The organism is Mesorhizobium sp. WSM4822 (assembly GCF_055811155.1).
Genome location: NZ_JBVVQM010000004.1, coordinates 176,479 through 404,395 on the forward strand (window position 1 = coordinate 176,479; position 227,917 = coordinate 404,395).

The following is a 227,917-nucleotide window of genomic DNA, read 5'->3' on the forward strand; positions in this document are numbered from 1 at the left end:
GGAAATCCCGGTTGTCATGCTGACCGCCCGCAAGGGCGAAAGGGACATCGTCTCGGCCCTTGAGAAGGGGGCCGACGACTACCTTGTGAAACCCTTCATTCCCGAGGAGCTCCTGGCCCGGCTTGCGCGCCTGCTGGCGCGCAAGAGCGGGAAACGCTGATGTGGCGTGGCCGTCGCGCCGTCCTTGCGGCATGCGTTTTCCTGGCGGTTGAATCGGCGCCTGCCGCCGCGCTGGCCCAGGCGGTCGACGAACTGTACGCTTCCGGCGTCAAGGCCAGGCAAGCTCAGCATTTCGACGAGGCGGCGGAGCTGTTGCGGCGTGCGCTGGCGATCAAGCCCGACAGTGCCGACGCCTTGGTGCAACTTGGCTTCGCCGAGCTTGGCCGCAACAATCTGCCGGCGGCGCGTGAAGCCTTTTCCAGGGCGCTTGCGCTTGCGCCGACCTATCTGGATGCCAGCTTCGGCATCGCTCAGGTCGAGTTCCGCTCCGGCAATCTGGACGCCGCTCTGCAACTGGCAGAAGAGGTGTCGCGTGCCGAGCGGGGCAATGCCGACGCGGCGACGCTTGTCGCCAACATCCGCAAGGCCCAGCAGGCCGACAGCAGCAAGCAGAAGCCTGCGACCGCGAGGAAGAAGCTGCGCCCGCCGCGGCCGGATCCTGTCGCCGGCCTGATGGAGAAGGGCCAGAGATTGCGGGCGGCGGGACAATTGCCCGAGGCGGAGAACGCCTATCGCCGCGCGCTCGGGCTGGCGCCTAAAAACACCGACATCCTGGTCGCCATGGGTCTCGTGGCGGGCTCCCAACAGAAATTCGACGAGGCCGGGCATTTCTTCGACCAGGCGCTGGCCATCAAGCCCGGCCTTCTCGACGCCCGCCTCGGCAAGGTCCGGCTGGCGATCTGGCAGGGCGACGTGCCGCGCGCCCGCGCGATGATCGATGATGTGCTTGGCACCGCGCCAGGCAACGCCGAGGCGATCGCCCTCGACGCACGGATTTCTTTGCTCGAGCGGGATTACACGCGGGCCGAGCAGTCGTTTCAGCGGGTGCTGGCGATTGATCCGCGCAATGCCGAAGCGCTGGTGGGAATCGGCGATGTGCGCCGCGCCCGTGGCGACGACGACGCCGCGCGCGATGCCTACCGGCAGGCGCTTGCCCTCGAACCCGGCTCGCGCGACATCGAGCAGAGACTAGCTGCGTCACCGCCGCGCAAATGGCGGCTCGATATCGGTAGCGAAGTGAGCGACCTCACCGATGGACTTGGTGATTGGACAGACAGTTCGACCGGCCTTGCCTATCGGCCCACCCCGCAAACGACCATTTCGGGCCGCACCCGGATGGCGACTCGCTACGGTCGCACCGATGTTCAGATCGACGGCCGCATCGACCAGGCCTTTTCTCCCACGGTTTCGGCCTATGTGCTGGCAGCGGCGACGCCGGATGCCGACTTCCTGGCACGATATTCGGTCGGGGCCGGCGCTTCGTGGCGGATCATGGCGCCCGCGAAAGCGCTCGGTCCGTTCTCGCTCAACATCGATGCTCGCTATGACAATTTCGCCACCGCCGAGGTCACCACAATCTCGCCTTGGGTGCAGGTCTATGTCCTGGACGGCCGGCTGGGGCTTTCGGCACGTTGGGTCCACGCAGCCGACGACATCGGCACGCGCGCCGATGGTTATGTCCTGCGAGCCGATGTTGCAGTTGTCCCGAGCGTCAATGTGTTTGGTGGTTATGGGGATGCACCCGAGATCTCCGACGGCACGCTGGTGCCGACGCGTACCATCTTTGCCGGCATCTCCTGGGACGTCACCGATCCGCTGACGCTGCGCGGGAGCCTCGCCCATGAGCAGCGCCCGACATTCGACCGAACCACATTCGGGCTCGGCCTAACCGCGCGGTTCTGATCATGTTGTACATCTGGCACCTATCCATCCTGCTCAGTGCCCTTTCCCTGGCGATCATGCTTCTGCTGATCGTGCGTCGGGTATTGCAGGAGCGCCGGGGGACGGCGGGCGCCGATCAGCGGCGCCTTCTTCTGACGGCGCTGATCGCCTTCACCGAAAATCGGGATCGCGAGGCATTGAAGACGGCGCTGCTTGCGGTACCGGCGAGGGTGGCGATCGATGCCGGCTTCGAGTTTATTTCGCTGTTGCGCGGCGAGGAGCACGACGAGCTCCTTTCAGCCTTCAATGAATGTGGCCTGCCGACCCTTGTCGGCACCCAGCTTGAAAAAGGCAACGGCGCCGAACGCATCCACGCGGCCGAGATGCTGGCGGCGCTGCGTTCGGAAAACGCGGTGGCAAACCTGCTTTCGGCGCTCGATCGTGACCGCTCGCGCGAAGTCAGGATCGCCGTCGCCATCGCGCTGTGTGATATTGGCGCCTTGCCGCCGCTGGTCGTAACGCTGCGCAAGATCGGCGTGGCGGGGCAGCGCTCGCGACGCCTGATCGAGCTTTTCAGGCGCTTTCCGCCAAAGCGGTTCGACGAGCTCAGGGATTACGCCGGACGTCAGGACGCGGTGCCTTTCATCAGGGCGGCCGCAATCGATGCGCTTGCCCGCAACGGCGGGTTCCGGTTTGGTGAGTTCTTTGCCCGCGCGGCCGGCGATCCGTCGCCGGAGGTTACCGCAGCCGCATTGCGGGCACTCGGCCTGACCGGACATGCCAATGCGCCGGCCATCCTGATCAAGGCGATGGAAAATGGCGGCTGGGATGTACGCGCCGACGCTGCCGACGCGGCGGGCCGCCTCGGCCTGTCTGAACTCGCCGCGCCCCTCGCGCAGCTTATGGACGACGAGGCATGGACTGTGCGCTACGCCGCTGCCAACGCGCTCCGCTCGTTCGGCCAGAAGGGAGAGCAGGTGCTGCGCGAGATCGCCGCCAGCGACGTCTCGCGCAGGCAGCGCACGGCCTCGCTGATCCTTGCCGAGGGGCCAGCCACCTGATGTTCGACTGGAGCCAAGAGATCGTTCTGGGGGCCTCCATCCTGTCCTGGTTCATCATCGGGGCGGGGCTGGCGCAGACGGCGGTCTACCTGCTGCAGCTCATCATCGCCGCCTACGCCCTGTCCAAGCGCCCGCCGGTCGCGCGTTCGGCTCTGCTGTGGCACCGCTATGGCGACGTAGCGCCGCCGATCGCGCTGCTGGTGCCCGCCTACAATGAGGAAGTGAACGTGGTCGAGAGCGTGCACTCGATGCTGGCGCTCGAATATCCGAATTTCGAAGTCATCGTCATCAACGACGGCTCGAAGGATCAGACTCTGCAGCGCCTTATCGAAGGCTTCAAGCTGGTGAAATTCCACCGGCCTTATGAGGAGGCCCTGACGCACAAGCCGATCCGCGGCCTCTATTCCTCGCCGATGACCGAACGGCTGTTCGTGGTCGACAAGGAAAATGGCGGCAAGGCCGATGCCCAGAATGCCGGCATCAATGTCTGCCGCGCGCCGCTCTTTTGTGTGATCGACGGCGACTCCATCCTCGAGCCCGATGCACTGATGCGCGCGGCCCAGCCCTTCATCGACGATCCCGAGCGCACCATCGCCGTCGGCGGCACGATCCGCATCGCCAACGGATCGAGGATCGAAGCGGGCAGGGTGCGCGAGATCCGCCTACCCAGCCGGTTGCTGGCACTGTTCCAAGTGGTCGAATATCTGCGGGCCTTCCTTATGGCACGGCTGGCCTGGAGCCGCATCAACACGTTGATGCTGGTGTCCGGCGCCTTCGGCGTGTTCCGCCGCGCCGAAGTGGTGGCGGTTGGCGGCTTCACCAAGGGATCGATGGGCGAGGACATGGACCTTGTGATCAAGCTGCATCGCCACATGATGGACACCAAACGCAAATACCGCATCCAGTTCATTCCGGAGCCGGTGTGCTGGACAGAAGCACCCGAGTCACTGCGCGTTCTGGCCAGGCAACGCACGCGCTGGCAGCGCGGTGCGCTCGAGTGCTTCTTCCGCTACCGCTCCATGCTCTTCAACCCCCGCTATGGGCGGGTCGGCTTCCTCGGATTTGGTCACATACTGATTGTCGATGTGCTTGGGCCCATATCGGAGGTGCTGGGCTATGTGCTGATCCCGGCCTTTTGGCTACTCGGCATCCTCTCGACCGAATATCTCTTGGCATTCACGTCGCTGGTTTTCACCTACGGCGTTTGCGTGAGCGTGTGTTCGCTGGTTCTCGAAGAAGCCGAGCTTCAGCGTTTTCCGCGCGCGCGGGACCTTGCCGTACTCACGGCCGTGGCGGTGATCGAGAATTTCGGCTACCGCCAGCTCAACAATTTCTGGCGCGTGAAGGGCTGGTGGCAGTATCTGCGCGCCGACCAGAGCTGGGGCGAGATGACCAGGACCGGCCTGACTGGACCGAAGAAGTGAGCCTCTTCGGCTGACGTCACTTCAGCGTCCGCTCGATCTCCGCAATAAGCGCATCGAGCGCAGTATGTGCGACATCCGACCGCTCGATCAGCAACGTCTCAAGCTCGGACGCTCGCACGCTGATATCCGGAAAGCCGAACGTTCCGGCCCCCCCTGCGAGCGAGTGAGCGATCCCGATCAGCGTATCGCCGGAACTGCTGCCGGGCACAGCCCTCCTCTCACGGGCGGCCTTCAACTCCACGAGCCGATCCGCACACCGGGCAAGGAAACGTTGCTGCAAGGAAGCGAAGGGATCGTTTGAGATAGGCCGATGCTCCGTTGCGGGACGTCGAGGGTCATTCAAGCAGAAAGCGGCGCGGGTTGGAATGGACTGCTTGGTCGAGCACGCCCCCCTGTCGGAGGAGAACGGCACCAGGCTGGTCTGCAACGACACTGGCATGCCTGGGCTGTGGACAAGCGCGCTGCCATCACCAGAAAAAAAGTAATTGGCTGGGGCGCCAGGATTCGAACCTGGGAATGTCGGTACCAAAAACCGATGCCTTACCACTTGGCGACGCCCCAATTGCCGTCAGAGTCGCTTGTGCGGCGCGTTATTAGCAGAGCAGCCAAAAAGCACAATCCTTATGAGTGACGGTTGGAACGCTCGAATTGGGCAGGCAACGCAGCGCTGGCAAATGATATGCAGCGGGCTATTCGGACCACACCGCCATCTCGTTTCCGGCTGGATCGACGAAGTGGAAGCGCCGGCCGCCGGGGAACGGGAAGATCGGTTTGACGATCGTGCCGCCGGCGCTTTCGACAGCGTCGAGGGTTTGCTCCAGATCCCTGCTGTAGAGCACGGGCAGCGGCTTTGATGGCGCTTCCGCGGCATCTGCCTGGAAGCCTCCGTCCAGGCCTTCGGCAAAGGCCGAATAGGTCGGCCCATAATCGGTGAACGACCAGGCAAAGGCGGTACTGTAGAAAGCCTTCAGCCGGTCCAGCGTTCCACCGGTCGCGGGCATTTCCAGATAGTCGAGTTTTCCCGGCAGTTTCATGGCGCACCTGTTTGTTCACTGTATGTTCTACACCAGAATTCCTGACTTGGCAAGTCTTTTTGCCGCATGCTGGAGCACGGCTTTGCTTAATCGATTGTAGTGGCCAGGTGGCTTTGCCGATGTCTTGCCTTTCGCACTGCAGCATCATATCGCTCCAAGGACGGACCGGCGGAACTTTCCGTTTCGCCAATCTTTCCAGTCTCCTGCAACCGGAGAGCGATGCATGAGCAAATGGGTTTTCACCTTTGGCGATGGTGCGGCGGAAGGCCGTGCCAGCGACAGGAATCTCCTGGGTGGCAAGGGCGCCAACCTGGCCGAGATGTGCAGCCTGGGGCTGCCGGTGCCGCCGGGCTTCACCATCACCACGGAGGTCTGCAACGCCTACTACGCCAACGGCCGTATTTATCCGGCCGGGTTGGAAGCCGATGTCGCGGTCGCGCTCGATCACATCGGCCGGCTGACCGGCCGTCGGTTCGGCGACCCGTCGAAACTGCTGCTGGTGTCGGTGCGTTCGGGCGCTCGCGCCTCGATGCCCGGCATGATGGACACCGTGCTCAATCTAGGCCTGAACGACGAGACGGTCGAGGCGCTGGCCGCCGATTCCGGCGACGCGCGCTTTGCCTATGACAGCTACCGCCGCTTCATCCAGATGTATTCCGATGTCGTCATGGGCCTCGACCATGAGGTGTTCGAGGAAATCCTGGAGGATCAGAAAGGCGGGCTCGGGCACGAGCTCGACACCGAACTCACGGCGCTCGAATGGCAAGGCGTCATCGCGCTGTACAAGGCCAAGATCGAGGAAGAGCTCGGCAGGCCTTTTCCGCAGGATCCGCATGAGCAGCTCTGGGGCGCGATATCAGCCGTGTTCTCGAGCTGGATGAACAACCGCGCCATCACCTATCGCCGGCTGCACGACATTCCCGAAAGCTGGGGCACTGCGGTCAACGTCCAGGCCATGGTGTTCGGCAATATGGGCGAAACCTCGGCCACCGGCGTTGCCTTCACGCGCAACCCTTCGACCGGCGAAAAGATGCTCTATGGCGAGTTCCTGGTGAACGCGCAGGGCGAGGACGTCGTCGCCGGCATCCGCACGCCGCAGAACATCACCGAAGCGGCACGTATCGCAGCTGGCTCGGACAGGCCGTCGCTGCAGAAGCTGATGCCTGACGCGTTCCAGTCCTTTGTCACCATCTCCGACAGTCTGGAGAAGCACTACCGCGACATGCAGGATCTCGAATTCACCATCGAGCGCGGCAAATTGTGGATGCTGCAGACCCGCTCCGGCAAGCGCACCGCCAAGGCGGCGCTGAAAATCGCCGTCGAGATGGCGCAGGACAGGCTGATCACGAAAGAGGAAGCCGTCGCCCGTATCGACCCGGCCTCGCTCGACCAGTTGCTGCATCCGACCATCGACCCCAAGGCCGCGCGCGATGTCATCGGCATCGGACTGCCGGCGTCGCCCGGTGCCGCCACCGGCGAGATCGTCTTTTCCTCCGGCGACGCCGAGGAATTGAAGACGCAGGGCCGCAAGGCGATCCTGGTGCGCATCGAAACCAGCCCCGAAGACATCCACGGCATGCATGCGGCGGAAGGCATCCTGACCACGCGCGGCGGCATGACCAGCCACGCCGCGGTGGTGGCACGCGGCATGGGCAAGCCTTGCGTCTCCGGGGCCGGCTCGCTGCGTGTCGACTACAAGGCCGGCACGCTGATGGCGATGGGCTCGACCTTCCGCAAGGGCGACATCGTCACCATTGACGGCGGCAATGGCCAGGTGCTGAAGGGCGCCGTGCCGATGCTGCAGCCCGAACTTTCCGGCGATTTCGCCGCCATCATGGAGTGGGCGGACGCGGTCCGCCGCATGAAAGTGCGCACCAATGCCGAAACGCCGCTCGACGCGCGCATGGCGCGCTCCTTCGGCGCCGAAGGCATCGGCCTCTGCCGCACCGAGCACATGTTCTTCGATGGCGACCGCATCGTCGCCATGCGCGAGATGATCCTGGCAGACACCGAAAAGGACCGGCGCGCCGCACTTGCCAAGCTTCTGCCCATGCAGCGCTCGGACTTCCTGGAACTGTTCGAGATCATGGCCGGCCTGCCGGTGACGATCCGCCTGCTCGATCCGCCGTTGCACGAATTCCTGCCGAAGACCGAGGAGGAGGTGGCCGAGGTCGCCGCCGCCATGAAGGTGTCGCCGGACAAGCTCAGGCAGCGCACCGAGGCACTGCACGAGTTCAACCCGATGCTCGGCCATCGTGGCTGCCGCCTGGCTGTCTCCTATCCCGAGATCGCCGAGATGCAGGCGCGGGCCATTTTCGAGGCGGCCGTGGAGGCCGGCAGGAAGGCCGGCGCGCTGGTGGTCCCCGAGATCATGGTGCCGCTCGTCGGCCTGGTGAAGGAACTCGATTACGTCAAGGCGCGCATCGATGCGGTTGCCAAGAGCGTCATGGACGAAACCGGCGTCAAGATCGATTACCTCACGGGAACCATGATTGAGCTCCCCCGCGCCGCGATCCGTGCCCATGTCATTGCAGAGTCGGCCGAATTCTTCTCCTTCGGCACCAACGACCTGACCCAGACGACCTTCGGCATCTCGCGCGACGATGCGGCCTCGTTCCTGGAAACCTACCGCCAGAAGGGCATTATCGATCAGGACCCGTTCGTCTCGCTCGACATCGACGGCGTCGGCGAACTGGTGCGCATGGCCGCGCAAAAGGGCAGGGCGACGCGGCCAGACATCAAGCTCGGCATCTGCGGCGAACATGGCGGCGATCCGGCCTCGATCCGCTTTTGCGAAGAGGTCGGCCTCGACTACGTGTCCTGTTCGCCCTATCGCGTACCGATCGCCAGGCTGGCGGCCGCGCAGGCTGCGGTGCTGGTTGCGAAGGCAGGCCGCCGATAGGATCCATCCAGCTTACCGTTTTGTAAGGCAATTCACGCGAACGTGCTGGCGGCGTCGCGCAATCTCGACATTGTTCCTGCCCAATTTGCGGCTATCCGCAAATTGCTCCCGGAAACAGATGCTGCAGATTTCTCCCGCGCCGTTCCACTCGATCCTGGTCGTCCAAACCAAGTTCATAGGCGATCTCGTCCTCGCCTCGGCGCTCGCCAAGAACCTGCGGCTCGCATTCCCCGGCGCCAGCATCGTCTTTCTGTGCGAGGCTCGCTTCGAGAGCTTCGTGATCGCCCATGATATAGCTTCCGAGGTGGTCACATTCAGGCGCGACCGCATGCGCGGCACGTCCTTGGAGCGCGGGAAAGAGCTTTACGCCATGGTGCGGGCGTTGCGCCGCTTCCGTTTCGACCTGACCATCGACCTGACCGACTCGAAGACGTCGCGCATCGTCACCGGGCTCGTCAACGCCAAGACCCGTGTCGGTTACAGTCCTTCCGAAAGACCCTTGCGTATGCTGGAGCGGCAACCCGCCAACGTTTTTGCCAAGCCCTACGGCTTTGATGGTCAGCATTTCCTGTACCGCTACCTCTCGCCGCTCGAAGCGCTCGGCATCGAACTTCGCACGGTGATTCCAAACCTTCAGCCGCTGCCAATGGAAACGGCTAAAGCATTGGCGCTGCTGGGTAAGCGCCATCTGCGGCCAAACGCATTCATCGCCGTGCATGCGGGTGCAAGCTTCGAGGGCCGACGTTGGCAGCCGGAGCGGTTTGCAGCGGCGATCGTCGAGATTGCCGGCGAGACCGGCCTGGACGTAGTCCTGGTGGGCGGCCCGGACGAGCGCGAGATCGCCGAACGTATCGTCGCCAGGACCGCGCCGTCGGTCGTCAATCTCGTCGGTGACCTGTCGCTTGAAAGCCTGCTGGCGGTGCTGAAACAGGCCCGGCTGTTTCTCGGCAATGAGAGCGGCCCGATGCACATGGCCGCAGCCACCGGAACCCCGGTTGTCGGATTGTTCGGTCTGACGGAGCCGTCGCGCTGGGGTCCCGTCGGCGTGCCCAGCATCTCGCTCCAGCCGCCGATGCCTTGCGCCTGCATGGCCGAAAACCTCTGCCGCGCGCCGGATCCCAGCAAGGCATGCTGCGTCTGGGGCCTGGAGGTCAAGCCTGTGGTCGATGCCGTGCGCGAGGTTCTTTCGCGCACCGAAATGAAACTGGAACACGCCATCTGAGATCATGCGCCGCATGCACGACCGCTCTCGACGCGGTGGAATGACCTGTCGCCCACAGGAACGGTCACATTGTCGCGGAGCGCTTTTCTGCTATGCGCCATCCCGATTTCCGCCTTCATGCGGGTCGTTGGGATGCCTGCTTGAAATGACGGGTCCGGGAATCGGTTTGATGCGCCTGCTGCAAAAAAATCTCTGCATGATCGCCCTGTCGTGGGCGATGGCATCCGCCAGCCATGCCGCGCCCCTCGTCGAGCCGACGCTGCACATCAAGTCGCAGGCGAGCGGAGCCGGCCGTGTGGCGCTTACGCTCGACGCGTGCGGTGGGCAGACCGACAACCGGATCCTTTCGGCGCTGGTGGACAACAAGATCCCCGCCACCATTTTCGTGACCGGCATCTGGCTGAAGCGAAACGCCGCCGCCGTCGAGATCATGCGGGCGCATCCCGATCTGTTCGAGCTGGAAAACCATGGCGGCCACCACATCCCGGCGGTCGACACGCCGCGGAAAATCTACGGCATCCGCAGCGCCGGCAGCCCGGATGCGGTGCTGGCCGAGGTCGAATCGGGAGCTGCCGCTCTTACCGGGACCGGCGAGCCGGCGCCGAAATGGTTTCGTGGCGCAACCGCGGAATACAGCCCGTCGGCAATCGCCATGATCCGCAAGCTTGGCTTCAAGGTCGCGGGGTTCTCGATAAACGGCGACGGCGGCTCTTTGCTTGGCGCCAAGGAGACCGCCCGGCGCATCGCGGCGGCCAAGGATGGCGACGTCATCATCTCGCACATCAACCAGCCGACCCATGCGGCCGGCGAAGGCGTGGTGCAGGGGCTGCTGGCGCTCAAGGCCAAGGGCTTGACCTTTGTGCGGCTCGACGATGCCGAGGGCATCGGCAATAACGGTACGACGGAGTGAGTGGCCAGCCGAGCATATCTCGATGCCTTCGGCGTTGGCTCAGTCCGGTTTGGCTTCGATCGTGACCTTGCTGGCGTAGAATGCGCCGTGGTTGCGGATTTCAGCCATCTCGTCGAAAGGCCGCTCGTAGGCCCACATGGCGTTCTGGCCGGTCTCGCCGGCAGGCAGCACGCTCCAATAGCTTGCATCGCCCTTGTAGGGGCAATGGGTCGAGTGGTCGTTGCGGCCGAGCTTGCCGAAATCGATGTCGGCGAACGGAATGTAGAAGGCCGCCGGATAGGGGGCCTCGGTCAGCACCTTGGCCTCCGTTGTTGAAGCGATGACCACGTCTCCGACACGCACGGTAACGGTGCCGGCATAGGGCTCGACAGTGATGATTTTGTCCGGGTTGCGTTGGAAACCGGGTGCGGGGTTGGCGGTCTGATCCATGCGGGGGGCTCTCCTTGCGTCGACTTTAAGTGTGTCGCGCAAGCGCATTGCGCAAGCCGCTATCGCCATCCAACACGCAAAACTTGCCTAGCCGACGCCGATGGATCGCCCCTTGGAATCCTCGGGATACTTGTCGTCAGCGGTCAGGCAGCGGCCTTGAACACGTCCATGAGACCGGCATAGGCGGCAGCGATCCCGGCGACCGGGTTGCTGCTTCTCGAGACGGTCTCGACCTTCAGGGAACCGCCGCCGGTAGGCAAGGTGAGCAGCAGGAACTGGCGGTTTCCGCCATCGCCGACTGACGCGGCCGCGACGTGCTGGTCCTCGCCCTGATTCTGGACGCACATCTTGAACAGCAGCGTGCCGCCGACCGCTTCCAGCGCGCCGCCGACAACTTCGACAAATTCATCTTCGGAAACAGTCTTCGTGTCCGGCACCAGATCGGCCAGACTTTCGGCAAGCGTACTCTCGAGAGCCTTGTCGTCGAGCTGCGCGTCCATGCGAACCTCTTTCAGTCGCCAATCGCCCCCTTTGCCCGTTAACGAAACTTAACGCCGACGATGGCCGGATTGTGGCGGTTTTCCACCAATGCGGCGCTCAGGGGTGCTGGCGGCTGGACAATCCGCCGGTTCGCTCCACAATAGCCCGAAAAGCACAACGCAAAAGCGTGAGGGAGGACCGAATGCTGGGACTGATGCAGGAATGGCCGCTGCTTTGCCATAAGCTCATCGACAATGCCGAGCGGCAGCATGGCGTGCGCGAGATCGTGTCGCGCTCGATCGAAGGGCCGATCGTGCGCACCACCTACGCCGACATCCATCGTCGCGCCCTGAAGGTCGCCCAGCGGCTGGAGCGTGACGGTTATGGGATGGGCGACCGTATCGCCACGCTGGCCTGGAACACCGCGCGCCACATCGAGGCCTGGTACGGCATCATGGGCATCGGCGCCATCTACCACACGCTCAATCCGCGGCTGTTTCCCGAGCAGATCGTCTGGATCATGAACCATGCCGAGGACAAGGCAGTCTTCGTCGACCTGACCTTCGTGCCGCTGCTCGAGAAGATCGCCGGCGCCGTCAAGTCGCTGAAACAGGTGATCGTGCTGACCGACAGGGCGCATATGCCGCCGACGACATTGCCCAACGCGGTCGCCTATGAAGATTGGCTTGACGAAGCGGATGGCGACTTCGCCTGGAAGACCTTCGACGAAAGCACCGCCGCCGGCATGTGTTACACGTCCGGGACCACGGGCGATCCCAAGGGCGTCGTCTACAGCCATCGTTCGAACGTGCTGCACGCCATGATCGCTGCCATGCCCGACGCCATGGGGCTGTCGTCGCGCGATACGATCCTGCCTGTCGTGCCGATGTTTCACGCCAATGCCTGGGGCCTTGGCCAGAGCGGGCCGATGATCGGTGCCAAGCTGGTCATGCCCGGCTGCAAGATGGATGGCGCGTCGATCTATGAGCTGCTCGACACCGAGAAGGTGACCTTCAGCGCCGCCGTGCCGACCGTCTGGATGATGCTGCTGCAGCATCTGGAGGAGACCGGCAAGAAGCTTCCCTATCTCAACAAGGTCGTCATCGGCGGCTCGTCGTGCCCGCGCGCGATCATGACCAAGTTTCAGCAGAACTACGATGTCCAGGTTATCCACGCCTGGGGCATGACCGAAATGTCGCCGCTCGGCACGCTGTGTACCCTGAAGCCGGACCATGCCGGTCTTGAGGGCGAAGCCCGGCTCGACGTCCAGCAGAAACAGGGCTACCCGCCCTTCGGCGTCGAAATGAAGGTGACCGACGACGACAACAACGAGCAGCCCTGGGACGGCAAGACTTTTGGCCGCCTGAAAGTGCGTGGGCCGGCCGTTGCCCGTGCCTATTATGGCGACGCCGGCGTGGAGCAGTTCGATGAGGATGGCTGGTTCGACACTGGCGACGTCGCCCACATCGACGCCGGCGGCTACATGCAGATCACCGATCGCGCCAAGGACGTCATCAAATCCGGCGGCGAATGGATTTCGACCATCGACCTCGAGAACCTGGCTGTCGGCCATCCCGATGTCGCCGAGGCGGCAGCCATCGGCGTTCAGCATTCGAAATGGGGCGAACGGCCGCTGCTGGTCGTCGTCCGCAAACCGGGCAAGGAACCGACCAAGGCTGACATTCTCGGGTTCATGGACGGCAAGGTGGCCAAATGGTGGATGCCGGACGATGTCGCTTTCGTCGGCGAAATTCCGCACACCGCAACCGGCAAGATCCAGAAGATCACCTTGCGCCAGCAATTCAAGGACTATCGCTTGCCGACCGATTGACGCGATGGTGCATGTTTCGGCTTCATGCCATCGCAAAAAGGCACTAAGTCTCCGTTCGGGTTGGGGCAGCACGGAAAACGATGGTTAGCATTCCTGAACGGCAAACGTCGAAGGCGGCCGGCTGGTCGCGGCGCACGGCCGCTTTTTCGTTGGTGCTGCTGCTGACGGTCTTTGTGGGCCATCGCTTCGATCTCGTCGAAACTCCTGTCTTTCTGTGGGTGCTCGGCATTGTCGCGCTGCTGGCGGCGATGGCGCTGTTGTTTGCCGGGTTTGCCTTTTCGCGGCTGTGGAATTTCGGTGACCGCGGCGGCCGCGACCTGACGGTCGGCGCGCTGCTGGCACTGCTGGTGCTCGCACCCTACGGCGTCGCCGCCTACTGGGCGACGATCTATCCGCCGCTCAGGGATATCTCGACGGATTTCGACGAACCGCCGGCGCTCGACGTGAGCGACCGGACGAAGGATATGAACGTGCTTGCGCCGTCGACGCCTGGGGAACAGCGGCTGCAGGCCGATAGCTATCCGCTGGTCAGCGCACGCAGCTACGACCTGCCGTTCGAGACTGTCGTCAATGCCGTCGAAACCGTACTCGACCGGCGCGACTGGGAGCTGTCGGAGCCCTATCCCGATCTCGCCGGGCAAAGCGAGGTGACCATCACCGCCGTCGCCAAGGGCTTCGTGATCGGCCTTCCCGCCGATGTGGCGATCCGCGTGACGGACGATGGCGACACGGTCATCGTCGATATGCGGTCGGCATCCCGCTACGGCCGCTACGACCTTGGCGACAATGCCGCGCGCATCACCGAATTCCTGGCGGAGCTCGACCAGGAAGTCGCCGGTCAGGTCGGCGCCGCGCCAGCCGAATAAGGCTTCGGCACTTGGCAGCGGTCCAGGTTGGCCTATCCGGCCGGCGTGAAAATGCCGTCGATGGCCGGTGCGGCGTCGGTCACAACCAGGCCGCGCGCCGTCAGATCCTCGAGATGGGCAAGCACCGACAATCCGGCGGCGCCATGCAGCCGCGGGTCGGTGTCCCTGTAGATCGCCTTGACCATGTCCACGATCGTCCGGTCCCCCTCTTTGACCCGCTCCAGAATGGCGCGCTCGCGCATCTTGCGATGCGTCTTCAACCCGCGCATGAAAGCGCGCGGTGCTGTCACCGGCCCGCCATGTCCTGGCAACAGCAAGCGGTCCCCGCGTTCGATCAAGCGGTCCAGCGAGGCCATGTAGTCGGCCATCGCCCCGTCCGGCGGGGCGACGATGGAGGTTGCCCAGGCCATGACATGATCGGCCGAAAACAGGATGCCGGTTCCCTGCAGCGCGAACGCCGCATGATTGGCGGTGTGGCCCGGGGTCAGAACCGTCCTGATCGACCAGCCGTCGCCGTCGACCACCTCGCCGTCGGGCAGGGCGACATCAGGGATGAAAGCCGTGTCGGCACTGGCATCGAGCGCATTGGTCTCGCCGATATGCAGGGCTCTTGCCGGCCGGTGCGGCCCCTCTGCCAGCACGAGGGCGCCGGTGCGCTCTTTCAGCCGGGCCGCCAGCGGGGAGTGGTCGCGATGCGTGTGGCTGACGAAGATATGGCTGACCGGCCGGCCTGCGATCACCTCGATCAGGGTCCGCAGATGCGCCTCGTCCTCCGGCCCCGGATCGATCACCGCCAGCGTATCGCGGCCAACAACGTAGCTGTTGGTGCCGTGAAAGGTGAAGGGGCTTGGATTGCGGGCCGTGATGCGCTGGACATCGGGCGCGACATTCACCCCCTGGCCATAGAAGGGGTCGAAGCCGGTATCGAATTTCAGTGCCATGCATCGGTGCCTTGTTTCGGGAAACGGCAAAACCGATTGCCGCACAACACGCAAGCCAATATAGGAGGATGTGAGGCCGCGAACATCGGAGTGCGGCAATCGGATTGGGGAAATACCATGGCAATTGCAACTACGATGCGTCCGCTTGTTTCTCTGGCTCTGCCGCAAAACGGCGCGGCGCGGCTGGCAACGCAGCTTTTCCTGGCCATCGCCGGAACGCTTGTGCTGACACTGTCGGCCAAGACCAAGGTAATGCTCGGGCCGGTCGACATTTCGATGCAGACGCTGGCCGTGCTGCTGATCGCCGCCGCCTTCGGCATGCGTCTCGGCGTCGCCACCCTGCTGCTCTACATGGCCGAGGGCGCCATGGGCTTCCCCGTCTTCCAGAGCACGCCTGAAAAGGGTCTCGGCATTGCCTACATGCTCGGCTCGACCGGCGGCTATCTCGCCGGCTTCGTGGTCATGGCGGCAATTGTCGGCTGGGCGGCGGATCGCGGCTGGGACCGCCATCCGATCAAGCTTTTCAACGCCATGCTGGTTGGCGAAGTCGTCATGATGGCAATGGGCTTTGCCTGGCTGGCGCTGCTCATCGGTCCGGAAAAGTCGTGGCAGTTCGGCGTCGTGCCGTTCATCGTCGGCGACCTGATCAAGGTGGCGCTCGCGGCAAGCCTGGTGCCGGCCGTCTGGACGCTGCTGAAGCGCGGCTGAAGCGCGCGATCGAAGAAACGGCCAGGGGCAATCAAGCCACTGGCCGGAGCGGCGTCACTGGCGGATTTCCGGTCTGATGTCCGCCAACCTCGATAGATTGTCGGTTATATCGCCCTAGACGCTGCGACATCTTCAGTAATGATCATTAAGTCGCTTTATTAGCCCAGGCTTTTCAATTTCCCGAACTGTTGATCTGAGAAATAGATGCTTGCTGGCGCGACCGCGCTGTCGTAGCTCTTGGTCTTCGACTGTATCGAATCGCCGGGGGGCGAGACGTCCGATTCGTTGTTGTGAACGATCAGGTCAGATGCACTATCGCGCTGGTCTGTCGCCGATACGGCAGCTTCGGGGAAGGGGGGAAGACGTTGAATGTCGCAGCGTCGACTATTGTCGGAAGCCGGCACTTCCTGTTCAGGATTCGGTTTCAACTGCTTGGCGGACTGACATTCGCGATTTTTGCGCCGGCGATCATCCGGATTGTCTTCAATCCTGAATTTATCTATTCGGCCAATCTTCAGGTAACAGTAGCCGCTGCGGTCATCGCGCACCTTGTGGGCTTCTTGTCTTATCGCCGCATCGGAAATTTCCCGGGCGTGGCCGCGGCAAGTTACATCTTGCCGACATTTGCCCTGTCCTACGGGGCTGTTTTCCTGACCATCTTCTTTTTTCGGTTCGAGTACAGCCGGTTTCAGGCTGCCGCCAGTTTCACGCAGTCCACGTTCTGGTACTTCGGCCTGAGCCTGTTGACCCGGCGTCTCGATCCGTACCGGCTCGTGGTGATTCCCGGCGGAGATGTCGAGCGCCTCAAGACGTTACCGGGTGTGCATTGGTTTTGGATCAAGTCGACCAGTACGATAATCGAAAGAGCCAGCGGCGTGGTCGTTGATCTGCGTGCCGATCTTGGCGCGGAATGGGAACGATACATCGCGGATCGGGCCCTTTCGGGAACGCCCGTATACCACGTCAAGCAGGTCAGAGAGTCGCTGACCGGTCGGGTCGAGATCGAGCACTTGTCGGAAAACACGCTTGGTTCGCTCAATCCAAACCAGGCCTATCTCAAGATCAAGCAGGCGGTCGACTGGGTCTCGGCACTTGTCTTGATCATCGTTCTTTCCCCCGTTCTGGCGTTGATAGCGCTGCTGATCCGGCTGGATTCCGATGGTCCTGCGCTGTTTCGCCAGCAACGCATGGGCTACCGGGGCAAGATCTGCACGGTCTACAAGTTTCGCTCGATGCGCCAGCACTCTGGCGCCGGCAGCGACAAGGAAAGGGCGATCACCAGGCACGACGATGACCGCATCACCAGAGTCGGGCGTTTCCTGCGAAAATCCAGGATCGACGAACTGCCGCAGGTCATCAACATCCTGCGTGGCGAAATGAGTTGGATCGGGCCGCGGCCGGAAGCTGTCGTGCTGTCGCAGTGGTACGAGGCTGAGCTGCCATTCTACCGCTACAGGCATATCGTCAGGCCGGGCATAAGTGGGTGGGCACAAGTAAATCAGGGGCATGTGGCTGCCGTCGATGACGTTATGGAAAAATTGCACTATGATTTCTATTACATAAAGAACTTTTCGCCTTGGCTGGACGTTTTGATAACTCTCAAGACGCTGAAAACGATGCTTACCGGCTTTGGTGCGAGATAACCAATGCGAAGCATGGCTCTGGAATAGCAAGCGCAGGAAGCAGATGGATCTCGCCTCCAGGAAAATAGCGATCATCGGGCTTGGCTATGTCGGCCTGCCGCTGGCGGTCGCCTTCGGCGCCGGCAGGGATGTCGTCGGTTTCGACATCGACCAGTCGAGGGTGGACGCGCTGAGGCGTGGCGACGACCATACGCTGGAAGCCAGCAGCGATGAGATCAGTGCTGCGTCGCGGCTGACATTCACCACCGACAAGGCCGATCTGCGCGATTGCGGGATTTTTATCGTCACTGTTCCGACGCCGATCGACAGGGCCAACCGTCCGGATCTGAAACCGCTGATCATGGCATCGACTTTGGTCGGCGAGGTCATATCGCCAGGCGCGGTGGTGATCTTCGAATCGACGGTCTATCCCGGCTGCACGGAAGAGGTGTGCGCGCCGCTGATCGAGAAACATTCGGGCCTGCGCTACAATGAGGGGTTCTTCCTCGGCTACAGTCCCGAGCGCATCAATCCGGGCGACCGCGAGCATCGGTTGCAAACGATCGTCAAGGTCACCAGCGGCTCGACGCCGGAAGCGGCCGAAGGTATCGATGCGCTCTATGCCTCGATCGTGCCGGCAGGCACACACCGTACCTCGAGCATTGCGGTCGCCGAAGCGGCCAAGGTCATCGAGAACACTCAGCGCGACCTCAACATCGCGCTGATGAACGAGCTGTCGCTTATCTTCGGCAAGCTCGGCATCGATACGTCCGAAGTGCTGGAAGCCGCCGGCACCAAATGGAATTTCCTGCGCTTCACGCCTGGTCTCGTCGGCGGCCACTGCATCGGCGTCGATCCCTACTATCTCACCCACAAGGCCCAGGAACTCGGCTATCATCCGGAGGTGATTCTTGCTGGCCGCCGTATCAATGACGGCATGGGTCGGCACGCGGCGGATCAGACGGCCCGCCTGATGATGCGCAAGGGAATACCTGTCGTTGGCAGCCGGATTCTGGTGATGGGCGCGGCCTTCAAGGAAAATTGTCCGGACCTGAGGAATTCCAAGGTAGCCGATATCGTTGCCCAACTGAAGGAATACAATGCCGGCATCGACATATGGGACCCCTGGGTCGACGCGCAGGAATGCGCGCGTGCCTTCGGCGTAGCCAGCATGAAGGACATTCCCGACATGCGTTATGACGGCGTTATCGTGGCCGTCGGCCACAGGCAGTTCCGCGCGTTAGGCGTCGACGGCCTGATGGCGCTTTGCAAGACCCCGGGCGTCATCTACGACATCAAGGGTCTGTTCCCCAGGCATGTCACGGATGGGCGTTTCTGATGAAGGTTCTGGTCACCGGCGCGGCCGGCTTCATAGGATATCACGTAGCGAAGCGGCTGCTGGAGCGCGGTGACGAGGTCGTCGGCATCGACAACGTCAACGACTATTACGATCCGGAGATCAAGGAGGCGAGGCTGCGGCTTCTGGACGAGGCGAGCCGCAAGACCAATGCCGGCTATCATTTCATCCGCGGCAATCTCGCCGACAAGAGCGTGGTCGACGCCTGCTTTGCCGACCATGCATTCGACCGGGTGATCCATCTCGCCGCCCAGGCCGGGGTTCGCTACAGCCTGGAAAACCCGCATGCCTATGTCGAAAGCAACATCATCGCCTACACCAACATGCTGGAGGCCTGCCGCAACAGCGCCGTCGCGCACCTGACCTATGCCAGTACATCCAGTGTCTACGGTGCCAACACCGACATGCCGTTTTCCGAGCATCGTCCGGCCGACCATCCGCTGCAGTTCTACGCCGCGACCAAGCGCGCCAACGAGCTGATGGCGCACAGCTACAGCCATCTGTTCCGATTGCCGACGACCGGTCTTCGCTTCTTCACGGTGTATGGTCCCTGGGGGCGCCCGGACATGGCGCTGTTCCTGTTCGCCAAAAACATCCTTGCCGGTGAGCCGATCAAGCTGTTCAACAACGGCAAGCACACGCGCGACTTCACCTATGTCGATGACATCGCCGAAGGCGTGATCCGCGCCAGCGACAGCCCGGCCACGGGCAATGCCGCCTGGGACTCCAGCCGTCCCGATCCGGCCACAAGCAGCGCCCCCTGGCGCCTCTTCAACATCGGCAACAACAACCCGGTGAAGCTGACTGCCTATGTCGAGGCGCTGGAAAACGCGCTGGGCCGCAAAGCCATCGTCGAACTCTTGCCGCTGCAGCCCGGCGACGTGCCCGATACCTTCGCCGACACCTCGGCACTGGAGCAGGCGGTCGGCTACCGCCCGACGACGACAGTGACCGAAGGGGTGGGGCGGTTCGTCGAGTGGTACCAGGCGTATTTCGGGCGGGGATAGGGTTCGGCGTTTCCCGGCTGATCCGCGCTGTTCCATGATCACGTAACCAGGAGCAGATGGAATCGATACGGCTCGCAAACAGGCAGTCTGCAATCCATTGCAGTCCCAGGCGCTACTGAGCGTCTGCATCCCCACGTTCAATCGGCGGGATCGCGTTGCGGCGCTGGTTCAGCAACTGTTGCGTACGGACTGTCCGTTGCAGATATGCGTCCATGTCGACGGTTCGACCGACGGAACGAACGAAGCGCTTGCGGAAATCGCGTCTCGCGATGCCAGTTTGGTGGTCACCACCGGCCCGAATGACGGCAGAGGCCGTGCGATGTTTTCGGCGATTGCTTCCGCCACTGGCGACTATTGCATGGTCTTCGATGATGACGACGATCTCTTCACCGATCGCTTGCCGGAGGTCTGTGAGCACCTCTCGCAGAGAGGTGTCGATCAGAAGATTGCGGGTTTTGTGTTCTCGATGGCTCTTGGCCACCCAGAGACCGCAGCAGAGCCGTTTCCGTCGGAACGGACAAACCTGATAAAGATGCGGGCCGACGAACGGGTGGTCGGCGACAAGAAGGAGGTCATCAAAACTCCTTTGCTTAAACGGGTTGCCGTGCCCCCAGCGGGGCGGTTCCGCCGCGTTCCAACATCTCTTCTCTGGTCCAGATTGGCGATCGAATACGACGTTATCTGTGTCAATGTCGAGATTGGACGAAAACGATATTTGCCGGAGGGGATGACGGCAAGGATTCGGCTTCTTCAGCGACAAAATGCATACCCGATGTTGTTGCTGAACTTGAACTACATCAAGGCGTTCTGGCTAGGACGATATCGGTCGGTTCGGTTCCTGGGCAAGGCGGTTCTTGCCTGTTTGAGCTTTGGTGTCTTGAGTTTCCCGTTCTTGCTCAAGAGGTCATTCGTGCGGGTGACTTCATGAAAGAAGCCAGCTTGTGGAAGTTGGTGGAAGCCATCGTAATACGAATTGTTCCTGGTCTTCTGAACATAGCGACGTTGCTGTACATCGGCAGCCATCTGGAGACTGGACAGTACGGTATTTTCAGCACGACGATTGCGACAGTTTCATTTATTTCGACACTTGTTTTTGGAGTCGCGACCTATTCGATAATGCCGATTTCCGCAAAAATGCATGCCGCGGGAATGGGTAGAGAGTACGTATCGTCCATTTTGACCGTGCTGGCAGTTGTGGCGTTGTTTGTCGTCCTGGCTGGACTGGCACTGACGTGGCTGGGATTTGGCAATGCCGTTGCCGCGACCATCATCGTTTCTTTCGGCTTGCACACCGCACTTCAAGAGATTTTGAGGTCACAACTGCGTTTGTGGGCGTACGGTTGGTCGGCGATTGGCCAGGCCGTCGCATACCAGGCAGGAGCCATAATCCTGCTTGTCGGCGATGCGAAAGTAGGCTCGGCTCTTGCAGCCTTTTCGCTCAGCTATTTCGTCGGAGCGCTGATTTCATTTGCCTTCCTGGGACCTATGAATCTGAGACGGCCTGGCTTTTCCTATCTTGCCGGGTCTCTGGTCACAGGCTGGGGATTTGTGTTGAGCAATCTGGCCGAGAGCGGCGTGTTTGTCGGCATTCGATACATTGTTTTGTTGCTTGGCTCCGAGACCCATCTCGGTGTCTTCTCGTTTTGCGTCGATCTTTCACAACGGTCCGTCGGCTTCTTCATGAATGCGGCCAGCTTCGTATTTGTGCCAAGGGCGTTTCTCAGTGCCGCAAATGGAAACGTCAGGGAGTTTCGGCGCGGACTGTTCGAGGGAGCGGCCATCGCACTCATTTTTGCGACCGTGGCCGCGGTCGGAATAGTTGGCCTGTTTTTCTCGGGCCATGCATCCGGATGGCTGGGGAAGTCTTTTGATCCTGTGGTGTTCGGGATCGTTTCTTGTGCTGTTCTGGTCAACAGGACGAAAAAAGTGATCATCGATCCGTTTGCGCTTCGGTCGAGCAAACCGATGACGTTGACCTATTCCTACGCGATAGGGGCGTTGGCTTGCTGTTGTCTGGCGGCATTGGGCCTTTGGTGGCGGGTGCCTCTTGGCAGTGAAATGGCATTTTTGTTCGGATATGTCGTTGCCGCTGGCTGTTCCTTTTTCGCACTGAGGAATGTGATTGCAGATCAAGGGCCTGGTGCGAAACAGCGCACCATTTTGATGGTCGGTCCGGATGCCAGAAATGAATGAGAAGAAAGCATTCTACGACGAGAAAAACAGGCGCATCGTCCATGTCGGCACGGTGGCTGATGACGACTATTGGGATTCTCACTGGGCCGAAGGGATTGTCTTGAGGCCGGATCGCTTTGTCGTTGAAACCACCAAGCGATACCTGACCGGATCGGCCAAGATCCTGGACGCTGGATGTGGCTTGGCCAATACGGTCCATGGCCTCGACCAGGCAGGCTTTTCCGCCTACGGGATCGACTTCGCGCAGAAGACCGTGGGGATGGTGAATCGTGCCGCGCCCCATTTGCAAGTGACCGTGGGGGATGTTCGAGCAACGGGCTTCGCGGACGAATTCTTCGATGGGGTGTGGTCTCTGGGGGTGATCGAGCACTTCTTCGACGGTTACGATGAGATCGCATTGGAGATGAAGCGCATCATCCGGTCAGGAGGAGTTGCCTTCGTGACAGTGCCGAGCATTTCTCCTCTCCGACGGCTGAAGATCAGAATGGGTCTCTATCCCAGGTTTCCAGGTGAACAGGCCGGATTTTACCAGTTCGTTCTTGAGCCGTCTTCGATTGTTTCCAGTTTCGAACAGCACGGCTTCAAGCTTCTGGAATCACAGCCGAGGGGAGGCTTCAAGGGGCTGAAGGACGAGACATTTTTCTCCAAGCCGATGCAGGCCTGGTACGACAGCAAGAATGGAATCCTGAGAGGCTTGCGTGCTGCTGTGGACCGGTTGCTCGGCCCATTTTCGCATCATACGCGGCTCTACGTCTTCCACAGGATATAGCGCGGATGTCAAATCCGAGTGGGCGCAGATCGCCAAACGAAACCGGTGGTGAAGCAGTGTCGATATTGCGAAAGTTTGTTCGCACGAATGTGGCCATCTCCGAGTTCCTGGACAGTGCTCTGCCGCGGCGCCTTCGCATCGACGGCAACCGGACCTTTGCGACGGAGATAGCACCTCCCTTACTTACCTCAAACGCACGGGTTTACGATCTTGGCGGGGGTGCCAGGCCGTTCGTCAGTCTTTCGGAGAAGCGGCGCCTGGGGCTTTTTGTCGTTGGGCTCGACCTCGACGCGGAAGAGTTGTCGAAAGCGCCACGCGGAATATACGACGAGGAGATTGAAGCGGACCTTACCTCGTTTAGGGGGAGGGGCGATGCCGACGTCGTCATTTGCCAGGCAACGCTCGAGCACGTCCGTGATGGCGAGGGCGCCCTGCGCGGCATTGCCAGTTGCGTGAAACCGGGAGGCATGGTTGCCATTTTCTCGCCCTCGCGCAACGCCGTTTTTGCCAGATTGAATCGGGTCCTGCCGGAGGGGATGAAGCGACGGCTGCTTTTTGCGATCTATCCTGAAAAGGGCATGGGTCATGACGGGTTTCCGGCCTTCTACGACAAGTGCTTGCCCAGTGACGTCGAAACAATCGCAAAACGGAACGACCTGGAACTTATCGAGCGCCGTCTGTTCTGGAAAAGCTCCTACTTCTATTTTTTCGTGCCGGCCTTTCTTGCCTGGCGCATCTGGTTAGGCGTTTCCGCCCTGTTCCTCCGCAAGGATGCCGCTGAAACCTACGCCTATGTCTTTCGGCGAAAACAGTGAGTTCCCGCGGCCCATGAAAAGGAAGCTCGCGCTGATCGCCATTCCGCTCGACAGAAGAGGCGGTGCCGAAACCATCCTGAAACTTGTTGCGCGCGCACTCGCGAGGCGACCCGACTGGGACGTCGAAATCGGCTTCTTGGGTAGCCAGGCGGCGGGCGAGGCCGCTGGATCACACCAGGACGGAATTCGGTGCAGCTACGGCTTTGGCGGCGGCAAGGCCATGAGCGAGTTTTTGCTCGCCCCGCGGCTGATCCGGCGTCGGTACGATTTGGTGTTCTCGAGCCACGCACGGGTAAACTCGTTTCTGGCTGCCGCCCGAAGCGTTGGACTTCTCCGCAGCCATAGGCTGGTCGCCCGCGAGTCCACGGTACTTCTGGATCGCTTCAAGGGTCCTCGCGCGCTCGCTTACAAGGCGCTCTATGCTGCCTACGGCAGCCAGGACATGATAGTCGCGCAAACGAGCTATATGAATGAACGCCTGCGTGACGTATTGCCCCGGCGAGCAATCGCCAAGCTGTGTACTTTGCCCAACCCGGTCGACGAAGATCTCATCGTCAAAATGTCCATGGAAGCATTGTCCGGGCACGACGCCGAGATACTTTCCCGCCGTCCGCAGATAGTCTGGTGCGGCCGGCTGATTGATGTGAAGCGTCCGATGATCGCGGTTGATGTGCTGGCCGAAGTCAGACGAAGGACCGGCGAGGATTATGAGCTGACCATGGTTGGCTCTGGCCCCATGGAAGCGGAGTTGAGAGCCCGCGCCGGCAAGCTTGATCTGACCTCGCGAGTAAATCTGCTCGGCCAGAGAGACAACCCGTTTCCGCTGTTTCGCGCAGCGCGTGCCGGCATGCTCACGTCGGCGACGGAGGGATTTCCCAACGTCCTTCTGGAAATGATGGCTTGCCGGATTCCCGGCATCGTCACCACCCCCTGTGCGGGAGATCTGGACATGCTGTCGGGCCTGGAGATTTCAGCCGGCTTTGGCGCGTCGGAAATTGCGGAAGCACTGCTGAAGGTCATTCAAGGCGGTGATCGGTCGGCCTTGTACGGAAAGACCTTGCCGGAAAGATCGCCGGATCGGTTTGCGGATATGCTGTTGAGAGCGCCGTCCTCATATCCGGGTGGGCAGAGATGACGGCCATTGCTCGCAACAAGATAGTCGTCTCGATAAACACATCCTGGAATGTCGTCAATTTCCGCAAGGGACTGATCGAGGCGCTGCGGAGCCGTGGCTATGACGTTGTCGTCGTCGCGCCGAGAGACGAGTATTCTCCGCTGATTGCGGCCATGGGCTGCCGCTATGTCGAACTCGACATGGACAATTCCGGCACGTCACCGTTGCGGGATTTGGTCCTTCTGTGGCGCTACTGGCGTCTCTTGCGGCGCGAGAGACCGCTGGCGTTTGTCGGCTTCACGATCAAGCCCAATGTGTTCGGCTCCATCGCGGCCAATCTGAACGGCATTCCCGTCATCAACAACATTTCGGGATTGGGGACGGCGTTCGTCCGCGGTGGTCTTCTGCTCAGGATTGCCAAGGCCTTGTACCGGGTGGCATTGGCCCGTTCCAAAATGATTTTCTTCCAGAATGACGATGACCGGATGCTGTTCGTCGACGAACGCCTGGTTCGCAAGGATCGAACCGCGCTTTTGCCTGGCTCCGGCATCGACCTCGTGCGTTTTGCCCCTTCGCCCGAAGCGCGCACCGGGTCTGACGCCATCATCTTTCTTCTCGTGGCCCGGCTTCTCTGGGACAAGGGTGTCGGCGAGTTCATCACGGCGGCCCGTCGGGTTTGCCGTGAGGTGCCCGGAGTGCGTTTCCAGCTACTCGGCTTTCTTGATGTCGAAAACCGGACTGCGGTCAGCCGCGAACACGTGGAAAAATGGGTTGGCGAGGGATTGGTCGAATATCTCGGCTCCACTGACGATGTGCGGCCTTTCATGCGTGCCGCCGATTGTATCGTGTTGCCCTCCTACAGGGAGGGAACGCCGCGCTCGCTGCTCGAGGCGGCTGCGATGGGCAAGCCGCTGATCGCAACCGACGTGCCAGGATGCAGGGAAGTGGTGGACCACGCGGTCAATGGCTTCCTATGCAAGGTGAGGGACCCTGATGACCTTGCGAGCAAGATGGTCGAGTTTGCGCGGCTGGACGACTCGTCCAGGGACAGGATGGGGGCCCAGAGCAGAAACAAGGTCGAGCGGCAGTTTTCGGAAACGATCGTCATCGAGAAGTACATGCAGCAGATAGAAAGACTGAGCGCCCTTGCGACGAAATGAGCGGACCGGGCCCACCGGGTCGGATGGAGGATGGTTTTGTCAGTCAGGAGCATAGCGTTGCTTGCCGTCGTGGCTGTTTTGTTTGGTGTTGGCTTTCTGGGCATCATCGTGATGCAGAGGGGCGGCCCGTCCCCCGCGAAGCCGGTAGCCGAGCTCAAGCGGTTTGACGGCAAGCTCGCCATTCCATCGGTCGATGATCTGCGTGTCGGCGGTCGCAGGATCCTGCTGTGCGGGGCGTCGTTTTCCAGGCCTCAGGCCATGCGCCTCCTGGTGACGGAAGCGGCGCGCCGAGACTACCAGGGGCTCGTCCTGGCCTGCAAACCTGTCGGTGGCGGAACACCTTGCGACGGCAAGATCGCTTCCAGGGTTGGCGATACCCTTGTTGTGCAGTGCCTGACGGCTGAGGGGGAAGATTTGGCCACCATACTTACGCAGGGCGGAATTCTCTGCGGCCAGCCGGTTCAGGCCGGCGCAACGTACAAACCTTGCTGAACAGGTCGCCAGTACAGACCGGAGGCTCTTGCGGCGAAGTGAGTGGGTCTTGTTCTCAAGCTAGCCGGCGCCCGCATTTGGGTATTTATGGGCCCTTTATTGGGTATGCCGGTTCTTGATCGAGGTGGGGGCATGGAGCCAGATCTCTATGGCCGAGAGATGAGAAATGGGTAGCCGAGCCGGCCGTCTACCCCGTTGGCCGCGATTGGTATCGAGCCGATCTCGAATTACATGCTGTCAGCACGACCAATGGTCGAAATCGCGCGGCTGCCATCAAGGAATATCTACCGAAAAATGTATCGATAATTCAATATATTAGGTTGGTTGGCGAAAGGTTTGGCGCGCTCAGCTTGGTCAAAGCTTATCGAGCCAGTCACCGCGGAAAGGAGACCTCAAATTTTTTTCCGATAGTAAGAAATCTGTGACAGGTAGTCGAAGACTATTAATGCGATCTGGCTAAAGTACTGTGCTTGGACAGACACGCGTCAGCTTAAATCGCCTCGCGCGCGCGAAACAGGTTGGAATTGTGTCGAAAAACTGGTACGCGCTGATGCAATGCCTTTGACTGGGTGCGTCTGAAGTGGTGCAGCAAGAAGGGATCGAAGACTGATGAGCCTTGTGGTTAAAACTGCGCTTGCCGTATTTGTCGTGTCAATCGGGTTTGGTTCAGCTTCATCGTTTGCCCAGGATGCTTCGTGCAGCTGCGCGACACCCTATCAAGGTTCGGCAAACCCGATCGGATCCATCCGTTCCGCCACCGGTGATGTGATGGTGTCGCAGACGGCGGGCTATGGCGCTGCCAAGGTTGGAAGCGCGCTCGATTTCGGCAGCCGTGTGGTGGTTGGCGCCAACGGCGCGGCCTCCGTTCTGGTCGGCGGCTGCAATCTGGAGGTTTCGGCCAATTCGAGCCTCGACGTTTCCCGCCTTGGCAGCAACATTTGCCTCAAGCTTGTCGGCTCTGAGAAGACGGCTGCTATTCAGCCCTCCGGCGGCGGCGCCGGGTTCGGTCCGCCGGAGGCGATTTTCGCCGGGGCGCTTCTGACGTCTGGCGTGCTCGCGGCGACGCAGGACGACGACAACGGCGTCAGCCGCTGACGAAGATATGGCGGCGTCGGCCGCTGTAGAGAAGGGTCTGGAAAGGTCGGCGGCCCGGCTGGTTTATTGGGTTTGTTAACCATATTGTTCTATTGCTTGGGGCGGGGCGGGCTGTAATTTGTACCAACAGGGCGAGTTACAAGTTTTGGTGGGGTAAAATGATGAGTTGCCATCGGTTCGGGGTTGCTTTTGCTTTTGTTGCATTCGTCGCAGGGGGCGCCCTGTTCGCCGCGCCCGAGGCTGTAGCTCAGCAAACCTGTTCCTGTCTTGCGCCCGTGCCGGCGTCCGCAGACGCGATAGGTCGTCTTACGCAGGTCCGGGGTGATGTCCAGATGTCCCAGGCCGGCGGCTATGCAGGGGTGGATGCCGAGGCGCCGGTGTATGCGGGCGCGCGCATCATGACCGGGGCGCAGGCGTCTGCTTCGCTGGCTATCGGAGCCAATTGCGCGCTCGATATTCCAGCCAATGCCACCGTCAAGGTCGACCCTATCGAAGGCGGCATGTGCGTTTCGCTTGAGACACCGTCTGCGACGATCGTACCCGCCAGCTCAGAACCTGGCATGCTGCCGGTTCTCTTGGGCGGCGCCGCCGTCGGTGGTGCCGCCGCCCTTATTATCGGCCTGCAGGATGACGACGACGCGGTCAGCCGATAGGCGGGATACGACCCCCGCTGTTTTGCGTAAATTTGTCAAATGCGTCATTCGCCTTCATGCGGGTGACGCGTTTCTATTTTGTCCAGGCGAAGCTTTGCCTCCTCTCAACCAGAAACGCCAATGATCGACCTGCATTCACATATCCTGCCCGGTCTCGATGACGGTTCTCCTGACTTGGCCATGTCGCTGGAGATGGCACGGCTGGCAGTGGCCGACGGTACAACGCATATGGCATGTACGCCGCATGTAATGCCTGGGGTTTATGAGAATGCCACGCCAAAGATTGCCGGGGCTGTTCAGGCGTTAGAACTGGAGCTTCATCGCGCTGCCATACCGCTTACCCTATATGTTGGCGCTGATGTTCATCTCGCACCTGATCTCCCCGATCGATTGAGGCTTGGTACGGTGCCGACTCTGAACGGATCCCGCTATTTCCTGTTCGAACCGCCACATCACATTTTGCCTCCGCGGCTCGAAGACTTCGCCGCCCGTCTCATAGGGGCCGGCTTCGTGCCGATCCTCACTCATCCAGAGCGGTTGACCTGGATCAAGGCGAATTACGACGTCATCGAGAGGTTGAATACGCTAGGCTGCCTTATTCAGCTCACGGCTGATTCTGTGACGGGGGCCTTTGGACGTACGGCGCTCTACTACTCGGAGAAGCTGCTGGATGAGGGCAGGGTGGATATTGTCGCCTCCGACACCCACGGCGCCAGCCGGCGGCGGCCAGGGCTTTCGCAGGCGGTTGTCGCCATCGCGAACCGGTGTGGGGAAGATGAGGCTTACAACATGGCAGTGAAACGCCCGGACGCGATATTGCAAAATCGGCCGCTCGTGCCCATCGGAAAGCAAAGCCCGAGAAAATCGGGCGGCAGCAGTGCGGGGCGGTTTGGCGGATTGGGCCGGTTGTTCAAGAGCGGGGCTCTTTGATGGGCATTTTCGATCTTGCAAGAAGTCATGCGGGCACCGTGCCCGCTTTGCTCGCATCGCTAGCAATATCTGCTTGCGCAAGCACTTCGTCGACATCGACGTCCTCCACCAGTTCTGTCGATGCGCTGCAGCCGACGGCGTCTTCATCGGCGCTCTCTGGCGGTGGTACGCTGCAGGTGGTCAAGGATCTCCCGCCGCCGCAGAATACCCAGAACGGCAGCGAGCAGCCTCTGTCTGCCAACGATGTGCTCGAGGTCAGTGTGTTTCAGGTCGATAATTTGAACAGAACGGTTCAGGTCGACGCAGGCGGGCAGATTTCGCTTCCGCTGATTGGAACCATGACTGCAGCCGGTAAGACCGTTCGTCAGCTCGAGAAGGAAATCGAGACTGCCTACGGTGAAAAGTACTTGCAGTCGCCTGACGTGACGATTTTCGTCAAGGAGTCGATTGGCCAGCGCATCACGGTCGATGGTGAAGTCAACAAGGCCGGCATTTATCCGGTGTCCAGCAGCGCTTCCTTGCTCGACGCGATCGCCCTTGCCGGAGGGTTCAATCCGGTCGGTGATGCCGGCAAGGTCTTCGTCTATCGCAATGTCGGCCAAAACAAGCTGGTCGCAAATTACAATGTCGAGGAAATCCGCGCCGGCAAGAACCGCAACCCGCGCATCTATGGCGGCGACGTGGTCGTCGTTTTTGCTTCGAAGTCGAAAATCGCGATGAACAATTTGAAGGATGCGCTGGGCCTCGCCTCCAGCGCTGCCCGCATTGCGGTCATTCCGTAGACACGGACAACCCAGGATCACCTCGCGCATGCTCGATCGCAACAGGCAGCCCCAACTTGCCGGACCCGGACATGGCCAGGCCCTGTCCGCGGACTCCTATTACGACGTGCCGCAAAACTACGGTCCCTATGGTCGCGACTATGCGGGCCAGGATGAGGGGTTCAACCCGCTCAAGCTGCTTTTATACATCGTCCAGTATCGCTGGCTGATCGTCATGATGGCGGCGGCCGGGCTCGTTGCCGGCGTCATCGTGACGATGATGCAGACACCAAAATATCTGGCGACGACGCAGCTCGAAGTTCTGGTGCCTTCGGCGAAAGTGTTTCAGGACATTGAGGTCGTTTCCGAAAACAGCGACGTCCGGGCCTTCCTGACCGCTCGGGAGAAACTGAAGAGCCGGGCATTGGCTCAGCGCGTGGTGTTCCAGCTTGGGCTTAGCGAAAAACCGGATTTTCTGTTTCCGACGCCGAGCTTTTCCCCGAGCAATATTGTCTACCGTGCGTTCGGGATGTCCAAGTCACCCTCCATTGAGGAGAAAACGCCTGAAGAGCGCGAGGCAATTGCGATCAAGCGCATCCAGGAAGATCTGACGGTCAATCTGGTCACCAATACGAGCCTGCTATCGATCACCTTCGTCGATCAAAAGCCGAAATACGCAAGCGACGTCGCCAATCAGGTCGCGCAGAGCTTTATCGATCAACGTCTCGATCAGACCAGCGAGACCTCTGATCTGGCACGGCAGTTCATCCAGGAACAGGTTTTGCAGGTGAAGCAAAAGCTGCAGACCTCCGAAGAGGAACTGGTCACCTATGCAAAAGATGCCGGCATCACGGTTACCGGCGATGACAAATCGCTGATCGGCTCCAACATCGAAGCCCTGAACACCGCCCTGGCCACTGCAATCCAGGAGCGTCTTGATGCGGGGCGGGTGGTCGATCAGATAGAAAAAGGCCGCGGGTCGAGCCTCGGTCCGGTTCTGGAAAGCGAAGGTCTGCAGAAGCTTAGCGAAAAGCTGGCGGATCTGACCAGCCAGTATCAGCAGAAATTGGGCATCCTGAAGCCCGGTTTTCCGGAAATGCAGCAATTGCAGTCGCAGATCAAGGAACTCCAGCGAATCTACAACAACGGCGTGCTGGCGATAACCGATTCGTTGCGGCTGAAATATCAGGAAGCACAGAACAAGGAAGCCGACCTCAAGTCCAAGCTCGCGGAGATGGAGAGGCAGCAGGTCATCTTCAACGACAAGAATATCAAATACACGATTCTGAAGCGCGAGGTCGACTCCAACCGGTCGCAGTATGACAGCCTTATCGCCAAGCTGAATGAAGTCGGCGTCAGCTCGGAGCTCAAGACGCAAAGCGCTGCGATAGTCGATTTCGCTTCGCTGCCCACAGCCCCCTATTCTCCACGTCTGAGCATCAACCTTGCAGTCGCTCTCGCGCTTTTCATGGCCCTGGCTGCATCGATCATCTACATCATCGAGTTGCTGAACAACACTTTCACCAACCCAGAGCAGATCGAGAAAGAGCTGGGGCTGGCGATGCTCGGCATCCTGCCGCTTGTCGGTGACCGCGAACTCATAGCCAGCATCGCCGATCAAAAATCCGGGCTCTCCGAGGCCTATCGTTCGCTGCGAACATCGCTGCAGTTCTCCGGTGCGGAGGGCGCGCCGCGATCGCTGCTGGTGACCAGTTCGGAACCGTCGGAAGGCAAGTCGACCACGTCGTTCAAGCTTGGCCAGGATTTCGCGGCACTCGGCGCAAGGGTTCTGCTTGTCGACGGCGATCTCCGCAAACCCAACCTGCACCGGCTGTTCGGCCTCGACAATGCGATCGGGTTGAGCAACCTGCTGACTAATACCGTTCGCAAGGACGATCTGCCGGGCATTTTCAGACCGACGAAATACCCTAATGTCACCGTGCTGACGTCCGGAACGATTCCGCCGAATCCGGCCGACCTGCTCTCGTCGCCGAAGATGGCGTTGATCTTGACCAATCTCGGCAAACGCTTCGATCTGGTCATCATCGACGCCCCGCCGGTCGTCGGTCTTTCCGATGCACCAATCCTCAGCCGGCTTGCCGAAGGCACATTGATGGTCGTTTCGACCAATCAGGTCACACGCAAGTCAGCCAAAACGGCACTCAAGCGTCTGCGCTCAGCCGGTGCGAACGTGATCGGAGCGGCGATGTCGAAATTCACGGTCAACAAGTTCGATTACAATTACGCCTATAAATACATGAACTATCAGTACTACGACTATGGCGCGAGTACCCCGAAAATTGAGGGCAAAGTCGATGACGGAGCAGGCGAGCCCGCTCACGCGAAATCTCCGGCGTTCAGGCGTTTGGTTCGTCGCCTCCGTTCTGGTGTTGGCGGTTTCGTCGATAGGGCTAAGTCGGCTTCTTGAGTCGGAAACGCCGGCCGTCTCGCTTGCGCTCGATCCGTTGAACATAGATGCCTTGATAGGCGAAATTGCCGGTCGGCTGAGCGGAACAGGCGACGGTGTTGATCTCGACGTCTTGGCAGCAAAGGCGAGGGGCGCGCTTCGTTTCAACGTCGCGGACGCCCGGCTCTACAGCCTGATAGGCGAGATTGAGTATCGACAAGGCGAGAAAGACGAGGCTTTTGAACTCTTCGACCAGGCTCGAAAGCTGTCCAAGACTGAAATCCATTCGCTTCAGAGATCGATCGATCGCTCGATCGAGATGGGCGACCTGTCAAAGGCCGTCGCCGAGATCGACACGTTGCTGCGCCGGTGGCCGGACACATTTCCAGTCATTGCGGCGGGCTTGCCGGCTATTCTTGCAAACCCGGACGGATATCAGGCTGTCCTGGCAGCCTTAAGGATCGAGGCACCGTGGAGGTCCAATCTTTTCTCCGCCCTTGGTAAGGATCCGCGGGGCCTGCGCGTCGCAAATCAACTGTTGCTGGACCTTACCGGATCGAGCTCACAACCGACGTCGAAGGAATTGTCTGCCGTAATCAACGGGTACATCCGGCAGAAGGAATACGAGGCGGCCTATCGGCTGTTCCTGTTCAGTATGACCGATCAGGAGCGGACACTGGCCGGATACATCTTCAACGGCGGCTTTGAACAGATCCTCAGCGACAAGCCATTCGACTGGCAGGTTCGCGACCGCTCCGGTCTGGAAATTACCTTTGCCGGGGCGCGCGACGTCGGCGAAAGCGATAGCGGAGCGACTGTCCGGTTTCTGAATACGCCGGTGAAGAACGCCGCGCTCCAGCAATATGTCGAACTGCCTCCCGGCTCCTACAGGATTTCCCTGATCGCCTCCGCGAGAAACCTGAAGCTGCCCAAGCAGTTGTTCTGGTCCATCAGATGCGCGGATCCGGCGGGAGAAATAGCTCGGTTCAACATTCCGGAGGGCACATTCAATCGGCGGCAGTTGAGTCTGGATTTCGCGATCGGACTAGGCGCGTGTCCCATGCAAGTGTTGCGGCTGGAAACAGCTGCCATCGCTGAGAGCTGGCGATTTCGATACGTTGGCACGTTGGTCATGCACAAATTGAGCATCGAAAGAGTTTCATCTTGAGAGCGCGGTCAGCCCGGTCCACGGAATGGGAAAAATATCTGCTTGGGTCGGTTCTTTTCCTGTCAGTGCTGATTGGCGGCGGCACCGCGAGCGGTCTCTACACCGAAGCGCTGATCGAGGTGGCGGCGATTGTCGCGGCCGCGGCCATCTTTTCAAGGCCGTCTGAGCACGGCATCCCTCGCTCGGCCCTGTGGTTGCTTGCTCTGGGCCTTGCCGTGTTCTGTTTCCAAATCGTGCCGTTGCCCGCCGCCCTGTTGAGCGGATTGCGGCCTGAGGTTTTACTTGCAAATCCATGGCTGAGCGGTGAAACCGGGCTGCGTTTCGTCAGTGTCGGCGTGGGACGCACGATCGAGTGTCTGTTGTACTTCGTGGCGATGGCTGCATTCTTTCTGAGCGTCACCCGCTTGCGCCCAGATCAGGTCTACGGCCTCCTGCCCTTCTTTTTGATGGGTGTCATCTGTAACGGATTGGCTGCGGCGATCCAGTATTCGCTCTCCGATACGGTTGCCATACAGGGTTTGCTGCCGTTCACGATCAATGCGGGACTGTTTGCCAACCAGAACCATTTTTCAGCTTTGCTCTTCGTCTCCATCCCCTTCGTCGTCTACTACGGCCTGTTTCGCGGGCACCTTCTGTCCGGGTCGCTCGGTTTGATAACGCTGCTGCTGCTGCTTCTGGCCGCCGGTTCGCGCGCCGGTATTCTGATAGGGCTGGCGATCACCATAATATCGGTCGTCTTTCTGTCCGCGCGCTCGAGGCTGGGCGGGTATGGAATACCCGCTGTCTTCATCGGACTTTCGCTCTACACGATCGGGGCGTGGACGAAGATCGATGCGGAAGTGGTTGACCCGGCCTTTGGACGGGCCGAATTTGCCCGCACCACGATCGCGGGAATTGAAGAGAACTGGGCGACGGGCGTCGGCTTTGGGAGTTTTCCGAAAGTCTACCAGATTTACGAAAAGGGGGAGATGATCTTCAAGCCCTACGTCAATCACGCCCACAATGATTATCTGGAATTGGCGCTTGAAGGTGGCGCGCCTGTTGTCTTTCTGGTCGCGGCCTACTCGATATTGCTTTTTGCGTTTTCCCTGGCGGCACGGCGAGATCCGCTGCAGAAAATGGCGTTTCTCTCAGTATCGTTTCTGCTCGTTCATTCCCTGGTCGATTATCCCATGCGAACGGCGGCGCTTGCGATGACTTTCGCCTTTATGAATGGCATCATCTTTCACAAGGGATTCGCTGGGCGGTTAAGCCAGAGAGGCGAGTCGACCGAGGCCCATGATGACAATCTGCTTGTTCCCGTCAGGCCGGCTCTGGCAAGACGATAGCAATGCGTCGCCTGGAATTGGCGATGGATTGGCGCTGGATCGTGACCCAGACGTTTGCCGAACGCCGAGATTGACAAGCCATTGCATGGAACCTAAGCACGGTCGGCTGGGGCCGGGGGGTTCAGGCATGTCAAGGAGAGCTTCTTGAAAGGAATTATCCTTGCTGGAGGCAGTGGAACGCGTCTTTATCCGCTAACATTAGCAGTCTCTAAGCAAATTCTGCCGATATACGACAAGCCGATGATCTATTATCCGCTGAGCGTTCTGATGCTCGCGGGTATCCGTGAAATTCTGATCATTTCGACGCCGCGTGACCTGCCGGTTTTTCGCGATCTGCTTGGCGATGGATCGGAGTTCGGCCTCGACCTGTCCTATGCCGAGCAACCGCAGCCCAACGGGCTGGCGGAGGCCTTCATCATCGGCCGCAATTTCATCGGCAAGGACAACGTGTCGATGATCCTCGGCGACAACATCTATTTCGGCGACGGGCTGTCGCAGCTTTGCCGCGACGCTGCCTCGCGCGAAAAGGGCGCTTCGGTGTTCGCCTATCATGTCGAGGATCCCCAGCGTTATGGCGTGGTTTCCTTCGACAAGGCCACGGGAACGGCGCTGACGATCGAGGAAAAGCCGCAGGTGCCGAAATCCAACTGGGCGGTCACCGGTCTTTACTTCTATGACAACGACGTCGTCGACATCGCCCCTGCCATCCGTCCCTCGGCGCGTGGCGAGCTCGAGATCACGGCGGTCAACAACGTCTACCTCGAGCGCGGCCAGTTGCATGTGCATCGGTTGGGGCGCGGCTATGCCTGGCTCGACACCGGCACGCATGACAGCCTGCATGAGGCCTCGTCATTCGTGCGCACCATCGAGCACCGCCAGGGCATCAAGGTCGCTTGTCCCGAAGAGATCGCCTTTGAACAGGGTTGGCTGACAGTGGACCAGGTTCTGCGTCGCGCCGACCGCCTGGGCAAGAATGAATATGCCGCCTATCTGCGCCGGCGTGTCGTCGACCTGTCGGAGGGCTAGGTGTTGGAGGTCAGGCCCCTTGGCATCGATGGCGTGCTGGAAATCGTGCCGAAGCGACATGGCGACGCGCGCGGCTTCTTCGTGGAAACCTACAATGCCGAGCGGTTTTCGCAGGCCGGCATAGACCTGGCTTTCGTGCAGGACAATCATTCCTATTCCGCCGCGGCGGGCGTCTTGCGAGGGCTTCACTATCAGCTTGCGCCGCGCGCCCAGGACAAGCTGCTGCGCGTCATCCGGGGCAGCATTCTCGATGTCGCGGTCGACATTCGCCGCGGTTCGAAAACCTTCGGAAAGTGGGTCGCTCTCGAAGTATCGGCCGAAAAGGGCAACCAGATTCTGGTGCCGAAAGGCTTCGCGCACGGCTTCGTGACGCTCGTGCCCGACACCGAGGTCCTGTACAAGGTGACCGACACCTATTCGCAGGCGCATGATCGGTCGGTCCGTTTCGACGATCCCGCCATCGGCATCGAATGGCCGTCATTGGCCGGCGGGTTCCAGCTCTCGGACAAGGACCTCAAGGCGCCGCTGCTGGCCGCCGCCGAGGTGTTCGCCTGATGGGTTGCGTGAGGACAGCGGCATGAATTTTCTGGTGACGGGCGGTGCGGGGTTTATCGGTTCGGCGGTGTGCCGGCATCTATGCGCCAACCCGGCCTATCGGGTGACCAATCTCGACAAGCTTACCTATGCGGGAAACCTGGCCTCGCTGCGGCCGATCGAGAACGCACACAATTATCGCTTCGCGCAGGCCGACATCTGCGACGAAAAGGCGGTGCTCGACATCCTTCGGCGCGACGATATCGACATCGTCATGAACCTTGCCGCCGAGAGCCATGTCGACCGCTCGATCGATGGGCCGGGCACCTTTATCGAGACCAACATCGTCGGCACCTACAAGATGCTCAATGCCGCGCTGGAGTATTGGCGTGGCCTGCCCGAAGACAGGAAGAGCCATTTCCGCTTCCATCATGTCTCGACCGATGAGGTGTTCGGCGATCTTCCCTTCGACGGCGGCATGTTCGTCGAGGAAACGCCCTACGCGCCGTCCTCGCCCTATTCCGCCTCGAAAGCGGCCTCGGACCATCTGGTGCGGGCCTGGCACGAAACCTATGGCCTGCCGGTCGTGCTTTCCAATTGCTCGAACAATTACGGACCCTATCACTTTCCCGAAAAGCTGATCCCGCTGGTCATCCTCAATGCGCTCGATGAAAAGCCGCTGCCGGTCTATGGCGCCGGCGCCAATGTGCGCGACTGGCTGTTCGTCGAGGATCACGCACGCGCGCTGGAACTTGTCGCGACCAGGGGACTGCCGGGCGAAAGCTACAATGTCGGCGGCAATTCCGAGCGGACGAACCTTGGCGTCGTCGAGACGATCTGCGATCTCCTGGACAGCAGGCGGCCGCGGGCAGGGGGCAAGAGCTATCGCGACCTGATTTCCTTCGTCACCGACCGCCCCGGTCACGATCGCCGCTATGCCATCGACGCCTCGAAGATAGGCCGGGACCTGGGCTGGGCGCCCAATGAGAATTTCGACAGCGGCCTCGCCAAGACCGTCGACTGGTTTCTCGACAACAAATGGTGGTGGGGACCGATCCGCGAGCAGCGCTATGCCGGTGAACGGCTGGGCGAAGCACGCAAGGGGGCGGCGTGAGGCTGGTTGTCACCGGACGCGACGGACAGGTCGCGGCAAGCCTTGCGGAGGCCGGCCAGGCGGCCGACGGCGTTGAGGTCATAGCCATTGGCCGTCCGCAACTCGACCTCGCAAGACCCGACACCGTGATCGAAGCCATCGCGGCTGCGAAGCCGGATATCGTCGTGTCGGCTGCCGCCTACACGGCGGTGGATCAGGCCGAGGACGAGCCCGATCTGGCGTTCGCGGTGAACGCCGTCGGCGCCGGCAAGGTGGCGCAAGCCGCGGCGCTGCTTGGCGTTCCCGTCATCCATCTATCGACCGACTATGTCTTCGACGGCACCAAGGACGCCGCCTATGTCGAGACCGACGCGACCGCACCGCGCAACGCATATGGCGTTTCCAAGCTCGCCGGCGAACAAGCGGTGGCCGCGGCCAACCCGCGCCATCTCATTCTTCGTACTGCATGGGCATACAGCCCGTTCGGCCGGAATTTCGTCAAGACCATGCTGAAGCTTGCCAACGACCGCGACGAGATCGCGGTGGTGGCCGATCAGTGGGGAAATCCCACCTCCGCGCTTGATATCGCCGACGCAATCCTGCATGCGGCGACGATGTTGCACGAAAACAAGGGTTCCGCCGCGTTCGGCATCTATCATCTGGCCGGCACGGGCGAGACCAACTGGAGCGGTTTTGCCCGCCACATCCTGGACACAAGCCGCGTGTTGGGTGGTCCCTGGGCGCGGGTACGGGACATTGCTACGATGGACTACCCAACCAAGGCGCGCCGCCCCGCCAATTCACGGTTGTCTACGGCTAAGTTCACCGCGACCTATGGTTGGACAGCGCCGGAATGGCAGCAATCGGCAAAAGAAATCGTATCTCGTCTCCTGGATGGTCAGACGGGACACGCCAGCAACGTGTGACCGCCACCGCCACGGAGAGTTTTTGATGAGCGTTCAGTTATTCGTACCGAGTTTCCGCATCGAAGAATGTCTTGCGGGAATCCGTGAGTGCCTGGAAAAAGGATGGACCGGGCTAGGCTTTAAAACCGCCGAATTTGAAACAGCGTGGAAGACCTATACGGGTCTTCCGCACGCCCATTTTCTGAACTCAAACACGGTCGGGCTTCACCTGGCGTTTCAGCTGTTCAAGTCCAAATACGGGTGGGACGACGAGAGTGAGGTCATCACAACGCCTTTGACGTTTGTTTCGACAAATCATGCTATTCTGTACGCTGGCCTCAAGCCAGTCTTCGCCGATGTTGACGAGTATCTTTGCCTTGACCCCCAAAGCGTCCTTGAGCGGATCACTGACAAAACGAAGGCGCTGATATTCGTCGGGATGGGGGGCAACGTTGGCCAGTATCAGAAGATACTGGAGATTTGCCGCGCGCGCGACATCAAGCTGGTGCTCGACGCGGCCCACATGTCAGGCACCCGTGTCGACGGTAGGCACATTGGCGGTGATGCTGACGCATCGGTATTCAGTTTTCAGGCGGTGAAAAATCTTCCAACCGCCGATTCTGGAATGATCTGCTTCAAGGAAGCAGAGGATGATGAGCGTGTTCGCAAGCTCACTTGGCTGGGCATCAACAAGGATACCTACGCCCGTACTGCTGCCCAGGGGGCGTATAAATGGATGTATGACGTCGAGGAGATCGGGCATAAATATCACGGCAACTCGATCATGGCCGCGATTGCCATCGTCCAGCTCAAATATCTCGACGTCGACAATTCCTTTCGACGCCAGCTAGCGATGTGGTACCGCCAGCATCTGGATGGCCACAATCACGTCAATGTCGTGCCTACAGCGCCAGGGTGTGAGTCTGCCCAGCATCTTCTCCAGATACGGATTCAGAACCGAGACAATCTGATGCTTGCCCTCAACGAGCACGGCGTCTATCCGGGAGTTCACTATCGCGACAACACGGACTACCGAATGTACGCTTTCGCCGCCGGCACTTGCCCGAATGCTGCATCGGCAAGCAAGGAAATCATCTCGTTGCCACTGCACCTTCGTATGAGCAAGGCAGATGTCGATCTGATTTCTGACTTGGTTCTCAAATACGCTCAATGAAACCGCAAATCGCCCCTTTTGGAGACGGCACGATTGTCTTGAGGCTCGTGGAGGAGCGGGATCTCAAGACAATCCTCGACTGGCGCAACCGCGACGACGCACGTGTCTGGTTCAAGACATCCGACAGGCTCGCGTTCGACCAGCATCTCGCCTGGTACAACAGCTATCTCCAGAAGGATGACGACTTTTTCTTCCTGGTGGAGGTGGGTGGGCGCCCGGTCGGGCAATGTGGAATTTATGATATCGACAAAGATCTCGGGAGAGCCGAAGTCGGCCGATTTCTGGTCGCACCAGAAATGGCCGGCAAAGGCTATATTGCTCGTTCCTGCGCAGAGATCGTCCGCTTCGGCACGAAATTCATGAAATTACCCTATCTCTACCTCGAAGTTATGGAGCAAAATTCAAGGGCTATTCGCCTCTACGCACGGGAGGGATTCGTTGAAGAAGGCCGTTCCGGCGGCTTGATCCGCATGGGCTTTGGCCGGGGTCGACCTTCGTGATCCTCAGGCGCGATTTCACGCCGAACCTCTCGCCGCCGAGACAAGCGGTCATGTGAGCCTAAATGGCGAATGTTCTGATGATAATAGAGGCAAAAATCGCCACCACATATTTGCTTGAGCAAATTATGGGGGCCTGTCGAGTGCATGGCGTCGATCACAAAGTAAAATTTCTAAATGAACTTCAGGTCGACGACATAACGTTGGATACCATTCCAATGTTTGTACGATGTGCGGATCCGCACGTTCTATCATGGACACAATTGCTGGCCGATGCCAATAGGTCATATGTCTATTATATTGATGATAATTTCTGGCGCATTCTTGGAGATAACCCTCTCGCGCTGTATTATCGGCACCCAATTGTCAGGAAATCTCTGGATTTTGCGGTATCCCACGCTGCCATCGTAATGGTAAATTCCTCAGAACTAGCAAGATTCATATCAAGGTATAATACTCGGGTAGAGATTCTCCCAACATTCTTTGACTTTTCACTTATTGAAGAAGTAACTCCGTCTTCTACTGACGAAATACGAATAGGTTTTGCCGGAAGTCCGTCCAGAGTGGATGATTTGGAAATGATATCGACACTTATTGAGCCGATATTAGAGAGGTTTCCGAGAGCTGTATTCGAGTTTGCTGGTGTTCTTCCAAGGGGAGTTAAGGCAGAGGCGAGAGTCCGTTTCTTTCCACATACCAGCGATTACAATACCTACGTCAAATTCCAAGCTTCGAGAAATTGGGCGATTGGCTTGGCGCCCCTGATTGACCATGAAGCAAACCGTAGTAAGACCGACAACAAGTATCGCGAATACGGCGCATTTCGTATAGCAGGAATATATTCCAATATCCCCCCATATAGCGATGTTGTAAGGTCGTCAGTGACCGGATTACTCGTCGCCAATACGAAAGATTCGTGGTTGGAGGCAATCTCGGTGATGATGGAGTCGCCGCAAAAGCGAGAAGTATTGACGAGGATGGCGTTTGAGGATGTTAAAACCCGGTACGATTTGAATGTAGTTTCCAGAGAGTGGGCAAATGTATTCATTAGATTCGACGAAGTGCGCTCAGTTAATGCTAAGCCGCTCAGGGGTGGAAGGATTACGATTAAGAAATTCTGGAGAATTATACAGAGATATTGGCTGAGTTTTTGGGTCGTTTATAAAAATGAGGGTCTTTATATGGTGTCAAGACGCATCGTGAAAAAAGTATTGAGGTTAGTTTAGTGTATTATTCATGGCGTACTCCGTGCGCTCTTGACAGCCTGTCCGGGAGTATGATCTCTTGCAAGCTGGCACAGTGCTTGTGGACTTTGGTCCCCATCGCCGACACCCCGCCGGTCGAAGCCGACGATCGCTACTACGCAGCGCTGGAATCTCCCAGCATGGCAGCGTGACTCAAACGAAATGGCAACCCGGTGCGAATCATGAAACATAGCTATTCAAGTGTGGACAAGAGCAGGTTGCTCCGAGATGTTATCCGCTCGCTGCTGCTGCATCGCGTCTGGTTCTTCATCGGGATTCAAGACGTCAAGCGTCGCTACCGCCGTTCGTTCATTGGTCCATTGTGGATCCTTATCAATCTTGGCCTGTACGTTGGCGCCATAGGTTTCGTCTATGGCATCATGTTCGGGCAAGAGCTGAAGGCTTTTCTCCCCTACCTGATGCTGGGTTTCGTCGCCTGGGGGCTGATTTCCGCGTCTGTGGTCGACGCTGGTATGGTCTTCGTAAGTGCCGAAGGTTACATCAAGCAGTTTTCATATCCCAAGCAAATCTATATCCTGCGGGCGCTTGTCAGCAACGCTATGAACTTTGTAATGGGTCTAGCAGCTGTGGCTCTCGTGCAGCTTTTTCTCGGCACCTTCGAATTTGCCGGATGGCTGTTGGCCATCCCGGGCCTTCTGCTGCTTTATATAGCTCTATTGGGACACACAACTATTTTTGCTTATTTAGGTACCGCCTTCCGTGATCTGCCACATGCTTTGGCTGGTGTCTTACAGGTAGTGTTCTACCTGACCCCAATCGTCGTTCCAGCCAGCGTCCTCAAGAGCCACGGCCTAGAATTCATTTATCTCGTCAATCCGATCTATCACTTGATTGAAGTCGTTCGCCATCCAATCCTAACTGCAAGTCTAGCGCCTCTTTCCACCTACGGTTTTGTGTTTGGCTATATTCTGATCGTGTATTGCATTGCCTGGTATGTGGCTTCGCGGTTGGACAAGAAAGTGGTGTTTCTCCTGTGACCCAGAACTTCATACGACTACAGAACGTCGGCGTGCGTTTCACCGGCGACATGAACACCGACGGCCTGATAGGCTGGCTAGCCAGAAAGCGGAGCGGGGAGTCGGCTCCTGGTGCCTATACCGTCGAGGCTCTGAACGACGTGACTGTTGCTATCCAACAGGGCGAGCGGGTGGGTCTTATCGGCCTCAACGGGGCAGGCAAGAGCACTCTGTTGAAGGTCATGGCGGGTATCTACATGCCGACCAGTGGAATCGCAGAAACGGAGGGACACGTTTGCCCGATGTTCGAGTTCGCAACCGGTTTCGAAATGCATCAAACCGGTCGAGACAATATCCGCATCCGTGGGTTGCTGCTTGGCATGACATCCGACGAGATTGAGGCGAAACTGCCGGAGATCGAGGAATTCACCGAGCTTGGGGAGTTTCTAAAATATCCCGTCCGGACGTATTCAGCGGGGATGTTCATCCGCCTCGCGTTTGCTGTATCGACTAGCATAAATCCAGAAATTTTACTTATAGACGAGGTCATGGGAGCCGGCGATATCCGCTTCGCTAAAAAAGCGAAAGACCGCATGTTCGAATTCATGGAGCAAGGCAAGATTCTTGTCTTTTCATCTCACAACTTTGATCTATTGAAGAGCTTTTGCGCCCGGACGATATGGCTGGAGAAAGGGCGCATCGTCATGGACGGAGGAACTGAGGATGTGATCGCAAAGTACGAGTCATCACAGAGGTAATCAGGTTCCGCTGTAGCGGAACGATACGTGATGCCCGCGGAATGCGGGTTTCGGGGGAAACATGAAATTCGGTGATTGTGGCCACGATCTTTCTATAAGGCGCATCGACAAAGGGCAATCGGTACCCAAAGTTACGGTGGTCCTTCCCACTTTTGCGCGTGCGAACGGGCTGTTGCAGCTTTCGATTGATAGTGTTCTTTCGCAAAGCTATGGCGATTTCGAACTCATCGTTGTGGATGATGGTTCGCGCGATGGAACCGCCGATGTACTAAGTGAGTACCAGCTTGCCGATTCCCGGATCGTCATCCACTCATATAAGTACAATAGTGGTCTTCCTGCCATGCGCGTGAATCAGGCTGTGCTTCACGGCCGCGGCAAGTACATTGCCTACCAGTTTGACGATGACATTTGGACGGCGGACAGTTTAAAGGTGCGCATGGCGTGGCTTGAGCGCCAATCCGACCCAAGCGTCGTCTATGGCAGCTGCGACGCTTATCGCGCGACGGACGAAGGCGAGATCTTTCAGCGTGTACTGGGGCAGGAGTTCAACTACAGCCTCCTGCTACACGGTAACTATATCGCAAACAACTCGGTAATCCACCATGCTGCTCTCTTCGAGAGGCACGGCATGTATGACCCTCACTTGGTGGCCAGGCGATATTCGGACTACGATCTCTGGCTGCGTTTCGGAAGAACGGCTCCCTTCCAATGGGTCGATGCGACGTGTTCGGTCGTTCGCGGCAACATGGAGAACTCGCTTGGCCGGGATGTGCACGCAGATTTTACCCGCACTTTGAAATATCTGCAGCTTTCTCGAGATCAGCAGCTGAATCCCACCAATATTGCTCAATACGACATGATTGCAGCCGAAAATTGGGGAAATAGATTCTCAATCGCAGAGGTAAAGCGATACTATAGAGAAGAGGCATTGCCGTTTGTTTCCAGGTTCAATAACTATTGCACTCCTTCAGAGTTGGCAGTAGTGGCATCTGGAGCCATGGAACATAAACGCATAATGGTGTCGAAGCCTGATTACAGCACGTCTGTGGATGTGGTCATTCGCAATTTCGAGAAGCTTCCAAACCAGAGAGGCTTCACCAGCACCTTCGTAAGGGAACGGGATATTTCATCCTTCGACACGTCGGACACGGACATCGCCATTCTGTACCGTACTGTGGGGTCGGCGGAAAAGTTGTTGACCGATAAGGAGCGGAAGAGAGTTCCTTGTGCCTATCTCATGGATGACAACATGCTTCGCTTCCACGAGGTGGGGCCGGAGCATTCCTCTATCGCGCCTGGCACACCAGCATACCGCAGCATAGTGGCGCAGATATCCGCCGCTGATGCTGTGATCGGATACAGCGATGAAATCATCGATGATTTCAGAACGTATAACTCTCATGCAATTCATCTTAAATCGAATATCCAGCAGCGGTATATAAAACGTCGTGATTACAACCGGTCTGGAAAGGTTCGCATCGCAATTTTTAGCAATAAATTCCGCGGGCCGGTCATTGCCAAGCTCTGGCCGGGATTTCAGCGCGTCGCGTCCCGTTACAAGAATGAAATCGAGTTTCATTTCTGGGGTATCGATCCGGGTAGTTTCCCTGCTCTGGAGTGCGATGTCCATTTCAAGCCTTTCACGCATTCCTACGACAGCTATCTTGCGGAGCTAGGCAGAACGTATTTCGATCTTTCGCTCACGCCTCTTGAGGGCGATACACGCGCAGAACGGAGTAAGAGTCCGGTCAAACTGTTGGAATCGGTCGCCGCCGGTGCAATTAGCGTGATGAGTGATGTAGCGCCCTATAGCCGCTTACCTGATGCGGTTTGTGTCAAAGTGCGCAATCGACCCGAGGACTGGGCCGACGCGATTGAAGGTCTGCTAAAACTCAAGGCGGAGCAACGCGATGAAATCTTGGAGCGGGCACGAGCATATGTCGAAAGTTGCTATACCACGGAAATCCAATACTACGATTTTTATGGTGCTCTCGCCGCGACAGAAGTTCATGCGCGTTTAAAGGATAAGGCAATTCTCTACGCTTTTCATGAGGCCGCTATGGGAGGGGCAACGCTTCATTTGCTACGGCATGCGGCGCTTGTATCCTCATATGGCTTCAGGGTTGTCGGCTTGATCCGGCAGGACGAGAGGTTTGGACCGGAGTTTGCTCGTCTCTGGCGCGAGGCAACGAAGGATGCCCCCCTGCTGGAGGAAAGTTGGCAGCACGGAATGAATAGCGCCGACGACTCCAAAGTACGTTCACGGGATGTGATGGACATGGAGGTCGCCCAACGCATTGCGGAAAAATTAGCCGAGTTTGATGTAGGTCTCCTTCATTTCGCCACATGGCAGCCAGCCATGACGGCCCTCGGATTGGAACTTGGCGTTCCAGTTGTCGCTAGCGTTCACCAATACTATGAAGGGGCTGATACACGAGCCTTCGCCCACGCAGTTCATTGCTCCTCGGCAACACATGGTGAACGATGGAAGAAAGCGTCGGGGGTCCCCGTGCGCCGCATTGTCTGTCCCGTCGACGACGTCTATTTCTCGCTTTTCCCGCCACGGGAGGCTCGGAACTTTGCCTTACAAGATCCGCTGCAGATAGTCGTCTCGGGAACGCTGCAGCCTCGCAAGAATCAACTCGCTGCCATCAAGGCGGCTCTACTTCTGCGCAAGGCTGGACATGAGGTTACAGTCCACGTGATCGGCTACGATGATCTCCGCTGCGATTACGCAAAGGCTTGCCGCGATTATGTGTCGGAACAAGATCTGGAAAACCACGTCATTTTTCACGGGTTCGTTTCCGATCCGGAACGCTTCTATGCAAGCTGCGACGTGTTACTCATATCCGCGCTAGACGAATCCATGCCGCAGGCGATGCTTCAGGCCATGGCATCCGGTGTCGCTGTTGTATCGCCTAGCGTTGGCGGTGTATCCGAATTGATCAGGCATCGCTACAGTGGTTTGATCGCCAAGGATGCGTCCCCCGAAGAACTGGCGAATGCCGTCAATGAGTTTCTAGGGTATTCAGCCGCACGGCGAGCGGAAATGTTGCGAAGTGCCTACCGGACGATAGGTATTCTGGGACGCCCAAGCTATGTCCGAGCGGAATTAATGGATCTCTATGGGAGCGCTTTCAGCAGGTCGGCGTCCGAGAAGTCGATCGAGGCGATCACTGACATCTCGAGCGCTCTACTGGGTGTGCTCCCTGAGAGGTTCGAGCCCGGTGTGGCTTCCACAATTGCCAGGCTCCACTCGGAGGTGGAAGCCCAGCATTTCTCGCGTCCGCTCAGGCTGGCGAGGGCCGTTACTTGGCAGTCGAGCGAGATGTGGGATATGATTTCCTCCGTCTTTGCTCCGCTTGATTTGTTCAGCCGCCGGCACTTCGGCCGGACGCGACGTGATGAACTGCGCCTGAGCGAGAATCTCTCGGGCATATCCTACAGGGAGTATACCGTCCATTTCGCGCTTCCCTCCCTCGCGGCCATCCATCTTGGGATCGTGCCGCTTGTTCGGGCGTCGGCGGGGCTCATAGGCATTGAGGTCGTGTCAAGCGAAGCCAAGATTCTGGGCTCCACGACGCGCTCCCTCGCCGACGTTGAAGTGGGCCTGCCCGCGAAATTTTCGTTGAACACGCCTGTCCTCGATCTTCAGGCAGGATGGCGGCTCAGAGTCTTCGTGCGCGACGCGGACGTACCGGTCACCATCTATGAGGTGGTGCGCCCAGCGGTGCTTTACGGCGCGTTAAAGCGTTTCCCTTTCGCTCGGTTCGAGTAGCCACCAATTGATTGCCTCGTGCACCGCGAGCGCAGTTGGGGCAAAAATCGCGCTTAGGAATGTCAAGTATGGCGCGCAACAATATAGGCTTCGCCCCCGGAGCGAAGGCTAACAGACTCGGTGCCACCCAGATTCTTCGGCCCCATGGTGCAAATGGTGTTTCGAATATAGGCATCTGAATATCGTCGGTGCAAAAACTGAACACCACCGATCGTTTCATAATTTTCCACTATTTCTTCACCGTCGCTTGGCCAAGTGGTGAAGATGCATATCTTCTTTGTCACACGGAGTAGTTCGGCTACGAATTGCTCTATTTCAGGAATATGACCGAGCACCTCGAAACACAGGACCACATCGAATTGGTGATCTTCGAAACCGAGATTGTAGCCATCTCCGAAAAGAAATGTGCCTGTTGGAAAACCTTCCCTCGCTTTTTCCAGCATTTTCACAGATGAGTCGATGCCCGTATAGATGGCGCCACTCGGCAGGCCGGTGACAAGTTTTTCGTAAATGAGACCAGTTCCGCAGCCGACTTCCAGAATGGAAGGTTCAGGAGGAAGAGTAACGCGATGCAAAACGATATCGACTAGCTCTTGGCGATGGGCATCTTCAATAGGCGAGTTCTGCCAGATCGCCTGAATTTCATCAGCGATTCCACTCACGTCCCAATTATCCCAGTCTCGGGTCATCGGTTATTTCCTGTCGTTCCAAGTGAATGAGGGGAGTGTCAACAATGCGCACTAACCAGGCAAGATGCTCTGGCCTGGCGCGCGGTTAACGTCTTGATTGCGGCTGCAGCGTCAATTTGGGGCGGTCCCTTTGGTTCGGAGCATCGGTATGCTGAAAATACCGACATCCTCCTGTGATCATAATACGGTGACTTTGAGGCGGGCAGCAGGGGGCATCGGCCGATGGCACGCGGCAGCAAACTTATTCGCTCTCCAGAAAAAACCTCTAGCTATGCCCTCCAACCCGCAGTATGCGATACAGCCTGGCGGGGGCCGGGGATGGCACTTGAGTAAGGTGATTGGTCCGCGAAGTATCTTCGTGTTCGCACCTCGCTGGTGTTGATGCCCCTGAGCCTGGAGTCTAGTGCCGTCCAATGAATTCCCACCTCGAAGCTGTGTTCGGGCTCAGGCCACAGATGCGGCGCGTCTTCATCATGGTCCAGGACGTGGTCATGGTCCTGGTCGCCGTGGCGCTCAGCCTTATCCTTTCGCGGTCGAATCTTTCGTTCGAAGCGCTCTCCAAGGAGGGTCTGGCGACATGGGCGGGCATCGTCGTCATCAGCCATTTGCTGTTCCGCTACAGTGGCCTCTATACCACCGTCTGGCGCTTCGCCTCGACGCCGGACTTTTTCAACATCCTGAAGAGTTGCGCGATCTTGACGTTCACTCTTTACATGGCATCGCTGCTGCTGCGTTTTTACCGGCCGGTGGCGGGGCTCAACGAGCGTCAGTTCATCGTCTTCTTCCTCGTCTCCTTCACCATCATATCGGCACCCCGGCTGTTCTACCGCTTCCTGCGTGACGGCGCGAGCTGGGGCATTCTTGGCCGCAAGTCCGATGATACTGAGCCCAAGCGCGCGCTGTTCGTTGGCAGGCTCGGCGAGGCCGACCTGATCATTCGTTTCACGCGCACGGCGCAGCCGGCTGACTATTCCATCGCAGGCATCATGGCGACCGAGCGCGGCGCGCCGTTGGGCACGCGGATTCAAGGTGTTCCCGTGGTGGCGACCCTGCCGCGCCTGATCGATGTCCTGGAAGATTACGCGACCGGCACCAAAAGCCTGGACTTGCTGATTTTTGGCAGCGGCGCCGAGCACGAGATCGAAGAGTATTCGGAACTCGTGCGCATTGCCCGGCACGGCGATATAAATGTGGTGCAGTTCTCAGGCCTTTCGGAGTTGGAACAGCACGGAAAGCTGGTTCTCGACACCGTCGAGATGGAAACGATCCTGCGCCGTCCGGCGGTCGCGTCCGACATCCAGCGCATCGGCGCCTTTGTCAGCGGCAAACGCGTTCTGGTGACCGGCGGCGCCGGTTCTATCGGCCAGACGCTGGTCAAGCGGTCGCTGGAACTGGGGGCCGAGGCGGTGCTGGTCGCCGACAACTCCGAATTCGGCATCTTCCAGCTGAGCCAGTATGTTGACGAGAAGGACCATGACCGGCTCAAGGTCCGCATCGTCGATGTCTCGGACCGGCGCCAGATAACGCGTGTCGTCACGGAATTCCGGCCGGACATCATCTTTCACGCCGCGGCGCTCAAGCACGTTCCGCTGCTCGAGGAGAACTGGGATTCGGCCATTCAAACCAACATTTTCGGAACGCTCGTCTGCGCCGAGGTTGCCGCCAAGTGCGGGGTTGCGCAATTTGTCCTGATATCGAGCGACAAGGCGGTGGATCCCTCATCAGTGCTTGGCATGACGAAGCGGGCCGCCGAACAGATCATCAGCGCCTTGCATGGCGAGCCGGGCGGGCGTGGCCCGGCCACCAAATTCATTGCGGTGCGGTTCGGCAATGTCTTCGGCAGCAACGGTTCGGTGGCGACCATATTCCAGGCGCAGATCGAGGCTGGGGGGCCCGTCACCATCACCGACCGGCGCATGACGCGCTATTTCATGACCGTGGCCGAAGCCGTCGATCTCGTCATCATGTCGGCGGCCGATGCCGCGTCGCGGCAGAGCGGACACGATTACGCCGTCTATATGCTCGACATGGGCAAGCCGGTGCCGATCCTTGAAGTGGCCGAAACGATGATCCGTTTGTCCGGAAAGAGCCCATACAAGGACATCGCGATCCGGTTCACCGGCATCAGGCCGGGCGAAAAACTTCACGAAACGCTGCATGGCGAAGACGAGGAACTCGTCGAACTCGGCATCTCGAAGGTTTTCGGTCTCAGCACGGACGTCGTGGAATGGTCGGATGTCCAGGTCGCGCTCTCGGCCCTGCAGCAGTCGGCGAAAAACCAGGACAAGGCTGCCGCGCTCGCCGCATTGGCGAGCCTTGACCGCGCCAAGAAGGCCAGGGCAAGTGCACGTCAAGACGCGATCCCGAAAACGGCGGGGCAGGCGAGCTAGGCCCGGTTCAGAATTCAGAAAGCGATCTTGCTCGTGAGCAAAGATGACCTGCGCATCGCGGTCCTGATGGGCACGAAAGACGGCGCCGCCTTCATCGAGGAGCAGCTGCAGTCCCTGCTCGAGCAGTCGCACCCTCTGGTCGACTTGTGGATTTCAGACGATGGCTCCACCGATGGCACGACCGCCATCATCGAGACATGGAAATCCCGCTGGCGGCCCAAGGGGCGGATGACGCTGGTAGAGGGGCCGCGGCAAGGCTTCGCCGCCAATTTCCGCTCCATGATCGTCGACCGACGCATCGAGGCGGACTGCTATGCCTTCTGCGACCAGGACGATATCTGGGAGACCGACAGGCTGGAGAGCGCTATCAGCTGGATGCGGACCCAGGATGCGAAAACCCCGCTGATGTTTTGTTCGCGAACCGCAACCATGACGGAAACAGGAAGCCTTGTCGGCCATTCGCCGCTGTTTGCCCGGCCGCCATCCTTTCGCAATGCGCTTGTGCAAAGCATCGCCGGCGGCAACACAATCCTGCTCAACGCCGCGGCACGCGACCTGCTGGCCAGGGCCTCCACGCGGACCGGGTTCGTCAGCCATGACTGGTGGGCCTATCTCATAGTGACCGCCGCCGGCGGCATCGTCCGCTACGATCCGCGACCGCTGGTGCGCTACCGGCAGCACGCGGCAAACCTGGTCGGCGCCAACGTGTCCTGGAAAGCAAGGTTCTCTCGGCTTGGCCGCCTGTTCAAGGGGGAATTCGCCGGCTGGACGGACCTCAACCTCGACGGTCTCGCCGTCAATCGCGATCTCCTGACCGAGGACGCGACGGCGTGCCTCGACCTTTTCATCCGCGGGCGCAACGGTGGCCTTTCCCGCCGCTTGGCAGGCTTGCGCCAAAGCGGCGTCTATCGGCAGACCGTTTCCGGAAACATTGGGCTCTATCTCGCCTTCATCCTGGGGCGCATCTGAACATTGCGACGGCTGCGTGGCGCGCTTGGTCAAGAGATCGGCTCATGCTACGTCGACCGGATTGACGGCATTGGCCTGCGGCGTTGCCTCGGGACTTCGGCAGGGAGTACTATCGGCCGTTCATGAAGGCAGCCAAGCAAATCTTCGATATTGCCGGTGCGGCTCTGCTGCTGGTGGCGACATCTCCTGTCTTGGCGCTCACCGTCCTTGCCGTTCGGGCATCGTCGCCGGGCCCGGCTATTTTTTCGCAGGTGCGGGTCGGCCGTGACGGTCGGCTTTTCCGCTGCCACAAGTTGCGCACGATGTATATCGGGACGCCGTCACTACCCTCGCATGAGGCGCCGGCGGATTCCGTGACATCGGTCGGGAAGGTCCTACGGAAGTTCAAGCTCGATGAGCTGCCGCAATTCTGGAACGTCCTGAAGGGCGAAATGAGCCTGGTCGGGCCGCGCCCCTGCCTGCCGACCCAAACCGAGTTGATCGAGTGTCGCAGGCGGCTGGGGGTTTTGGCGGCGCTGCCGGGCATAACCGGCCTGGCCCAGATCAGGGGCATCGACATGTCGAACCCGGAGCTTTTGGCCGAAACGGATGCTGCCTACCTCCGCACTGCGTCGTTCTGGCTCGACCTTCGGATCCTGTTTGGAACGCTCTACCGCAGACCATGATCCCAAAAAGTGGAAGCCGGTTTTTGGAAAAGATCATGGTCAAGCAAGAAAGTCAGGATCTACCGAGCCGCGCCAGCTCGGCCAGCCGCTCGAGCGTGCCGGCTTCAGGCGTCCACCCCTGCGATACCAGCAGGGCGGGGTCGCATATCTGTGTCGCGGTCAGGCTGTCCCAGAACGCCCGCCTGCCGAGCGCGGCCACGACCGGCCGTATCAGACCGGCCGGCACAGCCATCAGGCGCACAGGCCGCCCCAAACCTCTGCGAAAGGCGGCGATGATGGCCTCGACGGCGACCGGCGGCACATCTGCGCCGACATAGATCGGGCGAAGCGGTCCGGAATGGCTGAGCAGGTGCGACACTGCTCGCACCGCGGCCTCGGAAGACATCAGCGAGCGGATTCCGGTCAAGGCACCCGTCGGCAGCGGCAGCGGCGTATCGGCAAGGCGCATCAGCGTTGCCAGATTCCCCCTCATGCCGCTTCCATAAACCGGAGGCAGGCGCAACACGGCGGCGTCCGAGCGGCCGTGTAACGCGTAGGCGTCCAAAACCTTGATCTCGCCTTCGCGCTTCGAGCGTCCATAGGCGCATTGTGGCGCAGGAAGCGTGTCCTCGTCGATCGTTGCGCTGACATGCGCGCCGATCACCGCTCGGATCGAGGAGAGATGGATGAAACGTCCGCTTATCTGGGCGGCCGCGGCATGCGCCAGCCTTGCGCTCAGTTCCACATTGGCCGCCTGGTAATCGGCTTCGGTTGCATTTCCCTGATCATTGTTGAGGCCGGCGCAATGGACGACGTCAGTCATATGCCGGGTCAGTTCCAGGAAGGCGGCGGCCGGCGCATCGAAGCCGGGCATCGGCACAGTCTCGTTCTCCGAACCAAGCCTCTCGGGATGGCGGGAGGCGAGGCGAAGCTCGGCACCGGCTTCGCGAAGGTGGCGCACGACAAGGCGCCCGATGAAACCTGTCGCGCCCGTGACCAGAACCTTCATGGCCTTACCCGAAACAGCTCTCTGGTGACTGATGGAAGTGCTCGCTCTTCCATCACTGGTGCAAGTGCCTGCTCTTCCAACAAAGGAACATGGCGTCCGGAGGCGAGATATGTTCCGCTCACCATGAAGACCATCAGCACCGAGTCCAGAATGTCATGGCCGATCAGGATGCCTGTCATTCCGGCCGTCAGATAGGTGATCACCACGACAACAATCATGGTCGCGCCGAACCGCTCGCTCGGATCGTTGCTGTTTCGCAAGACCCGGGCGGCATTTCCAGCGGCAACGATAAAGATCGCCGCCAGCGTCACGGCACCCAGAATTCCCGCTTGCACCAAGGCGGTCAGGAAGCCGTTGTGAAAATGGTTGAAGCCTGTGTCCATCGCGAACTGCTCATGAAAGCCCTGCTTGATCAGATGCTGGGTTGCACCCACACCGTGCCCGAACAGTGGCATGTCATGGAATGCTTTGAGGCCGATCTCCCAAAGCGCAACACGTATTCCCAACGAGGTGTCGTAATTGCCGCCAGCCCCAAGCGCACCCCAATCGGAGCGCAAAAAGTCGACCCGCCCGGATATCTCCTGGAAGCTGGAAGCGGCGATCACGACGCCGACCGCCGCCAGCAGCAGCAGCAGGCGAACGGCATTCCTGCCTCTGAGCCTGTGCCGGTTGATCAGCATGACGGCGATGCCGGCGATCAGCAGTGCCAGCCAGACGATACGCGAGCCGGAATAGATGACGGCGATCGTCCCTGCCAGTGCCGCGTAGAAGAGGGGTGTCCGGGCTTGCTCAACACCGGACAAGGCGCCAGCCACACACATCACCACGGCAAGGCAGACGACGGTTGCGAAGACGATCGGATTTCCGGCTCCCCCCTCGGCCCTGACGCCAATCCAATATTGCTGGATGACGGCCATGAGCAGCGCGGCAAAACAGGCGGCCATGCTGGAAAGCACGATGATGCGGGTAAGCGTGGTTTTCTGCGTGATGCTCCAGGTCGAATAGGACACGGGAAAAAACAGGAAGGTGACGAGCGGGATAAGATGTGGCGCATCCCGGGCGAACGAGTTGTTGACGATGGACGCCAGGAGATTGGAGGCGCAGTAGGCATAGATCGCGACCGTCATCCAGATCACGGGCCGGTCGGCGTTGAAGCGCCTTTTCCCTGAAGCAATCAGCAGGGCTGACGAAAGGCCTCCGCCATTGAACACAAAGCTGACCACCGACCCCAGAACCGGTGGAAAAAAGAAGCAAAGGATGGAGAAGTAGTTGTTGATCCGCGAAGGCGTGAATTGCTGTCTCAGGGGTGAAAGCCGGGTCAATTTTCGGGCTCGCTGTCTTCGGCAAGTTTCATGCGGCGGATCTTGTTTAGCGAAGTTGAATACGCTCGCCTCGAAATTGCCCCATGCCTGATGATGCACTTGCCCGTTTCCCGAGGCTGGTATAGCGGCTGCCCCCCATTTTCGATAGTGTATAGGGCAGATTGCCACCGAAAATCGGCGGCAGGCGCGGGCCGACCAGAGGAAGTCCCTTGAAAGCCGCAGCCGGTCCATTCAAGCAATATTTTCCCCGCGTTTTCTGGGCCGTTGAGCTTGCAGGCAGGAATTTCCGGATTTGCCGGCATCTGTGGAAAATTCATTCTCGAACCATGTGCGGCTGGGTCAGTCCAGCATTGTTCTTGACAATGGCGATCTGCTAGAACGCCGGCACGAGAAAGAACGTCCAGAAACAAGGCTCGAACCGGGCGCGAAGAGCTCGATGATTTGAGGCAAGGTCTTCTGTTGGAAGATACGAAAGAACGCCCACGGCCCATGACAACAGCGCTTACGCATCTTCAGCGGCTTGAAGCCGAGTCCATCCATATATTCCGTGAGGTTGCGGCCGCTTTTGCCAAGCCGGTCATGCTCTATTCGGTTGGCAAGGATTCATCCGTGTTGATGCATCTGGCGATGAAGGCGTTTTATCCCGCCAAGCCGCCGTTCCCCTTTCTTCACGTCGACACGACGTGGAAGTTCCGCGAGATGATCGCCTTTCGCGATCAGATGGCGCAGAAACTCGGCTTCGATCTCCTGGTTCATGTCAATGAAGACGGCGTGCGCGACAACATCAATCCGTTCGACCATGGTTCGAACACCCACACCCATGTCATGAAGACCGTGGCGCTGCGCCAGGCGCTCGACAAATACGGTTTCGATGCGGCCTTTGGCGGCGCTCGTCGCGACGAGGAGAAATCGCGCGCCAAGGAGCGCATCTTTTCCTTCCGCAACGCCCAGCATGTGTGGGATCCGAAGAACCAGCGCCCCGAAATGTGGAAGATATTCAACACCCGCATCGCATCGGGTGAATCGATCCGCGTCTTTCCGCTGTCGAACTGGACCGAACTCGATATCTGGCAGTACATCCTGCAGGAAAGTATCCCGATCGTGCCGCTCTATTTCGCCAAGGAACGACCGGTGGTGGAACGCGACGGCATGCTGATCCTGCGGGACGACGAGCGCATGAAACTGCGCCCCGGCGAGACGGTGGAGAACAGGCTGGTGCGGTTCCGCACGCTTGGCTGCTATCCGCTGACCGGCGCCATCGAATCGGATGCCGACACGCTGGAAGCCATCGTCGGCGAAATGCTGACGGCACGCACGTCCGAACGGCAGGGTCGCCTGATCGACCGCGATGAAGCCGGCTCGATGGAAAAGAAGAAGCGCGAGGGGTACTTTTGACCATGCGCCACATCATGGCAAAGAGCCTCGCCCCCACCGACGGCGTTCGCGACTATCTGGCTGCGCAGGAGAAGAAGTCGCTGCTGCGCTTCCTGACCTGCGGCTCGGTCGATGACGGCAAGTCGACGCTGATCGGGCGCCTGCTGTCCGACACCAAGCAGATTTTCGAGGACCAACTCGCCGCGCTCGAACGCGATTCGCGCAAGCATGGAACGACGGGCGACGACATTGATTTCGCGCTGCTGGTCGACGGTCTGGAGGCCGAGCGCGAGCAAGGCATCACCATCGACGTCGCTTACCGCTTCTTCGCCACGCCGAAACGCAAATTCATCGTTGCCGACACACCTGGCCACGAGCAATACACCCGCAACATGGCCACCGGCGCCTCGACCGCCGACCTGGCGATCGTGCTGATCGATGCCCGGCAGGGTGTGCTTCGCCAGACAAGGCGGCATTCGATCATCGCCTCGCTGCTCGGCATCCGCCACGTCGTGCTGGCCGTCAACAAGATCGATCTTGTCGATTTCGATCAGGCGGTTTTCGACCGGATCGTCGAAGACTACGGGCAATTCTCGCGCGATCTCGGCTTCCAGACCATTGTGCCGATCCCGATGTCGGCCCGTTATGGCGACAATGTCAGCCGCCGGTCGGAAAGCATGGAATGGTATTCCGGTCCGACGCTGATCGAGCATCTCGAAACCATATCGGTCGACGAAGCGATGGTCGAACTGCCGTTTCGTTTCCCTGTCCAGTATGTCAACCGTCCCAATCTCGACTTTCGCGGCTTTGCCGGCACGGTCGCCTCCGGCTCGGTTGCGCCCGGCGACGAGGTCGTTGTCGCCAAGTCCGGCAAATCCTCGCGCGTCAAGCGGATCGTCTCGTATGGCGGCGATCTCGCCCAGGCGGCCGCCGGCCAGGCCGTCACGCTCGTCCTCGATGACGAAGTCGAAATCTCGCGCGGCAACATGCTGGTTTCGCCTGCCGCACGGCCGCAGGTCGCCGATCAGTTCGCCGCCAACATCGTCTGGTTCGACGAGCATGCGTTGCTGCCAGGCCGCTCTTACATCCTGCGCACCGAGACCGACCAGACCAGCGCCACCGTCACCGACCTGAAATATCGGATCAACGTCAACGACTTTGCCCATGAAGCGGCCAAGTCGCTCGAAATGAACGAAGTCGGCATCTGCAACATCTCGACGCGGACGCCGATCGCCTTCGATCCCTTCGCCGAAAACCGCACCACCGGCGCCTTCATCCTGATCGACCGCATCACCAACGCCACGGTCGGCGCCGGCATGATCCTGCACTCGTTGCGCCGCGCCGAAAACATCCATTGGCAGTCGCTCGATGTCGGCAAGCGCGTGCGCGCCGACATGAAGAACCAACGGCCCGCCGTGTTCTGGTTCACCGGGCTGTCGGGTTCCGGCAAGTCGACCATCGCCAACCTGTTCGAAAAGAAGCTGTTCGCCACCGGCCGCCACACTTATATCCTGGACGGCGACAACGTCCGTCACGGTCTCAACCGCGATCTTGGCTTCACCGACGCCGATCGCGTCGAGAACATCCGCCGCGTCGCCGAAGTGGCGCGTTTGATGGCCGATGCCGGGTTGATCGTCATTGTTTCGTTCATTTCGCCCTTCAGCGCCGAGCGGCGCATGGCACGTGAATTGATGGCCGACGGCGAATTCGTCGAGGTGTATGTCGATACGCCTTTCGAGGAATGCGCCCGGCGTGATCCGAAGGGCCTCTACGCGCGCGCGCTGAATGGCGAGATCAAGAATTTCACCGGCGTCGATTCCCCTTATGAAGCGCCGGAAACCCCGGAGGTCCATCTGCGGACACTCGGCAAGTCGGCCGAAGAGATGGTCGACGCCCTGGAACACTGGCTGAACGAGCGCGACATTGCCGAAGACCAATACGATAGCGGCGGCGGCATCTGACGACAGGCTGATGCTTGAAATCTTCGAGCGCCTGGCCTTGTCGGCCGGGCGCGAGGTGATGCGCGTGTTCCACGCCGGCTGTGCGGTTGACCGTAAGTCCGACGCCTCGCCGGTGACCGAGGCGGACCGCGAGAGCGAAAAGATCATTCTCGCCGGACTGCGTGCCGCATTTCCCGATATCCCCTGCGTGGCCGAGGAAGAAGCTTCCGCCGGCATCGTGCCGCCCGACCTGGACGGGGCTTTTTTTCTGATCGATCCGCTCGATGGGACCAAGGAGTTCGTCAACCGCCGCACCGATTTCACCGTCAACATCGCGCTGGTTCGCGATGGCGTGCCGGAAGTCGGCGTCGTCTTTGCGCCCTGCACGGGCCGCTTCTTTTCCGGCCTGCCGGGCAGGGCGGAATCACTCGAAATCGATGGCGATTACCAGATCGTCGGCCGCCGGCCGATCGCGGCGAGAACGGCCGCGACGCCGCTGGCCGTCGTCGCCAGTCGGTCTCACAACACACCGGAAACCGAGGCCTATATTCGCGACCTCGGTGCCGCCGAAATCGTTTCGGTCGGTTCGTCCTTGAAGTTCTGCCTTCTCGCCAGTGCCGAGGCTGATGTCTATCCGCGCTTCGGCCGCACCATGGAATGGGACACAGCGGCGGGCGACGCCATCCTGCGCGCCGCCGGCGGCATGACGCGCACGCTCGACGGCCAACCTCTGGTCTATGGCAAGCGCAGGCAAAGCGACGACGAGGATTTTGCCAATCCGCATTTCATTGCCAGCGGCAGGGCGGCGGGCCCCGGCTGAGAAAGGCTCGGCAGCTTACTCTGCCGCGGCCTGCGCCGAATTCGAGCCGATATAGTTGCGGATCGTCTCGATGATGCGGTCCTGGTCGGCTTCGCTGAGATAAGGGTGCATGGGCAGGCACAGGATCCGCTTCGGCAGGTCTTCCGATACGGCAAGGCCGGTCGGCGTGCGCGGGTAGTCGCGATAAGCGACCTGGGCATGCAGCGGCTTCACGTAGTAAATGACAGACGGAATGCTCTTTTCGCCGAGATGCGCCCTCAGCCCGTCGCGCTTGGGCGTCTCGATCGCGTATTGCGCCCAGGCCGAACGGCTGCCGTCCAGATTGCGCGCCGCAGTGACGATATCGCCAAGCCCTTCGGCATAGCGCTTTGCCACCACCTGCCGGGCGACCATCTCGTCTTCCAGGATAGCCAGCTTCTCGATCAGGATCGCCGCCTGGATCGTGTCGAGTCGCGAATTGATGCCGACGCGGACATTGTCGTACTGCGTCTCGCCCTTGCCATGGAAGGCGAAGGAGCGAAGCTGCTCGGCCAGCGCATCGTCATTGGTGAACATCGCGCCGCCGTCGCCGTAGCAGCCAAGCGGCTTGGCCGGATAGAAGCTGGTCGATCCGACATGGCCGAAAGCACCGCACATCTTGCCGTCGAGCGAACCGCCCATCGACTGGGCGGCATCCTCGATCACCATCAGCCCTTCGCGGTTGGCGATCGCCATGATCGCCTCGTAATCGGCGGCTAGGCCAAACAGATCGACAGGAATGATAGCCTTCGGCTTCAGCCTTCCTTCCTTCTTGATCATGGCGATGGCCGCTTCGAGGCTGGCAATGTCGATGTTGTAGCTATGCGGGTCGACATCGACGAACACCGGCTCGGCCTTGGCCAGTGCCACCACTTCGGCGGTGGCGGCGAAAGTGAAGCTCGGCACGAACACCGCGTCACCCGGGCCGATGCCGGCCGCAAACAGTGGCAACAGCAGCGCGTCGGTGCCGTTGGCGCAGGCCACGACATGCTTGGTGCCGATATAGGCGGCAAGCTTATTCTCGAATTCGGTGACTTGCGGGCCAAGAATATAACGGCCTTCGTCGACGACACGGTCGATCGCGGCCTTCAGCCGGTCGCGGATTCGTTCGCGCTGCGCGCCAAGATCGATGAACTGCATGTCGGCCTCAAAACGGGTTAGCCAGATAATCGGCCGCTGGTACCAGAGTTGCGCTTGCCGAGAAAGCCGGGCAGGCGGAGCCCCAAATTGCCCAAGTGTCGCAGTCCGTTACCAGTATTTCCCGGCGAATGTCAGTCAGATGCCGGAAATCCGGGCTTCGTCGGGCGCCATCCCGCCCTTATAGCCCTGTAAAGAGCCCCTGCGAAACATAAAGTGATCGATTGGGCTCAACTTATGTTGAGCGTTGCTCAGGCGATTTCATGTCGCCAGGGTGGATTGGCGCCGGCCCGCGACACGGTCACTGCCGCCGCCTTCGCGCCGAGCGCCAGCGCCTTGTGGATGGCGTCTTTCGACAAGCCGGAAATCGCCGCCTTGGTCAGCAGGCCCTGCTCATGCAAGGAGGCGAGGATGCCGGCGTTGAAGGTATCGCCGGCGCCGACCGTGTCGACCACCTCGACCTTTTCCGGCATGACGGTGACGGCATGTTCCCTGGTATAGCCGACGGCGCCTTCGCTGCCATGGGTGACGACGATCAGCTTCGGGCCTCGGTCCAGCCAGTTGCGGATGACATCCTCGTGCGAGCCGGCTTCGCCGAACCAGTTCAGGTCTTCGTCCGACAATTTCACGATGTCGGCCATCGCCATCATCGCGCGAATGCGCCTGAGGTGCTTGGCCTTGTCCGGTATGAAGTTCGGCCGGATGTTGGGATCGAGCATCATCACTCGACTTTCATGCTCGCGCCGCATGAACTCCTCATAGGCACTGCCGGCGGGCTCCGAAATCAGGCTGATGGCGCCGAACAGGATGGCTTCGATCTCGCTGCCAAGCTGCGGCAGGTCGTCGACGGTCAGCATGCGGCCGGCGGTGTTCTCGTCATAGAAAGTGTAGGTCGCCTGGCCGTTGGTGAGCTTGACGAAGGCCAGCGTCGTTGGCCGTGGTGAGGTGTGCGCATAGGTGGAGCTGACCTTGCTTGCCCCCAGCGCATCCCGGAACTGGCCGCCGAACAGATCCGACGACAGGCCTGAAAAGAAGCCTGCCGGCGCGCCGAGCCGGCCAAGCGCGATCGCCGTGTTGAACACCGCGCCGCCGACATAAGGCGCAAAGGCCGGCTCACCCGCTGTCGTCGTGCGCGGCAGCATGTCGATCAGGGCTTCGCCGCAGCAGAGGATCATGTCTTCCTGGTCTCCGGCGGATGGATCACGCCCTTGCGTATGATGATGTTGGCGTAGAGCCGCGGCTCGCTTGTCGCGACGATGGCATGCGCCGATTTGACCCGTGCATAGAAGTCGGCGCCGGCCAGCGCAACCACCTTGCGGCCTGGCGCCCGTTTGGCGCAGATCGCCTCGATCTCATGATGGACGGGATCGGCAAGCGAGGGATCGCCCTTGACCGAGGCGCGAAACAGCGCCTCCGGCACCGCGTCATCGACAGGCAGCACACTCAAGATCGCGTCGAGTACGGGGATAAGAGGGTGACCATCGGCGCGCACCAGCCGGGTTGCCTGCTGTTCCGCCGGATAGTTTCCGTCGACAAGGGCGATTTCGTCGCCATGACCCATGCCGCGCAGGATCGCCAGAAGCTCCGGACCGAGCAGCGCCGGAATTCCGATCAGCATCAGGCGCTCCTGGAAATCGTCGTCGAGCCGATCAGGAAGCGTTCGGAAAGTGGCAGGCTGGCGCCGCCGAGTGCCCGGGCATGGATGCCGACGGTTCCCTCGCGAATGGCGGGCAGCTTCAAGCCTTCGCCATCGATCGTGGCGATTGCCGCGATGATGGCGTCGACCAGCCGGCGGCGCACCGCTTTCGGCATCCAGCCGTCGATCACCGCCGCTTCGAAATCGATGATCGAGGATGCGGCGACGATGGCGTAGGCGAGCGCCCTTGAGGCGCTGGCAATCCAGTCGTCAAGCTCGGGTCCGATCTCGCCCCAATCTTCCGGCGAGGTCCACAGATGCGAGGCTTCGACGCCGCGCGCATTGAGCGCCTTTTCGAGCATGGCGATGGAAGCGACATCGATCAGTTGGGTCGGCTTGCCGTCCGGCCCGGGCACCGGCATGGAGCCGAGCGCTCCGGCATTGCCGGTCGGGCCGCCAAAAAGCCGGCCGTTCAGCACAATGCCGCCACCGGCAAAGGCGCCGATATAAAAATAGACGAAGTCGCGCGCAGCGCCCGCCTGGCCGAAGACGAGCTCGGCGCCGCAGGCCGACGTGGCATCGTTCTGCAAATAGACCGGAAAATCGCATTGCGCCTGGATGTCGGCCCGGATGTCGCGGTGGCGCCATTCGTCCATCACGTCGCGGGGGGCGCCGGCGGTATCGGCCCAGTTCCACAATTCGAACGGCATGGCGATGCCGAGCCCGGCGATGCGCTTGTCTTGCGCGGGCGTCAGCGCGCCGCGCATCTGCCGCATGCCGTTGGTGACGAAGTCCACCGTCTCGCGCGGCGCGGGGTAGCGATAGGAATGCTGCAGCATCGAACGGACATGGCCAAGGAAATCTATCAACACCAGTTCGGCGCTGCGGCGGCCGATCTTCAGGCCAATGAAGAAAGCGCCTTCGGGATTGAGCGCCATCGGAATGGAAGGCTGGCCGATCTTGCCGCGCAACGGCGCCTGGCGCAGCAGGAGGCTTTCTTCCTCCAGCTCGCGCATGATGACCGAAACCGTCTGCGCCGAAAGGCCGGTCATGCGGGCGATGTCGGATTTTGCCAGGCTGCCGTGCTGGCGCACCAGCGACAGCACCAACCGCTCATTGTGGTCGCGCATGCCGCTCTGGTTGGTGCCGCGGTGAATGAGACTGTCATTCACCTCGGGCGAACCGTGCCTCGCAATGGCCGTTTCCACCCTGTTCCTCCCGTCGTTTCCCCTCAATGCTTTTGGGCCAGAATGGGTGAACGAAGCAAGGCTGTCAATAATAAATAAGAGTGATTTAATTATTGACAGAGGCTTCGTGCTGGTGTCTGTTGAGGCCGCGTCCACGCTGGGAGAATTTCGTTGGACGCGCTGCAGGTGCCGGTTGGCCGGCATCCGGATGGTTCCACTGGGAGGAAATCGTGACCAATACAAAACTGTTGAAATCGACCGTGTTTGCCGCCGCGGCTCTGGGGCTGATGGCGTTTGCGTCGTCCGCATCCGCGGCTGGTGTCGGTGCCTGCCTGATCACCAAGACCGACACCAATCCCTTCTTCGTCAAGATGAAGGAGGGCGCCACCGCGAAGGCCAAGGAACTCGGCGTCGACCTCAAGACCTATGCCGGCAAGATCGACGGCGACAGCGAGAGCCAGGTTGCGGCCATCGAGAGCTGCATCGCCGACGGCGCCAAGGGTATCCTGATCACTGCATCCGACACCAAGGGCATCGTGCCGACCGTGAAGAAGGCGCGTGACGCCGGCCTGCTGGTGATCGCGCTCGACACGCCGCTCGATCCGATCGACGCCGCCGACGCGACCTTTGCGACGGACAATCTCGAAGCCGGCAAGCTGATCGGTGCCTGGGCAGCCGCCACGCTCGGCGACAAGGCCAAGGACGCCAAGATCGGCTTCCTCGACCTGACGCCTTCGCAGCCGACTGTCGACGTGCTGCGTGATCAGGGCTTCATGATGGGCTACGGCATCGACGTGAAGGATCCCAACAAGATCGGCGATGAGGACGATCCCCGCATCGTCGGCCACGACGTCACCAACGGCAACGAAGAGGGCGGCCGCAAGGCGATGGAGAACCTCCTGCAGAAGGACAACACCATCAACGTCATCCACACCATCAACGAGCCTGCCGCTGTCGGCGCCTACCAGGCGCTCAAGGCTGTCGGCCTCGAAAGCCAGGTGCTGATCGTTTCCGTCGATGGCGGCTGCCCCGGCGTGAAGTCGGTGGCCGAAGGTGTCATCGGCGCCACTTCGCAGCAATACCCGCTGCAGATGGCAGCACTCGGCATCGAGGCGATCGCCGCTTTTGCCAAGGACGGAACCAAGCCGAAGCCGACCGAAGGCAAGAACTTCTTCGATACCGGCGTCAACCTGGTGACGGACAAGCCGGCCACCGGCGTCAAGTCCATCGACACCAAGGAAGGCCTCGCCAAGTGCTGGGGCTGATGTCGGTCTGACCGGCATCCAGGGAACCTGAGCGGTCGGGGCTTGATCCCCGGCCGCTTCGGGTGGACGATGGCTCGCGTGACCGCGAACAATCCCGGCAGCAGACCGGAAAGGCGTGGACTGGCGTCGGCGTTTGGCTGAAGCCTACGGGGAGTAAACATGGCTCAAGCTCAGGAATTCGAGAAGGTTCTCTCGAGCAGCGACACCAGCGTTGCCGCTTTTGACGAGCACAAGTCGGCCGTCAAGCGCATCCAGCATTTCTTGCATTCGACGCCGGCCGCAGTGCCGCTGATCGTCCTGGTTCTGGCGATCATCGTCTTCGGCATCACCATCGGTGGGCGGTTCTTTTCGTCCTACACGCTGACGCTTATCCTGCAGCAGATCGCCATTATCGGCATTCTGGGTGCTGCGCAGACGCTGGTCATCCTGACCGCGGGCATCGACCTGTCGATTGGCGTGATCATGGTGATTTCAGCGGTGATCATGGGCAATTGCGCGGTCTCCTACGGCATGCCGAGCGCGCTCGCCGTGGCGATAGGGCTTGCCGCCGGTGCGGCCTGCGGACTGCTCAACGGCGTGCTTGTCGCCTACATGAAGCTGCCGCCCTTCATCGTGACGCTTGGCACCTGGAACATCGTCATGGCCACGAACTTCATCTATTCGGCCAACGAGACGATCCGCGACACCGACGTCGACACCCAGGCGCCGCTCCTGCATCTCTTTGCCATCAGCTTTAAGGTCGGCACGGCGGTGCTGACGCTCGGCGTCATTGCCACGGTCGTGCTCGTGATGATCCTCTGGTACGTGCTCAATCACACGGCATGGGGCCGCCATGTCTACGCCGTTGGCGATGATCAGGAGGCGGCGAAGCTGTCGGGCATCCAGACCAAGAAGGTGCTGATGACGGTCTACACCCTTGCCGGGCTGATCGCCGCTTTCGCTGCCTGGGTCTCCATCGGCCGCAACGGCTCGATCTCGCCGTCGGCTGCCGTCACCGACTACAATCTCCAGGCGATCACCGCGACGGTGATCGGCGGTATTTCCCTGTTCGGCGGACGCGGCTCGATCCTGGGCACGCTGTTCGGCGCGATGATCGTCGGCGTCGTCTCCATGGGCCTCAACATGCTGGGCGCCGATCCGCAATGGAAGGTGCTGCTCACCGGTGTGCTGATCATCGGCGCCGTGGCGGTCGACCAATGGATCAGAAAGGTTTCGGCATGACCATGACCCAGGAGCCCATTCTCACCGCGCGTGGCCTGGTCAAGCGCTACGGCCGCGTCACCGCCCTCGACAACGCCGACTTCGACCTCTACCCCGGCGAAATCCTTGCTGTCATCGGTGACAATGGCGCCGGCAAATCGTCGCTCATCAAGGCGATTTCCGGCGCTGCCGTGCCCGATGAAGGCGAGATCCGGCTTGAAGGAAAACCCGTCTCCTTCAAATCGCCGATGGAGGCCCGCGAAGCCGGCATCGAGACCGTCTACCAAAACCTGGCGCTGTCGCCGGCGCTGTCAATCGCCGACAATATGTTCCTTGGCCGCGAAATCCGTAAACCGGGTTTTCTGGGCGATTGGCTTCGCATGCTCGATCGCCCGGCGATGGAAAAGCGCGCCCGCGACAAGCTTACCGAACTTGGCCTGATGACCATCCAGAACATCAGCCAGGCTGTGGAGACGCTCTCGGGCGGCCAAAGGCAGGGCGTTGCCGTGGCGCGTGCGGCCGCCTTTGGCAGTCGTGTGGTGATCATGGACGAGCCGACAGCCGCCCTTGGCGTCAAGGAAAGCCGCCGCGTGCTCGAGCTGATCCTCGACGTCAAGAAGCGCGGCCTCCCGATCGTGCTGATCTCGCACAACATGCCGCATGTCTTCGAAGTGGCCGATCGCATTCACATCCATCGGCTGGGCCGTCGCCTCGCCGTCATCGACCCCAAGCAATATACGATGTCCGACGCCGTCGCCTTCATGACAGGAGCCAAGGCCCCGCCGGAGGCGGCGCTGGCGGCTTGATACATGTCGCCCAAGTGGCTGGCGCATGGCGACACGGCAAGCACGGAACAGGGATTTGAAGCGCGGCGCGCGGGCCGTCTTGGCGCGTCACACTTCAGAATTGCCAAATTGCCGCAGGGGGCAAGCCGGATCGAACCTGTTTAAATCGATTGAATATATGGCGGTATCAGCTAGCATGGGCTGGGAGGAGCGATGAAAGCCGGTATGATCATGGCAACCGCACGAGAGGCATCATGACGAGCGCGATGACATCCGAACCCCTTCCGCCACTGCTCGAAAATCCTGACCCAAAGACACTCGCACGTGAAGTCTTGGTTGCCCTCAAATACAGGGTAGGCAAGGACACCACCGTTGCGACCCAGTACGACTGGCTAACCGCCTCGATCAAGGTCGTGCGCGACCGGATCGTCGATCACTGGATGCAGGCGACGAGAGAGGCTTACGACCAGAAGGAAAAGCGCGTCTATTATCTGTCGCTGGAATTCCTCATCGGCCGCCTGATGCGCGATGCTTTCTCCAATCTGGGCCTGATGGACAACATGCGCGAGGCGCTGTCGTCGTTGGGTGTCGACCTCGACTTGATTGCAGCACTCGAGCCCGATGCGGCGCTCGGCAATGGCGGCCTCGGCCGGCTCGCGGCCTGCTTCATGGAAAGCATGGCGACCGTCGACATTCCGGCGCATGGCTACGGCATCCGCTATGCCAATGGCATGTTCCGGCAGGAGATTCACGACGGCTGGCAGGTCGAACTGCCAGAGACCTGGCTTGATCACGGTAACCCGTGGGAATTCGAACGTCGCGAACGCTCCTTCGAGGTTGGTTTCGGCGGTTCGGTGGAATCGATCACCTCCAAGGACGGGCGCCTCGAACGCCATGTCTGGAAACCGACCGAGCATGTGCTGGCCGTCGCCTATGACACGCCCGTCGTCGGCTGGCGGGCCAATCGCGTCAACACGCTGCGGCTCTGGTCGGGCATGCCGATCGATCCGATCCTGCTCGACAAATTCAATGCCGGCGACCACATCGGCGCGCTCGCCGAAAGCAACAAGGCCGATGCCTTGTCGCGCGTGCTCTATCCCGCCGATTCCCACAAGGCCGGGCAGGAACTGCGGCTTCGGCAGGAGTATTTCTTCTCTACCGCCTCGCTGCAGGACATCGTGCAGCGCCATCTGAGCCAATATGGCGACCTGAAATCGCTGCCCGACAAGGCTGCGATCCACCTGAACGACACCCATCCGGCCATCGCCGTGCCGGAGTTGATGCGCCTGTTGATGGACGTCCACGGCATGGACTTCGACCAGGCCTGGGATATCACCCAGCGCACCTTCGGCTACACCAACCACACACTGCTGCCCGAGGCGCTGGAAAGCTGGCCGGTGCCGCTGTTCGAGCGGCTTTTGCCGCGCCACATGCAGATTGTCTATGCCATCAACGCTGAAGTGCTTCTGGAGGCGCGTGCTTCCAACCAGTTCTCGGACGAGCAGATTGGCCGCATCTCGCTGATCCAGGAAAATGGCGACCGCCGGGTGCGCATGGGCAATCTGGCCTTTGTCGGCTCGCATTCCATCAACGGCGTTTCGGCTCTTCACACCGACCTGATGAAGGAGACGGTGTTCGCCGACCTGCACAAGCTCTATCCCGATCGCATCAACAACAAGACCAACGGCATCACGCCGCGGCGCTGGCTGATCCAATGCAATCCCGGACTGACGTCGCTCGCCCGCGAGGCGATCGGCGACCGTTTTCTCGATGACATCGACGCCATCAAGGATCTCGACGGTTTCGCCGGCGATGCCGCCTTTCGCGACAAGTTCGCCGCCGTCAAGCGCGCCAACAAGGCGCGATTGGCCAACCTCGTCGCCGACCGGCTCGGCATCAAGGTCGATCCTTCGGCGCTTTTCGACATCCAGATCAAACGCATCCACGAATACAAGCGCCAGCTTCTGAACATTCTCGAGGCGATCGCGCTCTATGACCAGATCCGCTCGCACCCCGAGCGCGACTGGATGCCGCGCGTGAAATTCTTCGGCGGCAAGGCGGCGCCCAGCTACCACAATGCCAAGCTGATCATCAAACTCGCCAACGATGTCGCAAAAGTCATCAACCGCGATCCGGCCGTGCGCGGTCTGCTTAAGGTGGTGTTCCTGCCGAATTACAATGTCAGCCTGGCCGAGATCATGATGCCGGCTGCCGACCTTTCCGAGCAGATCTCGACCGCCGGCATGGAAGCGTCGGGCACCGGCAACATGAAGTTCGCGCTCAACGGCGCGCTGACCATCGGCACGCTCGACGGTGCCAATGTCGAGATCAAGGAATGCGTCGGCGACGACAACATCTTCATCTTCGGCCTGACCACCGCCGAGGTCGCCGAGCGGCGCAACAACGGTTACGACCCTCGCGCCGTCATCGAGGGATCATCTGAGCTGGCGCAAGCGGTCGCTGCCGTCTCGTCGGGCGTCTTCTCGCCGGACGATCCGGAGCGTTACCGCGACCTCGTCAACGGCCTCTACAACAGCGACTGGTTCATGGTCGCCGCCGATTTCGATGCCTATGCCACCGCCCAGCGCGAGGTCGATGCGGTCTGGCGCAACAGTCCCGACTGGTACGCCAGGGCAATCCGCAATGTGGCGCGTGTCGGCTGGTTCTCCTCCGATCGCACGATCCGCCAATATGCGAAAGAAATCTGGAACGTGCCTGCCTGATGTGATTGCATGAGGCCGCAAACAATGTGGTCCCGGTGGTGTGAACTTGAAAGTCGGATCACACCACTAGAAACAAACACTCGGTGCCTGGGGAGGGACACTGCCTGATGAAGAAGCCGCGCGCGACCGCTGCGACAAGCGGGCCGGACGGACTGGCGGCAGCCAGCGATGTTGCGGCGATTGTTGCCGGCACGCATGGCGATCCGTTTGCCGTTCTCGGTGTTCAGGAGGCTGGGAAGGGTTTTGTGGCCCGCTGCTTTGTTCCGAATGCCGAATTCGTCACCGCTTATACGCTGACCGGCATCATCGCGGGTGAATTGTCCAGGCGCGACGATGGCGGCTTTTTCGAAGGCAAGCTCTCGATCAAGAAGCGGCAGCCGCTTCGCTATCACGCGCGCAATGCCGGCGGCGACTGGTGGCTGACCGATCCCTATTCGTTCGGTCCGGTGCTCGGGCCGATGGACGACTACTACATCGCCGAGGGATCGCATCTCAGGCTGTTCGACAAGCTCGGCGCCCATGTCATCGAGCACGAAGGGGCCACGGGCGTGCATTTCGCCGTCTGGGCTCCCAATGCGCGGCGTGTCTCTGTGGTCGGCGATTTCAACGAATGGGACGGCCGCCGGCACTCGATGCGGGATCGCCGCGACACCGGCATCTGGGAGGTGTTCATTCCCGATATCGGTGCCGGCCGGCCCTACAAATACGAGATCATCGGCCCCGACGGCGTCAGGCTGCCGCTGAAGGCCGATCCGTTCGCCTTCAAGTCCGAACTGCGTCCGGCCACCGCTTCGGTCGTGGCCGTGCCGCCGGCGCATGAGTGGGGCGACGAGGCGCATCGCAATTTCTGGCGCAATGCCGATCACCGGCGCGAAGCCATTTCGATCTACGAGGTCCATGCCGGCTCCTGGCAGCTTCGCGACGACGGTACGTTCCTGTCATGGGACGAATTGGCCGACCGGCTGATCCCCTATGTGGTCGAGACCGGCTTCACCCATATCGAATTCATGCCGATCTCCGAACACCCGTATGACCCGTCCTGGGGCTACCAGACGACCGGCCTCTACGCGCCATCGGCCCGCTTTGGCGATCCGGACGGCTTTGCCCGCTTCGTCGACGGCGCCCACCGTGCCGGCGTCGGCGTTATTCTCGACTGGGTGCCCGCGCATTTCCCGGTCGATGAGCACGGCCTGGCCAATTTCGATGGCACCGCGCTCTATGAACATGCCGATCCGCGCAAGGGGTTTCATCCCGACTGGAACACCGCGATCTACAATTTCGGCCGCCGCGAGGTGGTGTCGTTCCTGGTCAACAATGCGTTGTTCTGGGCCGAGAAATACCATGTCGACGGTCTTCGCGTCGATGCGGTCGCCTCGATGCTGTACCTCGACTATTCGCGCAAGGCCGGCGAATGGATCCCCAACGAGAAAGGCGGCCGCGAGAATCTCGAGGCGGTCAGCTTCCTGCAGAAGATGAACAAGGAGGTCTACGGCCACCATCCGGGCGTGATGACCATCGCCGAGGAATCGACCTCTTGGCCGAAGGTCTCGGCACCGGTGCATGAAGGCGGGTTGGGCTTCGGCTTCAAGTGGAATATGGGCTTCATGCACGACACGCTGGAGTATTTCTCCAAGGAACCGATCTTCCGAAAACACCACCACAACGACCTCACCTTCGGCCTGACCTACGCCTTTTCGGAGAATTTCGTGCTGCCGCTCTCGCACGACGAGGTTGTGCACGGCAAAGGCACGCTGCTTGGCAAGATGGCCGGCGACGACTGGCAGAAGTTTGCGACGCTGCGCGCCTACTACGCTTTCATGTGGGGCTATCCCGGCAAGAAGCTGCTTTTCATGGGGCAGGAGTTCGCGCAGCGCCGCGAATGGAGCGAGGCGCGCGCGCTCGACTGGAACCTGCTTGAATTCCGGCCGCATCGCGGCGTCTGGCAGACGGTGCGCGATCTCAACTATCTCTACCGTTCGCGCCCGGCACTGCATGGCCGTGATTGTGAGCCGGAAGGGTTTTCCTGGCTGATCGTCGATGACAGCCAGAATTCGGTTTTTGCCTGGCTGCGCAGCGCACCGGGCGGCAGCCCGGTGGCCGTCATTTCCAATTTCACGCCGGTGCCGCGTGACAATTATCGCGTGCCGTTGCCGAAATCAGGCAAATGGCGCGAGATCATCAACACCGACGCTTCGGAATATGGCGGTTCCGGCAAGGGCAATGGCGGCATGGTCGAGGCGCGGGCGGAGGGAGGAAACATCTCAGCGACGATGCTTTTGCCGCCGCTGTCGACGATCATGCTTGAACTCGTTGCCGACTGAGCCATGTCGATATCGAGTAACTTGGGAGGGTAGAAATGGCAGACTTGAAACGGACCCAGCCGCTGGCGCGCGATGCCATGGCCTATGTATTGGCCGGCGGCCGTGGGAGCCGCCTCAAGGAACTGACCGATCGGCGTGCCAAGCCGGCCGTCTATTTCGGCGGCAAGACGCGCATCATCGATTTCGCGCTCTCCAACGCGCTTAACTCCGGCATTCGACGCCTCGGCGTCGCCACCCAGTACAAGGCACATTCGCTGATCCGCCATCTGCAGCGCGGCTGGAACTTCCTGCGCCCTGAACGAAACGAGAGTTTCGACATCCTGCCGGCCAGCCAGCGCGTCTCGGAAACGCAGTGGTATGAAGGCACCGCCGACGCCGTCTATCAGAACATCGACATCATCGAGGCCTACGGCCCCGAATACATGGTCATCCTGGCCGGCGACCACATCTACAAGATGGACTACGAGATGATGCTTCGCCAGCACGTCGACGCCAATGCCGACGTCACCGTCGGCTGCCTCGAAGTGCCGCGCATGGAAGCCACCGGCTTCGGCGTCATGCATGTCGATGCCAAGGACAACATCATCGCCTTCGTCGAAAAACCCGCCGATCCGCCCGGCATTCCCGATAAGCCGGAATTCGCGCTGGCTTCGATGGGCATCTACGTCTTCAAGACCAAATTCCTGATGGAGCAGTTGCGCCGCGATGCGGCCGAGGCGGGCTCAAGCCGCGACTTCGGCAAGGACATCATCCCCTATATCGTCCAGCACGGTAAGGCGATCGCGCATCGCTTCGCCAAATCCTGCGTCCGCTCGACCGCCGAGAACGAAGCCTACTGGCGCGACGTCGGAACGGTCGATGCCTATTGGGAAGCCAATATCGACCTGACCGATATCACGCCCGAGCTCGATCTCTACGACCGCGACTGGCCGATCTGGACCTATGCCGAATTGAAGCCGCCGGCAAAGTTCGTGCATGACGAGGATGGCCGCCGCGGTTCGGCTGTGTCTTCGCTTGTCTCGGGCGATTGCATCGTCTCGGGGGCTTCGCTGAAAAAAAGCCTGATCTTCACCGGCGCGCGCATCAATTCCTATTCGACGCTGGAAGAAGTCGTCATGCTGCCCGACGTTCATGTCGGCCGGAACGCAAAGTTGAAGCGCGTGGTCATCGACCATGGTGTTAGGATACCGGAAGGGCTGGTGGTCGGCGAAGATCCTATTCTCGACGCCAAGCGCTTCCGCGTTTCCGAAAAGGGCATCTGCCTGGTCACGCAGGACATGATCGACAAGTTAGGGCTCTAACGCATGCAGGTTCTGTCGGTCACGCCCGAGATCTTTCCGCTGATCAAGACCGGAGGGCTTGCCGACGTGACCGGCGCGCTGCCCATCGCCTTGGCGGCCAAGGGCGTGACCGTGCGCACGCTCATCCCGGGCTTTCCGACCGTCATGGCCGCCTTCAAGAAGAAGCGGGCGGTTCTGCAATATCCCTTGCTGCAGGGCGGCAAGGCCTCCGTCCATTCAGTCCAACTCGCCGGGCTCGAACTGTTCGTGCTCGATGCGCCGCATCTGTTCGACCGTCCCGGCGGTCCCTACGGCAATGCCACCGGCGTGGACTGGCCAGACAACTGGCGGCGCTTCGCAGCACTAAGCCAGGTCGGCGGCGATATCGCCGGCGGCGCCATCTCGGGCTACCAGCCCGACATCGTCCATGCCCATGACTGGCAGTCTGCGATGACCCTGGCCTACATGCGCTACGGCAAGGCAGTTGGCATTCCCTCGATGATGACCGTCCACAATCTCGCCTTCCAGGGCCAGTTCGGCGCCGGCATCTTCGGTGAACTCGGCTTGCCGGCGGCGGCGATGGCGCTCGACGGCGTCGAATATTATGGTGGTGTCGGCTTCCTCAAGGCTGGCCTGCAGGCCGCCTGGGCGATCACCACGGTCAGCCCGACCTACGCGCAGGAGATCCGCTCGGCGGAATTCGGCATGGGTCTCGACGGCCTCATCAACATGCGCTCCAGCGATCTCTATGGCATCGTCAACGGCATCGACACCGGCATCTGGGATCCGGAAACCGACAAGCATCTGGTATCCCCCTACACGGCGAGCACACTGAAGGCGCGCGCGCCCAACAGGACTGCCGTGGAGGACCGCTTCAGTCTTGAGCGTGACGACAGCCCGATCGTCTGCGTGGTCAGCCGGCTGACCTGGCAGAAGGGGATGGACATACTGGCGCTGGTGATCGACGGCATCGTTGCCACTGGCGCGCGGCTGGCCATCCTGGGATCGGGCGATGCTGGTCTCGAAGGCGCGCTGCTTGCCGCTGCCGCCCGGCATCGCGGCCGTATCGGTGTGGTCGTCGGCTACGATGAGGGGCTGTCGCACATCATGCAGGGTGGCTGTGACGCCATCGTCATCCCCTCGCGCTTCGAACCGTGCGGGCTGACGCAGCTTTACGGCCTGCGCTATGGCTGCGTGCCGGTGGTCGCGCGCACCGGAGGCCTCGCCGATACGGTCATCGACGCCAATGAGGCCGCCGTCTCTGCCGGTGTCGCCACCGGCTTCCAGTTCGCGCCCAACAATGGCGGTGCGTTGCTGCACGCCATTAGCCGCCTCGTCAACGCCCACGCCAGTCCGACGGTCTGGGAATCGCTGCAGCGCCAGGGCATGAAGGCCGATGTGTCGTGGGACAAGAGCGCCGAAAAATATGTCGAACTCTATCGCTCGCTACTTTCGAAAAGGGTTGCCTGAAGCATGATACGGACCGTCCCCACCAAGCCTTATTCCGACCAGAGGCCCGGCACGTCGGGCCTGCGCAAGAAGGTGCCTGTCTTTCAGCAGGAGCACTATGCCGAGAATTTCATCCAGTCGATCTTCGACGCGCTCGACGGTTTCAAGGGCAAGACCCTGGTGATTGGCGGTGACGGCCGGTTCTACAATCGCGAGGTCATCCAGAAGGCCATCGCCATGGCCGCCGCCAACGGCTTCGGCAAGGTGATGGTCGGGCAGGGCGGTATCCTGTCGACGCCGGCCGCCTCGTATGTCATCCGCAAGTACAAGACCTTTGGAGGCATCATCCTGTCGGCCAGCCATAATCCCGGCGGCCCGCATGAGGATTTCGGCATCAAGTACAATGCCGGCAATGGCGGCCCGGCGCCCGAAAAGCTGACCGACGCGATGTTCGAGAAAACCAAGACGATCTCAAGCTTCAAGATCGCCGATATCGATCCGATCGAAATCGACACAACAGGCACGGTCAAGGCCGCCGGCATGACGGTCGAGATCATCGACCCGGTCGCCGACTATGCCGAACTGATGGAAAGCCTGTTCGATTTCGATGCCCTGCGCAAACTGTTCAAATCCGGCTTCCGCATGCGTTTCGACGCCATGCACGCGGTGACCGGCCCCTACGCCAAGGAGATCCTGGAAAACCGGCTCGGCGCGCCCAACGGCACCTGCCGCAATTTCAAGCCGCTGCCGGATTTCGGCGGCCATCACCCGGATCCGAACCTCGTCCATGCCAAGCACCTCTATGACGAGATGATGGGACCGGACGCGCCGGATTTCGGCGCTGCCTCGGATGGCGACGGCGACCGCAATCTGATCATCGGCAAGGGCATTTTCGTTACCCCGTCGGATTCAGTTGCCATGCTCGCCGCCAATGCCCGCCTGGCGCCCGGCTACAAGGCCGGTTTGAAGGGCATCGCCCGCTCGATGCCGACCAGTGGCGCTGCCGACCGCGTCGCTGAAAAACTCGGCATCGCCCTCTATGAGACGCCGACCGGCTGGAAGTTCTTCGGCAATCTGCTGGATGCCGACATGGCGACGATCTGCGGCGAGGAGAGTGCGGGCACCGGCTCCAACCATGTCCGCGAAAAGGACGGCCTATGGGCGGTGCTTTTGTGGCTCAACATCCTTGCCGCGCGCGGCGAAAGCTGCAAGCAGATCGTCACTGAGCACTGGGCGACCTACGGTCGCAACTACTATTCGCGGCACGATTATGAAGAGGTTGAGAGCGACCGCGCTAACGCATTGGTCGACGAACTGCGCGCCAAGCTCGGCGCGCTGCCGGGTACCAGCGTGCGCGGCATGAAAATCGCCAGCGCCGACGATTTTGCCTATCGCGATCCGGTCGACGGTTCGATCAGCGAGCATCAGGGCATCAGGGTGCTGTTCGAAGGTGGTTCGCGGGTCGTCTTCCGCCTCTCCGGCACCGGCACGTCGGGCGCGACGCTGCGCGTCTACATCGAACGTTACGAGCCGGACAAATCGAGGCACGACCTCGACACCCAGGCCGCCCTTGCCGATCTGATAGCCGCAGCCGATGATATTGCCGGGATTCACAGCCATACCGGCCGCCCCAAGCCAAGCGTGATTACTTGAGGGTGGCGGTTCGCGCTTTCCCTTCTCCCCTTGTGGGGTTCGAAGGACGGGGCGAGACCCGTGGCTCGCCCCAGGGCGGTGGATCGGCGCGTAGCGCCGAGACGGTTGAGGGGTGCGCGAAGGATCGCTGTCCTTGCCAAGCTGGAACACCCCTCATCCGTCGCCTTCGGCGACACCTTCTCCCACAAGGGGCGAAGGGGGAGACTGCATGACCCAGCTCGGCGCCACCGTCACCCGCGAAGGCATCCGCTTTGCCGCCTGGTCGCAGGCGGCCCGTCGGCTTTGGGTCTCGATCTTCGACGAGCAGGGCAACCGGGAGATCGAACGGCTCGAACTGCAGCCGGAAGGTGAGGGCGTCCATGCGCTGTTCGTTGCGGGCCTTGGCCAGGGCATCCGCTACGGCTTTCGCGCCGATGGCGACTACGCGCCGGAACGCGGACTGTGGTTCGATCCCGCTAAGCTCCTGACCGATCCTTATGCCGTCGAGATCGACAGGTCCTATGTCTATGACTGGCGGCTGGCCCGGCGCCGGGGCGAGGGCGCCGATACCGCGCCGCTGATGCCGAAGGCGATTGCCGCTGCGCTGCCGAAGCCGGTGCAGGCTGCCCCGCCGCTATTCCAGCCGGGCGGCCTTATTTACGAAGTGCCGGTGCGCGCCTTCACCATGCTGCATCCGGACATTCCCGAAAAATTGCGCGGAACAGTCGCCGCACTTGCTCACCCGGCGGTTATCGAGCATCTGAAAGAACTGGGGGTTGACGCGGTCGAACTGATGCCGGTGACCGCGTCGATCGACGAGCGACATTTGCCGCCGCTCGGGCTGCGCAACGCCTGGGGCTACAATCCCGTGACTTTCATGGCCCTCGATCCGCGTTTGGCGCCAGGCGGCATCATGGAGTTGCGAAACACGGTCGCCGTGCTGCGTGAGGCTGGCATCGGCGTCATCCTCGACCTCGTCTTCAACCACACCGGCGAGAGCGACTGGCTTGGCCCGACGCTGTCGCTGCGCGGCCTGGACAACCAGGCCTACTACCGGCACTCATCAGACGGCGGGCTGGCCAACGATACCGGCACCGGCAACACGGTCGCTTGCGATCATCCTGTCGTCCAGGAGATGGTCCTCGACACGCTTCGCCATTTCGTCAGGGATGCCGGCGTCGACGGCTTCCGCTTCGACCTGGCGCCCATTCTGGGCAGGGTTGAAGGAACATTCGATGCCGAGGCGCCGATGCTGAGAGCGATGCGCGACGACCCGCTGCTGGCCGATCGCGTGTTGATCGCCGAGCCGTGGGACATCGGTTCCGACGGCTATCAGCTCGGTAATTTCCCGCCGCCCTTCCTCGAATGGAACGACAAGTATCGCGATGACGTCAGGCGCTTCTGGCGCGGCGACGCCGGCATGGTCGGTGCGCTGGCGACCCGGCTTGCCGGTTCGTCCGATGTGTTCGCAACGAACAGGCAAAACGCCAGTCGGACCGTCAATTTCATCGCCGCCCATGACGGCATGACGCTCGCCGATATCGTGCGCTACGAGCGCAAGCACAACGAAGCCAATGGCGAGCAGAACCGCGACGGTCACAATGAAAACCTGTCCTGGAACAGCGGCGTCGAAGGGGATGCGGACGATCCGGCCGTATGGGAGTCTCGCCAGAACGATCAGTGCGCGCTGCTCGCCACGCTGTTTGCCTCGCGCGGCACCATCATGCTGACCGCGGGCGACGAGTTCGGCCGTACCCAGCAGGGCAACAACAACGCCTATGCGCAGGACAACGAGATCACCTGGCTCGACTGGGCCGGCCGTGACCAGGTGCTGGAGCGCTACACGGCGGAACTCTCGAGGCTGCGCCGAGCGATGCCCGCGCTTTCCGACACAAGCTTCCTAACTGGCCAGCCGCAGGCGGGCTCGGGGATGCCGGACGTCGCATGGCTGACCGAGACAGGCGCGCCGTTCGATGAACAGTGCTGGCAGGACCCGCAGCGGTACCGCCTCGTCATGATCCTGGGTGGCGTCAGCCGCCTTGCCGTCATCATCAACGGCGATCGCCGGGCCTGCATGTTCACCTTGCCTGAGCGAGACGGATTCTTCTGGGCTCCAGCCATCGAAGCGCCGGATGCGGCGGACAGCTCGCGACCGATATCGGGACGGGCGGTGATCTTCATGATCGAACGTGCGCAAGCCGGCGCAGGGGAGAAGCGCAATGGCGGCAGGTGACAGGACCGGATGGTGGCGCGGCTGCGTCATCTACCAGGTCTATCCGCGCTCCTTCCAGGACACGACCGGCAACGGCAGCGGCGATCTCGCCGGCATTACGTCGAGGCTCGCTCATGTCGCCTCGCTTGGTGTCGACGCAGTCTGGCTGTCGCCTTTCTTCAAGTCGCCGATGGCCGATATGGGCTACGACGTGTCGGATTACTGCGATGTCGATCCGATGTTCGGCACGCTCGAGGATTTCGATGCGCTGGTCGCCGAGGCGCATCGTCTCGGCCTGAAGATCGTCATCGACCAGGTGCTGTCGCATTCGTCCGACAAGCACAACTGGTTTGTCGAAAGCCGCGCCAGCCGCGATAACCCCAAGTCTGACTGGTACATTTGGGCCGATACCAAGCCCGATGGCAGCGCGCCCAACAACTGGCTCTCCGTCTTCGGTGGCCCGGCTTGGGAATGGGATTCGACCCGCCGGCAATACTACATGCACAATTTCCTTGCCTCGCAGCCCGACCTGAATTTCCACAATCCGGAGGTCCAAGACGCGCTTCTCGACACGGTGCGGTTCTGGCTGGAGCGCGGCGTCGACGGCTTCCGGCTCGATACGGTCAATTACTATGTCCACGACCGCTGGCTGCGCAGCAATCCGCCCCTGGCGTCGAGCGTCGCCGGCACCAACGGCGAGACCAACACCTACCTCTACCAGGAGCATCTGTTCGACAAGACGCAGCCGGAAAACCTGGCGTTCCTGCGCCGCTTCAGGGCGCTGCTCGATGAATATGACGACCGCGCCGCGGTTGGCGAAATCGGCGATGAAGGCCGCTCGCTGCAGACGCTCGCGGCTTACACCTCAGGCGGCGACAAGCTGCATATGTGTTACACCTTCGACCTGCTCGGTCCGCAGTTCTCGGCCGCGCATGTGCGTGGCTGCGTCGAAGCCTTCGAGGCGGCCGTCTCCGACGGCTGGGTCTGCTGGGCGTTCTCCAACCATGACGTGGTGCGCCATGTCAGCCGCTGGACAAGGCCGGGCAGCGATCCCGACGCCGTCGCAAGATTCTCGATCATGCTGTTGTCCTGCCTGCGCGGCTCGATCTGCCTCTATGAGGGCGAGGAGCTGGGCCTGGAGGAGGCGGAGCTGGCCTATGAGGATCTGCGCGATCCCGTCGGCATCCGCTTCTGGCCAGGCGTCAAGGGCAGGGATGGGTGTCGCACGCCAATGGTCTGGGAGGCCGGCGCCGACAATGCAGGCTTCTCCACGGCCAGGCCCTGGCTGCCGATACCGGCCAGCCATCGCACCCGCGCGGTCGACGTCCAGAATGCCGACACGGCCTCGGTGCTGAAGTCCTATCGGACCACGCTGGCCTTGCGCGGGGAGCATGAGGCGCTGGTATCAGGCTCGATCCGCCTTCTCGACGCCGAGGGTGACGTGCTGGCTTTCGTTCGCGAGGGCGGCGGCGAAAGACTGCTCTGTGTCTTCAATTTCGCCGGAGGACCGGCCAATTGGCCGTTGCCGGGGAATATCGGAGCGGTTGTTCAGCTGGATGGCAATGCCGCGATCGTCACGACCGAGCTTTTGCTGCCAGCGCTCGGAGTCTTTTTTGGCAGGCTCGTCTGATACCCGGACCGTTACTGCACCAGCACGGCACGTCCGCATGTCGCGCCGGTGACCCGGACATCGGCCTCGCCGAGATGCACGCCGAGCGTATCGAGCAGGTTGTAAAGCAATGTGTCGACTGGTGCCGTTACGGTTTTCAAAAGCGTCGTCACAGCTGGCTTCACGGTGCCGAGCAACGCCGTTATGTCAAGCCCGAGGATACCAAGCGCATTGACGGAAAGCGACAACTTGTCGACCAGTGACGTTGTCAGCGTCTGGGTAATGTCCCGTGTTGGCGTCGTCTTGATGGTTTTGGCGGCGATCTCGGTTTTGTTGAAGACCAGGTTGGTCGGGCTGACGTTGGTGATGTCGGCACCCGCCGAACCCTTCACCAGTATTAGCGGGATTTTTAACAGCAGCAGATTGAGGCTGACATCCGCGATGTTGGCGTCGGAGAACGACTGCGGGTTGCTGAAATCCGCGAAGGCGGTGGGGCTGTTATCGGCATCGCTGGCGGCAAGGTTCACCGCCGCGATGCCGGGCTTCGCGGCAATGGTAACCTTCAGGCTGTCGGGGCCGGTCGGGCAACTGATGTCGGTCAGCTTTGCTTCGGCGTAGGCCACTTCGACATTCAGCGGCAGCTTGACTGACAGCAGGCTGATACCGCCGCCCAGGTTTGGATTGCCGACGCCGACCGTGACCAGCAGCTTGATGCGCGTTTGCGCGGTGCGAACCACGGTGCCGGCTTCTCCAACCGCCAGCCACGGCGAGGATTGCGGCGGTTCGCCGATGGCGATGGCGAGCGTGGTCGACAGCACGCCCGGAATGGTGGCGCCTAGGGCGACGTCGACCTGTTTTGAACCGTTTGCCAGCCCGGCGGCGGCCGTCAGCATTCCCAAGGCGCTGGCGTCGACGCCGAGGCCGGCGGGCCTTTGCCCGAGGCCCAACTTGCCGACGGAGCCGAGATCGACCAGATGACTGAGCGGGATCTGGACCGTACCGGTCGACTTGGACGCGATCGTCTGCAGGGCGACCTTGGCCGTGTTGCCAAGCCCGGGCACATTGGCCATGGCAGTGGCGATCTGGCCGACGGTCGCCTTCGATGCCAGCACATCCGAATACGACACGCCGGTCAGGTTCAGCTGTGTGGCAAGGCCGTCGACAAAGGAGAGCACGCTCACATCGGCGGAGAGCAGCGCGTTGTAGTCCATGACGCTGAGCGAGATGTTGCTGCCGAGAAGTCCGCCGAGAAGCGCGTTGAGGATACCGCCATTGAGGCTTGCGAGCCTCGATCCGACCGAGAACGTCGCCTGCGGCGTCATGCTGGCGATGGCTTGGGTGCCGATGACGGGAGTTGGGATCAGCGAACTCGCGAAATAGCGGGCCGGGATCTTCTTCAGGGTGACACGGACGGCATTGTAGGGTGTTACGCTGGCCTGGAAACGCTGGCCCACATTGGCGCCGGATGCCACATATCGCCCGGGCGTGACCGTCACGACGGTTTTGCCGGCCGCCGGCTCGATCGTCTGTCCTGAGCTTTGAACGACAACCCCTGGCATGCCGTTGTCGGTCAGTGTGGTGACAACCGCTGTGTTGACTTTGGTCATGTTCGAGGCGGCGGTGATCGCCGCCAGGTCCACCATTGCCTGGGCTTCGCGGCGCTCGGTGTAGATCGAGGCTTCGTCGATCGCCACCGCGGCCAGCGCCAGCGCCACCGGCGCGCTCAATGCCGCCATGACGGTGAAGTTCGCTTTCCTGTCACTCAGCATCAACCGGGCAAGCCGACCGATCCCATTGCACGCATGCAGCAGCATTCAAATGCCCCCGACCCTGATCGTTGACTGGCGCTTGATCGTGGTCCCGGGCATGGCTATGCCCGGGAAAAGGTTCCAGATCGGCAGGTTGCGGGCGTCGTACTGGATGGAAACCACGAACTGGCTTCCATCAGCCGTGCTGTCGTTGGCCTGGTAGGTCAACTTGCTGACATCCACGAAGGGATAACCGCCGGCATTGTTGGTGACGAAACTGGCTACGAGCGTCTGGCGTTCGGTCTGGTTCAACCCGGCAATTGCCGTGCGGGCGGCATCCGCTGCGATCTGTTGGATCGAGTTGGCGGCGCCGAAGTATATACCATATGCAACCATTCCGAGTAGAAGAAGAATGAAAATCGGTGAAAGCAAGGCAAATTCGACCGCAGAAGTGCCGTGTTCTTCTTGAAATTTCCGCATTAATTGACGGATTTTGGGCAATTTACTTGCTCTGTTAATCATAGCCGCCACGCGTCTGAAGTTCGAACCATATAGAAGGTACTCATAATGTAACCCCAGGTTGCTTAAGAACGCATTAAGACATTCCGGCAAACTGGCATGGCTCCGATTCGCGGTGAAAAATGGCGTCGAGGTGAAGAAACCAAGTCAAGCTTCTGGTTTCGGCTGGTGTTTCAGTGGCCACGCCATAGCTTTCGTCCGCCTTACTTTGGGTGACCCAGAGAGTCTGTTGAAATAAAAATTCTCCGCGTTAGTGTCTGGGCACGAGCCGCAGGACGGGAACCAGCGGCGCGCTCAAAGGGGTCAGATATCGACTCCAGGGCGTCAACACTTACTAGGCGCGCCAACGGCAGCGCCGACAGGGAGAACTTCATGCTGAAAAACATGCTGAAGGCGACGGTGCTCGCCACGACCATGGCGCTGGCCGCCGGCACGTTCTACACGCCGGCTTTCGCCGAGACCGTCTATAACAGAGGTAGCGCCGCCGAAGCGGAGACGGTCGATCCGCACAAGACCTCGACAGTCTACGAAGCCGATATCATACGCGACCTGTTCCAGGGCCTGGTCATGCATGACCAGAAGACGAACCTCATTCCGGGCGCGGCCGAAAGCTGGACAGTGTCAGACGACGGGACTGTCTACACCTTCAAGCTGCGCAAGGATGGCCTCTGGTCGGATGGCAGCCCGGTGACGGCGGACGACTTCGTCTATTCGTTTCGTCGGCTGGAAGACCCGGCCACCGCTGCCGAATACGCCTCGATGCTGTACCCGGTGAAGGGTGCGGAGGACGTCAACACCAAGAAGGGCAAGCCGGAGGATATGGGTGTCAAAGCGATTGACGCAAATACCCTCGAAGTCACGCTGAAGGCGCCGACGCCTTACTTCCTGGAGATGCTGACCCACCAGGCCGCCTATCCGGTCAACAAGGCTTCGATCGACAAGCTCGGCGCCGACTGGATCAAGGCGGGTAATCTCGTTTCGAACGGCGCCTATACGCTGGCCGAGTGGATACCCAACGACCACATGAAGCTGGTCAAGAATCCGAAATTCTGGGACGCCGCGACCGTCAAGATGGACGTCGTCAACTATATCCCGACCGAAGACCGCTCATCGGCGATGAAGCGCTTCGAGGCCGGCGAACTCGACAGCTACGGCGATCTGCCGACCGAACAGCTCGCGGATCTCAAGACCAAGTTCGGCGACCAGGTCCGCGTCGGACCTTATCTCGGCACCTATTATTATGCGATCAAGACCGACAAGGCGCCGTGGGACAATGTCGAACTGCGCAACGCCATCTCGATGGCGATCGACCGCGACTTCCTCGCTGAGAAGGTCTGGCAGAACTCGATGCTGCCTGGCTATTCGATGGTGCCTCCGGGCATCGCGGGCTACACGCCGGCAATGGCCAAATACGCCGACATGTCGCAGATCGACCGCGAGGACGCTGCCAAGAAGACCCTCGAGAAACTCGGCTATACGCCCGAGCATCCATTGAAGATGGAGATCCGCTACAACACTTCGGAAAACCACAAGAACACCGCCGTCGCCATCCAGGAACAGTTGAAGCCGCTCGGCATCGACGTCTCGCTGGTCAACACCGACACCAAGACCCACTACTCCTTCCTCGAGCAGAAGGGCGACTACGACGTGGCGCGTGCCGCCTGGATCGCCGACTACAAGGATCCGGAGACCTTCCTCGGCATCACCCGCAAGGCCAGCGGCAACAATTATTCGAGCTATGTCAGCCCGGCATATGAAGCGGCCATGGACAAGGCTGCGGCTGCCGGCGGCAAACCGGAAGAGCGCATGAAGGACCTCACTGAGGCCGAGCGCATCCTTGTCGATGACGTCGGTAACATTCCGCTTCTCTACTACAGCTTCCACGACATCGTTTCCTCGAAGCTGCATGGCTTCGACGACAATGTGATGGACATCCATCCGTCCCGCTTCATCAGCAAGGACTGATCCTTAGCCGGGCCGCCGCGCAACGAGATGCGCGGCGGTGCCGGTTTGCCATCGCATCGGCCCGGGAACCGGAATCGATTTTCGGCATGTCGGTGCGAAGATTTGAAGGCTAGAGCGCAACCGTCCAGCTGGACGCGCGTTGCTCTGGGTCAAGCGGGGCACCGATGCTGCGATACGTATTACGGCGGCTTCTGACCGCCATCCCGACGCTGTTCGTCATCGTGACCATGGCGTTTTTCCTGATGCGCGTCGCGCCGGGCGGCCCATTCAACCAGGAGCGGGGGCTGAGCCCCGAGATCAGGGCCAATCTCGAAGCCCAGTTCGGCCTCAACGATCCGCTCTGGCTGCAATTCGTCCATTATCTCGGCAATCTGCTGCGCGGCAATTTCGGCCCGAGCTACAACATGCCGGATTTCACCGTCACCGAACTCTTCGCCAAGGGCCTGCCTATATCGGTTCAGCTCGGTGCCTCGGCGCTCGTCCTGGCGCTGCTGCTCGGTTGTGTGCTCGGCACCATTGCGGCGCTTAACCAGAACAAGCTTGGCGACTATACGGTGATCGCGCTGGCGACGGCCGGCAGCACCATCCCAACCTTCGTCATCGCGCCGGTGATCCAACTCCTGTTCGGGCTGACCTGGAGGCTGCTGCCGATCGGTGGGTGGGGCGATGGCGCTTTCATCAACAAGGTCGGTCCGGTGTTGACGCTCGCTCTGCCGCAGATCGCCATCGTCGCCCGGCTGATGCGTGGCTCGATGATCGAATCCTTGCGGTCCCACCACATCCGCACGGCGCGCGCGCTCGGCCTGTCCGATTGGTCGGTGGTGGTCAAGCACGCGCTGCGCGGTGCCATCCTGCCGATCGTCTCCTTCACCGGTCCGGCGGCGGCGGCATTGCTGACCGGCTCGGTCATTGTCGAGACGATCTTCTCCATTCCAGGCGTCGGCCGCTATTTCGTCGATGCCGCGCTCAATCGTGACTACACGCTGGTGATGGGAACGGTGGTGGTGATCGCCATCTTTACCATTGTCTTCAACCTGATCGTCGACGTCATGTACGCGGTCGTCGATCCGAGGGTGCGCTATGACTGACATCGCAGCCACAGCCCCCACCGTCATCGGCCGTTCGCTCTGGGGGGACGCCTGGGCGCGGCTCAAGGCCAATCGCGCCGCCATGTTCAGCCTGTACTACCTTGCCCTGATCGGTGTCGTCAGCGTGTTCGGGCCGTGGTTCGTGCCGCATCAATACACAACCATCTATGCCGACTATGTGCGCATGCCGCCAAGCCTGTCAGCCTATCCGAAGGCCGACATGATCGAGACGGCGCTCACCGAAGCGATCAAGCGCATGCGGGTCGACATCAAGGAGTGGCGGCAGGAGGGCAACCAGGTCTTCGTCACAGTCAAGTCGACCAGGCCGATCGACGATCGCAACATCCGCTATCTCGACCGTTCCGATGCCTTTGACGACACCAAGATCGAGAGCAAGTCGCCCGACGGTCTCGAAGTGACGATGAGCGCCTCGATCAAGCAGCAATATTTCGTGTTCGGCACCGACAACACCGGCCGGGACCTGTTGTCGCGCACGCTGATGGCCGGGCGCATATCGCTGGCCATCGGCCTGCTCGCGGGTGTCGTGGCGGTGGTCATCGGCGTGGTCTACGGGGCCGCTGCCGGCTTTGCCGGCGGCAAGGTCGACGAGGTGATGATGCGCATCGTCGACGTGCTCTATTCCTTGCCCTTCATCTTCTTCGTCATCATGCTGGTAGTGTTTTTCGGCCGCAACTTTGTGCTGATGTTCCTGGCGGTCGGCGCCGTGCTGTGGCTCGACATGGCGCGCATCGTGCGCGGCCAGGCGCTGTCGATCCGCCGGCAGGAATATGTTCAGGCGGCGGAAGCCATGGGTGTCGGCCAGCGCGGTATCCTGCTGCGCCACGTCATCCCCAACCTGCTCGGCCCGGTGGTGATCTACATGACGCTGCTGGTGCCTCAGGTCATCATCCTGGAAAGCTTCCTGTCGTTTCTCGGCCTCGGCGTGCAGGAGCCGATGACCAGCTGGGGCGTGCTGATCTCGGTCGGCGCCAAGAACATCGGCACCGCCAACTGGCTGCTCCTGTTTCCCGCCTTCTTCCTCGTCTCGACGCTGTTCGCGCTTAACTTCGTCGGCGACGGCCTGCGCGACGCACTGGACCCGAGAGATCGATAAAGATGGGGATCGCTAAGATGGCTGCTTCCGAAACGATCCTCAGCGTCAAGGATCTGCGTGTCCGCTTCCGTACGCTCGACGGCGCAGTCGAGGCGGTGAAGGGCATCAGCATCCACGTCAATGCGGGCGAGACCGTTGCCGTGGTTGGCGAATCCGGGTCCGGCAAAAGCCAGACGATGATGGCGGCGATGAGCCTGCTGGCATCGAATGGCGAAGCGACAGGCAGCGTCGATTATCGCGGCCGCAATCTTCTGACGCTCAGCAAATCCGAGCTCAACCAGGTTCGTGGCCGCAAGATCAGCATGATCTTTCAGGAGCCGATGACTTCGCTCGATCCGCTCTATTCGATCGGCAACCAGTTGATCGAGCCGATCCGCCGGCACCGGGGCCTGAATGCCGCCGAGGCGCGGGAAGAGGCGCTCAAGCTGCTGCGGCTGGTGCATATTCCCGATCCCGAGCGGCGGATGAAATCCTATCCGCATGAAATGTCCGGTGGCCAGCGCCAGCGTGTGATGATCGCGATGGCGCTCGCCAACGACCCTGACATATTGATCGCCGACGAGCCGACGACGGCGCTCGACGTGACCATCCAGGCGCAGATCCTGATGCTTCTGGCCGAATTGCAGCGCAAGCTCGGCATGGCGATCGTCTTCATCACCCACGATCTTGGCATCGTCCGCCGCTTTGCCGACCGGGTCTATGTCATGCGCCAGGGCGAGGTTGTCGAGGAGGGGGAGGCGGAGGCCATCTTCGTCAATCCCCAGCATGCCTACACGAAAATGCTGCTGGCGGCCGAGCCGGCCGGCAGCAAGGCGCCGCCGCCCGCCAATGCTCCGGTGCTGCTCGAAGGCAGAAATGTCGAAGTGACGTTCAGGATTGGCGGCGGGTTTCTTGCTGGTGAACCGCTGATGCTGCGTGCCGTCGATCACATCTCGATCCGGCTGCAGCGAAACCAGACCATCGGCATCGTTGGTGAATCCGGCTCGGGCAAGTCGACGCTCGGCCGCGCCTTGCTGCGGCTGTTGCCGAGCGACGGGCTTATCCGTTTCGGCGATCGCGACATTTCCCAAGCCGACAGGCAGGCGATGCGGCCGCTGCGGCGCCAGATGCAGCTCGTCTTCCAGGACCCGTTCGGCTCGCTGTCGCCGCGCATGACCGTCGGCCAGGTCATCACCGAAGGACTTCTGGTGCATGAGCCTGATCTTTCGGGCAAGCAGCGTGATCAACGCGCGGTCGACGCCTTGCGCGAGGTCGGCCTCGACCCCAACGCACGCAATCGCTACCCGCACGAATTCTCCGGCGGCCAGCGGCAGCGCATCGCCATTGCTCGCGCCATGATCCTGAAGCCCAGGCTGGTGGTATTGGATGAGCCGACCTCAGCGCTCGATCGCTCTGTGCAGAAACAGATCGTCGAACTGCTGCGCAAGCTGCAGGCGGACCACGAATTGTCCTATCTCTTCATCAGCCACGATCTGTCGGTCGTGCGCGCCATGGCCGACTACATCATCGTCATGAAACAGGGCAAGATCGTCGAGGAAGGGCCGACTGAGGCGATCTTCAGCGATCCGCGGCACGCCTACACACAGACGCTGATGGCCGCGGCGATCGACGTGACGCGATTTCGCCTGAGCGCCTGAACCGGGCTCCGCACCGAGGCATTGGCTGTCCGCTCAATTCGCGGACCTGGGGCACTTGCGTGCTCGCACAGCGGCAATGGCATCCTGTTGCTGCTTAAGCCGGTCGATCCTGGCTGTTTCACGGTTGGCTACCGCCGTCTTCACGCGTGAGCCGCCGAGCAGCCAGCGTGGAACATTGGTGTTGGCCACCTTGCCGCGCGTGATTGCCGTTTGCGAGATGTCACGGGCGACGTCTCCCATCGCCCTGTTGAGGTCGGTGCACGTCATCGAATCGTATTTCGCTGCATCGACGGTTCTGCCGAGCGATGAACAGCCAGCGAAGAGAACCAGCGCCATCACAAGAATCAAGGGCGGGGCTGTGGTTGAATTCAAATTCATGTCGCACTCGGCCCGCCGTTTTCGCTGACTCCATCAGGTCCATCGACCCTAAAGCCGACGGACCTTTTCGTCAAAATATGCGGCCCGCGAAGAAACCTGCCACCGGCCAGCCTTTGCGTCCGGCGCAGGAACATTCTCTGCCACTCGAATTGCTATCTGGCGCGTGTTGGGTTCAATCACTGGTGAACGCAGAGAGCCCGTCCCGGCGACGTCGGGCGGGCCTTTCCTACGCTGCTTCAGCCACGAACGTCGACGGGGGGCAACCGCCGAGCACTGCCTGAGCGATGTCGGCGTCATTTTCATCGACATGCGCCATCACCAGAACCACCCCCTCGGCAACGTCTTGATCATCCGCCTTCATGGCGGCCATGGCGAATGTTCCAAACAGACCGCCGGCAACGCTGCCACAGACCGCGCCCGCCACCGCTGTTGGCAGCACGCTCGCAGCAAGAGGATTGGTGCCATAGGCCGCAACGGCGCTCAGGCAGGCCAACACGCCGGCGGCAGCGCCAAGTAACGATCCCAAAGCGGAAACCCTAAGAGATCCCGCCTCGTTATTGTAAGGCCCGATGATGGCGATCTGTACGCGAGGAATTCCGGCCGCCACCAAGTCGCTGGCGACCCGCGCCGCATCGGCGGGGGAATCAAAAAGTCTGCTAATCGTCGGCATGGTCGCTTAACGCTTCTGGCTGTTCAGCGTCGTGTCGGTGAGGAATGACGCGGCAATCAGGTCGTCAATCTCGATTCGGCCCTCGTCGCCCTCCATGATGGCCGCGACCTTCTGGAAGGTCTTCATCTCGTCTTCGGTAATCTGGGCTTCCTGCATCCTGGCTTTGATCTCTGTCATGCGCATGCCCAGGGCATGGGATTTCTTGGTCTCACGGTTCGACATGCTGCTGCTCTTTAGTTTTTCATTAATCGTTTTTCGCCCACCACCCGAATTTGGGGCAAGGGCAAGCGTTTCCAACCTGGACTTCGGTCGGGCAGGGGCTGGACTTAAGTCTGGTTGCGGGCATGATTGGGATGCGTGCCAAAGGCCTCTCGTGGCCCCACTCCCATTAAGACCCGACTCCCATCAAGAATCGGGGCCGGATCCCTGCGTCGGTACCCGTCGTTCGATCACCACGGGATGGTGCCGATGGGTTAGGACGAAACCTGTCACGACAGTGCTGTCGTGGTGATGATGCCGGCGCCTATGATCATGGGACGCACGACGGAACATTAGGCGTGCCTGATGGTTTATTTCTCGCAGCCGGGATCACGATTTGGTGTCTGCTGCAGATCAGTCGGCAAAGGCTGGTCGGCCCGCGTTCTCCGCCAGAGGCGCGGGCTTCCCCAGGCAACAGGAGAGAGATCATGAACAACATCATTTGGCTCGTTGGAGCTGTAGTCATCGTGATAGCGATCTTGAGCTTTTTTGGCCTCCGCTGAGCGGAAACGCGCGTATCCGTCAGGATCTTTCCAGAATCTGTCCGCGAGCGCACGCATGAAAGCATCAGGCGGCCGGTTGGACCGTCCGGTTACTGTCCAGTGCAACAGGCATCGCTGTCGGCCGAGTCACAGAGGCACGGCGAATAGAAATTCGCCCATCCGACTGACGGGGGACGCGAGCAGTCTCGCTTGAGGGGCAGGTGGAGCGCCGAAGTCGGGATGCGCTAACTCTTTGTTTTTTCTGGTCGGAGTGGCAGGATTTGAACCTGCGACCCCCTCGTCCCGAACGAGGTGCGCTACCAGGCTGCGCTACACTCCGTGACCAGACCGCGGGCTTATAGCCGCCACACTTGGTTCCTGCAAGCGGCACGGCGGCACTTCTGTCGCATTTCGTCGGCTTTCGTCGAGCATTGCCCGAAAGGCCCGGATTCCCTTCCGGAATAAACGTGGCCTAAAGCCTTGTGTGCTAAGCCGCAGCCCTCGACAATTCGTAATTTCTGCCATTCGGAGTTTCCAGTCTTGTCCTTCAGCATCGTTGGCGACGCCCGGCCCAACAGTTTCGAATTCGAAACCGAAGCGCTGATCAAGCCATCCGGCTTTCGCGAATATGATGCGCGCTGGTGGTTCGGCCATCCCGGCTCCGCGCAACTGCCGGAGCTCAATCTGATCGGCGTCCAGGCGCTCGGCATGGGGCTTGGCACGCTTATTCGCCGTCTCGGCGCCGGTCCAGATATCGTCACCGGGCATGATTTCCGCTCCTATTCGCTGTCGATCAAACTGGCCCTGGTGTCCGGTTTGATGGCCGCAGGCGCACGGGTGAGGGACATCGGACTGGCGTTGTCGCCGATGGCGTATTTCGCCCAGTTCGCTTTGGATACGCCCTCGGTCGCCATGGTCACCGCTTCGCACAACGAAAATGGCTGGACTGGCGTCAAGATGGGTGCTGCGCGGCCGCTGACCTTCGGCCCGGAAGAGATGAGCGCGCTGAAGGCGATCGTGCTGGCAGGTGATTTCGATCTCGTCGGCGACGGCTCCTACGATTTCATCCGCGACTTTCGCGCGACCTATCTCGACGATCTGACCCGCGACAAGCGCATCGCCCGAAAGCTGAAAGTGGTCGCAGCCTGCGGCAATGGCACCGCCGGCGCCTTCGCGCCGCGGGCGTTGCAGCGCATCGGCTGCGAGGTCATCGCGCTCGACGTCGAGCTCGACCATACATTTCCGCGCTACAATCCCAATCCCGAGGACATGCGGATGCTGCATGCCATCCGGGACAAGGTGCTGGCATCAGGCGCCGACATCGGCCTTGGCTTCGACGGCGATGGCGACCGCTGCGGCGTCGTCGACAATGAAGGCAATGAAATTTTTGCCGACAAGGTCGGTGTGATGCTGGCAAGGGATATTTCCAGCCAGCATCCCAACTCGACCTTCGTCGTCGACGTCAAATCGACCGGCCTGTTCCATACCGACGCAATGCTGCGCGCCAATGGCGCCGTCACTGACTATTGGAAAACCGGCCATTCCTACATCAAGCGCCGCGTCGCCGAACTCGGTGCTGTCGCCGGTTTCGAAAAGTCGGGTCATTTCTTTTTCAATCCGCCGATCGGGCGCGGATATGACGACGGGCTGATCACCGCCATCGCCATCTGCCAAATGCTGGATCGCAGCCCGGGCAATTCGATGGCCGATCTTTATCGCGCCCTGCCGCTGACCTTCGGCACGCCGACCATGTCGCCTCACTGCGCGGACGACGTGAAGTATGGCGTTGTCGAGCGGGTGGTTGCCGACTTTCGGGCCATGAAGCGGGATGGAATGGTTTTCGCTGGCCAGAAGATCGCAGACCTCATCACCGTCAACGGCGTGCGCGTCGTCGCCGACGACGGCACCTGGGGGCTGGTGCGCGCCTCATCGAACAAACCGGAACTGGTCGTGGTGGTCGAAAGCCCGGTGTCGTCGCAGCGTCGACGGGAGATGTTCGAGGCTGTCGACGCCGTGCTGCGCCGCAGCCCCGAGGTGGGCGCCTACAACCAGACCTTTTGAATGGTAGTTGAATGACCGAGCGGATTGTCAGTTTTGTCATGAGCGGCGGCGTCGGCTCGAGATTGTGGCCGCTGTCGCGCGAGGACAACCCCAAGCAGTTCCACGATCTGTCCGGCGATGGCTCGATGCTGGCCAAGACCTTGCGCCGGCTGACGGCCCGGCCGGAAGGCGAAACGCCGATCTTCCTGATCGCCGCGGAGCGCCATGCTGATCGCGTTCACGCCGATCTTGCTGGTCTCGACCTCGCCGGCGGCGGTCCGCTGTTCGAGCCGACCGGGCGCAACACAGCCGCCGCCGTCGCACTGGCGACGCTGCGCACGCTGTCCGAATTCGGTGACAGCCTGGTGCTGGTGGTGCCGTCGGATCATGAGATATCGACCCCGCGCCAATTCTGGCATAGCGTCGAAGCCGGCACCGAGGCAGCGCGTAGTGGACGGCTGGTGGTGTTCGGCATCAAGCCGACACAGCCCGAGACCGGCTACGGCTATATCGAGGTCGCGGCCGAAAGCGGCGGCACCTTCGATGTGTCGCGCTTCGTCGAAAAGCCGGATATTGAGACTGCGCAAAGCTATCTCAAGGCCGGAAATTTCTACTGGAACACCGGTATCTTCCTGTTTCGCGCCGTCGCCATGCGTGATGCCTTCATAGCGTTCCAGCCGGATATCTGGCTGGCCACCGAAGCAGCTTACAGGGCAGCGACATCGGATCTGTCCGGCCTTTACATGCCGCTAGAACTCTACGCCACCATTCCGTCGAACTCGATCGACTACGCCATCATGGAGCGGGCAAAAGACATCGCCATGGTGCCGGCCGGCTTCCGCTGGAACGATCTCGGCTCCTGGCAGTCGCTGCTCGATGTCGGCCCCGCCGACGACCGGGGCAATGTCATCATCGGCGATGTCGTCGCTATCGATTGCGAGAATTCCTACATTCGCAGTGATGGCCGCCTGCTGTCGGCGATCGGCATGAAGGACATCGCCATCGTTTCGACATCGGATGCCACCTTCGTCGCCCCGGTCAGCCACAGCCAGCACGTCAAGAAGATCGTCGAGCAGCTCGAAAAATCGGGTCGCCTTGAAACCAGGTTCACGCCGGCGCATGACCGCGTCATCGAAAGCGGCGCCTGGCGCCGGCGCGTGCATCACTGGCTGTTTCAGGAGACCTTGCCGCTGTGGTCGACATCGGGGGTCGACGAACGCCATGGCGGCTTTCACGAAGCGCTCGGCCTGGACGCCTCGCCGCTGATGAAGCCCAAGCGCATGCGCACCATGGCAAGGCAGGTCTATGCTTTCGCCGTCGCCCGAGCGCGCGGCTGGGACGGTCCGGCCGACCGGCTGATCAGCCACGGCATCGCCTTCATGGCCGGCAAGGGCCGCACCGACAAGGGCGGCTGGGTTCGGGCGCTGAATGTCGACGGTTCGGTCGCCGACGCCACCGAGGATGCCTACGATCATTCCTGCGTGCTCCTGGCGCTCGCGCATGCGCATATGTCTGGCAATCCAGACGCCTTGCGCCTCGGCGAGGAAACCTTCGCCTTTCTCGATGCGCATCTCGAAGACAGCCGCATGACCGGCTTCCTCGAGACATCGGACGGCAAAGGCGAGCGCCGCTCCAACCCGCATATGCATCTGCTCGAGGCCTTCCTCGCTTGGCATCAGGCGACTGGCGAGCGCGCCCATCTGCGCCGCGCAGCGCGCATCATCGACCTCTTCCGAAGTCATTTCTTCGATCCGGAAAGCTGGACGCTTGGCGAGTATTTCGATGCCGAATGGAAGCCATCCGCAGGAGAGAAAGGGTCATGGACCGAGCCTGGCCACCATTTCGAGTGGGCCTCGCTGCTGGTTGATTTCGCTGGACGCAGCGGCCAGGCCGAATTGAGCGGCTTTGCCAGAAAACTCTACGCGTCGGCCACTGCCAATGGCCTCAACCGCGCCACCGGCCTTGCTTATGGCGCCGTCTCGCGGCAGGGCCTGCCGCTCGACCTGATATCACGCAGCTGGCCGCAGGCCGAAGCGGTGAAGGCGGCTATCGCGCTGGATGGTTCGGGCGGGCCGGACCTGAAGCCCGAGATCGAAGCGCGCGTCGGCCGGCTGTTTCGCTGGCACATCGACCCGGCGCCGCTCGGCCTGTGGATCGATCGCATCGACGAGCGCGGCCGCTCACTGGCATCGGACGTGCCCGCCAGCATCTTCTATCATCTGGTCTGTGCGCTGACCCAGTATCTGGACAGCACGGCCGACCCGAAGGCGTAGAGGGTTGATCAGTACGGGCTCGCCACGTCGCCCGTCTCGACATAGATCGACTTCAGCTGCGAATAGAGTGCCAGCGCCGCCAATGAATTCTCACGTCCGATGCCCGACTGTTTGAAGCCGCCGAACGGGATTTCGACCGGCGTCAGATTGTAGGCGTTGATCCAGCAGGTGCCGGCCTGCAGCTCGGCAATAACGCGGTGGGCGCGCGGCAGGTCACGCGTGAAGACGCCGGCGGCAAGGCCGAATTCGGTGTCGTTGGCGCGGTCGATCACCTCGTCCTCACCGTCGAATTTCAGCACGCTCATGACAGGCCCGAAAATCTCCTCGCGGGCGATGCGCATTGTGTCGGTGACGCCGGTGAACACCGTTGGCTCGACAAAGAATCCGCCCTGGAAACCCTGCAGCGAAGGCACGTTGCCGCCACAGGCAAGCGTTGCTCCGTCCTGCTTGCCGATCTCGATATAGCCCACTACCTTGTCGTGCTGCGCCTTGGAAACCAGCGGCCCCATCTGGGTTTCGGGGTCGAGCGGGTCGCCGATGCGGATTTTCTTGGTCCGCTCGATCAGACGCTCGACGAAGCGGTCGTGAATGCCGCTCTGCACGAAGACGCGCGTGCCGTTGGAACAGATCTGCCCGGTCGAATAGAAATTGCCGAGCATGGCGCCGCCGATGGCGTTCTCGATGTCGGCATCGTCGAAGACGATCAGCGGCGACTTGCCGCCGAGTTCCATCGTCGCGTGCTTCATCTTCGAGCCGGCCAGCGACAGCACCTTGCGGCCGGTCGGCACCGAGCCGGTCACCGAGACCTTGGCGACGACATCGTGGCCGACGAGCCCGGCGCCGACATCGCCATAGCCTTGCACCACGTTGAACAGGCCGTCAGGCAGCCCGGCCTCGCTGTAGATCTCCGCCAGTGCGAGTGCTGAAAGCGGCGTGTTTTCCGATGGCTTGAACACCATGGCGTTGCCCATGGCGAGCGCCGGTGCCGATTTCCAGCCGGCGATCTGGATCGGGTAGTTCCAGGCGCCGATGCCGACACAGACGCCGAGCGCTTCGCGCCTTGTGTAGGCGAAGGGTCCGCCGAGATCGACCGACTCGCCATTGTAGGCGGCAACCGCACCGCCGAAATATTCAAGGCAGTCCGCTGCCGATGGGGCGTCCGCCATCAGCGTTTCCTGGATCGCCTTGCCTGTATCCAGTGTCTCGATGCGGGCGAGGTCGGCGTTGCGGGCGCGCAATATGTCGGCGGCGCGGCGCAGGATGCGCCCGCGCTCGACCGGCTTCAGCCGCGCCCAGGCGGGCTGCGCCGCCCGCGCCGCCTCGACGGCGAGTTCCAGCACGTTCGGCGTCGCCGAACGCAGCATGGCGATGGTCTCACCGGTTGCCGGATAGATGACCGGCAGCGGCGCGCCGCCTTCGTCCTCGATGTAGCGTCCGTTGACATAGTGCGATGCCGTGGGCTGGGCGCGCATGGGAGGTCTCCAAATCGTCTTCGCGGCATGCATGATCGTGCAGTCACGATCATGCTCTATCTGTCCGACGCCTGCCAGCGCGGATTGATCCATGGTTCCTGGTTGGACGGCGCCAGCGGTGTCCGGCCAAGGATGTGATCGGAAGCCTTCTCCCCGGTCATGATCGATGGCGCATTGAGATTGCCGTTGGTGACGCGCGGGAAGATCGAGGAATCGGCGACCCGCAATCCTTCGACGCCAATGACCCGGCATTCCGGATCGACGACGCTCATCATGTCGTCGGCGCGGCCCATCTTGCAAGTGCCGCAAGGATGGTAGGCGCTCTCGGCATGATCGCGGATGAAGATGTCGAGCTCGTCGTCCGACTGAATGTGGCTGCCCGGAGAGATTTCCTTGCCCCGATAGGGGTCGAACGCCGACTGCCCGAAGATCTCGCGCGTCAGCCTGATGCAGTGGCGGAACTCCTCCCAATCGTCTGGATGCGACATGTAGTTGAAGCGGATCATCGGCTTGGATTTCGGGTCCGGCGAACGCAGCGTCACCGAACCGCGCGACTTCGAGCGCATCGGTCCGACATGCGCCTGGAAGCCGTGCGATTTCGCAGCCGCCTTGCCATCATAGCGGACTGCCGCCGGGATGAAATGGTACTGGATATCGGGGTAGTCGACGCCGGCGCGCGAGCGCACGAAGGCTGCCGCTTCGAAGTGGTTGGTGGCGCCAAGCCCGGTCTTGAGGAACAACCACTGCGCTCCGATGAGTGCTTTCGAGAACGGGTTCAGCACCGAATTGAGCGTGATCGGCAGCAATGATTCCTGCTGGATGTAGAGCTCCATATGATCCTGCAGATTGCGGCCGACACCGGGCCGGTCGGCCACCACCGGAATGCCGTTTTCGCGCAAATGCTCGGCCGGGCCGATGCCGGACAGCATCAGTATCTTGGGCGAATTGATCGACGATGCGGCGACGATCACCTCACGTCGCGCCTTAACGACCTGAATCTGTTTGTGAGCTTCGATCTCGACGCCGATGGCGCGTTGATTCTCGATAATCACGCGCCGCGCAAAGCCCTTGACCAGACTCACATTTTTGCGCTTCAGCGCCGGCTTCAGATAGGCCGATGCCGCCGACCAGCGGCGACCGCCGCTGATGGTCTGCTCCATCGGCCCAAAACCTTCCTGCTTGGAACCATTGTAGTCTTCGGTCAGTTCGAACCCGGCCTGGCGACCAGCCTCGACAAAGGCGCCATAGAGCGGATTTTTACGCGAGCCGCGCTGCACATGCAGCGGCCCGCCGTGGCCGCGCCAGCCATCCTCGCCGCCGTCCGAATCTTCCATACGCTTGAAATAGGGGAGCACGTCGGCGAAGCCCCAGCCGGCCGCACCCTCTTCGGCCCAATGGTCGAAATCGCGGGCGTGGCCGCGCACATAGACCATGCCGTTGATCGAGGACGAGCCGCCGATAACCTTGCCGCGCGGTGTCGCCAGCACGCGGCCGCCGAGATGCGGTTCCGGCTCGCTGGCAAAACCCCAGTCGTAGAGGCTCATGTTGAGTGGGATCGACAGCGCCGACGGCATCTGGATCAGCGGCCCGATATCGCTGCCGCCGAATTCGATGACGATGACCGAATGCTTGCCGTCTTCAGACAGGCGATAGGCCATGGCCGAGCCGGCCGAGCCGGAGCCGATGATGACGAAATCTGCTTCAAGCATGGTTCATATGCGCCATGAAATCGGCGAGCGAGACATTGCCGCCGGTAGCCACAACAAGGGCGGTCTTGCCCCTCACATCCACCTTGCCGCCGAGCAGTGCGGCGAGCGAGGCAGCACCAGACGGCTCCAGCACCAGCTTCATGCGCTCGAAGGCGATCCGCATGGCGCTGCGCACCGATTGGTCGTCGACGGTGATGCCGCGAACACCGGCGGTCTTGACTGCCGCGAAAGGCGCGTCGCCCGGCCGTCGCGACATCAGCCCGTCGCAGATCGACTTCGGCCCGATCGGCATCGTCTCGATGCTGCCATGTGCCAGCGACGAGCCCATGCCGTTGAAACCTTCAGGTTCGACGCCGATGATCTCAGTGGCGGGCGACAGATAGTGGAAGGCGAGCGAAACGCCGCCGATCAGCCCACCGCCACCGACCGAGCAGAACAAAAGATCGGCGCTGGCGCCTTTGGCTTCGAGTTGGTCAAGCGCTTCGAGGCCGGCGCCCGCCTGGCCGGCAACGATCTCCGGATCGTCAAATGGATGCAGCAGGGCCAAGCCTTCGGTCTCGGCGATCTCGCGTGCCTTGGCGGCGGCGACTTCCTCACGCGCGCGTTCGCCATGGTCGGTCAGCACGACGCGGGCGCCATAGCCGGCCGTAGCATCACGCTTGGCGGCCGGTGCGTCGATCGGCATGACGATGGTGACGGGAATGCCGAGCGCCTGGCCGGCAGCCGCCAGCCCTTGCGCGAAATTGCCGGAGGAGTAGGCGACGACGCCTTTCCTGGCCTCATCAGTGGAAAGCTGCTTCAGGCGCCAATAGGCGCCGCGCACCTTGAACGATCCGGCCCATTGCAGCGATTCCGGCTTGATGAAGACGCGGGCCGCACCCGTCTCGCGGGCCAGTGCCGCCGATTCCAGCAGCGGTGTGATCTGCGTCGCCCTGGAGGTGACGGCATAGGCCTGCTTGAGATGGTCGAGGGAGGGGACGAGAAGGTCTGACATCATTCGCCTCGCGGATACCTTTTGCTCTCTTCGAGATTGTCGAGGTTCATGTGATTGCGCATGTAACGCTCGGACGCTTTTTGCAGCGGCTGGAAATCCCAGGGGTAATAGGCGCCGTTGCGCAGCGCCGGATAGACGACCCAGCGGCGCGCCTGGTTTTCGCGGACAGCGGCGTCGAAGCCGGCCATGTCCCAGCGCGCCTGGACCTTGTCCATGAATGCCGCCACCAGGCCCGCATTGGCCGCGTCGTCGGCCAGATTGTCCCGTTCGAGCGGATCGGCTTCGAGATCGAACAGTTGCGGCGGATCGAGTTCACAATGGACGAATTTGTATCTGCCGTCGCGGATCGCAACCAAGGGCGCGTTGGACCCTTCGGCCGCATATTCCATCAGCACCGGCGCGGTGCGCTCAATACCCTTGGTGAGCGGCAGCAGCGACTGGCCGTCGGTCCACGGCGCGATTGCAGCGATGTCGATGCCGGCGAGGTCGCAAAGCGTCGGCGCCACGTCAAGATTGGAAACCGGCGTCTCGATCAGCCCGGCGTGAACGCCCTTGCCGGCAATCATCAGCGGCACGCGCGCCGAGCCCTCGAAGAAGCTCATCTTGAACCATAGGCCGCGCTCGCCGAGCATGTCGCCGTGGTCCGAGCAGAACAGGATGATTGTGTCGTCGGCCATGCGGGTGCGCTCGAGAACATCCAGGATCTCGCCCAGCTTGTCGTCGACATAGGAGATGTTGGCGAAATAGCCCTGCCGCGAACGACGCACCTGTTCCGGCGTGATCTCGAAGGAAGGATAATCGCTGGCGTGGTACAGCCGCCGGGAATGCGCATCCTGCTCGTCATGCGCGATGAACCCGGTTTCCGGATCCAGCGCCTGGCAATGCTCATAGAGATCCCAATACTGCTTGCGCGCGACATAGGGATCGTGCGGGTGCGACAGCGAGACGGTGAGGCACCATGGCCGATGGCTCGCATCGTCCTGTTCGCGCGAAAGCTGATAGAGCTTCTGTGTGGCTAGGAACACGACCTCGTCGTCATACTCCATCTGGTTGGTGATCTCGGCAACGCCGGCGCCGGTCACCGAGCCCAGATTGTGATACCACCAGTCGATACGCTCGCCGGGCTTGCGGTAGTCCGGCGTCCAGCCGAAATCGGCAGGGTAGATGTCGGTCGTCAGCCGTTCCTCGAAACCGTGCAACTGGTCCGGCCCGACGAAATGCATCTTGCCCGACAGGCAGGTGTAGTAGCCGGCGGCGCGCAGATGATGGGCGAAGGTCGGGATCGATGAGGCGAATTCGGCGGCGTTGTCATAGACGCCGGTGCGCGACGGCAATTGCCCGCTCATGAACGAGGCACGGCCCGGTGCGCAGAGCGGCGACGCCGTATAGTTGTTGGCAAAGCGCGCCGAACGCGCAGCCAACGCTTTCAGATGCGGTGTGTGCAGAAAATCCGCCGGGCCGTCCGGAAACAAGGTTCCGTTGAGCTGGTCGACCATGACGATCAGAAAATTGGGTCGCTTCGTTGTCACTGTTTGCGCCGCTCGCCAAGTTTTGTTTCGAGATAGTCCTCGACCAGCGCGATTGCGGTCGCGGCATCAGGCACGCCGTCTTTCAGCGCCCGCCTGATGTAGAGCCCGTCGATCATCGCCGCAGTCGCTTCGGCGGCGCGGTCGGCCTCGGCCCTGGGCAGGATGCCGACAAGCCCGCTCATCAGGTTCGAGTGCAGCCGCCGCGCATAGACCCTGAGCAGCCGGCGCAAGGCCGATGATTTCTGCGCCTCGACATAGAAGGCGAGCCAGGCGGCGATGGTTTCCGGCTGGAACTGGATGTCGGAGAAGTTGACGGCGACCACCGCCGAAACGCGCTGGCGCGCGGTACCAGCCGATTGAAGGGCGCGTCGCATGTCGATGGTCAGTTCGGCCAGGATGTGCCGCATCGTCGCCAGCAACAACTCGTCCTTGGCGCCGAAATAGTGATGGGCAAGAGCCGACGAAACCCCGGCGCGTCCGGCGATCTCGGACATGGTGACGTCGAGCGAGCCGCGCTCGCCGATCGCCGAGATCGTCGCGTCGATCAGCGCCTTGCGGCGCAGCGGTTCCATTCCGACTTTCGGCATCTCGCGATGATCCTTTGAGAAAACAGGATTATTTTTTATTGACGCGTCAATCAACAAAAAAATCGACCGCGATCTTGGCTGTACCAAGCGATTGTCCGCCTCCCGCCCTTCACGAAGTGGGCAGGATTGTTTATATTTGAACAATAAAGGCGAAATGCGCCGTGAGCCCACATGTTAGGCTGGCGCCAAGGATGGAGACCGCCATGACCGCATGCATCGTTGGCTGGGCGCATTCGCGCTTCGGCAAGCTCGAGGGCGAAACGCTCGAAAATCTGATCGTCAAGGTGGCAACCGACGCGCTCGACCATGCCGGCATCGGTCCCGACGAGGTCGACGAGATCGTGCTTGGACATTTCAACGCCGGCTTTTCGGCGCAGGATTTTACCGCCGGCCTGGTGCTTCAGGCCGACGACCGGCTGCGCTTCAAGCCGGCGACGCGCGTCGAGAACGCTTGCGCCACCGGATCGGCCGCGGTCCGTCAGGGCATCCGCGCCATCGACGCCAATGCCGCCCGCATCGTGCTGGTGGTCGGCGCCGAGCAGATGACGACGACGCCGGGGCCGGAGATCGGCAAGAACCTGCTCAAGGCGTCCTATCTGCCCGAGGACGGCGAGACACCGGCGGGTTTCGCCGGCGTCTTCGGCAAGATCGCGCAGGCCTATTTTCAGCGCTACGGCGACCAGTCGGATGCGCTGGCCATGATTGCCGCCAAGAACCACAAGAACGGCGTCGACAACCCCTATGCACAGATGCGCAAGGATTTCGGCTACGAGTTCTGCCGCCAGGAGAGCGAGAAGAACCCGTTCGTTGCCGGCCCACTGAAGCGCACCGACTGCTCGCTGGTCTCCGACGGCGCCGCCGCCCTTATCCTTGCCGACACCGCCACGGCGCTGAAGATGCGCCGTGCCGTTGCCTTCCGCGCCAACGAGCATGTGCAGGATTTCCTGCCGATGTCGAAGCGCGACATCCTGACCTTCGAAGGCTGCGAACAGGCCTGGAACCGGGCGTTGAAATCAGCCGGCGTGACGCTCGACGATCTGTCCTTCGTCGAGACGCATGACTGCTTCACCATTGCCGAACTGATCGAATATGAGGCGATGGGTCTTGCCAAGCCGGGAGAGGGGGCCAAGCTGGCGCTGGACGGCACAACGGCCAGGGATGGCCGCCTGCCGGTCAATCCCTCCGGTGGGCTGAAGGCCAAGGGCCATCCGATCGGCGCCACGGGCGTGTCGATGCATGTCTTGACCGCCATGCAGCTTGTCGGCGAGGCCGGCGGCATCCAGGTGCCGGGCGCCAAGCTTGGCGGCATCTTCAATATGGGCGGTGCCGCGGTCGCCAACTACGTTTCCATTCTCGACCGGATCAGGTAAACCGCCCGCATTTACGGGAGGGTTCATGACAAATCCGGTTCTGATCGAAGTGTTGCGCGGCGCGATCGTCGAGAGCGCGCATCGCGGCTCAGTCGCGGTCTTCGATGGCGATGGCAAGCCCGTCTGGGAGATCGGCGACACAGCCAAGCCGGTGTTTCCGCGCTCGGCGGTCAAGGCGATCCAGGCACTGCCGCTGGTCGAAAGCGGTGCGGCCGATGCCTATGGCTTCGGCAACCGCGAACTGGCGCTCGCCTGTGCGTCCCACTCGGGCGAGCCGGCCCATGTCGAACTGGCGCGATCCATGCTGTCCAAGGTGGGGCTGGATGGGTCGGCGCTCGAATGCGGCACGCATTGGCCGTCCAATCATGACGCCGAGATTGCGCTCGCCCGCGCCGGCGGCTCGCCGAACGCATTGCACAACAATTGCTCCGGCAAGCATTCCGGCTTCCTCTGCACCTGCGTCCACGCGGGCATTGCGCATCGTGGCTATGTCAAGCCGGGACATGGCCTGCAGGAACTGGTGCGCGACGCCATGCAATCGGTGACGGGCGCTGTCCATGGTGAGGACCAGCGGGCCATCGATGGCTGTTCGATCCCAACCTATGCGGTGCCGCTCAGGAGTTTTGCGATCGGCTTTGCCCGCATGGCCACGACATCAGGTTTTGGCCCCGAGCGAGCCAAGGCCGCGAGGCGGCTACTTTCCGCCTGCATGGCCGAGCCGTTCTTCGTTGCCGGCACAGGCCGCGAAGACGTCGCACTGATGGAGGCCGCACCAGGGCGGATTTTCACCAAAGGCGGCGCCGAGGGCGTCCATTGTGCCGCAATTCCGGAGCTTGGTCTCGGCATCGCGCTCAAATGCGATGATGGCGCCGGCCGCGCCGGCGAAGCCATGATTGCCACCGTCCTCGCCAAACTGTTGCGCGCCGACGAGGCATTGGCGTTCAAGCTGAGCGAGTTGGCAAACACGCCCATCGAAAACCGCAACGGTGCCAAGGTCGGGGCGCTGAGGCCGACGGCAGCCCTCAACTGACGTGATTGCGCTCGACGGTCAGATGCGCATAGCCGGTATCGTTTGACGAGGCGAGGTCGCCTGTTGCGGGCTCGGCCCAGCGCTGGCCGACAACCGCACCGTTGAGCGCGCCGTCGATGATATTGTCTGAAATGACCGCCGTGCCGGCACCCTCGACCACGGACACGACGATACCGGTTCCGGCCTTGCGGATGATGTTGCCCGTAGCGACGACATTGCGCAGGTAGGGACCCCAGCCGATCTGCATGCCATAAAGCGGCGCGTTCTCGATGACGTTGTTGGAAACGGTGGTGTCGGCCTCAACGCCGATGCCGACGCCAAATCCCGGCGAGTCGGCGGGGTAGGGACCGCTGGTCGACAGATTGCGCACGATGTTGCCGGAGCAGACGCCCATGCGGCCGCCTTCGTTGAAATTGACGATCGAGATGCCGTTGGCGGCGCCGTCGACGATGTTGTTGCTGATGATGGCGCCTTCGAACGAGAACTCGGAATAGACCGCCGTTTCGCCCGAGCGCGAGCAGGTGTTACCCGATATCTGCAGGTTGCTGGCGCTGTTGGCGCGGATCGCCGAGAAGGCGCAGTCCGAGACGATGTTGCCCGAGATGACGACATTGCCGGCGCGAAAGGCATTGATGCCGTTGCCGTTCTGCCCGGTTCCGCCGCTGCGTGCCTGGATCCGTTGGACGCGGTTGCCGGTGACCATGGTGCCGTCTTCGGCCACCTGCCAGCGGTGCACGAGGATGCCGCCATTGGCGCAATCGGAGACGGTGTTGCCCGTAATGGACAGCCCGCCAGCCTCGACCGAGTAAATGCCGGCATCGGCGGCGCCCGATATCTCGCTGCGCTCGATCCGGCCGATCGCGTGTTCCAGCGCCAGTCCGTTCTTGCCGCTGCCGGTGATCTGACAATTGTCGATGGCGAGGTGCGCGATACGGCGCAGATCGAGCAGCCCTTGCGTGTAACCGCCCATCGTGCGGTTCGAACCATCAAAGACCAGACCGCTGAGTTCGATATGGTCAGCCTGTTCGGCCATGAAAAGGTGGCCGTCACCGCCGTAAACGACGCGCGTCGCGCCCGGCACCCCGGAAAGACGTACGCGGCCGGGCAGTGAAAGATTGGAGACGACATAGGTGCCGGGCGGCAGGAACACCGGCATATCGCGGGCATTGGCGTCACGCAGCAGCTTGGCGAAGGCCTTGCTCTGATCGTCTGATGTGCCGGGCTGCACGCCGAGTTCTGTGGCATTGATCGAGCCGCGCATCGAGGCTTTCTCGATGCCGCTCAAGCTTGCGGCCACCGCCTTGCCGAGCGCAAGGCCCATAACGGCAAAGCCTGCGGTCCCGGTCAGCAGTGTTCGCCTGTTCAACATTGGCACAGAATCTCAGTGTTCAAGCCTGATATCGCAGGAATCGTGCCAGCCGTTATGTCTCTCCCACCGAGACCGCTACGATGGCTTGTCGAGCAGCCTCTGCGCGCCTAAGTTCAGGAAATGAGCAGAGCTTTCACCCGCGAGGAAGACAGCGAAAACGCCATCGCCGGCGTCGGTGAACGGCCGGTCAGCCACCATCGCAATCTGGTGACGGAACGCGGCCTGGCGCAGATCGAGGACAATCTCGCCGATCTGCGCGACATCCTGGCGAAGGCCGAACGCAAAGCCGACCGCGAACGCATCGCGGTCGTGTCGCGCGACCTGCGCTATTGGACCGCCCGGCGTGAAAGCGCCGAACTCTCCGTACCGGAGCCGGGCAGCGACGTGGTGCGCTTCGGCATGGGCGTCACGATCGAGGGCGACGACGGCAGGAAGGTCCACTGGAAAATTGTCGGCGAAGACGAGGCTGATCCCACCAAGGGTAGCATTTCGCATGTTTCGCCGATGGCGGTCGCCCTATTCGGCAAGAAGATCGGCGACTTGGCCAGCGTCAACGGCAAGGAATGGGAAATCGTCAAGCTTTCCGAGAGCTAATCCTCGATCTTGACGACATGGTCGCGGAAGAACGCCGCGGCTCCGGCTTCATCGATCTCGCCTGAAGCAACGGCCATGACGAATTCGTAGAGCGTGCCGTTGTCGGCTGTCAGGACATGGCCGTTCACGATCAAAAATGCACCGGCTGCAACTATGGCCGTGCGCTTGTTGCCGTCGACAAAGGCATGATTTCTTGCGATGCCGAAGACATAGGCGGCTGCTAGGTCTTCAACCGAAGGGTTTTCGTAGTTGGCCTTGTTCTCGGCACGCGCGAGCGCAGATTCGAGAGCATTTTCATCTCTCAAACCTTGAGCACCGCCATGCCTGCGCAACTGCTCGGCATGCATCGCTTCAACCGCACGCCGGGTAAGGAACTCCCAGCTCATTCGGCGAGCTTCTGAAGCGCGACCTTGTATTTGTCCATGACCTTGCGAGCAGCTTCCATCTGCCGCTCGAAACTGTCGTCCATCGGCTCAAGGGCAATGCCCTTGTCCGTTTCGACGATCTGGAGCTGATCACCTGTCTTCATGTTCAGACGATCGAGCAGATCCTTGGGCAGGATCACACCTTCCGAATTGCCGATCTTGCGAATGGTCGTGTTCATGACAGATATCCTGTTGCAACGCCGATTATAACTCGATCGGCGAGAAGTTGCAACAGATATTATAACAAGCCTAGCGGACCGCCAGCAGCCGGTCCAGCAGCCGATCCGCCGCCTCCGGAATAACAGTTCCCGGCGGGAAGATCTCGGCAGCGCCGGCCTGTCGCACCGCGTCATAGTCTTGCGGTGGGATGACGCCGCCGGCGACGATCAGCATGTCGCCGCGGCCGAGCTTTTTCAGCGCGTCGCGCAGTTCGGGGATCAGCGTCAGATGTCCCGCCGCCAGCGACGAGGCGCCGACGATGTGGACGTCCTGTGCGACCGCCAGCTTGGCGATCTCCTCCGGTGTCTGGAACATCGCGCCGACGGTGACGTCGAAGCCGAGATCGGCGAAGGCCGTGGCGATGACCTTCTGGCCACGGTCGTGGCCGTCCTGTCCCATCTTGGCGACCAGGATGCGCGGCTTGCCGCCGATCTTCTTCTCGAAGGCGTCAAGCTTGTCCTGCAGACCGTCGACCACGGGATGATCGCCAAGCGCCTTGCGATAGACCCCGGAAATGGTCTGTACCGTGGCGACGTGGCGCCCAAACGCCCTTTCCAACGCGAATGAAATCTCGCCGACCGTGGCATTGGCGCGCGCCGCTCGGATGGCGAATTCCAGCAGGTTTTCATTGCCTTGCGCGGCACGGGTCAGCTCATCGAGCGCGCTTTCGACGGCGGCGACGTCGCGCGTGCCCTTCAGCCGTTGCAGCTTCGACAATTGCCGCGCCCGGACCTCGGCATTGTCGATCTTCAGCACGTCGACCTCGATGTCGGTCTCGGGCCGATGGGCGTTGACGCCGACCAGCATCTGCTCGCCGGAATCGATCCGCGCCTGCGTGCGCGCGGCGGCTTCCTCGATGCGCAGCTTGGGAATGCCCTGTTCGGTCGCCGCCGCCATGCCGCCGAGCGCCTCGACCTCCTCGATATGGGCAAGAGCGCGCGCCGCCAGATCATGCGTCAGCCGTTCGAGATAGGCCGAACCGCCCCACGGGTCGATGATGCGCGTGGTGCCGGATTCCTTTTGGAGGATGAGCTGGGTGTTGCGGGCGATCCGCGCCGAGTGGTCGGTCGGCAGCGCCATCGCCTCGTCGAAGGAATTGGTGTGCAGCGACTGGGTGTGGCCCTGCGTTGCCGCCATCGCCTCGATCATGGTGCGGACGATGTTGTTGTAGGGATCCTGCGCTGTCAGCGACCAGCCAGAAGTCTGGCAATGGGTGCGCAGCGACAGCGAGCGCTCGTCCTTGGGCGAAAAATTCTTCTGCATCAGGGTCGCCCACAACAGGCGCGCGGCCCGCAGCTTGGCGACTTCCATGAAGAAATTCATGCCGATGGCCCAGAAGAAGGACAGGCGAGGCGCAAAGCGGTCGATGTCGAGGCCCGCCGCGACGCCGGCGCGGGCATATTCGATGCCATCGGCGATCGTGTAGGCGAGCTCAAGGTCGGCCGTCGCGCCGGCCTCCTGCATGTGATAGCCGGAGATCGATATCGAATTGAACTTCGGCATGTTCTTCGATGTGTATGAGAAGATGTCCGACACGATCCGCATCGAAGGCTTTGGCGGATAGATGTAGGTGTTGCGGACCATGAACTCCTTCAAAATGTCGTTCTGAATGGTCCCGGCGAGATCCCTCTGTGCAACGCCCTGTTCTTCCGCGGCGACGATGTAAAGCGCCATGATCGGCAGCACCGCGCCATTCATCGTCATCGATACCGTCATCTCGTCGAGCGGAATGCCGTCGAAGAGCTGCCGCATGTCGAGGATGGAATCGATGGCAACGCCCGCCATGCCAACATCGCCGGCAACGCGCGGGTGGTCGCTGTCATAGCCGCGATGCGTGGCGAGATCGAAGGCGACCGACAGCCCCTTCTGGCCGGCGGCAAGGTTGCGCCGGTAAAAGGCGTTGGAATCTTCGGCGGTCGAGAAACCGGCATATTGCCGGATCGTCCAGGGCTGCTGGACATACATGGTCGGGTAGGGGCCGCGCACGAAGGGCGGCAGGCCGGGATAGGTGTCGAGATGCGGCAGCCCCTTGAGATCGCTTTGATTGTACAGATGCTTGGCAATGAGCCCTTCCGGCGTGGTCCGCTGGCCTTTGACCTCGACAGGCGTGCGGCGTGGCAGGACCCAGCCGATCTGGCCGAAGTCCGGGATCAAGAGCCGGCTCCGATCGATTGGTCGATGCGGACTGGAAACAGCGGCTCGCAGACGGCAACGCCTTCGGTGAAGGCCGGTCGCCGTTCCGCCGCCAGCGTCTCGACCGGACGTTCGTCCTTCGATGGATAGAGCGTGGTGCCGATGATGGCCCGTTCACCTGTGCGGTAGGCTGCATTGCGCTGCTCCGCCGCTGCGTGGACGCGCTTCTGGATGTGTCCGTCCTGAAGGCTGGACAGGACACCGCCCTCGGCTTCGATCGTCTGCAACTCCGCCCAGGCCAGTTCGCACAATTCCGCGGTCAGCGCTTCCACAGCGCCGGAACCATAGGCGGGATCGGTGACATGATCGATATGGCTTTCATTGGCCATGATCAGCTGCGTGTTGCGGGCAACACGACGGGCAAAACCCGCCGGCAGACCGTGCGCGATCGTGTGCGGCAGGATGGAGATCGAATCGGCGCCGCCGCACGCCGCGGCAAAGCATGCAATGGTGGTGCGCAGGATGTTGGTCTCCGGGTCCATCGCCGTCATCATGCGAAACGACGTCTCGGCATGGATACTGGCCGTGGATGTCGGGATCGAACAAGCCTCCTGCACCCGCGCCCAGAGCCTGCGCAGCGCCCGCATCTTGGCTATCGACAGCAATTGGTCCTGGTCGACGCTGAGTGCAAAACCGATATGAGGTGCGGCATAGACAAGCGGCTGCCGCGCCGTCTCGAACATTCTGAGGTAGGAGACAGCCGAAGCCAGCATGATGCCAAGTTCCTGCGCTTCCGTGGCGCCGGCATTGTGGAACACGCGCCCGTCAGCTTCCAGCAGCACGCCCGGAACGCCCATCGCGAAGAAATGCGCCAGCGACTGCGGCATGGAGGCCCGCAGCGCCTCGATCGACATGCGCAGCCGACCGGTTCCCGCGAAGATCGCTGCTGGATCGATGCCGAAGGAGAGGTTGAGTTTTGCCGGGTCCGACCGCCGCTTGCTCAGGAAAGCGACCAGCCAGTCGGCCACGGCGCGGCTCCAGGGATGGGCGTCGATGCGAACCTGGATGCGGTTGAGCGGTATGCCGTCAAGCACCGCCTCCAGCGCCTCCGCTGTTCTCGGCAAGCCGTAGCCGAACGCGTTCGGCGCCCCCTCGAAGACCAGCGACAATCCCGTGGCACCCTGTGCCACATCCTCCAGCGCTTGGCTTTTGGCGCGGTTGGTGTCGGGATCGTCGACCCGCTGGCTGACGATCCATGGCGATTTCGGGTTTGCGCGTACGATCGGTTCCGCCGCGGTGCTGCGGTCGTAGAGCGGTTCGATACGGATGTTGTCGTCGCTGTGCGAGACCAGCCTTTCCTCGAAGGAAGCGCCTGCCAAAGCCTTTTCCGCCAAGGCGAGCCATCGCTGACGCTCGATGTTTTCGGGTTCCACGTCCTGGATCAAGGCTCCGGCGCCCATCCGTCCTCCTCGTTTCATGCGGCCGCACCGGCCGGGAGCGGTGCAGTCTACGGTCCCTGGTCCGATATCGCAATGCAATGCGCTTCCAGAGACCGGATTCGATCCATCAGATATAGGTCAATCCGCGTGGACGACGATTGCCAAACAGCGGCAAAATCCGCAAGCTCCAAAAACCCGATTTGAACGAATGGGGCGATTTGGGCGAATGGCCCGGATTTGGGCGAATGGCCCGGATTTGGACGAATGGCCCGGATTTGGACGAATGGCCCCGATTTGGACGAATGGCATTGTCGCTGTGCAATGGCCTCACTATACCTGCGGCAAGGCCACTGGCTTTAGACACATCAGTTTGCGGAGACCGGACATATGGCTGACGACACCAGTATTTTCATCGGCGCCAGCCGCAAGCCCGACGACAGCTATCAGCGTGCCGAGCAACTGTTGCTACGATATGGGAATCGTCACGGCCTGGTGACCGGCGCCACCGGTACCGGCAAAACCGTCACCTTGCAGATCCTGGCCGAAGGATTTTCCAACGCCGGCGTGCCTGTGTTCTGCGCCGACATCAAGGGGGATCTGTCGGGCATCGCGATGATGGGCACGGCACAGGATTTCCTCGTCAAGCGGGCCGAACAGGTCAAGCTCGATCCTTATAACTTCCAGGAATTCCCCGTCATCTTCTGGGACTTGTTCGGCGAACAGGGTCATCCGATCCGCGCCACGGTCTCGGAAATGGGGCCGTTGTTGCTGTCGCGCCTGATGAACCTGACCGAGGCGCAGGAAGGCATCATGAACATCGCCTTCCGCCTGGCTGACGAGGAAGGTCTGCTGCTGCTCGACATGAAGGACCTGCAGGCGCTCTTGGCCAACATCGCCGAGCGTGCCGACGAGATCGGCTCGCGCTACGGCAACGTGACGAAGCCATCGGTCGGGGCGATCCAGCGCACGCTGCTGGTCCTGGAGCAACAGGGAGCCGCAAATTTCTTCGGCGAACCGGCACTGCGTATCGCCGATATCATGCGCACCACCCGCGACGGACGCGGCGCCATCAGCGTGCTTGCCGCCGACAAGCTGATGATGAATCCGCGGCTCTACGCGACCTTCCTGCTATGGCTGATGTCGGAACTGTTCGAGGTGCTGCCGGAAGTCGGCGACCCCGACAAGCCGAAGCTGGTGTTTTTTTTCGACGAGGCGCATCTTCTGTTCGACGAAGCACCCAAGGTGCTGATCGATCGCGTCGAACAAGTGGTCCGACTGATCCGCTCGAAGGGCGTCGGCGTCTATTTCGTCACGCAGAACCCGTTGGATATCCCTGAAAAAGTCCTGGCCCAGCTCGGCAATCGCGTCCAGCACGCGCTGCGCGCCTATACGCCGCGTGAGCAGCAGGCGGTGAGGACGGCGGCCGAAACGTTCCGGCCAAATCCCGATTTCGACTGCATGACCGCCATTACCCAGCTTGCCACGGGCGAAGCGCTGGTCTCGACGCTGGAGGCCAAGGGTGTCCCGTCCATGGTGCAGCGGACCCTGATCCGCCCGCCGTCGTCGCGCCTTGGACCGATAACGGCAGCCGAGCGACAAAAGCTGATCCAGGAAAGCCCGGTCGCCGGCCAGTACGATCAGGCCGTCGATCGCGAGTCGGCTTTCGAAATGCTGCAAAAAAAGGCCAAGGACGCGCAGGATGCCGAAGAGCAGGCCCAGCAGGCCGGCAGCGGCGGCTCGCGCTGGACCATTCCGGGCTTCGGCAATGACGATCCCGCGCCGCAATCCGGTGGCAGGCGCACATCTGCACCGCGCCCGTCCAACCGCCAGACGGTGGCCGAGGCGGCGATCAAGTCGGTGGTGCGCTCGGTTGGCTCGTCGGTCGGCCGGGCAATCGTGCGCGGGATATTGGGGAGTCTGTCGAGGGGCAGGTAAGGAGCGGCAGCTATGCGCCACCCGTCGCGCGAGTAGAACACCCGTTGCTCAGCGCGGTTCCTGGCGAGCCTCGCCACTGTCCGCAGACTTTATTTATCCCGGATCAGCTCAGAGAAATGGTGCAGATAAATCTGCCAGTCACCATTGATTCTTGAAACAACGAACGAAGTCCTGACCCTATTTTTTACGACAGAGCCGTCACGATAGTAATTAATGATATCGCCAAACCCTTGCGCCGCGAACAGACCTCGACTCAACGATCTCGTATTCTGGTCGACAAGCGTTAAATTCACTTTTTCTAGTATGAGTTGATAGCTTCCAAAATACTCCTCTATTTCAGATCGTCCGACGTACAACCTAGGCAGTAGACCGAAAAAAAGAGCGTCCTGCGTATAAATCTGGGAGAGCAATTTCTTATCCCATGGCGCGGAGGCCTCGTTCCAGCGCTGCTGGATTTGATCGAGAGCAGCCTTGTGCATCTGGTAAATACTCTCGTGCAACCCGCCACGCGTACCGCGCCGCCTTGTTGAGGCGGTCCGCGCGCGCAACTGATTTTGAAGGACCATTTTGGTTTTTAGCGGTGCGGCCGGCGATCTTCAGCCGGCCGCATATTTCAGCGGAACCTAGTCATAGTATTCCGCCGGAGCTTTCTTGAACTTCTTCCAGGTTTCCATGTCGTGGCCTGGCACGACAATCGCGTTTTCTTTCTCGGCGATGCGCCGCAGCCTTCTGACGGAAGCAGCGGCTTCCTGCGCGGACGTCAGCGCGCCGGGCAGGCATTTCTCTTCCCAGTGATCCATCGTGTAAGCGGCGTCGATTGCGAGAAGGATCGAACCGGTGTTGGGCAGCCGTACCATGATGGACTGGTGGCCGGGGGTGTGTCCCGGAGACAGGAAAGTCTGCACGCTGCCATCGCCGAAGACATCATACTGGTCCTCGCCCTCCATCACGTCCCAGTTGATGCCATCCTTGGTCAGATCCTTCTTGATATAGCCGCCTTGCATGAACCAGTCGGCGGCGAACGCCCATGCAATCTCCCGCCGCTGCACAAGATGGCGGGCTTTTGGGAAATTGCCGCAGGCGCCGGAGTGATCGAGATGCAAATGCGAATGCAGCACGAACTTGATATCGTCGGGCTTCATTCCGATCTTGCCGAGTTGGTTCACGCAGCCCTCTTCGGGATCCATGATAGGATAGTATTTCTTGGTGGTGTCGCCCCACCAGCCAACCGGATCACGCGCTGCTTCAACCGCTGTGCCGCCGTCGATAACGATGTTTCCCTTGGGATGGACGATTAGGTACCAGGGGATTGGGGTGAAGAACTCGTCCTGGCTGTAGCCAAGCTTGATATCGACCTCCTTCTGTCGAATCTGCCCAGTCTGGAACATGTAGAGCCTGATATCCGTGCTCATCTGCTTTCCTCTTCTGTTGAACGGGTGACGTGCGGCGGCGACGCCGTGTGTCGCGACTTGCCGCTCAGGGTGACGGCCAGAAGGTCGTCATATGTCCAGCTCTTTTTCGGTGCCTCCGCGACGCAGTTGCCGTCATGAATGACCATGATCCGATCGGCGAGCGCGAGCATTTCGTTCAGGGACGACGAAATGAGCAGGACTGCGGCGCCATCGCGGGCAAGTTGCAGTATGATATCGTAGATTTCCTTGATCGCACCGACATCGACGCCGTTGGTCGGCTCCACGATGATATAGACGGTGGCTTTCGCACTCATCCATTTGCCGATGACCAGCTTCTGTTGATTGCCACCGGAGAAGAAGCGCACCTGCGTGGAGGAAGCGCGTGGGCGCACCGCAAGCTGGTCCAGCACGGCTTCTGCATATCTTTTCATGGTGCCGGGCCGGATCATCAAAAAATGTTGCAGCGAATGCAGGACCGGCAGGCAGATGTTTTCGGCAGCCGAGAGTGCGGGAAAAAGGGCTTGTTTGCGCCGGTCCTCGGGGATCAGCGCGATGCCTGAACGACGTGCAGCGATCGGGGTGGCCAGATTGACCGCTTTGCCCCGCACCTTTGCCGTGCCGGAATGCCGGCTGATGCCGCCAAGCGCCCGTGCGACATCTTCCATCCCGCCGCCAACGGGACCGGTGAAGCCCAGCACCTCTCCGGCTTGTATCTTGAAGCTGAGGGGCGCCAACTGCGCCGTGCCGAGGCCAGCAACCTCAACCAGGACTTCTGGACGGACGCTATTGCCATCATTGTAGGTCGCAAGCTCAGAGCGGCTGCGGTCCACCATGAGTTCAGTAACGCGGTCTTCGGTGACCTCGCCACGATTAAGGGTTCCGGAAACAAGTCCCCCTCGAAGGATCGTGGCGCGGTCGCAGATCTGCTGGACCTCTCGAAGCCGATGGGAGATGTAAACGATGGCTATCCCTTGCGCTTTGAAGCCATCGACGATCCGAAAAAGGACTTCCGATTCCGCTGCCGAAAGGCGAGCTGTCGGCTCATCAAGAACGATCAGTTTGTAGCGCCGATGGAACAAGGTCGCCAAGGTGACGAGTTGCATCTCGGCTGCGGACAGTGCGCCGGCAAGCCGCCGCACGTCGAGCTCGATGCCCATTTGCGACAGAATCTCCGCAGCTTCGTCATGGATCGCCCGGTCGCTTATACCGATCCTCCCAGGCTCATTGCCGAGAAGGATATTTTGCCCAACCGTGAAGCTGGATACCAGTTCTGCGTCCTGATAGACCGCTCCGAGGCCCAGCCGATGGGCTTCCGGCGGGCTGGAAACCCTGACCGGTGACCCTTCAAGGAAAATCTCACCGGCGCTCGGGGCATAGACACCCGTCAAGATTTTGATGAGGGTCGACTTGCCCGCTCCGTTTTCACCAAGCAGGCCGTGCACCTCGCCGCGCAGAAAGCTAAGGCTTACGCCCTTCAACGCTTTGGTGCCGGCGAACTCCTTTTCGAGATTCCTCAGTTCAACCAGTGGTGTCGCGTTCATCGCCGTCACCTCAGATAAACTTGAGATGGACTTCTTCACGGTTGAGAAGCGCATTTGCTCCAACCGCGACGATGAGCACCAGTCCCTGGAAGATGTGGCGGGCGGCAAAGGGGAAGCCGACCATATTCATCCCGGAATCCACCATATACAGGAAAAAGACGCCAACGAGAGTGCCAAACAGATGTGGCTTGCCCTTTCCGAGCACGGTTGCGCCAAGGAACACCGCGGCGAAGGCCTCGAGGAGGTAGCCCTCGCCACCGACCGGTTGCGCCGAGGATGAGATAGCGGTCACGATCACGCCCGCAATCCCCGACATCAATGCCGAAAGCACGAATGCGAGGATGACCCATCGATAAACGTTGATCCCGGAGTAGAACGCCGCCATCGGATTGTCGCCGACCGCCGCGATGTAGTGGCCGATCCGTGTCCGCGCTGCGGCGATGAGGGCTACGATGAACACCGCTACCAGGATGATTACGGGCACGCCGACGATTCCGAGCTTACCCTGGCCGAGATAAAGGAATGCGGTTTCGTCGTAGCTAACAGGGACCTGATAACCGCCCGTGATAAAAACGTTGATCCCATCGAGCACGAACATCACGCCAAGCGTGACGACAATGCCCGATAGCCGTCCATAGGTCACCAGAAGTCCGTTCACCACACCGATCAGGCATGCGGCAAGCAGAGCAAACACGATTGCAAGCCAAGGGCCGGTGATAGGGATCAGAAAGGCGACGAGGATTGATGACGTCGTCACTGTGAGACCGATCGAAAGGTCAAAGCTCCCCGCGATCACGACCCAGGTCAATCCCATAGAGACCAACGCACTGACGATCATCGAAAAGAGGATGTTGTTCAAGTTGGAAGCGGTGGCGAAGTAGGGCGAGGCTATGGAAAATCCAACGGCGGCCACGACCAGGACGATGATTGTTCCCCATTGCCTGAGAAACCGCATGACGGCGGATTCGCGTCTTCCCGCTGGCACTGCGTTGACGGCAGTACCCTTGGCTGTGTTCGCCTTGGCAAGGCTTTCCTGCTCCACATGCGTCACTTTTTAGGTTCCAGTCGTTCGTTGATCAGATGCAAGGGTACGGTCCAGTGCCACGCGATTGCCGTCACCAAATGGATTGGATCCCGGCACCCTTCGGCACGAGTCGCGTTCTGCTGAAAGCGGGGCATACGGCGGCAACGCTCTGCTCGCCGTATGCCAGTTCGCGTCTAGCCGCCGTACTGTTTCAGCAGGGCGATTGCCTGCTCGTCCCAGCTTTTGAGTTCGGCGAGGGCCTCGCTCGCCTGATCCGGCGTCTTGGTGATCACGGGGATGCGGTAGACGATATTTGGCACGTCCTCGCCTCGCGCGAGCTTAACCGCGAGTTCGCCGGTCTTGCGGCCGATTTCAGGGAAGGGCGAGTCGCAGCTGAAGACCACCGGCACCTGCTTGGCCGCCCAGGCTTCAAGGAACTGGGTCGACAGGTAGTGATTGAACAGCGGAACGTCGGCCCTGTTCATCTGTTTCAGCGCCTGCGCCGCGCCGAGCGTGAATGGCCACCACCACGAGATGAAGGCCGCAAGCGAACCAGGCTCCGGATGGGCCTGCAAAAGCGACAGCATGTTCTTACGGCCGACCGAAATCTCATCGGTCGTGCCCTGACCGCCGTCGATGAAGGGCAGCACCTTCATGCGCGGCTCGTAGCGGCACATGAGTTCGAACATGTCCACTTCCATGTCGAACGGCGTGAAATAACCACGCTGTTCCGCGGTCTGGGCGAAGGTGCCCTGGCGGCCGGTATAGTTCTGAACGAAGTAGCCGAGCGTGGTCGCAGTTCCCCAGACATCGTCCATGACGGCCGGTGAATTCTTGACCGGAATGGTGAAGCCGACCGTCTTGATGCCTCTCTTGTGCGCCTCGTCCGCAATATAGGCGGTTTCGGATTCTTGCGAGTAGATCCCCATCACAAGCGCGTCGATCCCGCGGTCGAGCAGCGCCCGCTCGGCGGACTGTTCGCTTGGCTTTGTCGGCTCGCCGCGAATCGTGACGACCTCGCCTCCGGCATCGAGCACCGCCTTGACGATCTGCCAGCAGCCACGGCGCCACGGCTGATTGAACGGCCCGTAGGTCAGCGGGACGCCAATGCGCACCTTCTTGCCGGCAGCGGGCGGCGTTATTTCCTCGGCGCTGGCAAGTATCGATGTGCTTGCAAGCGCCGCACCGCCGATCAGACCGCCCACACTCTTCAGAAGAGTCCGGCGATTGAAATCGGTGTATTCGGTAGCCTCTTGTGCAAGCCGGCGTAACCGTTGCGGATCATCAAAAATATTCATGCGCTTCCTCCCGTTTCTCTATCCGTTCTTGCGAAGACCCGACCGGTCACCTCAGCGACTGAGCGTTCTCACGCTTCGGACCGATGCCGACACGACATCCCAGCGTTCGCGCAGCAGCAAGGCGTTGGTACCGCATGCCCGCAGTTGCCAATGAACCATATTGCCAGGTTGCCTGACAAGTTAAATCTGCTATTCTGACAAAAGAAAATTCGCGGCAGCGTGGGTACAACAGAGCCACAACGGCTTAGATGTGCCGTCCGAAAGCGACGATGGTTGGAGCACCGTATGGTTTATGATGAAAAGGTTAGACGAGGACCTTCACTTGCCGATTCCGTAGCCTCGAGGATCAGGAGTGACATCACTTCGGGCGCACACGCCAAGGGCGACAAGCTGCCAACGGAGCACGAGCTATCGGAAAAATATGGTGTGAGCCGGCCGATCGTCAGGGAAGCAATCGGCATCCTCAAACGCGACGGACTCGTTGCAACCCGGCAGGGTCTAGGGGCGTTCGTAATCGAGACGAAGGAGATGGCGTTTCGATTGGCCGGTGTTGATCTGACCGATGCATTGGATGTTGAAAACATCATCGAGCTTCTGATGGCGGTGGAATCGGCTGCAACAGCTTTGGCTGCCGAACGGCGCTCCGCAAAGCAGCTTGCGGCGATTGAAATGCAATTGCATGCCATCCAGCGGGCGTTCGACAACGATGAAGCCGGCGTTGAGGAGGATATGGCCTTTCACAGAGAAATCGTCGATGCCTGCGGCAATCCGCATTTCAAGGAAATGTCCAATTTTCTGGAGTCGCATGTACGGAATTTTATCCGAAAGGCTCGCGCCAGTTCGCTGCGAAATGCCCTACTCTCCCAAGTTCAGGAAGAGCATATCGCCATATTCAATGCGATCGCGGAGGGGAATCCACAAGAGGCTCGCAAAGCTGCGGAAAAGCACCTTCGAGGAGCTGCAAATCGACTGTCCTTGCATCTGGGACTGAAGTGAGCCCGTTCGCCTAAAGTGCGCTCCCCAGTGAGATCAGGGTGTGAACGTCCTGCACGGCGCGACGGCAATCTCTGCATGGTCCATGAAGGTTGCTACATTGGCGCCCGCTGAGGAACAGCTAAAGCTCCTCAGGGGCAAACCTCGTCACGCCCCCGCAGATCAGAAGATCGAATTGGTGATCGCCTTGACCGGTCCAAGCAGCACCGATCCGTCCGGCACGCCGGCGTCGATCGGGATCGCCTGTCGGTTGGCCGTCGCCACCATGGGTTGGCTGGCGTCGCTGGTCACGACGACCGGAGTCTTCGAGGGCACGCGATCATAGAGGTCGATAATGTCCTGGTTCATCAGACGCACGCAGCCTGACGAGACCGACTTGCCGATCGACCGCCACTCCGGCGAGCCGTGCAGACGATAGAGCGTGTCGACATTGCCCTGGAACAGATAGAGCGCGCGTGCGCCGAGCGGGTTCTTCAGGCCGCCGGGCATGCCGCCATTGTCGGCGCTATAGGGCTTCAATTCCGGCTGACGGGCGATCATTTCATCCGGCGGCGTCCACTTCGGCCATTTCTGCTTCCACTGAACGACGGCGTCGCCAGACCATTCGAAGCCGGCGCGGCCAAGGCCGACACCGTAGCGTATCGCCTGACCGCCTGGGCGAACCAGATAAAGGAAGTGGCCGGTGGTATCGACGACTATGGTTCCCGGCTTCTGTCCCGTCGGGTCGGGAACGATCTGACGCAGGAACTGCGGATCGATCTTGTCGACGGGGATGGCCGGCAAGTCGAAGCCGCCGTCGCTGACAGCGGCGTACATCGTCACATAATCGGCCAGAGGCGGCTCGACATAGGTTGGTGGCGGCGGCTCGACCGGACCCGGCCCGGTGGTAGCGCATGCGGAAACCGCGATCGAAGCGGCGCCCAGGGCTGCGGCGTTGAGAAAGCCGCGACGGCTCAGGCGAAAAGATTCGATTTCGGTAATGGACATGGTTGCCTTCTTTAAGTCTCAAATCGCAACAAAACGTGAATTCGCCGACAGTTGCGCGGGTGCCTGACAACACCTGGGACGATAGGCGGTTCCGATTCTGGCCCGAACGTGGGCAAACAAAGGCGAAGCTGTGACCAGGCTGCTACTGTGGCGCCAGAGACACAGGTTTCCTAGCTGCCGGGCACAAGGGCTTCGAGCGACGGCAGGATAAGGGCCGGTGGGAAATCCCGGTATTCTTCGGGCTGGTTGGAGCGGTTGATCCACACCGTGCGAAAACCGAATTTGGTGGCGCCTGCAATGTCCCAGCGATTGGAGGACTGGAAGGAAACCGCGCCGGGGTAGAGGCGCCAGCCGGTGGCGACCATATCGTAGACCGCCGGGTCGGTCTTGAAGCGCCGCACCCTATCGACGGAATAGATGTCATCCAGAACCTGGTCGAGCGCGGCGGACTTGACCGCCGCCTGCAGCATTTCGGGCGAGCCGTTGGACAGGATCGCCAGCCTCGCTCCCGAAGCCTTGAGCGCCTTGAGCACGGCCGGCACTTCCGGATAGCAATCCAGCCGCCAGTAGGCATCCAGCAATATCGCCTTGAGACCGGGGTCAGCCGAGGGAACTTTGCGCAAGGCGAAATCGAGCGCCTGTTCGGTCAGTTGCCAGAAATCGGCATAGGCGCCCATCAGCGTGCGCACCCAGGAATATTCGAGCTGCTTGGCGCGCCAGATCTCGGACAACAATTGGCCGTCCGGCCCGATCCGGTCGGCATGACGACGCACGGCGGCATGCACGTCGAACAGTGTGCCATAGGCGTCGAAGACATAGGCGGCGTATTGCATGACAACAGTTTTGAGGGCAGGTGCGACAAGGTGCAAGCTTTGATTGCATTGCGCCCCGGCACTGGCCTCAACAAAACTCCATGATGCCGGTTGACGGCGCCCGCCAAAGCATCTTCCAATGGCCGTCACACGAGACCGATTGAGGCGGGACCACACGATGACACTGGCGGCTGCGGCGCAATCCGCGACATGGACTTTCGTCGATGGTGATTGGCACGAGGGCAACGTCGCCATTCTGGGGCCGCGCAGCCACGCCATGTGGCTCGGCACCAGCGTGTTCGACGGTGGCCGCTGGTTCGAAGGCGTGGCGCCGGATCTCGACCTCCATGCCGCCAGGGTGAATTCTTCGGCGATCGCACTCGGCCTGAAGCCGAACATGAGCGCCGACAAGATCGTCGGGCTGACATGGGACGGGTTGAAGAAGTTCGACGGCAAGACGGCGGTCTATATCAGGCCGATGTACTGGGCCGAGCATGGCGGCTATATGGGCGTCCCGGCCGATCCGGCGTCTACCCGCTTTTGCCTTTGCCTCTATGAATCGCCGATGATTCCGGCGACTGGCTTTTCGGTGACCGTGTCGCCGTTCCGGCGTCCGACCATCGAAACCATGCCGACCAACGCCAAGGCCGGCTGCCTTTACCCCAACAACGGTCGGGCCATTCTCGAAGCCAAGATGCGCGGCTTCGACAACGCAATGGTGCTCGACATGCTGGGCAACGTTGCCGAGACCGGGACCTCGAACATCTTCCTGGTCAAGGACGGTCATGTCTTTACACCGGCGCCGAACGGCACCTTCCTGTCCGGCATCACCCGCTCGCGCACGATAACGCTGCTTGGCGAGTATGGGTTCAAGACCACGGAAAAGACGCTGTCGGTGCGCGATTTCCTCGAAGCGGACGAAATTTTTTCGACCGGGAACCATTCCAAGGTCGTGCCGGTCACGCGTATCGAGGATCGCAATCTGCAACCCGGGCCGGTGGCCAAAAAGGCGCGCGAACTCTATTGGGATTGGGCGCATTCGACTTCCGCTGCTTGAGCGGATAAAAAGGCGACCGACGCTTCATCCGGAGTTGTCCCAATCCATTCCAGACCTATCTTACTCCGGTATCGACACCGGATTTTTCCACGAGGGAGTACTATCCATGGCCTTTGAATTGCCCGCTCTGCCTTACGACTATGAGGCCCTGCAGCCTTACATGTCGAAAGAGACGCTGGAATATCACCACGACAAGCACCACAAGGCGTATGTCGATAACGGAAACAAGCTCGCCGCCGAGGCAGGCTTGGGTGATCTGTCGGTCGAAGAGGTGGTCAAGCAGTCGTTCGGCAAGAATGCCGGCCTCTTCAACAATGCCGCCCAGCACTACAACCATATCCATTTCTGGAAGTGGATGAAGAAAGGCGGCGGCGGCAACAAGCTGCCGGGCGCCTTGCAGAAGGCAGTTGATAGCGATCTCGGTGGCTATGACAAGTTCAAGGCCGACTTCATTGCCGCCGGCACGACCCAGTTCGGTTCCGGCTGGGCCTGGGTTTCCGTCAAGGATGGCGAGCTGGCGATCTCGAAGACGCCGAACGGCGAGAACCCGCTCGTCCATGGCGCGTCGCCGATCCTCGGCGTCGATGTCTGGGAGCATTCCTATTACATCGACTATCGCAACGCCCGGCCGAAATATCTCGAGGCGTTCGTCGACAGCCTGATCAACTGGGACCATGTCCTTGAATTGTACGAAAAGGCGAAGTGATCGATTTCCAGGAAGCCCCGGTATCACCCGGGGCTTTTCTTTTTCAGTGTCCCATAAAAAGCAAAGATCTGGCAAAAGTCGTCCGGGGAGGGAATTTTCCTCCTGCGGCATCCGTTAACGTCCTGTCCCGAAATGCCTTCATCATGGAGCCAATTGAATGAGAAAGCTTGTTATCGCCATCTCTATGCTCGCACTCGCGGCCTCGGCGGCTTTTGCCGACCCGGTCCTCGACCGGCAGGCACTGATGAAGGAACGTGGAAAGATCGTCGGCGGCCTGTCGAAAGTTGTCAAGGGCGAGGAGCCCTTTGATGCCGCGGCTGTGCTGACGCAACTTCAGGCGTTGCAGGCGAATGCGGAAAAATTTGATGCCGATGCGCTGTTTCCGGCCGGCAGCGACACCGGCGACACCACGGCCTCGCCGAAGATCTGGCAAGACATGGCTGGCTTCAACGCAGCCGAGGACAAATATCTCGCAGACGTGAAGGCCGCGGTCGCTGCGGCTCCCGCCGATGCCGACGCGCTGAAGGCGCAAGTCGGCGCTATCGGCTCGGATTGCGGCACCTGCCATCAAGGCTACAGAATCAAGAAGGGCTGATCACCAGCCATGGCATGGCTGAAGAAACTTGTCGGCGCCGTCGTCATTCTGGGCGGCGTCGGCGCGGTTGCCGGGTGGGTCCTGTCGGCGCCGGTGAGGCTCGACAGGGAAACCCTGGCCAAGCTCGGTCCTGGTGACGCAGCCAGGGGCAAGCGCATCTTTTATGCCGGCGGTTGCACATCCTGCCATGCAAAGCCGGGCTCACAGGGCGACGCCCGGCTTCAACTCGTGGGTGGCCTTGAACTCAAGACGCCGTTCGGAACCTTCGTGCCGCCCAACATTTCGCAAGATCCCAGGGACGGTATCGGCGCATGGTCTGTCGAGGACCTCGCCAATGCCATGCTGAAGGGCGTGTCGCCGTCTGGTGAGCATTTCTATCCGGCGTTTCCCTACGCATCCTACGCGCGCATGAATCCGGCTGACATTGGCGATCTCTATGCCTTCTTGAAGACGTTGCCGGCCGTCGCCGGCAAGGCAGCGGGCAATTCGCGCGATTTCCCCTTCAATATCCGCCGCGGCATCGGCCTGTGGAAATTGCTCTATCTCAGCGATCAGCCGGTTGTTGCCTTCCCCGAAGGCACGCCTGATCCGGTGATGGCAGGCCGCTACCTGGTCGAGGGTCCGGGCCATTGCGGCGAATGCCACACGCCGCGCGATCCTGCGGGCGGCACGAAGAAGAACGAGTGGATGGCGGGCGCCGTGGCCGCCGAAGGCAATGGCATCGTGCCGAACATCACATCGGGCGAGGGCGGTCTCGCCGACTGGTCGGAGGCCGATATCGCCAACTATCTCGAAACCGGCTTCACGCCCGATTTCGATTCGGTCGGCGGCGCCATGGTCGATGTCCAACGGAACATGGCCGAACTGACGCCGCAGGACCGTGCGGCCATCGCCGCCTATCTGAAGGCGATACCGGCGCATCCAAACGGCTATCCGGCCCGCAAGAAGACGGCAAACTAGACCGAGTCTTCGGACAGGTGGCGGTCGCCGAGAAAATCGAAACCCGTCTCGAAGAAATGGTTGTAGTTGCAGGTCAGCTCTTCGCCAGGCGCGATGTCGCGCAGCGCAAAGCTCTCCTCCGGTGAGGAGACGTCGCAGTTCGGCTCGTCGGCATGGTTCATGTAGCGCGCGTCGTCGGCTTCGAAGACGATGTAGTTCGGATCGCGGCGGTCGGGATAGGAGTAGCGATCGAGATAGCTCTTCACCGGACCGGCCGCACGTTCATAAGTCTCGACCTCGATGAGCCGATCGAACCTTGGGTCCAGCTTCCAGATCAGAGTGCCGCGAGGAATGTGGTTCTTGGCAAAGACGCCGATTCCCTGGATAGGCGATTTGTCGAGATAGACGTCGACGAGCAGCATAATGGACCTTTACGCGATTGGAGGCTGTCGGGCCGGGAAAAACCGCGCACTGGGTAGCGCGCGGTCATCGCAATTGCGAGTGAAAATGAGCAACGGGAACTTAAAAAACCCTGATCACGCAGCCTCTTCGGAAGGCGCGTCGATCATCGTCTGGAGTCAGCGTTGCTGCAGCGCCAGACGGACGCCCAAAGCGCAGTAGATGCCGCCGACAACTTTGCCCTGCCAACGTAACACCGACGGATTTCGGCGCAGGAACGTGCCGAGCCGGCCAGCGCTCACGGCAAAGACGACCGTGCTGAAAAGGCCCAGTACGACGAAGATGGCCCCCAACACGGTCATCTGAAGCATCACCGTCCCGTTTTCAGGCCGCACGAACTGAGGCAGGAAGGCAAGGAAGAACAGAGCGGTCTTGGGGTTGAGCACTTCGGTCAGGACAGCCTGTCGAAACGCCTTCCCGGCAGAGATCGCAAGCGCGCCGGCAGCCGGGCCGCCTGGTGTTTTCTCCATGATCGCGCGAATGCCGAGATAAACCAGGTAGGCCGCGCCGATGTACTTTATGACGCTGAACAGCGTCGCCGATGCGGCGATGATCGCCGATATGCCGATCATGGCCATGACGGTGTGAAAGATGTCGCCGACAGCGATCCCGGCGCCGGTCGCGATGCCAACCTTGGTTCCGGAACTCGTTGCCCGCGCTATGGTAAGGAGCGTGGCCGGGCCGGGGATGAAGACGAAGCCGAGCACAACCGCGACATAAGCAATCAGTGTAGCGAGATCGATCATCGGTCGATTTCTCCCGTAGGCTGCGCCTTACCCATCACCTTCAGCGCGAAGGAATAGGTGTAGGCGATCTCCTCCAGCCGCGAAAACCGGCCGGAGGCACCGGCATGGCCGGAATCCATGTTGATCTTGAACAGAACCGGATTGTCCCCGCTCTTGCGGTCGCGCAGCCGGGCCACCCATTTGGCCGGTTCCCAATAGGTGACGCGCGGATCGGTGAGACCGGCCAGCGCCAGGATCGGCGGATAGTCGTGATCAGCGACATTGTCATAGGGCGAGTAGGCGGCAATGGTCCGGTAATCGTCGGCGGACGCGATCGGGTTGCCCCATTCGGGCCATTCCGGCGGCGTCAGCGGCAGGGTCTCATCGAGCATGGTGGTGAGCACATCGACGAAGGGAACCTCTGCGACGATGCCGCCAAAACAATGCGGCGCCATGTTGGCGACGGCACCCATCAGCATGCCGCCGGCCGAACCGCCCTGGGCGACGATACGGTCATGCGCCGTGTAACGCTCCGTCACCAGATGGCGCGCGACGGCGATGAAATCGGTGAACGTGTTCATCTTGTTCTCCCGCTTGCCGTCATCGTACCAGCCATAGCCCTTGTCCTTGCCGCCGCGAACGTGAGCGATGGCGAAGACAAAGCCCCGGTCGACCAGCGAGAACCAGTTGGTGTTGAAGGCGGCCGGCACGGTGATGCCATAGGAGCCGTAGCCGTAAAGCAGGCAAGGTGCGGATCCGTCCAGCGGCGTGTCGCGATGGTGCAAAAGCGAGATCGGCACCAGTTCGCCATCGCTGGCCGGCGCCATCAGGCGCCGCGTGACATAGTGGTCCGCATCATGGCCGGATGGCACTTCCTGGGTCTTCAGCAGCACCCGCTCGCGGGTACGCATATTATAGTCGAACACCTGCGCAGGCGTCGTCATCGACGAATAGGAAAAGCGCATGATCTCGGTGTCGTACTCATAGGAACCCGACAGGCCGAGCGAGAAAGCCTCCTCGTCGAGGGACAAAAGATGCTCCTCGCCGCTGGTGCGGTCGTGCACGACGATGCGCGGCAGGCCTTCCTTGCGTTCGAGCCGGACCATGTGGTCTCTGAAGCCGATCACCGACAGGATCAGCCGGCCGGGCTCGTGCGGCACCAGTTCCTGCCAGTTGGCGCGCACGGGATCGCCCGCTGGTGCCGTCATGATCTTGAAGTCCTTGGCGCCGTCGGCATTGGTCAGGATGAAGAAGATATCGCCGCCTTCTTCCAGCTCGTACTGCAGGCCAATCTCGCGCGGCGACACCAGTTTCGGTTCGGCAAACGGATCGTCGGCGCGCATCAGGCGGTATTCCGAGGTTTCGTGGTCGTTGATGCCGATCATGATCCACTCGTTGTTGCGGGTGCCGTCGACATTCATGAAGAAGCCGGGATCGGTTTCCTCATAGATCAGCCGGTCGCTTTGCGGGCTGTCGCCAAGCGCATGGAACAGCACCTTTGATGGGCGGTGGTTGGGGTCGAGACGTGTATAGAAGAAGCCGTCATTGGCGGCGTTCCAGACACCTGAACCGCCGGTGTCGGGGATCTGGTCCGCAAGTTCCCTGCCGTCGGCAAGGTCACGCACGCGAAGCGTGTAGAATTCGGAGCCCTTGTCGTCGAATGCCCACAGCAGCCTTGCGTGGTCGGCCGAATGGTCGACGCCGCCAAGACGGAAATAGGCCTTGCCCGCGGCCTCTGCGTCACCATCGAGCAGGATATGCTCGGCACCGCCGTCGCGCGGCATACGGAAATAGCGCGGCTGCTCGCCACCAAGCTTGAAGGACGAGCCATAGGCATAGGGTCCGTCCTTCATCGGCACGGAAGAATCGTCTTCCTTGATACGGCCCTTCATCTCCTTGAAAAGCTGCTTCTGCAGTTCGACCGTGTCGGCCATCAGCTTCGACTGGTAGGCATTCTCCGCCTCGAGTTCTGCGCGGATTCCCGCATCGAGCAATGAGGGGTCGCGGAACATCTCCTGCCAGTTGCCGGCCCGCAGCCAGGCATAGTCGTCGGTTCGCGTGATGCCGTGATGCGTGTCGGAAACCGGCCGCTTCTCGGGCGTTGGCGGGCTGACGATCGGAAATATGGATGTCTTGGTCATTGCGTCTCGCTTTGCAGTATCTTGAACGGGCCAGTATCTTGAATAGGCCAGTATCTTGAATAGGCCAGTATCTTGAATGGACCATCTCAAATGGAGAAATATCTTGAACGGCGAATGAACACGCCGCTCAGGGCAGGTTCAAGAGCCACAGCGTATGGGTTGTGTCGGCTCCAGGAGATGAGCCGGGAGGAGAGATGATGACTATTTGGCCTCGGACTGCTGCGGCTTTCGCCGTTGCTTCACTAACTCTGGCCTTTGCCGGCCAGTCTCATGCGACCGTATTCGCGGCTTGGCAAGTGGCCAATGTGCCGTTCGGCGACACGCTCAATGTGCGCAAATACCCTTCGGGCGCATCCCAGAAGCAGGCGGCATATCCGAACGGGACCGTTCTGCAGATGACCGGGCGATGCACCGGCGGAATAAACCTGCTCGACATCGCCAACCAGCCGGCATGGAAGCAGGAACAAAAGATTCGTTTTCGCTGGTGCGAAGTCTGGCATGATCCGGCCCAGAACGGCAAATTCGTCACCGGCTGGGCGTATGGTAAATACATCACGCCGCATTGATTGATCCGGCAGCAATCAGCCGATCCGCCGGATGACAGGCATGTCGCCTGATTGCTTGCGTATGACCGCGGCAACCTGTGGTTTTGTGGACGAATGCGAACAACCAATATTGCCCGGCGATAGCCAAACAAAATCAAACATTAAAACCCATTTCGTGAGATGCCGCGAATGTAACGGTGAGCTGACGTTGCGTCAGCCGTTGCCGACGAGCGCGCGAAATATCGATAAATTACACAATGCACGAAAGATTGAAGCTGATCGCGGAATAATTGATCAATATCGTTCAATATAGTGTAAGGGCCGAATTGACTTACTTGGTCTGGGCGCTCATTGATGTGCCCGCGACACGAATCGTAGAAACTCTACCTGCACAAAATTCGTGCGATGCCCTGCTTGTAAAAAAGGGCGCAGATCGATGTAACTCTTGTTGGGGCCCGAAGACCATGGATATTGTCGAAACACCTTCCAGAAACAGCGATGCGCTGATCGAATTGACCGCCGATGTGGTGGCCGCCTATGTCAGTAACAATCCCGTGCCGGTCGGCGAATTGCCGAACCTGATATCCGATGTCCATGCTGCGCTCGGGCGTGTGGGCGGAACCGCCGAACAGCCGCCTGCCGACAAGCAGAAGCCGGCGGTCAACCCGAAGCGGTCGGTTCATGACGACTACATCGTCTGCCTTGAAGACGGCAAGAAGTTCAAGTCGCTGAAGCGCCATTTGATGACCCACTATGACCTGACACCGGACCAGTATCGCGAAAAGTGGAACCTTGACCCGACCTATCCGATGGTTGCACCCAACTATGCGGCTGCCCGGTCACAGCTTGCCAAGAAGATGGGCCTCGGCCGCAAGCGCAAAGCGCGGTAATCGCTGCCAGAGCAATTCAAGGAAAAGTGAAACGGTTTTCCTGGGAAAGCGCATAGAGCTCTCCCTTGGGAATAGCGTCAAAATAAGCCAGATCGGATCGACATCAACGGCGCCTTCGGGCGCCGTTTGATTTTTGCGCCGCGAGGCGCGGATCCGGTATGAAGGTGTCAGGCGGTCTGCTTGAGCGCTGCCTCGGCGTCGCGCTTGATGCGCTTGACCATCGAGCGAAGGCCGTTGGCGCGCTGCGGCGACAGATGTTCGTCGAGGCCGAGTTCTTTCAATGTCGCTTCCGCATCGGTCTGCTGGATTTCGCTGGCGGTCCTGCCGGAAAACAGCGCAAGTATGATCGCAACCAGTCCACGCACGATGTGAGCGTCCGAATCGCCCGTGAAGGTGATGACTGGGTCGGCTCCAGCCCCGCGTTCGGTGGTCAGCCAGACCTGACTGACGCATCCCGGCACCTTGTTGGCGGCGCTGCGCTGCTCGTCGGGAAATGGCGGCAGCGCCTCGCCGAGTTCGATGACATAGCGATAGCGGTCTTCCCATTCCTCGAGGAACGAAAAATCGTCGCGGATCGTCTGGATCGTGGTGGTCATAATGCCGGATATAGTCACGCGGCGGCTCCGCGTCACGGAAAAAACAAGGACACCGCGGGCGTCGAGAGGGCAGACAGCCCGCGGTGCGCCGTCGAAGCGGCTTAATTCTGAGGCGGCAGGTTGACGGTCTCGGGCAAGACGATTTCTTCGGGCAGGCTGCCGGTCATCGTCGACGTGTCGGGGCCGGCGGCGGACTTGTCGTCCATCATCGCTGCCGCGATCTTGGCGGTCTCCTTGGCGCGGGCGGTGATGGTGTGCATTGCCGACTTGCCGGTCTCGCAGACATCGGGCTTGCGTTCGCAAATGCCGGCGATATCGCCAACCGCTTCGCGTGCCGCAAACAAGGCCTGGATCGGCCCGACGCTTTCGCGGCCCGATTCATCGGGGCCGACAGCCAGCGGCAGCGCCAGCAGCACCAGCGAAAACCAGAAAGCCATTCTTATGAGGAAGACCATGCCCTTGCCCTCTCGTCGTGACCGGATCATGCATCCATATGGCATGACCTCTTTTGTAGGCAGGATCTTGGCACACAGGCGCAAAGGACGGCTTGCGGGCAAAGAGAGAATTTTCCTCAAATTTTAGACAAATTGGAAACGAAGCATTCTGTAATCGATTTGTCTCAATTGCCAGTGATTTTCCCTAACAACAAATAACCATATATCCCTATGATTTTGCTCTATTTTTTGTGGAATGTGGAAGTCCGGGTGCCGTGTGTGCCTGTCCGATAGGTGCCGTCGCCGGATAACTCTCCGTTTACTATGGCTGCATTTGCCCGTGCTTTCGGCGGCCGGCATCCCGATATTTGCCGCAGGCCAGGGCCTTGGTCGGCCTTGCCTTATCCATTCCTTAAACGCTGGATGCCAGTTTCAAAGCCAACCAGAACCATCTGCAAAGCAGAGCTGTCCACGACAAGTGCGAGTGCGTTGAGTTGAGTTCAATCAAGGCCAGATACGTTGAATTGCCTGGCGCGATTTCTGCCGGTTGCGAACGTATGGTCCATCCGTCCATCCTTGGGCGGAGCCACCGCGAGCGCCAGCGCCGTTTCATCGGCGTCATGCTCGCCGCTCCTTTCTTTGCCGCCGGCACCGCGGTCACCCTGGTCACTTCAGGCATGGGCGTTGCCGTCACCATGGCCGCCATCTTCGCCGCCTTTGGCCTGTGCTGGTTCGTCGCCTTGCTGGTGGCGGCGACCGGCAAGATGGCGATAGCGAGTGGGCTCGCCCTGGTGCTGGCCGGCATTTCTCTCGGCAGTCTCATTGCCGCCGCGGGCGGGCTGAGTTCGCCTGTCGCCATGCTTGTCCTGGCGCTGCCTTTCGAAGCCTGGTGGATCGGCGGCTCGCGACGTGCAGCACTGTGGGGAGCCGTGTCGGCCGCTGTCGCCATCCTGGCTCAGCCTTTGGCTGGAACCGTATTTCCGTTCGCAGGAGCGCAGATCGCGGCGTGGCACTGGCTGGTGCCGTTGGCGTGGGCGCTTACGCTGATGCCGCGTGCATCGGCGTTTCAAAACACGGCCGACGCGGCTGTGGTCGACACTGCCGACCGGCTCGAAGAAATCATCGATGCGGTGGTCTTGCGGGTCGCCCGCCATGGCGAGGTCCTGGACGCGTCGCCGAAAGCGCGCACGCTTTTGAAACTGCCGCCCGAACTGCTGTCTGGAAACGGCCTCTTCGATCGCGTCCATCTGTCGGATCGCGTTTCCTATCTCAGCGCAATGGCCGACATGCGCGACGGTGCGCTGTCGCGCCGGCTCGAATTGCGCATCCGCCTGCCTCAGAACGGCAATAGCCTGACGGCCGACAATTACCGCCCGTTCTCGCTTGATCTGGTGCGCGGTGAGGAACAGGGTGACGTCTTTACGCTCGTCCTGCGCGAGAATGACGAGATCGCCCGGTTGCGCGAGGATCTCGCGGCGGCCAATGAGGCGGCCGCATCCGCCGAAGTGGCGAAGGGGCGCTTCCTGGCGGTGGTCAGCCACGAACTGCGCACGCCGTTGAATGCCATCATCGGCTTCTCGGATATGCTGCTGCATGAGATGTTCGGCGGCTTCAAGGATCCGCGCCAGAAGGAATATGTCGGCCTGGTGAGGGATTCGGGCCAGCATCTGCTCGCCGTCGTAACCTCGATACTCGACGTGTCCAGGATTGAATCGGGCGTTTATGCGACCGAGCCGGAGCCGTTCCGGTTCGCGGAAGCGGTCGACATGTGCCAGTCGATGATGCAGCTGCAGGCGCAGGCCAAGAACATCGATCTGCGGGCGCAGATCGCGCCGAACGCCGGCGACATCAATGCCGACCAGCGCGCCGTGCAGCAGATGCTGATCAACCTGGTCTCCAATGCGATCAAGTTCACCCCCGACGGCGGCGACGTCGTCGTCGGTGCCAAGCGGATCGGTTCGCGCCTGCATTTCTGGGTCAGGGATACCGGCATCGGCATCGCCGAGGAGGATTTCGCCAATCTCGGCAAGCCCTTCATGCAGATCCAGAACGACTATACCCGCCGTTTCGAGGGGACTGGTCTTGGCCTTTCACTGGTCAAGGGCCTGGTGGCGCTGCACGAAGGCACGATGTCCATCGAAAGCATGCCGGGCGAGGGCACCACGGTGACCATCAGCCTGCCGGTGAACGGACCGAAGGGACATCAGGCGGAGAAGGCCGGCGTGCTGACCATGCCTGTAGCGATGGCGAAAGGGGACAGAGATGGCTCGCTCCGCAAAACCGGCTAAGGCGGTCAAGCGCCGCAGCAATGCCTTTCAGGACGGCGCTGTTGCCGTCGGCGGCATGATCTCGCGCAATCCTGTCCTGGTGGGCGGCTCGACGGCATTCCTGGTGACGCTGTTCTACGTCTCCGCAAATGCCTTGTGGTACCAGCCTTTCCCGCATGCCGGCGCATTCTTCGCGACCCGCAGCATTGCGGGCTTTCCGCACGCGGCGCCCGACGAGCCGGAAACGACGTTCAACATCGTGCGGCCATCCGGCGCGCCGGCACCGATCAAGGGCGATCCGGTTGTCGAGCAGGTGCAAGGCATATTGAAGGATCTTGATTTCTATTCGGGAACGGTCGACGGCATTTCCGGACCCAACACCCGCAAGGCCATCCAGGACTATCAGCAGAAGGTCGGGCTCAACGCGTCCGGCGAGATCGACGCGCTTCTGCTCGATCAACTGGGCGCGACGCCGAAAACCGCTTCCGTCGTACCCAGGCCGCAGCCGCGCCCGGATATGCCGGCCGCCGTTCCGGTGTCTTTGCAGACAGGTTCAGGACAGACAAATTCCGGGCAGGCGGATGCCGAGACGCAAGCGCCCGATGCCCGCATCGTCAAGATCCAGGCCGGGCTCAAGGCGTTCGGCAATGACGACATGCAGCTGGATGGTGTCGTCGGCGCGCGCACCAAGGCGGCGATCAAGGAATTCCAGTCGCTGTTCGGGCTGCCGCAGACCGGCGAGCCCGATGAGATCGTCTACGTCAAGATGCGCGAGATCGGCCTGACCAACTGACGGCTGAAACGACGGCTCGGCCAGCGGCGGAAATATCGATGGAGAACCGGCAGTTTAGGGAGCTCTCTCATGCGCGTCACATCGGATCTGTGGGTCTCGGCCCTGTTGCGCCGGGTTTTCGGCGCCGGGGGATTTGCTGCCGTGGTCAAGCGCGGCGCGACCGAGGCCGGCGCTGTGTTCGTCCTGGCGCGGGGCAGGCTGGGCGAGGTTGCCCTGTTCGGGCCGGCGCCGCAGACAAGCTATGATTCGGCCAAGCCCGACGACCGGTTTTTCACTCAGCTCGGAACCGGCGAGGATGCCACAGTGCTCGACGCCAGGCTGGAAAGGGAGAAAAAATTCGATCCCGATATCTGGGTGGTCGAGATCGAGGCCGGCACCGTGCCCGTCGAGGAGCTTATTTCCGTGAAGACGCCCTGAGGCCGGACGAAGCCGCCGCATCGTCGCTGTTCGAGGCGGTGCGTGTATCGCCGTTGGCAGGTGCTGCGCCGCGAACCACCCTTGAAAGGGCTTCCGCCCGCCACGACCGCATCTTGTCCTGGGCCGCTTCACGATGCAGCAGCCGGTAACGGTCGAGGAAGGTGCGGATAGCCTGCGGATGCGGGAACTGGTTGGGATAGACGGCAACCGTGATCAGGAAGGCCCTGTCTTCGCTGAGGTCGAGCGAGCGCAAGGCGGCAAGCAGCGAGGCATAATTCTGGTTGGCGGTGAGCGATCGCGCGATCTCGAAATCGATATCGAGTGCATCGGCGAGCGCGGTCTGGAAGAACGCGGCGTTTCCCGTCAGCGCTGTCTCGCGCAATTTCACATAGATGTCGGCGCCCTTGAAAGGATCGGCGTTCGTCGCTGCCGCCTCGTCGCCCGTGCGCATCATCGAGCGCAGCCTGCGCCGTGCATTCTCAGCCGCGATGCCGAGTGCCTGTTCCCGGGCGGGCTCGTCAGAGGCGGTTACCGTGCTCGCTGGCGCGATCTTGTCTGCCGCGGCGGCATTCGCATCCGGTTGCGGCGCGCGCACCAGGGTTGGCCTCTCGAGGGCCTTGATCAGATCAGCGATGGTCGGGTTCAAACCCTTGCGGCGCGCGATGGCACGCGCATGCGGCAGGCCATGTCGCCCGATCAGCGCGATGAGATCGATGTCGCTGACGGCGCGTGAGCGGATGAGCAGCGGCGCGGCAATGTCGACCGGTTCCTCGCAAAGGCGGCGCACCAGGGCGGCGGGGGCGTATTCGCATTCGGAAAGGGCGGCTGCCACGTAACGGCGAGATTCGACGGACACGTCATTGAACAGCGGCAGCGTCAGGTCTTCGAGTTGACCGATCTCGCGGCGTGATGGGCGGGTGAGCGAACAGAACGCCGACACCGCGGCTCGGAACAGCCTTTCGGCCTTTCCCGAGTCTTTTCGCACCGCGATTTGCCTGAAGTCCGAAGATGACACGAAGGATACGCCCGTACTCGACACAACCTTGACGACGCTCGACCGGGACCGTGCCGGTTCCGAGAGTGCCAAGAACAAAGTTCAAGTTAGCGACGATCCGTTAGCGTTCCGTTAACCCTCTGCCGGCCTTAATGACATTTGGAGGCGTTGCGTTGTGCTCCGGGGAAACCGAGAGGAATGCGCGAACCATGGGCATGGTACTGTCTTTCGTGCCGCGTACGGCACCAAACACCAGAGTAAAGCAAACCGCCGAAATGCCGGCGGCAGTGATCATCTTTCCCGGCATCCGTTACGAGCGGCCGCATGCCGGCGAAGTGCGGCCGATCGATCCCGACAAGCCGGGCTCGCCAGGAACAAAACCGGTCCCGCACCACTGAGTTTCGGCGGCCACGGACCTTTGGTCCGGGGTCATGTCTAGTGCATGTCGCCCAAAAGTGACCTCGGTTTTGGGAGAACGACATGCATAAAAACAAAGATCCAAAGCGGGTCGTCTGAATCCGTTCAGACGCGACACGCTCTAGAAGTCCTGCAACTCGCAGGAACTCTGTTCGAAGAAGCGCGACACGATCGGCTTCCAGCTGCTGTCGGGCACGAAGGCGCGGATGACGAAGATGCCTTCCTCGATCGGCGCTTCGACGAAGATCGCTCCTTGAAGATCCTCGGGAAGATCCTTGCGCACGTCGATCATCTGCGCCGGCGTCAGCACGACGGCATCCAGAACGCCGCCGGTCGCTGTGTGGTCGTTGAAGGAATAGATGTTGTGGCCGCTGCGGTCATAGACCGACACCGACCAGAACGGGACATGCCCAGGTGCCTTGACGCGGACCATGCCTTCGCCCAGATCGAAACGGCAGGCCGTCGCGTAAAACAGCGGGTCGACGGATTTCACCACGGGCGCGCCACCGGCCTCGGCATCGAGCCGCGTCATCTTGTAGAGATCCGACGCCATGGACAGCCGCGACCAGGCATCGCGTTCGGAAAACTCGGGCACCAGCAGCAGCACGGCGATGTGCACGATGCCGGCGCCGAGCAGACCGAGCAGGACGGCATGCAGAAGTCCGCGCATCGCAGCGTAAAAACTACGCATTGCAGCCGACCTTGACGATATGCGGCAGCGAGACGTCCGACAGGCCGGTGCTGCTGGCGATTGGCGTGTCGTAGAAGGTCAGCACGAAATACATCCTGCCGAAGCCGTCTGTCAGCAGCCAATTGCCCGGCATCGGGTGATGGCCGGCTGAAATGATCACCGAATTGTCGGGCTGGCGCACCACCCCGTAGGATTGCAGCGCCGCCAGCCGGGGTTTGCCGGTTTTGACCACGCCGAGCGACTGGTCGGCGGCATAAAGCGTCCAGAACCGTGCCGTCGGAAAATCACCCTCGATTGTGTAGGTGCATTCGCGCTTGAGCTCGGCGCCGGCCGCGTCTCGCTCGGCGACGAAGGACAGCCCCTCGGCGCGGCCGAGCGCAAGCACACCCTCGCGCGCCACGCGGGCCTTGGAATAGGGATCGGCGGCCGGTGTGCCGATATCGGGAAAGGCCGTCCATTGGCCGATCCTGATGGCGCCGACCCCATCCTGGATTTTCAGCGCATACCAGACGCTGCCGCCACCGCCGACGATGGCTATGGCAAGCGAAAGCAGCGTCAGGAAGGCAGTTTTGAGCATGAGGGGCCGGGAACACGAAGAGTTGCCGCTCGGGGATATCGCGGCGTGGGGCCTTGTGGCAAGCGGGCCGACGTAGAATTGCAGACGGCTCTCCCTTCTCCCCTTGCGGGAGAAGGTGGCCGAGCGAAGCTCGGTCGGATGAGGGGTGTTCCAGCTTGGCAATGGCGGTGATCCGGCCATCACCCCTCAACTGTCTCGGCGCCAATCACAGCGCCGATAGCGTCTCCGGCAGTTGCGGCGTACTGAGGACGGGCGCCGAATGGAACAGCGTGGTCATGTCCCGCAGCGTCTGGGTCGTGCGGCTGGACAGCACCGGCGGCCGTTCGGCGGCTGCATCGGCCGCCGCCTGATCGTCGCTCTTCTTCTGTGCTTCCTCGGCCTTGGCGGCGATCTCCTCATCGACGAAGGGCTTGTCGATGCCAGGGATCGGCTTGAGGTCGATGTTCTGGTGCGCGTAGACCATCAGTCGCTGCCACACCATCGCCGGCAGTGAGCCACCGGTCATGTTCTTGGTCGGCGTGAAGTCGTCATTGCCCATCCATACCGCCGCCGTGTAGTTGCCGGTGAAGCCGACAAACCAGGCGTCGCGGTAGGACTGCGTGGTGCCTGTCTTGCCGGCGACGACGATGTTGGGAAGTTGGGCTCGCCGCGCCGTACCCATCACCGGCACTGCGGCCAGCATGGTGTTCATCGATTTGAGCGCCTGCTCGGACAGCACCCGGTGTGGCGGCGGCGCGTCCTTGGCGAAATCATAGACCACCTCGCCGGTGCGGGTGACGAGTTGGCTGATGCCGTGCCGGGAGCCGACGAAGCCGTTGTCGGCGAACACGCTGTAGCCCGTCGCCTGGTCCATCACCGTCATGCTCGAGGTGCCGAGCACCATCGTCTTATGTGCTTCGATCGGCGATTCCACGCCCATCGCCTCGGCCATGGCCTTGATCGGGCCGATGCCGAGATGATCCTTGGCCAGCCGCACCGGCACGGTGTTGATCGACTTGGCCATTGCCATGATCAACGTGACGTTGCCGGCCGATCCGCCGTTGTAATTGTGCGGCGACCAGCTGCCCCAGCTGATCGGGCCGCCGGAAATGATGGAGTTGGGGGTGAAGCCGTGTTCCATCGCGGTTGCGTAGACATAGGGCTTGAATGATGAGCCGGTCTGGCGCAGCGCCTTGGTGGCGCGGTTGAACTGGCTGGCCCCATAGTCGCGGCCGCCGACGATGGCGCGCACGGCGCCGTTGGTCTCGATGACGACGACGGCACCTTCGGTGACGTTGTACTCCTTGCCGAACTGGCGCAGGTGGAACTCCACCGATTCTTCCGCCGCCTTCTGGATGTTGGCGTCAAAGGTGGTGTGGGCGAGAAGCGAGTGCTGGCCAGGTTTGGCGATCTTCTTGACCTCGTCGAACGCCCAGTCGAGATAATAGTCAGGGCTTTTCTGTTCGCCGCGGTCGACGACATCGGCCGGATGCAGCCTGGCCTGCAGAACCTGGCCTTCGGTCATGAAACCGGCATCCACAAGGTTGGACAGCACCACATTGGCGCGCGCGCGCGCCGCCGGCAGGTTGATGTGCGGCGCATATTTGGTCGGCGCCTTGAACAGGCCGGCCAGCATCGCCGCCTCGGCCAGGTTCAGGTCCTTGACGCTCTTGCCGAAATAGAAGTCGGCGGCAGCCTCGATGCCGAACGTGCCGCCGCCCATATAGGCGCGGTCGAGATAGAGCTGCAGGATCTCCTTCTTCGACAGATTGGCCTCGAGCCACAGCGACAGGAAGGCTTCCTTGATCTTGCGCTCCAGCGTGCGCTCATTGGTGAGGAACAGGTTCTTGGCCAACTGCTGGGTGATGCTCGATCCGCCCTGGACGACGGAGTTCGCCCGCACATTCTCGAAGATCGCGCGCGACAGGCCGAGCACATCGATGCCGTAGTGATCGAAGAAGCGACGGTCCTCGGTGGCAAGCACCGCCTTGATGACGTGATCGGGCATCTCGTCGACCGGCACGGAATCGCGCTGGATGATGCCGCGCTGGCCGATCTCGTTGCCGTAGCGGTCAAGGAAGGTGACGGCGAAGTCGCCCTGGGCGCGCCAGTCGCCGGCCGTGTCCTGGAAAGCCGGAATGGCCAGCGCCAGCATCACCACGATGCCGACGGCGCCGAGCGTGAAACCTTCGCTCAACAGTTCGATGATGCCACGGCGCCAGCCGTTGACGCGGAAGCGCCGCGAGAAGATCGTCGCTGATTCCCAGAACTGGCGCGCCTTGAAGCCGATCTCATAGAGCGAGGAATCGATCCACGCATCGAGCGCCAGCAGCCGAGCGGCGATCGGACCTCTTCTTTTGCGCGGTTCGGGACTGGCCATTCGGAATCCGGCTAGCAATTGCACGACCTGAGAACCGCAAACCGGCAATTTCAGGGCGATGCATTCCGGGAGACTATTCCTCCATTTTTCCAGCACTCACAAGGGCGGCGAAGACACAGTATTGGGTTTGTTGCTGATGGGCCGGCCCAAGAATACAGCCGGCGCCAACAGCATGTGCCCGCGCCTCCAGCGGAGGCGTGAGCTTTTTCACTGCAGCACGGCGCGTCTCATGCGGCTCGCAAGCTTTCTTTTGGACGCAAATTCTGGTTCATGCGGAACAGGTTCAGCGGGTCGTAGCGCTGCTTGATTTCCAGAAGCCGTCGATGGTTGCCACCATAGGCCGCTTCGACCCGGTCGACCTCGTCCTCCGGCATGAAGTTCACGTAGGCGGTGCCGGCGGCATAAGGTTTGGCCGCCTCGTAGATTGAACGAGCCCAGTCGGTGCAAGCCTTGTCCATCGTCGGTTCGCGCCAGCGGGCGTGAACGTTCATGACGAAATGCGAACTGCGCTGTGGGAACGCCGTTGCGTCCGCCTTGACGCGACCTGCCGCGCCGCCGACATGGCCGATAAATATCTCGCACTCGGGTCCCGGCAGCTTGGCTATTGCCCCCCTGACGACCGCAGCCGCCTCCTCGGAAAACTCGGTGAAGTCATGGCTCTTCCAGTAGTTGCGGGCGCCGGGCGTGAGCAGTGGGTCGAATGCCTGCTGCCAGCCGGTGAACGGGCTGGGGCCCACGACATCGGCAATCGGCGTGCCGATGGCTCGAAGTTTCTGCGTCGCCTTTTCGCCCGTCTCAATATCGCCGCAATAGCACATGGCCAGAACCAGAACCTCCTTGCCATGCCATTCCGCGGGCAGGAAGGGCAGCGGCGGCGCCTGCCGCATGACTACCCAGCAGGTCAACTCGTCAGGAGCGGTTTCGAGCGCCTTGCGATACTCCCGCAGCACCTTTTCGGCATCGGCGAAGGGATGGACGACAAGCCCTGCCAGCACTTGCGGTCCAAACTCATGGAGATGGAACTCGAATGCCGTGACGACGCCGAAATTGCCGCCGCCGCCGCGCAGCGCCCAGAACAAGTCGGGATTTTCGGTCTGGCTGGCCCGGAGCAGTTTGCCGTCGGCGGTGACCACATCGGCGGAGGCAAGATTGTCGATGGTCAGGCCGAATTTGCGGGTGATCCAGCCGAAGCCGCCACCCAGCGTCAGGCCGGATATGCCGGTGGTCGAGTTGATTCCGGTCGGCACCACCAGCCCGAAGGCCTGCGTTTCCTTGTCGACATCGGCAAGCGTCGCGCCAGGCCCGACCCATGCCCGCCGCGCCGCGACATCGACCCGCACCGACTTCATCAACGACAGATCAATCATCAGGCCACCATCGCAGACCGCACTTCCGGCAATGTTGTGGCCGCCGCCGCGCACGGAGACGAGAAGCCTGTTCTCCCTGGCGAAATTCACGGCACTGATGACATCGGAAGCGCCGACGCAGCATGCGATCAGCCCGGGTCGTCGGTCGACCGTGGCATTCCAGACTGTTCGTGCTTCGTCATAAGTGGCATCGCCTTCGCTCAGTACGGTGCCGCGCAATTGTGCCGAAAATGCTTCCAGGGCCGCAGCGTCGATTGTCGTTTTGCCGCGTTCAAGCGTGGTGAGGCTCATGGAATTCATGGTTTCCTCCCGAGTTGCAGATGAGCTGTCCTCTCCCAAAAGACGTTCTTACTGTGCGCTTATATTAGCTATCGCGCAAGTTTCGCGTCGGCCAGCGTTGCGACTCGCAAGCGGGGCACATGGTGCCGCCAGCCGGCGATCTCAGCCGTTTTGCGCGCGCGACCTTGCAACCGGCCGCCAGGATGCCGATCATGCTGATGCGAATGTGAGCGAAGCAGCGTAGCGCTATCCCACTCCTCAGGCCGGTTCGCGCTTCAGCGCCTGCGCCATGCAGTGGATGCCGCCGCCGGTCTTCGAGATCTCGCTCATGTCGACGGCCGCGACCTCGAAGCCGCGCGCCTTGAGCTGGCCGATCAGCGCCTGGCTGGAGGTCGGCGCGATCACCCGGTCCTTGCCCAGCGACATGAAGTTGCAGCCCAGCGCCATCGTATCCTGGAACGGCACGTCGATGATCTCGTGGCCCTTGCCCTTCAACCAGTCGACAATGCCGGGTTCGGTGCAGGCCAGGCAGACAGCGGTCAGTTTTTCGGCGATCGGCACCACCATCAGGTCGATATGAACATAATACTCGTCGATGAAGGCGATGCGGGTTTCCCAACCTTCCTTGTCGAACCATGCCTGCACCTGGCGGGCGCCTTCTTCCTGCGTACGCGCGCCGCCGCAGCCGATCAGCACGACGCCGTCCTCGATGACGTTGAAGTCGCCGCCCTCGAACGTGCCTGCCGTGACCATGTCGTAGATCGGGATGCCGAGCTTTTCATAGGTGCGGATCGCGGCATAGTTCTCGCCGCGCCGCCACCAGTTGGCCATGGCGGTAATGAAGGCGCCGTAGGGCGTCATGACGCTGGAATCGCGGGAATAGACCTGCATCGGCAGCTCAGGCGTCGGCTCGTGCCAGTGGATGTTGACGCCGAAATGCTCGTAGGCGGCGACCAGGTCCTTGTGCTGCGCCTGGGCGATCTGGACGTTGCAGGGCGCCTCGCGCAGATGCTTTCGCGACAGCGAACTGGTCGACAGATGGCGCAGGAAATTGGGTGAGCCAAGCAGGACGTCGGTCAGCACGTCGGTCTCGTTGGCAAAACCCCAGGCGGTCAGCGGCTTGGTGCCGCCGGCGGGGTTGCGGCGCTGCAGCGAAAACGGCTCGGCGACAATGCGGTCATGAACGGTCATGGGATGCTCCTCGTGAAGTGGTTTGGGGTGTCTGATTGCTCGGTATCCACCAGTCTCGTCCGCGCGGGGTGGTGACATATTCTGGCCATCGAAACCCGATCGGCGGGTCGTAGTCGCAGAGCGGCGCAATCCAGTTCGAACCACCGATTCCGCCGCCGGTGCGGGCGACGAATTCATTCATCGCCGCATCGCGGGCGGTCTGGTCTTCCAGCAGGCGGAGCGCCGCCAGCGCGACCGTCTTGGACGCGCAGATGACCATCGGGTCGATCGTCGCCGAAATGCCGCCCAGCGCATTCATCACCCATGCCGGATAGGGATAGCCGGTCTCCGAACGCAGCGCCGGGCGGGCGACATAGAACCGTGCTGTCGGCGTATGCCAGCTCATGTCGGTGTAATCGTCGGAGGTCGAATTGACTTGCGAGGGCGGCAGATCGCGGCGCAGGATCGCTTCCGCCGCCTGCGGCTCGATCAAGCGCTCGAGTTCTTCGATGAACGGCTCGTCGCTCGCCATGCGCCCGGCATTGACCTGTATTTCGCGGGCAACTGCCTTGGCGTCCTCGTCCCAGCGCGGCGGCCCAGCCGTCGACAGCGCTTCATAGGCGATTTCGGCCATGGCATGGTTGGCAAGTCCCGGTCGTGACTTCGACACCCAATGCCGCTCATGGCGGCAGCCGCTCATGCTGGCAGCGGCCTCGGCATTGCGGTCGAGCACCGTGGTGACCTGCTCGGCCATGGCAAGCGTCGGCACGCGGATCATGTACTGGATCTCGGCCAGCCCGGCCGGCAAATTGTCGGCGGTTGCTTGCCCCGCCGTCAGAATCGCTTCGCTGATCGACCAGCCGCCCTGGTGCGGCAGTATGGAATCGCGCAGAGCCTTGGAGGCCATGTACATCATCATCAATGCGTCGTTGGCGCCGGGGGCGCGCGCCGCCGAATGTGCTTGCGGAATGGGTGCAGCACCCGCAGCCAGCGCCCAGCGCTCCGGTTGGTCGCAGATGAAGCGATAGATCATCGCGTAGGCCGCGCCGCAATGCGTGTCCCAGCGCGCCGTGTTGCAGAGCGGCAGCATGTAGAACGGATGAAAGGAGATCATGCCGGCAAGGCCGTCATAATAGCCCTTGGCGGCATGGATCGGCTTTGACCCGCGCACCTTTTCCGCCGGCTCGCCGGTGAAGCGCAGCGTGCCTGATATGCCGTGGCGCTGCATCGCCGCCTTGGTCGCCAGCAGCCCGCCGAGGCTCGAAATCCCGAGGCCGGAATGCGGGTCGGTGTGGCCGCCGGCCTGGTTGCCAAGTCCCCGGCGCGGACGCTCGACCGTAGCGGCATCCTGGCAATTGCCCGGCACCGCGTCGTATTCGGCGTACATGCCGATGGTCGGGCCGGGGCCGTTGGTCCAATGCGCGCAGAAGGCGGTCGGCATGCCGGCGGAGCCTTCTTCGACGGAAAAGCCTTCGAGTTTCAGCCGCTCGACATACCAGGCGGCTGATTGATACTCCCGCCACGCGGTCTCGCCGTAATCGAAGATGGTGCGTGTCCACGCGGACAACAACGGCTGGATGCCGTCGAGACAGGCAAGGGCGGTTGCTTGCGCCGAGGTGGCCACCGGTTTCTCCATGGCATGAGAAGAAAGCAGTGAAGCGGGTCGCTAAAAAGTGATATGTTTTCCCGGTTCGTGCAAATTCGGTTCACCTGAGGTTCCTTGCGTATACCATCGACACAAGCGCTGCGCGCGCTCGACAGCTTCGCCCGGCACGGCAGCGTCTGGCGCGCCGCCGACGAGTTGCACCTGACCCGCAGCGCTGTTAGCCATCAGCTTCGCCTGCTGGAGCGCGACCTCGGCTTCGACCTGCTCGAACGCATCGGCAAGGGCGTGGCGTTGACGCCGCGCGGCCAGCGCTACGCCAGCGATGTGCGCAAAGCGCTCACCGTTCTGGGCGACGCGGTGACGCGCGATGCCGGCACCGGAGTCGGCGGCTCGTTCGCCGTCAGTTGCACGCCCGGCTTCGCCTCGCTGTTCTTGTGCACCCATATCGGCGAGTTCCGGCAGATGTATCCTGACGTGGCGCTGCGCATCCTGACGCCGCGCCGGCTCGACGATGTCAGCAATGCCGATGCCGATGCCTTCATTGCGTTTGGTGTCGGCAATTGGCCGAACCGGGCGGTCGAGCCGCTCTGTGAAATCTCGTTCACGCCGCTCTGCAGCCCGACACTGCTCAACAAGGTCGGTGGTTTTTCCCGGCCGTCGGACGTGCTGCGCGCCAACCTGCTGCATCTCGATGACACCGAGGATTGGGCGCGCTGGCTGGCGCTGTCCAAGGTGGAAAACCCCGACATTGAGGGCGGCATCTTCTTTTCGGACATGAACCTCGTCTTTTCGGCGGCGATTGCCGGCCAGGGCATCGCCATGGGCGACGAACTGACCAGCCGGCGGGCGCTGAGCGAGGGCCGGCTGGTCAGGCCGTTCGACATAGCGATCAAGTCGCCGCGTTCCTATTTCCTGGTCTCCGAACACGCCAAGGCTTCGCATCCGGTGCTGGAAGCGTTCGCAGGATGGCTGCGGTCGAAACTCCAGGAGAACCGCATTCTGCCGTATTGAGGGCAGGTGGCGACATCTCGCCATAGATGAATGGAATTTGCCGATCACGCGAAAACTATTCGGTTGCGGTGAGCCGGCACCCTGCCTACGATTTCGACAAGCGTTAGGGAAAGGGCAGTATGCAGCAACCCGGCCGTGCCGCAGAGATCAAGGCAATCGGGATCGGCAAGAGCTTCGGCTCATTCCGTGCGCTGGACAATCTGTCGCTCGATATCGGCCGTGGCGAGTTCCTGACCCTGCTCGGGCCGTCCGGTTCGGGCAAGACCACCTTCCTGATGATCCTTGCCGGCTTCGTGCAGCCGACCGAAGGCAAGCTGTTCAGCGACGGCGTCGACATCACCGACCGGCCGGCCGAGCAACGTGCCGCCGGCATGGTGTTCCAGGGCTACGCGCTGTTCCCGCATATGAGCGTCGAAGCCAACATCGCCTTCCCACTCAAGGTGCGCAAGAAATCGGCCGCCGACATCAAGCGCCGCGTCGGCGAGATGATCGAGCGCGTCGGCCTCAAGGGCCACGAGAAAAAACTGCCGGCGCAATTGTCAGGCGGTCAGCAGCAGCGTGTGGCGCTGGCCCGCGCGCTGGTGTTCGAACCGGGCGTGCTGTTGCTCGACGAACCGTTTTCCGCGCTCGACAAGGGCCTGCGCGGCCAGATGCAGGCCGAGATGAAGCGGCTGCACCAGGAGACCGGGACCACCTTCGTCTTCGTCACCCACGACCAGAGCGAGGCGCTGGCGCTGTCGTCACGCGTTGCCATCTTCAACCACGGCAAATTGCTGCAGGTTGGAGCGCCCGACGAGGTCTACGACCGGCCGGACAACCGCTTCGTCGCCGAGTTCCTCGGCGAGATCAACATGCTGCCGCTGAAGGGGGTCAAGCCTGCCGGCAATGGCTCGACCGGCCTGTGCGAGGACCGCGCGGTCAGCATGGGCTGCAAGGCCGAACTCGTGCGCGGCGATGCCATCCTGGCGATCCGGCCCGAATACATGTCGATATCGAGCGAGGCGGCAGATGGTGAGAATGGGATCGCCGCTACCGCCACCAACTCCACCTATCTCGGCGCGGCAACGCGGCTCGACCTGACGACGCGGCAAGGCGCCAAGGTCACGGTCTCGGTGCCCAACGAGGTGGCGGCCGCGGCGCTGAGCAAGGGCAACTCCGTCTGGCTCACCTGGCCGGCGGAAAAGGGTTTCCTCCTTCCGCATGGAGGACAATGACAAGCGGTGTCGCGAGACATCGCAGCACCGCTTTCGGGCACTATTAACAACAAAAAGGGGAACTGACATGACACATGATACCAAGAAACAAGCCATCGAGAGCCTGTCCGCCAGGGCAGGTCGCGGCGAGATCTCGCGCCGGCAGTTCACGCAGCTGGCGGCACTCGTGCTGGCCGGCACGCCGATGCTGCTGCGCTCGACAGGTGCCTTTGCGCAGGCCAAGGAACTTGTGCTGGTCAACTGGGGTGGCGATGCCATCACCGCCTACGATGCCGCCTATGGCCAGGCCTTCACCAAGGACACCGGCATCACCGTCAAGATGGACGGTTCGGGTCCGACCGAAGGTGCCATCGCCGCGCAATTCAAGAGCGGCGCGCCGACCTGGGATCTCGTCGATGTCGATCCGTTCTCGGCCATCACGCTCGGCGCCCAGGGGGCTCTCGAGCCGATCGATTACAACATCGTCGACAAGAAGAAGATGCGGCCCGGCTTTGGTTGGGAATACGCCGCCTCGACCTATTTCTTCTCCTATGTCATCGCCTATGATTCCGAGAAGTACGGCAAGGACGCGCCGACCGGCATGGCCGATTTCTTTGATGTGAAGAAATTCCCCGGCAAGCGCTCGCTCTACAAATGGGGCGTGTCGAGCTGGGAAGCGGCGCTGCTCGCCGACGGTATCGCGCCTGCGTCGCTCTACCCGCTCGACCTCAAGCGCGCCCATGACAAGATCGCCGCCTTCAAGGAAAACGTCGTTGCCTATTGGGGTGGCGGCGCCGAAAGCCAGAGTGTGCTGCTCAATGGCGAGGCCTCGATGGCGATCGTCTGGTCGACCCGCGCTTCACTGATCGAGCAGGATAGCGGCGGCAAGATCAAGTTCATCTGGGACCAGGGCCTGATCTCGCCCGGTGCGCTCGCCGTGCTCAAGGGCAATCCCGGCGGCAAGGACGCTGCGATGAAGTTCATCGCCAGTGCCCAGGACCCTGAAAAGCAGCTGGTCATGTTCGACAAGCTCGGCCAGGGCCCCGCCAACCCGGCGGCAGACGCGCTGATCCCGGCCGACAAGAAGCGCATCAACCCGGTCGATCCCGAGAACATGAAGAAGCAGATCGCGCTCGACATGGACTGGTACGCCAAGAACTACGGGCCGGCGCTCGACGAATACACCAAGATCATCTCGGCCTGATCAGGGCAGGGGTAATCGGGTCGAAATGAGATCCTATCTCTCCGACAGGATGGGCGCGGCGCTGTTGATGGCGCCGCTGCTCCTGTTTCTTGTCCTGGCCTATGCCTGGCCGTTCCTCGGCGTCGTCAAATGGAGCTTCACGCTGCCGACGCCCGGCCTCGGCCAGTATGAGGCGCTGCTTACCGACGATCTCGTGCAGTCGGTGTTCATCCGCACGCTGCGCATCGCGGCGGTCGTCACCGTGGTTTCGGTGGCCGCTGCCTACGCCATCACCGTCGTCTGGGTGCGTGGAACCCCGGCACAGCGCCTGGTCGCCGAGTTCTGCATTCTCGTTCCCTTCTGGATTTCCGTGCTGACCCGTGCTTTCGGCTGGGTGGCGCTGCTCTCCAATCGCGGCCTGATCAACAGCTGGCTGCAGGCGATCGGCTTCATTTCCGAACCGTTGGCGCTGGTGCGCAACGAATTCGGCGTCATCGTCGGCATGACGCATTTCCTCATTCCTTTCGCCGTCTTCCCGCTGGCATCGGCCATGCGCAGCCTCGACGACCGCGTGCTCCTGGCCGCGCGCGGGCTCGGCTCCAGCCGCATGCGCACCTTCTGGACAGTGTTCGTGCCGATGACTCGCTCCGGCATCATCGGCGCGGCGATGATCGTGTTCGTCTTCTCGCTCGGCTTCTTCGTCACGCCGGCGATCCTCGGTGGCGGCCGCAGCGTCATGATCGCCGAGCTGATCTATCTCAGGATCTTCCAGAGCCCGGACTGGGGCCTGGGGGCGGCGATCAGCGTCGTGTTGGTGCTGTTCGTCGGCGCGCTGATGGCGCTTTTGTTCCGATATGTCAGACCGAAGCAGTTGATCTGATGCCGACCTACCGCCCCGGTCCCGTCTCGCTGATCATCGCCGCCTTCGTGGCGCTTTTCCTGCTGATGCCGCTGCTCGCGGTCATCCCGGTGTCGCTGACGCCGAGCCGCATGCTGGCAATGCCGTCGGGCGAACTGTCGCTGCGCCACTACCGGGCGCTGGTCGAGGACCCGCGCTGGCTCCAATCGATCCTGCTCTCGATCCGCATCGGTGTCGTCAGCAGTGCCTTTTCCACCGTGCTCGCGCTGTGCTTCAGCCTCGGCGTCTGGATGTTCCAGCCGCGCTTCACCGCGGCCCTGGTCGGTTTCGTGCTGCTGCCGATGGTGGTGCCGCCGGTGGTCTCGGCGATCACGCTCTACTTCCTGCTGACCTCGATGTCGGGCTTCAGCACGTTCTTCGGCTATGACACATGGCTCGGCGTCGCCATGGCGCATTCGGTGATGACGGTGCCCTTCGCCACCGTGCTGATGCTGGTCTCGCTCAGCCAGCTCGACCGGCGCATCGACCTTGCCGCGCGGGGCTTAGGGGCCACTGTGTGGGAGCGCGCCACCCGCATCATCATGCCCAACATCAAGTTCGGCATCATCACAGCGGCACTGCTCTCCTTCGTGCTGTCGTGGGAAGAAATCGGCGTCACCCTGTTCATCACCTCGGTCAACGCCATCACCCTGCCGAGGCTGATGTGGATGGGCCTGCGCGACAACATCGACCCGGCGATCGCCGCGCTCTCGGTGATCCTGATCATCATCACCGTGCTGGTGCTGGCGGTGCGCAGTTTCGTGGCCAGGCAGCGCGGAGCCTAGACAAACCGCACCGAGACGCGGCCAAACCGGCCGAGATCGCCGGTGACTTCGTCGCCTGCCTCGACGCTTATCGGCGTCACGCAGGTGCCTGTAATCACCACCTGTCCCGGTTGGAGCGCTATGCCCAGGCCCGACAGCTCGTTGACGAGCCAGGTGAGCGCGATGCGAGGATCGCCCAACACGGCCGCTCCCGATCCGCTATGTTGCGACCTTCCGGAAACGGACGCGACCACGGGGTGTTTTGCAAGATCCACGCCGCGCCAGTCGTCTTCCGCCGCCTCGCCGATGACAAACAGATTGGCGCAGGCATTGTCCGCAATGAGCTGCGGCGCCCCGACGGCGCAGAAATCGTCATAGCGTGAGTCCGGAATTTCGATCGCCGGGTGCAAGGTCGCCACGGCTTTCATCACTTCGGCGATTTCATAGGGCGCAGGACGAGGCGGCAACTCGCGGCCGAAGCGGAAAGCGAACTCGATCTCGGCCACGCGCATCTTGCTCGTCGCCAGCGAAACGGTCCCGCCGACCTCCACCGCTTTTTCGGCCAGGAGACGTCCGGCCATCGGCCTGTCGACGTTGATGTGCCTTTGTCCGGCCAGACTGGTCGCGGCAATCTTCCAGCCGAAAAGCGAGGCCGCCGAGCGATCCAGGACATGCGACTGGATGGCGTAACCTTCGAGCCGTGTTTGTGGGCGCAACGCCTCAGGTATGGCGCCGAGACGGGTGCCCTGGTCCCAGTGGCCTACCAACAACCGCGAGGCAGCCCTGGTCTTTTCTGCATCGAGCATCATCAGCTTCCGAAATTGCTTCGTGGATCGTCATGCGACCCTGTAGCGAGAATATGTAACCAGGAATCGAGAGTCCATGTTCGCGGCGCGGTGCCCGCGGACGATGGTGTTGGCAAAGTCGCCCTTTCGAGATCATCGGCATCCATCATTCCGATGACGAATCGCCATCGCCTCCGCGCGTCGAATGGCTATATCTGTCAGAACACGCAGAACGCGGACAGCTTCCGAAAAGCAATAATCGGCAGCGCAGGAACTGGAGGAAAAGACGATGACCGCGCCAGACGATTTACAGCAGGCACTGTTTCTCAGGCTGAAAAGCGATGCATCGCTGTCGGCCTTGCTGGGCGGCGCCGGACTGCTCGAACGGCCAACCGACAATGCCGCTTTTCCGTACGTGACCTGCGGCCAGACCTCCGCTTTTGACTGGGATACGAGCACCGAGAACACTGATGATCAGTTGATTACGCTGCATGTCTGGTCGAAAGCCCATGGCGACGCCGAAACGCTTGCCATCATGGCCGCCATCCAGGCGCGCCTTGCCGACGCAGCATTGGTGATTGGCCCTCGCGGCCAGACACGACTGTCGCTGGAATTCGCCGAAGCCCGCCATGACGAGGATCTGCTCGTCCATCACGGGCTGCTGCGTTTTCGCGCGATAACGCAGGAAAATGCCTGATGCGCTTTCAATATGGTCAAAACCGAGTCTAGACTGGACTTTCGCGGGATTTCACCTGTTCGAGGCGGTGAAATTCCAGGTTGATTGTCTCGCGTTGCAGGGGTGTGGCGAGGATGTTTTCAGCGGCATTCACCGTTCATTTCACGTTCAGCACCGATACGTTACAACGCCGGTCATGAAAACGCTTCGCTCCCACTTCCGAATCGCGACACTGGCGCTTTGTGCTGCCGGGCTGTTCGCGTCGCGGGCGATGGCGATGCCGGTCATCGCGCCGCCCGACCTGGCCAGTCCGATCGTACTGGCGGCGTCCGATTGCTACGCCATCGGCCAGCAGGTGGCCGAGCAGAATGGCGGAACGCTGGCCAAGGCCTCGCAATCGACGCGCGGCGGTCAGCCTGTCTGTGTCATCGTGGTGCTCGTTCCAGGCAAGGACGGACAACGTCCGCGCCGTTCCGAGATCGTCGTTCCGCTGAACTGACCCAATCAACCTTAGGCTACGTTTCCCAGGCCGCCGGAATCGGCCTATATCTGCCCCAGTCTTCAATCTGACAAAGCTCTTCAATCTGACCAAGCCCTTCAATCTGACAAAGCTCTTCAACAGGTATCGAACTCCGCATGCGTGTACTCGTCGTCGAAGATGACAAGGATCTCAATCGGCAGATATCGGATGCGCTGGTCGATGCCGGCTATGTCGTCGACCGCGCCTTCGACGGCGAGGAAGGCCATTTCCTTGGCGACACAGAGCCCTATGACGCGGTCGTGCTCGATATCGGCCTGCCGCAGATGGACGGCATAAGTGTGGTCGAGCGCTGGCGGCGCGGCGGCCGCAAGATGCCGGTGCTGATCCTGACGGCGCGCGACCGCTGGAGCGACAAGGTCTCCGGCATCGATGCCGGCGCCGATGACTACGTCACCAAGCCGTTCCACATCGAGGAGGTGCTGGCGAGGTTACGAGCCCTGATCCGGCGAGCAGCCGGCCATGCCTCGTCCGAACTGACCTGCGGGCCGCTGCGTCTCGACACCAAGGCCTCCAAGGCCGATGTCGACGGCGTGCCGCTGAAACTGACGTCGCACGAATTCCGCCTGCTCGCCTATCTGATGCACCATATGGGCGAAGTGGTCTCGCGGACCGAACTGGTCGAGCATCTCTACGATCAGGATTTCGACCGCGATTCCAACACCATCGAGGTGTTTGTCGGGCGGCTGCGCAAGAAGATGGGCATCGACATGATCGAAACCGTGCGCGGCATGGGCTACCGCATGCGTGAGCCGGAGGCGTAACTCGGAACCGCTCAAACCAACCGCAAGGACGCCGCTTTCGCTGCGTTTGTGGCCGCGTTCGCTGACGTTCCGCGTTATCGCCTTTTCCACGGTCTGGGCGATCGTGACGCTCGTTGTCATCTTCACCTTGATCACCACGCTCTACCGCCAGGCCAGCGAGCGCGGCTTCGACAGCCTGCTTTCGGCGCATCTGTTCAACCTGATCGGTTCGATCGGCATCTCCGACAGCGGAGCGCTGACTGGCGCGCCAGACCTCGGCGACCTTCGGTTCTCGGAGCCGAATTCGGGCTGGTACTGGTCGGTCGAGCCCGCTTCGGAGGGCGTGCATGGCGATCTCCACTCGTCGTCGATGACCACGACGATCCCATCACCGAGCGTTGCCGAGGTGCCGTTCAATGCCAGCTTTCAGCGCAGCTACGCAGCTGAAGGCATCGACGGCGAGCAACTCGAAGTTTTCGAGAGCGAATTCGTTCTCGACGCCAAGAACCGGGCCGCGCGTTTCCGCGTCATGGGCAACCAGAGCGAACTCGAACAGGAAATCGCTACCTTCCAGCGCCGCCTGCTGACCTATCTCAGCCTGTTCGGCGTCGGCATGATCGCCATCAACGCGATCGCCATCCTGCTCGGCCTGCAGCCGCTGCGCCGGGTCAGGAACGCGCTCGCCATGGTGCGCGAGGGCACCGCGCAGAGGCTCGACGGCCGCTTCCCGGCCGAGATCGAACCGCTTGCCAATGAAACCAATGCGTTGATCGAAAACAACAGGCGCATCGTCGAGCGGTCGCGAACACAGGTCGGCAATCTCGCCCATTCGCTGAAGACGCCGCTGGCGGTACTGCTCAACGAGGGCCGCGCGCTCGGCGGCGCCAAGGGGCAGCTGATCGCCGAACAGGCCGCTTCCATGCAGAAGCAGGTCGAACACTATCTCCAGCGCGCCCGCGTCGCGGCACAGCGCGACAGCGTCGTCTACCGCACGCCGGTGACGCCGCTGGTGCAGCGCATGGTGCGGGTTCTGCAGAAGCTCAATCCGCAGACAAATCTGTCGCTGTCGCTGCCGGCGGCCGAAATCGTCTTCGCCGGCGAGCGCGAGGATCTTGAGGAATTGCTGGGCAATCTCCTTGAAAACGCGATGAAATGGGCAAAGAGCGCGGTGCAGGTTTCGGTCGTGCCCTTGACCGGCAACGACGACCCGGCCGGCCTGTTCGAGATCAGCATAGAGGATGACGGTCCGGGCATTCCCGAGGACAAGGCGCGCGAGGCGCTGAAGCGAGGACGGCGTCTGGACGAGACAAAGCCCGGAACAGGTCTGGGGCTGGCCATTGTCGCAGACCTCGTCAACGAGTATGGAGGCGTTCTGGCGCTCGAAAGGTCCGGTATGGGCGGATTGAAGGCGGTGGTGCGATTGCGGAGCCTTCAGTGATGTTCACCAGGGCCAATCGACATAGAGGGACGGGAGATGTTATTGGCGGCATGTCGATTGGTCTCGCAGCTGCCAACGGCCAAATTTCCGACAAATATCAATACTATGGCCACGCCAACTTCTCCGATGACGCGGCCCCCGGCGCATCCATGGCAGGCTCCCACTCAAGAAAATCGGTTGTTGGCATGAAGATTCGCGTCGCTCTCGTTTCCGCATTGCTGGCCGTTTCCGGCTGCACCACCTTGAGCGGCAAGGGTCCAACCGTGGCAGTGGCACCGGCCTCGACACCTCCTTCAAGCGGCAAGGTGACCACGACGATCATTTCGGCGATGGGCGGCGGCCTCATCAGCGGGACGATCGGCAACGGCCTCAGCGAGACCGAGAAGCGCAGCGCGCTCGAGGCTGAATACAAGGCGCTGGAATACACGACCAGCGGCCAGAAGGTGACGTGGAAAGGCGCTCAGGCTTCGCGCTACGGCGAGGTGGTTCCGGCCCAGCCGTACCGCGTCGGTTCGCAGGACTGCCGCCAGTACACGCAGACGGTGTTTTCCGCCGGCGCCGGAGTCACGGCGCGTGGAACCGCTTGCCGCAACGCCGATGGCAGCTGGACGCCGCTGACCTGACGACCGTCTGCCGGCGATTGGCGGCTGGCGTCGTCAAAGCGTCGCAGCATGCATCTGTTGGCACGGCAGAGCTCTGCCGGTATTGGAAGAACCATGCTGTTCTGGGTCATAGCCGCCATTCTCACGCTGGGTGCAAGCCTGGCGGTGCTGCTGCCGCTGGCCGCCAGCGCCAAGGGCGCGTCGTCGAGCGGCGAACATGATCTCGAAGTCTATCGGGACCAATTGTCCGAGCTTGACCGCGACGCCGCGCGTGGCTTGATCCAGCCGGCCGAAGCAGCCGAGGCCCGCGCCGAGATCGCTCGCCGCATCATTCGCCTTGACAATGCGGGTACCGCCGGCGGCGCGAACCCTGGCCGAGCGTCGATCACGGCAAGGCTGGTGGCAACCGTAGCCGTGCTGGCGGTGCCGCTGGTCAGTTGGGGGCTCTATGTCAAGCTTGGCTCTCCCGACCTGCCGTCGCAACCGCTCAGCGAGCGGTTGGCCAAGAATCCCGCCGACAGTTCGGTCGACGAGCTGGTGGCGCGGGCCGAAGCCCATCTGGCCGCCAATCCCACCGACGGCAGGGGCTGGGACGTGCTCGCACCGGTCTATCTGCGCATGCAGCGCTTTTCCGACGCGGCGGGAGCCTATCGCAACGCCATCCGGCTCGATGGCGACAGCGCCGTTCGCCAGGCCGGTCTCGGCGAGGCGATCGCCAGCGCGGCAGGCGGCATTGTCTCGGCCGACGCCCAGGATGCTTTCGAGGCAGCCCTGAAGCTCGATCCGGCCAATGCGAAGGCGAGTTTCTACCTGGCCATGGCGTTGGCGCAGGAGGGCCGCGCCAAGGAAGCGACCACGGCATGGCAGGCGATGCTGGGCAGATTGCCGCCGGACTCGCCATGGCGCGGTGCCGTCGAGCAGGCGCTCGCCAAATCCGGAGGCTCCGACGTCGCCTCCAGCGGCGCCACCAACGGTCCCGATGCCGGCGATGTCGACGCCGCATCCTCGATGTCGCCGCAGGATCGGGAGGCCATGATCAATACGATGGTCGCCGGCCTCGACGACAAACTGCGGCAAAATCCCCGCGATCCGGAAGGATGGATGCGGCTCGTTCGTTCCTATGTCGTGCTCGGCAAAGCCGATCAGGCGCGTGAGGCGCTCGGTCGCGCCATTGCCGTCTTTGGAGCCGACAGTGACCAGGCGAAGAAATTCACTGCCTTTGCCGCTTCGCTTGGGCTTGCGGCGACGGAGTAGAACAAGACATGACGCGCAAGCAGAAACGATTGTCGGTGATCGCGGGCGGGCTGGTCTTCCTGGGTGCCGCGACCGGGCTGACTTTTTACGCGCTTGGCCAGAAGGCCTCCTATTTCTACATGCCGGCCGATCTCACCACCGCCAGTGTCCAGCCTGGGCAGCGCATCCGGTTGGGTGGGTTGGTCGAAAAAGGCACGATCCAGCGCGGGCAGGGGGCCACGGTCGGCTTTTCGGTGACCGACACGCACAAATCGGTCAAGGTCACCTACACCGGCATCCTGCCCGACCTTTTCCGCGAAGAGCAGGGCGTCATCACCGAGGGTACTTTCGGCCCGGACGGGGTTTTTGTTGCCGATAGCGTGCTGGCCAAGCATGATGAGCGCTACATGCCCAAGGAGGTTGCGGACGGCCTCAAGGCCAAGGGCGTCTGGCAGGAGAACAAGAGTGAATAGCTCCGGCAGGAGAGCGACAATGGATCACGGGCATGGTTGAAACCGGACATTTCGCCCTCGTCCTGGCGTTTGCGCTTTCGCTGGTGCAGACGGTGGTGCCGCTGTTTGGCGCGCGCCTGAACAACCAGCGCCTCATGGCCGTCGGCGGTCCGGTCGCGGTGACCGGCTTTGCCTTGACGGCGCTGTCCTTCGCAGCGTTGGCGAGTGCCTATGCAAGCTCCGATTTCTCGGTGGCAAGCGTGTGGGAAAACTCGCATTCCTTGCAGCCGTTGATCTACAAGATCACCGGAACCTGGGGCAATCATGAAGGCTCGATGCTGCTTTGGGTGTTGATCCTGACCTTCTTCGGCGCGCTCGTCGCCGCTTTCGGCTCCAACCTGCCGGCGACGCTGCGCGCCAATGTGCTTGCGGTGCAAGGCGCCATCGGCGCCGCCTTCTTCCTGTTCATCCTGGCGACGTCCAATCCGTTCATCCGGCTCAATCCGGCGCCGATCGAAGGCCGCGATCTCAACCCGATCCTGCAGGATCTCGGCCTCGCCATACACCCGCCGTTCCTCTATCTCGGCTATGTCGGCTTCTCGATCTGTTTTTCCTTCTCGGTCGCCGCTCTCATCGAAGGCCGCATCGACGCGTCCTGGGCGCGCTGGGTGCGGCCGTGGACGCTGGTCGCCTGGATGTTCCTGACCGGCGGCATCGCCATGGGATCGTACTGGGCCTACTATGAACTTGGCTGGGGCGGTTTCTGGTTCTGGGATCCGGTCGAGAACGCCTCCTTCATGCCGTGGCTGGCGGGCACCGCGCTGCTCCATTCGGCCATCGTCATGGAAAAGCGCTCGGCGCTGAAGATCTGGACGCTGCTGCTCGCCATTCTGACCTTTTCGCTGTCGCTGCTCGGCACCTTCCTCGTGCGTTCAGGCGTGCTGACCTCGGTGCACGCCTTTGCCACCGATCCGACGCGCGGCGTGTTTATCCTGTGCATACTGACGCTGTTTATCGGCGGCTCGCTGGCGCTGTTTGCGCTGCGCGCTTCCCGGCTGACGACCGGCGGCCTGTTCCAGCCGATTTCCCGAGAAGGGGCGCTGGTCCTCAACAATCTGTTCCTGACGACGGCGACGGCTACCGTCCTCGTCGGCACACTCTATCCGCTCGCCGTCGAAGCCTTTTCAGCCGACAAGATCTCGGTCGGCGCGCCGTTCTTCAATCTCACCTTCGGACCGCTGATGGTACCGTTGCTGCTCGTGGTTCCGTTCGGGCCGTTGCTGGCTTGGAAGCGCGGCGATGTCTTCGCCGTCGCGCAGCGCCTTATGGTGGCCTTTGCAGCGGCGCTGCTGGCGACGCTGGTCACCGCTTTGTTCATCGACGGCGCCTCGGTGTTCGCAGCCCTGGGCGTTGGCCTTGCCGTCTGGCTGATCCTTGGCGCGCTCACCGATCTCGCCGTCAAATCGGGGGTCGGCAATGTCGCCGCCGGGATCATGGTCAGGCGCTTGCTCGGCCTGCCGCGCTCGGTCTTCGGCACTGCCTTCGCTCACCTTGGCCTCGGCCTGACCACGCTCGGCATCGTCGGCACACTTTGCTTCGGCACCGAGAAGATCCTGTCGATGCATGCCGGTGAGACCGTCGAACTGTCCGGCCATACGCTGCGTTTCGTCGGGCTTTATCCGGCCCAGGGACCGAATTACAGCGAGGATCTCGGCCGCTTCGAACTGATCGGCGTCAGCGGCAGCCCTGTTGGCGAAATCAGCTCCGCCAAACGGTTTTATCCGGTGCGGCAGATGACGACGACGGAATCGGGCATCAGGACGATTGGTTTCTCGCAGCTCTACATCTCGCTCGGCGACGAGGGCAATGACGGTTCCGTCGTCGTGCGTTTGTGGTGGAAGCCGCTGGTGACGTTGATCTGGGGCGGCGGCCTGATGATGATGGTTGGCGCGGCGATGTCACTGATGGACCGGCGCCTGCGCGTCGGCGCGCCGTCGCGGCGGCGCAAGCAGGCGAGCGCGGTGCCATCCGCGACCCTGCCATGAACGCGCGGCTTTCTCTGACCTCCATTGTCCTGCTGCTGGCGCTGTTCTTTGCCGGCACGGCCTTGGCGGTGAAGCCTGACGAGGTGCTGCCTGATCCGACGCTGGAGGCGCGGGCGCGGGCGCTGTCGGAAGGCTTGCGCTGCATGGTCTGCCAGAACCAGTCGATCGACGAATCCGATGCCGACCTTGCCCGCGACCTGCGCGTCCTTGTGCGTCAGCGCCTCGTCGCCGGCGACACAGACCAGCAGGTGATGGATTACGTCGTGTCGCGTTACGGCGAGTTCGTGCTGCTGAAGCCGCGTTTCGACCTCCGCAATGCGTTGCTGTGGGGCACGCCCGTCCTGCTGTTGCTGGTGGGAGGCGTTTTCATCGTGCTGACCGCGCGGTCGCGCCGCGTGCTGGCAACAAAATCCCTGTCCGCCGAAGAACAGGCATCGTTGGACGCCATATTGCGCCGCGACTGACGTCCGCCGTCACTCCCAAACATTACCAAAGTTTCATGTGTCGGAAATGGCGCTGTAATGTGTGCCGCTCTAATTCTCCTTTCCGAGGATGCCGACCAAGCAGCGTCCGTTGAAAGAGGATAAGAGATCCATGAATATTGCCCCCAATTCATATTCCGTCACCCGCAAGCGTCTCATGGCTGCCGTCGCATCTGTCGCCGTGGCCGGTGCGATCGGCGTTGGCGCGCTGACCAGCGGAACCAGCGCTGTTCTGGCCGATGCCGTGCGCGTCGAGGCGCCGCAGGTGCCGGGCTTCGCCGATGTCGTCGAGCGCGTTTCTCCCGCCGTTGTCAGTGTCAAGGTCAAGGCCAAGATCAGCCCGGCCGCCGATGATGGCTCCGAGCCGTCCGACGACCAGGATGGCATGAACAACCTGCCCAACAATCCACAGCTGCGCCGCTTCTTCAAGGAATTCCGTGGCTTTGGTGACCAGGACGGCCAGGGTGGCGGCAACAGGCGCTTCAGCCACCGCGACCGCAACAACGACCAGCCGCGGCCGGTTGCCCAGGGCTCGGGCTTCTTCATCTCGGATGACGGCTATCTCGTCACCAACAATCACGTTGTTTCGGAAGGCTCGGCCTTCACCGTGGTGATGCATGACGGCAAGGAACTCGACGCCAAGCTGGTCGGCACCGACCCGCGCACCGATCTCGCCGTGCTCAAGGTCGACGGCGTCGGCAAGTTTACCTATGTCGACTTCGCCGATGACTCCAAGGTTCGCGTCGGCGACTGGGTGGTGGCCGTCGGCAATCCGTTCGGCCTTGGTGGAACCGTCACCGCCGGCATCGTCTCCGCCCGCGGCCGTGACATCGGCGCTGGCCCTTATGACGACTTCATCCAGATCGACGCATCGGTCAACCGCGGCAATTCTGGCGGTCCGACCTTCAACCTCAACGGCCAGGTCGTCGGCATCAACACCGCGATCTTCTCGCCATCCGGCGGCAGCGTCGGCATCGCCTTCGACATTCCCGCTTCGACCGCTAAGCAGGTCGTTCAGGACCTGATGAAGAGCGGTTCCGTGCAGCGCGGCTGGCTCGGTGTGGAAATCCAGCCGGTCACCTCCGACATCGCTGAGTCGCTTGGTCTGAAGTCTAACAACGGCGCACTGGTTTCCAGTGCCCAGGACGATGGTCCCGGCAAGAAGGCGGGCATCACGGCCGGTGACGTGATCACCCAGGTCGACGGCAAGGATGTCGCTTCGCCGAAGGAACTGGCCCGGCTGATCGGCGCCTATTCGCCTGGCAAATCGGTCGACGTCACCGTGTGGCGCGACGGCAAGAGCCAGACGGTCAAGGTCGATCTCGGCAAACTGCCCTCGAGCGACAAGCAGGCCTCTGTCGACCAGCAGCAGCCCGCCGCCCCGGCCAAGCCCGACACGCTGGCCGATCTCGGCCTGACCGTTACCAAATCTGAAAACGGCAAGGGACTGGTGGTGACCGATGTCGATCCCGACAGCGATGCCGCCGATCGCGGTATCCAGCCGGGCGACGTCATTACATCGGTCAATTCGACCGAAGTGAACGGCACCGACGACGTCACCAAGGCGATGACCGATGCAGTCAAATCCGGCCGCAAGGCAGTGCTGATGCAGATCACCCGCGACGACACCAATCGTTTCGTCGCGCTGCCCGTCGCCAAGGGTTGAGGTCGGCCCCGGAGCGATCTCTCGGCCTTTCCAGGGTGGGTGAGGGTGTTCCGGCGGCAGGTTGGACTTTTCCAGTGCGGCAGTTTCAACACCCCCGAGCCGCCGTACGGGAAAGAATGGAGGAGCGCGCGTTAGTCAGTCATCGCGCCTTCCCCCGGCGGCAGCGGGCTTCCCATCGTCCGCTGCCGCACACTTTCAAAAGCGCTTCCGCGATCCGACGCAAAATGACATCGGCAGCGAGCAGCTTTATCGCGTACGGCTTCGGGCAATCTTGATCGCGGTGCGCTTTGGCAAAGGCCACAATGCAGATGTCTGCCACTCAACCTTCCGGCGAAATCGCGTATAACAGCCCTATGAAGATTCTCGTCATAGAAGACGATCGCGAGGCTGCGGATTACTTGCAGAAAGCCTTTGCCGAGGCCGGTCACACCGCGCATGTCGCCGGTGACGGCGAAACCGGCTTTGCGCTCGCCGACGCCGGCGACTACGACGTGATGGTGATCGACCGGATGATGCCGCGTCGCGACGGCCTGTCGGTCATTGCGGGTCTCCGGTCCAGGGGCAACACAACGCCGGTGCTGATCCTGTCGGCGCTCGGCGAGGTCGATGATAGGGTCACGGGTCTACGCGCCGGCGGCGACGATTACCTGACAAAGCCCTATGCCTTCTCCGAACTTCTCGCCCGCGTCGAGGTTCTGAACCGTCGCGCCAGCGCCAAGGAAGCCGAAACCGTCTACCGCGTCGGCGATCTCGAACTCGACAGGCTGTCGCATTCGGTACGCCGTGCGTCACGCGAGATAACGCTGCAGCCGCGTGAATTCCGCTTGCTCGAATATCTGATGCGGCATGCCGGCCAAGTGGTGACGCGCACCATGCTGCTCGAAAATGTCTGGGACTATCATTTCGATCCGCAGACCAATGTCATCGACGTCCATGTCTCGCGGCTGCGCGGTAAGATCGAGAAGGGCTTCGACAAGCCCATCCTGCATACGGTTCGCGGCGCCGGCTATATGCTGAAGAGCGGCTAGCTGCGGCATGGCTCTTTCCGTGCCAGCCATCATGAAGACGACGGCAGCGCGGCTTTCGGCGCTTTACCTCCTGCTCTTCGCGCTCTGCGCGGTGGCGCTCGTCTTCTACATGACCTCGTTGTCGGCGCGCATGCTGACCGGGCAGACACAGGACACCATCAATGACGAGGTGCTCGGTCTGGCTCGCGCCTATCAACGCGGCGGTCTGCCGGTGTTGGTCCGTGTAGTCGAGGCCCGCTCGCGCCAGCCCGGCGCCAACCTCTATCTGATCGCCGACGCCAACGGCCAGATCCTGACCGGCAATGTGCAGAGCCTGGAGCCGGGCGTTCTCGAAACCGAAGGCTGGACCAGCAGTCCGTTCTCTTATCAGCGTTTTGGCGAGGGAGAGCTCGAGCGCCTGCGCAACCTTCCCGCCGAGCAGGGCACCACCACCCAATCCGAGCAGAACGATGCGCAGGCGCAGGGCGAAAAGGGCCACAACGCCATTGCGCTGGTGCTGCGGCTGCCGAACCAGATGATCATGCTGGTCGGCCGCGACCTTGGCGAGCCGGAGCGGTTTCGTGCGGTCATCCGCCGTGCGCTGATGCTGGCGCTCGGCATGATGGGGCTGGGCGGATTGCTGATCTGGTTTTTTGTCGGCCGCGCCGCGCTGAAGCGCATCGACAGCGTGTCGGAAGCCAGCCGCCGCATCATGGGCGGCGATCTGTCGGGCAGGCTGCCGGTGACGGGGGTTGGCGATGAGTTCGACCGGCTCTCCGAAAATCTCAATGCCATGCTGGCCAGGATCGCCGCGCTGAATGAAGGTCTGAAGCAGGTTTCCGACAACATCGCGCATGATCTGAAGACGCCGCTGACCCGGCTCCGCAACCGGGCCGAAGCGACGCTTTCGGGCAAGCAAAAGCCCACCGACTACCGGCGGGCACTGGAAGGCACCATTGCCGAGTCGGACCAGTTGATAAAAACCTTCAACGCCATCCTGATGATTTCCCGGCTGGAAGCTGGCTACTCCTCGGAGAACACCAACCGCGTCGATCTGGCGGAGGCCGTGCGCGATGTCGTCGAACTCTACGAGCCGGTGGCGGAAGAGGCAGGCGTGTCGCTGGAAGCAGACGCGCCCGAGGCGGTGTCCGTCAACGGCAACCGCGAACTGATCGGTCAGGCGCTGTCGAACATCGTCGACAACGCCATCAAATATTCGACCGGTGCCAATGCCCAGCCGGCGGTGCGCGTCACGCTCGAGCGAGCCGGTACGGACGTTCGCCTGTCTGTTGCCGACAATGGACACGGCATTCCCGACGATGGCGACCGGGCGCGGGCCACGGAACGTTTCGTGCGGCTGGAGAAGAGCCGTTCGCAGCCGGGTTCCGGTCTTGGCCTCAGCCTCGCCAAGGCGGTCATGACGTTCCACAATGGCCGGCTTGAACTCTTGCCTGGCAATCCCGGATTATCCGTGGTCATGAGTTTCCCAGCACGGGAGGATCACTGATGATTACGGCTGCGAGGGCGAAAGATTGGCTGCTGAAGCCGGCGACCAGCCTGGCTCCGCTGGACGAAGACCGTGCGCGGCTGGAACTGGCCGAGATCGCTTCCGCGGCGCGCGAAGAAGGACTGACGCGGCTGGCCAAGTTCCTGGCCGGCAAGGGCGAGGGCCAGGATTTCCTTGCCGCCGTCTTCGATCTGTCGCCGTTCCTGCGCGATACCGCACGTCGCCGGCCGCAAATCCTGGACGGGCTGTTCGAGCAGACGATCGAGGCTCGGCTGAAGGTGATCGGCGCCGCCATCGACCAGGTGCATCTAGCCGAAGCAGTCTCGGAATCCGGCTTGATGATGGAGCTGCGCCAGTGGAAGGCGGAGGCGCATTTCCTCATCGCGCTGGCCGATCTTGCCGGCGAGGCCGAAACGGCGCTGACGGTCCGGCGATTGAGCGATCTTGCAGACGCCTGCACCCGTGCGGCCGTCGACTTCCTACTGCGTGACGCGCATGGCCAGGGCAAACTCAAACTGCCGGATGTCGGCAATCCGTCGAAACAGTCGGGCTGGATCCTGCTCGGCATGGGCAAGCTCGGCGCGCATGAGCTGAATTTTTCCTCCGACATCGATCTGGTGGTTTTCTTCGATCCGGAAGCGCCCGCCGTCGTCGATCCGCTCGATGCCACCGAGTTGTTTTCGAGGCTGACGCGCCGCCTGGTGCGCATCCTGCAGGACCGCACCGAACACGGTTATGTCTTCCGCACCGATCTGAGACTGCGCCCAGACCCCGGTTCGACACCGCTGGCGATCCCGGTCGAGGCGGCACTGCGCTACTATGAGGCACGCGGCCAGAACTGGGAGCGCGCCGCGATGATCAAGGCACGCCCGGTGGCAGGCGATCTGGCCGCGGGTGCGGCCTTCCTCAAGGAGTTGCAGCCCTATATCTGGCGCAAATACATGGACTACGCGGCGATTGCCGATGTCCATTCGATCAAGCGCCAGATCCACGCCCACAAGGGCCATGGCGAGATTGCGGTCAAAGGCCACAACGTCAAGCTTGGCCGCGGCGGCATTCGTGAGATCGAGTTCTTCGTCCAGACCCAGCAGCTCATCGCCGGCGGACGCTTCCCTGAACTGCGTGGCCGCGAGACCGTGCCGATGCTCGGCGAGCTTGCGACCCGCGGCTGGATCACCGCCGAGGCGCGCGATGCGCTTGCCCGCCAGTACTGGTTCCTGCGCCGCGTCGAACATGCCGTGCAGATGGTTGCCGACGAGCAGACGCACACGCTGCCGGAAGATGATGAAGGCTTGGAGCGTATCGCACGCATGCTCGGCTTTGCCGATGCTTCTGCCTTTTCTCAAGCGTTCCGTGCCTCGCTGCAGCAGGTCGAACGTCACTACGCGGCACTGTTCGAAACAGCACCCGAACTGTCGACCGGCATCGGCAACCTGGTCTTCACCGGCGATGTGGACGATCCCGATACGCTGCAGACCTTGCACGGGCTCGGTTTTCAGCGGCCAAGCGACATCTGCCGCGTCATCCGTGGCTGGCATTTCGGCCGCTATCGCCTCACCCAGTCGGCGGAGGCACGCGAGCGGCTGACGGAACTGACGCCGGCGCTGCTGCGCGCCTTCGGCCAGACGCGCCGGGCCGACGAAGCTCTGATGCGCTTCGACGAGTTTCTCGCCGGCCTGCCGGCTGGCATCCAGCTGTTCTCCCTGCTGCAGTCCAATCCTGCCCTGCTGAAGCTTCTGGCGACGATCATGGGGGCCGCCCCCCGGCTGGCGGCGATCATCACCCGCAGGCCGCATGTCTTCGATGGTTTGCTCGACCCGGCCTTGCTCACCGAACTACCGGACCGCGCCTATCTGTCGGCGCGGCTTTCCGCCTTCGTCGAGGGCGACCGGCTTTACGAGGATGTGCTCGACCGGCTGCGCATTTTTGCCTCCGAGCAGAAATTCCTGATCGGTGTCCGGCTGCTCGCCGGCTCGATCGATCCGGCGCGGGCCGGCCGCGCCTTTTCTGATCTGGCGGATCTCACCATCGAGGCTGCGTTGCAGGCGGTGACGGCCGAATTCGCGGCACGCCACGGCACGATTGCCGGCGGCGTGGTTGCGCTGCTCGGTATGGGCAAGCTCGGCAGCCGCGAGCTGACCGCCGGATCGGATGTCGACCTGATCCTGCTCTACGACCACGCGTCGGATGCCGAAGAGTCCGATGGCGACAAGCCGCTGGCACCTTCGCATTACTACACCCGCATGACGCAAAGGCTGATCGCGGCGGTGTCCGCGCCGACGGCGGAGGGGGTGCTCTACGAACTCGACCTGCGCCTGCGGCCGTCCGGCAACAAGGGACCGGTGGCCACCCATATCGATGCCTTCAAGAAATACCAGCGCCAGGAAGCCTGGACCTGGGAACACATGGCGCTGGTCCGCGCCCGCGCCATTGCTGGCGACGCCAGCCTGTGCGGCGAGGTTGAAGCGGAAGTAGCGGCTGTACTTGGCCAGCCGCGCGATGCTGCAAAGGTGATGGCCGAGGCTGCGGACATGCGGGCTATGATCCAGAAGGAAAAGCCGCCGCGCGATCTCTGGGACATCAAGCTTATTCCCGGAGGATTGATCGATCTGGAATTCATCGCCCAGGTGGCCGTCATTACCGGGCAGGTCGAGACCGGACGCCGCGCCACCGGCACCGCCGAGATCCTGTCGCGCCTCGCACCGGGCTTCGCCGATGCCGGGATCAGGCAGGAGCTTGGCGACGCCTACGCGCTCGATCTTGCACTGACCCAGATGACGCGGCTGTGCCTCACCGGAGCCTTTGAGCGCGACGACGTTCCGCCGGGGCTTTCGGATCTGCTTCTGGCGGTGACCGACTTGCCGGATTTCGGTGTGCTGGAAGCACACCTCAAGGAGACGTCGCAAAAGGTCAGGAAGGACTTCGACCTTTTGCTTCGTACGGGATGACCGTGAAGCGATCGTCCCCTGGAACCGAAGACGTTTCGTGCTCTTCCGGTCTCATGCAGCTACTCTGTTCGCCGAATCTGCTGGAGCGCCCGGCTCGCGTGAGACTGCAAAATCCGGTCGCGCAGATAGGCATAGAAACGCGGCGGCAGCATGCCATAGTCGAATCGGGACGGTTTGCTGCCCGCGATGGGCCTGAGATCGGGACCCGGCCAGAGGAAGTCATTGGTTTCGGTCACGACGATCCATGACGGCGTGTCATCGAGACCGAGATGGGCTTTGAGTGGCGCAGGTATTTCTACTGCATCGGCAGGATCAGCCGGTGGCGAGTGTGTGACCGGAACGACCGTTATAACTTCACGGCCTTCCACGACCCGGCGCGCGGCGACAATGGCGCATGGTCGGTTTTTGCGACCTTCTTCGGCACCCTTTTCGTGTTCTCTCACCCAGAGGTAAGAATAGGAAATCACCAGACCCGGGATAGGTTTGGGCAGGCTCACGGTGTCCAGTCTTTAAGCATCGCATCGAGCCCGGTATATTCGCTCGGTACGGCGCTTTCGGCGATGGCGTTCAGCGTCTCATCGTCCAGTTCTTCCGCGTTACGGGCGACTCGTCCCTTGACCAACACCTCGAACATCGCCGCCGACAGGAGTACCGTGTGGGTCCGGCCATTCTTTGTGATTGCGACCGGCGCACGCTGGGCAGCGTCCTGAAAACGCCCGACATTCTGCTGGAATTCTGTTGAAGTCACTCGCATGACAATGCCTCTCTTTTCTATCTAAAATAGATAAAATAGATAGTTTTGTCAAAGCATCTCACCTTGGGCCTGCGAGGTGGGATCAAGCTTGGAATGGTGATGAAATCTTCAGGCTGCGGCCTTGATCGCCGGCGCGGCCTTCTTCACCGGGATGCGCACCGACACGATCGTGCCGACTCCTTCGCTCGACCGGATCTTCAGCGCGCCGCCCTGGAGTTCGGCCAGCGAACGTGAGATGGCAAGACCAAGGCCGGACCCGGCATGGCTCTTGGAGAACTGGTTCTGCACCTGCTCGAAAGGCCGTCCGAGTTTGCCGAGCGCATCCTTGGGGATGCCGCAGCCATTGTCCTCGATCGTCAGCACCAGCGCGCCGGATGTGTTGCGGGCCCTGACCGATATGTGGCCGCCCTGGCCGGTGAACTTCACCGCATTGGACAAAAGGTTGATGACGATCTGCTTGATCGCACGGCGATCGGCGACCAGCGTCAGCGCATCGGCAATGCGCGTTTCCACGGTGATGGCCTTTTGCGCCGCCTGCAGCGAAACGACGCGTACGGTTTCGCTGATCAGCGGGCCGAGGTCGATCTCTTCCCGGTCCAGAGAGAACTGGCCGGCTTCGATCTTGGACATATCGAGAATGTCGTTGATGACGCCCAGGAGATATTTGCCGCTGCTGTTGATGTCGGTGGCATATTCCTCGTAGCGCTCCGATCCGAGCGGGCCGAACAGCCCCTGTTCCATCAGTTCGGAGAAGCCGATGATGGCGTTCAGCGGCGTGCGCAACTCATGCGACATGTTGGCCAGGAACTCGGATTTGGCCCGGTTCGCCGCTTCGGCGCGTTCGGTTTCCTTCATGTACTTGCGGTTGAGGTCGACCAGTTCGCGCGAACGCTCCTCTTCGGCCCGCCGCGCCAGGCTGAGATCATGGATCGTCGCCATCAACCGGCGCTCGCTGTCGACCAGCTTCTCCTGGTGCAGCTTGATCTGGGTGATGTCGGAGCCGACCGAGACGATGCCGCCGTCCCGGGTCTTCAGTTCGTTGACCTGCAGCCAGCGGCCATCGGCCAGCTGCCGCTCGAAAGTGGCGCCGCCCTGCAGGCCGCTGGTGTGGGCAAGCCGCCGTTCGGAAGCAAAGGCCAGCATGCGTTCTTCCAGCGCCGCGCGCGCGGTGCCCGGCATCACGTCGCGGTCCGAAAGTCCGTTGTCCTGCTGGTATTTGGAATTGCACATGATCAGGCGTTGCGCCGAATCCCACAGCACGAAGGATTCGTTGATGTTCTCGATCGCCGTTCTGAGGCGAAGGTCGGCCGCCTCGGAACGCAGCGCCAGATGGCGCTGTTCAGTGACGTCGACGGCGATACCGATCAGCTGGATCTCCGGGGCTTCCGGATCGATGACCTGCGCTCGTGCGCGCATCCAGACCCATTGGCCGTCGGCATGGCGCATGCGGAACACCTGGTCGATATGGTCGATCTCGCGTGCGACGATTCTGTTGGCGAGCTCGAACAGGTCGCCGTCCTCGGGATGGATGATCTGATCGACCTCGCCGAAGGACAGCATCGTGTCGCAGGGCTTGTAGCCGAGCATGTCGTACATCGAGCGCGACCAGTACATCTTGCCGCGCACCATGTCCCAGTCCCACAGGCCGCAGCGGCCGCGCACCAGCGCCATATCGATGCGCTGATGCGCTTCGATATAGATGCGGTCGGCCGCCTGCGCACGTGCCGCCTGGCCGAAATAGGCATAGAGGATGACGATCAGCACGCCGGCCGTCAGCACGAACAGGGTGACGTTCAGTGAAACGGTCTTGCGCCAGGCATCGAAAACCGCGTCCTGTGGCACCAGGGCCGCCGATGCGCCCTTTCCGCCATTGGCCAGGCTGACCGCCGCGTACCAATCCCGTCCGTCGATGTTGACGTCCATGACGCCGGCACGATCGCCGAACATGAACAAGGGCTGGCCGCCCTCGACGAGGCCGTCGAGCGAATGGCCCTGCCATGGCATTGAGCGCGGCGTCACCGCGACGATCTTGAAAGCGCTGTCGGTGATGACAAGCACATGGCTGCGGCCCATCGCGCCCTGACGGCTGGTGGTCTCCAGCAGATCCTGTATGGCGCCGGGCACCGTTTCCGAGGTGGTGGCGAGCGAACTGGCCAGCTGGCCCGCCGCCAGCGTCAGGATCGCCTTGGCATTGCGCTCGACATCGTCACGCTCGTTCATCAGTGACAGCACGCGCAGCGCCGCGATGACGATCAGGAAGGTGATGATGAGGACGGGTATTGATCGGCGCAGCAGCGGCTCGGCGGCCAGAAGCCGCCGATAGGCCGGTTCGGCGATGAGCCGCGTATTCCCGGCAAGACCGTCGCCGCGCGTCTCACGACGCGCAAAAGCCGTCCCTCCGGGCGCGCCCCACGCGTCCGCCTTCGCCATAAATGGCACTCCCCGAATTTGCCTATGCTGCTTGGTGATCCGGCAAACGCCGCACATCCGAATCGTCAGTAAAGAATCAAAGGTGATTCGCCTTGTCCAGTGGTCCGGCCAAAAAAGATTAAAAATCGACTAAAATAATCGCTTTTACCGACGCTATGCCAGGCGCCGGTAGCTAGGAAAGGCTCCTACGCCAGCGTGCGCTCGACAATATCCCGCAGATCCGCCGACAGGTTTTCGGCGCCGGCGATCGACAGCAGCGCTTCCCTGGCCTTGGCCTGCCGCAAAGGTTCGAGCGAACGCCACGATCTGAGCGCCGTTGCCAGCCTGGCCGCCACTTGCGGGTTGCGCTTTTCAACCTCGAGCACAGTCTGAGCAAAGAACCAGTAGCCTTCGCCGTCAGCACGATGGAAGCCGGTCTGGTTGGCGCTGGAGAAGGTGCCGAACAGCGAGCGAACCCGGTTCGGATTGCCCATCGAGAAGGCCGGATGGTTGGTCAGGGCCTTCACGGTGTCGACGGTTTGCGGCCCCGGAACGCTGGCCTGGATCTGGAACCATTTATCCATGACCAGCGGGTCGGACCCATAGGTCGTCTCGAAAGCCGCCAGCGCCTCGACCGCCTCGGGCGAACCGTGGTGACGATGCGCGAGCACGGCAAGTGCTGCCGCGCGGTCGGTCATGTTGGTCGCCGACTGGAAATGCCTGGCGGCGAGTGCTGCTCCACTCGGCTGTAGCGACAGATAATCCAGCAAGGTGTTGCGCAAGGCGCGTCGTCCGGCGCTCGCCGCGTCGGGGCTGAACGCTGCTTTGTCTGCAAGGCCGCGGTAAAGGCCCGAAAAAACGTCCCGGTTCGCAGTGCCGATCGCCAACGCCAGTGCCTCGCGAGCCGCATAGATAGCATCGGGGTCGATGTTCCGGCCGATGTCGCGGGCGATGTCGGCTTCGCCGGGCAATGCCAGCGCCAGTGCTCGATAGGCCGGCTCCAGCGTCTCGTCGCCGGAGATGCTGCCGGCGAGTTCGATCAGCCGCGGTGCAAAGGCCGGCTGCTTGCCGCCGAGGATCTCGCGGAAGGCGGTGATCAGTGCATCAGTCAGCAATGTATTGAAGGCCTGCCAGCGCGAGAAGGCGTCGCTGTCATGGCGGGCGAGAAAGAACTGGTCGTCGGCTTTCTGCTCGACGGACAATGTCACCGGCGCCGAAAAGCCGCGGTTGAGCGACACGGCCGGGCGCTCGGTGACGCCTGAAAACCGCACCATGTGGCGACGCTTGCGGATATGGATGACGCCGTCCTCGACGCTGGCCCCTTCGACGCCGCTATATGGCACAGGCTTGCCGCCGGCGCCGATCAGGCCGAAAGCCAGCGGGATGTGCATCAGCCGCTTGCGGCTTTCGGAGGGTGTCGGCGGTACCGACTGCTCGATTTCGAGCGTGAATTCCTGCGCCGCCGGATTGTGCGTCGAACTGATCGTCAGGTTCGGCGTGCCTGCCTGATGATACCAGAGCGCGAACTGCGACAGGTCGCGGCCGGACGCATCCTCGAACACCTTGATGAAATCCTCGATCGTCGCCGCGTCACCGTCGTGCCGCTCGAAATAGAGGTCCATGCCGGCGCGAAAGACGTCGGCACCGAGAATTGTGCGGATCATGCGCACCACTTCAGAGCCCTTCTCGTAGACCGTGGCGGTGTAGAAATTGTTGATCTCGCGGTAGCGGCGCGGCCGCACTGGATGCGCCAGTGGGCCCTGGTCCTCGGGAAACTGGTGGGCGCGCAAGGTGCGCACTTCGGCGATGCGCTTGACCGCGCGCGAGCGCTGGTCGGCGGAGAATTCGTGGTCGCGGAAAACCGTCAGGCCTTCCTTCAGGCAGAGCTGGAACCAGTCGCGGCAAGTGATTCTGTTGCCTGTCCAATTGTGGAAATACTCATGCGCGATGATCGCCTCGATATTGGCGAAATCGGCGTCCGTCGCGGTCTCCCGGTCGGCCAGCACATATTTGTCGTTGAAGATGTTGAGGCCCTTGTTCTCCATCGCTCCCATGTTGAAGTCTGACACGGCGACGATGTTGAAGACGTCGAGATCGTATTCGCGGCCGAATGCCTCTTCGTCCCATTTCATCGACCGCTTCAGGGCATCCATCGCGTAGCCGGCCAGCTTCTCCTTGCCGGGCTCGACATAGATGCCGAGTTCGACCGTGCGGCCCGACAGCGTGACGAAACTGTCTGCAAGCTGGCCGAGATTGCCGGCCACCAGCGCGAACAAATAGGATGGCTTGGGGAAAGGGTCGTGCCACACTGCATAGTGCCAGCCGTCGCCGAGGTCGCCCCTGTCGACCAGGTTGCCGTTGGACAGGAGCAGCGGCGCTTCGTCACGCATTGCTTCTATGCGCACCGTGTAGACGGACAGGATGTCGGGACGATCGAGAAAATAGGTGATGCGGCGAAAGCCCTCCGCTTCGCATTGCGTGCAGTAGACATGGCTCGAGCGGTAGAGGCCCATCAGGGCTTCGTTGCCCGCCGGCGCCACCTCGGTCTCGATGAGCAACTGGAAGCGACGCGCCGCCGGTGGCTTGAGGATGGTCAGCTGGTCAGGCGTCGCCAGCAGATCCGCCGGTTTTATCTTCTTGCCGTCGATCTCGATGCGCTTAAGCGTCAGCCCGTCGCCGTCGAGCACCAACGGTGCCGACACGGAGACGTCGTCACGGCGCTCTATCGTGAGGACGGCGGTGACACGCGTTGCGTCTGGCGAAAGGCGGAAGGTAAGGTCGGTTTTCGGAATGAGGTAGTCGTTGGGGCGATAGTCTTCGAGTTTGAAGACCTGGCCGGTGTCCGTGCGCATTCCGTGGGTTTTCCTGTCGATTGCGTTGGCGGCGGATTGTGTCCGCTGGTCCAAGAAATTTGAAGTCCGCGCTCTTTACACGAAACGGCCCCTCGACAAAACTGAGGTAATGCCTATTTCAGGCGTTCCTTCTCCTGTCATCATCACGAGGCACCCATGACCGTCGTCACACCGAAATTCGGCATGGGCGCATCCGTGCTGCGGCGCGAGGATGCCGCCTTCATCCAGGGCCAGGGCCGCTATACCGACGACATCCAGCCGGCTGGCGTCCTGCATGGCTATGTCCTGCGCTCGCCGGTCGCCAAGGCCAGCTTCACCATCGGTTCGACCGAGGCGGCGAAGACGGCACCTGGCGTCCATCTGGTGCTGACCGGCAAGGATCTTGCCCATCTCGGCGATCTGAAATCCGGCGTCATGCAGGAACAGCCGGACGGCACCAAGGCTCCGACGCGCGACATCCCGATCCTGTGCGGCGACCGCGTCAACTATGTCGGCGATGCCATTGCCTTCGTCGTCGCCGACAGCCGAGCCTTGGCGCAGGATGCCGCCGAACTGATCGATGTCGACTATGACGGCGAAGATGCGGCCTCCGGGACGGCAACGGCATTGGCCGAAGGCACGCCGCTGGTCTGGCCGGAGCTTGGTTCCAACCGCGCCTTCAGCTACCACATGGGCGACAAGAAAAAGAGCGAAGCGGCTTTCGCCAAGGCCGCCCATGTCACCCGCATCGAGTTCGTCAACAACCGGCTGGTGTGCAACTACATGGAGCCGCGCTCCGCGATCGGCGAATGGAACGTCGAGGAGAAGCGCTTCGTGCTGACCACCGGGTCGCAAGGCGTGCACTCCATGCAGTATATCCTGGCCAGCGTGTTCAAGATCAAGAAGGACCAGCTGCGCGTCATCACGCCTGATGTCGGCGGTGGTTTCGGGCCGAAGAGCTTCGTCTACCGCGAATATCCGCTGGTGCTGGAAGCGGCAAAGCGGCTTGGCCGCCCGGTGAAATGGGCCGGTGACCGCACGGAGCACTTCCTGACCGACGCGCAAGGCCGCGACAATGTCGTCACGGCTGAGATGGCGCTGGACAAGGACGGCCGCTTTCTCGGCATGAAGGTGGACCTGCTCGCCAACATCGGCGCCTATATCTCGCAATACGGCCCGTTCATCCCCTATATCGGCGTCACCATGTCGACCGGTGTCTACGATATCCAGGCGCTCGACGTCTCGGTGACCGGCCTCTACACCAACACCTGCCCGGTCGATGCCTATCGCGGTGCCGGCCGTCCGGAAGCAGCCTTCCTGCTGGAAAAGCTGGTCGATGCCTGCGCCCACGATCTCGGCCTGCCTGTCGAGGAGATACGCCGCCGCAACTTCATCCGGCCGGAGCAATTTCCCTACCGGACGCAAACCGGCCGCCTCTACGACACCGGTGAATTCGAAGGCCATATGGAGCGCGCTATTGAGCAATCCGAATGGAAAGCGTTTCCCGAGCGGCTGGCGCAATCGAAGGCCGGCGGAAAAATCCGCGGCCTCGGCATGGCGACCTATATCGAGGCCTGTGCCTTTCCGGGCTCCGAACCGGCCTTCGTCGAACTCAACGGCGATGGCACGGTGACGCTGAAGATCGGCACCCAGACCAACGGACAGGGGCACGCCACCGCCTATGCCCAGTTCCTGTCGGAAAAGCTCAATCTCGACATCGACAAGATCCATGTCCGCCAGGGCGATACCGATGAATTGAAAGCCGGCGGCGGCACCGGCGGCTCGCGCTCCATACCGCTGGGGGGTGTATCGGCTTCCCGCGCGGGCGAGGATCTGGCCAACAAGATCAAGCGCATCGCCGCCGACGAGCTTGAAGCCTCGGCCGGCGACATTGAGCTGTCTGATGGTGTTGCCCGCATCGTCGGCACCGATCGCTCGATCGATTTTTCCGCCATCGCCAAGGCCGCCAAGACGCCGGATGATCTCAAGGGCTTTGGCGAGTTCGTGCAGGACGAATGCACCTATCCCAACGGCACTCATATCTGCGAGGTCGAGATCGATCCCGACACCGGCGCGACCGAGATCGTCCGCTACACCATCGTCGACGATTTCGGCGTCACCGTGAACCCGATCCTGCTCGCCGGCCAGGTGCATGGCGGCGTCGTGCAAGGCATCGGCCAGGCACTGACCGAGGACACCATCTATGGCGAGGACGGACAGCTTTTGACGGCGAGCTTCATGGATTACGCCATGCCGCGCGCCGACAATTTCCCGTTCTTCCATTTCGAGACCCGCAACGTGCCTTCGACCACCAATGCACTCGGCATCAAGGGCGCGGGCGAGGCCGGCACCATCGGCTCGACGCCGGCGGCACTCAATGCGGTGACTGACGCGCTCTGGCGCGCCTATGGCGTCAAGCACATCGACATGCCGGCAACGCCGGCGCGTATCTGGGCGACCATCCGAGAAGCGTCGGGAGCGTGACAGCAGGCCCCGGCAGCCCCCCGGCCACAGCCGGCGGTGATGCCGGCGGGCACGACACGCTAACCGGCATCATGTTCAAGATCGTGTCGGTGGCGGTCTTCGTCGGCATGCAGACCTGCATCAAAGCCGCAGGCACGGTTCCGGCCGGCCAGATTGTCTTCTTCCGCTCTTTCTTCGCTATCTTCCCGATCATCGCCTTCCTGGCCTTCAGGAAAGAACTCGGCACTGCCTTCACCACCAACCGTCCGTTCAACCACATCGCCCGCGGCCTGGTCGGCGTCTGCGCCATGGGGCTCGGCTTTTTTGCGTTGACCCGGCTGCCGCTGCCGGAAGCGATCACGCTCAACTACGCGCAGCCGCTGCTGGTGGTGGTGTTCAGCTCCATCTTCCTCGGCGAGGCCATCCGTGTCTATCGCTGGAGTGCGGTCGCGGTCGGCCTGGTCGGCGTGCTGATCATCTCCTGGCCGGAACTGACGCTGCTGAGTTCCGACGAGGCGCTCGACGATCAGGAAGTGCTTGGCGTCATCGCCGCTCTTGTCGCCGCGGCGATCTCGGCCGTCGCCATGCTCTTGGTGCGCAATCTCGTGCAAAGCGAGCGCACAGCGACCATCGTGCTGTGGTTTTCGGTGACGGCGAGCGTCATGTCGCTGCTGTCGCTGCCATTCGGCTGGCAGGCGCTGACGCCGCTCCAGGCGGCTCTTCTTGTTGCCGCCGGCTTCTGCGGCGGCCTCGGCCAGATCCTGATGACGGCGGCCTATCGCCATGCCGAGGCCTCGGTGGTGGCGCCGTTCGAATACACGTCGATGATCCTCGGCGTCGTCGTCGGCTATCTCGTCTTCGGCGACGTCGCCACGCTCCATATGCTTGTCGGCGGCCTGATCGTCGTCGCCGCCGGCATCTTCATCATCTGGCGCGAACGCCAGCTTGGCCTGGAGCGGACCCGCACGCGCAAGGCATCTTTGCCTGAAGGGTGATTACGACAGCTCGGCTCGCTCCTTCGCCAACCGAACCAGCACCGTCCTCGTCTGCTCGTCGGCGGGGAAAAACGATTCGATCGCCAGTTCCGAAAGCGTCACGTCGAGCGGCGTGCCGAACACCGTGATGGTGCTGATGAACGACAGCACCTGATCGCCATGCGCCAGCCTGAGCGGGTGCACGATGGCGTTCGGCTCGACCGGCGACGGCCGACTGCCTTTCAAGCCGGACGGATAAGTCCTCAGCTCACGCTCGAGTTCGATCAGCACCGCGTCGCCGCTCGCGTCATTCTGGTGTTTCAGGCGCTCGAGCAGATGCGTCCGCCATTCCTGGAGATTGACGATGCGTGGCGCGATGCCGCCGGGATGAAGGCTGAGGCGAAGCACGTTGACCGGCGGCGTCAGCAGCGAAGCCTCGCTGACATCGGCAAGGAAGGGGGCAATGGCGGCATTGGCCGAAACCAGGTTCCAGTGGCGGTCGACGGCGAGTGCCGGGAACGGCTCGTGGCCTTTGAGGACGATCTCGACCGCCGCCATCGCCGGCGCCATCGGGGTGTCGGTCAATGAGCGCTCGCCGAAGCTCGGCGCAAAGCCGGCGGCGAGCAGCAACTGGTTGCGCTGCCTCAGCGGCATCGACAATTGCTCGGCCAGATGCAGCACCATGTCGCGTGAGGGCGCGGCGCGGCCGCTTTCGACGAAGCTCAGATGCCGCTGCGAGATTTCGGCCTCCATGGCGAGGTCGAGTTGAGACATGCGGCGGCGGGTGCGCCACTCGCGAATGAGGCTGCCGGCGGAGGTTTGGGCTGTTGTCATGAGGGCATGGTTAGACTGGGAGAAGGGGCATTTCAATTACGTCTGAGGTCATAGTTCTTGCCGGCGTTCGCCTATCCACATTGGAGATTGGCGAAAGCGGAGATGACAGCCAATTTCCCCCCCTCGTGGAGGAGATTGGCCAATCACCCAAGTGCGCGCAGCTTCGCCTTGACTTCGAGAAAATCCCGCCACGCCAGCTTCTTGTGGGACGGGGTTCGCAGGAGATAGGCCGGATGCAGCGTCGGCATGGCCGGGATGGCGATGCCGGACGCCGTCGTGTGGGCGCGCCAGTTGCCGCGCAGCCGCAATATGCCTTCCGAGGTGTTGAGCAAGGTCTTGGCTGACGGGCCGCCAAGGTTAATCAGCACCTTCGGATTGACCAGTTCGATCTGCCGCTCGATGAACGGCCGGCAGATCTCGGTTTCGTGCGGCGTCGGCGTGCGATTGCCCGGCGGCCGCCAGGGAATGACATTGGCGATATAGACTGAAGTACGGTCGAGCCCGATCGCCGCCAGCATGCGGTCGAGCAGCCGACCCGATCGGCCGACGAAGGGCAGGCCCTCGATGTCCTCGTCGCGGCCGGGTGCCTCGCCGACCAGCATCACGGCGGCGTCCGGGTTGCCGTCGGCGAACACCAGGCTCTTGGCGGTGGCCTTGAGATTGCAGCCTTCGAATGCCGCCATGTGCTGGCGAAGCTCGTCCAGCGTCGTTGCTGTCGTCGCCAATTGGCGAGCCAGTGCCGCCTGCGCTTCGTCGGGAACGGTGGCCGACGTTGGGCGCGCAACCGGCGGCGCACTTGATCTGTCACCTGGTTCGGGGCGAGACATATTCGTCGAACGCTGCGGTGCGGCGATATCGCCCGAAGACGCCGCCGCGCGCTCCATGGGCTTTGGCGCAACCTCGGCGAATCGGTTCACGGGCTGGTCTTCAAGCGCCTCGTCGACGCCCACGCTGGCATAAAAGGCCAGCAAGTCGGCGATGTCAGGTCTGTTGTTTGGGGAAGCGGCAGTCATGCCGGCACATTCATCCGCGCGAGCACGATTTGCAAGTTTGTGATTGGCGAAAGCGGTGATGACAGCCAATCTCCCTCCTTGAGGGGGAGATGGCCGGCAGGCCAAAGGGGGTCGTCGCGCGTAGAGCGTCAACCTCCTCTGTCGGCGAAGGGGAGTCGCGTCCGGTCGTGCCGCCCCTCGAGGGGGCAGAGCGCGCCCCGCATCCGCGCCTCATCCCGTCGGTATGCGTGGATCCTGCACGAGGTAAAACGTCCAGCGCGGTGTGTAATCAGTCATCAGGAATTCGAACCTGGCGGTTTTCAGCGGGTCGACCTTGCCATTCCTGAACAGCAGCCGGTCATAGGGTTCGAAATCGCGATCGAAATCGGCGAAATTGCTCGACAAGATATTGTCTGGCGTCTTGTTGCGCTGGTCGAAGGAAAGCCCGTCGCCGAACACGCTCGGTCGATTCAGGATCTCCTGCAATTCGAACTGGAATTCGACCCAGGCCTGGCCGCTGTTGTTGAGCACCTCGATGCGCATATACATCATGCCGTTGGCGAATTCGCCGGCCTTGCCGAAGGCCTGGATCGGCTTTGTCGTGCGGATCGTCAGCGTCACCGGCGTTGAGGAATTCAGTTCTTCGGTGATGACGAACGGATCGTCCTTCGTCCCGATGCCCGAGGCGCCGGTGATGCGGAAGCCGCCAAGCTCGTCGGAGAAGGAGTAGGCGCCTGCCGCCCAGACCTTCACTTCGTCGGCGGCAGCGTGATGCGGCGCCAGCATCAGAAGGGCCAAAAGGAGCGCCCGGCGGATCCGGCCGGGCGGGAAAAGAAAGCGCGTCGATGAAAAGCCGGTTGGCCCAGGAATGCGCATGGCGTGAAGTATGGCCGATAAGCAAGCCGTCGAACAATTAAAAACGCGCGCCCCGGAGGCAATGCCGGGCGAAAAGCGGTCTTCCAACCTCGCAATGCGCGACTTTTTGGCCAAAACGGCATTGTCACGTATGCGCCGGTTTCCTGTCGTCAATTGATGCGCTATGCAGCGCGGGAGCCAGCAAGATACCCGAATGGGATAAGCCAGTGCGGAGGGGTTGATGAGCGACATCGAACGCGAAAGCATGGAATTCGACGTGGTTATCGTCGGCGCCGGCCCTGCCGGCCTCGCCGCAGCCATCCGCCTCAAGCAGGTCAATCCCGAGCTTTCGGTCGTCGTCCTGGAGAAGGGCGGTGAGGTCGGCGCCCATATCCTCTCCGGCGCCGTTGTCGATCCGATCGGCATCGACCGGCTCTTGCCGGGCTGGCGCGACGAGGACGGCCATCCCTTCAAGACGCCGGTCACATCGGACCATTTCCTCGTCCTTGGTCCCGCCGGCTCGTTTCGCCTGCCCAACATTTTCATGCCGCCGCTGATGAACAATCACGGCAACTACATCGTCTCGCTCGGCAATGTCTGCCGCTGGCTGGCGACCAAGGCCGAAGCGCTCGGTGTCGAGATCTATCCGGGCTTTGCCGCCGCCGGCCTGCTCTACAATGAGCAAGGCGCCGTCACCGGTGTCGTCACCGGCGACATGGGCGTCGAGAAGGACGGAACGCACGGTCCGGGTTTCGCACCCGGCATGGCGCTGATGGGCAAATATGTGCTGATCGGGGAGGGCGCTCGCGGCTCGCTCGCCAAGCAGTTGATCGCCAGCTACAAGCTTTCCGATGGCCGCGAACCGGGCAAATACGGCATCGGCCTGAAGGAACTCTGGCAGGTCAAGCCGGAGAACCACCGTCCGGGGCTGGTCCAGCATTCCTTCGGCTGGCCGCTTGACTTGAAGACCGGCGGCGGCTCGTTCCTCTACCATCTCGAGGACAATCAGGTGGCGGTCGGCTTCGTCCTCCACCTCAATTACAAGAACCCCTGGCTGTCGCCCTTCGAGGAATTCCAGCGCTTCAAGACCCATCCGGCGATCAGCGGGACTTTCGACGGCGCCAAGCGCCTCGGCTATGGCGCGCGCGCCATCACCGAGGGCGGCTGGCAGTCGGTGCCGAAACTCTCCTTCCCCGGTGGTGCGCTGATGGGATGTGCGGCGGGCTTCGTCAACGTGCCGCGCATCAAGGGCTCGCACAATGCCGTGCTGTCCGGCATGCTGGCGGCCGAGCATGTCGCAGAGGCGATCGGTGCCGGGCGCGCCAACGACGAACTCGCTTCCTACGAGGAAGCCTGGCGCGCGACCGACATCGGCAAGGATTTGAAGAAGGTGCGCAACGTCAAGCCGCTGTGGTCGCGCTTCGGCACGATCGTCGGTGTCGGCCTCGGCGGCCTCGATATGTGGCTGAACACGCTGTTCGGTGTCTCGCCCTTCGGCACGCTGAAGCATGGCAAGGCCGACTATGCGACGCTCGAGCCTGCCGCCCGGCACAAGAAGATCGCCTATCCGAAGCCAGATGGCGTGCTGACCTTCGACAGGCTTTCCTCGGTGTTCCTGTCCAACACCAATCACGAGGAAAACGAGCCGGTCCACCTGCTTGTCGGCGACATGGAACTGCAGAAGCGTTCCGAGCACGATGTCTTTGCGGGCCCCTCGACGCGCTACTGTCCGGCCGGGGTTTACGAGTGGGTCGACAAGGATGGCAATGCCGCCGCCGATCCCACGGCCAAGGATGTGCGCTTCGTCATCAACGCGCAGAACTGCGTCCACTGCAAGACATGCGACATCAAGGACCCGAACCAGAACATCAACTGGGTGCCGCCACAAGGCGGAGAAGGCCCGGTCTACCAAGGCATGTAGGCCCGCGCCGGCCACAGCGTGCAAAGGCCCCGACGACGGCTCGGGTCTCCCGTGGCAAGTGAAACATTAGGACTGTTGAAACTGCCGCGCGCTTATGGTTCCATTCCTTGACGATAAGGAGATGGCCAATGCGCCTGGCGGTTCTGGCATGCCTTGTGGCGATCGCTGCGCTGTTCGGTTTGGCTTCGGCGGCCTCGGCCGGCACCAGGGTGGTGGTCAAGACGCGGACCTACGACATCACCGGGAACACGGGGCTGGCGCTGATGCAGGCTATGGACCGCAAGGGGCCGAAGCACGGCTTCATGACGCACGCCATCGCGTTGACCGGCTACGCAGTGGATTGGGACCTTGACACCAGCCAGGACAATGGCGTTTGCCGCTTGCGGCGCGCCAACGGCACGCTCAATCTCTTCTATACGTTTCCGCGTGTCGCCTCGGCCACCACGCCGACGCTCCGGAAGCGATGGACGCGGTTCTTCGCCGGCGTCCGCGCCCATGAGGAAACCCATGGCCGCATCGCCAGGGAGATGATGCGGGCCACGGAAAGATCGATCTCCGGCCTCAGGATTGCCGACGACCGGTTCTGCTACAAGACACGTCGCGAGGCACAGCGACGTATCAAGGCCACCAATGCCGCATATGAGGCCAAGCAGCTCGCTTTCGATGCGCGCGAGCATCGCGATGGCGGCCATGTCCAGCATCTCGTCATCGCTTTGGTCAGGCCCTGATCCTTCAGCCTGGCGTCTTGCCGGTCTGGCTTATGGCCGCGGTCGCGGTTTCATGTTCGTCGAGCGGCTTTTGCTGGTTCAGCCTGAGTGAGAACTCCACCATGACCGGAAGGTGATCCGAGCCGGTGTCTTCCAGCCGTGTCGCGGAATGGATGGTCACGCCGCCCTTGCTGAAAACCTGGTCGATCGGCAGGCCGGCGAAGCGCCGCAGGAAGTCCGGCAGCTTGATGTGGATCCAGGTCGGGCCGGCGGACGGCATCACGGTCAGCCCGCCAAGCGCCGCGACCCGCCGCACGGCGGCACTCCATGGCGCGGCATTGCAGTCGCCCGCCATGATGGCCGTCTCGCCGAGCGCGGAAAGCGGCTCCGTCAACTCGCCGATCTGCCAGTACTGCTCGCGTGGCCACGGCCAACTGAGGTGGATCGCCGCGACATCGACGTCGATCCCGCCGAAGTCGACGGTCGCTGTCGCCATGGCGCCGCGCCTTTCGCAACGCGCCTCGGTGCCCGCGGCAAAGGGCCTCCGCGAGAGCAACGCGACGCCGAATATGCCGTTGGGATAGGGACAGAGGATCCGGTATGGATAGGCGCTGCTGATATAGCCAAGCTCGGTCGCCCACATCGCCGATACCTCGTCGAGGGTGATCACGTCGGGATTGGTCCGGCCGATCAGCGACAGCACCTTCTTCGGCGTCGGATTGTCGTAGCGCAGGTTCATCTGCAGCAGCTTGTAGATTGCGCGGTCTTCGTTCTTGGCTTCATAGGCGGCCTCAACCGGCCACAGGCGGGAGAAGGACAGCGACCCGGAAGTGGTGGCGAAGGCCGCCACGGCAAAAAGCAGTGCCACGGCCGCCTGCAGGCGAAATGTCGTGGCCAGCAGCGGCAGCGCGCAAAGCGCCATCAGCACGGCAAGGTGGACGCGGAAATGCGAGAAGGAATCGAAGGCGGGATGCAGCGTTCCGAAAAACCCGGCCACCAGAGCGATCGAACAGGCCAGCATTGCCAGGAATGCAACCGAAATCAGCAATGTCCCGAGGCTCGCTCTCTCCATGCCGCCTGCTTATCGGCAGAAATGCGGCCCAATCAAGATGAGAAATGCCGCCGCGATGCGTGGCATCGGCCTACTGGAACGCCGTTTCCGAAAAACTTCTGAGCTTGCGCGAATGCAACCGCTCCATCGGCATTTCCGCGAGCTTCTCCATCGCCCTGATGCCGATGGTCAGGTGCTGCGCCACCTGGCGCTTGTAGAATTCGGTCGCCATGCCGGGCAGCTTCAACTCGCCATGCAGCGGTTTGTCCGAAACGCACAGCAGCGTGCCGTAGGGAACACGGAAGCGGAAGCCATTGGCGGCGATGGTCGCCGATTCCATGTCGAGTGCGATGGCGCGAGATTGCGACAGACGCTGTACCGGGCCACGCTGGTCGCGCAGTTCCCAGTTGCGATTGTCGATGGTGGCGACGGTGCCGGTGCGCATGATGCGCTTCAGGTCATAGCCGGTAAGGCCGGTGACTTCGGCGACGGCTTCCTGCAACGCCACCTGGATCTCGGCCAGCGGCGGGATCGGCACCCAGACCGGAAGATCGTCGTCCAGCACATGGTCCTCGCGCACATAGGCATGCGCCAGCACATAGTCGCCAAGCGCCTGGGTGTTGCGCAGGCCGGCGCAGTGGCCGAGCATCACCCAGGCATGCGGCCTCAGCACCGCAATATGGTCGGTGATGGTCTTGGCGTTGGAAGGCCCGACGCCGATATTCACCATGGTGATGCCGCCATGTCCCGATTTCTTCAGGTGATAGGCCGGCATCTGCGGCAGGCGCGGCGGTGCAACGCCTTCGCTTGGCGCGCTTTGCCCGCTCTTGGTGATGACATTACCCGGCTCGACGAACTCCGTGTATCCGCCGCCGCCATTGGCCATCAGGTCGCGGGCGCGGGTGACGAACTCGTCGATGTAGAACTGATAATTGGTGAACAGCACGAAGTTCTGGAACTGCTGCGGCGTGGTCGCCGTATAGTGCGACAGCCGGTGCAGCGAATAATCGATGCGCTGCGCCGTGAAGGGCGCCAGAGGCCTCGGCTCGCCGAAGGCGACTTCGAAGGTGCCGTTGGCGATCTGGTCGTCGGTGCCATCGAGATCCGGCACGTCGAACAGGTCGCGGATCGGCCGCTTGATGCGCTCTGCCGTCGCGCCGTCGACATGGGTGCCTTCAAGGAAGGCGAAATGCAGCGGGATGGGTGTGGTCGATTCCGACACCGTGACCGCAACCCCATGATTGCGCATGATCAGGCGCAACTGCTCGACGAGGTAGCTTTCGAACAGGCCCGGCTGGGTGATGGTGGTGGAAAAATGCCCGGGCGTCGGCATATGGCCATAGGCCTGGCGCGAGTCGATCTGGGTGAACGAGTTGGTGGTGACACCGATCTCCGGATAAAAGGCCCGGTAGCGCTTGCCATTGTCGCCGCCTGCTGCCGCCAGCTCTGCGAACGAGTCGCGCAGGAATTTGGTGTTGCGGTCGTAAAGCGCCTGCAGTGCCTTGACGGCTTTCTCGGCGCTATCAAAGCTTTGCCGGCCAAAAGGCTCCGGCATGACCACAGATTCGATGGCTTGTGGGTAGATTCGCTTTTCCATGGCTCAATATAGAGACTTGGATCGGCACTTGGGAGGGGTGTCGCGACCGAAGGCGGCCAAAGCGCCGTTTTTCTTCAACCGCGCTGCAGGCTGACCAAGAGCACAAAGCCGACGCCGGACTTCTTCAGGGCTGGTGCGTCGATCGTCGAGCCGGCGTCGGTGCGCATCATCGGCACGGCCAGAACCGGAGCGGCCAGCACCGTCAGGATAAGCGCCGCCCGCGGCAGAAGCCGAAGTGTCTTGAGAGCGTTGGCGGCGATGCGGTTCATGGTGTTTCAGCTTTTCTTTTCGAGGTCTTGGTTCTTTGTTCAGTTGCGAAGATGGGTGGGGCAGGCGAGGCGGCAGGTTCTGGAACTGGCTTCGTCCCAGGCGCGGGCCGGACGGCCCGCTTCGGCGACGAGGATGGCGAAGAACATTCCAAACAGGCACACCAGCAGGCAGACGATGGTGAAGCGGCGAGCAAGCATTGGGTCGGTCTCCTTCAACACGCCGGAGAATGCCCTGATGCAACTGAACCGGCTCTGATGCCGGCGTTCATCTGCCGTTCAAGATGATTGACGGGGTTTCGACGGCGCCGGCGTCGGTTTGGATAGCCGCCGGCGGGTATCGAGCATCACCGGTGCAGGATGTGTCGACAAAACGAAAACGGGGCCCGCTGGGGCCCCGTCCTCATGTCGCAAGGATGCGCTCGATCAGAGCTTGTGCCAGGTCTGGCTCTTGCAGATCAGCCCGCCGAGCACGCAGCCGCTCATCTTGAGAGAGCTGCCCGACAATGTCGCCTTGCCCGAATAGGTCTTGTCGTTTGCCGGATCGGTGATGTTGCCGGCATATTTGTTGTCGCCTGTCGCCTTGAGCGAGCCGATGGTCTTGCCGGCATATTTCCCCGACTTGAGCGTGATGGAAAACGAGCCGCCGCCGGCGATGGCCGCGGTTTCGCCGGCCTGCGTCTTCCAATTGCCTTCGATCGGATCGGCCCATGCCGCACCCGCCACGATCAATGTGGCCGCAAGGGCCAGGCTCAGTTTTCGAAACATGTCTTCCTCCCTGTGGATGTCCGGCCGGATGCTCCGCCTCGCCGGTCTGCCGCTTACGCAAACGTAAGCTAATCCAGCTCCCGGCAAAACAAAAGCGGTGCCGTAGCGGAACACTTTGGGATTTTGCAGCCGCCTGAAAGCGCCTCCTCGACGATGAAATGAAACGATCGGCGCATCGCCTTTGTTCGCCGTGGTTAGCGAAGTCTTGCCCCCGCGCGAGAAAACTTTCGTCAAATTTGAGGCAAGCAGGCTGAATTGCTGGGTTTGTATCCTTAACGAATTTCGGCGTTTACCTCTTGTTTTAGCTTTGTTTTCCTCAAATTAAGCACGCCATTTAACGACGGATTCAAGCCTGCACGGCATTCTCGAAAGCATCGGAAGAGCAGCCGGCAAGACGAAAGAAGGCAGCTCTCGGGAGCCTGACAGGGCCGGAAAACAGGGGATTGAAATGGCACGTTTTGAAATGCTTGAAGCAGGTTTCGGCGCCATGGGAGCAACTGCTCAGGCCGACATCCTTTTCGAACTGGGCATGATGTATGCGACCGGCCGCGATTGCGAGACCGATGTCGTTGCCGCCCACAAATGGTTCAACATCGCCGCAATCAAGGGCTCGGCCCGCGCCGCCGAGCTGCGCTCGGAACTGTCGGCCGCCATGTCGAAGGTCGAGATCGCCACGGCGCTGCGCGAAGCCCGCGAATGGATGACCATACACTGAAATCTGCCAATCGCAGACAGGTCCATCGAAGACAGGGAAGCTCCGGGATCAAGGCCGCACAGACGGCCAGACCCGGCGAAATTGAAGGCCGCGCAAGACGGTCACGAAGGCAAGGGAAAGAACGCGGCAGGCCGCAAGGCCCAGTCGTGCGCGACACAGGGAAGCTGAGCGGATTTTTAGGCGCGGGGGCGCCTGGAGATTGCTCGACGGGCAAAAAAGCCACGACCAGCCGGAACAAGGCTGGCGTGGCTTTTTGCGTGGATGACGTCTTGCAGGCCCAATCGAGCGGCGCCAATGCGCCTAGACAGGCCGAATGAAGGATGAAATTGTCCGGCCTCTCTGGAAGAAGCGCGGCCGGGGCGGCCGCGCGTGAGTGGAGGAGTTCTACCATCATGAAAAAATTGAGTATTTTGAACGCGGCCATATTCGGCCTGATGTTGAGCACGCCGGTCGCATTCGCAGACGACATCACCTTTGCGGTGGTGGGCCCGATGACAGGACAGCTCGCCACCATCGGCGATCAGTTCAAGCAGGGCGCACAGGCTGCCGCCGATGCGATCAACGCCGCGGGCGGTGTCGACGGTCGTCAGATCAAGCTGAGCATCGAAGACGACCAATGCGATCCCAAGCAGGCCGTGTCGGTTGCCAACCGCGTCGTCGCCGATGGCGTCAAGTTCATCGACGGCCATGCCTGCTCGGGTTCCAGCATTCCGGCCTCGGCTGTCTATGCCGAAGCCGGCGCCTTGATGATGAGCCCGGCCTCGTCAAACCCGGTGCTGACCGATGCGGCAGCCAAGGCCGGCTGGCCGACGATCATGCGCCTTTACACGCGTGACGATGCGCAGGGCGCCTTCATCGGCCCATGGATCGCCAAGAAGTTTGCCGGCAAGAATGTCGTCGTCCTGCATGACAAGAGCGCCTACGGACAGGGCGTGGCTGACGCCGTCAGGGCAACGATGAATGCCGGCGGCCTCAAGGAGGTCTATTATGACGGCATCAACGCTGGCGAGAAGGACTATTCGGCTCTCGTCACCAAGCTCAAGGATTTGAAAGCCGACGTTGTTTATTTCGGCGGCTACCATCCTGAAGCCGGCCTGATCCTGCGTCAGTCGGCGGAACAGAACCTGAAGTTCCAGCTGATCATGCCGGACTCCATCGCCTCGCCGGAATTCTGGCAGGTTGCCGGCCCGGCCGGCGAGGGCACCATGTTCGTCTTCCCGTCGGATCCGCAGGCAAAGCCGGAAGCCAAGGCAGCCGTCGAGAAGATCAAGGCCGGCGGTTTCGTGCCGGAGGGTTTCACGCTGTTCTCTTACGCCACCATCCAGGCTTTCGCCGAAGGCATCAAGCGTGCCGGCAGCGACGACCCGGCCAAGGTTGCCGAAGCGTTGAAGAACGGTACGCCGATCAGCACCGTTGTCGGTGATGTCACCTTCGACGAGAAGGGCGACCTCAAGAATGCCAGCTACGACATCAACCAGTGGCATGACGGCAAATACGCGCCGATCGCGCAGTAATCGCCACCCTGGCGACTGGATGGCATAGAGAATGGCCGGGTTCATCCCGGCCATTTTTTGCTTTCCCTGTCGTGGCCTTCCGAACCGTCAGCTCACTGCTGTGGTCGCGGCGTTGTGCTCCTCGACGAACCGCACCAGCACCGTTCCGTCGGTGACCTGTGCGCCCTCTGTGGCGATCTCGGCGATCACGCCGTCATGCGGCGCGGCGATGGTGTGCTCCATCTTCATCGCCTCAAGGATCAGCAGCGGCTGGCCCTTGATCACCGTATCGCCTTTGCCCACGCGCACCAGCTTGACCAATCCCGGCATCGGCGCACGCAGGCTGCCGGTGCTTGCCGCCGCCTCATCGGCCCGTGCCAACGGGTCCGGCACGGCGAAGGTGTAGCCAACGGCGCCTTCGAACACGGTGATATGGCCTGGCCAGCGGGCGAGGCGCGGCGTGGCGCGAAAATCATGCGAATTGGTGTCGCCATAGGGCTTGTCCAGCGCGACCTGGAATCGTCCGTCCGCCCGCACCGAAACCTTCGCCGCGATATCGTCTTCGCCGAACTTCAGCCATGTGCGTCGCGCCACGCTGTGGAAATGGGCATAGCCGACAAGCGACGACCACGGATCGTCGGATGACGGGGTTGCGCCGGCACCGGAGGCCGCAAGAGCGGCGGCAGCAATGGTTTCGTCGCTCGGCGGCGGGACGGTCGTCAAGGTTTCTTGGTGTCTGCCAATCAGGCTGGTGTCGACATCGCCTGCAGCAAAATCCGGATCGGCGGCCAGAGCGGCAAGAAAGGCGGTGTTGACGGTCGAGCCGGCGATCTCGGTCCGGGATAGCGCCGCGCCAAGCGCTTCCAGAGCCCCCTGGCGGTCCGTCGCGTGGACGACCAGCTTGGCAATCATCGGGTCGTAATAGGGCGAGATGGCGTCACCCGCCCGCACGCCTGTCTCTATGCGCATCGTGGCGCCTTCGGAGGCCGCGTCTGGAAATTTCAGATGGTGCAGCGTGCCCGTTGCCGGCAGAAAACCTTTCGTCGCGTCCTCGGCATAAATGCGCGCCTCGAAGGCATGGCCGACGAGCGCGATCTCGCTTTGCGTCTTCGGCAGCTTTTCGCCGCTGGCGACCCGCAACTGCCACTCGACCAGATCGGTGCCGGTTACCATTTCGGTGACCGGATGTTCGACCTGCAGGCGGGTGTTCATCTCCATGAACCAGAAGCGGTCGGCTTTCAGGCCCTGCGAGGCATCGACGATGAACTCGATGGTGCCGGCGCCTGAATAATTGATCGCCTTGGCGGCCTTCACCGCCGCATCCGTCATCGCCTTGCGCAAAGCCTCGGTCATGCCGGGCGCGGGCGATTCCTCGATCACTTTCTGGTGGCGGCGCTGCGCCGAGCAGTCGCGTTCATAAAGGTGCACTGCATTGCCGAAATTGTCGCCGAACACCTGCACCTCGATATGGCGCGGCTTGTCGACATATTTTTCGACCAGCACGCGGTCGTCGCCGAAAGCAGCTTTCGCCTCGCGCCGTGCGCTGGACAACGCTTCGGAAAACTCATCGGGATGCTCGACCCGGCGCATGCCCTTGCCGCCGCCCCCGGCGCGCGCCTTGATCAGCACGGGATAGCCGATCTCGCGTGCCTTGGACGCAAGCAGCACGATCTCCTGCGCCTCGCCATGGTAGCCCGGCACCACCGGCACGCCGGCCTTTTCCATCAGCCGCTTGGCCGCGTCCTTCAACCCCATGGCCCGGATCGAGGCCGCCGACGGGCCGATGAAGATCAGCCCCGCCGCCGCCACCTGGTCGACGAAATCGGGATTTTCCGACAGGAAGCCGTAGCCGGGATGAATGGCTTGTGCGCCCGTTGCCAGGGCCGCGGCGATGACCTTGTCACCGCGCAGATAGCTTTCTCCGACGGGCGAGGGGCCGATATGCATCGCCTCGTCGGCCATCTCGACATGCAGGGATCTCGCATCGGCATCCGAATAGACGGCGACAGTGCGCACACCCATCTTGCGCGCCGTCCGGATGACACGGCAAGCGATCTCACCGCGATTGGCGATCAGGATCTTGGCGAACATGGAGCCTCCGCATGTAAGGTTCGAAGTCCATGGGAAGCAGGGCGCTTGAACACCCCCCTCTGTCCTGCCGGACATCTCCCCCGCAAGGGGGGAGATTGGCAGCTTTGCCCTCGCTGCGAACTTTCAGTGTTGGAATTTGGCGAAAGCGATAGCGACCATCGATCTCCCCCCACGTGGGGGAGATGTCCGGCAGGGCAGAGGGGGGTACTGTCCCGTGAGCCATTCCAGCCCTCGGCGTAGAGCACTCCCTTACCAAGGGAGTGCTCTACCTTGCGGTCGGTAGTATCTATTTCGATGACGAAATTGCGCAGCCGCCACTCGCGGTCTTGAGCTTCCACCGTGTCAAGCCGGCTTGGCAATTGCGCAGCGCCGTCTCTTCCGCCGACTTCTGGGACGGCGCGTTGAGCTTCGTCCCGCAGACAATGTAGAGGTCGACGACACGCGAATAAAAGGTTGTAGCGTAGGCCGAATGACCGCTCGCCGCGACATAACCCTTGTAGGCAACGTTGCATTCGCCCGAACCCAAGGTCGGCGGAAAACGCACGTCTCCCTTGCGTCCTGCGAGCGATTCCGCCGAGCCGGCGTCGGTCGCTGTTAATATTAGAAATACAGAAAGTATCGAAGCAGCCGTTCCCTGGCAATATTTCAGTTTCATTTCCAGCCCGTCCCCATTGCCCCATGCTGGATAAGCAGTAGCGAATATTTTGCCTCGCCGCCAGTTCACTGTTTGAGAATCGAAGCCGCTTATGCTGATGAATCGATTGGCCCATACAGTTCAGCCTTTTCGCACGGCAGCAACGGCCTGCTGCTATAGTTCCGCCGTTTGGCCGTCGAAGTTGACCGTCCATTCTCACATCCGAAACACGCCAAAGCGCGTGTCCTCGATTTCGGCGTTGAGCGCAGCGGACAGGCTGAGCGCCAGCACGTCGCGCGTCTTCGCAGGGTCGATAATGCCGTCGTCCCAGAGGCGTGCGGACGAATAGAGCGGATGGCCCTCATGCTCGTATTTCATCAGGATCGGCTTCTTGAATTTCGCCTCTTCCTCGGCGCTCCATTCTCCGCCCTTGCGCTCGATGCCTTCGCGCTTGACCATGGCAAGCACCGTTGCCGCCTGCTCGCCGCCCATCACCGAGATGCGGGCGTTCGGCCACATCCACAGGAAGCGCGGCGAATAGGCGCGGCCGCACATGCCGTAATTGCCGGCGCCGAACGAACCGCCGATGATGACAGTCATCTTCGGCACCCTGGCGGTGGCGACCGCCATCACCAGCTTGGCGCCGTCCTTGGCGATGCCGCCTGCTTCATATTTTCGACCGACCATGAAGCCGGTGATGTTCTGCAGGAAGACAAGCGGGATCTTACGCTGGCAGCACAGCTCGATGAAGTGCGCGCCCTTCACAGCGCTTTCGGAAAACAGCACGCCGTTGTTGGCGATGATGCCGACCGGCATGCCATGCAGATGGGCAAAGCCGGTGATCAGCGTGGTGCCGTAGTTCTGCTTGAACTCGTCGAATTCGGAACCGTCGACGAGGCGCGCGATCACCTCGCGGACGTCATAGGGCTGGCGCAGGTCGGTAGGCACGATGCCGTACAGTTCATCCGCGGGATGAAGCGGCGGAATCGATTTCTGTAAGTTCAGACTTACAGTCTTGTTCCGATTCAGGTTTTTGACGATGCGTCGGCAAATGGCGAGCGCATGGTCGTCGTCGAGTGCATAGTGGTCGGCAACACCGGAAAGCCGCGTGTGCACATCGGCGCCGCCGAGATCCTCGGCGCTGACGTCTTCACCAGTGGCCGCCTTCACCAGCGGCGGACCGCCGAGGAAGATGGTCGCCTGGTTGCGCACCATGATCGTCTCGTCGGACATCGCCGGCACATACGCTCCGCCCGCCGTGCAGGAACCCATGACGCAGGCAATCTGCGGAATGCCTGCGGCGGACATGTTGGCCTGGTTGTAGAAGATGCGGCCGAAATGCTCACGGTCGGGAAACACCTCGTCCTGGTTGGGCAGGTTGGCGCCGCCGCTGTCGACGAGGTAGATGCAAGGCAGATTGTTCTGCAGCGCGATCTCCTGCGCCCGCAAATGCTTCTTCACGGTCAGCGGATAGTAGGTGCCGCCCTTCACCGTGGCGTCGTTGACGACGACCATGACTTCGGTGCCTTCGACGCGGCCGATGCCGGCGATCATGCCGGCCGAAGAGATCTCCTCGCCATACATCGACCATGCCGCGAACTGGCCGATCTCGAGGAAGGGCGAGCCGGTGTCGAGCAATTGCGCCAAGCGCTCCCGCGGCAACAGCTTGCCGCGCGAAACATGCCGTTCGCGCGCTTCCTCCGAGCCGCCGCGCTCGATGGTTGCAGCCTTCTCCGCAATGTCGGCGACCAGCGCCCGCATGCGATCGGCATTGGCGCGGAAGCTTTCGGAGGAGGGCGAGATCTGGGTTTGGAGCGTTGCCATCTTGTCGTCGTTTCCTCACACCTCTTGATGCCGCGAGGGAACCAGTGTATCAGCCCGCCCCCGAACGTTGCGTGTCAAACTCGGCATTCTGCGTTCTTGTTTGGATGGCACCTTCAGGAGGCGAAGATGAAAGGCATGGATATGCATTTCACAAGATGTCTCCCTTCGGCTCTCGGCTAACGCCGCCGAAGGGCGGCTTTTCACACCCCGAATTTGAGCAAGAGAAACATGGCGCCTGCGCGCGCCGTGGGTGTCGTCATGTATGTGCGATTCGTTACGCCGCTGGTCCATCCGAACAGCCGGGTGGAGACCGGCTTCTTCCGGGCGTCCTGGTATTTGCACCAGAACGGCTGCCCGGACTGGATTCGAAGTGAACTGGGAGACCAGTTCGACTGGTTCAACCAGTATTTGCCCATTCCTGGCCGGGTTGGCCGGCATTTCAAGCGCCGGAATCCGATCTGGGGCATCTGCTGGTTCCATCCGGACGCCAAGGAAGCGATCAGCCGCGCGCGCTATTGCGCCTGGTTGATCGAGGAGGGCGGCTTGCCCGTGCGGTCGATTACATCGGCGCACGAGCGCGAGGTTCTGTGGCGCGATGCGCACCAGATCGTTGCCAAGCCAACCGAGGACTTGCCGAAGGCGTTCGGATGACGCGGCGGAGGGGGCCATCACACTCCCTCCGCCATGATTTCCCGCCCGATCAGCCAGCGGCGGATTTCGCTGGTGCCGGCGCCGATCTCGTAGAGCTTGGCGTCGCGCAGCAGGCGGCCGGTCGGATAGTCGTTGATGTAGCCATTGCCGCCAAGCAGTTGGATGGCGTCGAGCGCCATCAGCGTCGCCTTCTCGGCGGCAAACAGCACGCAGCCGGCGGCATCCTTGCGTGTCGTCTGGCCGCGGTCGCAGGCAGCGGCAACGGCATAGACATAGGCGCGCGCGGCGTTCATCACCGTGTACATGTCGGCGAGCTTGCCCTGCACCAGCTGGAACTCGCCGATCGCCTGGCCGAACTGCTTGCGCTCATGCACATAGGGGATCGCCACGTCGAGGCATGCCGCCATCAGGCCGATCGGGCCGCCGGCAAGCACGGTGCGTTCATAGTCAAGGCCCGACATCAGCACCTCGACGCCGCGCCCTTCCTCATGCAGCACGTTTTCGAACGGCACTTCGACATCCGAAAAAACCAGTTCGCCGGTGTTGGAGCCGCGCATGCCGAGCTTGTCGAGTTTCTGCGCCACGGAAAATCCGGCCATCGCTTTCTCGACGATGAAGGCGGTGATGCCGCGCGATTTCAGGTCCGGGTCGGTCTTGGCGTAGACGACCAGGGTCTCGGCGTCAGGCCCGTTGGTGATCCACATCTTGGTGCCGTTGAGCACGTAGCGGTCGTTGCGCTTTTCGGCACGCAGCTTGAGCGAGACGACGTCCGAGCCGGCGCCGGGTTCCGACATCGCCAGCGCGCCTACCCGCTCGCCCGAGCACAGTGGCGGCAGGAATTTTCCCTTCTGCGCTGGCGTTCCCCAGCGGTTGATCTGGTTGACGCAGAGATTGGAATGAGCACCATAGGAGAGGCCGACCGAGGCCGAAGCGCGCGAGATTTCCTCGACGGCGATCACATGCGCGAGATAGCCCATGCCGCTGCCGCCGAAATCGGGATCGGCCGTGATGCCGAGCAGGCCGAGCGCACCGAGTTCACCCCACAGATGCGCCGGAAATTCGTTCGAGCGATCGATGTCGGCGGCGATCGGAGCGATCCGGTCCTGGGCGAAGCGCCGCACCAAGTCGCGCAGCGCCTCGATCTCCTCGTCATGCCCGAAGCTGAGCGTGTTCGTGTACATTTTTCTCCTCCCTGCGCATGACCCCGAAAATCGACTTTGATTTTCGGAAAGGGATCATGCGCGAAATCAAAATGCTGCAGCGTCCTTTGCGCGCCCGAAGGGGCGCGCGGCGCTGTAGGCGTCGATCTTCGCGCCGACGAGCCGCATTGTCATTGAAAGATATGTCGCGGTCACTTCGGCGATCGACAGGCGTTCGCCCGGCCGAAACCAGACGATGACGCCAGTCATCATCTGGATCAGTGCCATGGCGGTCAGCCCGGTGTCGTCGATGCTGAAGGTGCCCGTCTCGGCGCCATCGCGTAAAATAGTGCGCAGTTCCTTTTCGTAGGCAGTGCGCATGCGCAGGATCTGCGTCAGCCGTTCGGGCGACAGGCTGCGCAATTCCATGTTCGACACATGCGTGGCGTGCCGTCGCTCGATATGAAAGGCGATGTGATTGCGCACATACGCCGAGAGCAGTTGCGCCGAATCTGCGTCCGCCGGGCGGGCTGCTTCCCATGCTGTGGCCAGACCCTCCATGTGCTCGCGCATCAGCGTGAACAGAAGCTCTTCCTTGGTTGGAAAATAGCGGTAGAGCGCGGCCGCCTGGACGCCGACCTCGGCGGCAAGCTGGCGCATTGACATTGCTTCGTAGCCAAACCGCGCGATGAGGTTGACCGCCGCCCCACGGATGGTCGCTTCGGTCTTTTCGCCATCGGATCCGGTCGTGCGCGCCATGTCAGCTCCTCTGTGGAGCGATAATAAAACGAACGTTCGATTAATTCAAGGCGGCGCGCTCAGGCAATGATCCTGAACCCGACAAGAACGTGTTGTGTTGCCAAGTCCTCGACGTCGACCCTGGAGACCGAAGCCCCGGCCGGCCCTTTCCAGAGGCGCTCGATCATTATCGAGACCGCCTCATCGAGCCCAGCGATCTGGGCCGTTACAGACCCATCCGCCTCATTGCGGACCCAGCCCGCAAGGCCAAGGCTCGTGGCCTGATCCCGAGCCCAGGCCCTGAAGCCGACGCCTTGCACATTGCCGTAGACCCGCGTCAGCACTTCCCTGCGACGATCAGCCATGAATATCTCCAAGCCTGTCTCGTTTTGAATCTGGCGCGTGGCGTGAGGAATGCAACCTGGGAACTGCGCGCGAGCGCAATGGCTGGCCTCTCTGGCTCAAAATTTAATTGACTCCGTCCACTAATTTTGGAAAATATGGCTGCCTCAGGAGTGGCTGCGGATGTTGGACGAACGCAACGCATTGGTGGCCGATGTCAGGCGCTTCAATCGCTTCTACACGCGCACCGTCGGCCTTCTCGACGAGACGCTGACACAAAGTGCATTCACTTTGACCGAGGCACGCGTGCTGTTCGAACTGGGTCACCGCAGCAACCCGGCTTCCGCCGAAATCGCCGGGGAGCGAGGTTTCCTGGCTGGGGCTTTTCGGCTGGAGAATGGCCCGGCGGCCTCCGAAATATCAAGACAGTTGCGTGTCGATGCCGCCTATCTGACGCGAATCCTGCGCAAGTTCGCGGGCCAGGGGCTGACCGAGGCCAGAACGGACCCGGCTGATCGGCGCCGAAGGGTCCTCTCGCTGACCTCACGGGGCGAGGCAGCGCTTGCCAGACTGCAGGCGGCGGCCGATCGGGACACGGCGCGGCTGATCGAAAGCGTTCCCGACGACAGGTTGCATGAACTGCGCAGCGCCTTGCGCAAGGCGGGGGAATTGCTGGGCGATCCCACCCGTGACAGCAGCGAGGTGACGTTGCGGCCGCATCGCGTCGGCGATGTCGGCTGGGTCGTGCAGCGCCAGGCCCAACTCTATGCCGAGGAATATGGCTGGACGATCGAGTTCGAGGCCATGCTCGCCGAGATCGGCGCCGATTTCATTCGCAATTTCGTGCCCGGCCGCGATTTCTGCTGGATCGCAGAGCGCGGTGGTGAGCCGGTCGGCGCGGTGTTCCTGGTTCATCAGGACGACGAAATGGCCAAGCTGAGAATGCTGCATGTCGAGGCGTCGGCGCGCGGCCTCGGCATCGGCAAACGACTGGTCGCGGAATGCGTGAACCAGGCCCGGGCTTGCGGCTACACCAAGCTGGTGCTGTGGACCAACGACATCCTCGTCGCCGCGCGCGCGATCTACGAACGTGCCGGCTTCAGGCTGGTCTCGCAGGAGCACCACCACAGCTTCGGCAAGGATCTGACCGGCCAGACCTGGGAAATGGATTTGTAGGCAGCTTTGCAGCTGGTTTGCCTGCAGACGGAACCTAATTTCCCCGCGCTGTTGCCAGCGCGCCAGGCAACTCCTCGGCAAGAATGTCGAGCTCGTGATAGAGGCCGACGCTGACGCGGATGCAGCGATCGAGCCGTGGCACCATGGGCTTGCGGATGAAGACGTCGCGTGACAGCAGACCTTGCAGAACTTTCAGCGCGAAAGCGCCATCGCCGCAGCAATCGATGGTGACGAAATTGGTCGCCGATGCCAGTGGCTTCAGCCCGTTCGCTTCGGCAATGCCTGCGATGCGTCGGCGGCCGGCCGCGACCCGCGCCACCACGCTTTGCAGATAGTCCTGATCGGCGAGCGCCTCGACGCCGGCGATCTGCGCCATGCGGCTGACACCATAATGGTTGCGGATCTTCTCGAAGTCGCGGATCACCTGGGCCTCGGCGATCGCATAGCCGCAGCGTATGCCCGCCAGCCCGTAAGCCTTCGAGAAGGTGCGCATGCGGATGACGTTTGGCCTGGAGATATCGATCGGCGGCATCGCCGAGGCCGGCCCGAGTTCGCCATAGGCCTCGTCGAGCACCAGCATGGTGGTTTGCGGCAGCGCCTCGATGAAGCGGATGATCTCGCTCGCCTCCCACCAGCTGCCCATTGGATTGTCGGGGTTGGAGAGATAGACCAGCGGGGCCTTGTCTTTGCGCACCGCCGCCAGCAGGCCATCCAGGCTTTCCCGGTCGTTCTCGTAAGGGACTGTCACCAGCCGCCCGCCGACACCGGCAATATGGAAGTTGAAGGTTGGATAAGCGCCGAGCGAGGTGACCACAGCATCGCCAGGCGCGACATACATGCGTGCCACCAGGCTGAGCAGGCCATCTATGCCTTCGCCGACAACGACGTTCTCGGCCTCTACGCCGTGATGCGCGGCGACCGCCAGCTTCAGATCGTGGTTGTCGGGATCGCAATACATCCACATGTCGCCGGCGATCTCGGCCATCCGGGCGGTGACGCGCGGCGAGGGACCAAAGCTGCTCTCATTGGCGCCGATGCGGGCGCGGAAAGCGCGGCCACGCTCGCGCTCCTGCGCTTCGGGGCCGACAAACGGCACCGTCGAAGGAAGCGCTGCGATGAGCGGCATGAGGGGAGGGCGCTGGTGCATGGCGGAAGCTCGCTTGAAAAAGGGCCTTCTTGCTAGCGCGCCGGATGGGGCGGTGCAAGTTGCCGCTGGGCAGATCCGTAACGCTGGATTCATCCGGCTCTTTTTGCTAGCGAGATATCATGAACAACCGTCTCCCGCCTGCTTGGTCAAAGCACATCAAGCCCGGACCCGCGCCGAAAGCGAAGGGGCCGATACTCAAGCTGACAGTGAGCCAAGGAAACGCTCAATCGCGAGCGCAGGCCGACGAAGCGCTGCTGAACCAGGCCTATGCCCTTCAGCAGGCCCAGCGGCTCGACGAGGCTCAGGACCTGTGCCTTCGGGTGCTGGCGCGCACGCCAAACCATCCGCTCGCTCTGTACATCCTGGGGACCCTGTACCAGCGTTACGATGACGAGATGGCCTTGCGATATTTCGCGCGGGCGGTCGGCGAGGAACCTAAAAACCCTTACTACCACCTCAGCCTCGGCGAGGCCTATGTGAAGGTCAGCGAATATTCGCCAGCCATCAAGCATATGCTGTATGCTTTGGAACTGCAGCCCCGACTTATCGAAGTGCTTTGTGCACTGGGGCGCGCCTACACCAAGTTTGACAAACCCGACATGGCTTTGCCGCTTTACGAGAAAGCGCTCAAGATCAACCGCGATCATCCCAAAGTGCGGGCGGGGCTGGCCAGCGCGCTCAGCGGCCTGGGGCGCATGGATGAGGCCGCCGCCTTTCTGAAAGAAGCAATCGGACGTCGCGTCGACGTGCCGGCTGCCTACCACGACCTCGTACAGACGAAAAAATTCACCGAAGAGCCGGAGGAACTCCAATCCATCCTGCGTGAACTCGGCAATCCCAAGCTTGATCCGGATGGTGCTTACAAGCTCCATCACGCTGCCGGCAAGGTACTGAACGACCTCAAGCGCTACAGTGAGGCATTCGACCATTTCAATAGGGGGAAACGGGCCTCCGGCTACACCTTCGACATCAATCTGTATCGCCGCTGGACCGACTCCCTGATTGAAACCTTCACGCCGGACTTTCTGGCGGCCAGGGCCGGCTATGGAAATCCTTCCGAAGTGCCTGTGTTCGTGGTCGGTATGCCGCGGTCGGGCACAACGCTCACGGAACAGATCTGCGCCAGCCATCCCGATGTTCAAGGGGCAGGCGAGCTTAACAAATTAAGGCGGGTCGCCAATGCAATCGGCCTTAAAACCTCATCGGCCGGCGATTTGAGCCGGCCGGTCATGTCGGTCACGCAAGATCTGTCCAGAACACTGGCGGAAGAGCATCTGTCCTACCTTAGGGAGTGGGCGCCTGCCGCGCTTCGCGTGGTGGACAAGATGCCGCACAATTTTGAAATGATCGGCCTTATCGGCCTTCTTTTTCCCAACGCGCGCATCATTCATTGTCGCCGTGACGCCATCGACAATTGCGTCTCTTGCTTTGTCCAGAGCTTCAACAAAGGACACAGCTACAATACTGATTTGCGAATACTAGGTCTGTACTATCGCGAGTATGACCGACTGATGCGCCATTGGAACGAGGTTTTTCCGGGCCTTATCTTCGAAAACCGCTACGAAACGCTGGTCGAGGATCAGGAGGCGCAGTCACGCCGCCTCATAGATTACCTTGGGCTGCCCTGGGATGATGCATGCCTGCGTTTTTTCGACAGGGACGGTTCGGTCAACACGCCCAGCCGCTGGCAGGTTCGCCAACCGATCTACAAATCGTCCGTCAAGCGGTGGAAGAATTATGAAGGCGAGATCCAGCCACTAATCGATGCTTTGGGCGACTTGGCGGACGCGTAATTCAAACGAGTCTGGTGTGCCTCTCATGCGCGCACGTCTCCTCGAGTTTGGTGGCACTGCTGAAATCGAGGCTGAAGAAGCGCAGGGATGCGCGTGATTTCGCACCCGATGGTACCAAACGCAATCGCTCGGTTGGTCGACTATTTTCTGCTGGTCGACGCTCGAAGCGCTTGATCGCGAACCTCCGGCGCTGCCGGACTGGCTAATAGCCCTGGTTGCCTGAGCTGTCAGGGCTCCGCCTCGTCGGCAGGCTACCGTTGGCCGCAAACATTCAAGAAGTGCAGAGGCTCCGCTGCGGGCAGTACAGATGCATTTTGACGAGTCCCTTGGAAATCCGGCATGAAAAAACCCGGCGGTTGCCCGCCGGGTTTCGATTTCGACTTGTCGCAACTTATTAGAACTTATTAGAATGAGCGCTGGAAGCGGAGGAGACCGCCGACGCTGTTCTTCTTGTCGGCCGGGGTCCAGGAGACGTTATCCGTGCTGCCGTCGCCGAACTTGCCGGCATGAAGATAGTCAACTTCGGCCGTGACGGTGAAGCCCGGGACGATGTCATAGGCAACGTTCGCTGCGACGCCGACGTTCTTCCAGTCGTCAGCAGACGCCTGAAGGTTGAACGAGGTCTTCTCGTTGAACTTGTAGGTGCCACCGCCCCACACTGCCCAGTTGCCGCCCCACTGCTTGTAGAAGCCTCGGCCGCCCGCGGGCTGATCGTAGGTCGGGTCGTTGAGGTTGTCGTCGGTGCCATAACCACCCATGATGAACAACGACAACTCGTTGGAAACGTTCACATCCAAGCGAACTTTGCCAGCGACTTCTTCGTAGTTGCTGTCATACGCAACGACACCGGTGATCGCGCCCCAGCCCTGGGTCCACTTCACGCCGCCGACAACATGCGGAACATAGCTGTCGATCGTGCCAACGCCATACTTGCCGTTGCCGAGATCGTCGACGGACCCAGCACCCGAGCCTTCTTCGAGCGAGAGCACGGCCGAGAAACCATTACCTGCGTCGAAATAGTACTGGACGACGTTGGTGTCAAAATCGCCGTAGGGAACCAGCGTATCCTGGATGACGTTGCCGGCGTAGCCGATGAACGTATCGAAGGCCGATTCGTCTTTACCGACGCGCAGACCGCCAAGCTGGATCCAGGCGAAGTTCAGCGATACGTCTTTGTTGTGCGCATCGTTCGGGCCGAAGTCGGGATCACCGTTGCTGTTGCCAAAATTGAAGCGGGTCTCGGTGTAGGTCTTCAAGGTACCGAGCTCGGTCTCCTGGCCGGTCCAGGTTTTGAGCGTGAAGCGGGTGTTCTTGTACCAGGCTCCCTGGTTCTTGCCGTCCTGCACGTCGTTGCTGCGAGCACCATCGAACGAGCCGACGTCGCCAGCGCCGATGTCGTAACGCACATAGCCGCCGATGCGCAGGCAGGTTTCGGTGCCGGGGATGTAGAAGTAGCCAGCGCCGTAGACGTCGCAAATCTTGACGTATTCAGCGGGTTCCGGCTCGGCGACGACGACGGCGTCGGCGGCGCGCGCACCGGAAACTGCGATCAGGGCCGCAGCGGAGCCGAGGAGAAGGCTCTTAATGTTCATTTTCTGACCTCCAGTCAAAAGTTAAAAAACGGGTCTGGGTATTCTTTGCTGAAGGACAGCGTTCCCTGCCCCATCCCCACTACCGAAAAAGATGCGCACCGCGCCGCTCCTTCGAAATCGACATTACCCATGAGGCGGCGGCGTTCAACCACGATCGTACCGGCGAAAGGGCTGCCTGGCTGCTATCCCCCGGCGTTGTTGCACAAATGACACGATTTGGCCTCACTCAGAAAGCTCTCGTTAACCATCAGGCCCGCGCAATCCCTTGTTTGCGTCGAATCCGGCGAAGGGCCGCCGGAATCATGGCGAGTTCCCGAGTCGCTGGCCAGAAACAACCGCAAGACCGCCACATCCATGGAAGGTCGCGGTTCGGCGCCTTCTTAATTTTTGCATTTAATGATGCGGGCTTGTTGATTGTGCCGGCGCTTTTCTTTATCCAGCGGCGCAACGGAGAGGTGGCCGAGTGGTCGAAGGCGCTCCCCTGCTAAGGGAGTAGAGGTCAAAAGCTTCTCGTGGGTTCGAATCCCATCCTCTCCGCCATCCTGCTTCTCCCATCCTCTCCGCCATCCTGCTTCGCGCTGCGCGCTTCGCAGGACAAGCCCAAACCTCCACGCGAACCAGGATGCCCTCCGAAGCCGTAGCGAAGGAGGGCCGTAAGCCCCTTAAATTCCTTGCAAAAACGGGGGTTGGCCGCAGCCTTTCCGCGAAGCAGACCAGCGACAGTTCCGACATGTGGCGAAGGCCACCAATTGTCGAGCTCGGCGCTGCCCCTCATCGCCGTGCCGGGCACTTCTCCCCGTATATGACGGGGAGAAGTGAGCCGGCCGCAGCCTCGAGGCCTGTCTGTGATGCTGGAGATTGGCGAAATCGGCGATGACAGCACCCGTCTCTCCGTCACTGTACGGGGAGAGGATGCCGGCAGGCAGGTGAGGGGCGGCGCCAGCGCTTGAAAGGGGAGATAGGGCGCTGCCATGGCGCTCGAATCAAGCCGAGGCGGCTTCATTCGGGGGTTATCTCGAATCCGGTTCCGGACACGCTTTCGCCGAAAAACGTCTTTGGTGAATGTCGGCGTGAGGGAAAAAAATCCAACGGTCGTCCGAGAAAATATAGCGATTACAGTTGATTACCACAAAAAGCACGTCGCCAGTTACGCAGTTTCGTTCGATTCTGACTGGAGGTCAGAAAATGAACATTAAGAGCCTTCTCCTCGGCTCCGCTGCGGCCCTGATCGCAGTTTCCGGTGCGCGCGCCGCCGACGCCGTCGTCGTCGCCGAGCCGGAACCCGCTGAATACGTCAAGATTTGCGACGTCTACGGCGCTGGCTACTTCTACATCCCCGGCACCGAAACCTGCCTGCGCATCGGCGGCTATGTCCGTTATGACATCGGCGCTGGTGACATTGGGTCGTTTAATGGTGCTCGTGCTATCGACCGGATGGATGGTGACGTCCAGGACACCTGGAGAAAAAATGCACGCTTCGCGCTGAAGACCTGGACCGGCCAGGAGACCGAACTCGGCACCTTGAAGACCTACACCGAGACCCGTATCAATTTCGGCAACACGAATTTTAGCGACGAAGCCTTCAATAAGGGCATTTCGCTTAATTTCGCCTGGATCCAGCTCGGTGGCCTGCGCGTCGGTAAGGACGAATCGGCGTTCGATACGTTTACCGGTTATGCTGGCAACGTCATCCAGGATACGCTCGTTCCTTACGGTGGCTTCGACACGAACGTGATTCAGTACTATTTCGACGCTGGGAACGGCTTCTCGGCTGTGGTCTCGCTCGAAGAAGGCTATGGCGACTACACGATCGACAGCTACGTCCCTCATGTCGTTGGCGGCGTGAAGTGGACGCAGGGTTGGGGTGGCATCAGCGGCGTCATTGCTTATGACAGCAACTACGAAGAAGTCGCTGGCAAAGTTCGCTTGGATGTGAACGCCACGAATGAACTTTCGCTGTTTATCATGGGTGGCTACGGCACTGATGATAATATCAACGACTTCGGCGGTGGTCGCTCCATGTACAAGCTGTGGAGCGGTAGCTGGGCCGTATGGGGCGGTGGCACCTACAAGTTCAACGAGAAGACCTCGTTCAATGCTCAGCTGTCTTATGACGATGGCAAGAACTTCGGAGCCGCGGCTAACATTGCCTACGATATCGTCCCGGGTCTGACGATCACGGCGGAAGTCGACTACCTCCATGTTGGTGATGACACCGTCTCCAACTGGACTGGCGCCGACAAAGAAAACAACATCGGCGGTATCCTCCGCTTCCAGCGCTCGTTCTAAGGGCTGGTTCCTTACAGGTGAAATCCAGCCCGGGCGCACAACGCCCGGGCTGTTTTTGTTTCGTGACTGGATCAAGGCAAACAGAAGGATGGGGGTAACGGTAGCTGAATAAATCCGTGGAATGGTTTCGTGGGATCCGCTGATGGGCGGATGAAATCACAACTGCGTGATCAAAATCTCTTGAAAGGACGCTTCCAAGCGGGTAGGGCTGACCTATCCCACTCGGGGGTGTGGCAAATGATGACGAACGAAGCGATTCAAGAGGGCGAGTCCTCTGATCATTTTTCGATGTTTTCTTCTCAAAGTCCGAAGATTCGATACACCTATAACAAGATTAGAGAAGTACAGTCGCATCGGGTCGGAGATCTTTTTTCAGCATATCGGGACATATTATGGGATGATGGGCGGCATAAGTATAATGTCAGCTCGTTCATCGGCGAAATAGACGAGATCCTCCTTGGGGAGCGTTTCAGCGCCTTTGACCAAAGTACCCTGGATAACCTTATCGGCACCTTGCGCCAGCGCGGCAACAGCAACGCAACCATCAATCGAAAGATGGCTGCCCTGAGCAAACTGCTGCGCAAGGCTCACAAGATGGGAGATATCCACAGCCTGCCCGAGTTCCGCCGCCAGAAGGAGCGGGCGGGTCGGATTCGCTTCCTCGAAAGGGACGAAGAGGCGCGCCTGTTCGCCGCCATCAAGAGCCGCAGCGAGGATGCCTACAGGCTGTCCGTCTTCCTGGTCGACACCGGATGCCGTCTCGGCGAGGCGCTCGGGCTGATCTGGAATGATATCCAGGAGCATCGCGTCAGTTTCTGGATCACCAAATCCGGCCGCAGCCGCACCATTCCGATGACCGAGCGGGTCAAGGAGGTCATCAAGCTGCCTCCCACCGAGGGTCGCCGGCCCAAGGGACCGTTCACCAAGCTCAGCCAGGCACAGTTTCGTGCAATCTGGAACGACGCGAAGGCCGAAGTCGGACTTGGCGCAGACGACCAGGTGGTGCCGCACATACTGCGCCATACCTGCGCCTCGCGCCTTGTCCAGGGCGGCATCGACATCCGGCGCGTGCAGATGTGGCTCGGCCACCAGACGTTGTCGATGACCATGCGCTACGCGCATCTGGCCACCAACGATCTCGATGGCTGTGTCATCGTGCTGGAAACACCTCGATCGACTCAGCCGGGCGGCAATCGCGCTGAAGGCTCCATGTTTTCTTCGCCTATGACGACGTCTTCGTCGCCGACGGCAGGGCGGAAAAAGAAGGACGAGGCAGCCGCCGTTGCAAAGGAGTCGCCGAAAGGGGCTCGGAAAAGTTCAAAGGCCAAGTAGGCTAAAGAATCCCCCCTATACTATCATAGCTATCCCGTGACCTTGTTTGGTCATGGGATTTACTTCAGCATATTCTTCCGCTCGGCTTGGTCGAGAAAAGCGGCTATGTCGCCCGGTAGGCTGCCGGTCTCGAGGAATGGCGCATGGCCCTGGCCCTCGACAGTGATCGTCTCCATCATGGAATGGCGCTCTCTCATCTGGTTGAGTGTGTCTATGGACAGCAATCTCGAATTGGCACCACGTATGGCGAGCAACGGGATGGCGGCCAACGCCTCGAATTGAGGCCATAGATCAGGGAGCTTCTGCGTCAGATCGAGGCTCGCCACGGTATCCACCAGCTTCGGATCGAAATCCGGCATCAGCCCATCATCCGTTTCGCGGTAGAGAGCCCATACCATGCGATCCCAATCGGCGCCGGCAAGGGCGGGGAAGTCTTCGCCATGCACGCTGCGCTGGGCGGCAATTGCCTGTGGGCGGGTTTTCGGTGCCGGGTCGCGCTCGAGATAAGACTGGATATGGGCAAGTCCGGCCGCCTCGATCACCGGCCCGATGTCGTTGAAAACAATGGCTTTCAGGACCGATGGCCGCATCATCCCGAGCACATGGATGATCAGCCCGCCGCGCGAGGTGCCGATGAAGGCCGCTTCTCCGATGTTCAACGCCGTCAGCCCGGCCAGGATGTCGCCAGCCTCCACGCCGACATTGTAGTTTTTGGCGTCGGGATCATAGGCTGACTGCCCGCGCCCACGGTAGTCGAAGGCGATTACCTTGCGCGGAGTTGCCGCATCCGTCGACAGATAGAGCGCCAGCTCGTGAAAATCCCTGGCGTTGCGGGTCAGGCCAGGCAGGCAGACAACCGGCCAGGGTCCGCTATTGGCCTCACCGTAGATGCGCGCATGAAGTTTTAGCCCATCCGGTGCACTGTAGAAGAAGTCGGAGAAATTTTGCTTGCTTGCCATCGGAATGTTCGATCTCGCTGTACCGATCTGGACAGCTACAGGCGAGGGCAGGGATGGTCAAATGAAAGGCGCTCTTGCCTTCTCCCCTTGTGGGAGAAGGTGGATCGGCGCGCTAGCGCCGAGACGGATGAGGGGTGTTCCAGCGAAGTGAGGCGTTGGCGTTCCCTGGAACCCCCCTCATCCGTGGCCTTCGGCGACACCTTCTCCCACAAGGGGAGAAGGACAGAAAGCCTCAGCTCCGCCCGCTCACCAGATCCCCGACAATGTCGTATTTGCCCGAAATACGCATCTTGTAGACCTCGTAATTCTCCATCACGCGCTGAACGTAACTCCTTGTTTCCGTATAGGGAATCCGCTCGATCCAGTCGACGACCGCGTCGATGTCCTTGCCGCGCGGGTCGCCATATCTGGCCACCCACTGGCTGGCTCGGTTGGGGCCGGCATTGTAGCCGGCGAAGGTCAGCACGTAGGAGCCGTTGAAGCGATCGAGCTGTTCGCCGAGGAAGGCTGAGCCAAGCGTCGCATTGTAGCCGGCATCGGTGGTCAGCCGTGTTTGCGAAAACTGCAGCCCGGCCTTCTTCGCCAGTTGCCTTGCGGTTCCCGGCATCAGCTGCAGCAGCCCGCGCGCGCCGGCGCTGGACACGGCGCCGATGTTGAATTCGCTTTCCTGACGGGCGATCGCATAGGCCAGGGCCTTGCCCGAGCCGGAAATGTCGGCCGAATCGGGAATGACGCCGAGCGGATGCGACAATGCGCCGACATCGATGCCACGCGCGCCGGCGATCTTGCCGATTTTCAGCGCCATGAAATGGTTCCCTTGCTTTTCCGCAAGGACAGCCAGCAGCGCCAGTTCGCCCGGACTGGTCAACTGTCCGGCAAGGTCGCGATAGAGCGTCTCGGCATAGCGGTCGTAGCCCGCCTCCTGCAGCCGCTTGATGGCGCTGACGGCCTCGCGGCCGGCAAAATTCTGCCGGTCGGCGGCACTTGGCGAGGGGTAGGCGATGTTCAGCGCCTGCCGGCCCACGCGTTCGGCGGCAAGCTGACCGTAGAATGTCGTGCCATAGGCAGCGGCGCGCGCAAAATAGTCCTTTGCATTGCCCGGACCGCCGACTTCCGCCGCACGGCCGAGCCAGTAATAGGCGCGCGACAGCGTCATCGGCCCCTGGGCGAGGTCCGCGATGCGAGCGAAATGACTGGCCGCGGTTTTTGGGTCGTTCAGGCCGCGCAGCGCGTACCAGCCAGCATGGAATTCGGCGTCTGCCGCATTGGCGGCACTTTCGGCAGCGTGTGTGGCGACGATCTTGTACGCGGTCTTCATGTCGCCCTGGTCTACCAGTTCGCGCGACAGCACCCGGCGCTCGACCCACCAGGCATCCGGATCGACGAGAGCGTCGCGATCGGTCGGCGCCTGCATCACAATGGCGGCGGCCCCGGCAAAATCCTCCTGCTTGCGCAGATATTCGGCCTGCGCGAAGAAGTAGCCGGCCGAACGTTGCATTGCCGGCACGGCCTTCAGCAGCTTTGGCGCGTTCTTGTCGCCTTTGTCGGCCGCCGCCCAGGCCTCGGCGAGCTGCTGGGCGCCGGCCAGGCCGGCGACGCGCAAGGCGGAATTCGCGCGGTCGGCATAGAACATGCGCTCCATGCGAAAACGGTGGTCGGTGGCCGGGATCAAGCTGCCGAATTCCTTGATCAGCGCCGCCTCGTCCCTGGCCTCCAGGATCGCGGTGCGCCAGAAGGGCGACAGCACCGAGCGTGCCGCCTTGATATTGCCTGACGCCACATAGGCGCGGGCAAGAACCATCACGCCTTCGAATGTCTGCGGCTGGCTGCCGTCGAACGCCCTGATAACGATGCCGGGGGCAGGGTTCTCGCGATAGAGTGCGCGCTCGCTGTTCCTGCGCAGGGCGACGGTGCCCGGCCAATTGGGCAGAATCTTGGCCGCAGCAGTGATATCGCCGCTCGGAACCTTGTCGCCGCCATAAAGCGCGATCGCCCAGGCAAGGATATGCTGGTCGAGCGACTGAGCGGGAAGGGTATCGCGCACTCCACGAGCGCGGGGACTATCGCCCGCCGCCAACGCATCCAGCCCGCTTTTCAGGGGGGCGACGTCAGGCAAGGGCGCCTGTCGCGTCCTATCCTGCAGGTCTGGCAGCGCAATTGCAGCGCCTGGCATCGGAATGGCCGAGGTGACCCGTACGTCCACGCTACCGCTGATCGCCATGCCCGGCATCAGCGCGAGCGTGGCGCCAAGCAGCGCGAGAATGTGAGGCCGACCGCCCGGCATGATCCTTAAGTCTTTCCTTGTCCTGGCATTCCACAGGCTGGCGAAGATGCCTCGAAGCCTAAACTTAGGTCGTGAAGAGCCCGTAAACAAAGGGTTAGCGAGGCTGTTCGAATTGCGCTTGCTGGCACCATGCAATGCTTGCCGCGCAACCATGTCGAGACTATGGTGCGCCGCTTCGCTTTCGGTTAGAAGGCGCGACCACAAACACCGACACAAAACACCAGAAGTGCCAAGGAGTTGGACGACATGCTGAGAGGCTCGCTTACTGCGCTCGTGACACCGTTCGAAAAGAGCGGGCGTTTCGACGAGAAAGCCTTTCGCGCGTTCGTCGAATGGCAACTCTCAGAGGGCACGACGGGCCTGGTGCCGGTCGGCACCACCGGCGAGTCGCCGACGCTGTCGCATGACGAGCACCGCCAGGTCGTCAAGGTGTGTATCGAGGTGGCCAAGGGCCGCGTTCCGGTCGTCGCCGGCGCCGGCTCCAACAACACCGAGGAAGCAGTCGGCCTCGTGCAGTATGCCGAGAAGGCCGGCGCCGATGCCGCCCTCGTCGTCACGCCCTACTACAACAGGCCGACACAGCGCGGTCTTTACGAGCATTTCGCGGCGGTCGCCAAGGCGACCAAGCTGCCGATCATCATCTACAACATCCCGCCGCGCTCGGTCATCGACATGATGCCGGACACGATGGGCCGGCTCGTGCACGACTTCAAGAACATTGTCGGCGTCAAGGATGCCACCGGCAAGGTCGAAAGGGTCTCCGAGCAGCGCGCCACGTGCGGCAAGGATTTCATCCAGCTTTCGGGCGAGGACGCTTCGGCGCTCGGCTTCAACGCCCATGGCGGCGTCGGCTGTATTTCGGTGACGTCGAACGTCGCGCCGCGGCTCTGCGCCGAATTCCAGGAGGCAACGCTTGCCGGCGACAGCGTCAAGGCGCTGGATCTGCAGGATCGCCTGCTGCCGCTGCACAAGGCGATCTTCATCGAGCCTGGCGTTTCCGGCGCCAAATACGCGCTGTCGAAGCTAGGCAAGGTCGAAAACGTGCTGCGCTCGCCGCTGGTGACGATCGAACAGTCGACTGCCGACAAGATCGATGCGGCTATGAAGCACGCCGGCTTGATTAATTAGCGAGCCCGTTTGGAAACTCTACTCCTGCGGCCATCTGAAGGCGTCACCTGCGCTTCCGGTGCTCACGTACTATATGTACGCTCCGCTCCGGTTCTCGATGACACCATCATCTGACTCGCAGGAGCGAGTTTCGAAACGGACTCTAAGCATCATGAACCAGGTCAGAAAAGCCGATCCCAACAACAAGACCGTTTCGGAAAACCGTAAGGCGCGGTTTTCCTATGAGGTGCTTGACACGGTCGAGGCCGGTCTGGTGCTGACCGGCACCGAGGTCAAGTCGCTGCGCCAGGGCCAGGCCAACATCCAGGACAGCTATGCCTCGGTCGAAGGTGGCGAGATCTGGCTGATCAATTCCTATCTGCCGGAATATCTGCAGGCCAACCGCTTCAACCATGAGCCGCGCCGGCGCCGCAAGCTGCTGCTCAACAAGCGCGAGATGGCGAAACTGTCACAGAGTGTCGACCGCGAAGGCATGACACTGGTGCCGCTGAAAATCTATTTCAACGACCAGGGCCGCGCCAAGCTGCTGCTCGCTGTCGGCCGCGGCAAGAAACTGCACGACAAGCGCGAATCCGAGAAGCAGCGCGATTGGTCGCGCGAGAAGGGCCGGCTGTTAAAAGAGCGTGGGTAGGCGGGGCCATTCGCTTGAAGAACCGGATTGTCCTCTTTGGTTTGGCCAGCCTGGTCTTGTTGTGTTTCCTTGCAGCAGGCGGCTATCTCTATTTCAGGTCATTCTCGCCGGATCGCGATAAATATCCGGTCAGGGGCATCGACGTCTCCCATCATCAGGGCCAGATCGATTGGCGGCGCGTAGCCGCCGACGATGTCGCCTTTGCCGTCATCAAGGCGACCGAAGGCGGCGATCATGTCGATGATGCTTTCGCACGGAATCTGGAAGAGGCCCGGGCCGCCGGTCTCGCCGTCGGCGCCTATCACTTTTTCACCTTTTGCCGGCCGGGTGCGGACCAGGCGAAGAATTTCATCTCGGTGGTGCCGCACGATCAGTCCCTGCTGCCACCCGTGGTCGATATCGAATTCGGCGGCAACTGCCCGCAGCGGCCGACGCCCGAACAATTGAACGCCGAACTGGCCGCGTTCCTCGCTCCAGTCGAGGCGGCGTTCGGCAAGCCTGCGATTGTCTATCTGACCGACGATGCAGCAGAAGCCTATGCCGGGCGCATTGCTGCCCGTCCGCTCTGGCTCCGCTCATTGCTCCTGGAGCCGGATCGCGACGACTGGGTCTACTGGCAGTACCACAACAGGGGTCGCGTTGACGGCATCAATGGCGATGTCGACCTGAATGTGCTGCAGGGTGGGCCAGCCATGTTGGATGCGCTGAATGAACTGCCGCGCTGAGTTGATGTCTGGCGGACACCAACTCTAATTACTCAAAAACATTTATGTCCGCAAGAATTCCGCTATCTGGCTGAAAACGCTAACGAACATCGCCTCGGTCAGCACGCCGGTATTGGTGTTGTAGCGTGAGCAGTGATAGCTCGAAAACAGCGTGATGCCACCGGCCGGCAGCTGCCCGCCATGCTTGAACGGGTAGGCGGCGACGCGCCCACCCAGTGCCCGCACGGTCGACTGGTGCGCGATCGATCCCAGTGCCAGCACGGCGCGCAAATTGGGAAACCGGGCGATCGTCGGCACCAGGAATGTCCGGCACGTGGCGATCTCGGCGCCCACCGGTTTGTTCTCCGGCGGCACGCAGCGCACCGCATTGGTGATTGCGGTTCCGACAAGCTCCAATCCGTCATCGGGCCTGGCCTTGAATTCACCGCGCGCAAAACCGTGCGAAATCAGCGTCGAGTAGAGCAGGTCGCCGGCATAGTCGCCGGTGAAGGGCCGTCCTGTGCGGTTCGCGCCGCGCAGCCCGGGCGCCAACCCGACGATCAGAAGCCGGACGGCGTCGTCGCCTTCCGGCGGCAAAAAAGTCGGCACCGGTGCGTTGAACCAGGATGGTTCGCGCTGCCGCCACTCGGCGATGAAGTCGTGCAGCCGCGGGCAGAGTGGGCAGTCGCGACTAGGCTCTGAGGCGCAAAGGGCGGTCAAGGCGACCGGCCTCAGTAATCATCCTCGTCGACTTCGGCCGGCTCGGGCTTGCGCACCAGCCGCTCGGACGGATCGCGGCCAACGTCGTTCTTCAAGGTCGTCAGGTCGATGAAATGGTCAGCCTGGCGGCGCAGATCGTCGGAGATCATCGGCGGCTGCGAGGCCATGGTCGAGACGATCGACACCTTGCGGCCGCGCCGCTGCAGCGCCTCGACCAGCGTGCGGAAATCGCCGTCGCCGGAAAAGATGACATAGTGGTCGACGACATCGGCGAGCTCCAGCGCATCGACCGTGAGCTCGATGTCCATATTGCCCTTGATCTTGCGGCGGCCGGTCGAGTCGGTGAATTCCTTGGCCGGCTTGGTGACCACCTTGAAGCCGTTATAGTCGAGCCAGTCGATCAGCGGACGGATCGAGGAGTATTCCTGATCCTCGACCAGCGCCGTGTAATAATAGGCGCGCAGGAGATAGCCACGTTTCTGGAAGCTCGACAGGAGCTTGCGATAGTCGATGTCGAAGCCGAGCGCGCGCGACGTCGCATAGAGATTGGCGCCGTCGATGAATAGGGCGATTTTTTCACGAGGGTCGAACATGGAAAATATTCCTTCTCGAAATAAACGGCCGTCTAAACGAAATGCGATAGCGACGTTCGGTCAGGCTCATAATAAACCGGCTGACCTCTATGTATCCGAGATAGCGCCAGATTCACGGCAATCCAAGGGCGCGTGCGGCACTGCAAGCAATTGTGATCGGGACGCCGAACACATAAGCACAGCCAGTTTTTGCCGAATCGGGTGTTTCAACGAAGGATTGGGCGCCCTGCAGCCCGGCCATTGCCATGATGCTTGTATTTTGGCGGCGTTCGGGTTATGGACCGCGCCTGTTTTCCATCAAATCCATCGCATGAAAGGGGCAATCCATGGCCCGCGTAACCGTTGAAGATTGCATCGACAAGGTCGACAACCGCTTCGAACTGGTGCTGCTTGCCGGCCACCGTGCCCGGCAGATCAGCCAGGGCGCGCCGATCACCGTGCCGCGTGACAACGACAAGAACCCGGTCGTGGCGCTGCGCGAGATCGCCGATGAGACGCTGTCGCCCGACGACCTCAAGGAAGATCTGATCCATTCGCTGCAGAAGCATGTCGAGGTCGACGAGCCCGAGGCCGATGGCGAGGCGATTGCCGATCAGACCGGCACCGCCGTTGCTGCCACCGATGCCGACGACACCGAGGAGAACATCACCTTCGACCGCATGACCGAGGAAGATCTCCTGGCCGGCATCGAGGGTCTGGTGCCACCGGAAAAGAGCGACGACTACTAAGAGCCTGGATCAAGCATCCGGCACTTCCGTCCTGGCAGTTTCGTGGCTATCTATGACATGCGCCGTACAGCAGTGCGGCGCATGATTCATTTCACCGCTGCGAGATCTCGCCCATGATGCGTCAGTATGAGCTTGTCGAGCGCGTCCAGCGCTACAAGCCTGACGTCAACGAGGCGTTGCTCAACAAGGCCTATGTCTATGCCATGCAGAAGCATGGCCACCAGAAGCGCGCTTCCGGCGACCCGTATTTCTCGCACCCGCTCGAAGTCGCCGCCATCCTCACCGAGATGCATATGGACGAGGCGACGATCGCGGTCGCCCTGCTGCACGACACGATCGAGGACACGACCGCCACACGGGCCGAGATCGACGATCTGTTCGGCCCCGAAATGGGCAAGCTGGTCGAGGGCCTGACCAAGCTGAAGAAGCTCGATCTCGTCTCGAAGAAGGCCGAGCAGGCGGAAAACCTGAGAAAGCTTCTGCTGGCGATTTCAGAAGATGTCCGCGTGCTGCTGGTCAAGCTCGCCGACCGCCTGCACAATATGCGCACCCTCGACCACATGCCGGAGGCCAAGCGCCTGCGCATCGCCGAGGAGACGATGGATATCTACGCGCCGCTGGCCGGCCGCATGGGCATGCAAGGCATGCGCGAGGAGCTGGAAGAGATCGCCTTCCGCTTCATCAATCCGGAAGCCTATCGCGCCGTCACCGCACGGCTTGCCGAAATCTTCGAGCGCAACAAGGGCGTGCTGACGGACATCGAAAAGGCGCTGTCCACGCTGTTCGAGAAGCATGCGATCAACGCCGGCGTGAAGAGCCGGCAGAAGAAGCCGTGGTCGGTGTTCCGCAAGATGGAGGCCAAGGCGCTGTCCTTCGAGCAGCTCTCGGATATTTTCGGCTTCCGCGTCGTCGTCGACACGGTCGAGGATTGTTACAGGGCGCTTGGCGCCATCCACACCGCGTGGTCGATGGTGCCGGGCCGCTTCAAGGACTACATCTCGACGCCGAAGCAGAACGATTATCGGTCGATCCACACCACCATCGTCGGCCCGTCGCGCCAGCGTGTCGAGCTGCAAATCCGCACCCGCGAGATGAACAAGATCGCCGAATACGGCGTCGCCGCCCATTCGATCTACAAGGACACCGGCGGCAAGACGAATGGCGCCGCCCACGCGATTTCGAAGGAAACCAACGCCTATGCCTGGCTGCGGCGCACCATCGAGCAGCTTGCCGAAGGCGACAACCCCGAGGATTTCCTCGAAAATACCAAGCTGGAGCTGTTCCAGGACCAGGTGTTCTGCTTCACCCCGAAAGGCATGTTGATTGCGCTGCCGCGCGGCGCGACGCCGATCGATTTCGCCTACGCGGTGCACACCGATGTCGGCGACACCTGCGTCGGTGCCAAGGTCAACGGCCGCATCATGCCGCTGATGACGGAGCTGAAGAACGGCGATGAGGTCGAGATCATCCGCTCCAAGGCGCAGGTGCCGCCGGCGGCATGGGAATCGGTCGTCGTCACCGGCAAGGCGCGCTCGGCCATCCGCCGTGCCACCAAGAACGCCATCCGCAAGCAATATTCGGGTCTCGGCATCCGCATCCTGGAACGCGCCTTCGAGCGTGCCGGCAAGACCTTCACCAAGGAGAGCCTGAAGCAGGTGCTGCACAGGCTGGCGCGCAAGGACATCGAGGATGTGCTGGCCTCCGTCGGGCGCGGCGAGCTCGCCTCCACCGACGTCATGAAGGCGGTATTCCCCGACTACAAGGATGAGCGCGTCACCACGGCCGTCCCCAAGCCGCGCGAGGAGGGCTGGTCGAAGATCCGCAATGCGGCCGGCATGTTGTTCCAGATTCCGGGTCGCGCCGCGCGCAAGGACAAGGACCAGCCACGCGATGGCGCCGTGCCGATCCGCGGCGTGCGCGGTGATCTGCCTGTGCGTTTCGCGCCGGAAGGGGCAGTGCCTGGCGATCGCATCGTCGGCATCGTCCAGCCGGGCACCGGCATCACCATCTATCCGATCCAGTCGCCGGCGCTGCAGGCGTTCGACGACCAGCCCGAGCGCTGGATAGACGTGCGCTGGGACATCGACGAGCGCACCAAGGAACGCTTTCCGGCGCGTGTCTCGGTCACCGCCATCAACGCGCCGGGGTCACTCGCCGATATAGCGCAGGTGGTTGCCTCGAACGACGCCAATATCCATACGCTGTCGATGGTGCGCACTGCGCCCGACTTCACCGAAATGCTGATCGATCTCGAAGTCTGGGATCTCAAGCACCTCAACCGGCTGCTGTCGCAGCTCAAGGACAATTCGAGCGTCAGCGACGCAAGACGCGTCAATGGCTAGATCATGCTCCGGTTTCGGACAAAGTCATGGTCAATCAAAAAGAGGCAGAAATGAACACCGATGAAGTGCTGGGCATTTTCCGCGAGGCGGGTGCTGTTCTGGAAGGGCATTTCATTTTGACCTCGGGCCTGCGCAGTCCGGTCTTCCTGCAGAAGGCGCGCGTGTTCATGCATGCCGACAAGACCGAGCTACTGTGCAAGGCGCTGGCGGAGAAAATCCGCGCAGGCGTGCCCGGCAAGATCGACTATGTCGTCGGCCCGGCGATCGGCGGGCTGATCCCAGCCTACGAGACCTCGCGCCATCTCCGCGTGCCGGCGATCTGGGTCGAGCGGGAAGGCGGCGAGTTCCGCTTGCGCCGCTTCGAGATCGCCAGGGGTTCGCGTGTCGTCATCGTCGAGGACATCGTCACCACTGGCCTGTCGATCCGAGAGACCATCGAGTGCCTGCGCGATCTTGGCGCCGAGGTAGTGGCCGCGGCCTGCATCATCGACCGTTCGGCTGGCAAGACCGATGTCGGTGTGCCGCTCATCGCGCTGGCCGAGTATGAGGTCCCGGCCTATCCGGCCGACCGGCTGCCGCCGGAGCTTGCCGCCATCCCGGCGATCAAGCCCGGCAGCCGCAACATCTGACGGGGCATTTTTTCACCCAACAGTGTGCGGCGGTTTTGGGGAAAGCGACATGCGTGAAGACAAATTGGAAATGATCACCGGCATCGATCATTTCGTGCTGACGGTCGCTTCGCTGGAAGTGACCTGTGAGTTTTACCAGCGCGTGCTGGGTTTTGAGCGCATCGACGCGGCGGATCGGCCGACGGCGCTGGCTTTCGGTATCCATAAGATCAATGTGCATGAGGTCGGCCGCACTTTCGAGCCGAAGGCGAAGTCGCCGGCTCCGGGCTCGAGCGATTTCTGCTTGGTCACGGACGGGCCACTGGATGAGGTCCGTGCCCGGCTCGCGGCCAATGGTGTGGCGGTGGAACTCGGTCCGGTTGAACGTATCGGGGCCCGCGGTCCGATGATGTCGGTCTATTTCCGCGACCCGGACGGCAATCTGGTCGAGGTCAGCGAATACCTGCCGTAGCGCTGGTGCTCTTCGAAAAAGCGACTGCCAGTTTTCCTTAAATTCGCCGCGATTGTCCAATGTTCGAAGCATGAACCACCCCGAGGGGCGGCGACGAGTGCGCATCGGACAGACGGTGCTTGGTTGTTCTTCTGTCAGCGCGTCGTTATATCATGCTTGCGATTGCCATTGGGTGATCGTCAAGCGCAAGATGTGGCTACCACGCCCGGCTAAGGTGCCGTTGCGGGAGCCGTGGAACGGGAACAGAGTGCTTTTTCGACGCCGCAAGCCTGATGGCCTTTATGAGCGGGTGCGTACCTACCTTTGGCCGCGCCGCTCATTTTCGCGCTCGCTTCAGTATTTTTCCAAGCGCATCCTGCGGCTGAAGGCCACACCGCATGCGGTGGCGGCCGGCGTTGCAGCGGGGGTCTTCGCTTCATTCTTTCCCGTCGGTTTCCATTTCATCATCGCTGCCCTCCTGTGCTGGGTGATCGCCGGCAATCTGGTGGCGGCCGCTCTCGGCGCGGTTTTTTTCGGCAACCCCCTGACCTTCCCGTTGCTATGGGGGGCGTCGTGGGAAACGGGCAAGCTCATCCTGCATGACCGCTTGCCGACGCATGGGCCGCCGGCACATCTGGGCGAGATGTTGCACAACCTCTCCTTCGCGCAATTGTGGAAACCGGTCCTTGAACCGATGCTGATAGGCGCGGTTCCGCTCGGGCTCGCCTTCGGGCTGCTGTTCTACGCCATCACGCGCTGGGGCATGAACGCTTTCCGCGAACAGCGACGCAAACGTCTGGCCGAGCGCGCAAGCCGGCATGCGCAATCGCCCCATCCCGGCGCAAGCATCGATTCCACCGCGCGATGATCATCGGCATCGGCAGCGACCTTATCGACATCAGACGCATCGAGAAATCGCTGGAGCGTCACGGTCAGCGCTTCATTCAGAGAATCTACACCGAGATCGAACAGGCGCGTTCCGACAATCGACGCGCCCGCGCGGCCTCTTATGCCAAACGCTTCGCCGCCAAGGAGGCCTGCGCCAAGGCGCTGGGCACCGGTATGGCGCAGGGCGTGTTCTGGCGCGACATGGGTGTCGTCAACCTGCCCAGTGGCGCGCCGACCATGGCTCTGACGGGAGGAGCGAAGGCCAGGCTGGACAAGATCCTGCCAAAGGGCCATCGGGCGGCAATCCACCTCACCATCACGGATGATTTCCCGCTCGCTCAAGCCTTTGTGATCATCGAGGCGCTGCCCGTCGAAGAAGCGCCACATTGATTGCCTCTGACGACCGGCATTGACGTTGCCCAGCGCGCGCCGAGACTCTATACCATCCAACGCACAATCGAGGACGACATGAGCGTGGCTGAAAAATCCGAGAAGAAATCCGGCGGGCTTGGCGAGACCGTCAGCGTCATCGTCCAGGCGCTTTTGCTCGCCCTGGTCATCCGCACGCTGCTGTTCCAGCCTTTTTCGATCCCGTCGGGATCAATGCGGCCGACGCTTCTTGAAGGCGACTATCTGTTCGTCACCAAATGGTCCTATGGCTATTCGCGGTACTCGCTGCCTTTCGGCCCCGACATCTTTTCGGGCCGTATCTGGGGCGCCGAGCCGAAGCGCGGCGACGTGGCGGTGTTCAAGTTCCCGCCTGATCCGTCCGTCGACTACATCAAGCGCGTTGTCGGCCTGCCGGGTGACAAGATCCAGGTCAAGGACGGCCAGCTGTTCATCAACGGCGTCGGCGTGCCGCGCGTGAAAACAGGCCAGATCGACAATCCCGACATCACCGAGGAATCGCGCCCGATCGATGTCTATCGTGAGACCTTGCCCAACGGCGTCAGCTACGACACGCTCGACCTGAATTCGAACTCGATCGGCGACAACACCCGCGAATTCGATGTGCCGCCCGGCCACTATTTCATGATGGGCGACAACCGGGACAATTCCGCCGACAGCCGTTTCACCGTCGGCTACGTTCCCGCGGAAAATCTGGTTGGCCGCGCCAATCTTGTTTTCTTCTCGATCGCTGGCAAGGCGAGCCCTCTCGAAATCTGGAAATGGCCGTCGCTGATGCGCGCTTCGCGCCTGTTCCACTTCGTCAATTGATGGCTTTGAAGCGTCCGACAGGCGAAACTCTGGCCGGTTTGGTAAAAGCCAAGACCGGCCACGTCTTCAAGGATATCCGCTTGCTCGAGACCGCCTTGACGCATTCCAGTGCGGTCAAGGCCGCCACCAACAACCAGCGTCTTGAATTTCTTGGCGACCGCGTGCTCGGGCTTGTCGTCGCCGATATGCTTTTCGAAAAATTTCCCGATGCGCCGGAAGGTGAAATCGCGCCGCGTTTCAATGCGCTGGTCGATGCGCGGACATGCTCCGAGATCGGCATCGAAATGCAGCTGGAAGATCTGGTCCGCGCCGATTCTGCCTTGAAGATGCGGTCGCGTGGCTCGGGCGGAAACTATCTGGCGGATGCGGTCGAAGCCCTGATCGCGGCGGTTTACGTTGACGGTGGCATCGAGGCCGCGCGGCGGTTTGTCCTGCGCTACTGGGAACCGCGCTCGCATACGGTGATAACAAAGCCGCTCAATCCGAAATCCGATCTGCAGGAATGGATTGCCAAGACCAGCGATATCAGACCCGAATACGTGATCGAAAAACGCGAAGGCCCGGACCACCAGCCCGTCTTCACCGTGTCCTTGCAGGTCCGCGGTTTTGCGCCGATAAGCGGCACTGGCGGCTCCCGCAGGGTTGCCGAAGAAGCGGCGGCTTCGGCATTTCTTGTGCGCGAAGGCGTCTGGGCCACCACATCGGCCCAAAAATCGGAGGGCGCGCGACCCTCCAGTGAAGGGAGTGCGGCATGACCGCTACCGAAGAGCCGGCGACCGCAGCCGCCGCCACGCATTCCGGTTTTGTCGCGCTGATCGGCGCGCCCAATGCGGGCAAGTCGACGCTGGTCAACCAATTGGTGGGCGCCAAGGTGTCGATCGTCACCCACAAGGTGCAGACGACCCGCGCCATCGTGCGCGGCATCGCCACGCATGACAATGCGCAGATCGTTTTTGTCGACACGCCCGGCATCTTCAAGCCGAAGCGGAGGCTCGACACGGCGATGGTGACCACCGCCTGGGGCGGGGCCAAGGACGCCGACATCGTGCTGCTTTTGATCGATGCCGAACGCGGCATCAGGGGCGACGCCGACGCCATCCTCGAACGGCTGAAGGATGTGCGCCAGCCGATGGTGCTGATCCTCAACAAGGTCGACCGCGTCAAGCACGAAGCGCTGCTCGCTCTGTCGGCGGCAGCGAACGAAAGGGTGCCGTTCAAGCGCACCTTCATGGTGTCGGCGCTGACCGGTTCCGGCTGCAAGGACGTGCTCGATTATCTGGCCGAGGCTCTGCCGGTCGGCCCCTGGTACTATCCGGAAGACCAGATCTCGGACCTGCCGATGCGCCAGCTCGCGGCCGAGATCACGCGCGAGAAGCTGTATCTAAGGCTGCATCAGGAACTGCCCTATTCCTCGCATATCGAGACCGAGAAATGGGAAGAGAAGCCGGATGGCTCGGTGCGCATCGACCAGACCATCTATGTCGAGCGCGACAGCCAGAAGAAGATCGTTCTTGGCCACAAGGGCGAGACAATCCGCGCCATCGGCCAGGCGGCACGCATGGAGATAGCGGGCATCCTCGAACAGAAGGTGCACCTGTTCCTGTTCGTCAAGGTGCGCGAGAACTGGGGCGACGACCCTGAGCGCTATCGCGAGATGGGGCTCGAGTTTCCGCGCTAGGCTCGATGGTCAGCAAGCCGAACATCGACATAGCGCTTGTCAGCCGATTGATCGCCACGCAGTTTCCCCGTTGGAAGGAGCTTGCGGTCAGGCCCGTCGAGTTTGGCGGCTGGGACAACAGGACCTTTCATCTCGGCGACGAGATGACCGTGCGGCTGCCAAGCGCCGCGGCCTATTCCCTGCAGGTGGAAAAGGAGCATCGCTGGCTGCCGAGGCTCGCACCTCTGTTGCCGCTGCCGATCCCGGTGCCGCTGGCGATGGGAGTTCCGGCCGAAAGCTATCCCTGGCACTGGTCCGTTTACCGCTGGATCGAAGGCGAGACGGCAGAGCGCGAGCGTATCGCCAGCTTGCCGCGATTCGCGACCGACCTGGCCGCGTTCCTGGTCGCCTTGCAAATGATCGATGCCACTGGCGGACCGGCGTCGGGACAACGCAACTTCTTTCGCGGCGGAGCACTCAGCGTCTACGATGGCGAAACCCGGCAAGCGATTGCAGCCCTCGACGGCAAGATCGTACGGTCGCAGCCCGTGCGGTGTGGGAGGCAGCACTTGCCGCGCCATGGCACGGTGCGCCGGTCTGGTTCCACGGCGACGTCAGTTGGGGAAACCTGCTGGTCAGGCAAGGCCGGTTGGGCGCGGTGATCGACTTCGGAACCTCCGGCGTTGGCGATCCCGCCTGCGATCTGGCGATTGCCTGGACATTGTTTGAAGGCAAAAGCCGGGAGGCGTTTCGCGCCGGCCTTCCAGCCGATGAGGCGGGCGCGTGGTCGTGGCTGGACGCTTTGGAAGGCGCTGATCACGGTAGCTGGACAGATCGACGTCAACCCTGTCGAGGTTGAAAAATCCCGTCATGTGATCGATGAGGTGCTTGCCGATCACGAGCGGCGGGGGTGAGGCGCCAAACGTTCAAGGCGCTCTCGCCCACCAGATCCTGATCCTGTCGCCGATCCATCCGCCCCCGTATGGCGCGACCAGGGACATTCTGGCCGAGGCGATGCTTTCCCGGACCTATGCGTGCCCACCCGCCTGATCGAGGCGGAGGGGAGCGCATCGCCTGCGTCGTTCAGGTCGACTGAGAGGGCGTCACGGAGGAATCGTTTTTCAACGGCTGGCTGCTGTCACAATCGGCGACACGACGGCACTCCAGGAAGTTTCGACCGCCTTGGAGGGGCAGACACCCTTGGAAGCGTCATCCCGCTTTTCGCCTCGGTATCAGAGCGGGATTTGCAGATGGGCGTTATCTGGCAACAGAAGGGGAGGCGGCAAGAATCGGATAAATTTCGACGGAATTGAGGTATATTTTGCGTATTATGCGGACATTTTGGAAATATAACACGTTATCAGTATAGTTAGCCGCGAAATTATCCGTATATATATTTAATAAATGACATTGTGCCATTTGTATCGCTCGTCGGATTATCAAGTGTTATTTGTGCAACACGGCATTAATCTGTTTGGGGAATTGTCATTATTCCGGAAATCGTCATCGAAGGCAGATGATCGATGGGTATGTTCGCCGCTGAAAAGGGCGAGCGGTGTGAGCCTTTTTCGTTGTGGGGGTGAGGCGGGAAAACATTGCCGCCAGCCACAATCCGAAGCCATTTATAACTATGACTGGAGAGGTCAGAAAATGAACATCAAGAGCCTCCTTCTCGGCTCAGCCGCGGCCCTGATCGCGGTCAGCGGCGCGCGCGCCGCCGACGCTGTCGTCGTCGCCGAACCGGAACCGGCCGAATACGTCAAGATCTGCGACGTCTACGGCGCCGGTTACTTCTACATTCCGGGCACCGAGACCTGCCTGCGCATCGGCGGCTACCTCCGCTACGACATGGGCGTCGGCGATTCCGGCGCGCTGGATGGCGCCAATAACGTTGCCGATCACATGGACGGCGATAGGAACGACACCTACTACAAGAACATGCGCTTCACGCTGAGGACTTATACCGGCCAGGAAACCGAGCTCGGCACATTGAAGACCTTCACCGAGACCCGCTTCCAGTTCGGCAACTCTTCCGGCGACTATACCGGTGACGGCACCGGCTGGCAGGCCGGCAACAAGGCCACCACCCTCAACTTCGCCTGGATCCAGCTCGGTGGCCTGCGCGTCGGTAAGGATGAAACGGTATACGACCAGTTCATCGGCTATGCCGGCAACGTCATCCAGGACACGCTCATCCCGTATGGTGTCAAGGATACCAATCTCATCAGCTACTACTTCGACGCAGGCAGCGGCTTCACGGGCGTGGTCTCGCTCGAAGAAGGCACCGGCGTCAACACGATCGACAGCTATGTTCCGCATTTCGTCGGCGGTTTGAAGTACAAGGGCGACTGGGGTGCGATCACCGGCGTCGTGGCCTATGACAGCAATTATGAGGAAGTGTCCGGCAAGGTCCGTTTGGACGTCAACGTCAGCAAGGAACTGACGCTGTTCGTCATGGGCGGCTACGGCACCAACGACAACATCAACGACTTCGGCACAGGCCGTACCCAATATAAGCCATGGGGCGGAAACTGGGCGATCTGGGGCGGCGGCACCTACAAGTTCAACGACAAGACCTCGTTCAACGCCCAGGTCTCCTATGACGACTGGAAGAACCTCGGCGTCGCGGCCAACGTGGCCTATACCATTGTGCCCGGCTTTACGATCACGACTGAAGTCGATTACCTCAATGCAGGAAAATTCGACGACTTGGACTTCAACAACTGGACGAAGGCCGACAAGAAGAGCAGCGTCGGCGGCATCGTTCGCTTCCAGCGCAATTTCTAACGGATCGACTGACCCCACCAGCCCGCCCGCAGCACATCGCTGCGGGCGGTTTTTTATGCATTGGCATGAGAGTTACCCGGGGGCCAAGCCCATACCTTGATTTCGCCACCCGATCGGTGAAAAGCTCCTGAAATGGAATGGCGCGACGAGGGAATCATTCTCGGCACCCGCAAGCATGGCGAAACCAGCGCCATTCTCGAGGTGTTGACGCGAGCGCATGGCCGTCATCTCGGCCTTGTTCGTGGCGGCCGTTCGCGCAAGCAGCAGCCTGTGCTCCAGCCCGGCAACCGTGTCGACCTGTTGTGGCGAGCGCGCCTTGACGAGCACCTCGGCACGTTCCAGGCCGAGGCGATCGAGATGAACGCGGCCCGGTTGATGGACAGCGCCGTCGCCGTCTACGGATTGCAGACCATGGCCGCGCATCTGCGCCTGCTGCCCGAGCGCGACGCGCATGAAGGTCTCTACGAAACGCTTGCCGTGATGATCGTCCATCTCGACGACGCCGACGTTGCCGGCGAACTGGTGGCGCGCTTCGAGCTTCTGGTGCTGGACGAACTCGGCTTCGGCCTCGATCTCAGCCAATGCGCCGCCACCGGCACGCGACAGGACCTGGCCTATGTCTCACCGAAGTCGGGACGTGCGGTATCGCGCGAAGCCGGTTTGCCGTGGCGCGACAAGATGCTGGCTCTGCCGGCCTTCCTGCAGCGCGGCTCCGGCCTGCGCGCCGATGCGGCTGATGTCGACGACGCCTTCCGGCTCACCGGCTTCTTCTTCAACCGCCACGTCTATGAGCCGCGCGGCATCGAGCCGCCGGACGCTCGTACCGGCTTCCTCGCCGCCTTGCGCAAACATCACGCGCGCGGCAAGGCCATAGCTGGCGAAGACGCAGCCAGAGAAATCATCACATGAGCGAGGTCGAACTTTATCCTGGCCGGGTCTCACCGCTCGGCCTCGGCACCATTCCGCACGCCGACATCCTGAAATACACCGGTTTGGAATTGCTGCAGCGCATCGTCGACGGCAAGTATCCGGCGCCGCCGATTTCCTTCCAGCTGAATTTCACTCTCACCGAAGTCTCGGAAGGGCGCGCTGTCTTTCGTGGCATGCCGAGCGAGCGCCATCTCAATCCGCTGGGCAGCGTGCATGGCGGCTGGGCGGCGACGCTGCTCGATTCGGCGCTGGCCTGTGCCGTGCAGACGATGCTCGAAAAGGGCGAGGCCTATACCACGGCGGAGTTCAAGGTGAATTTGACGCGTCCCATCACGCCGAAGACCGGCGAGGTGGTGTGCGAGGGCAGGGTTGTTCACAAGGGCCGCACGTTGGCGGTGTCGGAAGCGACGCTGAAGGATGCCGGCGGCAAGCTGCTGGCTTTCGGCACCGAAACATGCTCGATCTTTCCGGCCGCCAATCTGGCGGCGCGTTGACTGGCGGCGCATTGAGTTTTCCGAGCTTGGATTTTCTGGCCGTTTGGCCGCCGCATTTGAATGTCAGTAAGACGAATGTCAGTGAAAACTGGCCTGGTTTGGGGGAACCGCCATGTTTGAAAGCCTGATCGGCCTTGTCGCCATCATCGCCTTGTTCGTCATCATTTCGCGCCAGCAGAGCCGCATCGGCCTTGTCGAGCGCGAGCTTGGCGCACTGCGCAGCCTTGTGCTCTCGGGAGCCGTGCCGCCTGCGGCCAGGCCGTCCGAACAGGCGGTGGCCGACAACGCGCCCGCCGATATGGCTCCGGACGTAGCGGCCGCGGCCGATATTGTCCCGCCGGAGGTAAGCGCAGCGGTCACAGCCCCGGCGCCAGCCACGGACACGGAAGACTCGACCGGCGAGATCGTCTCCGGGCCGTGGACCGCTCCAGAACCGGCACCGAAGGCAGTGGAACCTGCGGAGCTTTCCGCAGCGGCGAAAGCCGCCCGCCAATCCGATGTCGAAACCGCGCTCGGTACCCGCTGGGCGGTCTGGGTTGGCGGCATCGCACTGGCGCTGGGCGGCCTGTTCCTGATCCGCTACACCATCGAAGCCGGCATTTTCGGTCCCGGCGTGCGGCTGGCCATGGCCGGCGTGCTCGGCCTTGTGCTGGTCGCCGGCGGCGAGTTCATCCGGCGCACCGGCTTCAAGGTGCCGGTGCAAGGGGCCGGCGGCGCTTATATTCCAGCGATCCTGACTGCTGCCGGTGCCTTCATCCTGTTCGGCACCGTCTATGCCGCGCATGGCATTTACGGCTTCATCGGCCCGGCACTCGCCTTCACGCTGCTCGGCGTCATCGGAGTGGCGACGATCGCGGCAGCTCTTGTCCATGGCCAGGCGCTGGCCGGCATCGGCCTTGTCGGCGCCATGGTGACGCCGGTGCTGGTCGCCTCGCAGGCACCCAATCCCTGGGCGCTTTTCGGCTATCTCGCGATCGTGCTTGCCGCCACCGGCGTCATCGCCCGCATGCGGGACTGGAAATTACTGGTGGCGGCCGCCTTTTTCGGCACCGGTGTCTGGACCATCCTCTATATGACCGATGCGCCGGGGGCGAACCTCTCTGCCATTCTGTTCATCGACGCCGTCACGCTGGCCGTGCTCGCCCTTGTCTGGCTCGCTCGCCGTGACGACGAACCTGGACCAGCCAGGGCTTTCGACTGGCCGTCCATCGTGCCTGGCCTGTTCGTCGCATTCTCGGCGCTGGGCCTGTCGGTCGACCCGGCCTTCGCTGCCGCCGGCTACGCCTTGCCAGGCGCGGTGGTGATCGCCGCGATGGTGGGGGTCGCGCTTTATCGTCCGCTGGCGCTGCCGCTCCTCTATGCCGCGGGACTGGTCACGGTGCTGATCTATCTCGGCATCATCCCGCCAACCTCGATCGCTTCCGATTTTTCCAGCGGCGCCTTGGGCGTCGACGGACTGCCGGTGGCCACGTCCAACGCGCTGACCTTGCGCATCGGCATCGTACTCGGCCTGGTCTTCATCGGCGCCGGCTTCTGGGCCGCACGCCGGTTCGCCGCCGGCACACAGATCCGCGCGGCCTCATGGGCAGCGTGGGGCGTCATCGTCCCGCTTGTCGTCCTGCTGGCGCTCTGGTTCACATTCGGCAATCTCGACCGTGATCTTGTCTACGCCGCCGCAACGGCACTGCTGGTCGTCATTTTCGCCGCCGGCGGCGAGTGGATCGCGCGGGCCGAGGAGCCGCCGCTCAAGGGCGGTGTCGCGGTGTCGTTTGCCCTGGGCGGCGCGGCCATCGCCGGGCTGCTGCTGATGCATATGGCTTTCGATTCCGGCTGGACCACCATCCTGCTCGGTGCGGCGGCCATCGTGCCGGCGCTGACTACGCGCTGGCGCGCCTATCCGGTGCTCGGCTGGATTTCGGTCGGCGCGGTGATCGCGGTGCTTGGCCGCGTCGCTTTCGACCCGACCATCGTCGGTGCCGGGTTCCTGTCGACGACGCCGGTGTTCAACTGGCTGCTGCCAGGCTACGGCGTGCCGGCACTGGCCTTCGGCTTTGCCGCCTGGCAGCTTGCGCGCACCACGAATGGCCGGCCGCGCCTTGCCATGGAGGCGGCTGCGGCGCTGTTTGCGCTGCTCACGCTCGCTATGCTGGTGCGCCACGCCATGCACGGCGGCGTCATCGACACGGGTGCCATGACGCTCGCCGAACAGTCGATCTACACCCTGATCGCCATCGGCGCCGGCGCCATCCTGGTCGCCATCGACATGCGCTCGCCAAGCTCGGTGCTGCGCTATGGTTCGATGGCCGCCGGTGTGGCCTCGGTCGCCTTCATCGTTGTCAGGCACTTCGTCGTGCTGAATCCGCTGTTGTCAGACGAATCGACAGGCCGGATCCCGGTGTTCAACCTGTTGTTCCTCGCCTATCTCCTGCCTGCGGTCGCCGCCGGGGGACTGGCGCTCTACGCCAGGGACAAGCGGCCGAAATGGTATGCGCAGATGCTGGCCGTGGTGGCTGCCGTGCTTGCCTTCGCCTATGCCACGCTGTCGGTGAGGCGCCTGTTCAAGGGCGAGTTCATCGGCTTGTGGAGCGGCCTCGGCCAGTTGGAAACCTATACCTACTCGGCGCTTTGGCTGGTGATTGGCGTTGCGCTCCTCACAGCCGGTGTCTGGTTGAAATCGCAGGTGCTGCGCGTCGCCTCGGCCGCGCTGATCGCGATCGCCGTGCTGAAGGTCTTCATCTTCGACATGTCGGAGCTGGAAGGTGTGCTGAGGGCGTTGTCGTTCATCGGCCTTGGCGCCGTGCTGATCGGCATCGGCCTGTTTTATCAGCGGCTTTTGACGCGGGCGGCGCGGGAAAACGGATAAAGGCAAGCAAGAACAATAAGATTTCACCCCGACCGGGAATAAATCGGCACTAGCCAGCGTTATTGCATTGCTTGGGTGACCGGGGCGGGAGACCGCTTCGCGCTGGCCGCTTGCGCCGTGCCCGGAAGGCGCGTTCAATTGGGATCAATAAGGGCGACCTCGAAACCAGCGGTCATGGACGAAAAGAAGGCAGCAATCCTTGGCGAAATACCGCGCCTGCGCCGCTACGCACGCTCGCTTTTGCGCGACCGCGACGCTGCCGACGACCTTGTCCAGGATTGCCTCGAGCGGGCGCTTGTGCGGCTCGACAACTGGCAGACGGGAGAAAGCCCCCGGAGGTGGCTGTTTACGATCATGCATCATTTGTTCATCGACCAGATGCGCAAGGTGAACCGCCGCGGCGAGGCGGCGATGCTGCCGCTGGAGGCGGGCGAGGCCGTTGCCCAGCCGGCCGAGCAGATGGAGAGCATTGCCTCGCGCGAGATCGTCGACGCATTGCAGGCGATCAGCCCCGACCGTCGCGCAGCCCTTGTCATGGTTGCCATCGAAGGTTTTTCCTATGCCGAAGCCGCCAACATTCTGGGCGTGCCTGCGGGCACGCTGATGTCGCGCATTGCGCGCGGGCGTGAGGAATTGCGCGGATTGCTGGACGACACGGCGCGCCGCCGCGCGATAAGGATCGTCGAGAAATGATCCGCCGCGACTTTTCCGAACGTGACATCCATATGGCGCTCGATGGCGAGCTGCCCGGCGATGAGCGCGCGGCCTACGATGCCTGGCTCGACGCCAATCCCGAGATGAAGGCCAGGAGCGCCCGTTTCACCGCCGACCGGGCGGCGCTGCGTGCCGCCTTCGCCGACGTGCTGGACGAAGCCGTGCCTGGGCACTTGCACAAGGTCGTGCTTGGCGAGGTGCCGGTCAAGGCAGCTGTGCCACGCTCACGCTGGTGGCTTGCCGCTGCTGCCGCCGTGCTTCTGGCCGTAGGCGGACTTGGTGGCTATTTTGCCGGCATCGATGGCATCGGCCAGGAGGACCCGGCCGAAGATCGGCTGGCCGAGCAGGCAATCGCGGCTCATGTCATCTATGCCGCCGAAAAGCGGCATGCCGTCGAGGTGCCGGCCAGCGACAAGGACCATCTGCAGACATGGCTGTCCAACCGGATAGGGCTGAATCTGGTGGCGCCGGACCTGACCGCCGACGGATTCCAGCTGGTCGGCGGCCGGCTGTTGCCGGCAGGCGAGAGCAAGGCCGCCATGCTGCTTTACGAGGACGGCAATGGGCAGCGTATATCGCTGTTCGTCACCACGGAATCGACGGAGAATGCCAAGGGCACCTACGCCGCCGCGCAAGATGGGCCCGAGGCCGTCTACTGGCTGGACAAGGGCTATGGCTGCGCCGTGGTCGGCTCCTTGCCGCGCGAGCGGCTGGCCGAGGTCGCCAGGAGCGCCTACACGCAACTTGTGAACGGGCTGGCAAGCTGAACGGCATTGCTTTTGCCGGTGCCGTCGATCCGCGAATGCCGATCCGGCCGAAGGACCTTTCACACCCGTCGGGCCGCGTCGGACTTGTCACAATTCGGCCCTAATCGAGGTGCGATAGCGCTTGATGAATGCCGTCGCATCGCCCCGGAAATCGGAAGCGGTTTTTGGAAACACGAGGCGAGATTCAAGGTGGTGGAGCGGACTTCGTGCGCCCAGGTGGACGCCGGTTTTCCCAACGCCCTGGTCGGCGTCAAGGACGTGTTCGAGTAGGGCCATTTCCACCACCAATCGAGGTTTTCTGAAGCCGCATGCCTGCCGAGATCCGCATGGCCCGCGCGTCTGACGTCGATGATCTCGCCGCCATTGAGAAAGCTGTTTTCTCAAGCGACCGTATTTCCCGCCGCTCCTTCCGCCTGTTCATCGAGCGTGAAACCGCCGAGACGCTGGTCGCCGAGGTCGATGGCCGCCTGGCCGGCTACGCGATCGTGCTGTTTCGCAAGGGCAGCGGGGTGGCGCGCCTCTACTCGATTGCGACCAGTCCGTTTTTCGGCGGGCTGGGGGTCGGCCGCATGCTGCTCGGATCCGCCGAAGATGCCGCCTTCGAGCACGACCGCATGATGCTGCGTCTCGAAGTTCGAGAGGATAACAGCCGCGCGATCCGCATCTACGAACAGGCCGGGTATCGCAAGATCGGCCGCGAGCCCGGCTACTATGAGGATGGCGAAACGGCACTTCGCTACGAAAAGACCTTGCGTGGCGACATTCCGATCGCCACCAAGGTGCCGTTTTACCCGCAGACCTGCGAATTCACCTGCGGCCCTTGCTGCCTGATGATGGCGATGGCCAATTTCGATCGCGGCTTCGTGCCGGATCCGGTCATGGAAATCCGCCTGTGGCGTGAAGCGACGACCGTCTTCATGATGTCTGGTCCCGGTGGTTGCGAGCCATTCGGCCTCGCTGTCTCGGGCTACGAAAGCGGGCTCGCGGTGGAGATCTACGTTTCCTTCTATGGCGCGTTGTTCCTGCAATCGGTACGCAGTGAGGACAAGCGCAGGGTGATGGAACTGGCCCAGGTCGACTTTCGCCGACGCGCGGAACTTTACGGCATCCCGGTGAATTACCGTGCATTCACAATCGACGATATCCGCGCTGCGATCGCTGAGGGAAAGCTGGTGCTGGTGCTGATCAGCGGCTTCCTGATGTTTGGCAAGAAGGTGCCGCACTGGGTGCTGGCGATCGGCGATGACGGCGACCATATCCTGATCCACGACCCTTGGGTCGAGGACGAAAGGCAGGAGACCATCCTTGATGCAGCCAACATTCCCGTGCCTTACGGCATCTTCATGAACATGGCGCAGTTCGGTCGCGATGGATTGCGTGCCGCCATCACTCTGGGAAAGCGTGACAGATAATGACCTGGGTCATCCTTACCGGCAGGCAGAGCGATCTCGACCAGGTGGCGACACCGCACAAGATCATCACCAATCGCGACTATCTCGCGCACCCGTCACTGTTTCGCGGCCAGCGGCCGAAGGTCATCAACCTGTCGAACAATTACGGCTACCAGAGCCGCGGCTACTATGCGTCGCTGCTGGCAAGCTCGCGCGGCCACAAGGTGATCCCGACGGTCGAAACGATGATCGACCTTTCGGAGCGCAAGCTCTATGAACACGCGCTGCCGGAACTGGAGCTGGCGCTCAACAAATGCCGCAAGGATCTCGGCGGCGTTTTTCCGCAAAAGGTCTGCATCTTCTTCGGCATCGGCCCGTCGAAAATCTGGGACCGCTTCGCCAAACTTCTGTTCGACTGGTTCCGCGCGCCGGCGCTCGAAGTCCACATCAAGGACAGCGCCGAATGGGCCTCGATCCGCAAGATCGGTTTCCATCCGCTGGCGCGGATGACCGAGGACGAGGAAAAAAGCTTCATCCAGTGCCTGGAGACCTACACCAACCGCGAATGGCGCGACACCAAGGGCCGCACGCCGGCGCGCTACACCTTCGCCACGCTGGTCGACCCGCATGAGGAATTGCCGCCATCGGAGATATCGTCGCTGCGCTATTGGGCCAAGATCGCCGAGAAGATGGGTGTCGAAATCGAGCCGATCACCAAGCGGGACCTCGCCAAGCTCGCCAATTACGACGCGCTGTTCATTCGCGAGACCACCTCGATCTCCAACCACACCTATCGTTTCGCCCGCCGCGCCCAGCAGGAAGGCATGCCGGTTATCGACGATCCGCTGTCGATGATCCGCTGCACCAACAAGGTCTATCTCAACGAGCTGATGGCCTACAACAAGGTGCCGGTGCCGCCGACGGTGATGATCGCCGGCACCTCGGATCTCGAACTGGCAGCGCAGACGCTGGGCTTTCCGCTGGTGCTGAAAATCCCGGATTCGTCGTTCTCGCGCGGCGTCAAGAAATGCGCCAATTTCGAGGAACTGAAGACGCTTGCTACCGAATGGCTGGAGGATTCCGACCTTCTGATCGCGCAAAAATTCATTCCGACCGAGTATGACTGGCGCGTCGGTGTGCTCGGCGGCCAGCCGCTGTTTGCCGTGCATTATCTGATGGCCAAGAAGCACTGGCAGATCGTCAACCACAAGGCCAACGGCAAGCCCGACCAGGGCGGCATCAAGAGCTTCACGCTGAAGGAGACGCCGGCGCATGTCGTCGAGACGGCTGTAAAGGCGGCGCGCTGCATCGGCGACGGGCTCTACGGCGTCGACCTCAAGGAGACCAAGGACGGCGTCTTCGTCATCGAGGTCAACGACAATCCCAACCTCGACCATGGCTGGGAGGATTCCGGCGAGAAGGACGAGGTCTGGGTGCGGCTGACGCAGTGGTTCCTGGAGCGGCTGGACCGGCCGGGGCGGTAATTTGATCGGGGGTAGAACATGCAGTTTATCGTGATCGAGGATTTCACCGGCTGCGATCGCAAGGAGATCTATCGCCGCTTTCGCGACCGCGGCCGCCTGAAACCGGACGAGCTTCTCGTGCACCACAGCTGGATCGCGGCGGACATGAGCCGCTGCTTCCTGCTGGTGGAGACCGATGACGTCACGCTGCTGCAGCGTTGGGTCATCGAATGGGCGGATCTGGTGGAGTTCGAGATCATCCCCGTGGCGACAAACAAGGACATGGCTGAGGCATTGAGCGGGCACCTCTGATCATCGCGGCACTATACGTCAACGCAGTGCCGGCGAGTTCACTGCGCGTCGGCATTCGTCGATCAGCCACTGGCGAAACGCCGCCACGACGTCGCGCCTGGCGCTGCGCTCGGGGATCGTCAGGCAATAGGGCTGGCGTAGCTCCAGTGCCTGGGCGAGGGGCCTGACAAGCCGGCCGTCTTCCAGCGCCTCGGCACAGTAGATCCCTTGCGCCAGCGCCACGCCCAATCCCGAAATCGCAAGGTCGAGCGCTGCGCGCGATGAGTTGGCCGAGAGGCCGCGCTGCGCTGCCCGGCCGGGCTCGATACCGGCCGCCTCGAACCAGTTGTGCCAGGACGGAAAGGACGCACCAGTCGGTCCCCAGCCCGTGTGGATAAGCGGCAGGCTGGCCAGGCCTTCGGGTTTGATGGTGTCCGCCAGCCCGGGCGCACACACGGGATAGACTGCGTCCTGGACGATGTCCTCGGTCGGGTGCTCGCGATAATGCGGCCCATAGGAGAGCCTGATGTCGATCAGTTCACGGTCGAACGGCACCGGGTCGTCGTCGCCTCTGAGCGATATGTCGACGGCGCCATGGCTAGAGGCAAAACCAGCGAGACGCTGTGAAAGCCAACCCATGGCCATGGATGGCGGCACCGACACCACAAGGCGCGGGCGGAACGTATCGCCGCCCAGCTGGCGCGCGACGCTGCCGATCTCCTGGAAGGCCATGGTCAGCCTGGGCAGCATCTCGACGCCGGCCTCGGTGAGGACGACGCGCCGGTTGACGCGGTGGAACAGCTTGCGGCCCATCTGCTCCTCGACCGTGCGGATGAGCTGGCTGACGGCAGCGGCCGACACCGAAAGCTCTTCCGCTGCCGCGGCAAAGCTGCCTGTACGGGCCGCAGCCTCGAAAGCTTGAAGTCCTTTGAGAGAGGGAGGTACGGCCATAATCACCGAATAGATAAGTTCAGCTTATCTAGATTGCAGAAATCGTCGTTTTTGGAAAGGTTGTTCATTGGCTACAGTGGGTTCATCAAGCTCCAGTCTGGATCGAAGCACGTGGATCATCGTGACGTAATTTCATCGTTGACGCAGGAGGAGCGCAACCGGCTGACCGCCAAGTCTGATGTTGCGGGCCTCGTTCAGCTTGCTGCTCATTGGGGCGCGATCGTGGTCGTCGGATCGCTGATCGCCGCCAAGGTGCCGTTCTGGCCACTGCTGATGCTGCCGCAAGGTATCCTCATCGTCTTCCTGTTCACGCTGCTGCACGAGACGGTTCATCGTACGGCTTTCGAGGCGCAATGGCTGAACGATGCCGTGGCGCGGGTGTGCAGCCTGGCGATCGCGCTCCCGGCCGACTGGTTCCGCTACTTCCACTTCGCCCACCATCGATACACGCAAGATCCCGACAATGATCCGGAACTGGCGTTCCCCAAGCCGGAGACATGGCGGCAATACCTCGTCCACATATCCGGCATCCCGTTATGGTGGGGCCACCTGAAGACGCTTTATGCCAACGCGGCGGGCGGTGGTCGCGAAAGCTACGTTCCGCCAAAGGGCTATGACAAGGTGCGCATCGAGGCACGCGCCATGATTGCCTTTTATGCCGTGATCCTTCTGCTGGCCGTCTATTTCCGGCTCTCGGTGCTTGTCTATGTCTGGATCTTGCCCGCTCTGTTGGGGCAGCCGTTTCTGCGCCTCTATCTCTTAGCCGAGCACGGCCGTTGTCCGTTCGTCGCCAACATGCTGGAGAACACCAGGACCACGCTGACCAATTGGCTGGTCCGCAGGCTGGCGTGGAACATGCCGTTCCATGCCGAGCATCATGCCTATCCAGGCGTGCCGTTTCATCAACTGCCGCGGTTTCATGCGCTGATCGAGCGGCATCTCAAGATGGTCGAGCCCGGCTATGTCAGCTTCCACGGCAAATACATCGACACGCTGCGTTGACGATGGCCGGCCTCAGCCGGTCTGGCTGTGCAGCGCTCGGGATTTCAATAGACGCTGGATCTCGGCGGCCGTTGACGGCACGCCGATCAGATAGCCCTGCGCCTCTGTACAGCCATTGCCGCGCAGGATGTCGAGTTGCACCTCGGTCTCGACCCCCTCGGCGGTGACAGTGATGCCAAGCTCGGCGCCCAGCCCGATGACGGTGCGAACGATCGCCGCGGCGTCACGATTGCCCAGGTCGTGGATGAACGAACGATCGATCTTGATCTTGTCGACGGGAAAACGCCTGAGATAGCCGAGCGAGGAATAGCCGATGCCGAAATCGTCCAGCGCGATGCGGATGCCGAGTTCGCGCAACTGCCGCAGCGTCCTCAGCACCGCCTCGCTTTCGTCCATTAGCACGGTTTCGGTGATTTCCAGCTCCAACCGATCGGCTGGCACGCCGGAGAAAGCCAGCGCCGAGATGACGCTGCGGGCGAAGCTGCCGCTTTTGAGTTGCACGGCCGAGACATTGACCGCGACGCGCAGGCCGGCGGGCCAGTCGGCCGCCGCCGTGCAGGCTTTCCTCAGCGCCCATTCGCCAAGCGGCACGATCAATCCGGTTTCTTCGGCGGCCGGAATGAAGCTGTCCGGCGCCACCGTGCCGCGTGTCGGCGAATGCCAGCGCATCAAGGCTTCGGCGCCGACGATCTCCCCGGATGCGATGTTCATGATGGGCTGGAAGTCGAGGTCGAATTCCTGGCGCGGCAGCGCGGTCTCGAGGTCGATCTCCAGCGCACGCCGTGCCTGTACCATAGCGTCCATTCCGGGTTCGAAGAACCGATACTGATTGCGCCCTTCGCTCTTCGCCCGGTAAAGCGCTGTATCGGCGTTCCTCAGCAGCGTGTCGGCATCTCCACCGTCGTCGGGGAAAACCGCGATGCCCAGGCTGATGCCGACATGCATCTCGCGGTTCTTGTCGCGGAACGGTTTTCCGATTGTCTCGACGATGCGCTTCGCGAGTTTTTCTGCATTGGCAATGCCCTTGAAGTTGAACTGGATGATGACGAATTCGTCGCCGCCGAAACGGGCGACGACGTCGGTTTCGTTGTGCAGGCAGCGCTGCAGCCTCTCGGCCACGCTCTTCAACAGCCAGTCGCCGGCCGGATGTCCCCAGGTGTCGTTGACCGCCTTGAAGCGATCGAGATCGAGCGAAAAGATTGCCAGCGGCGTGACCGCCGTGGCTTCCAGCGCAAGGTCGAGCCGTTCGCGAAACATCGAGCGGTTGGGCAGTCCCGTCAGCGTATCGTGATGCGCAAGATGGGTCATGCGCTCTTCGGTGCGGCGACGTTCTGTGACGTCGTCGAAGGTCACTACCCAGCCGCCGCCGTTCATCGGCCGGCGTGTGACCAGAACCGTCCTGCCGTCGGTAAGATGCCGGTAGGCCGAATGCATTTTTGCCGCCGTCAGGCAGGCTTCGGTCTTGGCGACTTCGCTGTCGACGTCGATCTCCGTATAGATGCCGAGTTCCAGCAATTGTTCGAGCGCCTCGCGGTGCGTCGTTCCAAGCGGGAAGTCTGCCGCGGTGACATTGTAGAGT

At 61.6% G+C, this 227,917-nt stretch carries 200 protein-coding genes, 3 tRNA genes and 1 pseudogene (2 of these 204 running past the window's edge); 128 read left to right on the top strand and 76 right to left on the bottom strand.

Features of this window, described 5'->3' with window-relative positions; all coding sequences use genetic code 11:
• The 4 genes in view from AC0L3E_RS11575 to AC0L3E_RS11590 are tightly spaced (at most 2 nt apart) and all read left to right on the top strand, a layout consistent with a single transcriptional unit that may run on beyond the window.
• Positions 1-160, top strand: partial view of a response regulator transcription factor gene (locus tag AC0L3E_RS11575; protein WP_127270163.1) — the 3' end only. 233 nt of this gene lie to the left of the window's left edge; only the last 160 of its 393 coding nucleotides appear in the window; its start codon lies beyond the left edge, outside the window; its stop codon occupies positions 158-160.
• A complete protein-coding gene (locus AC0L3E_RS11580) occupies positions 160-1,902 on the top strand; it encodes a YaiO family outer membrane beta-barrel protein (RefSeq protein ID WP_473604811.1) in 1,743 nt (580 codons plus the stop codon). Before AC0L3E_RS11575 ends, AC0L3E_RS11580 begins: the two co-directional genes overlap by 1 nt.
• Positions 1,903-1,904: 2 nt before the next feature.
• Entirely contained in the window at positions 1,905-2,942 is a 1,038-nt protein-coding gene (locus AC0L3E_RS11585) for a HEAT repeat domain-containing protein (RefSeq protein ID WP_127327112.1), read from the top strand.
• Positions 2,942-4,366, top strand: coding sequence for a glycosyltransferase family 2 protein (locus tag AC0L3E_RS11590; protein WP_473604812.1), 1,425 nt, complete (start codon positions 2,942-2,944; stop codon positions 4,364-4,366). The genes AC0L3E_RS11585 and AC0L3E_RS11590 overlap by 1 nt, the downstream gene beginning before the upstream one ends.
• A 16-nt stretch (positions 4,367-4,382) precedes the next feature.
• Here AC0L3E_RS11590 and AC0L3E_RS11595 read toward each other — a convergent pair whose 3' ends face one another.
• From AC0L3E_RS11595 to AC0L3E_RS11605, 3 genes are all read right to left on the bottom strand, one after another.
• Positions 4,383-4,805 (bottom strand): Hpt domain-containing protein, encoded by a 423-nt coding sequence (locus AC0L3E_RS11595; protein ID WP_127327114.1) that lies wholly within the window; start codon positions 4,803-4,805, stop codon positions 4,383-4,385.
• Between the two features lie 47 nt (positions 4,806-4,852).
• Positions 4,853-4,927: transfer RNA gene (locus tag AC0L3E_RS11600), tRNA-Gln, on the bottom strand.
• A gap of 128 nt (positions 4,928-5,055) precedes the next feature.
• Positions 5,056-5,400, bottom strand: a complete 345-nt coding sequence (locus AC0L3E_RS11605) for a VOC family protein (protein ID WP_127290804.1) — start codon at positions 5,398-5,400, stop codon at positions 5,056-5,058.
• 223 nt (positions 5,401-5,623) lie between these two features.
• On the opposite strand from AC0L3E_RS11605, the gene ppdK reads away from it, so the two are divergent.
• The 3 genes from ppdK (at position 5,624) to AC0L3E_RS11620 (ending at position 10,434) form a co-directional block, all read left to right on the top strand.
• Complete coding sequence (ppdK, locus tag AC0L3E_RS11610) at positions 5,624-8,302, top strand: pyruvate, phosphate dikinase (protein WP_473604813.1); 2,679 nt, start codon at positions 5,624-5,626, stop codon at positions 8,300-8,302.
• 118 nt (positions 8,303-8,420) lie between these two features.
• Positions 8,421-9,524: a glycosyltransferase family 9 protein gene (locus AC0L3E_RS11615; RefSeq protein WP_128308533.1), complete on the top strand. Its 1,104-nt coding sequence runs from the start codon at positions 8,421-8,423 to the stop codon at positions 9,522-9,524.
• Between the two features lie 169 nt (positions 9,525-9,693).
• Entirely contained in the window at positions 9,694-10,434 is a 741-nt protein-coding gene (locus tag AC0L3E_RS11620) for a polysaccharide deacetylase family protein (protein ID WP_127327117.1), read from the top strand.
• Between the two features lie 39 nt (positions 10,435-10,473).
• Here the strand turns inward: AC0L3E_RS11620 and AC0L3E_RS11625 are convergent, their stop codons facing one another.
• Together AC0L3E_RS11625 and AC0L3E_RS11630 are read right to left on the bottom strand one after the other, a co-directional pair.
• Positions 10,474-10,863, bottom strand: a complete 390-nt coding sequence (locus AC0L3E_RS11625; protein WP_128308532.1) for a DUF427 domain-containing protein — start codon at positions 10,861-10,863, stop codon at positions 10,474-10,476.
• Positions 10,864-11,006: 143 nt separating this feature from the next.
• Entirely contained in the window at positions 11,007-11,363 is a 357-nt protein-coding gene (locus AC0L3E_RS11630; protein ID WP_013532740.1) for a hypothetical protein, read from the bottom strand.
• A 182-nt stretch (positions 11,364-11,545) separates the two neighbouring features.
• Between AC0L3E_RS11630 and AC0L3E_RS11635 the strand changes: the two genes are divergently transcribed.
• Both AC0L3E_RS11635 and AC0L3E_RS11640 read left to right on the top strand, forming a co-directional pair.
• Positions 11,546-13,174 (top strand): fatty-acid--CoA ligase, encoded by a 1,629-nt coding sequence (locus AC0L3E_RS11635; RefSeq protein WP_027035903.1) that lies wholly within the window; start codon positions 11,546-11,548, stop codon positions 13,172-13,174.
• Positions 13,175-13,254: 80 nt separating this feature from the next.
• Positions 13,255-14,040: a DUF1499 domain-containing protein gene (locus tag AC0L3E_RS11640; RefSeq protein ID WP_027035904.1), complete on the top strand. Its 786-nt coding sequence runs from the start codon at positions 13,255-13,257 to the stop codon at positions 14,038-14,040.
• Between the two features lie 32 nt (positions 14,041-14,072).
• Here the strand turns inward: AC0L3E_RS11640 and AC0L3E_RS11645 are convergent, their stop codons facing one another.
• Positions 14,073-14,981 (bottom strand): MBL fold metallo-hydrolase, encoded by a 909-nt coding sequence (locus AC0L3E_RS11645; protein WP_292335886.1) that lies wholly within the window; start codon positions 14,979-14,981, stop codon positions 14,073-14,075.
• A gap of 117 nt (positions 14,982-15,098) precedes the next feature.
• Here AC0L3E_RS11645 and AC0L3E_RS11650 point away from each other — a divergent pair, with 117 nt between their 5' ends.
• From AC0L3E_RS11650 to AC0L3E_RS11785, 28 genes are all read left to right on the top strand, one after another.
• Positions 15,099-15,689, top strand: coding sequence for a biotin transporter BioY (locus AC0L3E_RS11650; RefSeq protein ID WP_023808554.1), 591 nt, complete (start codon positions 15,099-15,101; stop codon positions 15,687-15,689).
• Positions 15,690-16,054: 365 nt separating this feature from the next.
• Positions 16,055-17,332 (top strand): sugar transferase, encoded by a 1,278-nt coding sequence (locus AC0L3E_RS11655; RefSeq protein WP_245472705.1) that lies wholly within the window; start codon positions 16,055-16,057, stop codon positions 17,330-17,332.
• Positions 17,333-17,375: 43 nt separating this feature from the next.
• The gene (locus AC0L3E_RS11660; protein WP_127320895.1) at positions 17,376-18,650 is read left to right on the top strand and encodes a nucleotide sugar dehydrogenase; all 1,275 of its coding nucleotides are present in this window, start codon (positions 17,376-17,378) and stop codon (positions 18,648-18,650) included.
• Positions 18,650-19,675 carry an NAD-dependent epimerase gene (locus AC0L3E_RS11665; RefSeq protein WP_473604814.1) on the top strand — a complete coding sequence of 342 codons (1,026 nt, stop codon included), beginning with the start codon at positions 18,650-18,652 and terminating at the stop codon, positions 19,673-19,675. The genes AC0L3E_RS11660 and AC0L3E_RS11665 overlap by 1 nt, the downstream gene beginning before the upstream one ends.
• A gap of 97 nt (positions 19,676-19,772) precedes the next feature.
• On the top strand, positions 19,773-20,603 hold the full coding sequence (locus AC0L3E_RS11670) for a glycosyltransferase family 2 protein (RefSeq protein ID WP_164748852.1): 831 nt from the start codon (positions 19,773-19,775) through the stop codon (positions 20,601-20,603).
• Complete coding sequence (locus tag AC0L3E_RS11675) at positions 20,600-21,868, top strand: polysaccharide biosynthesis protein (protein WP_473604815.1); 1,269 nt, start codon at positions 20,600-20,602, stop codon at positions 21,866-21,868. The genes AC0L3E_RS11670 and AC0L3E_RS11675 overlap by 4 nt, the downstream gene beginning before the upstream one ends.
• Positions 21,861-22,637 carry a class I SAM-dependent methyltransferase gene (locus AC0L3E_RS11680; RefSeq protein ID WP_164748853.1) on the top strand — a complete coding sequence of 259 codons (777 nt, stop codon included), beginning with the start codon at positions 21,861-21,863 and terminating at the stop codon, positions 22,635-22,637. Before AC0L3E_RS11675 ends, AC0L3E_RS11680 begins: the two co-directional genes overlap by 8 nt.
• 5 nt (positions 22,638-22,642) lie before the next feature.
• Positions 22,643-23,452 (top strand): class I SAM-dependent methyltransferase, encoded by an 810-nt coding sequence (locus tag AC0L3E_RS11685; RefSeq protein WP_128289076.1) that lies wholly within the window; start codon positions 22,643-22,645, stop codon positions 23,450-23,452.
• Positions 23,430-24,587, top strand: a complete 1,158-nt coding sequence (locus tag AC0L3E_RS11690; RefSeq protein ID WP_164898449.1) for a glycosyltransferase — start codon at positions 23,430-23,432, stop codon at positions 24,585-24,587. The genes AC0L3E_RS11685 and AC0L3E_RS11690 overlap by 23 nt, the downstream gene beginning before the upstream one ends.
• Positions 24,584-25,726, top strand: a complete 1,143-nt coding sequence (locus AC0L3E_RS11695; RefSeq protein WP_473604816.1) for a glycosyltransferase family 4 protein — start codon at positions 24,584-24,586, stop codon at positions 25,724-25,726. The genes AC0L3E_RS11690 and AC0L3E_RS11695 overlap by 4 nt, the downstream gene beginning before the upstream one ends.
• A gap of 57 nt (positions 25,727-25,783) precedes the next feature.
• Entirely contained in the window at positions 25,784-26,218 is a 435-nt protein-coding gene (locus AC0L3E_RS11700) for a hypothetical protein (protein ID WP_473604817.1), read from the top strand.
• Between the two features lie 768 nt (positions 26,219-26,986).
• Positions 26,987-27,313 carry a hypothetical protein gene (locus AC0L3E_RS11705; protein WP_473604818.1) on the top strand — a complete coding sequence of 109 codons (327 nt, stop codon included), beginning with the start codon at positions 26,987-26,989 and terminating at the stop codon, positions 27,311-27,313.
• 332 nt (positions 27,314-27,645) lie between these two features.
• Positions 27,646-27,966: a hypothetical protein gene (locus tag AC0L3E_RS11710; RefSeq protein WP_127268328.1), complete on the top strand. Its 321-nt coding sequence runs from the start codon at positions 27,646-27,648 to the stop codon at positions 27,964-27,966.
• A gap of 120 nt (positions 27,967-28,086) precedes the next feature.
• On the top strand, positions 28,087-28,896 hold the full coding sequence (locus AC0L3E_RS11715; RefSeq protein WP_127381370.1) for a tyrosine-protein phosphatase: 810 nt from the start codon (positions 28,087-28,089) through the stop codon (positions 28,894-28,896).
• Positions 28,896-29,678: a polysaccharide biosynthesis/export family protein gene (locus AC0L3E_RS11720; protein ID WP_027035883.1), complete on the top strand. Its 783-nt coding sequence runs from the start codon at positions 28,896-28,898 to the stop codon at positions 29,676-29,678. The genes AC0L3E_RS11715 and AC0L3E_RS11720 overlap by 1 nt, the downstream gene beginning before the upstream one ends.
• Positions 29,679-29,706: 28 nt before the next feature.
• The gene (locus tag AC0L3E_RS11725) at positions 29,707-32,085 is read left to right on the top strand and encodes a GumC family protein (protein WP_473604819.1); all 2,379 of its coding nucleotides are present in this window, start codon (positions 29,707-29,709) and stop codon (positions 32,083-32,085) included.
• A complete protein-coding gene (locus AC0L3E_RS11730; RefSeq protein WP_245469317.1) occupies positions 32,045-33,232 on the top strand; it encodes a tetratricopeptide repeat protein in 1,188 nt (395 codons plus the stop codon). The genes AC0L3E_RS11725 and AC0L3E_RS11730 overlap by 41 nt, the downstream gene beginning before the upstream one ends.
• Positions 33,229-34,560 carry an O-antigen ligase family protein gene (locus AC0L3E_RS11735; protein ID WP_473604820.1) on the top strand — a complete coding sequence of 444 codons (1,332 nt, stop codon included), beginning with the start codon at positions 33,229-33,231 and terminating at the stop codon, positions 34,558-34,560. The genes AC0L3E_RS11730 and AC0L3E_RS11735 overlap by 4 nt, the downstream gene beginning before the upstream one ends.
• Before the next feature lie 144 nt (positions 34,561-34,704).
• On the top strand, positions 34,705-35,586 hold the full coding sequence (gene rfbA / locus AC0L3E_RS11740) for a glucose-1-phosphate thymidylyltransferase RfbA (protein WP_127327141.1): 882 nt from the start codon (positions 34,705-34,707) through the stop codon (positions 35,584-35,586).
• Complete coding sequence (rfbC, locus tag AC0L3E_RS11745; protein WP_127272014.1) at positions 35,587-36,141, top strand: dTDP-4-dehydrorhamnose 3,5-epimerase; 555 nt, start codon at positions 35,587-35,589, stop codon at positions 36,139-36,141.
• 22 nt (positions 36,142-36,163) lie between these two features.
• Positions 36,164-37,234 carry a dTDP-glucose 4,6-dehydratase gene (gene rfbB, locus AC0L3E_RS11750; protein WP_127295707.1) on the top strand — a complete coding sequence of 357 codons (1,071 nt, stop codon included), beginning with the start codon at positions 36,164-36,166 and terminating at the stop codon, positions 37,232-37,234.
• Complete coding sequence (rfbD, locus tag AC0L3E_RS11755; protein ID WP_473604821.1) at positions 37,231-38,139, top strand: dTDP-4-dehydrorhamnose reductase; 909 nt, start codon at positions 37,231-37,233, stop codon at positions 38,137-38,139. Before rfbB ends, rfbD begins: the two co-directional genes overlap by 4 nt.
• Before the next feature lie 25 nt (positions 38,140-38,164).
• Entirely contained in the window at positions 38,165-39,292 is a 1,128-nt protein-coding gene (locus AC0L3E_RS11760; protein WP_292335900.1) for a DegT/DnrJ/EryC1/StrS family aminotransferase, read from the top strand.
• A complete protein-coding gene (locus AC0L3E_RS11765; RefSeq protein WP_473604822.1) occupies positions 39,289-39,792 on the top strand; it encodes a GNAT family N-acetyltransferase in 504 nt (167 codons plus the stop codon). The genes AC0L3E_RS11760 and AC0L3E_RS11765 overlap by 4 nt, the downstream gene beginning before the upstream one ends.
• 62 nt (positions 39,793-39,854) lie before the next feature.
• The gene (locus AC0L3E_RS11770; protein WP_473604823.1) at positions 39,855-41,015 is read left to right on the top strand and encodes a glycosyltransferase family protein; all 1,161 of its coding nucleotides are present in this window, start codon (positions 39,855-39,857) and stop codon (positions 41,013-41,015) included.
• Positions 41,016-41,215: 200 nt separating this feature from the next.
• On the top strand, positions 41,216-42,031 hold the full coding sequence (locus tag AC0L3E_RS11775; RefSeq protein ID WP_473604824.1) for an ABC transporter permease: 816 nt from the start codon (positions 41,216-41,218) through the stop codon (positions 42,029-42,031).
• The gene (locus AC0L3E_RS11780; RefSeq protein ID WP_473604825.1) at positions 42,028-42,768 is read left to right on the top strand and encodes an ABC transporter ATP-binding protein; all 741 of its coding nucleotides are present in this window, start codon (positions 42,028-42,030) and stop codon (positions 42,766-42,768) included. Before AC0L3E_RS11775 ends, AC0L3E_RS11780 begins: the two co-directional genes overlap by 4 nt.
• A 61-nt stretch (positions 42,769-42,829) precedes the next feature.
• The gene (locus AC0L3E_RS11785; protein WP_473604826.1) at positions 42,830-46,546 is read left to right on the top strand and encodes a glycosyltransferase; all 3,717 of its coding nucleotides are present in this window, start codon (positions 42,830-42,832) and stop codon (positions 46,544-46,546) included.
• A gap of 62 nt (positions 46,547-46,608) precedes the next feature.
• Here the strand turns inward: AC0L3E_RS11785 and AC0L3E_RS11790 are convergent, their stop codons facing one another.
• Positions 46,609-47,235: a class I SAM-dependent methyltransferase gene (locus AC0L3E_RS11790; RefSeq protein WP_473604827.1), complete on the bottom strand. Its 627-nt coding sequence runs from the start codon at positions 47,233-47,235 to the stop codon at positions 46,609-46,611.
• A gap of 413 nt (positions 47,236-47,648) precedes the next feature.
• Between AC0L3E_RS11790 and AC0L3E_RS11795 the strand changes: the two genes are divergently transcribed.
• The 3 genes from AC0L3E_RS11795 (at position 47,649) to AC0L3E_RS11805 (ending at position 51,259) form a co-directional block, all read left to right on the top strand.
• Positions 47,649-49,625, top strand: coding sequence for an SDR family NAD(P)-dependent oxidoreductase (locus AC0L3E_RS11795; protein WP_473604828.1), 1,977 nt, complete (start codon positions 47,649-47,651; stop codon positions 49,623-49,625).
• A 33-nt stretch (positions 49,626-49,658) separates the two neighbouring features.
• Complete coding sequence (locus tag AC0L3E_RS11800; protein ID WP_473604829.1) at positions 49,659-50,594, top strand: glycosyltransferase family 2 protein; 936 nt, start codon at positions 49,659-49,661, stop codon at positions 50,592-50,594.
• Positions 50,595-50,716: 122 nt separating this feature from the next.
• Positions 50,717-51,259 carry a sugar transferase gene (locus AC0L3E_RS11805; RefSeq protein ID WP_128307147.1) on the top strand — a complete coding sequence of 181 codons (543 nt, stop codon included), beginning with the start codon at positions 50,717-50,719 and terminating at the stop codon, positions 51,257-51,259.
• Positions 51,260-51,311: 52 nt separating this feature from the next.
• On the opposite strand, the gene AC0L3E_RS11810 is transcribed toward AC0L3E_RS11805, so the two are convergent.
• Both AC0L3E_RS11810 and AC0L3E_RS11815 read right to left on the bottom strand, forming a co-directional pair.
• Positions 51,312-52,247, bottom strand: coding sequence for an NAD-dependent epimerase/dehydratase family protein (locus AC0L3E_RS11810; RefSeq protein WP_473604830.1), 936 nt, complete (start codon positions 52,245-52,247; stop codon positions 51,312-51,314).
• Entirely contained in the window at positions 52,244-53,569 is a 1,326-nt protein-coding gene (locus AC0L3E_RS11815) for an O-antigen ligase family protein (RefSeq protein WP_128307154.1), read from the bottom strand. The genes AC0L3E_RS11810 and AC0L3E_RS11815 overlap by 4 nt, the downstream gene beginning before the upstream one ends.
• Before the next feature lie 489 nt (positions 53,570-54,058).
• Here AC0L3E_RS11815 and cysD point away from each other — a divergent pair, with 489 nt between their 5' ends.
• Genes cysD through cysQ form a run of 3 tightly spaced genes read left to right on the top strand, consistent with a single transcriptional unit; the run spans position 54,059 to position 57,703 of the window.
• Positions 54,059-54,964 (top strand): sulfate adenylyltransferase subunit CysD, encoded by a 906-nt coding sequence (gene cysD / locus AC0L3E_RS11820; RefSeq protein ID WP_027035869.1) that lies wholly within the window; start codon positions 54,059-54,061, stop codon positions 54,962-54,964.
• A gap of 2 nt (positions 54,965-54,966) precedes the next feature.
• Positions 54,967-56,904: a sulfate adenylyltransferase subunit CysN gene (gene cysN, locus AC0L3E_RS11825; RefSeq protein ID WP_473604831.1), complete on the top strand. Its 1,938-nt coding sequence runs from the start codon at positions 54,967-54,969 to the stop codon at positions 56,902-56,904.
• Positions 56,905-56,914: 10 nt separating this feature from the next.
• Positions 56,915-57,703 carry a 3'(2'),5'-bisphosphate nucleotidase CysQ gene (cysQ, locus tag AC0L3E_RS11830; protein WP_164748814.1) on the top strand — a complete coding sequence of 263 codons (789 nt, stop codon included), beginning with the start codon at positions 56,915-56,917 and terminating at the stop codon, positions 57,701-57,703.
• Between the two features lie 15 nt (positions 57,704-57,718).
• Here cysQ and AC0L3E_RS11835 read toward each other — a convergent pair whose 3' ends face one another.
• The 4 genes from AC0L3E_RS11835 to AC0L3E_RS11850 form a co-directional block, all read right to left on the bottom strand.
• Positions 57,719-58,861, bottom strand: a complete 1,143-nt coding sequence (locus AC0L3E_RS11835) for a DegT/DnrJ/EryC1/StrS family aminotransferase (RefSeq protein WP_128307149.1) — start codon at positions 58,859-58,861, stop codon at positions 57,719-57,721.
• A gap of 248 nt (positions 58,862-59,109) precedes the next feature.
• Positions 59,110-60,033, bottom strand: coding sequence for a carbohydrate kinase family protein (locus AC0L3E_RS11840; protein WP_473604832.1), 924 nt, complete (start codon positions 60,031-60,033; stop codon positions 59,110-59,112).
• The gene (locus AC0L3E_RS11845; protein ID WP_128307151.1) at positions 60,030-60,476 is read right to left on the bottom strand and encodes an RbsD/FucU family protein; all 447 of its coding nucleotides are present in this window, start codon (positions 60,474-60,476) and stop codon (positions 60,030-60,032) included. Before AC0L3E_RS11845 ends, AC0L3E_RS11840 begins: the two co-directional genes overlap by 4 nt.
• Positions 60,476-61,702: an ROK family transcriptional regulator gene (locus AC0L3E_RS11850; RefSeq protein WP_127327157.1), complete on the bottom strand. Its 1,227-nt coding sequence runs from the start codon at positions 61,700-61,702 to the stop codon at positions 60,476-60,478. Before AC0L3E_RS11850 ends, AC0L3E_RS11845 begins: the two co-directional genes overlap by 1 nt.
• Before the next feature lie 266 nt (positions 61,703-61,968).
• Here AC0L3E_RS11850 and AC0L3E_RS11855 point away from each other — a divergent pair, with 266 nt between their 5' ends.
• The 10 genes from AC0L3E_RS11855 to bglA all read left to right on the top strand — a co-directional run bounded on the left by AC0L3E_RS11855 (position 61,969) and on the right by bglA (position 78,178).
• Positions 61,969-62,946 (top strand): sugar ABC transporter substrate-binding protein, encoded by a 978-nt coding sequence (locus AC0L3E_RS11855; protein ID WP_372337956.1) that lies wholly within the window; start codon positions 61,969-61,971, stop codon positions 62,944-62,946.
• A 159-nt stretch (positions 62,947-63,105) separates the two neighbouring features.
• Positions 63,106-64,167 carry an ABC transporter permease gene (locus AC0L3E_RS11860; protein ID WP_127269995.1) on the top strand — a complete coding sequence of 354 codons (1,062 nt, stop codon included), beginning with the start codon at positions 63,106-63,108 and terminating at the stop codon, positions 64,165-64,167.
• 2 nt (positions 64,168-64,169) lie between these two features.
• Positions 64,170-64,952 (top strand): ATP-binding cassette domain-containing protein, encoded by a 783-nt coding sequence (locus AC0L3E_RS11865; RefSeq protein ID WP_164762554.1) that lies wholly within the window; start codon positions 64,170-64,172, stop codon positions 64,950-64,952.
• Between the two features lie 233 nt (positions 64,953-65,185).
• Positions 65,186-67,654: a glycogen/starch/alpha-glucan phosphorylase gene (locus AC0L3E_RS11870; protein WP_127269993.1), complete on the top strand. Its 2,469-nt coding sequence runs from the start codon at positions 65,186-65,188 to the stop codon at positions 67,652-67,654.
• 107 nt (positions 67,655-67,761) lie between these two features.
• Positions 67,762-69,975, top strand: a complete 2,214-nt coding sequence (gene glgB / locus AC0L3E_RS11875; RefSeq protein ID WP_127268704.1) for a 1,4-alpha-glucan branching protein GlgB — start codon at positions 67,762-67,764, stop codon at positions 69,973-69,975.
• Between the two features lie 35 nt (positions 69,976-70,010).
• A complete protein-coding gene (gene glgC, locus AC0L3E_RS11880) occupies positions 70,011-71,276 on the top strand; it encodes a glucose-1-phosphate adenylyltransferase (protein ID WP_127273144.1) in 1,266 nt (421 codons plus the stop codon).
• Between the two features lie 3 nt (positions 71,277-71,279).
• A complete protein-coding gene (glgA, locus tag AC0L3E_RS11885; protein WP_473604833.1) occupies positions 71,280-72,725 on the top strand; it encodes a glycogen synthase GlgA in 1,446 nt (481 codons plus the stop codon).
• 3 nt (positions 72,726-72,728) lie between these two features.
• A complete protein-coding gene (locus AC0L3E_RS11890) occupies positions 72,729-74,357 on the top strand; it encodes an alpha-D-glucose phosphate-specific phosphoglucomutase (RefSeq protein ID WP_473604834.1) in 1,629 nt (542 codons plus the stop codon).
• 208 nt (positions 74,358-74,565) lie between these two features.
• Positions 74,566-76,569 (top strand): glycogen debranching protein GlgX, encoded by a 2,004-nt coding sequence (gene glgX / locus AC0L3E_RS11895; protein WP_473604835.1) that lies wholly within the window; start codon positions 74,566-74,568, stop codon positions 76,567-76,569.
• Positions 76,556-78,178 carry a beta-galactosidase BglA gene (bglA, locus tag AC0L3E_RS11900; RefSeq protein ID WP_473604836.1) on the top strand — a complete coding sequence of 541 codons (1,623 nt, stop codon included), beginning with the start codon at positions 76,556-76,558 and terminating at the stop codon, positions 78,176-78,178. The genes glgX and bglA overlap by 14 nt, the downstream gene beginning before the upstream one ends.
• Before the next feature lie 11 nt (positions 78,179-78,189).
• Here bglA and AC0L3E_RS11905 read toward each other — a convergent pair whose 3' ends face one another.
• Together AC0L3E_RS11905 and AC0L3E_RS11910 are read right to left on the bottom strand one after the other, a co-directional pair.
• A complete protein-coding gene (locus AC0L3E_RS11905; RefSeq protein WP_027035852.1) occupies positions 78,190-79,971 on the bottom strand; it encodes a TadG family pilus assembly protein in 1,782 nt (593 codons plus the stop codon).
• Positions 79,972-80,385 (bottom strand): TadE family protein, encoded by a 414-nt coding sequence (locus tag AC0L3E_RS11910; protein ID WP_185928987.1) that lies wholly within the window; start codon positions 80,383-80,385, stop codon positions 79,972-79,974.
• A gap of 411 nt (positions 80,386-80,796) precedes the next feature.
• On the opposite strand from AC0L3E_RS11910, the gene AC0L3E_RS11915 reads away from it, so the two are divergent.
• The 4 genes from AC0L3E_RS11915 to AC0L3E_RS11930 all read left to right on the top strand — a co-directional run bounded on the left by AC0L3E_RS11915 (position 80,797) and on the right by AC0L3E_RS11930 (position 86,228).
• Positions 80,797-82,389, top strand: a complete 1,593-nt coding sequence (locus tag AC0L3E_RS11915) for a peptide ABC transporter substrate-binding protein (RefSeq protein WP_473604837.1) — start codon at positions 80,797-80,799, stop codon at positions 82,387-82,389.
• A 164-nt stretch (positions 82,390-82,553) separates the two neighbouring features.
• The gene (locus tag AC0L3E_RS11920; protein WP_127322904.1) at positions 82,554-83,477 is read left to right on the top strand and encodes an ABC transporter permease subunit; all 924 of its coding nucleotides are present in this window, start codon (positions 82,554-82,556) and stop codon (positions 83,475-83,477) included.
• Entirely contained in the window at positions 83,470-84,591 is a 1,122-nt protein-coding gene (locus AC0L3E_RS11925; RefSeq protein ID WP_127380086.1) for an ABC transporter permease, read from the top strand. The genes AC0L3E_RS11920 and AC0L3E_RS11925 overlap by 8 nt, the downstream gene beginning before the upstream one ends.
• 17 nt (positions 84,592-84,608) lie before the next feature.
• Positions 84,609-86,228 (top strand): ABC transporter ATP-binding protein, encoded by a 1,620-nt coding sequence (locus AC0L3E_RS11930; RefSeq protein WP_127327168.1) that lies wholly within the window; start codon positions 84,609-84,611, stop codon positions 86,226-86,228.
• Positions 86,229-86,261: 33 nt separating this feature from the next.
• Here the strand turns inward: AC0L3E_RS11930 and AC0L3E_RS11935 are convergent, their stop codons facing one another.
• The 4 genes from AC0L3E_RS11935 to AC0L3E_RS11950 all read right to left on the bottom strand — a co-directional run bounded on the left by AC0L3E_RS11935 (position 86,262) and on the right by AC0L3E_RS11950 (position 88,356).
• Positions 86,262-86,606, bottom strand: coding sequence for a hypothetical protein (locus tag AC0L3E_RS11935; protein WP_473604838.1), 345 nt, complete (start codon positions 86,604-86,606; stop codon positions 86,262-86,264).
• Between the two features lie 226 nt (positions 86,607-86,832).
• Positions 86,833-87,276, bottom strand: coding sequence for a hypothetical protein (locus AC0L3E_RS11940; RefSeq protein WP_245469507.1), 444 nt, complete (start codon positions 87,274-87,276; stop codon positions 86,833-86,835).
• A 6-nt stretch (positions 87,277-87,282) separates the two neighbouring features.
• Positions 87,283-87,573 carry a hypothetical protein gene (locus AC0L3E_RS11945; protein ID WP_306462346.1) on the bottom strand — a complete coding sequence of 97 codons (291 nt, stop codon included), beginning with the start codon at positions 87,571-87,573 and terminating at the stop codon, positions 87,283-87,285.
• A gap of 706 nt (positions 87,574-88,279) precedes the next feature.
• Positions 88,280-88,356 (bottom strand) — tRNA-Pro (locus AC0L3E_RS11950).
• Positions 88,357-88,556: 200 nt separating this feature from the next.
• On the opposite strand from AC0L3E_RS11950, the gene AC0L3E_RS11955 reads away from it, so the two are divergent.
• A complete protein-coding gene (locus tag AC0L3E_RS11955) occupies positions 88,557-90,077 on the top strand; it encodes a phosphomannomutase/phosphoglucomutase (protein ID WP_128307534.1) in 1,521 nt (506 codons plus the stop codon).
• Between the two features lie 11 nt (positions 90,078-90,088).
• Positions 90,089-92,329 carry a mannose-1-phosphate guanylyltransferase/mannose-6-phosphate isomerase gene (locus tag AC0L3E_RS11960; RefSeq protein ID WP_473604839.1) on the top strand — a complete coding sequence of 747 codons (2,241 nt, stop codon included), beginning with the start codon at positions 90,089-90,091 and terminating at the stop codon, positions 92,327-92,329.
• Positions 92,330-92,337: 8 nt separating this feature from the next.
• Here the strand turns inward: AC0L3E_RS11960 and betB are convergent, their stop codons facing one another.
• The 5 genes from betB to betI are packed head-to-tail and all read right to left on the bottom strand — an operon-like array spanning position 92,338 to position 98,620.
• A complete protein-coding gene (betB, locus tag AC0L3E_RS11965) occupies positions 92,338-93,801 on the bottom strand; it encodes a betaine-aldehyde dehydrogenase (RefSeq protein ID WP_473604840.1) in 1,464 nt (487 codons plus the stop codon).
• 56 nt (positions 93,802-93,857) lie between these two features.
• A complete protein-coding gene (gene betA, locus AC0L3E_RS11970; RefSeq protein ID WP_128307592.1) occupies positions 93,858-95,510 on the bottom strand; it encodes a choline dehydrogenase in 1,653 nt (550 codons plus the stop codon).
• Complete coding sequence (locus tag AC0L3E_RS11975; protein WP_292335925.1) at positions 95,503-96,504, bottom strand: threonine/serine dehydratase; 1,002 nt, start codon at positions 96,502-96,504, stop codon at positions 95,503-95,505. The genes betA and AC0L3E_RS11975 overlap by 8 nt, the downstream gene beginning before the upstream one ends.
• Positions 96,504-98,033 (bottom strand): choline-sulfatase, encoded by a 1,530-nt coding sequence (gene betC, locus AC0L3E_RS11980; protein WP_127380077.1) that lies wholly within the window; start codon positions 98,031-98,033, stop codon positions 96,504-96,506. The genes AC0L3E_RS11975 and betC overlap by 1 nt, the downstream gene beginning before the upstream one ends.
• The gene (gene betI / locus AC0L3E_RS11985; protein WP_127322783.1) at positions 98,030-98,620 is read right to left on the bottom strand and encodes a choline-binding transcriptional repressor BetI; all 591 of its coding nucleotides are present in this window, start codon (positions 98,618-98,620) and stop codon (positions 98,030-98,032) included. Before betI ends, betC begins: the two co-directional genes overlap by 4 nt.
• A 203-nt stretch (positions 98,621-98,823) precedes the next feature.
• Here betI and AC0L3E_RS11990 point away from each other — a divergent pair, with 203 nt between their 5' ends.
• Positions 98,824-99,990 (top strand): acetyl-CoA acetyltransferase, encoded by a 1,167-nt coding sequence (locus AC0L3E_RS11990; RefSeq protein WP_473604841.1) that lies wholly within the window; start codon positions 98,824-98,826, stop codon positions 99,988-99,990.
• 25 nt (positions 99,991-100,015) lie between these two features.
• A complete protein-coding gene (locus tag AC0L3E_RS11995; protein WP_473604842.1) occupies positions 100,016-101,020 on the top strand; it encodes an asparaginase in 1,005 nt (334 codons plus the stop codon).
• On the opposite strand, the gene AC0L3E_RS12000 is transcribed toward AC0L3E_RS11995, so the two are convergent.
• A complete protein-coding gene (locus AC0L3E_RS12000; RefSeq protein WP_127397351.1) occupies positions 101,013-102,389 on the bottom strand; it encodes a TIGR03808 family TAT-translocated repetitive protein in 1,377 nt (458 codons plus the stop codon). The genes AC0L3E_RS11995 and AC0L3E_RS12000 overlap by 8 nt on opposite strands.
• A gap of 120 nt (positions 102,390-102,509) precedes the next feature.
• On the opposite strand from AC0L3E_RS12000, the gene greA reads away from it, so the two are divergent.
• Positions 102,510-102,983: a transcription elongation factor GreA gene (gene greA / locus AC0L3E_RS12005; protein WP_127319077.1), complete on the top strand. Its 474-nt coding sequence runs from the start codon at positions 102,510-102,512 to the stop codon at positions 102,981-102,983.
• Here greA and AC0L3E_RS12010 read toward each other — a convergent pair.
• The 4 genes from AC0L3E_RS12010 to AC0L3E_RS12025 form a co-directional block, all read right to left on the bottom strand.
• Positions 102,980-103,369, bottom strand: coding sequence for a type II toxin-antitoxin system death-on-curing family toxin (locus tag AC0L3E_RS12010; RefSeq protein ID WP_127269972.1), 390 nt, complete (start codon positions 103,367-103,369; stop codon positions 102,980-102,982). The genes greA and AC0L3E_RS12010 overlap by 4 nt on opposite strands.
• The gene (locus AC0L3E_RS12015) at positions 103,366-103,587 is read right to left on the bottom strand and encodes an AbrB/MazE/SpoVT family DNA-binding domain-containing protein (RefSeq protein WP_127269970.1); all 222 of its coding nucleotides are present in this window, start codon (positions 103,585-103,587) and stop codon (positions 103,366-103,368) included. The genes AC0L3E_RS12010 and AC0L3E_RS12015 overlap by 4 nt, the downstream gene beginning before the upstream one ends.
• Positions 103,588-103,657: 70 nt before the next feature.
• On the bottom strand, positions 103,658-105,781 hold the full coding sequence (scpA, locus tag AC0L3E_RS12020) for a methylmalonyl-CoA mutase (RefSeq protein WP_473604843.1): 2,124 nt from the start codon (positions 105,779-105,781) through the stop codon (positions 103,658-103,660).
• The gene (locus AC0L3E_RS12025; protein ID WP_473604844.1) at positions 105,778-107,220 is read right to left on the bottom strand and encodes a methylmalonyl-CoA mutase subunit beta; all 1,443 of its coding nucleotides are present in this window, start codon (positions 107,218-107,220) and stop codon (positions 105,778-105,780) included. The genes scpA and AC0L3E_RS12025 overlap by 4 nt, the downstream gene beginning before the upstream one ends.
• Before the next feature lie 366 nt (positions 107,221-107,586).
• Here AC0L3E_RS12025 and AC0L3E_RS12030 point away from each other — a divergent pair, with 366 nt between their 5' ends.
• Positions 107,587-109,134, top strand: coding sequence for a helicase HerA-like C-terminal domain-containing protein (locus AC0L3E_RS12030; protein WP_127327181.1), 1,548 nt, complete (start codon positions 107,587-107,589; stop codon positions 109,132-109,134).
• Between the two features lie 89 nt (positions 109,135-109,223).
• Here the strand turns inward: AC0L3E_RS12030 and AC0L3E_RS12035 are convergent, their stop codons facing one another.
• The 5 genes from AC0L3E_RS12035 to AC0L3E_RS12055 all read right to left on the bottom strand — a co-directional run bounded on the left by AC0L3E_RS12035 (position 109,224) and on the right by AC0L3E_RS12055 (position 114,409).
• Complete coding sequence (locus tag AC0L3E_RS12035; protein ID WP_245469431.1) at positions 109,224-109,700, bottom strand: YybH family protein; 477 nt, start codon at positions 109,698-109,700, stop codon at positions 109,224-109,226.
• Positions 109,701-109,757: 57 nt separating this feature from the next.
• A complete protein-coding gene (gene attM, locus AC0L3E_RS12040; protein WP_127268346.1) occupies positions 109,758-110,546 on the bottom strand; it encodes an AttM family quorum-quenching N-acyl homoserine lactonase in 789 nt (262 codons plus the stop codon).
• Complete coding sequence (locus tag AC0L3E_RS12045) at positions 110,543-112,087, bottom strand: sugar ABC transporter ATP-binding protein (protein WP_473604845.1); 1,545 nt, start codon at positions 112,085-112,087, stop codon at positions 110,543-110,545. Before AC0L3E_RS12045 ends, attM begins: the two co-directional genes overlap by 4 nt.
• Before the next feature lie 10 nt (positions 112,088-112,097).
• On the bottom strand, positions 112,098-113,138 hold the full coding sequence (locus AC0L3E_RS12050) for an ABC transporter permease (RefSeq protein WP_245463626.1): 1,041 nt from the start codon (positions 113,136-113,138) through the stop codon (positions 112,098-112,100).
• Between the two features lie 167 nt (positions 113,139-113,305).
• Positions 113,306-114,409: a sugar ABC transporter substrate-binding protein gene (locus AC0L3E_RS12055; protein WP_473604846.1), complete on the bottom strand. Its 1,104-nt coding sequence runs from the start codon at positions 114,407-114,409 to the stop codon at positions 113,306-113,308.
• A gap of 285 nt (positions 114,410-114,694) precedes the next feature.
• Here AC0L3E_RS12055 and AC0L3E_RS12060 point away from each other — a divergent pair, with 285 nt between their 5' ends.
• Positions 114,695-115,405 (top strand): FadR/GntR family transcriptional regulator, encoded by a 711-nt coding sequence (locus AC0L3E_RS12060; RefSeq protein WP_127269962.1) that lies wholly within the window; start codon positions 114,695-114,697, stop codon positions 115,403-115,405.
• A 159-nt stretch (positions 115,406-115,564) separates the two neighbouring features.
• Here the strand turns inward: AC0L3E_RS12060 and AC0L3E_RS12065 are convergent, their stop codons facing one another.
• Both AC0L3E_RS12065 and AC0L3E_RS12070 read right to left on the bottom strand, forming a co-directional pair.
• A complete protein-coding gene (locus AC0L3E_RS12065; RefSeq protein WP_127269960.1) occupies positions 115,565-116,389 on the bottom strand; it encodes a L,D-transpeptidase in 825 nt (274 codons plus the stop codon).
• Between the two features lie 170 nt (positions 116,390-116,559).
• A complete protein-coding gene (locus AC0L3E_RS12070) occupies positions 116,560-117,222 on the bottom strand; it encodes a haloacid dehalogenase type II (protein WP_027035819.1) in 663 nt (220 codons plus the stop codon).
• Between the two features lie 157 nt (positions 117,223-117,379).
• Here AC0L3E_RS12070 and AC0L3E_RS12075 point away from each other — a divergent pair, with 157 nt between their 5' ends.
• The 4 genes from AC0L3E_RS12075 to AC0L3E_RS12090 all read left to right on the top strand — a co-directional run bounded on the left by AC0L3E_RS12075 (position 117,380) and on the right by AC0L3E_RS12090 (position 120,519).
• Positions 117,380-118,258, top strand: coding sequence for a branched-chain amino acid aminotransferase (locus AC0L3E_RS12075; RefSeq protein ID WP_127269956.1), 879 nt, complete (start codon positions 117,380-117,382; stop codon positions 118,256-118,258).
• A gap of 106 nt (positions 118,259-118,364) precedes the next feature.
• Entirely contained in the window at positions 118,365-118,964 is a 600-nt protein-coding gene (locus AC0L3E_RS12080; RefSeq protein ID WP_128307583.1) for a superoxide dismutase, read from the top strand.
• Between the two features lie 157 nt (positions 118,965-119,121).
• Positions 119,122-119,559 (top strand): c-type cytochrome, encoded by a 438-nt coding sequence (locus AC0L3E_RS12085; protein WP_127269954.1) that lies wholly within the window; start codon positions 119,122-119,124, stop codon positions 119,557-119,559.
• A gap of 9 nt (positions 119,560-119,568) precedes the next feature.
• Positions 119,569-120,519, top strand: coding sequence for a cytochrome c (locus AC0L3E_RS12090; protein ID WP_473604847.1), 951 nt, complete (start codon positions 119,569-119,571; stop codon positions 120,517-120,519).
• On the opposite strand, the gene AC0L3E_RS12095 is transcribed toward AC0L3E_RS12090, so the two are convergent.
• The 3 genes from AC0L3E_RS12095 to AC0L3E_RS12105 form a co-directional block, all read right to left on the bottom strand.
• A complete protein-coding gene (locus AC0L3E_RS12095) occupies positions 120,516-120,920 on the bottom strand; it encodes an SET domain-containing protein (protein ID WP_127321379.1) in 405 nt (134 codons plus the stop codon). The genes AC0L3E_RS12090 and AC0L3E_RS12095 overlap by 4 nt on opposite strands.
• A 156-nt stretch (positions 120,921-121,076) precedes the next feature.
• Positions 121,077-121,703 carry a LysE family translocator gene (locus AC0L3E_RS12100; RefSeq protein WP_127269948.1) on the bottom strand — a complete coding sequence of 209 codons (627 nt, stop codon included), beginning with the start codon at positions 121,701-121,703 and terminating at the stop codon, positions 121,077-121,079.
• Entirely contained in the window at positions 121,700-123,823 is a 2,124-nt protein-coding gene (locus AC0L3E_RS12105; protein ID WP_128309526.1) for a S9 family peptidase, read from the bottom strand. The genes AC0L3E_RS12100 and AC0L3E_RS12105 overlap by 4 nt, the downstream gene beginning before the upstream one ends.
• 197 nt (positions 123,824-124,020) lie before the next feature.
• Between AC0L3E_RS12105 and AC0L3E_RS12110 the strand changes: the two genes are divergently transcribed.
• Together AC0L3E_RS12110 and AC0L3E_RS12115 are read left to right on the top strand one after the other, a co-directional pair.
• Positions 124,021-124,389 (top strand): SH3 domain-containing protein, encoded by a 369-nt coding sequence (locus AC0L3E_RS12110; RefSeq protein ID WP_127380100.1) that lies wholly within the window; start codon positions 124,021-124,023, stop codon positions 124,387-124,389.
• A 443-nt stretch (positions 124,390-124,832) separates the two neighbouring features.
• Positions 124,833-125,258, top strand: coding sequence for a Ros/MucR family transcriptional regulator (locus AC0L3E_RS12115; RefSeq protein WP_013532660.1), 426 nt, complete (start codon positions 124,833-124,835; stop codon positions 125,256-125,258).
• A 167-nt stretch (positions 125,259-125,425) separates the two neighbouring features.
• Here AC0L3E_RS12115 and AC0L3E_RS12120 read toward each other — a convergent pair whose 3' ends face one another.
• Positions 125,426-125,854, bottom strand: a complete 429-nt coding sequence (locus AC0L3E_RS12120) for a SufE family protein (RefSeq protein WP_127268169.1) — start codon at positions 125,852-125,854, stop codon at positions 125,426-125,428.
• A 101-nt stretch (positions 125,855-125,955) separates the two neighbouring features.
• Complete coding sequence (locus tag AC0L3E_RS12125; RefSeq protein WP_027035810.1) at positions 125,956-126,309, bottom strand: DUF5330 domain-containing protein; 354 nt, start codon at positions 126,307-126,309, stop codon at positions 125,956-125,958.
• A gap of 536 nt (positions 126,310-126,845) precedes the next feature.
• On the opposite strand from AC0L3E_RS12125, the gene AC0L3E_RS12130 reads away from it, so the two are divergent.
• The 3 genes from AC0L3E_RS12130 (at position 126,846) to AC0L3E_RS12140 (ending at position 129,765) form a co-directional block, all read left to right on the top strand.
• Positions 126,846-128,576 (top strand): sensor histidine kinase, encoded by a 1,731-nt coding sequence (locus AC0L3E_RS12130; protein WP_473604848.1) that lies wholly within the window; start codon positions 126,846-126,848, stop codon positions 128,574-128,576.
• On the top strand, positions 128,551-129,348 hold the full coding sequence (locus AC0L3E_RS12135; RefSeq protein WP_128309500.1) for a peptidoglycan-binding domain-containing protein: 798 nt from the start codon (positions 128,551-128,553) through the stop codon (positions 129,346-129,348). The genes AC0L3E_RS12130 and AC0L3E_RS12135 overlap by 26 nt, the downstream gene beginning before the upstream one ends.
• A gap of 69 nt (positions 129,349-129,417) precedes the next feature.
• Positions 129,418-129,765, top strand: coding sequence for a DUF1491 family protein (locus AC0L3E_RS12140; RefSeq protein WP_127268163.1), 348 nt, complete (start codon positions 129,418-129,420; stop codon positions 129,763-129,765).
• Here AC0L3E_RS12140 and AC0L3E_RS12145 read toward each other — a convergent pair.
• Positions 129,743-130,780 carry a hypothetical protein gene (locus AC0L3E_RS12145; protein WP_473604849.1) on the bottom strand — a complete coding sequence of 346 codons (1,038 nt, stop codon included), beginning with the start codon at positions 130,778-130,780 and terminating at the stop codon, positions 129,743-129,745. The two genes, AC0L3E_RS12140 and AC0L3E_RS12145, sit on opposite strands and share 23 nt — an antisense overlap.
• 188 nt (positions 130,781-130,968) lie before the next feature.
• On the opposite strand from AC0L3E_RS12145, the gene AC0L3E_RS12150 reads away from it, so the two are divergent.
• Positions 130,969-131,157, top strand: coding sequence for a hypothetical protein (locus AC0L3E_RS12150; protein WP_127321658.1), 189 nt, complete (start codon positions 130,969-130,971; stop codon positions 131,155-131,157).
• A 140-nt stretch (positions 131,158-131,297) separates the two neighbouring features.
• Here AC0L3E_RS12150 and AC0L3E_RS12155 read toward each other — a convergent pair whose 3' ends face one another.
• The 6 genes from AC0L3E_RS12155 to AC0L3E_RS12180 form a co-directional block, all read right to left on the bottom strand.
• Positions 131,298-131,867: a DUF1254 domain-containing protein gene (locus tag AC0L3E_RS12155; protein ID WP_127271883.1), complete on the bottom strand. Its 570-nt coding sequence runs from the start codon at positions 131,865-131,867 to the stop codon at positions 131,298-131,300.
• Positions 131,860-132,444: a DUF1214 domain-containing protein gene (locus AC0L3E_RS12160; RefSeq protein ID WP_473604850.1), complete on the bottom strand. Its 585-nt coding sequence runs from the start codon at positions 132,442-132,444 to the stop codon at positions 131,860-131,862. Before AC0L3E_RS12160 ends, AC0L3E_RS12155 begins: the two co-directional genes overlap by 8 nt.
• A gap of 205 nt (positions 132,445-132,649) precedes the next feature.
• Positions 132,650-134,803 carry a transglycosylase domain-containing protein gene (locus AC0L3E_RS12165; protein WP_127327194.1) on the bottom strand — a complete coding sequence of 718 codons (2,154 nt, stop codon included), beginning with the start codon at positions 134,801-134,803 and terminating at the stop codon, positions 132,650-132,652.
• A 227-nt stretch (positions 134,804-135,030) separates the two neighbouring features.
• A complete protein-coding gene (locus AC0L3E_RS12170) occupies positions 135,031-136,470 on the bottom strand; it encodes an FAD-binding oxidoreductase (protein WP_128307469.1) in 1,440 nt (479 codons plus the stop codon).
• 237 nt (positions 136,471-136,707) lie between these two features.
• The gene (locus AC0L3E_RS12175; protein ID WP_027035801.1) at positions 136,708-137,640 is read right to left on the bottom strand and encodes a dimethylarginine dimethylaminohydrolase family protein; all 933 of its coding nucleotides are present in this window, start codon (positions 137,638-137,640) and stop codon (positions 136,708-136,710) included.
• Positions 137,627-139,255 (bottom strand): zinc-binding metallopeptidase family protein, encoded by a 1,629-nt coding sequence (locus AC0L3E_RS12180; protein ID WP_128307468.1) that lies wholly within the window; start codon positions 139,253-139,255, stop codon positions 137,627-137,629. Before AC0L3E_RS12180 ends, AC0L3E_RS12175 begins: the two co-directional genes overlap by 14 nt.
• Before the next feature lie 84 nt (positions 139,256-139,339).
• Here AC0L3E_RS12180 and AC0L3E_RS12185 point away from each other — a divergent pair, with 84 nt between their 5' ends.
• The 5 genes from AC0L3E_RS12185 (at position 139,340) to AC0L3E_RS12205 (ending at position 144,295) form a co-directional block, all read left to right on the top strand.
• A complete protein-coding gene (locus tag AC0L3E_RS12185; protein ID WP_013532647.1) occupies positions 139,340-140,236 on the top strand; it encodes a LysR substrate-binding domain-containing protein in 897 nt (298 codons plus the stop codon).
• A gap of 119 nt (positions 140,237-140,355) precedes the next feature.
• A complete protein-coding gene (locus AC0L3E_RS12190; protein WP_128307467.1) occupies positions 140,356-141,450 on the top strand; it encodes an ABC transporter ATP-binding protein in 1,095 nt (364 codons plus the stop codon).
• Between the two features lie 67 nt (positions 141,451-141,517).
• The gene (locus tag AC0L3E_RS12195; RefSeq protein ID WP_023812803.1) at positions 141,518-142,633 is read left to right on the top strand and encodes an ABC transporter substrate-binding protein; all 1,116 of its coding nucleotides are present in this window, start codon (positions 141,518-141,520) and stop codon (positions 142,631-142,633) included.
• Positions 142,634-142,658: 25 nt separating this feature from the next.
• The gene (locus tag AC0L3E_RS12200; protein ID WP_127267594.1) at positions 142,659-143,492 is read left to right on the top strand and encodes an ABC transporter permease; all 834 of its coding nucleotides are present in this window, start codon (positions 142,659-142,661) and stop codon (positions 143,490-143,492) included.
• Complete coding sequence (locus AC0L3E_RS12205) at positions 143,492-144,295, top strand: ABC transporter permease (RefSeq protein ID WP_128307466.1); 804 nt, start codon at positions 143,492-143,494, stop codon at positions 144,293-144,295. The genes AC0L3E_RS12200 and AC0L3E_RS12205 overlap by 1 nt, the downstream gene beginning before the upstream one ends.
• On the opposite strand, the gene AC0L3E_RS12210 is transcribed toward AC0L3E_RS12205, so the two are convergent.
• A complete protein-coding gene (locus tag AC0L3E_RS12210) occupies positions 144,292-145,080 on the bottom strand; it encodes a 2-keto-4-pentenoate hydratase (protein ID WP_473604851.1) in 789 nt (262 codons plus the stop codon). The two genes, AC0L3E_RS12205 and AC0L3E_RS12210, sit on opposite strands and share 4 nt — an antisense overlap.
• A gap of 268 nt (positions 145,081-145,348) precedes the next feature.
• Between AC0L3E_RS12210 and AC0L3E_RS12215 the strand changes: the two genes are divergently transcribed.
• The 10 genes from AC0L3E_RS12215 (at position 145,349) to AC0L3E_RS12260 (ending at position 154,934) form a co-directional block, all read left to right on the top strand.
• Positions 145,349-145,756 carry a DUF3168 domain-containing protein gene (locus AC0L3E_RS12215; RefSeq protein WP_292337611.1) on the top strand — a complete coding sequence of 136 codons (408 nt, stop codon included), beginning with the start codon at positions 145,349-145,351 and terminating at the stop codon, positions 145,754-145,756.
• Positions 145,757-145,931: 175 nt separating this feature from the next.
• Positions 145,932-146,234, top strand: coding sequence for a hypothetical protein (locus tag AC0L3E_RS12220; protein WP_127269164.1), 303 nt, complete (start codon positions 145,932-145,934; stop codon positions 146,232-146,234).
• A 137-nt stretch (positions 146,235-146,371) separates the two neighbouring features.
• Positions 146,372-147,037, top strand: a complete 666-nt coding sequence (locus AC0L3E_RS12225; protein WP_023812809.1) for a response regulator transcription factor — start codon at positions 146,372-146,374, stop codon at positions 147,035-147,037.
• Entirely contained in the window at positions 147,021-148,454 is a 1,434-nt protein-coding gene (locus tag AC0L3E_RS12230; protein ID WP_473604852.1) for an ATP-binding protein, read from the top strand. Before AC0L3E_RS12225 ends, AC0L3E_RS12230 begins: the two co-directional genes overlap by 17 nt.
• A 185-nt stretch (positions 148,455-148,639) precedes the next feature.
• Positions 148,640-149,077 carry a hypothetical protein gene (locus AC0L3E_RS12235; protein WP_292337608.1) on the top strand — a complete coding sequence of 146 codons (438 nt, stop codon included), beginning with the start codon at positions 148,640-148,642 and terminating at the stop codon, positions 149,075-149,077.
• Positions 149,078-149,170: 93 nt separating this feature from the next.
• Positions 149,171-150,310, top strand: coding sequence for a c-type cytochrome biogenesis protein CcmI (gene ccmI, locus AC0L3E_RS12240; RefSeq protein WP_473604853.1), 1,140 nt, complete (start codon positions 149,171-149,173; stop codon positions 150,308-150,310).
• Between the two features lie 8 nt (positions 150,311-150,318).
• Positions 150,319-150,762: a cytochrome c maturation protein CcmE gene (gene ccmE, locus AC0L3E_RS12245; RefSeq protein WP_127292579.1), complete on the top strand. Its 444-nt coding sequence runs from the start codon at positions 150,319-150,321 to the stop codon at positions 150,760-150,762.
• Between the two features lie 32 nt (positions 150,763-150,794).
• Positions 150,795-152,786 carry a heme lyase CcmF/NrfE family subunit gene (locus AC0L3E_RS12250; RefSeq protein ID WP_473604854.1) on the top strand — a complete coding sequence of 664 codons (1,992 nt, stop codon included), beginning with the start codon at positions 150,795-150,797 and terminating at the stop codon, positions 152,784-152,786.
• Positions 152,783-153,250: a cytochrome c-type biogenesis protein gene (locus AC0L3E_RS12255; protein ID WP_127380054.1), complete on the top strand. Its 468-nt coding sequence runs from the start codon at positions 152,783-152,785 to the stop codon at positions 153,248-153,250. Before AC0L3E_RS12250 ends, AC0L3E_RS12255 begins: the two co-directional genes overlap by 4 nt.
• A 130-nt stretch (positions 153,251-153,380) precedes the next feature.
• Entirely contained in the window at positions 153,381-154,934 is a 1,554-nt protein-coding gene (locus tag AC0L3E_RS12260; RefSeq protein WP_473604855.1) for a Do family serine endopeptidase, read from the top strand.
• Positions 154,935-155,073: 139 nt separating this feature from the next.
• Here the strand turns inward: AC0L3E_RS12260 and AC0L3E_RS12265 are convergent, their stop codons facing one another.
• On the bottom strand, positions 155,074-155,253 hold the full coding sequence (locus tag AC0L3E_RS12265; protein WP_164762155.1) for a hypothetical protein: 180 nt from the start codon (positions 155,251-155,253) through the stop codon (positions 155,074-155,076).
• A 34-nt stretch (positions 155,254-155,287) separates the two neighbouring features.
• On the opposite strand from AC0L3E_RS12265, the gene AC0L3E_RS12270 reads away from it, so the two are divergent.
• Genes AC0L3E_RS12270 through AC0L3E_RS12280 form a run of 3 tightly spaced genes read left to right on the top strand, consistent with a single transcriptional unit; the run spans position 155,288 to position 160,396 of the window.
• Positions 155,288-155,962, top strand: a complete 675-nt coding sequence (locus AC0L3E_RS12270; RefSeq protein WP_023812818.1) for a response regulator transcription factor — start codon at positions 155,288-155,290, stop codon at positions 155,960-155,962.
• Positions 155,963-155,969: 7 nt separating this feature from the next.
• Positions 155,970-157,448, top strand: a complete 1,479-nt coding sequence (locus AC0L3E_RS12275) for a sensor histidine kinase (RefSeq protein WP_292457757.1) — start codon at positions 155,970-155,972, stop codon at positions 157,446-157,448.
• Complete coding sequence (locus AC0L3E_RS12280) at positions 157,448-160,396, top strand: bifunctional [glutamine synthetase] adenylyltransferase/[glutamine synthetase]-adenylyl-L-tyrosine phosphorylase (RefSeq protein ID WP_473604856.1); 2,949 nt, start codon at positions 157,448-157,450, stop codon at positions 160,394-160,396. Before AC0L3E_RS12275 ends, AC0L3E_RS12280 begins: the two co-directional genes overlap by 1 nt.
• A 59-nt stretch (positions 160,397-160,455) precedes the next feature.
• Here AC0L3E_RS12280 and AC0L3E_RS12285 read toward each other — a convergent pair whose 3' ends face one another.
• From AC0L3E_RS12285 to pepN, 4 genes are all read right to left on the bottom strand, one after another.
• Positions 160,456-160,893 carry a type II toxin-antitoxin system PemK/MazF family toxin gene (locus AC0L3E_RS12285; protein ID WP_127327205.1) on the bottom strand — a complete coding sequence of 146 codons (438 nt, stop codon included), beginning with the start codon at positions 160,891-160,893 and terminating at the stop codon, positions 160,456-160,458.
• Complete coding sequence (locus tag AC0L3E_RS12290; RefSeq protein ID WP_127327206.1) at positions 160,890-161,150, bottom strand: type II toxin-antitoxin system prevent-host-death family antitoxin; 261 nt, start codon at positions 161,148-161,150, stop codon at positions 160,890-160,892. Before AC0L3E_RS12290 ends, AC0L3E_RS12285 begins: the two co-directional genes overlap by 4 nt.
• Positions 161,151-161,258: 108 nt before the next feature.
• Complete coding sequence (locus tag AC0L3E_RS12295) at positions 161,259-163,580, bottom strand: PAS domain-containing sensor histidine kinase (protein ID WP_473604857.1); 2,322 nt, start codon at positions 163,578-163,580, stop codon at positions 161,259-161,261.
• Between the two features lie 185 nt (positions 163,581-163,765).
• Complete coding sequence (gene pepN / locus AC0L3E_RS12300) at positions 163,766-166,411, bottom strand: aminopeptidase N (RefSeq protein WP_473604858.1); 2,646 nt, start codon at positions 166,409-166,411, stop codon at positions 163,766-163,768.
• Positions 166,412-166,567: 156 nt separating this feature from the next.
• Between pepN and AC0L3E_RS12305 the strand changes: the two genes are divergently transcribed.
• Both AC0L3E_RS12305 and AC0L3E_RS12310 read left to right on the top strand, forming a co-directional pair.
• Entirely contained in the window at positions 166,568-168,874 is a 2,307-nt protein-coding gene (locus AC0L3E_RS12305; RefSeq protein WP_128309853.1) for a xanthine dehydrogenase family protein molybdopterin-binding subunit, read from the top strand.
• Positions 168,871-169,848, top strand: coding sequence for a DMT family transporter (locus AC0L3E_RS12310; protein ID WP_473604859.1), 978 nt, complete (start codon positions 168,871-168,873; stop codon positions 169,846-169,848). Before AC0L3E_RS12305 ends, AC0L3E_RS12310 begins: the two co-directional genes overlap by 4 nt.
• On the opposite strand, the gene AC0L3E_RS12315 is transcribed toward AC0L3E_RS12310, so the two are convergent.
• The 3 genes from AC0L3E_RS12315 to AC0L3E_RS12325 form a co-directional block, all read right to left on the bottom strand.
• A complete protein-coding gene (locus AC0L3E_RS12315) occupies positions 169,849-170,661 on the bottom strand; it encodes a helix-turn-helix domain-containing protein (RefSeq protein WP_473604860.1) in 813 nt (270 codons plus the stop codon).
• Positions 170,662-170,804: 143 nt separating this feature from the next.
• Positions 170,805-171,674 (bottom strand): uracil-DNA glycosylase, encoded by an 870-nt coding sequence (locus AC0L3E_RS12320; RefSeq protein WP_256745691.1) that lies wholly within the window; start codon positions 171,672-171,674, stop codon positions 170,805-170,807.
• A gap of 210 nt (positions 171,675-171,884) precedes the next feature.
• Positions 171,885-172,529 carry a hypothetical protein gene (locus AC0L3E_RS12325; protein WP_128308488.1) on the bottom strand — a complete coding sequence of 215 codons (645 nt, stop codon included), beginning with the start codon at positions 172,527-172,529 and terminating at the stop codon, positions 171,885-171,887.
• Between the two features lie 10 nt (positions 172,530-172,539).
• Between AC0L3E_RS12325 and AC0L3E_RS12330 the strand changes: the two genes are divergently transcribed.
• From AC0L3E_RS12330 to AC0L3E_RS12340, 3 genes are all read left to right on the top strand, one after another.
• Positions 172,540-172,686: a hypothetical protein gene (locus tag AC0L3E_RS12330; RefSeq protein WP_164898646.1), complete on the top strand. Its 147-nt coding sequence runs from the start codon at positions 172,540-172,542 to the stop codon at positions 172,684-172,686.
• Positions 172,687-172,749: 63 nt separating this feature from the next.
• Positions 172,750-174,429: an electron transfer flavoprotein-ubiquinone oxidoreductase gene (locus AC0L3E_RS12335; RefSeq protein ID WP_128308487.1), complete on the top strand. Its 1,680-nt coding sequence runs from the start codon at positions 172,750-172,752 to the stop codon at positions 174,427-174,429.
• 128 nt (positions 174,430-174,557) lie between these two features.
• Positions 174,558-175,157 (top strand): DUF922 domain-containing protein, encoded by a 600-nt coding sequence (locus tag AC0L3E_RS12340; protein WP_127269929.1) that lies wholly within the window; start codon positions 174,558-174,560, stop codon positions 175,155-175,157.
• A 4-nt stretch (positions 175,158-175,161) separates the two neighbouring features.
• On the opposite strand, the gene AC0L3E_RS12345 is transcribed toward AC0L3E_RS12340, so the two are convergent.
• The 5 genes from AC0L3E_RS12345 to AC0L3E_RS12365 all read right to left on the bottom strand — a co-directional run bounded on the left by AC0L3E_RS12345 (position 175,162) and on the right by AC0L3E_RS12365 (position 178,818).
• On the bottom strand, positions 175,162-176,208 hold the full coding sequence (locus AC0L3E_RS12345; RefSeq protein WP_127270982.1) for an endonuclease/exonuclease/phosphatase family protein: 1,047 nt from the start codon (positions 176,206-176,208) through the stop codon (positions 175,162-175,164).
• Positions 176,209-176,278: 70 nt separating this feature from the next.
• Positions 176,279-177,742 (bottom strand): AMP nucleosidase, encoded by a 1,464-nt coding sequence (locus tag AC0L3E_RS12350; protein WP_245469769.1) that lies wholly within the window; start codon positions 177,740-177,742, stop codon positions 176,279-176,281.
• A gap of 116 nt (positions 177,743-177,858) precedes the next feature.
• Entirely contained in the window at positions 177,859-178,053 is a 195-nt protein-coding gene (locus tag AC0L3E_RS12355; RefSeq protein WP_056580548.1) for a hypothetical protein, read from the bottom strand.
• A gap of 39 nt (positions 178,054-178,092) precedes the next feature.
• Positions 178,093-178,251 carry a hypothetical protein gene (locus AC0L3E_RS12360; RefSeq protein ID WP_164898645.1) on the bottom strand — a complete coding sequence of 53 codons (159 nt, stop codon included), beginning with the start codon at positions 178,249-178,251 and terminating at the stop codon, positions 178,093-178,095.
• 225 nt (positions 178,252-178,476) lie between these two features.
• On the bottom strand, positions 178,477-178,818 hold the full coding sequence (locus AC0L3E_RS12365; RefSeq protein ID WP_128308485.1) for a DUF2147 domain-containing protein: 342 nt from the start codon (positions 178,816-178,818) through the stop codon (positions 178,477-178,479).
• A 448-nt stretch (positions 178,819-179,266) separates the two neighbouring features.
• On the opposite strand from AC0L3E_RS12365, the gene AC0L3E_RS12370 reads away from it, so the two are divergent.
• Both AC0L3E_RS12370 and AC0L3E_RS12375 read left to right on the top strand, forming a co-directional pair.
• Complete coding sequence (locus AC0L3E_RS12370) at positions 179,267-179,533, top strand: SEL1-like repeat protein (protein ID WP_128308484.1); 267 nt, start codon at positions 179,267-179,269, stop codon at positions 179,531-179,533.
• A gap of 392 nt (positions 179,534-179,925) precedes the next feature.
• Complete coding sequence (locus tag AC0L3E_RS12375) at positions 179,926-181,047, top strand: ABC transporter substrate-binding protein (protein ID WP_127270990.1); 1,122 nt, start codon at positions 179,926-179,928, stop codon at positions 181,045-181,047.
• An 87-nt stretch (positions 181,048-181,134) separates the two neighbouring features.
• Here the strand turns inward: AC0L3E_RS12375 and AC0L3E_RS12380 are convergent, their stop codons facing one another.
• From AC0L3E_RS12380 to AC0L3E_RS12390, 3 genes are all read right to left on the bottom strand, one after another.
• On the bottom strand, positions 181,135-183,117 hold the full coding sequence (locus tag AC0L3E_RS12380; RefSeq protein ID WP_473604861.1) for an acetyl/propionyl/methylcrotonyl-CoA carboxylase subunit alpha: 1,983 nt from the start codon (positions 183,115-183,117) through the stop codon (positions 181,135-181,137).
• A gap of 286 nt (positions 183,118-183,403) precedes the next feature.
• Positions 183,404-183,772 carry a hypothetical protein gene (locus AC0L3E_RS12385; RefSeq protein ID WP_473604862.1) on the bottom strand — a complete coding sequence of 123 codons (369 nt, stop codon included), beginning with the start codon at positions 183,770-183,772 and terminating at the stop codon, positions 183,404-183,406.
• Between the two features lie 195 nt (positions 183,773-183,967).
• Entirely contained in the window at positions 183,968-185,575 is a 1,608-nt protein-coding gene (locus AC0L3E_RS12390; protein ID WP_473604863.1) for a carboxyl transferase domain-containing protein, read from the bottom strand.
• A gap of 228 nt (positions 185,576-185,803) precedes the next feature.
• Here AC0L3E_RS12390 and AC0L3E_RS12395 point away from each other — a divergent pair, with 228 nt between their 5' ends.
• Complete coding sequence (locus AC0L3E_RS12395; protein WP_473604864.1) at positions 185,804-186,226, top strand: hypothetical protein; 423 nt, start codon at positions 185,804-185,806, stop codon at positions 186,224-186,226.
• A gap of 17 nt (positions 186,227-186,243) precedes the next feature.
• On the opposite strand, the gene AC0L3E_RS12400 is transcribed toward AC0L3E_RS12395, so the two are convergent.
• The 3 genes from AC0L3E_RS12400 to AC0L3E_RS12410 all read right to left on the bottom strand — a co-directional run bounded on the left by AC0L3E_RS12400 (position 186,244) and on the right by AC0L3E_RS12410 (position 188,468).
• A complete protein-coding gene (locus AC0L3E_RS12400; protein WP_127396810.1) occupies positions 186,244-187,407 on the bottom strand; it encodes an isovaleryl-CoA dehydrogenase in 1,164 nt (387 codons plus the stop codon).
• Between the two features lie 66 nt (positions 187,408-187,473).
• Positions 187,474-188,124 (bottom strand): TetR/AcrR family transcriptional regulator, encoded by a 651-nt coding sequence (locus tag AC0L3E_RS12405; RefSeq protein WP_127268653.1) that lies wholly within the window; start codon positions 188,122-188,124, stop codon positions 187,474-187,476.
• A 59-nt stretch (positions 188,125-188,183) separates the two neighbouring features.
• Complete coding sequence (locus AC0L3E_RS12410; RefSeq protein ID WP_128308870.1) at positions 188,184-188,468, bottom strand: acylphosphatase; 285 nt, start codon at positions 188,466-188,468, stop codon at positions 188,184-188,186.
• A gap of 160 nt (positions 188,469-188,628) precedes the next feature.
• Between AC0L3E_RS12410 and AC0L3E_RS12415 the strand changes: the two genes are divergently transcribed.
• Positions 188,629-189,621: a bifunctional helix-turn-helix transcriptional regulator/GNAT family N-acetyltransferase gene (locus tag AC0L3E_RS12415; protein WP_473604865.1), complete on the top strand. Its 993-nt coding sequence runs from the start codon at positions 188,629-188,631 to the stop codon at positions 189,619-189,621.
• 34 nt (positions 189,622-189,655) lie between these two features.
• Here the strand turns inward: AC0L3E_RS12415 and AC0L3E_RS12420 are convergent, their stop codons facing one another.
• Positions 189,656-190,768, bottom strand: a complete 1,113-nt coding sequence (locus tag AC0L3E_RS12420) for a pyridoxal phosphate-dependent aminotransferase (protein ID WP_473604866.1) — start codon at positions 190,766-190,768, stop codon at positions 189,656-189,658.
• Positions 190,769-190,887: 119 nt separating this feature from the next.
• Between AC0L3E_RS12420 and AC0L3E_RS12425 the strand changes: the two genes are divergently transcribed.
• Positions 190,888-192,561, top strand: a complete 1,674-nt coding sequence (locus AC0L3E_RS12425) for a tetratricopeptide repeat-containing sulfotransferase family protein (RefSeq protein WP_473604867.1) — start codon at positions 190,888-190,890, stop codon at positions 192,559-192,561.
• A gap of 404 nt (positions 192,562-192,965) precedes the next feature.
• On the opposite strand, the gene AC0L3E_RS12430 is transcribed toward AC0L3E_RS12425, so the two are convergent.
• Positions 192,966-194,153, bottom strand: a complete 1,188-nt coding sequence (locus AC0L3E_RS12430; protein WP_127321257.1) for a porin — start codon at positions 194,151-194,153, stop codon at positions 192,966-192,968.
• A gap of 449 nt (positions 194,154-194,602) precedes the next feature.
• On the opposite strand from AC0L3E_RS12430, the gene AC0L3E_RS12435 reads away from it, so the two are divergent.
• The 3 genes from AC0L3E_RS12435 to AC0L3E_RS12445 all read left to right on the top strand — a co-directional run bounded on the left by AC0L3E_RS12435 (position 194,603) and on the right by AC0L3E_RS12445 (position 197,774).
• Positions 194,603-194,693: transfer RNA gene (locus tag AC0L3E_RS12435), tRNA-Ser, on the top strand.
• A 645-nt stretch (positions 194,694-195,338) separates the two neighbouring features.
• A complete protein-coding gene (locus AC0L3E_RS12440) occupies positions 195,339-196,442 on the top strand; it encodes a porin (RefSeq protein WP_473604868.1) in 1,104 nt (367 codons plus the stop codon).
• Positions 196,443-196,679: 237 nt separating this feature from the next.
• Positions 196,680-197,774: a tyrosine-type recombinase/integrase gene (locus AC0L3E_RS12445; protein ID WP_473604870.1), complete on the top strand. Its 1,095-nt coding sequence runs from the start codon at positions 196,680-196,682 to the stop codon at positions 197,772-197,774.
• Positions 197,775-197,833: 59 nt separating this feature from the next.
• Here AC0L3E_RS12445 and AC0L3E_RS12450 read toward each other — a convergent pair whose 3' ends face one another.
• Together AC0L3E_RS12450 and AC0L3E_RS12455 are read right to left on the bottom strand one after the other, a co-directional pair.
• Entirely contained in the window at positions 197,834-198,733 is a 900-nt protein-coding gene (locus tag AC0L3E_RS12450; protein WP_473604871.1) for an alpha/beta fold hydrolase, read from the bottom strand.
• Between the two features lie 232 nt (positions 198,734-198,965).
• Positions 198,966-201,017 (bottom strand): lytic transglycosylase domain-containing protein, encoded by a 2,052-nt coding sequence (locus AC0L3E_RS12455; RefSeq protein WP_473604872.1) that lies wholly within the window; start codon positions 201,015-201,017, stop codon positions 198,966-198,968.
• Between the two features lie 246 nt (positions 201,018-201,263).
• Here AC0L3E_RS12455 and dapA point away from each other — a divergent pair, with 246 nt between their 5' ends.
• From dapA to AC0L3E_RS12470, 3 genes are all read left to right on the top strand, one after another.
• Positions 201,264-202,145 (top strand): 4-hydroxy-tetrahydrodipicolinate synthase, encoded by an 882-nt coding sequence (gene dapA, locus AC0L3E_RS12460; protein WP_292657332.1) that lies wholly within the window; start codon positions 201,264-201,266, stop codon positions 202,143-202,145.
• A gap of 151 nt (positions 202,146-202,296) precedes the next feature.
• Positions 202,297-202,776, top strand: a complete 480-nt coding sequence (smpB, locus tag AC0L3E_RS12465; RefSeq protein ID WP_013532594.1) for an SsrA-binding protein SmpB — start codon at positions 202,297-202,299, stop codon at positions 202,774-202,776.
• Positions 202,777-202,790: 14 nt separating this feature from the next.
• Positions 202,791-203,501 carry a glycoside hydrolase family 25 protein gene (locus tag AC0L3E_RS12470; RefSeq protein WP_473604873.1) on the top strand — a complete coding sequence of 237 codons (711 nt, stop codon included), beginning with the start codon at positions 202,791-202,793 and terminating at the stop codon, positions 203,499-203,501.
• Positions 203,502-203,543: 42 nt separating this feature from the next.
• Here the strand turns inward: AC0L3E_RS12470 and AC0L3E_RS12475 are convergent, their stop codons facing one another.
• On the bottom strand, positions 203,544-204,200 hold the full coding sequence (locus tag AC0L3E_RS12475) for a uracil-DNA glycosylase (RefSeq protein WP_473604875.1): 657 nt from the start codon (positions 204,198-204,200) through the stop codon (positions 203,544-203,546).
• 11 nt (positions 204,201-204,211) lie between these two features.
• The gene (locus tag AC0L3E_RS12480) at positions 204,212-204,793 is read right to left on the bottom strand and encodes a LabA-like NYN domain-containing protein (protein WP_352584938.1); all 582 of its coding nucleotides are present in this window, start codon (positions 204,791-204,793) and stop codon (positions 204,212-204,214) included.
• A gap of 326 nt (positions 204,794-205,119) precedes the next feature.
• Here AC0L3E_RS12480 and rpoZ point away from each other — a divergent pair, with 326 nt between their 5' ends.
• From rpoZ to AC0L3E_RS12575, 19 genes and pseudogenes are all read left to right on the top strand, one after another.
• Positions 205,120-205,521, top strand: coding sequence for a DNA-directed RNA polymerase subunit omega (gene rpoZ, locus AC0L3E_RS12485; protein WP_127382612.1), 402 nt, complete (start codon positions 205,120-205,122; stop codon positions 205,519-205,521).
• Between the two features lie 113 nt (positions 205,522-205,634).
• Positions 205,635-207,863 (top strand): RelA/SpoT family protein, encoded by a 2,229-nt coding sequence (locus AC0L3E_RS12490; RefSeq protein WP_023812864.1) that lies wholly within the window; start codon positions 205,635-205,637, stop codon positions 207,861-207,863.
• Between the two features lie 50 nt (positions 207,864-207,913).
• The gene (gene pyrE, locus AC0L3E_RS12495; protein ID WP_127267157.1) at positions 207,914-208,492 is read left to right on the top strand and encodes an orotate phosphoribosyltransferase; all 579 of its coding nucleotides are present in this window, start codon (positions 207,914-207,916) and stop codon (positions 208,490-208,492) included.
• 49 nt (positions 208,493-208,541) lie between these two features.
• Positions 208,542-208,943 carry a VOC family protein gene (locus AC0L3E_RS12500; RefSeq protein WP_127322856.1) on the top strand — a complete coding sequence of 134 codons (402 nt, stop codon included), beginning with the start codon at positions 208,542-208,544 and terminating at the stop codon, positions 208,941-208,943.
• Positions 208,944-209,190: 247 nt separating this feature from the next.
• The gene (locus tag AC0L3E_RS12505; RefSeq protein WP_473604913.1) at positions 209,191-209,790 is read left to right on the top strand and encodes a DUF2062 domain-containing protein; all 600 of its coding nucleotides are present in this window, start codon (positions 209,191-209,193) and stop codon (positions 209,788-209,790) included.
• Positions 209,787-210,200: a holo-ACP synthase gene (acpS, locus tag AC0L3E_RS12510; protein WP_473604876.1), complete on the top strand. Its 414-nt coding sequence runs from the start codon at positions 209,787-209,789 to the stop codon at positions 210,198-210,200. Before AC0L3E_RS12505 ends, acpS begins: the two co-directional genes overlap by 4 nt.
• 78 nt (positions 210,201-210,278) lie before the next feature.
• On the top strand, positions 210,279-211,028 hold the full coding sequence (gene lepB, locus AC0L3E_RS12515) for a signal peptidase I (RefSeq protein WP_127267160.1): 750 nt from the start codon (positions 210,279-210,281) through the stop codon (positions 211,026-211,028).
• The gene (gene rnc, locus AC0L3E_RS12520) at positions 211,028-211,783 is read left to right on the top strand and encodes a ribonuclease III (RefSeq protein WP_127267164.1); all 756 of its coding nucleotides are present in this window, start codon (positions 211,028-211,030) and stop codon (positions 211,781-211,783) included. Before lepB ends, rnc begins: the two co-directional genes overlap by 1 nt.
• On the top strand, positions 211,780-212,706 hold the full coding sequence (gene era / locus AC0L3E_RS12525; protein ID WP_027038032.1) for a GTPase Era: 927 nt from the start codon (positions 211,780-211,782) through the stop codon (positions 212,704-212,706). The genes rnc and era overlap by 4 nt, the downstream gene beginning before the upstream one ends.
• 143 nt (positions 212,707-212,849) lie before the next feature.
• A pseudogene (locus AC0L3E_RS12530) lies at positions 212,850-213,544 on the top strand (aminoglycoside phosphotransferase family protein).
• 791 nt (positions 213,545-214,335) lie between these two features.
• The gene (locus AC0L3E_RS12535; RefSeq protein WP_128307439.1) at positions 214,336-215,472 is read left to right on the top strand and encodes a porin; all 1,137 of its coding nucleotides are present in this window, start codon (positions 214,336-214,338) and stop codon (positions 215,470-215,472) included.
• Between the two features lie 132 nt (positions 215,473-215,604).
• Positions 215,605-216,381, top strand: a complete 777-nt coding sequence (recO, locus tag AC0L3E_RS12540; RefSeq protein ID WP_127321915.1) for a DNA repair protein RecO — start codon at positions 215,605-215,607, stop codon at positions 216,379-216,381.
• Complete coding sequence (locus tag AC0L3E_RS12545; protein ID WP_473604877.1) at positions 216,378-216,896, top strand: PaaI family thioesterase; 519 nt, start codon at positions 216,378-216,380, stop codon at positions 216,894-216,896. The genes recO and AC0L3E_RS12545 overlap by 4 nt, the downstream gene beginning before the upstream one ends.
• A gap of 112 nt (positions 216,897-217,008) precedes the next feature.
• Positions 217,009-219,759 carry a DUF2339 domain-containing protein gene (locus AC0L3E_RS12550; RefSeq protein ID WP_473604878.1) on the top strand — a complete coding sequence of 917 codons (2,751 nt, stop codon included), beginning with the start codon at positions 217,009-217,011 and terminating at the stop codon, positions 219,757-219,759.
• 174 nt (positions 219,760-219,933) lie between these two features.
• Positions 219,934-220,452: an RNA polymerase sigma factor gene (locus tag AC0L3E_RS12555; RefSeq protein ID WP_127327234.1), complete on the top strand. Its 519-nt coding sequence runs from the start codon at positions 219,934-219,936 to the stop codon at positions 220,450-220,452.
• Complete coding sequence (locus AC0L3E_RS12560) at positions 220,449-221,240, top strand: anti-sigma factor family protein (RefSeq protein WP_127321389.1); 792 nt, start codon at positions 220,449-220,451, stop codon at positions 221,238-221,240. Before AC0L3E_RS12555 ends, AC0L3E_RS12560 begins: the two co-directional genes overlap by 4 nt.
• A gap of 308 nt (positions 221,241-221,548) precedes the next feature.
• A complete protein-coding gene (locus AC0L3E_RS12565) occupies positions 221,549-222,652 on the top strand; it encodes a peptidase C39 family protein (protein ID WP_128307436.1) in 1,104 nt (367 codons plus the stop codon).
• The gene (locus AC0L3E_RS12570) at positions 222,652-224,115 is read left to right on the top strand and encodes a RimK family protein (RefSeq protein ID WP_128307435.1); all 1,464 of its coding nucleotides are present in this window, start codon (positions 222,652-222,654) and stop codon (positions 224,113-224,115) included. Before AC0L3E_RS12565 ends, AC0L3E_RS12570 begins: the two co-directional genes overlap by 1 nt.
• Before the next feature lie 30 nt (positions 224,116-224,145).
• Positions 224,146-224,406, top strand: coding sequence for a DUF3303 domain-containing protein (locus AC0L3E_RS12575; RefSeq protein WP_236383112.1), 261 nt, complete (start codon positions 224,146-224,148; stop codon positions 224,404-224,406).
• An 18-nt stretch (positions 224,407-224,424) separates the two neighbouring features.
• Here AC0L3E_RS12575 and AC0L3E_RS12580 read toward each other — a convergent pair whose 3' ends face one another.
• Complete coding sequence (locus AC0L3E_RS12580) at positions 224,425-225,336, bottom strand: LysR substrate-binding domain-containing protein (RefSeq protein ID WP_127327238.1); 912 nt, start codon at positions 225,334-225,336, stop codon at positions 224,425-224,427.
• A gap of 111 nt (positions 225,337-225,447) precedes the next feature.
• Here AC0L3E_RS12580 and AC0L3E_RS12585 point away from each other — a divergent pair, with 111 nt between their 5' ends.
• Positions 225,448-226,338, top strand: a complete 891-nt coding sequence (locus AC0L3E_RS12585; RefSeq protein ID WP_127327239.1) for a fatty acid desaturase family protein — start codon at positions 225,448-225,450, stop codon at positions 226,336-226,338.
• Positions 226,339-226,350: 12 nt separating this feature from the next.
• Here the strand turns inward: AC0L3E_RS12585 and AC0L3E_RS12590 are convergent, their stop codons facing one another.
• Positions 226,351-227,917 carry the 3' portion of a putative bifunctional diguanylate cyclase/phosphodiesterase gene (locus AC0L3E_RS12590; protein ID WP_128307434.1) on the bottom strand. 575 nt of this gene lie beyond the right edge of the window, so the window shows 1,567 of its 2,142 coding nt (coding positions 576-2,142); its start codon lies beyond the right edge, outside the window; it ends in the stop codon at positions 226,351-226,353.

What these genes read in the sequence shown, in the direction of transcription:
- AC0L3E_RS11585 (WP_127327112.1), top strand. Translation starts at nt 1,905, where the DNA reads ATGTTGTACATCTGGCACCTATCCATCCTGCTCAGTGCCCTTTCCCTG.
- AC0L3E_RS11695 (WP_473604816.1), top strand. Translation starts at nt 24,584, where the DNA reads ATGACGGCCATTGCTCGCAACAAGATAGTCGTCTCGATAAACACATCC.
- AC0L3E_RS12060 (WP_127269962.1), top strand. Translation starts at nt 114,695, where the DNA reads ATGGTTTATGATGAAAAGGTTAGACGAGGACCTTCACTTGCCGATTCC.
- AC0L3E_RS12000 (WP_127397351.1), bottom strand. Translation starts at nt 102,389, where the DNA reads ATGTTGAACAGGCGAACACTGCTGACCGGGACCGCAGGCTTTGCCGTT.
- AC0L3E_RS12255 (WP_127380054.1), top strand. Translation starts at nt 152,783, where the DNA reads ATGAACGCGCGGCTTTCTCTGACCTCCATTGTCCTGCTGCTGGCGCTG.
- AC0L3E_RS11990 (WP_473604841.1), top strand. Translation starts at nt 98,824, where the DNA reads ATGACCGCATGCATCGTTGGCTGGGCGCATTCGCGCTTCGGCAAGCTC.
- AC0L3E_RS12345 (WP_127270982.1), bottom strand. Translation starts at nt 176,208, where the DNA reads ATGGAGAGAGCGAGCCTCGGGACATTGCTGATTTCGGTTGCATTCCTG.
- AC0L3E_RS12105 (WP_128309526.1), bottom strand. Translation starts at nt 123,823, where the DNA reads ATGACCAAGACATCCATATTTCCGATCGTCAGCCCGCCAACGCCCGAG.
- AC0L3E_RS12355 (WP_056580548.1), bottom strand. Translation starts at nt 178,053, where the DNA reads ATGAACCGCATCGCCGCCAACGCTCTCAAGACACTTCGGCTTCTGCCG.
- pyrE (WP_127267157.1), top strand. Translation starts at nt 207,914, where the DNA reads ATGAACACCGATGAAGTGCTGGGCATTTTCCGCGAGGCGGGTGCTGTT.
- AC0L3E_RS11845 (WP_128307151.1), bottom strand. Translation starts at nt 60,476, where the DNA reads ATGCTGATCGGAATTCCGGCGCTGCTCGGTCCGGAGCTTCTGGCGATC.
- AC0L3E_RS12405 (WP_127268653.1), bottom strand. Translation starts at nt 188,124, where the DNA reads ATGGCGCGCACGACCGGATCCGATGGCGAAAAGACCGAAGCGACCATC.
- AC0L3E_RS12560 (WP_127321389.1), top strand. Translation starts at nt 220,449, where the DNA reads ATGATCCGCCGCGACTTTTCCGAACGTGACATCCATATGGCGCTCGAT.
- AC0L3E_RS12480 (WP_352584938.1), bottom strand. Translation starts at nt 204,793, where the DNA reads ATGTTCGACCCTCGTGAAAAAATCGCCCTATTCATCGACGGCGCCAAT.
- smpB (WP_013532594.1), top strand. Translation starts at nt 202,297, where the DNA reads ATGAACCAGGTCAGAAAAGCCGATCCCAACAACAAGACCGTTTCGGAA.
- glgX (WP_473604835.1), top strand. Translation starts at nt 74,566, where the DNA reads ATGACCCAGCTCGGCGCCACCGTCACCCGCGAAGGCATCCGCTTTGCC.
- AC0L3E_RS11910 (WP_185928987.1), bottom strand. Translation starts at nt 80,385, where the DNA reads ATGCGGAAATTTCAAGAAGAACACGGCACTTCTGCGGTCGAATTTGCC.
- AC0L3E_RS12365 (WP_128308485.1), bottom strand. Translation starts at nt 178,818, where the DNA reads ATGTTTCGAAAACTGAGCCTGGCCCTTGCGGCCACATTGATCGTGGCG.
- AC0L3E_RS12130 (WP_473604848.1), top strand. Translation starts at nt 126,846, where the DNA reads ATGGTCCATCCGTCCATCCTTGGGCGGAGCCACCGCGAGCGCCAGCGC.
- AC0L3E_RS12010 (WP_127269972.1), bottom strand. Translation starts at nt 103,369, where the DNA reads ATGAGCTGGGAGTTCCTTACCCGGCGTGCGGTTGAAGCGATGCATGCC.
- AC0L3E_RS11660 (WP_127320895.1), top strand. Translation starts at nt 17,376, where the DNA reads ATGGATCTCGCCTCCAGGAAAATAGCGATCATCGGGCTTGGCTATGTC.
- AC0L3E_RS12120 (WP_127268169.1), bottom strand. Translation starts at nt 125,854, where the DNA reads ATGACCACCACGATCCAGACGATCCGCGACGATTTTTCGTTCCTCGAG.
- AC0L3E_RS11785 (WP_473604826.1), top strand. Translation starts at nt 42,830, where the DNA reads ATGAAATTCGGTGATTGTGGCCACGATCTTTCTATAAGGCGCATCGAC.
- AC0L3E_RS12085 (WP_127269954.1), top strand. Translation starts at nt 119,122, where the DNA reads ATGAGAAAGCTTGTTATCGCCATCTCTATGCTCGCACTCGCGGCCTCG.
- AC0L3E_RS12335 (WP_128308487.1), top strand. Translation starts at nt 172,750, where the DNA reads ATGAGCGACATCGAACGCGAAAGCATGGAATTCGACGTGGTTATCGTC.
- pepN (WP_473604858.1), bottom strand. Translation starts at nt 166,411, where the DNA reads ATGCGCACGGACACCGGCCAGGTCTTCAAACTCGAAGACTATCGCCCC.
- AC0L3E_RS11795 (WP_473604828.1), top strand. Translation starts at nt 47,649, where the DNA reads ATGAATTCCCACCTCGAAGCTGTGTTCGGGCTCAGGCCACAGATGCGG.
- AC0L3E_RS11790 (WP_473604827.1), bottom strand. Translation starts at nt 47,235, where the DNA reads ATGACCCGAGACTGGGATAATTGGGACGTGAGTGGAATCGCTGATGAA.
- AC0L3E_RS12175 (WP_027035801.1), bottom strand. Translation starts at nt 137,640, where the DNA reads ATGACCGTTCATGACCGCATTGTCGCCGAGCCGTTTTCGCTGCAGCGC.
- AC0L3E_RS12430 (WP_127321257.1), bottom strand. Translation starts at nt 194,153, where the DNA reads ATGAACATTAAGAGCCTTCTCCTCGGCTCCGCTGCGGCCCTGATCGCA.
- AC0L3E_RS11760 (WP_292335900.1), top strand. Translation starts at nt 38,165, where the DNA reads ATGAGCGTTCAGTTATTCGTACCGAGTTTCCGCATCGAAGAATGTCTT.
- AC0L3E_RS12280 (WP_473604856.1), top strand. Translation starts at nt 157,448, where the DNA reads ATGATTACGGCTGCGAGGGCGAAAGATTGGCTGCTGAAGCCGGCGACC.
- AC0L3E_RS12155 (WP_127271883.1), bottom strand. Translation starts at nt 131,867, where the DNA reads ATGCGTAGTTTTTACGCTGCGATGCGCGGACTTCTGCATGCCGTCCTG.
- AC0L3E_RS12420 (WP_473604866.1), bottom strand. Translation starts at nt 190,768, where the DNA reads ATGCACCAGCGCCCTCCCCTCATGCCGCTCATCGCAGCGCTTCCTTCG.
- cysQ (WP_164748814.1), top strand. Translation starts at nt 56,915, where the DNA reads ATGCTTGAAATCTTCGAGCGCCTGGCCTTGTCGGCCGGGCGCGAGGTG.
- AC0L3E_RS11615 (WP_128308533.1), top strand. Translation starts at nt 8,421, where the DNA reads ATGCTGCAGATTTCTCCCGCGCCGTTCCACTCGATCCTGGTCGTCCAA.
- AC0L3E_RS11890 (WP_473604834.1), top strand. Translation starts at nt 72,729, where the DNA reads ATGATACGGACCGTCCCCACCAAGCCTTATTCCGACCAGAGGCCCGGC.
- AC0L3E_RS11650 (WP_023808554.1), top strand. Translation starts at nt 15,099, where the DNA reads ATGGCAATTGCAACTACGATGCGTCCGCTTGTTTCTCTGGCTCTGCCG.
- rfbB (WP_127295707.1), top strand. Translation starts at nt 36,164, where the DNA reads ATGAATTTTCTGGTGACGGGCGGTGCGGGGTTTATCGGTTCGGCGGTG.
- betB (WP_473604840.1), bottom strand. Translation starts at nt 93,801, where the DNA reads ATGCGCGCCCAGCCCACGGCATCGCACTATGTCAACGGACGCTACATC.
- AC0L3E_RS11940 (WP_245469507.1), bottom strand. Translation starts at nt 87,276, where the DNA reads ATGCCGACGATTAGCAGACTTTTTGATTCCCCCGCCGATGCGGCGCGG.
- acpS (WP_473604876.1), top strand. Translation starts at nt 209,787, where the DNA reads ATGATCATCGGCATCGGCAGCGACCTTATCGACATCAGACGCATCGAG.
- cysD (WP_027035869.1), top strand. Translation starts at nt 54,059, where the DNA reads ATGACAACAGCGCTTACGCATCTTCAGCGGCTTGAAGCCGAGTCCATC.
- AC0L3E_RS11855 (WP_372337956.1), top strand. Translation starts at nt 61,969, where the DNA reads ATGGCGTTTGCGTCGTCCGCATCCGCGGCTGGTGTCGGTGCCTGCCTG.
- AC0L3E_RS11860 (WP_127269995.1), top strand. Translation starts at nt 63,106, where the DNA reads ATGGCTCAAGCTCAGGAATTCGAGAAGGTTCTCTCGAGCAGCGACACC.
- AC0L3E_RS12340 (WP_127269929.1), top strand. Translation starts at nt 174,558, where the DNA reads ATGCGCCTGGCGGTTCTGGCATGCCTTGTGGCGATCGCTGCGCTGTTC.
- AC0L3E_RS12490 (WP_023812864.1), top strand. Translation starts at nt 205,635, where the DNA reads ATGATGCGTCAGTATGAGCTTGTCGAGCGCGTCCAGCGCTACAAGCCT.
- AC0L3E_RS12110 (WP_127380100.1), top strand. Translation starts at nt 124,021, where the DNA reads ATGACTATTTGGCCTCGGACTGCTGCGGCTTTCGCCGTTGCTTCACTA.
- attM (WP_127268346.1), bottom strand. Translation starts at nt 110,546, where the DNA reads ATGAGCACGGATATCAGGCTCTACATGTTCCAGACTGGGCAGATTCGA.
- AC0L3E_RS12295 (WP_473604857.1), bottom strand. Translation starts at nt 163,580, where the DNA reads ATGGCGAAGGCGGACGCGTGGGGCGCGCCCGGAGGGACGGCTTTTGCG.
- AC0L3E_RS12445 (WP_473604870.1), top strand. Translation starts at nt 196,680, where the DNA reads ATGATGACGAACGAAGCGATTCAAGAGGGCGAGTCCTCTGATCATTTT.
- AC0L3E_RS11680 (WP_164748853.1), top strand. Translation starts at nt 21,861, where the DNA reads ATGAATGAGAAGAAAGCATTCTACGACGAGAAAAACAGGCGCATCGTC.
- AC0L3E_RS12390 (WP_473604863.1), bottom strand. Translation starts at nt 185,575, where the DNA reads ATGGCAACGCTCCAAACCCAGATCTCGCCCTCCTCCGAAAGCTTCCGC.
- AC0L3E_RS11770 (WP_473604823.1), top strand. Translation starts at nt 39,855, where the DNA reads ATGGCGAATGTTCTGATGATAATAGAGGCAAAAATCGCCACCACATAT.
- AC0L3E_RS12035 (WP_245469431.1), bottom strand. Translation starts at nt 109,700, where the DNA reads ATGGTCCTTCAAAATCAGTTGCGCGCGCGGACCGCCTCAACAAGGCGG.
- AC0L3E_RS12415 (WP_473604865.1), top strand. Translation starts at nt 188,629, where the DNA reads ATGTTGGACGAACGCAACGCATTGGTGGCCGATGTCAGGCGCTTCAAT.
- AC0L3E_RS12360 (WP_164898645.1), bottom strand. Translation starts at nt 178,251, where the DNA reads ATGCTTGCTCGCCGCTTCACCATCGTCTGCCTGCTGGTGTGCCTGTTT.
- AC0L3E_RS11580 (WP_473604811.1), top strand. Translation starts at nt 160, where the DNA reads ATGTGGCGTGGCCGTCGCGCCGTCCTTGCGGCATGCGTTTTCCTGGCG.
- AC0L3E_RS11920 (WP_127322904.1), top strand. Translation starts at nt 82,554, where the DNA reads ATGCTGCGATACGTATTACGGCGGCTTCTGACCGCCATCCCGACGCTG.
- AC0L3E_RS12270 (WP_023812818.1), top strand. Translation starts at nt 155,288, where the DNA reads ATGAAGATTCTCGTCATAGAAGACGATCGCGAGGCTGCGGATTACTTG.
- glgA (WP_473604833.1), top strand. Translation starts at nt 71,280, where the DNA reads ATGCAGGTTCTGTCGGTCACGCCCGAGATCTTTCCGCTGATCAAGACC.
- betI (WP_127322783.1), bottom strand. Translation starts at nt 98,620, where the DNA reads ATGCCGAAAGTCGGAATGGAACCGCTGCGCCGCAAGGCGCTGATCGAC.
- AC0L3E_RS12500 (WP_127322856.1), top strand. Translation starts at nt 208,542, where the DNA reads ATGCGTGAAGACAAATTGGAAATGATCACCGGCATCGATCATTTCGTG.
- AC0L3E_RS11925 (WP_127380086.1), top strand. Translation starts at nt 83,470, where the DNA reads ATGACTGACATCGCAGCCACAGCCCCCACCGTCATCGGCCGTTCGCTC.
- AC0L3E_RS11975 (WP_292335925.1), bottom strand. Translation starts at nt 96,504, where the DNA reads ATGTCAGACCTTCTCGTCCCCTCCCTCGACCATCTCAAGCAGGCCTAT.
- AC0L3E_RS12150 (WP_127321658.1), top strand. Translation starts at nt 130,969, where the DNA reads ATGGGCATGGTACTGTCTTTCGTGCCGCGTACGGCACCAAACACCAGA.
- glgC (WP_127273144.1), top strand. Translation starts at nt 70,011, where the DNA reads ATGGCAGACTTGAAACGGACCCAGCCGCTGGCGCGCGATGCCATGGCC.
- AC0L3E_RS11935 (WP_473604838.1), bottom strand. Translation starts at nt 86,606, where the DNA reads ATGAATTTGAATTCAACCACAGCCCCGCCCTTGATTCTTGTGATGGCG.
- AC0L3E_RS11685 (WP_128289076.1), top strand. Translation starts at nt 22,643, where the DNA reads ATGTCAAATCCGAGTGGGCGCAGATCGCCAAACGAAACCGGTGGTGAA.
- AC0L3E_RS12550 (WP_473604878.1), top strand. Translation starts at nt 217,009, where the DNA reads ATGTTTGAAAGCCTGATCGGCCTTGTCGCCATCATCGCCTTGTTCGTC.
- AC0L3E_RS12260 (WP_473604855.1), top strand. Translation starts at nt 153,381, where the DNA reads ATGAATATTGCCCCCAATTCATATTCCGTCACCCGCAAGCGTCTCATG.
- AC0L3E_RS11595 (WP_127327114.1), bottom strand. Translation starts at nt 4,805, where the DNA reads ATGCCAGTGTCGTTGCAGACCAGCCTGGTGCCGTTCTCCTCCGACAGG.
- AC0L3E_RS12250 (WP_473604854.1), top strand. Translation starts at nt 150,795, where the DNA reads ATGGTTGAAACCGGACATTTCGCCCTCGTCCTGGCGTTTGCGCTTTCG.
- AC0L3E_RS12225 (WP_023812809.1), top strand. Translation starts at nt 146,372, where the DNA reads ATGCGTGTACTCGTCGTCGAAGATGACAAGGATCTCAATCGGCAGATA.
- AC0L3E_RS12190 (WP_128307467.1), top strand. Translation starts at nt 140,356, where the DNA reads ATGCAGCAACCCGGCCGTGCCGCAGAGATCAAGGCAATCGGGATCGGC.
- AC0L3E_RS11915 (WP_473604837.1), top strand. Translation starts at nt 80,797, where the DNA reads ATGCTGAAAAACATGCTGAAGGCGACGGTGCTCGCCACGACCATGGCG.
- AC0L3E_RS12305 (WP_128309853.1), top strand. Translation starts at nt 166,568, where the DNA reads ATGACCGTCGTCACACCGAAATTCGGCATGGGCGCATCCGTGCTGCGG.
- AC0L3E_RS12065 (WP_127269960.1), bottom strand. Translation starts at nt 116,389, where the DNA reads ATGTCCATTACCGAAATCGAATCTTTTCGCCTGAGCCGTCGCGGCTTT.
- AC0L3E_RS12320 (WP_256745691.1), bottom strand. Translation starts at nt 171,674, where the DNA reads ATGACTGCCGCTTCCCCAAACAACAGACCTGACATCGCCGACTTGCTG.
- cysN (WP_473604831.1), top strand. Translation starts at nt 54,967, where the DNA reads ATGCGCCACATCATGGCAAAGAGCCTCGCCCCCACCGACGGCGTTCGC.
- AC0L3E_RS11905 (WP_027035852.1), bottom strand. Translation starts at nt 79,971, where the DNA reads ATGCTGCTGCATGCGTGCAATGGGATCGGTCGGCTTGCCCGGTTGATG.
- AC0L3E_RS11960 (WP_473604839.1), top strand. Translation starts at nt 90,089, where the DNA reads ATGACCGAGCGGATTGTCAGTTTTGTCATGAGCGGCGGCGTCGGCTCG.
- rpoZ (WP_127382612.1), top strand. Translation starts at nt 205,120, where the DNA reads ATGGCCCGCGTAACCGTTGAAGATTGCATCGACAAGGTCGACAACCGC.
- AC0L3E_RS12055 (WP_473604846.1), bottom strand. Translation starts at nt 114,409, where the DNA reads ATGAATATTTTTGATGATCCGCAACGGTTACGCCGGCTTGCACAAGAG.
- AC0L3E_RS12455 (WP_473604872.1), bottom strand. Translation starts at nt 201,017, where the DNA reads ATGCCGGGCGGTCGGCCTCACATTCTCGCGCTGCTTGGCGCCACGCTC.
- AC0L3E_RS12570 (WP_128307435.1), top strand. Translation starts at nt 222,652, where the DNA reads ATGACCTGGGTCATCCTTACCGGCAGGCAGAGCGATCTCGACCAGGTG.
- AC0L3E_RS12385 (WP_473604862.1), bottom strand. Translation starts at nt 183,772, where the DNA reads ATGAAACTGAAATATTGCCAGGGAACGGCTGCTTCGATACTTTCTGTA.
- AC0L3E_RS12210 (WP_473604851.1), bottom strand. Translation starts at nt 145,080, where the DNA reads ATGCTCGATGCAGAAAAGACCAGGGCTGCCTCGCGGTTGTTGGTAGGC.
- AC0L3E_RS12205 (WP_128307466.1), top strand. Translation starts at nt 143,492, where the DNA reads ATGCCGACCTACCGCCCCGGTCCCGTCTCGCTGATCATCGCCGCCTTC.
- dapA (WP_292657332.1), top strand. Translation starts at nt 201,264, where the DNA reads ATGCTGAGAGGCTCGCTTACTGCGCTCGTGACACCGTTCGAAAAGAGC.
- ccmI (WP_473604853.1), top strand. Translation starts at nt 149,171, where the DNA reads ATGCTGTTCTGGGTCATAGCCGCCATTCTCACGCTGGGTGCAAGCCTG.
- AC0L3E_RS11690 (WP_164898449.1), top strand. Translation starts at nt 23,430, where the DNA reads ATGTCTTTCGGCGAAAACAGTGAGTTCCCGCGGCCCATGAAAAGGAAG.
- AC0L3E_RS11605 (WP_127290804.1), bottom strand. Translation starts at nt 5,400, where the DNA reads ATGAAACTGCCGGGAAAACTCGACTATCTGGAAATGCCCGCGACCGGT.
- AC0L3E_RS12025 (WP_473604844.1), bottom strand. Translation starts at nt 107,220, where the DNA reads ATGGGCGCCGGAGCCTTGATCCAGGACGTGGAACCCGAAAACATCGAG.
- AC0L3E_RS11810 (WP_473604830.1), bottom strand. Translation starts at nt 52,247, where the DNA reads ATGAAGGTTCTGGTCACGGGCGCGACAGGTTTCATCGGGCGCCTTGTC.
- AC0L3E_RS12275 (WP_292457757.1), top strand. Translation starts at nt 155,970, where the DNA reads ATGGCTCTTTCCGTGCCAGCCATCATGAAGACGACGGCAGCGCGGCTT.
- bglA (WP_473604836.1), top strand. Translation starts at nt 76,556, where the DNA reads ATGGCGGCAGGTGACAGGACCGGATGGTGGCGCGGCTGCGTCATCTAC.
- AC0L3E_RS11765 (WP_473604822.1), top strand. Translation starts at nt 39,289, where the DNA reads ATGAAACCGCAAATCGCCCCTTTTGGAGACGGCACGATTGTCTTGAGG.
- AC0L3E_RS11640 (WP_027035904.1), top strand. Translation starts at nt 13,255, where the DNA reads ATGGTTAGCATTCCTGAACGGCAAACGTCGAAGGCGGCCGGCTGGTCG.
- AC0L3E_RS12200 (WP_127267594.1), top strand. Translation starts at nt 142,659, where the DNA reads ATGAGATCCTATCTCTCCGACAGGATGGGCGCGGCGCTGTTGATGGCG.
- AC0L3E_RS12045 (WP_473604845.1), bottom strand. Translation starts at nt 112,087, where the DNA reads ATGAACGCGACACCACTGGTTGAACTGAGGAATCTCGAAAAGGAGTTC.
- AC0L3E_RS12555 (WP_127327234.1), top strand. Translation starts at nt 219,934, where the DNA reads ATGGACGAAAAGAAGGCAGCAATCCTTGGCGAAATACCGCGCCTGCGC.
- AC0L3E_RS12095 (WP_127321379.1), bottom strand. Translation starts at nt 120,920, where the DNA reads ATGCTGCTCGTCGACGTCTATCTCGACAAATCGCCTATCCAGGGAATC.
- AC0L3E_RS12100 (WP_127269948.1), bottom strand. Translation starts at nt 121,703, where the DNA reads ATGATCGATCTCGCTACACTGATTGCTTATGTCGCGGTTGTGCTCGGC.
- AC0L3E_RS11720 (WP_027035883.1), top strand. Translation starts at nt 28,896, where the DNA reads ATGGGCATTTTCGATCTTGCAAGAAGTCATGCGGGCACCGTGCCCGCT.
- AC0L3E_RS12215 (WP_292337611.1), top strand. Translation starts at nt 145,349, where the DNA reads ATGACCGCGCCAGACGATTTACAGCAGGCACTGTTTCTCAGGCTGAAA.
- AC0L3E_RS12080 (WP_128307583.1), top strand. Translation starts at nt 118,365, where the DNA reads ATGGCCTTTGAATTGCCCGCTCTGCCTTACGACTATGAGGCCCTGCAG.
- ccmE (WP_127292579.1), top strand. Translation starts at nt 150,319, where the DNA reads ATGACGCGCAAGCAGAAACGATTGTCGGTGATCGCGGGCGGGCTGGTC.
- AC0L3E_RS12135 (WP_128309500.1), top strand. Translation starts at nt 128,551, where the DNA reads ATGGCTCGCTCCGCAAAACCGGCTAAGGCGGTCAAGCGCCGCAGCAAT.
- AC0L3E_RS12400 (WP_127396810.1), bottom strand. Translation starts at nt 187,407, where the DNA reads ATGTACACGAACACGCTCAGCTTCGGGCATGACGAGGAGATCGAGGCG.
- AC0L3E_RS11590 (WP_473604812.1), top strand. Translation starts at nt 2,942, where the DNA reads ATGTTCGACTGGAGCCAAGAGATCGTTCTGGGGGCCTCCATCCTGTCC.
- AC0L3E_RS12090 (WP_473604847.1), top strand. Translation starts at nt 119,569, where the DNA reads ATGGCATGGCTGAAGAAACTTGTCGGCGCCGTCGTCATTCTGGGCGGC.
- AC0L3E_RS11725 (WP_473604819.1), top strand. Translation starts at nt 29,707, where the DNA reads ATGCTCGATCGCAACAGGCAGCCCCAACTTGCCGGACCCGGACATGGC.
- AC0L3E_RS12140 (WP_127268163.1), top strand. Translation starts at nt 129,418, where the DNA reads ATGCGCGTCACATCGGATCTGTGGGTCTCGGCCCTGTTGCGCCGGGTT.
- AC0L3E_RS11675 (WP_473604815.1), top strand. Translation starts at nt 20,600, where the DNA reads ATGAAAGAAGCCAGCTTGTGGAAGTTGGTGGAAGCCATCGTAATACGA.
- AC0L3E_RS12580 (WP_127327238.1), bottom strand. Translation starts at nt 225,336, where the DNA reads ATGGCCGTACCTCCCTCTCTCAAAGGACTTCAAGCTTTCGAGGCTGCG.
- lepB (WP_127267160.1), top strand. Translation starts at nt 210,279, where the DNA reads ATGAGCGTGGCTGAAAAATCCGAGAAGAAATCCGGCGGGCTTGGCGAG.
- AC0L3E_RS12450 (WP_473604871.1), bottom strand. Translation starts at nt 198,733, where the DNA reads ATGGCAAGCAAGCAAAATTTCTCCGACTTCTTCTACAGTGCACCGGAT.
- AC0L3E_RS11705 (WP_473604818.1), top strand. Translation starts at nt 26,987, where the DNA reads ATGGTGTCGCAGACGGCGGGCTATGGCGCTGCCAAGGTTGGAAGCGCG.
- AC0L3E_RS12315 (WP_473604860.1), bottom strand. Translation starts at nt 170,661, where the DNA reads ATGACAACAGCCCAAACCTCCGCCGGCAGCCTCATTCGCGAGTGGCGC.
- AC0L3E_RS11995 (WP_473604842.1), top strand. Translation starts at nt 100,016, where the DNA reads ATGACAAATCCGGTTCTGATCGAAGTGTTGCGCGGCGCGATCGTCGAG.
- AC0L3E_RS12325 (WP_128308488.1), bottom strand. Translation starts at nt 172,529, where the DNA reads ATGCGCATTCCTGGGCCAACCGGCTTTTCATCGACGCGCTTTCTTTTC.
- AC0L3E_RS11870 (WP_127269993.1), top strand. Translation starts at nt 65,186, where the DNA reads ATGACGAGCGCGATGACATCCGAACCCCTTCCGCCACTGCTCGAAAAT.
- AC0L3E_RS12290 (WP_127327206.1), bottom strand. Translation starts at nt 161,150, where the DNA reads ATGCGAGTGACTTCAACAGAATTCCAGCAGAATGTCGGGCGTTTTCAG.
- AC0L3E_RS12030 (WP_127327181.1), top strand. Translation starts at nt 107,587, where the DNA reads ATGGCTGACGACACCAGTATTTTCATCGGCGCCAGCCGCAAGCCCGAC.
- AC0L3E_RS11625 (WP_128308532.1), bottom strand. Translation starts at nt 10,863, where the DNA reads ATGGATCAGACCGCCAACCCCGCACCCGGTTTCCAACGCAACCCGGAC.
- glgB (WP_127268704.1), top strand. Translation starts at nt 67,762, where the DNA reads ATGAAGAAGCCGCGCGCGACCGCTGCGACAAGCGGGCCGGACGGACTG.
- AC0L3E_RS11710 (WP_127268328.1), top strand. Translation starts at nt 27,646, where the DNA reads ATGTCCCAGGCCGGCGGCTATGCAGGGGTGGATGCCGAGGCGCCGGTG.
- AC0L3E_RS11930 (WP_127327168.1), top strand. Translation starts at nt 84,609, where the DNA reads ATGGCTGCTTCCGAAACGATCCTCAGCGTCAAGGATCTGCGTGTCCGC.
- greA (WP_127319077.1), top strand. Translation starts at nt 102,510, where the DNA reads ATGAGCAGAGCTTTCACCCGCGAGGAAGACAGCGAAAACGCCATCGCC.
- AC0L3E_RS11635 (WP_027035903.1), top strand. Translation starts at nt 11,546, where the DNA reads ATGCTGGGACTGATGCAGGAATGGCCGCTGCTTTGCCATAAGCTCATC.
- AC0L3E_RS11775 (WP_473604824.1), top strand. Translation starts at nt 41,216, where the DNA reads ATGAAACATAGCTATTCAAGTGTGGACAAGAGCAGGTTGCTCCGAGAT.
- AC0L3E_RS12375 (WP_127270990.1), top strand. Translation starts at nt 179,926, where the DNA reads ATGAAAAAATTGAGTATTTTGAACGCGGCCATATTCGGCCTGATGTTG.
- AC0L3E_RS12545 (WP_473604877.1), top strand. Translation starts at nt 216,378, where the DNA reads ATGAGCGAGGTCGAACTTTATCCTGGCCGGGTCTCACCGCTCGGCCTC.
- AC0L3E_RS12535 (WP_128307439.1), top strand. Translation starts at nt 214,336, where the DNA reads ATGAACATCAAGAGCCTCCTTCTCGGCTCAGCCGCGGCCCTGATCGCG.
- AC0L3E_RS12220 (WP_127269164.1), top strand. Translation starts at nt 145,932, where the DNA reads ATGAAAACGCTTCGCTCCCACTTCCGAATCGCGACACTGGCGCTTTGT.
- AC0L3E_RS12565 (WP_128307436.1), top strand. Translation starts at nt 221,549, where the DNA reads ATGCCTGCCGAGATCCGCATGGCCCGCGCGTCTGACGTCGATGATCTC.
- AC0L3E_RS12410 (WP_128308870.1), bottom strand. Translation starts at nt 188,468, where the DNA reads ATGGCTGATCGTCGCAGGGAAGTGCTGACGCGGGTCTACGGCAATGTG.
- AC0L3E_RS11835 (WP_128307149.1), bottom strand. Translation starts at nt 58,861, where the DNA reads ATGCAGTTCATCGATCTTGGCGCGCAGCGCGAACGAATCCGCGACCGG.
- AC0L3E_RS12395 (WP_473604864.1), top strand. Translation starts at nt 185,804, where the DNA reads ATGGCGCCTGCGCGCGCCGTGGGTGTCGTCATGTATGTGCGATTCGTT.
- AC0L3E_RS12370 (WP_128308484.1), top strand. Translation starts at nt 179,267, where the DNA reads ATGGCACGTTTTGAAATGCTTGAAGCAGGTTTCGGCGCCATGGGAGCA.
- AC0L3E_RS11865 (WP_164762554.1), top strand. Translation starts at nt 64,170, where the DNA reads ATGACCCAGGAGCCCATTCTCACCGCGCGTGGCCTGGTCAAGCGCTAC.
- AC0L3E_RS12160 (WP_473604850.1), bottom strand. Translation starts at nt 132,444, where the DNA reads ATGCTCAAAACTGCCTTCCTGACGCTGCTTTCGCTTGCCATAGCCATC.
- AC0L3E_RS12115 (WP_013532660.1), top strand. Translation starts at nt 124,833, where the DNA reads ATGGATATTGTCGAAACACCTTCCAGAAACAGCGATGCGCTGATCGAA.
- betA (WP_128307592.1), bottom strand. Translation starts at nt 95,510, where the DNA reads ATGCTTGAAGCAGATTTCGTCATCATCGGCTCCGGCTCGGCCGGCTCG.
- AC0L3E_RS12350 (WP_245469769.1), bottom strand. Translation starts at nt 177,742, where the DNA reads ATGCCGGAGCCTTTTGGCCGGCAAAGCTTTGATAGCGCCGAGAAAGCC.
- era (WP_027038032.1), top strand. Translation starts at nt 211,780, where the DNA reads ATGACCGCTACCGAAGAGCCGGCGACCGCAGCCGCCGCCACGCATTCC.
- AC0L3E_RS12165 (WP_127327194.1), bottom strand. Translation starts at nt 134,803, where the DNA reads ATGGCCAGTCCCGAACCGCGCAAAAGAAGAGGTCCGATCGCCGCTCGG.
- AC0L3E_RS12440 (WP_473604868.1), top strand. Translation starts at nt 195,339, where the DNA reads ATGAACATTAAGAGCCTTCTCCTCGGCTCCGCTGCGGCCCTGATCGCA.
- AC0L3E_RS12235 (WP_292337608.1), top strand. Translation starts at nt 148,640, where the DNA reads ATGAAGATTCGCGTCGCTCTCGTTTCCGCATTGCTGGCCGTTTCCGGC.
- AC0L3E_RS11630 (WP_013532740.1), bottom strand. Translation starts at nt 11,363, where the DNA reads ATGGACGCGCAGCTCGACGACAAGGCTCTCGAGAGTACGCTTGCCGAA.
- ppdK (WP_473604813.1), top strand. Translation starts at nt 5,624, where the DNA reads ATGAGCAAATGGGTTTTCACCTTTGGCGATGGTGCGGCGGAAGGCCGT.
- rnc (WP_127267164.1), top strand. Translation starts at nt 211,028, where the DNA reads ATGGCTTTGAAGCGTCCGACAGGCGAAACTCTGGCCGGTTTGGTAAAA.
- AC0L3E_RS11645 (WP_292335886.1), bottom strand. Translation starts at nt 14,981, where the DNA reads ATGGCACTGAAATTCGATACCGGCTTCGACCCCTTCTATGGCCAGGGG.
- recO (WP_127321915.1), top strand. Translation starts at nt 215,605, where the DNA reads ATGGAATGGCGCGACGAGGGAATCATTCTCGGCACCCGCAAGCATGGC.
- AC0L3E_RS11840 (WP_473604832.1), bottom strand. Translation starts at nt 60,033, where the DNA reads ATGATCCTCTGCTGCGGCGAAGCCCTGATCGACATGCTGCCGCGCACG.
- AC0L3E_RS12330 (WP_164898646.1), top strand. Translation starts at nt 172,540, where the DNA reads ATGGCCGATAAGCAAGCCGTCGAACAATTAAAAACGCGCGCCCCGGAG.
- AC0L3E_RS12170 (WP_128307469.1), bottom strand. Translation starts at nt 136,470, where the DNA reads ATGAATTCCATGAGCCTCACCACGCTTGAACGCGGCAAAACGACAATC.
- AC0L3E_RS11665 (WP_473604814.1), top strand. Translation starts at nt 18,650, where the DNA reads ATGAAGGTTCTGGTCACCGGCGCGGCCGGCTTCATAGGATATCACGTA.
- AC0L3E_RS12195 (WP_023812803.1), top strand. Translation starts at nt 141,518, where the DNA reads ATGACACATGATACCAAGAAACAAGCCATCGAGAGCCTGTCCGCCAGG.
- AC0L3E_RS12425 (WP_473604867.1), top strand. Translation starts at nt 190,888, where the DNA reads ATGAACAACCGTCTCCCGCCTGCTTGGTCAAAGCACATCAAGCCCGGA.
- AC0L3E_RS11715 (WP_127381370.1), top strand. Translation starts at nt 28,087, where the DNA reads ATGATCGACCTGCATTCACATATCCTGCCCGGTCTCGATGACGGTTCT.
- AC0L3E_RS11620 (WP_127327117.1), top strand. Translation starts at nt 9,694, where the DNA reads ATGCGCCTGCTGCAAAAAAATCTCTGCATGATCGCCCTGTCGTGGGCG.
- AC0L3E_RS12070 (WP_027035819.1), bottom strand. Translation starts at nt 117,222, where the DNA reads ATGCAATACGCCGCCTATGTCTTCGACGCCTATGGCACACTGTTCGAC.
- AC0L3E_RS12180 (WP_128307468.1), bottom strand. Translation starts at nt 139,255, where the DNA reads ATGGAGAAACCGGTGGCCACCTCGGCGCAAGCAACCGCCCTTGCCTGT.
- AC0L3E_RS12075 (WP_127269956.1), top strand. Translation starts at nt 117,380, where the DNA reads ATGACACTGGCGGCTGCGGCGCAATCCGCGACATGGACTTTCGTCGAT.
- AC0L3E_RS11805 (WP_128307147.1), top strand. Translation starts at nt 50,717, where the DNA reads ATGAAGGCAGCCAAGCAAATCTTCGATATTGCCGGTGCGGCTCTGCTG.
- AC0L3E_RS12015 (WP_127269970.1), bottom strand. Translation starts at nt 103,587, where the DNA reads ATGAACACGACCATTCGCAAGATCGGCAATTCGGAAGGTGTGATCCTG.
- AC0L3E_RS12380 (WP_473604861.1), bottom strand. Translation starts at nt 183,117, where the DNA reads ATGTTCGCCAAGATCCTGATCGCCAATCGCGGTGAGATCGCTTGCCGT.
- AC0L3E_RS12125 (WP_027035810.1), bottom strand. Translation starts at nt 126,309, where the DNA reads ATGGTCTTCCTCATAAGAATGGCTTTCTGGTTTTCGCTGGTGCTGCTG.